This window comes from Dyadobacter beijingensis DSM 21582 (assembly GCF_000382205.1).
In the GTDB taxonomy this organism is placed as follows: domain Bacteria; phylum Bacteroidota; class Bacteroidia; order Cytophagales; family Spirosomataceae; genus Dyadobacter; species Dyadobacter beijingensis.
Genome location: NZ_KB907788.1, coordinates 173014 through 403699 on the forward strand (window position 1 = coordinate 173014; position 230686 = coordinate 403699).

Sequence of the window (230686 nt, forward strand, 5' to 3'; positions counted from 1 at the left end):
GCGTGCTGGTGAAGGGGACGCAATCAGGTACTGTAACAGATGTGGACGGAAACTACTCGATCGGCGTGCCTAACGAACAGGCAGTGCTGGTTGTTTCATTTATCGGTTACGGAACGCAGGAAATCGCAGTAGGCAACCGGACGCAGATCGATGTGACGCTCGGTGCGGATCAGAAAACGCTGAACGAGATCGTCGTTATCGGGTATGGTACCCAGAAGCGCGGGGACGTGACGACTTCCATCGCATCGGTGGATACGAAGGACATTGAGGAACGGCCGATTTTGCAGGCCGCGCAGGCTTTGCAGGGCAAGGCCGCCGGTGTGCAGGTGACGCAGCCGTCGGGTAAGCCGGGCAGCGCGTTGTCCATCCGCGTACGCGGGGCGACGTCGGTGCAGGCGGGTAACGAGCCGTTGTACGTCGTCGACGGCGTGCCTACGATGGACACCCGCGACCTGAACGTGAATGACATCGAGAGCATCCAGGTATTGAAAGATGCTTCGTCTGCCGCCATTTACGGGGCGAGGGCTTCGAACGGGGTGGTAATCGTGACTACCAAGAGAGGGAAGGCCAACCAGTCGCAGATCAACTTCGCGGCCTATTACGGGATTTCCAACATGGCGAAGAAGATCAACGTGCTGAACCCGCAGCAATATGCCGACCTGATGAATGAAATGGGGCATAATGTGACCGTGGGCAGCGAAACGACCGACTGGAACAAAGAAGTATTCACAACGGGCCACAACCAGAATTACCAGCTCAACTTCTCGGGCGGTACAGAAAAGAACCGCTATTTCGTATCGGGCGCCATTACGCAGGACAAAGGCATTATCCAGCCTGCCAGCTACCGCCGGTATTCGTTCCGTATGAACCTCGACAACCAGATCAAAAGCTGGATGAAGCTGACGACCAACCTGAGCTACGCCAATGCGAGGATACGCGACGTGAAGGACAACAACAATGCCGGCCGGAATGCGGTGGTACTGGGTGCTTTGGGCGCGCCGCCTACGATGGGCATTTACAGCCAGGACTCGATCCGGGGCACTATTTTCTCCACCAACCCGCTTAAAGCAGGCTGGGACAATCCGCTCGCGGCGATGTTCGGGCCAACGCAGGCGGCGAAAGACAACCGTATTTTCGGTAATGTGGCTGCGGATTTTACTTTGGCCAAAGGGCTCGTGTACCGTTCCAACTTCGGGATCGATTTCATGAACCATGCCAATGACTACTATCTCGACCCGTACCGGACGACCGAGGGTTGGGGCGCGAACGGCAGCACGCACGGGCTGGGCAACGCCACCCGCTCCAATTCATTTACCTACCTCTGGGAAAATACGGTGAACTACGAGAAAAAGTGGGGAAAGAACGAGTTCTCTGCAGTGGCGGGTACGACGGTCCAGAAAAATACCTGGAACAATTCCTACATGGCCGGCCGCGACTTCCCGGCCGACGGCGTCGTGAAAACCATGAATGCGGCCAACGAGATCACCGATGCCTACACGGAGCAATCGGAGTGGTTTTTGAACTCCTACCTCGGCCGGTTGATGTATAATTTTGACAGTAAATACCTGATCACGGCCAACTTCCGTGCCGATGGTTCCTCGAAACTCGCCAAAGGCAATCAATGGGGCTTCTTCCCGTCCGTATCGGCCGGGTGGCGCATCTCCGCGGAGCCGTTTATGCAGGATGTGAAGTTTATCAACGACCTGAAACTGCGTGGGGGCTGGGGACAGAACGGTAACCAGGAAGGGCTCGCGAATTACGCGTCCTACGGCTTGAATACCTACACGCGCCGCACGCCTACGACCCCGCCATCGGGCCCGGCCGTCACGCCGCCTACCTACGCGCCCAACCCGGACCTGCGCTGGGAAACGACCACGCAGACGAACATCGGTATCGACCTCAGCATGTTGCAGGGCCGCGTTACCTTCACGGCGGATGCTTACCTGAAAAAAACCAACGACCTGCTGCTCAATGTGCCGCTGCCGAACACGAGCGGGTACAGCTACATGCCGCGCAACTCCGGCAAGCTGGAAAACAAGGGGCTTGAATTCGTATTGTCGACAGTAAACTTCGATAAGTCGGATTTTCAATGGACGACCGATTTTAACATCGCATTTAACCGCAACAAAATCACCCAGTTGCAGCTCAGCAAAATCTATCGCTATGCCGATGTGGAAGGGCGCAGCGACCAGATCATCATCTTGCAGGAAGGTGTATCACTCGGTACTTTCTATGGCTACATTGCCGACGGCGTGAACCCGGAAACCGGCGATATGAGCTACCGCGATGTAAATGGCGACGGTTCTTTCTCGCCTTCCGACCGCACGATCCTCGGATCGGCCCAGCCCAAATTTACCTACGGGATGAACAACAACCTGACTTACAAGAATTTCAGTTTGTCGTTCCTGTTTCAGGGTTCGCAGGGTAACAAGGCATTCAATGCTTCCCGCCTGGAAACGGAGGGGATGTACGACAGCAAGAACCAGTCGACCGAGGTCCTGAGACGCTGGCAGAAGCCGGGGGACATTACCGACATTCCGCGGGCGACCGACGGCAATGTCAACAATTCCCTCATCTCGTCCCGCTTTGTCGAAAACGCGTCGTTCCTGCGGATGAAGAGCGCCACGATTTCCTACTCGCTCGGCAAGGAGCTGACCGACAAGATCAGGCTGGGCCGCGCGTCGATTTACCTTACTGCCCAAAACCTGTTTACCATTACCAAATACAAAGGATTTGATCCTGAGGTAAATGCATTTACATCGAGTGGCGCCACGCTGGGTATCGACTATGGTACTTACCCGGTTTCCCGCGCATTCATCGCAGGTCTCAATGTTACTTTCTAATTCAGGATTCTCATGAAAAATTTCAAATATATAGCGCTTGTACTGGGATCGTCGCTGCTGCTGCCGGCATGCCAGGACCAATTGGATTTACAACCTGTTTCCCAAACAGTGGTAGGCGAGAGCGGCACGGGTACTGCCGGATCGGCCATTAAGGACGCGGCAAGTGCCGAAGCTGCCCTGGCCGGCGCCTATGCGATCTTTAAAAACGGCTCTGCGGAATATTATTTGATGGATTACTTCATTCTGGCCGACGGGCAATCCGACAATTCCTACGCCGGTGCCGACAATGCGGCCTGGTTCGAGGTGGACGAGTTCCGCATACTCTCGACCAACGCCGTAGCGGCCAGGGACTGGCGGTATTTGTACAACCACGTGGCGAGCGCCAACTCCATCATTGCCAACGTGCCCAAAGTGACGGATGCGTCGCTTTCGGCCGCGCGGAAGGCGCAGATCGTCGCGGAAGCAAAATTCATCCGGGCACGTGCCTATTTCGACCTCGTGCGCATTTATGGCGACGTGCCGCTGGTGGTGGACGAACTGCCGACCATTACTTCGGAGAACGTGGAAGAGATTTACGGCCAGCTATACCCGGCCAGAAGTGCTGCGGAAGAGGTGTACGCGCAGATTATCAAGGACCTGGACGAGGCAGCCACCGCCGTACCGAAATCGGGTCCGAACAAAATGACGGTAACACCCGGCGCCGTGCATACCCTGCTGGCCAAAGTGTACGCCACACGGAAGGACTGGGCTAATGTGAAAACGAATGCCGACAAGGTGATCGCGTTGGGTTACACGCTCATGCCGAACTTCGAGGATTTGTGGGACGGCAAGCATGAAAACAGCGCCGAAGCTATTTTTGAACTGAATTTCGAAGACTGGTCCACAGGCGGAAACTGGGGCTCGTCTATGTTCTATGGCACCGACTGGAAGAAGTTCAACACGCCGTCCAACGACCTCGTGAAGGCATTTGACGATGAAAAGGACGCCGTACGGAAGGCATCGACGATTTTCACGGCCAATGTAACGGGGAAATGGTCGGACAAGTACTGGACGACGGCGAAGTTCCCTTTTGCCTATAAAATGCGCAACACCGATGCGTCGCAGAACATTATCATGTACCGCCTCGCCGATGTATTGCTGCTCAAAGCGGAGGCATTGAACGAAACGGGCGACCTCGCCGGTGCACGTACGCTCGTGAACCAGGTCAGGACACGCGCCAAGCTGGCGGCTACTCCGGCGACGGACCAGGCTGCCATGCGCCTGGCGATCGAGAAGGAACGCAGGCTGGAACTGGCCTTCGAAGGCCAGCGCTGGTACGACCTCGTGCGCACGGGCCGCGTGGTGCCCGTGATGGAGGCAGTCAAGGACGGAGCGGGTAACAGCCTGAACTACAAGCTGACCGATACCAGGCTCCTTTGGCCGGTACCGCAGGGAGAAATCGACAAGAACGCCAATCTGAACCAGAACAAAGGGTATTAAGCCATTCGACGAAGCCATGCCGCACGACGGGTGTTCACAACATCCGTCCGGCAGGGCTTCGTTTTTTTAATCCAGAATCATGAGAGAATTACTGATAACGACCGTCGCGGGCCTGGCTTTGGCTATGAGCAGCTGCTCGGCCGGAGAGCCCGCGAACGACGATCCCAAACCTACGGATACGACCACAGCGAACAAGGTGGCGGTGTGGGTCACAAATGGGCAGCGGAGCAAACTTTTGACCAGCGAAAACCCGCTCACGATCTCGAAAGCCGGGTCGGGGGGATCGCCCGGCAACGTGATCAACATCGATTTTTCGACCAGATTGCAGGAAATGGAAGGTTTCGGCGCGGCGCTCACAGGCTCGTCGGCGTATCTGATCCAGCAGAAAATGAATGCATCGCAGCGTGCGGCATTGCTCAAAGATTTGTTTGACCCACAGGCGGGGATCGGCATGAGCTACTTGCGGGTGACGATGGGCGCTTCGGATTTTTCGCTGGAAGATTTTACCTACAATGATCTCCCCGCCGGACAGACCGATCCCGATTTGAAGCAATTTTCGATCGCCAAAGACCAGGCCGAACTGCTGCCGGTCCTGAAATCGATCGTGGCATTGCAGCCGGCGATCCGGATCATGGCTACACCCTGGTCGGCGCCGGCTTGGATGAAAACGAGCGGTAAACTCGCGGGCGGTAGCCTCAAACCGGAGTGGTATGGCGCTTACGCGCAGTATTTTATCAAATATTTGAATGCCTATCAAAAGGAGGGCATTGCGATCGATGCGATCTCGGTGCAGAACGAACCTTTGCACGAGGCTGCCTACCCGTCGATGGGCATGGATTCGGCCGCGCAGGGTAATTTTATCAAAAACCACCTCGGACCGCTTTTTAAAACGAATGCGGTGAAAGCGAAAATCCTGCTGTACGACCACAATTGGGACCGGCCGGGCTACCCGATGTCCATCCTGAAAGACCCGCAGGCAAGCCAGTACGTGGCCGGGTCGGCCTTTCACGCGTATGGCGGGAGCGTGTCCGCGATGAGCACCGTTCACGACCAGTTCCCCGATAAGGGCTTGTATTTCACCGAAATATCCGGCGGGCGCTGGGTGACCAATTTTTCGGATAATCTGAAATGGAATATGTCGAACATCTTTATTGGCACGGCCAACAACTGGTCGAAGAATGCGCTGCTGTGGAATATTGCGCTCGACCCGTCCGACGGCCCGAAAAACAAGGGTTGCGACAACTGCCGCGGAGTGGTTACGATCGGTGCCGACGGCAGCGTTACCAAAAACGTGGAGTATTATACGATCGCCCATATGTCGAAATTCATTCGCCCCGGCGCATTCCGCGTACAATCCGACCGGCTGAATGCTTCGACCCAGCTGGAACACGCGGCATTTCTCAATGCGGACGGTTCCAGGGTGCTCGTGGTGCTGAACCAGGGGGCTGACAACAAGAAAATCACCGTTGCAACAGGGGAGGGGCAATTTACCTACACCCTCGACCCGAATGCCGTGGCGACGCTCGTCTGGAAGTGATTATTTTCCAAAACGGACCGAAAATTCGGCCCCGAAAATGGAAGCCGCGCGTATTTTCAATTGCAACAGCTCGGCAAGCTCCCTGACGATCACCAGGCCGATCCCTTTCAGCTCGCCGTCGGGCGATCCGAGGTAGGCGGTATTACCATCGTTGAACCAGGTCAGAATGGCGTCCGGCAGGCCCGGGCCGGTGTCGGACACGGTGAATGTGGTAATGCCGCCGTCTTCGTTGGCCGTTACGCGAATGTGTCCTTCCCAGGTGAATTTGTTCGCATTATCGATGAGGTTGTGGAGAATGATTTTGAGCAACTGCTGGTTCGAGCGGACGCTGAGCGATTCAGGGATTTCATTGGTAAATATATTCTGCCGCATCGCGAATGCCTCCTTGAAAATCACAGCCACGTCGTCGACCAGCTGCCGCGCCGCAATGTCGTGATAGCTGACGGACCCGCCCGACACCTGCGATTTGACATAAACAACCATGTTTTCCAACAGCCGCAAAATCTTCCCCGATGATTCGTTGACGCTGGTGCCGACGTTTTCGGCCAACAAGAACTCGCCTTTGCGGATCAGCGACGGCAGCCGGGAAGAAGCAAACTCGATGGACCGCAAAGGGCTGCGGATGTCGTGGCTGATAGACGCTATCAGGTGCATTTGAAGCCGCGTTTGCCGGGTGAGCTCCTGCTCCGACGTTCTCAGCGCGCTGAGCGTATCCTGCAAGTTCCGGGTCTTCTCCGACACGCGCGATTCGAGAATCCGGTTCAGCCGGTCCGCTTTCCTGAGGCGGTTTTTGAAATAGAAATAGACCGCCGCAATGGCTGCCATAACAACCAGCACTTTGAAGGGCCAGGTTTCGTACCATTGCTGCGGGATCACGATCCGCAGCGTCGTCAATCGCTCCGCGTGTGCGCCGAACCCCACATGCTTGCGGATTTTCAGCATATACGTGCCCGATGTGAGGTTACTTAGGTGTACTGACTGCGATTCGCTCTCGATCGGGTGCCACAGTTCTTTGTCGCTGTCGTCTGCATCGACGGTGTAATAGAGCTGCTGATTTTGCCGGTTTCCCAGATAAGGCGACGAAATGAATACTTTCAGGTCACTCACGCCGGGCAGACTGATGCTCGGGCCGGAAAGGGGGATAATCTTCGAATCCGCCTCGATGCGGTCGATAAATATTTTGGAAGAAGGCACGTCCAGCGGTATTTGTTCCGGCTTGAAAAATACGAGGCCGTCGATGGACGGCAGCGAGAAGTAGCCATTCCGCAGCCGTACCGCGCAGGGCTGGCAGCCGCCATTGAACTCGTTGGTACGGAAGCCGTCCTGCTTGCTGTAATGATAGTAAAACAGCCGGGTACTGTCGCGGTGGACGGGGAAATTCAGCAGATCGCTGCGCATCACGCGGAATAATCCCTGGTTGGTGGGAAGCCAGAAAAACCCTTTTTGGTCGCTCACGATGCAGTGTGCGTGCGCGAGGGAGAGGTTTTTGTCCAGCGGCATGCGCGTGAGTTTGTTTTTTTGCAGGAGAAAGAAACCATGTTCGTAGGTCGTAAACCAGAGTTCTCCGGCGCGCTGCACGAGCACGCTTCTGATGTAGTACTGGCTGGTATTGGGTATCAAAGCAATGGTTTCACGGGCGAGGTTCACCTTATACAGGCCTACGGCCGTGCCAACCCAGAGTATCGACCTCCCTTCGCTTTGCATAAACGAAATCCGTTCTATTTTGCGCGTGAAGGTGTGTAAGGGCATGCCGGGTTCGCGGGGATCGATGTAGCGGAGGCCGTCGAACCGGGTGCCGAGCCAGATACGGCCGGTAACGTCTTCGTATATATGGGAGATTTCACCGCAATCGGTCCATTTGGACTTGATAGTCCTGCCCGTTCTGTCGAAACGGTAGAGGATGCTGTCCTTCATGGCCCAAATGTCGCCTGTGCGGTCGCGTACGAGCCCGTACCGGTGCATGGCATTGCGCTCGGGCGGGCCGGGAAGGAGGTAGGACAGCGAACGCCCGTCGGGCCGCTTGCCGAGTACGTGAAATGAAGGGGTGAGGAGTGTGCTGTCGGAAAACGGTACCTGGGCGTAAAAAATATTGGCTTCGGCGGCATTGTCTACGAGTGCGACGGTTTCGAAAGCATGGATATCGCAAATGTACAGGCCGGAGGTGAGCGTTCCGAGGTAGATCCGGCGGTTCTGCCGGTCGAACCACACGGAGGTTACATTCTCCTTTTGAAAATCAAATCCTTCAATGAGAAAAGTACTCACCAGCTCACCCGGGCCGCGCTCGCTGAGCGTGTACAGTTTTTTGTCCTGGTAGATAAAGGCACTGCCGGAGAAGTCTTCCGCGTAAACGGTGTAGGGCTTTTGGAGGTCGGGCAGGTCGTGCCAGGTGCGGGCCGGGCTGAGCCGGACGGTTTGCGGGCTGCCAATATCCACGGATGCACTTTCCAGCAGGCGGATTTGACCGGCGTGGTCGTCGTGGTACAGGTTTCTTCCCATCCTGAACAGCCCCGAATGTGTGGCCAGCTGCGCATTACGCCGTTTTTTGAGCTTCCAGTTCAGGTAAAGGTCGATGCTCCCGCCGCGCTGCCACATGAAGAAATCGCCCTGGGAACCTGGCAGCTGGAATATGCAATGGGTCGGTATCCACCTTTGCTGCCAGCGGTCGGGGAGGCCCATCGAGTAGCTGGGATCGTAAACACCTTTCCAGGGCTTTAAAAGACCTTTAATGCGCCCTTTCAGCACGTTTTTGTCCAGTACCGCCCTGCCGTCGGCCAGCCGGACGTGCGCCTGCTCGTACGACAATGCATAGAGGCGGCCCTTGCGCCCTTCCAGGTCTTTTGCAAAGGACATGAATGCGCTGGCCGACAGCCCGAAATACCGTTTGTCGAGTGTTACGAAGGTATACCCGTCGAACCGGACGATGCCCTGGTCGGTGGCCAGCCAAAGGAACCCGTCGGCATCCTGGGTGATGGCCCTTACGGAGTTTTGGGGCAGACCGTTGTCGCTCGTATAATGCCGTACGGTGTATTTGGGATTTTCGGTATGGGCCGGCGCGCTTGTCGATAAGAGCACATGGCAAAAAACTATAAAGAGTAATCTCATGAACAGGTAAGGATCGGTCGCCGGGTGTCATCGGCAAGCCGTTTGAGCGTAGCATTCGTCCGATAAATAGGATATAGAAATGTTTCTATTTCGAACTTCTCCTACACGTAAGGTAATACGATTTATTTCTCACTAGTTTTGGCATGCCAGTCACGTCTCGATGTAAGACGACAAACCATTCGCCCTTTCACACTATACGCACGCTCCCCCATTAAGCCAAAGTACCTGTTAAGCAATGAAAGTACTCGTCATCGACGGTCACCCTCTGATGTTATCGGCCATCAAGCGGGAGGTAAAAGACCACAAGCCCCAGGCCCGGGTAACGCTCATAGGGCAAATAGACCAAGGCATAGAAGCCGCCCGAAATCAATCATTCGATCTGGTAATCATTGAAATAGGCATGGCTGGCGCAAGCATGCAGGCCGTACGGGAAATACGCGGCACCGGGCGGGGCTTCAAAATCCTCGTGTTTTCGTCGGTGAGCGAGACCATCTATGCGTTGCCGGCCATCTCGTCGGGTGCGAACGGTTTTTTGTCCAAGGAGCAATCCGGCGACGAGCTTCGGATCGCCATCGATACCGTGCTCGATTCTAAAACCTATTTCAGTAAAAACATCCAGGAAACGCTTCTTTCCCAAGTCATTGCGAATGTCGATTCCGCTGACCACAACCCCCTGCAGGCCCTTACGCCCCGCGAACGGCTGGTGATGCATTTGCTGTTGCAGGGTAACAAGGTACGGGAAATCGCCGGGATGCTCGATTTGAAAGAAAGTACCGTCAGTACCTTCAAGGCGAACATCTTTAAAAAGCTGCAAGTGAACAATATCGTGGCATTGTCCGGCAAAATGGAGATGCTGCGGTAGTTGGTTTGAAAATGTTTTCAATGGGCGTTCACGAGTAGGTGGGCTCGGCCACGTCGTCGATGATCCTGGAAAGTTCAATCACGCTGCTTACCCCACATTTACGGAAAATTTTCTTCTTAAAAGTACTCACGGTGCTCAGTTTCAGCTCCAAATGCGTCGCGATCTCTTTCGTCCACAACCCCTTGATCAACAGCCTGCTGATTTCCAGCTCGCGGTCCGTCAGCCCGATCCATCGCCGCCGGCGGATTTTGGCAAAGCTCTGCGGTAGCTCGGTCATCAGCTGCTCGCGGACGGTCTCGCTCAGGTACTTCTGATCGTTGAGCACGGCGGTTACCGCTTCGCCGTACATTTCCGGGTCAGAGCGTTTCGAAAGGAAGCCGTCCGCACCTGCCTGAATGTACTTCAATGCATACTTTTCTTCGGGCAGTCCGCTGAAAACGAGCACTTTTGTGGCATTGTTCGCGGATTTGATCATGTCGATCATTTTGACGTCCTGACCGCCCGGGACGTGGATGTCGAGGATGACAAGGTCGATCGGCCGCTCTTTCGCGATCCGCAGACCGTCGTTAAAATCTTCCGATTCAAAAATGGAAGCATTCGGTAGCACTTCCCGGATCACCAGGCCCATGCCCATTCTGACGACGGCATGGTCTTCGATAATTAATGCGTTGGTCATAATAGCGATTTGTGAAGGGAACTAGCAACGCCCAAAGCTAGTCAACACGGAGGAGCGCGGCAATACCAATCGTGCAGACAAGTTGTAAATATAGTACTACATCTTTCGATGCATTTTCATTGAGTTTTTAGTTAATTCGCGGTGCCACCAGGCTATGTCAGATAACCACCATCGCATATGAATAAAGTATTACTAGTTGAGGATCACGACATTGTCAGGATCGCCACGAATATCGTCGTGACGGAGGTAATGGGAAATGTGATCATCGAGGAGGCGTCGACGTTTGCGTCGGCCATGCAAATGGTTTCCTCAGCGTCTTATCAGTTGATCATCCTGGACCTGAGCATTCCGGGCACGGAGCACCTGGTGATGATCGAAAAGTTTCGGTCGTTGCAGCCGAAAGTGCCGGTATTGGTTTTTTCGGGGCAAAAGGAGGAGGTGTACGGCGTGCATTGCATCCGCTCGGGCGCCGCGGGGTTTGTATCAAAGGGCGCGCATTCGGACGAGCTGCGGCAGGCGATCCGCACGGTGCTGGGCGGGCAGCGCTACCTGAGCCAGGCCGTTCGTTCGCAGTTGCTGGGTACCATGCTGAAACAGGGTGCGACCGACCCGGGCGAACTGCTGTCGGCCAAGGAATTGGTCGTGATGGACATGCTGCTGGAAGGCAAATGGACGAAGGAGATCGCTGCAACGCTGGAACTGAAAAGTACGACCGTCAGCACTTTCAAGACCCGCATATTCAAGAAATTCGGCGTGACCAACCTGCTCGACCTCGCGAAGCATGTGGAAATGTACCAGGCGTTCAAGGGAAATGATTTGTGAACTAAAATTACCTCCATCCCGTCTACAAGTCGCTCGATTGTAAGGGATAGAAACTGTTCTACGCATTGCAAAAAATGTATTAGTTAACTGATTGAAATACAAATAATTGAATTTTTGAAAAGCAGGCAACGCTTCGCCTGTCCATCAAATCGGACGCGTTTTTGCCGGTATTTTGTAGATATAGTTTGCACCGCAAGCTATCACCCAATACCGCTCATTGACCCAGATCGCTGGTATCTCTGGCGCAGGCCCGGCACCCGACAATTCTGTATTTCTTTCAATCAATAGTTAACTAAAACAATTCAAGCAATGAAAGTAAAACAACTACTAACACGCACTACCGGTGCACTCGGAGTTACCGCCGGTTTGCTTTTTGCGGGGTCGCCATTGATGGCGCAGGTGAAGATCGGGGACAACCCGAACACAGTCAATTCAAGTTCCATTCTCGAACTGGAAAGCGCGACGAAGGGGCTCCGGCTTCCGCGAGTAGAGCTTCAATCGCTCTCCAATCCGGCTCCATTAGCGGCGCACGTGCTGGGAATGCATGTGTACAACACCACTGACAACGCGACGCTGCAGGCTGGCGAGTACTACAACGACGGGACTTCGTGGATCGCCCTGTCGTCCGATATCGCATTCACTTATATTGACGGTATTAACGCGCCAACTGGCTCCTGCGCCGCAAAAACGATTTACACCGATACGTTGGAAGCGAGCGGCACCTACGGGCAGCAATGGAGATGTATCAACGGCTCGTGGGTCGACTACGTTTCTCCAACGAAGACCCCATTTTATGCGGGCACTACTACAAGGGATGCGGGCGGCAACAGGTCAGGCTTGATTTCCCGGAGCGGCAATGTTTTGCTTAGACGCGCTGACAATCAGGGTTCTACAACGCTCGTACAAGGCGGGATGGTTAGGCTTTACCGAAATGCTTCGGTTGCACCTGCAGTGGGGGCATCTATTGATTTCGCACGTAACACGGCAAACCCGGCGCTGTTCCGTGTAGGACTACGTAACGATCTGAATGACAGCCAGGGAGCATTAGCCTTTCAAACGAATCTTGCGGGCACTACCAGCACACGCATGCTAATCGGTTTAAATGGTCAGGTAGGGATCAACACTACAAACCCTCTTCGCGTGTTCCACGTGAATGGAAAGGCTCTTTTTTCAAACAATAATAATGACGGCGCACTTTACTTTAATGGGACTGCAGATCAAGACGGGATTCTGCTCGACTGGGATGATAACGCGAAAGAGGCGCAAATAGCAGTTCAGACAGACGGCCCTAACCTTGCTTTGACCAAAAAGGCTGCACCCGCAGGCTCCGTTTTTGTAGTATTTCGTGCCAATGGAGATGACTTGGGTCAGATCAGGTATAATGGAACACAAACCGTTTACGCAGTTACTTCGGATAGTCGTCTGAAAGAAAACGTGAAGCAGACCCATTATTCGATCGAAGACTTAATGAAGATAGGGGTGGTTGACTATAACTACAAAAACAACGCTGCCAAAACCCGGACTACCGGTTTCATCGCACAAGATCTGTTTAAAATCTTCCCTGATGCCGTTTCGAAAGGTGGTGATGATGTGAAAACGAATCCCTGGATGGTTGATTATGGTAAACTAACCCCGCTTCTCGTAAAGGCAATCCAGGACCAGCAGAAAAAAATCGAATCACTGGAAGCACAGCTGAGTGAAATGAATGCGCTGAAAGCGGAGGTTGCCAGCATCAAGGCGATGTTGGGCAATGCCGAGCAGCAAAAATCCGGGGCTACTACTTCAAAATGAGTTGACTATGCACAAAACCATCCATAAAAGGCTCTTTGGCCTGAGCGCGGCTACGTGCCTCTCGCTCTCGCTGATGGTCGATCCGGTGGCTGCGCAGTCGGCCAGCCAGGGTAACACGACCATATTTGAAGGCACACAGCTGACGGTATTCGGAACGCACACCTTCCTCACAGGCGGGTCGGGCATTCAGCCGGGCATCGTAAGAACACTCCGTTCCGGTTCGCCGGGCGTGCTGGGCTTTGCGGCCGGTACTTCCTACACGGGAGCGGACGATGCCAACCACGTCGACGGTTACGTTTCCAAAAACGGGGCGGCGGCATTCGTCTTCCCGGTCGGTAATGGTAACAAACTCCGTCCGATCGCCATTTCGGCGCCTGCCAGTGTCGGTGTGTTCAAAGCCGCCTACTGGCTTGGCAGCCCCGACAATGCGGCGAACCCCGCCGGCGCGCCATTCCCGACGGCTAACCGCGGAACCGGCGTAACCGACGTGAGCACGAAGGAGTTCTGGGACCTGGACGGCGCTCAGCCCGTGAACATCACGCTTTCGTGGGACGCCGCCAGCGACCTGAATACGCTGGCGGACGGCAACATCGCCAACCTGCTCGTCGTGGGGTTCAATACCACCACGGACAAATGGGAGAACCTCGGCCGGGCCGGCGGTACCACCGGCTCGCTCAGCACGACCGGTACTATTACCGCCAATGGCGTTACGCCCGATAACTACGCGGCATTTACGTTGGGCTCGGATATCAACCTGCCGGTGACGCTCGTTGCATTCGACGCCCGCAAGGAAAGCACGACGGCTGTCCTGACCTGGGCCACTACCGCCGAAACAAACAGCGACCGCTTCGAAATCGAACGCAGCGCGAACGGCAAGGCATGGTCTAAAATCGGCAGCGTGGCTTCCAGGGGCGAAAGTGCCGTGAAAGTCGATTACGTATTCCAAGACGACAGCCCGCTGAACGGGGAAAACCTGTACCGCCTTCGGATGGTCGATAAAGACGAAACGTTTGCATACAGCAGTATCAAAAACCTGGAGTTCAACCTGGGAATCGCGCAGCTCGTATATCCCAATCCGGCACGGGACGTGGCCTACGTTCGGAATGCGGACCAGGTCAAAAGCATTTCGCTCATCGACCTGAATGGTAAGAGCGTTTCCCACGCGGGCCTCACTGCCGGCGGAACGTTGAAAGTAGACACACTAACACCGGGTATGTATGTGGTTAAAGTCGTGCGCCACGACGGCAGCGTGCAATCGCAGAAGATTGTCGTGGTGAAATAGCCGGCTTTCCTTTGAAGGAACCTAATGCTTTTAGCCTCCGGGAGAATATTCCCGGAGGCTAATTTTATGAACGGACAAACCATCGCGCCGCAGCTGCTTCCAGCGCAAGCAGATCCGGTTCATTTCCCGCGGCCCAGGCAACGGCCCCGTCGGGCCGGATCAGCAATGCGCTCAGGCCGAGCTGCTCTTTCGCGCTGCCTGAAATATATTTCACCTGATTACGATAGGCCTCTGCGGCAGTTTTGAGCAACGTATTACCGCAAAAATCCAGCAGGACGCCCTGGCCATCGTGCATAAGTTCGCCCATGTGCGTGCCGTCATCGAGCCCGAAGTTCGGGACGCTGTGGCCTGTCAGCGGATGGTCGCCGCCGAGGTCGTAATGCATATGTATGCCCCACACGCGCCCGGCTACGTACGTCGCGCCGTCGCGCGTGGCGAGGAGGTCGCGCAGAACGGCGTTCAATGCGCGTGCTTGCGGGCCGGGCTTCATCACGGCCACCTGCGCACGCGACCAGTCGAGCACGTCGGCACCGACAGGGTGACGTTCGGTGAAATAGCTGTCCAGCAGCCCTGCCGGGGCACGGTGGTGAATGGTGGCAGCCAGTTTCCAGCCCAGGTTCATGGCGTCGCCCAGGCCGAGGTTCAGCCCCTGGCCGCCCAGCGGCGCGTGAATGTGTGCGGCATCGCCGGCGAGCAGCACCCGGCCGTTGCGATAGGTGGTGGCCTGGCAGGCCCGGTCGGTCCAGGTAGCCACGTTGTGCAGGGCGGTAATGGTTACGTCCGTGCCGGAAAGGCGTCGCAATACGTCCTGGACGTGCTCGGCTGTTGCCCTACCCGCGCGATGCGCAGCACCGCCGTCGAACTCGTACATCACCAGGTAGCCTGGCTGGGATTGCAGGTACATGCCAAGCGCTCCCGTATGCCCGCCCGCGACGAGCTTTTCCGGGTCGGCAACATCGGCCTGGACGGAGTAGCCGGTAAATTCAGGTTCCGTGCCGGCGAATTCGAAGCCCGCCGCTTTACGTACCGCACTGCGGCTCCCGTCGCAGCCTACCAGCCATTTGCAATGAAATTCCTCGTCGCCTGCCATCACCGCTACGCCGTCGGTGGATTGTTGCAGGCCGGTCAATGCAGTTCCGCGCCTGATTTTCACGCCCAGCGTTTCTGCGCGGCGGCTCAACATCGTTTCCAGCTCTTCCATGCCGGACAGCAAAGCCGGCGCCGTGTCGCCAGGCAGGCGGTAGGGCCATTGGGAGGTATCGATATCGGCGTCGTAAAAAGGAATGCGGGCGAAATGGCCGACCTGCCGGCGACTTTCCGGTTCACCGGCACGCCGGGAATGCGGATTTTGAAGGCGCTTGTGCAGTTCCAGTTCTTGCAGCAGGTTACGGCGGTACAATGCCGCGACGGTCGGCGCCGATAGTCCGCGTATCCCGAAAGGCAGTTTTTTCAAGGGTGAATGGGGGCTTTCCGCTTTTTCAATTATCAATGCCGGGCACCCTGCCAATGCAAGTTCACAAGCCAGGAACAGCCCGACGGGCCCGGCGCCGGAAATAATGACATCGTACAGGGTAGGAGTGGTGTGAATCGGTTCGGATTCCATAGGTTTGCGTTTCAGTGAATTGATACGCAAAAATCCGGAATGCGGCTGCCTCAGGCTTGTACAAATGCGACAAAATCGTCGCTTGACTTATGCGGTCCCTGCCTGGCTTTACGGGCGAATGCGGCAGGCGTCGTGCCGGTGAAGCGCTTGAACTCCCGGCTCAGGTGCGATTGGTCGGTATACCCCAGATCGTGCGCCAGGCCGGCCAGGTTGGCATCGGGGTGGAGCCACAAATGGTTGCGCGCCTGCTCGAAGCGCATCAGGGCCGAAACATCCTTCACCGTATGCCCCGACGATTCTTTGAATTTCCGTTCCAATGTCCGCACCGTCGCATGGGCCGCAGCCGCCACCCGGTTTACGGGCAAGGTACCATTTGCCGCCTGCATCGCGTTACCCGCTTTGAACAACAGGCTGTCAATCGCCACCCGCGCCCTCGCATCCGTAAAGAAGCCGCTGACCTGCCCGATCGCCGCATCGACATGCCCTGCACGAATGCATTCGGCCAAAACAGGATGCAGCCCCGCGACCGGATGTTCGAAAACCCGTACGCGCTCCTGATCCGAAGGTAAGCCCAGCAGCTCAAAAACCGTCCAGGGGTAGCACCTTACCCCGATAATTTCCAGCCGGTTTTGCGTCGTGAAATGCACCGGCCTGTTGAGCAGCCCGATCATAAACGGCGAAGGCAGCGCCTGCAATCCGCCCTGGCGGGCAGCACCCCAGAGACTTCCGAAATGAAAGATGATTTCGGCGTACCCGTCCGGCACGACCTCGAAACCGGTCACGGCATCGCCATATTCCTTGCTATCATACCAAAAGCACTTCACGGCATCGCGCAATGCTTCGGGCGGTTCGAATTCCAGGTGCATGGCGAAAGGTAGGAAATTAGTAGGGATCGTTCACAACGCCGAGGAGGCGCACGAATTTTTCCCAGGCCGTTTTCGGCGAATTGATCAGCAGGATAATGGTGAAGAAAAGGAATGTGACAAGCACGAAAATGACGGCCAGCGCCAGCAATACAAATTTCGGCGCGGCGAAAATAATCGGCAGGACAATGGTTCGGCCGCTATCGAAAACCTGAATGGCATACAGCATGAGCAAATTTTCCAGCACATCCAGTATCCCGATCGCCGCCGCCCACCACAGAGCGATATCGACCTTTCTCCCGCTAAGCACCGACAGGTAGTTGTGCTCCCCATCGAAAAACACCCTAACGATCATTTTTAAATGCGCCAAACGCCAGAATCGGATCGCCTTATTGAGGAAAACGAAGACTGCAGCCGAGTAGAAAACAATGAAAAGAAAATCCCAGTAAATGTCGGTTTTGGCGATTTCGGATAGGTGGGTTTTGCGGGTAGCCTCCGGCTCCCCGCGGATTATCCTCAGAAAAAATGGTTGTAGCTCATTGGTCGTGCTGGTGCTCCATTTATCGAGAATCTTGAAAATGTCCTTGCTGGTGGCCAGTTCGAGGTCGCCGATACCGTTGGCGGTAATGTCGTCCTTTTTGAGGGCCTTGCCATGGTCCAGCAGCCAGGCGGCCTGTGCAAATGTCAGGAGAACGACGATCAGGGCACCTCTGCCAAACCATCGTAGAAAATCGGGTTCTGTCTTCATTGGGGTGCTTTGTTTTGGTTGGTTGAAGGTTTCGTGATTTGCAGAATATATTTCTGGCTGATGGTCGAAGTGCTTATCGCGCTTAAAACGGGCGACAGTTCCGGCTTTTTCAGCATTTCCCGGCACCGGCTTACGACCTGGTTGATCGCTCCCGTGGACAAGACCCAGTTCACAGGGACGGATTTCAGCGACCCGCCTACTTTCAGTGTGATGAAATGCGGCCGCCCGTACCGGTTGGTCACATAATTTTTCAAATGCTCTACGGCAAACTCGGTATGCCCGCTCCGGTCGGCAATGGCCGCATTCAGGATGTCCAGCGGTTCGTTCAGGAAGTTGATTCCCTTGTACTCGGCTTCCACGATGTCCTCGCCGCCATCCAGATGAATGACGAAGACATCGAAACGCGTCGAATCGAAACCCGGCGCCCGTTCCAGGCCTTGCAATGCCTCGTATAAAGTGAGTGTGCCCGACGATTCGAAGTATCCGCCATCGACATAATGCCGTTTCATGGCGTCGTTGATTTTGATGCTGGCAGAAGGCGACACCAGCGGGAACCGGGCGCTCAGCAGGATCGCCGAGCTGAATGGCAGATCGGTCCGCAGTTTATCGTTCAAGTCGCTGATGCCGCTGAAAATGGTGGTATCCAGCTTGACATTGCTGTAAATCGCCCGTCTTCCGGTTTCTACTTCATGGGAATTGATGAACATCACCGGTTTAAATGTCGTGTTTGCCAGGCTGATCCCCAGCATTTTGTTGGCCGACAGCGCCATTTTGTTATCGCTTTTATTATCCAGAAATGGCATAATATCTTTCCAGGCCGACTGCCATTCCTTTTCGAGGGCCAATCCGCGGTCGAATTTCGGTATGTACCAGGGCCAGAAGTAGCCCAGCGCGTCGCCGAACATATAGGTACCGATCACCGGGGCGAGGAAGTCCCTTTTGAAAAACCGGCGGGATTGTTCGGTGAAACAGGTATCGGAATTGACCCGTGTAGCAAAGCCGTCGCGGGACAATGCGTAGAAAACATTGGCCCCCAAGGTACCGCCTGAAATGTCGCTGTATGCGAAGATGTGGTTTTTGAAATCGGGAATGCTGTCTTGCAATACGGAAAGCATCATTGATCCGAAAAGCCCGGTCCGGCTGGCGCCGCCATCCACCGCGACAAACACGATGGGGATTTTCCTCCGTAATGTATCGAATCGCGCGTATTTGTAAAACCTGCTTTGGTACCGTTCCAGGTTGGAGGAGAGTGTAATGGTGGGTTTGAGAGGCGAATCTTTGGTAGTGTTGAGCGGATGGTCGCTGTTGATGTAGGAGCATAGCAGTACCCACACGATAATGATGTTCTTGGCAGACAGGTTGTAATCTTTTTCATTAATAGTAAACAGCCTGAATTTGTACAGTCGATCGACCAGCTCGACGGCGGTGTACAAATTTACCCAGGCCCCCAGCCCGAAAACGACCAGCGCTGCTGCACCGATGAAGTAGTAAAAATTGCTGGGCAATATTGCGAAAAGGATAAACAGGAGCACCGAGAACGTCAGCAGCACACATAGTACGATGATAAGCGGGCGGAAATCTTTGAGGCTGATGTTTTCCGAACCCCGGAATTTTTTCATGAGCTCACTGGCCCCGTCGGTGCCGTGTATGCGGGCCAGTCGCTCTCTGACGTAAGTCCATATCCCTTTTCTTGCCCGGAAAATCAGCCAGAAACCCATGCCCGTAAAAAGGAGCGTCAGGAATATGGCCGTGTAGCCAAAACCTTCCACGCCATTCTCTTTCTGAAAACCAATGGCTTTGTACAAACCCAGCAAGAAAGACAGATATGGGAAATACCAGAGAAATGTGACGACCCAGTTACGGGCTTTTCCGTAGTCGATCTTGTTTTGGATGGTACTATTTTCAGTAATGTACTGCCAACTGATTTTGCTCAGCGAAAGTATCACTTCCGCCCCCAGGCCTGACGAACAGCTCAGGAATACCAGCGAGACGAACAGGAGCAGGATCGGGATGCCATTGGTCCAGAAGCCTTCTTCGAGCAGGTACACGTACACGTCGTGGCCTTGCGGGATGAGCGCGAAGATGGAGAAGACGAGGATTTCGATGAGCAGCAGCCAGAACAGCGGCTTTAAAAGCGCAATGGCGTTGCCGATCCGGATGTCGACGTAAAGGTTTTTCATAGTCAGGCGGTTGGAGGAAGGATGCGCGGGCCGGCAATGGGCTGAATAAATCTCTACCTGCGCCCTCGAATTATTTGTAATAAGTTAAAGACAATCAACGGTTTGCCGGGCTGGGTAGGGCGTTTTCTTATTTAGCGGCTGGTTTTCCTGCGATAGCAAACCGGGTGGGGGATCAGCGTTGTTTTTCCATGCATTCGTGTATTTTTGAGCATACTGCCTTTTATTTCACTCAAAACTCCTGTTATGCATTTGAAATTTAATCCTAAACTGCTCTTAACCGCGTTTTCGCTCTTTGCCGTCCCGGCTATTTCCCAGCAGCTGCCGTCGCCGAAATCCCATTTCGGGTTCGAGATCGGCGACGATTACCAGCTGGCGAATTTCACCCAGACGGAAGCCTATTTCAAAAAACTCGCCGACGCTTCGGACCGTATCGAACTTACGTCCATCGGGCTGACCGAGGAAGGACGAAACCAATACATGATGATCGTCTCTTCGCCCGAAAACCTGAAAAATCTGGCAAAATACAAGGAAATATCACAGAAAATGGCCCGCGCGGAAGGCATTGGCCCCGAAGATGCCCGGAAGCTGGCCGGGGAAGGAAAGGCGGTGGTGTGGATCGACGGCGGCTTGCATGCGACCGAAACGGTAGGCATCCATCAGCTCATCGAAACGGCCTGGCAGCTTGCCGATCGGAACGACGCCGAAACGCACCGCATCCTGGATAAGACCATTATCCTGCTCACGCATGCCAACCCCGACGGCCAGGAGCTGGTGAGCAACTGGTATATGCGCAACAGCGATCCCAAAAAGCGGAGCCTGGAATTCCTGCCGAGGCTCTACCAGAAATACATCGGGCATGACAACAACCGAGATTTTTACATGATGCAAATGAAGGAATCGCGGAATATGGGGCGCCAGCTGTTCGTCGAATGGATGCCGCAGATCATGTACAACCACCATCAGCGCGGCCCGGCGGGCTCGGTGCTGGCCGGGCCGCCTTACCGCGATCCGTTCAATTACGTGTTCGATCCGCTGCTTATCACCGGTATCGACGCCCTCGGTGCGGCCATGTATAACCGCCTCAATGCTGAAAACAAGCCGGGTTTCACCCGCCTGACGGGCTCGACGTTTTCGACCTGGTACAATGGCGGGCTGCGGACTACCACGCAGTTTCACAATGTAATCGGCCTGTTAACCGAAATTATCGGCAACCCTACGCCCGAAGAAATCCCGCTCGTGCCTAACCGCCTCATTCCCAATGGTGCAACACCCAACCCGGTAACGCCCCAGAAATGGCATTTCCGGCAGTCGATCGACTATTCGATTTCACTCAACTGGTCGGTGCTCGATTACGCCGCCCGCCACAGCGACGAGCTGCTATACAACATTTACCATATGGGTAAAAACAGTATCGACCGCGGCAATTCCGATTACTGGACAGCCTATCCGAAGCGGATCGAGGCGATCAGCGAGCTGATGAAGAGCGCGCGGCCTACTGCCACGGCCAGCACCGAAAGCGGTCCCGCACCGAAGGTAAACTACTATGATATGGTATTCAAAGACTCGACGTTGCGCGACGCCCGGGGCTACATTATCCCGGCCGATCAGCCCGATTTCGCGACGGCGGTCACGTTTCTGAATGCTTTGATCCGCTCGGGCATCCAGGTCGAGAAAGCGACTGCGGCGTTCTCCGTGGCCGGAAAGCGCTATCCCAGAGGCTCGTACATCGTGAAAACAGCCCAGGCATTCCGCCCGCATATCCTCGATATGTTTGAACCGCAAGACCACCCGAACGACTTCCAGTACGCCGGCGGCCCGCCGATCCGGCCGTACGACGCGGCTGGCTGGACGCTGGCTTTTCAAATGGGCGTCCGCTTCGACCGCGTGCTGAACGGTTTTACAGGCCCGTTTGAGAAAATTCCCTACGGCGAATTGCAAAATTTGAAAACCGAAATACCGAAAGCAGCGAAAGGCTATCTCCTGAGTGCTTCCGAAAACAATGCATTCCTCGCTGTAAACAAGCTGCTCGCTGCGGGCGCGGACGTATACCGCGTGACGGCGGGTCCTGATCTGGGCAAATTTTATGTGCCCGCGTCGGCCAAAGCAAAGAGCGCGATTACCGCATTGGGCGATTCCACGCGCATTGCCGTAGCGGCTGCCGGGAAACGTCCGGCCGCAACAACCAGGCTGCGGGCGGCGAGGGTGGCGCTCTGGGATAATTTCGGCGGGTCGATGCCTTCCGGCTGGCTACGCTGGCTGACGGAGCAGTTCGGGTTCCCGGTCACACGCGTATTCGCCGCTGACATCGACGCCGGCGAGCTGCGCAAAAAGTATGACGTCGTCCTGTTCGTCAGCCGTGCTATTCCGGCGAAGGGCAACGAGCGCGGCCCCGGCAGGATCGGCCCTAAACCGGAAGATATTCCCGCCGAATACCACGGCCAGCTGGGCAGCCTCACGGCCGGGAAATCGGTACCCGCATTGAAGGCATTCCTGGAAGCCGGCGGCAAGGTGATCACCATCGGCAGCAGCACGGCCTTGGCTTACCATCTGAACCTGCCCGTCCGCAATGCATTGGTGGAAATGACGACGACCGGCGAGCGCCCGCTTCCCGGCGAGAAATATTACGTCCCCGGCAGCATCCTGCAAGTATCGGTGGACTCTACCTTGCAATCCGGCTGGGGTATGCCGGCAAAAGCCGACGTTTATTTCGACGACAGCCCGGTCTTCAACATCGCGCCGGAAGCGATCGCAAAGGGCGCCGTGAAGCCGTTACTGTGGTTTTCGGCCGACAAACCCTTGCGCAGCGGCTGGGCTTGGGGGCAATCCTACCTGCGCAACGGCGTGACGGCCTTCGAAGCCGCCGTCGGCAGTGGCAAGCTCCTGGCATTCGGCCCGGAGATTACCTTCCGCGCACAATCGTATGGCACGTTTAAGTTTTTGTTTAATGAAATGTATGTGTTTGAGCCTTAGCGGTCGGGCGTAAGCAGGCGATCGCACGGAAAAATGAATTTTAGATAAGTTATCGGTTACATGATGTTTTTTTGTTTCTTGGCTCCATAATAATCAAGTATGTCAACGAAGCCATGCCGATGAACCGACGAAATTTAAGAGTATTTGTATGCGCAATCGCCTGCGCACTGGCGGGCCGGGACGCCGAGGCCCAGATCAGCCTGGGGGTAAAAGGCGGCGTGAATTTCAGCGATCTCGCCATTAAGAATGACGAGCTGAGCCTGAATACGCGCATAGCGCCCAATCTCGGAGTGATTTTTAACTATCCCGTTACGCCTACGTTCAGCATTCAGGCTGAGCCGGGTTTTTCAAGCCGCGGCGGGAAAATAAAGGAAGAAACGGTGACCGACCTTGCGCCCGGTGTACCCGTGCAGGTAGTGACGCGTTCGGTGATGAAGCTGAGCTATTTCGAACTGCCCGTTATGGCCCAGTATCGCCCGTACCTGACCGAAAAGCTGCAAGCGATCATTTCGGTAGGGCCGGAAGTCCGCCTGCGGGTAGCGCCGCAAAAGCTGAAAGGAAAAAGTGAATTTTACCTTAATGGAGAGCTGGCCGAAAGCCACACACAGCATGAAAGCGCGAGCGACGATGAAGGCGTAGGTAAATTCGACGTCGGCCTGGCATTCGGTGCGGGCGCTGCGTACCCGGTCGGCCGTTTTACGGTTTTCGCGGAGGCGCGCTACCACCTGGGTTTATACAATGTAGTTTCGCACATTGACACCAACACCAAGGCCTTCAACCGCGGCGCTTCCGTGGCCCTGGGCGTAACCGTACCGATATTGAATAAATAGGGGAGGAGTTGCCTCCCCTCATTTGCGTAATTTAAACAGCCGGAAATACATCTCGGCCGGCCGCTTGTTGGGCAGCTCACCGAAACCGAACGTCAGGTCGGGCGTGATTTTGATTACTTCCCCACCATTCGAACCGATGTCGGATTTAAGATCGATGTATTCGACCTGCGCCCGGCTGAAAGCCGAATCGTTAACCCGCGCCGGCTCGGTCAGCCGATCGGTATTGGGCTTCTTTTCGGAATTGGCGTTGCTCGCGGCCGGTTTTGCCGGTTTGCTTTTGGAAGTGCTTTGCTGGTAGGCATTCGCCCCTTTCACAAATGAGGCGATCGTCGTTTTTAACGTGTCGGCGGGGTCGGGTTCGTCCACTACCGTTCGCGGGCGAAACAGGTCCACATAGAGGGATACACGGTCCTGCCGCTCTTTGAACCGGCCGCCTCCGAGAAGTTTTTTGCTTCTGACGGCGTTGTAAAGGTCGATTTTGACCTTCGTGGAATCATGCCTGTTCTGACTTTCAATCATCCGGTACCTGCCGAATTTGATTTTGTTTTTCTTGACATATTGTTGGGAAGTATGCAGAAAACCCGTGTCCAGGTCGTAGCTTTTGGCCCATTTTACTTTCCACGGTCGCCGCGTGCCCGGTTCGGGGTAAACTACGGTGCGAAAAATAGCCCGGCCGTCTGAAAACAGGTACAAGACGACATTCTGGATGAGCGAATCCTTGCTCAGGTTAGGGTCGCGGTCGTAGGTCGTAAACCATTTGTAGGTAAAATCCTCCGCTTTCGCATCGTCCGTGTCCGGCTTGCCGTCCTTTCTCGCCGGCGGCGTAATTTCGACGCGCCGCCAATAGATATTCATCCGGTAGAAATAGTCCTGCGTATCGAAAAAAGGAAGATTTCGTGGAACCGACGCCGCATTCGGAAGTTCCTTATTAAATGCATCCCAGTTCTCCCGCGTCTCCACCACCTTGCATCCCGTGATACTGCCCGCCAGCAACCCTGCCGCCATCAGCCCGTGTAGGTATTTCAATGCTTTCATCGGTTGTCAGGGCCTATTTTGCGTTGGAAATTGTAAAAAACATCGGCGCCGAACGACCATTTGTGTAAAGTCGTGTGCCAGGGGTAACCGGCCACGCTGTGGATGATGTTCTGGACGTCGAGGTGGTCGTTGTCGTTAATGGCGACCGACGCGGTGAGTCCATTGATGCCTGCGAACTCCACTCCGGCGAAAATGCGGCCCTTGTTGTAAAACGACTGCTGCTCGTCCTTGTACGGAATGCGTTTCAGGCCCAGCCGCTTCGCCGCTTCGTACGCGTGCGGGAAGAAGCCCGTGAAGCGGTCGAAGCCGAGGAATATTTTCCGGACGCCATTGCCGTTGAGCGGGTGGTCGTATTTGTTTTTCAAAAGGACGCTTGCAAAGCCGCCGCCCGTCCAGTAGCGATCTTTGCCGTCGCCCAGCGGGATCACATCGAAAGGCGGGCCGTCGTTGTAATAGTGCACATCCCAGTACCTTCCTCCCAGGGAAAAGCTGCCGACGGCCTGGCCGAAATTGCCCAGTTCGGCGCGATTAGGCCTGAAAATAAAGTTGGTAGCCACGCCGGCGTAAAAGTTGGTGTAGGGATTGCGCAGGGGCGTCGAGTTCATGAAACCCTGCGTGTACACCTGTTTGTAATAATGCGAAAGGTCGGTGCCACGGCCTTCCAGGTACTGCTCCGAGCGTTTGCCGCCCACGAGCACGCCCATCGCCACCCGCGATTCCAGGTTGACCCGCTTGCGCTCTTTCTTGCTGAAAGAACTGCCCAGTCCGCCCTGGAATGTAGCGAGCGAATATTGCAGGTAGGGCATCGAATGCTTCGTAACGGCACCCACACCGCCCGAAATGCCGAGCCGGAAATTGGACAAATATACATACTTGAACGCCAGCCCGACCCGCGCATCCACACTGACGCCGTATTGTACCTTAAACTGCGCCCGGGCGGCGGGCAACACCAGCATTATAAATGTCAGAAGTAAGTAAAGCACTTTTCTCATAGGCCGTTATCTTTAAATATAAATCTACACCCAATGCCGAAGTATGGCTTCACCAGTGAGTAATTGTCGTGGCAAGTAGCGATTTGCCCCGGAGCTGATCAGGGATTTTTTTCGGAGCATTGCCGACGCCGATCACGAGACGCACATGCGCGGCTGTATCATCGCGAATGCGGTCACGGAAATGACATTTCTCGACAGCGCATTGGAAGAAGAAGCTGCCGGTATCCTCAAAGAGGTGGAACAAATGTACACCGACGTCATCCGCCGCGAACAGCTCGCCGGGGCGCTTGTAAACAACACCGACCCGGTAATATTGGCCGAAGGCGCCAATGTGATCATCAATGGGAGGACGGAGGACAAAACCCTCCAGGCCGTGGAACGACTGCTGGTAACCACCGGTCGCGGGAGCTGGGCGGAAATTTTCTGGATACGGCGACCTGCTCAAAAACCTGACAGGCCAGAATACCCAGCAGCATATTCACCGCTTCGTGATCGACAAGGCGAAACAAATGCTCACTCAAACCAGCCTCACGGTAAGCGAGATCGCCTACCAGTTAATCACATTACCGCCGAATCGTTCCGCTCGCATGAATTAGTGCGTAAATTCAGGAAGACCTTTGGCTATGTAATTATGATACAGGAATTTAATACGAGATTGAAAGGCCCCAAAACGCATGTTTTGCTGATCGGCGTGGGCGGATACCCGTATTTGAAAGGCGGGACGGAGGCTAAGCAGCAATCGCCGGAACTGGCGGGGCTTGGCCAGCTTACTTCGCCCGTGGCTTCGGTGAAGGCCATGTACGAAAAGGTGATGGAATACAACGTTCAGGATGTGTGGAGCAAGCCGCTGGGAAGTATCGAAATGCTCCTGACTCCGCCGCCCGGTTTGCCGCCGGTATTTCCGGGAATGAATGTTGAAAATGCCAGCCTGGCGAACATCGAGGACGCTTATTTTTCCTGGAAAAAACGGTGCGATGCGCACGAGGAAAACGTCGCCCTGTTTTACTACTGCGGGCACGGGTTCCAGAAAAAGTACCATTTCCTGCTGGCCGACGATTTTGGGAAACAGCCTGCCAATCCCTGGCGCGGCGCATTCAACTTCGACGATACCCGCGACGCATTCTATTCCTGCAAGGCCGCAACACCTATTTTCCTTGTCGACGCATGCCGGCAGGTGACCATTGAAATGCTGGAAAAAGACCTCACCGTCGCGCCGATAGACCTGCCTTCATTGTCCAATCCCGAAGAAAGTAAAAATCACCTGACCCTGAAAGCGACCGCGTCGGGACAGGTTGCATACGGGAAAAAGAATATGCCTACCTATTTCACACAGGCCGTCATCAGCGGCCTCGACGGGCTGGTGGCGCGGCAGGACGAAAACGAGCACTGGCTGGTGGACACGAGTAGTTTGGGCTTAAACATTCACCGGCTGCTGGAACTGATCAACAGTAAGCAGTCCTTCAAACAGCGCTGCCAGATCAACAGCGGCATTCCGACCGATATTGTTAGAAGGAAAACTGCGCCGATCGCCTGGCTGGAAGTATCGTGCGACCCGGCTACCGCACTGCCGCTGGCCGGGCTTACCTGCACCGAAGACGACGAAGGCGCGTCGGCGCCACTGACACGTAAGCCAATGCCGGACGCGTGGAAACTGAACATCAAGGCGGCCACCTACAAGCTGGCTGCCACTTTCGAGGCCGGGGGTGACTTTACCGGCGGCTTCATTAAAACGTCGTTGATCCCGCCATTCAGAAAAATAAACGTCAAGTGCCAATGAACGCCTTCGCCGAACAATTAGCACCCATGGAGGAAACTGCACGTGTGCGTGTGGATGTGGTCACGTTCATGCCTGATTCCGCGCGCATTCCAAAGCTTGTCGAGGTTTTCGACGAATCGCTCAGAGCGGTACGAAGCGACTGGTATGAATCCAACCACATTGAAATCGGGGATTTGCCGGCAGGCATGTATACCCTCCGGCTCTCGACGAGCTCGGGGATACAGCAGGACGAGACATTTGAACTGGAAGGCGGGCAAAACAAGGATATCATGATCGATATTTCGAGCATTAGCCCGCACGAGTCCCACGAATGGGCCTATTTCAACAAAAGCTTTTCGATCAACCCCGTCCGCGGTACGGACATGAAGGCCATCGAGTATTACCGGCAGCCGGGCATCGAGGTGAAGGCAAAGGTATGGAGATACACCGGCGGAAGCTGGACTGAATATCCCCTGCACGAATTTAATAATCAATTGGTATTTGCGGACGGCAACGTATTCCATTATTCTACCGGCGATGTGCTGAGCCTGCTGGAAATCAGTGGAAAAGAAATGCAGAACCTGTATGTGAGCCTGCCGCCTGGTAACCATTTGAAATGCCTGGTCAAACCCGCGGAAGGAGCGGATGATCAGGTATATCCCATTGATGTAACGGTTGCTACCGAACATTACAAGGCGGAAACTTTGCTCACGCTGCTCACGAATGGTGCCGTCGCAAGGGCCAAGCGGCTGAGCAATGCGGAGGAGGCGGAGAGATTGTTATACGAAAAAATGGTAAACCCCGTAACGGCGGCCATCGGCGGGTATTTTTTGCTGAAAACAGACGAGCTGGAACGCCTGCACGACTGGGCGAATAACCTGGCCAACTGGTTTCCCTGGCTTCCCGACGGCGCCATTATCCACGCGACGCAGCTGTTGAGTAAAAAAGACAAAACCGAAGCCGACATTCAAATGATCCGCACGAGATTGCTGGGCGCGGCGTCCGAGGGCATTCCGGTGTATTCGGAAGGGCTGAGATTGCTCGAAAAGGGGCTTACACAGCTCTGGTACCATTCCGACAAGGGAGACGAGGAAGTGGGCAATGCGCGGAAACGCATTGGCAGCTACGCCGCAGTGGTGGATTGGAGCCAGGAAACGACGACATTCACCGGCATATCACCCACGGCACCCGGAATACCAATGCCATTGCCACTGAAATAATCGACGACCATCACAAACTCCCTATGAAATTCGACATTCACTTTCTCCCCGCCCGCTACGGCGATTCCATCTGGATCGAATACGGTACCGACCAAACGCACCGAATCCTGATCGACGGCGGTACGAAAGGCACCAAGGCCGACATGCTGAAATTCATCAAAGCATTACCCGAAGACCAGCGGCATTTCGAACTCATGGTGGTGACGCACATCGACCGCGACCATATCGAAGGCATACTGGCGCTGCTCGAACAGGAAACGCTGGGTTTCAAAGTGGACGATTTCTGGTTCAACGGCTGGGAACACTTGCCCGAAGACGAAGACGAGCAGCTGGGCCCGGTGCAGGGCGAGCGGCTTACGGCGGCCATTCTGCGGCACCAGCTGCCTTGGAATAAAGCATTTGCGAAAAAAGCCGTTGTAATACCCGCATCGGGGCCGCTGCCGGAGATCGTGCTGCCGGGTGGAATGCATCTTACGCTGCTGTCGCCCTTGATCAAAAACCTCGCCGAGCTGCGGCCGGTATGGGCGAAGGAAGTAAAAGACGCCGGGCTGGTACCGGGTTTCGGGGCGCGGCCGGTAGTGGTGGCGGAAGAAGATGAAGAACAGCTGGGCATTTTGCCGGATGTGAATGCGCTGAATGCCGAGGATTTCCATGAAGACGAAGCCGAAGCGAATGGCAGCAGCATCGCATTCCTGGGTAGTTTTGGCGGAAAAACGGTCTTTTTCGGCGGGGACGCATTTCCAGGCGTGGTACTGGGCTCGCTCAACAGGCTGTCCGGCGATAAGGCCAAAATCGATCTGGTGAAACTCTCGCACCACGCCAGCGCACACAACACGAGCCCGGAACTGATCGAAAAGTTCGACTGCAACCGGTATATGATCTCCACGAACGGCTCTAATTACCATCATCCCGCCGCGGTGACCGTGGCGCGGGTCATCAAGCGGGGCGGTCATGCGGTGCATTTGTATTTCAATTACAAATCTGCCGACAATAAGGTCTGGGATTCCCGGACATTAAAGCAAAAGCACGGCTACAAGGCTTTCTTCCCGGCCAGCGGGAAGTCGGGGATCAAGATCAGCCTTATTTAACAGCTTGCTGCCAACGGTTCGAAATGCAGTAACGCTTCTCCGCCCGACTTTGCTTTTTCAGTGATTTCGGAACCGATCGCATTGTACAGCCAGTAGGGTTCTGCCTGAAACCGCTGCCAATGGTCGAGCAAATCGGCCTGGAACTGGTGCCAGTGCGGGTCGTCCGACTGGAACCGGTACGCGAACCGCAGCAATGAGTAGCACATCGTAAACTGCCCGCAGGCGATCAGCGCGGCGCGTACGTCGCTTTTCACATGGTCGGAATCGAACCAGAGCGTAGTGCCCATTCCGGTGGCTTTGTCAGCCACGCAGATCATCTTTTTAACGGGTTGCAGAAAGTTATAAAGCAGGTCGGTACGGCCGTCGTGCGTGACTTTGACTTGCATTTTCTTCCATTTCTCCCCATTCAAAGCATTTTCCCGTGCTGTGCTGTTTTTGGTACTCAGTAAATAAGCCGTAGGTGCCACGCTGTTCACCACTCTCGATTTCTCGTTGTTGACAAACCTTGCAAACCCCTCCTTGTCAACGACCGAAAGCAATTCCTTCTCTTCGGCCCGCCGGGTGATATCGCGTATCCGCTCTTTCCCCATACTACCCGCCAGATAACCCTGGTAAGCATCCTGCCTGATTTTTTTCAAAAACAGCGTTACCGCCAGGTTCACCACCGAGGTAGCCCGTGATTCGGCGAGCTCCACGAGCCGGTACAGCGGCAGGCGCAGGAAATACCAGATGTGCCTGGTAAAGATTTTTTCCGGTTTATCCGCCTTTTCGACCCGTCTCCTCCGCCATTTTTTCACCATCGCCGACAGCGCATTGTAAGCCGCAATGGCAATAGGCAGGCCCGTCGCGCCTGCGAGCACGAGGCCGGCATGCGGGTAAATGCCCGCGCACGCGCCGTACACACCGAGCGCAAAAAGGCCGATGTCGAGCAGGGCGTATTGCAGCATGCTCGGTTTGAGGAACCAGCTCGATTTGTCGGGCCGTACGTATTGGTACTCGTCGGTATAGTTGCTGCTCACATCGCAAATGGCCAGTAAGTCGAATCCGTAAGCCTCGCCAGGCTGTCTGTTTTGAAGCCGCTCATCGGCTTTTTCGAATGCATCGATGGCCTGGTTGTCGACAATGCCGCCGTCCATAAAGCCGTACCGCTTGTGTTCCCCGGTAAAGCCGCGCTGCCTGCGTGGGTTGACAAACTGGTCTTTACCTTCCAAGGCATCCGAAAGCGCGTCGAGGGAAAGCGCCTCTTCCCCTTCTACCCAGGAAAAATCATCGGGATACACAATCGGCTCGAAACCCGCCGGAAAGCAACTCGATGCCGCGAGAATATCGCCCAGTTTAATTTTTTTGATCACTTCAAGGCGTTGTTCCCTGATCTGTGCCTGTTCCGCTTTGCTGCCCTCCGGTGCCCTTAATTTGAGAAAGAATCCGCCGAAAATACCGGAATAGTCGGCCTTGCCGCTGTGCTGGAACCGGAATTGCTGCCCGTGTGTGAAATCCGTCGCGCATACGCACATTTCGTCTACCGCGTCGGGCGCATGGTCGTTCCACAACATCCCGAACGTCTGGCCGTCGAACAGCATCTGGTCGTAAGCGATCGCGAATGCGTTGATGGGGTTTCGGTCTTTGTGCGGACGGTCGGTCTTCCAGATCTGGTCGTCTTTCAGGATCGCGAGCACGTTTTTCACGAGCGCGTCGCCGTCCATGCAGTTGAAAAGGCGGGCATAAGCTTCGTAGAACGACTTGTTTTGCCGCTGGCTGTGCACGATAGCCATATTGGCGAAGGAGCCGCCGGAGGCCGACGAGATGAATTTCACCGACCGGGACAGCGGTTTATTTTCTAAAATAATGGTGTCCAGGTAAGCGAAGCAGCCCAATGCAAAACCTGCGGCACGAAAGCCGCCTCCCGAAAAACAAAGTCCAATGTTACTCAGTCCGTTGGGCAGCATGGGCCTGGGATCGGCGGCCGCTGGGACCGGCTTGTCGGCAGCTGTGCTCATTGTCAGAAAAGGGATAAAGGAGATGACGGAAGAATGAATATAGCAGTAGAAAAACAGATTCCCTATTTTTGAACAAAAATGGAATTTACAATTTAAACAACTGATATGAACAAGACGCGTCGCAACTTTATTGCAAGCTCGGTGACATTGGCAGCTGGTACTGCCGCGGCTATGGCTACCCCGGCCGAACCTCAGAAAGGCAAGTATCCTTTGGTACACCATGTATTTTTCTGGCTTAAAAATCCCGGCTCCGTGGCCGACCGCGACCGGATCATCGAAGGCCTGAAAACGCTCAGAAAGATCGAGGCGATCAAGGAACTCCGCATCGGCGTAGTGGCCAGCACGGAGAAACGCGACGTGGTAGACAACAGCTGGGGCGTGTCCGAGCTGATGTTCTTCGAAGATCTGGCAGGGCAGGCGAGCTACCAAACGCACCCGATCCACCAGCAGTTTATCAAGGATTGCAGCCATTTGTGGGACAAGGTGATCGTTTACGACGCAATCGACGTGTAGGTATTTTTGACCCCGATCGCAGCGCATGAAATACCTTTTTTTAGCATTCAGTCTGATCAGTTTCTTTGCCGGGGCACAGCAAGCAGCCACGACCGACTGGCTCATCCGCCCGGAACAGTCCAGGGCGACGATTACGCGTTCCCAAGACGGCCGCGACCTGGTGCTGTCCAACGGGCTCGTCCGGCGGGTATTCCGCTTGCAACCCGACCTGGCATGTACCGAGTTCAAAAACCTCGTAACCGGGCAGCAGTTGCTGCGGGCCGTGAAGCCGGAGGCGCGCATTGTGCTCCATGGCGTCGCTTATCCCGTGGGCGGCTTGTACGGTCAGACCGAAAACGCCTATCTGCTCCCGCAATGGATCGACGGTTTCAAGGCATCGGACAGCGCTTTCCATTATGTGGACGCCCGGATAACCCCTTTGCAGCCTTATCTGAAATGGAAAACGGACATGTGGGCGGGCAGCAAGAAGAATGCGACGGGCAGCGAGGTGACTTTCCTCTTCCGCTCGTCGCTTCCTGCGCTGGCGGGTGTGGATGTACGCGTGCATTACGCAATATTTGACGGCATTCCATTGATTTCCAAATGGGTGACGATCGATAACACGGGCAAAACGGATTTTCTGGTGGACCAGATCGTGAACGAGATCCTCGCGGTAACCGAAGAGGAAAGCGCTGTGGTAGGCAAGCCCGAAGAAATGGCTAAACCCAACGGCCTGTACGTCGAGAACAATTTTGCATTCAACAATGCGATGCGCTACCAGCTGAGCGACCAGGCGACCCACTGGAAAGTCGATAAGCGGTATACGTCACAGGTGAATTACGATTACCAGACGCCATGCTTGCTGGAAGTGCATCCCAAAATCGACATGGGTGTGCGGCTGACAGCGGGGCGGCAGCTCGAATCGATCCGCACTTATGAACTGCTCATGGACAGCTACGACCGCGAGCGGAAAGGGCTGGCGGTCCGCAAAATGTACCGGACCATTGCTCCCTGGACGACCATTAACCCGATCTTCATGCATTTGGTGAGCAAAAACGACGAACAGGTGCGCACGGCCATCGACCAATGCGCGGCCACGGGTTACGAGGCATTGATCCTGAGCTTCGGAAGCCATTGCAACATGGAAGATACCACCGCTGCGAACCTGCGCAAGTGGAAAGAGCTTTCGGATTACGCCCATAGTAAAAAGGTGCTGATCGGCAGCTATTCGCTTTTCAGCTCGCGTAAAATCAGCGACGAGGACGACGTGATCAATCCCAAAACCGGCAAGCCGGGCGGGGCGTTCTTCGGCAATGCGCCATGCCTGGGCAGCAAATGGGGCCTCGCTTACCTGGCCAGATTGAAGAAATTCATGTCCTACACCGGCTTTGACATGTTCGAGAACGACGGGCCTTACCCGGGCGACGTATGCGCATCCACGAGCCATCCCGGCCACGAGGGCCTGGCAGATTCCCAATGGAAGCAAATGGCCCTGCAAAAGGAGCTGTACCAATGGTGTAATGCCAATGGCATCTACGTGAATGCGCCGGACTGGTATTTCCTGGACGGAACAAACAAAATCGGGCTGGGGTATCGTGAGGTGAACTTTTCGCTGCCGCGCGATCAGCAGAAGATCCTGAACCGCCAGAATATTTTCGACGCTACCTGGGCCGAAACGCCGTCGATGGTTTGGGGCTTCGTGCCGCTTACGAAATACCAGGGCGGCGGGCCCGAGGCCGTGCTGGAACCGCTCTCAGAGCATTTGGATGCCTACGAACAGCTCATGATGCAATACTACGGCGCGGGTGTGCAGGCATGCTACCGCGGCCCGCGGCTGTATGATACCGAGGAAACCAGGCGGACTGTGAGCAATGTGATCAGCTGGTACAAAAAATACCGCGACATCCTCAATGCGGACATCGTGCACCTGCGCCGTGCCGACGGGCGCGATTGGGACGGGATCATGCATGTAAGCCCCGATTTGCCGCAAAAGGGGTTGGTAATGCTGTATAACCCGACCAAAGAGCCGATTGTACGGAATATTAAACTGCCCGTTTACTACACCGGCAAACACGACTCCGTAAAGATCCGCGCGCGGGAGGGAGCACCGCAGAATTTCAAGGTTAGCCGTAATTACGAGGTTGACTATCAGGCCGAAATACCCGCCGAAGGCTATACCTGGCTGATTTTGGAATAGCAGCCTCCCGTGCCGGATAACGGTGCGGAAGATACCCTTGCCCACCGGCCGCGTCCAGGTTTGCCATATTATCTTTTGTTAATTTAAGTTAACATTGTGTAGTATATGTTAACATTTCGCCGGATATTTGCAGGGTAGGGCTGTATGGTGAGCGGAGCGCCGGACTTTAAAATTTTAGCGAAAGATGATCAGAATGGTAGTTTTCGACATGGCCGGGACCACTGTCGACGAAAATAATGTGGTGTACAAAACGCTGCGCGAGGCGATCAACCAGGCGGGCTTCGCTTTCACGCTCGACGAAGTACTGCTGGCCGGCGCGGGAAGGGAAAAGCTGGAAGCGATCCGTAATGTGCTCGCGATGAATGGTGTCGAAGACGAGACACTCGCGAAAGATATTTTTACGAAATTCCTGGCCCTGCTCGACGACGCTTACCGTACCCTGCCCGTTTTCGAGCAGCCGCATGCGACGGAAGTGTTCCACCGGCTGCGCGATAATGGCATACTCGTCGTGCTGAATACAGGCTATAACCGCCAGACCGCCGAAGCGCTCACGCAAAAAATAGGGTGGGCGCAAGGCATCGACTTCGATCTGCTCGTAACTGCTTCCGAAGTGAGCCGGAACCGCCCCGAGCCCGACATGATCCTGTTGGCGATGCGGCATTTCGGCATTACCGACCCGCTTGCGGTCGTGAAGGTAGGTGACTCCACGGTGGACGTCATGGAAGGGAGAAATGCCGGCTGCGGCATCAATATCGGCATTACCACCGGCGCGCACACGATCGACCAGCTGCGTACGGTATCCCCGGAATACATCATCCACAGCCTTACCGAACTCTGGCCGATCGTGGCGTCGCCGCTCGCGCCGGTGAACCAGCACATTTGAGGAGGGTTCACTTAATTAATCCACAGCGTGCCGTTTTTTGTGATCAGCCTGGAAAGGCTGCCCGATTCGACGAGTTTCTGCAAAAAGGCCTCGCTATCCTCGCGGGGCGTTTGCGACAGCTCGGCGAATTCGCGTGTCGTGAGTGTACGGTATCGGGTAAATAACTTTTGCCAACCAGTGTCGATCGGGCTCTTCACAGCCGAAGGCAGTTGCCTGCGCAATGCGGCTTCGTATACTTCGTAGGGTTTCGTGCCGTACACCTTTTCGAGCCCGCCGTTCCGATCCGCGAAAAAGAGGGTAGGAAAGCCCCGCACGCCCAGCTGCGCGCCCAGGTCGAGGTCTTCCTTGAAAAGGCTTTTGGCATGGCCATGATAATCCGCTTCGAACTGCTGCAAATCCAGTCCCACATTACCGGCAGCGGTGGCGAGGTGTTTCCACTGGGTAATGTTCTGTTTTCGCAGGAATACCATTTCGCGGATCTCGCGCAGGAACCGCACCGCTTTGGCCGCATCCTGCATTTGTGCCGCCTTGAATGCGATGGACGGCGGATAGGACGAATGTAGCGGGTCTTCGAGCCACACGTCGCCGTCGATGGGCATGTCGTAGTAGTGGCTCACCTCGTCCCAGTGATGGGCTACGTCGGAAGGCTTGCTGATGCCGCCGCTGTTGTAGCTCCAATCGGGCAGGAGGCCGCCCATGCGGTATTCGATGTCGAAGTAGCGGCCGTATTCCATTTTGAGTTTGCGCAATTGCGGCTCGATGCCCCAGCACGACGAGCAGATCGGATCGGTGAAATAAATGATTTTCAATACATTATGCGCGGTGGCGGCGGTGGTAGCGGCCGTATCGGCGTTGTTTCCGGGCATTTCGCAAATGCCGGACTCTATGTCGCATAAAAGCGGGTTGCTCTGTTCTGTATTCATGTCAAATCGTACGTTCTGCCCGCATTGGGCCGTTTCATACCGCAAATTTCCCCCGGTTTTCGACAGGAGTCAATTAGTCAGAAATTCTTGACTACCCGCTTCGGATCAATGGGTGCTCTCAATTCATTGATAATCAACTAAAAAGCGATTGAATAAATTTTAAGGTTGGATAACGGGACGAAACCGCCTAACTTTTGAGCGGATAGCGTCCATTCAATGGCTATCCGTTTGATATGGAAAACACGGAAGAAGGCCAGGGCCAATGCCCGGCGGAGACATTGCTGAAACAGCTCGCGGGCAAATGGAAACCGCAAATATTCAGGATCGCATTGGCAGGGCCGGTCCGGTTCAATGCGTTGCTGCGTCAGCTGGACGGGTCGAGCAAGCAGGCCATTGCCAGCGCATTGAAGGAGATGGAAGAACAGCAGCTGATTGAAAAACAGGTCATTAAACTGAAACCGCTGCATATCGAATACATTTTGTCGGAACGCGGCCGGTCGCTGATCCCGATTTTCAGGCAGCTGGAACACCTGGCGTGAAACGCCATTAACCTCTTTTCGGGCACGCTCGCTGCCCCTGATTTTTACGCCCGATCACCCCCTCATTTCCCGCGCCTCCCCAGGGGCGTGTAAACACCTGTTTTGCCTAAACGGGTGTTTACACGCATTCGTGAAGAACTATTTCGATCCACCTTTGTAGAGCAAAAGCTTTTGTACGGTGGAGCCCAGTCACCACCTCAAAAAACGGACTTGCCTGTAAGAGTATTGGTTACAGGGGCGGTTCCCGAACGTCATTTCGCGGGTTACTTACATTTTCAACGATGAGCGATTTCCTAGACTTACAAAATGGCTGGTACAATGGTCTGATCCAGGGATTGGGACAAAGCCAGGATTCTTTTCAGATCATTCAGCCTGCGCCGCCGATTGCCAGCGGTACCGCCGCTAACCCGACTTTCTGGGCTTACTACAACAACATCCCTCCCCAATCATTGACTGCCCAGTTCGTCGCCAGTGGTGGTAACCAGTTTTACAGCAATTACAGAGGCTTGCTTTCGGCACTGGAGCCGTCACGCAATATCAATGTGAAAGAAGACATCGGTGAGGCGAACTTCCTCGCATGGCAGGCCTACGTGCAAACGCAGCCTACGCCGAGCATGAACCAGATCCCGACGATGTTCAGAAACTGGGCGATGTTCAATGCCCCGGAGGTAGCGAACATCGGTTCATCCGACTACGCTGCCATCCTGCTCGACCCCATTGCTACCGCGCAGAACGAGCTGACATTAGTGTACACCACGCCTGCCGGTCTGCCGATCAATTTCGACTGGCAGCTGAACTACGCCGATATGGTGAACCAGCTGGCCAGCGCGCCTTCCCGTTCGTTCTCGTTCGATAGCAGCACGATGAACAAGAATGTAAGTGGCTCATGGGCAGGTAGTTCCAAATCGGGCTTCTTCGGCTTGTGGGGCGGCAGCAGCTCTACTTCTTCGCTGAGCGAGCAATTTGCTTCCAGCCGTATCCAGGTGAGCGCGAGCTTCGAGCACATTCTTGTATTGCCCAACACGCCGGGCGCGTGGTACTATTCTTCCGCCATGGGACTCGCATTTGCCAACAAGACAGGCAGCCCCTGGAGAGATAAGGCGGCCATTAACTGGAACAATACGTTCGGGCCGGATGGTAACATGCAGTATTTCTCCGCAAACGTCATCGTGGCGTCCGGTATGTCCATCACCGTTACGTCGGATGCGTCGTATTCGTCGCTGGATCAGCAGACGATCACTTCCAGCGGGTCGTCCGGCTTCTGGCCGTTCTATTCCGGTGACAGCGGCAGCTCGTCGACCAACCGTGTGACGTTCAACCAGGACGGCCACATGACCATCACTACCAGCAGCATTCCGGGCGTACCGGTGGTAGTGGGCGTGAACGTACTGTCGGCCGGCGAATTTGTGGGCCACTCTTCAAGCCTGGGCGTTTCGCTCTTCGAATCGGCCAAAGCTTTCGCGGCAGAAAGCCTCGCTACCGTTTAAGTTTTCGCAGGACAGGCCGGGATGCTCGAAAGAGCCCCGGCCTTCTTTTTTGATTTTAACCAGGAATTACTATGATGGCAACAGATACCTCCACCGACGCGGTCACCGCCCTGACGGACGCCTGGTACAATCAGCTGGCGGCCAGTCTCAGCCTGTCGGTCCGCAATTTCCAGCTGCTGCAACCGCCGGCCGTGCCGACGGGCGATCAGAGCCTTTGGGACAGTTTCAACGTGGTTCCGCCGGTGACGCTCAAATACAATCGCTGGGTGTACCAGCAGCCTGCATTTTTCAAACAGTATGCGGCATTGGTGAACAGCCTGTCGTTTCCTGAGAGCGCATTTGTGGAAGATATCGGGGCCGATACCTACGTGCAATGGACGGCCTATCTCAAAACCGTGAGCCCGCCGCCTGCGCCCAACGAGCTGCCTGGCGTGTGGTTCCAATGGGCGATGCTGCATGCGCCGTCGGTCGCGAATATCGGGCGCTCCGACCTGGCCACGCAGCTGCTCATCGGTGGTGCGCAGGCTGCATTGGAGCCCTATGAAGGCCCTGATGCCAAACAGGCCGATTACTCGCCTTCTTTCGGGGATCTAAAAAACATCCTGAAACTATCTTCCGGAGCGAGCTTCTCGTTCGATTCGTCCACGGCCGATCCCGACGTGTCCGGCTCATGGGTACCCGGCGACGACCCCAATTATTTCGGCGTGTGGACGGGCAGTTCGACCGCATTCCGCATCAGCCGGAAGTTCGCGCTGAGCAAGATCACCGTCACCGCCGCATTCGACCATTTCGGCGTCGTTCCCGTTACGCCCGGCCCCTGGTACAATTCCAGCATGCTGCACCTTGCCTGGGTGTCGGGGGCTAGTGTTCCTCCCTGGGTCAGCGAGTCCGACTGGGATAGGTATTTCGGCGCATCCGGCAAGCTTACCCACGCAATCGGCTCCGTACTGGCGGCCGACGGCATTACACTTACCCTCCACTCCGATGCCAATTTCAGTCCCGAAGAGCAGGCTGTCATCCGCGTGCTCGCGCTGATGGGCGACTGGCCTGTGTATTGCCCGGTCCAATTGTCGGCGATCACCAATACCGTCACCAGCGCGCCGGGCTCGCTCACGATCCGTTTCCATGCCGCGCCGGGCAATCCCGTGATACTGGGCTACAACGTGTTCGATATCCGAAGTTACACGGGCGCTTAGGAACGCTATGCCGCCGCCGCCGGCTGCATGGTGGTGCTGATGGCGATGCGGTTCCAGGTATTGATGGTCGCGATGGCCATGATCACCTGCGCCAGGTATTCCTCGTCAAGAAGTGCGGAGGCCTGTGCGTACAGCTCGTCGCTCACGCCGCCCCGGTGAATGAGCGTAACTGCCTCGGTGAGTGCGAGTATCACGCGCTCTTCCGGGGTGAACAGCGCCGTTTCCCGCCAGGCATTCAGCAGCACGATGCGCTGGATGCTTTCGCCGGCTTTCAGGGCGTCTTTGGTATGCATATCGATACAAAACGCGCATCCGTTGATTTGCGAAGCCCGGATTTTGATCAGCTCGCGGTGTGTTTTGCTGAGTTTCGAAGCGCTCAGATACTGTTCGAGACCGTACATGGCCTTGTATGCCTGCGGCTGCGTGGCCGCTACGTCTACCCTTGTTTTCATCTGTTTTTCAAATGGTTGATTGATGGGTCAAAGGTAGCGGGGCGTCAGCCGCATTTACTTAAACTGGTTTAAGATCGCTTTTTGCGGAGCTCGCTCAGGTATTCGGGCGTGATGTCGAGGTAGGAAGCGAGCAGATATTGCGGCACGCGCTGCACGAAGTCAGGGTAGAGGCCGGCAAACTGCCGGTACAGCGCTTCCCTGGACATATCCTGCTGGTACTTCATCCGCAGCATCGCCGCGCCGTAGCCATACTGGTAAAGAATGCGGAAATACCGCTCCATGCGCGGGAAGGCGTCGAGCATCGCATGATAAGACTGCCGGTCGATGGACAGCACTTCGGCCGGCTCCACCGCCTGAATGGCAAATCCGGTCTGCTGTTTCTTTTCAAATGCAAGAAAATCGGTGAGCCACCAGCTCTCAAGGGCAAACTGCGTGGTATGCTCCACGCCTTTACTATCTGCAAAATACATCCGCAGGCACCCGCGCACGACGAAATACAGCGTGGTGCATTCCCGGTCGGCCTGCTGGACGACCTCCTTTTTGGCGACCTGCCGGTACCGGAAAAAATCCAGTACACCGCCCGTTGTGTCGGTTGGTAATCCGGCAATGGCTTTGATGTGCTCGGTAAGTGCCCGGCCGGCGTTTTCGGGGAAATCCATATGCACGGTTGTTTGGTCAAATTTACTTTTTACATCGGCATCGGAGAATGTTTTTTATATTTTCCCTAAAATTCCGGTAAAAGTACTACGGCCATGCAGAAAAAATTTGATCTGAAATCCTTCAACCTGTATCAATTTCTCAAACATCAGAACGCGCACAACTTTCATACGCCTTTCTTCCTGGCCGATAAAGACACCTATCGCCATGCCCACGTCAATTTTCCGTTCAGGACATTTGCATACGGACTCGGTGTGACCTATTCGGGTGATGGCGACACGTTCAAAATAGGCAGTACGGATTATACGGTGGGGGCGCATTGCCTCACCACCATCGGGCCTGGGCTGGTGTGCCAATGGGCGGGTAACTACACGGCCGAGCACGACACGGTATATTTTACCGAAGAGCTGTTCAGGGATATTCGCACGAATGCTTTTTTGCAGTCGCTATCCTTCTTTTTTCACGGCGGCAACCACGTGATCCGGCTCACGGAGGCGCAGACAGCCAAAATGCGGTCGCTTTTCGAGGTATTGAAAGAATTGAAAAACGACAATGAGGCCGTTCCCGGCATCGTGTACTCCCTGCTGAAACTGGCCGATTCCTTTCACGGGGCTGCCCATGCTGCATCCGATGGTAACCGGGTTAACACAGGACTCGGCAATGGTACCGGCAGCATTGAATCCAATGCGGACCACGCTTCCGGCGATGCGCCTGCCCCGCCCGCAAACCGGGCTTCCAGCCGTATTTCCAGCAAGCAGAAAATCACCCGAGCGTTCCGCAAGCTGGTGGCGGAGCATTTTCCCGAGCATAAGGAAGTGGCACACTATGCCACCGAACTGAATATTACCCCCAAATACCTGAGCGAAATCTTGCAGGCCGAGCTCGGCAAGCCGGCCAAGACGTTCATCGATGAGCACGTGCTCATGGAGGCCAAAAGCCTGCTCAAACAGACCACCTTTTCCGTACAGGAAATCTGCTACTGGCTGGGCTTCGAGGACGCTTCCCACTTCACCAAATGGTTCCGGAAACAGGCCGGCGTCACGCCTACCGAGTACCGGAAGGAATAACCGACTTTTGTACCATTTCTCCCGAAATCCGGCCTAACACCAGGGCCCTGCACGGTGGTACCTTTGTTTCGAACCAATCAAAAACACAGACCATGAAGAACGCAGAAGCATTTGAAGTAGCCGTTTCCCAACAGGTATTGGACGATCTGAAAAACCGCCTGCAAAACACCCGCTGGCCGGGCGAGGCAGACGGCTCCGGCTGGGCATTCGGGACGAGTGAAGCGTATTTGAAAGAATTGACCCAATACTGGCTCCACACCTACGACTGGCGCAAGCAGGAGGAGGCCTTGAACCGGTACCCGCAATACATCGCCGATGTGAATGGCGTACAAGTGCATTTTCAGTATATTAAAGGCAATGGTGCGAATGCGAAGCCGCTCCTGCTCACGCACGGATGGCCCGATAGCTACTATCGTTTCCACAAGCTCATACCGCTGCTGACGGAAGGCGAACAGCCGTTCGACCTTGTGATCCCCTCCATTCCGGGTTTCGGGTTTTCTGAAAAAACGGCGCTGTCGAGCACGGCCGTCGCCGACCTTTGGAAAGACCTCATGACCCAAACGCTCGGTTACGAGCATTTCTACGCTGCCGGCGGGGATATCGGGATGAGTGTCACCAAAGCGCTGGCTTCCAAATACCCCGGCATCGTGGCAGGCGTGCATTTTACGGACATTGGTTACCCGATGGGCCAGGAAGACCCGGCTACCATGACCGAGGCCGAGCAGCAGTTCGCGCAGTTTGTGCAGCAATGGTGGTACAGCGAGGGCGCCTATGCGATGGTGCAGGCCACGAAGCCCCAGTCGCTCGCCTACGGGCTGAACGACTCACCCGTCGGGCTGGCGGCATGGATCGTCAGCTTCGGCAATGCGGGCGCCCATCCCGACATACTCGAAAAAGCATTCGGCGGCCGGGATGCGCTTTTGACCAACATCATGATTTATTGGGTCACGCAAACCATTGCCACCTCCGCGCGGATATACAAGGTGGACGCGATGGCGCAATGGAGCGGCGAAAAGCCTTTGGAGAAGAGCGATGTACCGGCCGGTATCGCGGTGTTTCCGAGGGAGGCACAGTTCCCGAAAGAATGGGCCGAGCGCTTCGTCCATGTCGTCAGCTTCCGTGCAATGGACGAGGGCGGGCATTTCGCGGCGCTGGAAGTGCCGGAGATTTTCGCGGCGGAACTGAAAAGGTTTTTCTCGGAACTTCATTAAATTGGAGATTTGATGACCTAAACAGCCGCCGATCCCGTTCCGATGCATTCCATCTTACCTTTTATGCTGGCCATGGTGGCCGCTATCGTATTGCTGAATATGTGGGCCACCAAACTGAAAGTGGCATACCCCATTCTGCTGGTGGTGGCCGGCCTGCTGGTGAGCTTCGTACCGGGATTGCCGGTGTTGAAAATCAATCCCGACCTGATTTTTCTCATTTTTCTCCCGCCGCTGCTGTTTGAGGCCGCCTGGTCGGTTTCGTTCAAGGAAATGCGGAAATGGTGGCGCATAATCGGCAGTTTCGCGTTCCTGGTGGTCTTTTTTACGGCATTTTCGGTGGCCATTACCACCACGTACCTGATCCCCGGCTTCACCATCGCCCTGGGCTTCCTGCTGGGCGGCATCGTTTCGCCACCCGACGCGGTCAGTACCGGGGCGATTATGAAGTTTGTGAAAATACCCAAGTCGACCGTCGCGATACTGGAAGGCGAGAGCCTGCTCAACGACGCTTCGTCGCTCATTATTTTCCGGTTCGCATTGGCGGCGGTGGCTACGGGGCACTTTGTATGGCAGCAGGCCGCAACCAGCTTTTTGTGGATGGTCGCCGGTGGCGCGGGCATCGGGCTGGCGCTCGCGTGGGCGTTCGTGCAGGCCCACAGGAGGCTTCCTACCGACGCACCGTCGGACATTGCGCTCACGCTTATTGAGCCTTATGTGATGTATTGGGTAGCCGAAGAGCTTCATAGCTCCGGCGTGCTCGCGGTGGTGGCCGGCGGGTTGTTCATGTCGGCCCGCCGGCTGTCGTTTTTGAGTAGTACCAGCCGCATTATGGGTTACAGTGTTTGGGAGAGCTTTGTATTTATATTAAACGGCGTCGTGTTCCTCATCATCGGGCTCGATCTGCCTGAAATCGTCGAAGGGCTGCGGCTGGAAGGCGTGCCGCTGCGTACCGCCATCGGCTACGGCGTGCTGGTCACGCTGGTGCTGATCCTGGCGCGGATGATCAGTTCCTATGCCGCGATGATCGCCACGCTCATCTTCCGGCCTTCTGTGGCACCCCGTGCCCGCTCCAACCGGGCGCGTTTCAAAATGCCGCTGCTGCTTGGCTGGACCGGCATGCGGGGCGTGGTATCGCTCGCTGCCGCATTGTCCATCCCCGTGGCGCTGGACAACGGAGCCGCATTCCCGCAGCGCAACCTGATCCTCTTCATTACTTTCGTCGCCATCCTGCTGACTTTGGTCGTCCAGGGGCTCACGCTGCCGGCTTTCATTAAGCGCGGGAAGCTGTTCGAGGCATTCACGGAAGATTCCGAGCAGGAAGCCATGCAGAAGATCAAGCGGGGGCTGCGGCAGCAGATCTACCATTTTTTGCAGCACCGGAAAAACGACGGGCTGCATGAAGAGATGGCTGTCCGCAAAATCCTGCAACATTGGGAAGAAAAGGCCAAATCATCCGACGACGAATGGATGAATGACCAAACCAAAGCTATTCTGCTGGAAATGCTGGAATGCCAGCGCACCTACCTCGCCGAACTCAATAAGGATATCTCTGTCAATGAAGACTACATTCGCCGGCAGCTCTACCAGATCGACCTGGAAGAAGAGCGCCTTCGTATGATTTGAAGCGACGGGGCGGTGGGAGTTTTGAATGGAAATTTATTGCATAAAAGAACTTTGTATTTCAAAGTTCTTTTATATTTTTGCGTAAACCTGTATGCCTGCTAAGGCCGGCAGGACAGCAGGTCCATTCTCAAACCATTTCAATCTATTCAAGCTATGAAGAACGATGTAAAAAAACTGCTGATCGCGGCCGCTGGCGCTGTGACTGTTCCGCTGTTGCTGACGGCGCTGGCGCTTTGGCAATGGAAACCCGGCGCGCCGATGCTGGCGGTCGTGCTGTTGCTGGGCGCCGTTGCGCTCGTATACGACCTGGTGGCCAAACGGAAACTGAACAGCCATGCCTACCGGTTTGCGTTGGGCATCGCGATCCTGACGGTACTCGCATTGCTCTGGATGAATGTGGCCGTGGGCGGCATTCTCGGCGATAATCCGGCGAATATGATGTATTTCGGCGTGCTGATCACGGGCCTGGCCGGTGCCGTCATAGCACGCCTCGAAGCCGTAGGAATGGCTTTCGCATTGTTTGCGATGGCATTTGCGATAGTTCTCATCCCCATCATAGCGTGGGCGATCGGTACGCCTGCTTTTGCCAATGGTTTCCCGGCGGTAATGGGCCTGCATGCCGGTTTTGCATTACTTTTTTGCGGATCGGGGACGTTTTTCCTGCGTGCGGCGCGGGGGCAGCGCACGAGGCACATGTCCACCGGCGCTTAGCGATCGTTCAGAGCAGCCAGATCAGATCATGAAAATCCACCTTCCCGGGGTTCAGCGATTTGATCAGCCCGCAGCCGATGCCGATAATCCCTTCGCTGAATGCGATATTGCTTTGCGGGCTCCACGGGTTTTCGAGGACCTTGTAGCCCGCATAGCCATCGGCATTGAGGTCGAAACGGAGGATTTGCGTATACCAGAAGTTGGCGGCATGCTCCATCGCGACGTCGTTCGTCAGGTGTGCGGCGCGGTCGAACAGCAGGGCGAGGCCTGTCGCACCCGACAATATCCCCGCATTTTGTACGCCTGTCGGGTCGATCAGGTGGCGGCTTGCGCAGTTTTTGAGAATAGCTCTTCCTTCTTTGGACCATTCGGCGTTTTTGAATGCCGTTCCGGTTCTTAACAGGGTGTATCCCAGGCTGATATCTTCATAGCGTGAAGCCTGCCGGTTCAGGTATACCCCATAATTCTTGTCCGTTTCAGAGAGCGCCTTTTGTTCCAGATGGCGGTTCTCGATGTAGGCAATCGCCTCCTGGGTAAGCGCTTCCAGGTGCGTGGCCGGGAACAGGCCCATTTCTACGACCCTGCTCAGAATCAGCAATATCGCCGCCTCCCCCTGCGGGAAAAATAGCCCGGAGCCGGCTTCGTCGTGGTCGAGGCCGGCATTCCAATGACAGGTGCCGTCGGTGCGGACCGCGCTCCGGATAATGCCCAGCACCAGTTCTTCCACCACCGGCTGGGCGCGCTCGCGGTTATAATAGCTGCGTTGTAAAAAGTACAGCCCGTAGCCCAGCGCGCCGCTGGTGAGGCTGCCTATATTCCCCGCGCTCAGTTCGGCGCGCATTTTACTTAATAATATGGAGTCCACATCGCTCAGGAACACGTTCGGATCGATGTCGAGTACCCCCGCCTGGCAGAGGTATTGCGCAACGGAGCCCAGATCGGTGAAGTCCTGCGGGTAGGCCTTCCGCGGGTCGCCGTCGATCATGTCGCAGGCGTGGTCGAATGCCTCCCGCGCCTCGTCGAGGTAGCGTTTGCGGCCTGTGTGTACGGCGTAGAGGTATTTGAAAACGGATACGCCCAGGTATCCTTCCGACAGGCTGAAACTGGTCAGCTGCCGGCGGTAAATGTTGATGACCTCGTGGATTTCGTCGATTTTGGCAGCGGCAATCATGGTCGACAGCCTCGATATTCCTGGTGATGTTGATATCATTATCGTGCACAAATTTGATCTGTACACAAATGTGGGCAAGCGCGGCAACTGGCGCACATTTTTTAGACCAATTCACGGGCTATTTCGACGAAATGATGCAACGGTGCGGCGCACGGGCATTCTGGCGGCGGGATCGGGCTTTTTTCGACGGCGGGGATTTTGTCCATGAAAGCAGATCATTGGTATAAACAATTTGGCGGCCGGCGAAGAGAATGAAAAGTTTGGACCACTTTGTTTATAATGATTAACCCGCCGGCTTATGTCTATTTTATCCCAAGGATTTTTCGTTTTGAGACGTCCCCGCCTGCCGCTGGATGTCCTGTATGAGTTTAATGCACGGGTCAACAACCGGGCCGAGCTTTTTGAAAAAGAGCTGATCCGTTTTTTTTCCCAGCCTGCCATGCTGGAAGCCATTTACCTGGCATCACCTGAGCTATACGATTCGTTTACCGGACTGGTGGAGGGCCGGGTGAAGACCGGTACCGAAAAACTCCTCAAAACTTTATACAAATACCTCGTGCGGATGACCTCCCGCAGTACCCCGTACGGGCTTTTTGCCGGCTGTGCGGTGGGTACGCCCGGCCCCGAAACCCGCATCGAATTCGACCCGACCGACCCCGAGTATACGCACGCACGCCTCGACATGAACTATGTGGCCGGCATGGCGGACGCCCTTTTGGAAAAACCCGGAATCCGCGCAGCATTGCAATTTTCCGTGAATACCAGCCTTTATCGTATCGGCGATACCTACCGCTACGTGGAGAGCACATGGCAGAACGAAAAACGGTCGTACGTGCTGGCATCGGTGGACAGCAACGAATACCTCGACGGTATCATTGCCCGCGCCCGCACGGGCGCGACGATCGGGGAGCTGGCCCGGCGTATCACCGGCCCGGAGATCAGCAGGGAAGAGGCATTGCAATATATCGACGCCCTGATCGATGCCCAGATACTGGTGTCGGAGCTGGCCGCTACGGTGACGGGCGACGAGTTTTTTCAGGTATTGAAGGCAAAATTGAGCGGTATGGACGCGGCGGCGGAAGAGGTGGCACAAATGGGGCAGGTGGCCGACTTGCTGGCGCCCGGCAACGGCGGCGTGGCGAAATACGGCGAGGTAGGGGAACTTGTGAACCGGCATTTCGTGACGACGGGCAGCAAGGACCTCATCCAGGCCGACCTTTTTTACAACACGCGCTCCTGCACGATCGGCGAACGGGCGATTGGGACGCTTTTGAAGGAATATGCCGATATTCAGTTGCTGGGCTACCAGAACCCGATGCGGGAAATGGACCAGTTTAAAAAGCGGTTCCTCGAACGTTACGAACAACGCGAAATGCCGCTGCTGGAAGTGCTGGACAGTGAATCGGGCATCGGGTATGGCGACGTGGCCGCCGGCCGGGCCGATAATCTGCCGCTCCTGGACGACCTGCATCTTCCTGACCACGGGCATACCCCGGCGCCGGGGCTTTCGCCGCTCGCCAGGTTCCGCGAGAAACTCTGCGGACAGGCCGCGCGCGACCATTCCACGGCCGTCCGGCTGACCGACGCCATGCTGCAAGAACTCCGCGAAACGGCGCAGCCCGCCCGGATACCCGACAGTTTTTACCTGTTCGGAAACCTGGTGGCCGGCTCGCAGCAAGCCGTCGACGAGGGCGATTTCAAATTCGTACTGAATGCCATGGGCGGACCATCGGGTTTAAAGCTGCTCGGGCGCTTTTGCCACGGCAACCCGCAGCTGGCCGGGCGCGTCAGGAAAGCCGTAGCGGAGGAAGAAAACTGCCGCGAGGACGGGATTTTCGCGGAAATCGCGCATTTGCCCGAAGCCCGCGTCGGCAATGTGCTGATGCGCCCGCATTTCCGGCAGTATGAAATCCCGTACCTTTCCGGCTCCTCGCTGCCGGAGGAGAACCGCATTATGCCGGACGATCTGATGGTGTCCGTATCGGCGGCGGGGGAGGTAATATTGCGGTCGAAGCGGCTGAACAAACGCATTTTCCCGCGATTGACCAATGCGCACAATTTCACGGGCGGCCTGCCGGTATACCGTTTCCTCTGCGAGCTGACCTACCAGGAAAACTACCGGTATGCGGGCTGGCATTGGGACCATCTGGCTGCGAACACATTCCTGCCGCGGGTCGAGTACAAGCATTGGATACTGAGCCGCGCAACCTGGAACCTTGATAAGGCGTTGTTTTCCAAACATTCATTGAAAGACATTTTTGCTGCCGACGAATGGCTGGCGATACGGAAAGCCTACCAAATTCCCCGTTTCGTGCAGCTGCGCCAGGGCGACAGCGAGCTGCTGATCGACGGCGATTCCGACTTTTCCGTGGGCATACTCTGCGAAACGCTCCGCAAATACGGCCAGATCACGCTCACGGAATTCCTCGAAAGCCGCGTCTTAGGCGAGCCCGGCCAGCATTACCTGAACGAAATCCTTATTCCTTTCCTGCATACGCAGGCTCCTGCGCCGGCGAAGCGGGACACGCCTGCGGCAAGTGTGCACGCAGGCAGCGCGAGGCGCAACTTCATTACCGGCAGCGAATGGCTGTATGTCAAGATTTACGCCGGTACCAAAACGGTGGACCGCCTCCTTACCACCGTCGTGAAGCCGCTTGCCGACCGGCTGGTAGCGGACGGGACGATCGAAAAGTGGTTTTTTGTCCGCTATGAAGACCCTGACTACCATATACGCCTGCGGTTTTACCACGGCAGCAACCCGTCGTTCTGGCACCGGGTGCTGGCCGAACTCAATGCGGTGATGGACCCGCTGATTACCGACGGGATCGTCCACAAAATACAGACCGATACCTACAAGCGCGAACTGGAACGTTACGCCTGCGGGAGCTACGAGGAAGTGGAATCCGTGTTTTTCGCCGACAGCGACGCCACGGCGGGGTTTCTGAGCCTGATTTCGGGCGACGAAGGCGAGCGGTACCGCTGGCAGATCGGGCTGCGGGCCGTGGACATGCTGCTGAACGACCTCGGTTTTACCCTCGAATCCAAAAAGGACCTGATGGACCGCCTGCAAGCCAACTTTTTCCAGGAGTTCGACGGTAACACGCAGCTAAACATTCAGTTGAACGATAAATACCGGGCGCAGACAGGCACGATCGAACGTTTTCTAGATCCGCGTTACGACGGGGTGAATGAAATTGAAGAGGCCATCGTGCTGTTCGGGATACGTTCGGAACGCATCCGGGAGTCGATGAAAATCATCGGGCCGACGATGGGTGTATCGTTCCTGAGCTTCGCGAGCAGCCTCGTCCACATGTTCCTGAACCGCCTGTTCGTATCACAGCAGCGGGAGCACGAACTGGTTATTTATCACTATCTCAAAAAATACTATGGCTCCCGCCTGGCGCGCAGGAAAAATGTTGCGAAGGATGTGATCCAGGAGGGGTTTTTAGTAATAAATTAAACGATAATGCGCATATTTGTTGCGAAAAGTGTAACCGCATTTGGTTTTTGTTGACGTTTTTACGGTTAGGTACCTTCCATAGACATTAACGATCATCAATCACAATTCGGACTCGGTGCAAATATGACAGGAAAAATCAGTTGTCTCATCGTGGACGATGAGGAGCCGGCTCATGAAGTCCTTAAATTTCTGATTGCAAAGCTTAGCTGGCTCGTCTATGCAGGCAGTTGTTACAATGTCGTGGAGGCATTGGAAATGATTCCCGAAGTAAAACCCGACATTATTTTTCTCGATGTAAATATGCCGGAACTTTCGGGGCTCGACCTGCTCAGCATCGTCGAAGCGCCGGATTCGCATGTGATCATGACCACCGCCCACGCACAGTACGCGGTGGACGGTTTTTCATTTGATGTCACGTCATTTCTCCTCAAACCCATCGGTTTCGACCGTTTCCTGAAAGCGGTGACGAAGGTGCGAAAGCTGATGGGCAACAGCCAGCCGGCCATCGACAAACCCCGGCACCTGGCGGAAGAGGTGCATGGCGGGGAGGCACCGCGCGGAAATGTCCCTGCATTCGCTTCCGAGCCACCCGCCGAGCAGCGTCCCGAGCCCGCGCACGAGGAGTATATGTGGATTCGTGCCGACCGGAAAATGTATTGTGTCTGGTTCAAGGACATCTATTTTATCGAAGGATTGAAAGACTACGTAAAAGTGTATTATTCCAACGGGGTGCTGGTGACGCTCGCCTCCATGGCCACGATGATGACGCGGCTGCCGGCCCCGCCTTTTGTGCGGACGCACCGTTCCTATATTGTCAACCGTAACATGATCAGAATGATCGAAGGAAACATGGTCACCATGCTGAACGGTATGAAAGTATCCATTGCCGTTTCGCCCACGCGCGACGAGGTTTTCAGGCAGTTGACAGAAAAATAGCATTCAGGCGTGGAGAATACTATCGTAAAAAAGCGGTCGCTGATCGAAAAGCTCCTCTTCCCGCGCACGCAGGGGCTGCGGGTGGCTTATCATATTCTGTTTTGGACCTGTTTTATATTATTGCATTACGCTTATGCGTTGCCGGTAATAGGACGAAAGAGCGCTGATGCTACCGTAACGCTCGCCAACTTTTCTTACTTTTTAAAAATAATACCCGAGTACTATATCTGCGTTGGTATTTACAATGTATTGGGAAAGTATGTTCGCGGAATATTGCTGGCGTTCATTGTCGTTATCGCAGCACTGATCACGAACCATGTCTTCTCCATATTTATGTTCATTGGGGTGGACAAATTAGCGGGCCTCGAAAATATGACCGAACGGTTCCAGATGTTTTCGAAAATGTATCTACAACCTTTTGATTTTCGGGACATTCGGTCGTGGCTTGTCTTTACCAACGACCTTTCCGAAATTCAGTTTTTTATGGTGCCTGCAACGCTGAAAATGGCAAAATATGCAGCGAACGAGACCATTGCCCGTCAAAAGCTGCAAAGTGACGCATTAGCTATGGAGCTGAAAGCGTTGAAATCGCAGATCAACCCGCATTTCGTATTTAACGTATTGAATGCGGCTTATGCTAAAATTTTACCAATTTCAGAGGACGCTGCCGAGCACCTTCAAAAAATCGCCGAGATTCTACGGTTTTCGCTTTATGAGATGGACGATGAATTTATCGGACTTGAAAAAGAGCTTTCGTACATGAATCTATACATCGAGTTGGAATCGATACGTAGCAACCGCCGCTGCAAGGTTAATGTAAGCAAGTACGGGCAGATCGCAGAAACGCATCGAATTCCAACATTATCGTTGATTACGCTGGTTGAAAATGCATTCAAACACGGCGTTCACGCAAGCCGCAAGGAATCCTATGTGAATATTCTGATCGACGTTTCGTCCGGCTCGCTGGAATTTACCATCGCCAACAGTAAGCCGGAAAATCCAGTCCTGCGTGCAAAGGAAGGCCGGAGTGGTGGAATTGGTCTGGTTAACCTGGAAAAACGATTGGAGATTTACTATCCTGGTCGCTATGAATTCGAGAAAACGGAAACTGCTGCCGAGTTCACAGTTTCGGTGACATTTCCCCTGGAATAGCAGTTTCGAAGCAATACTTCATTTGGTCGAGGAAGGGCCGAGCTTCGTATAAAAAGATTCTACAGCCGCTTTTTGAAGGATTAATTTGTGGTGTTAATCAACCCTAATTATACAATGAAAAAGCAAACAACCATCCCCGCTAAACTTCAACTCGTAAAATCAACTGTGGCACGCCTGAATGGATTTTCATCCATCCGCGGCAACAGAATTCACATTCAGGACGAGACGACCGCGAGCAGCATGCTATGTAGAACAGTACTGATCTGACATCGCGACCCGAAGCGGAAAAGTGCCCGCCCCACGCCACTACCGGCCATTCCCTGAACCGCCGGTAGTGGCGTTTACATTTATTACTGTCCTGGTGATCCCTTCTTCCGGGTTCTCGAACCGAACCGTCAGGCCGGATTTGGCCGAGAGCTCGTCCACGAGGCGCAAGCCTAGTCCCGAGAGGCCTTTTTGCAGGTCCGTTTGTGCGAGTACCCGCTCGTATTGCGCCTGACTGAATGCCGGGCCCGTGTTTTCGATCGTCAGGCGGCGGGCGGCTTCGTCCCAGGCCAGGGTGAGCGTACTTTGCTCTTCGGCGGCTTTGATGGCATTTTGCAGCAGGTTGCGCAGGATTGTCTGCAGGTAGTAGGGGTCCGTGTCGGCGGCGGCTTCCCCGGGAATGTCGTGGATTACCTGCAGCTGTTTGGCTTCGATATTCAGATGCAGCAGGCTCAGGCATTGGGCCGTCACCTCGGCGATCGCCACGTGTTCGATGCTGGGCTGGAACTGGTTCATCTGCGTTTTCGACCAGAGGAGCAGGTTCTCCATCGTTTCGAGCAACGAGCCGGTGGCCGTTTGGATTTTTTCGCTGAGCTGCTCTTTCTGGATGTGGTTCAACCGGTCGGGATTGAGCTGTTGCAGTTTCAGGAACTGGTACACCTGGCTGATAGGCGAGCGGAGGTCGTGGCTGATAATGCCGAAAAGCTTGGCCTTGGTGCGGTTGGCTTCTTCCAGATCCTCGATCAGCTTCCCGAGCTGGCGGTTTTTATCGTCGAGCAGGGTGGCCGTGCGGCGTTTGTTCCGGTAAATAACGCCCAGCAGCACGAGCGACAGCGTCACGAATGCCAGTCCGGAGATCAGCCAGAGGCGCTGTTTCTGCGCTTCATCGATTTGCAGGTTCTTGATCTGTATTTCAGCCTGCTTTTCCTTGTTCTGGTAGCGCGCCTCGGCGTCGGCAATGCTCTTTTTGGCCGATTCCCGGTAGAGCGAGTCGCGGAGCGGCGCATATTTGTCGTAATAGGCGTAAGCATTCTGCCACTGGCCTGCCGCCGCATAGCAGCGCGCGATCGATTGCAGCAGGGCCACGTACATTTGCGCGCCGAATTCCTCGATCAGCGGTTCCGAGGCGGTCAGCAGCGGCAGTGCCTTTTCGTATTTCTTTTGCGCATAATACACGCTGCCTTCCATGTACCGCACCTGTGACATCAGGAAATCCGGCGCCCATTGCGGGGCGAGTGCCACAGCGCGCTGAATGTAAATGGCCGCACTGTCGGGCTTGTTCCGGGTGAGGTAATAATCCGTAAAACCCAGGTCGGCGGCGATCTTGTTGTGCCGGCGCGTCGGCTGTATGTCGTCCGGCGTAAGCATGGCCGAGAGGCTGTCGTAGTAGGTGCGTGCCATAGCCGGCTGCCGGAGCAGCAGGTAAGCGTCCGTCATATCCTTGTAATAATGATGACGGTACACCGTATTGTTCACCATGTAGCTCCGGGCCTCTTTCGCGTACCGGAGGCCATTATCGGCCTGTTCCAGTTCAAAGTACATTTCGGCCAGGTTCATCAGGTCGGATACCACGTATTCGCGGTCTTTCACCTTTCCCTGCGCGATGAGCTTTTTCTTTAATTCGATGGATTCCAGCAGGTAGCGGACCTGCTTTTCATATTCACCGCGTATCGAATAGTAGTTCTGGATCGAAGAATACAGTTCGACTTTGTCCATCGGATCGCGCAGCGTGTCCACGATCGCCAGGGCCTCTTTCAGCGCAGCTTCGCTTTTAGCCTTGAAACCGGCCACATTGTTGTATAAAAAAAGCAGCCGGTCGAGCGACTGGACCGTTTGCCGCGTGTCGCGGGCCTTTTTGGCATAGTCCAGCGACTTTTCGTAAATGCGGAAACAGCTGTCTGATTTCGAAGTGGTTTCCAATGCGAATCCCAGCTGGTAATGAAACAATGCAAGCCGTTTCGCGTCGTTGGCCGGGGTCAGTTTAATGGCATAAAGCGCCACGTCATGCAGCGCGACATGCTTTTCGGCCAGTATAAGCGAGTCGCCGATTTTGGCGAGCCGTTCCAGTTTGGCCGTCGTCGTTTTGTATTTCGAAAGATCGGGCAGGGGCTGGGCAAATGCCTGCAACGCCGCAAAAAGCCCGAAAATAAAAGGTAGAGTTCTTTTCATCGGCTACAATTTCAGTTTGGAAAGCGCCGAACGATAGGTTTTGCCGATGGGGATAATGGCGCGGTCGCATACCAGTTCCGAATGCCTGAGCTCGCGGATCTGCCCGAGCGACACGGCGTAGCTCCGGTGTACCCGCAGGAAGCGGTCGGAGGGCAGCTGCTCCATGAAGCAGGATAGCGTCGAAAGCGTCATGTAATTCTTCCCAGGCGTCACGATTTTGGTGTAATCCTGCATCGCTTCCAGGTAGATGATGTCACGCTGGGCCAGTTTCACCTGGTTATGCCCTTCCTTGATCGTGAGCGTGTCCTGCTCGAAAAGCACCTCGTAAGCGTGCGATTTTTGCCGCATTTCCCAAAAATCCCTGATCCGCGCGACCGTAGCCGCAAACCGGTTTTCCATGATCGGTTTGAGCACATAATCAAGGGCTGAAAGTTCGAAACCTTCGAGGGCGAAATCGGGGTGGGAGGTAATGAAAACGGCCATCGGCACCTCTTCCCGGAACTTTCGGAGCAGTTCGATACCGGTAAATGCCGGCATTTCGATGTCGAGGAACACCAGGTCGGGCCTGATGTATTGCTGCGCTTCGTACCCTTCGAGCGGGTTCGTGAACGTGCCGCAATTTTCGAGAAAAGGGTAGGCGCTTACCATTTCTTCCAGAAACAGCAGATCGAGCGGGTTATCGTCGATCGCTATAAACCGGATACGTGAAGGAGGAGGAGTCATGAAAGGGTGCAGTCGGATTTTTGTACCCAATATATACAAAAAGCATTTGCAAAGTGCTGGTTCCGACTGACAAGCCTACATGATGATTGAGCGAAAGGTTTTGAGAAGTTAAATTGACGGTGTGGAAAGCGGCATCATTCCGGCACGAGCTCGTACTCGTTTACGGTATTGCCCGTTTTTTTGCTTTCGTTGGTGCGTTTCAGCAGGAGCCTGCCGGCGGCCGGTGGTTCGGTCAGGTAAAATTCGATGTTACCCGCCGATTCGCTGGGTGGTGGCGTGAGATTTTCGAGGATCAGACGGCCATTGTCCGGCGAGAGCGACCATTTTCCCGTCAGCTTTCGGCCGTCGATGTCCATAAATGTGACCTGTTCCTTGCTCGTCAGGTCGAGGCGCAGGCGGGCGTAGCCGGGGCGCGTGCTGGCGGGGTTGCCCGCGGTGTACACGAGCGTACCGTTTTCCTTCACGGATTGTGCCTTCCAGACGAGGCCGATATTGGCCGGTTCTACCTGTTTAGGCTGGCAGGCTGCGAGTAATGCAATGGAAATGAGGTATATAAGCTTTTTCATGTCAAAACAGTCTGAGGTGAATGCCGGCGGTTTACCGGATGAATACTTTTTGTTTAACCAGGATCTTTTCCCCATCCAGGACCGCCACGTAAATGCCCGGCAGCCAGGCATTCAGGTCGATCTGCATCTGTTGGGACAGCGGCCAGGAACGGACCAAAACCCCGCGTGCATCGTACAAATGCAGTTTTCCGGAAGCGGGACGGACCAGGGCAATATGCAGGCGGTTGTTATGGGTGTAAACCAAACCCTCCGGTGCCACAGGCTCGACGCCCGTGATAATGGCGCCGGCCGGTACCTTCGCCACGTCGCTGTAAGGAGATTCACCGTTGCTGTTGACGGCCTTGACCCGGTAGTAGTAATCGTGAATATCAAGGATTTCGCGGTCGGGAAACTGGATGTTGGCCGCCGCCTGGCTGCCGATTTTTGCAAATCCCGCATTCGGCTGCTGCGAACGTTCGATGACCACCGTCTCCGCATTGGCCGACAATGCATTCCATTTCAACTGAATCAGGTCGAAGCTCATCGGTGTCGCCGTCAGGCCGGTCGGTTTGTCCGGCACCGGCGCCCGTGGCGTAGTAGCGCTCATCGTTTCGGAGTAGCCCGACGGCCCGATCGCATTCACGGCGCGGACGCGGAAATAGTAGGTCGTGAGTTGTTTCAAATCCTTGATTTCCAGGTTTTGTATATTGCTCAAAGTCGATGCGATCTTGGAAAACTGCGTGCCGTTCGTGGAGCTTTCTATTTCAAAACCCGTCTCATTATCAGACACATCGCCCCAGCTAAGATTGATTTGCTGATAAGAAACCGCCACGGCTGAGCCCGCGCGCGGGGTATTAGGCGCGATATCGGGTGTAACGGCCTCCACGACATTGGAATAGTCCGAAAAACCGCCGCCGTTGCGGGCGACCACACGGTACCAGTATTTACGGTTCGGCTGCACACCGCTGTCGGTAAAATCGGCTGCATTCGCATTCGTTTCACCGATTTTGGAAAATTGGGTACCATTATCCGACCGCTCCACGTCGAAGCCGGCTTCGTTATCGGCATTGTCCTGCCATTTCAGGTCCACCTGGCCGCTGCTGATGACTTTCGCGGAAAGATTGGCAGGAGCACCGGGCCTGGGAATGGCCAGGTTAACGCAGCCTTCATTGGAATAGCCCGACTCCCCGCCCGCATTCACTGCCTTCACCCGATAGCAGTAGCGATTGCCGGGTGAAACATTGTTGTCGTTGTAGCTCAGCGACCGGGCGTAAGGCACCGTCGCGATCGTACCGAATCCGCCGCCATTATCCGAGCGTTCGAGGATGAAGCGCGCATTGTCGCTGTTGTTTCCCTGCCAGGTAATGGCCACGCCACGGCCCGAAATGTAGAATACTTCGAGGTTACCCGGCGTCGCTGCCGGGGCAAACGGCGTCGTTACCCGTGCTTCGTTGAACTCCCCGCCGCAGGATTTTTCGCAGTAGGCCTTCACACGGTAAATGTAGGTGCGGTTTTCCTGCACGGTTTTGTCCTGGTAGGCAAATGTGCCTCTCGGAACGTTGCGCGCGATGTTGGCGAAGTTCTGGCCCGGACCGTCTTCTTTTCGCTCAATCTCGTACAATTCGGCAGTTCCGGGCAGGCGGTCCCACGACAAATCGACTTGCTGGTACGACACCGCCGTGGCGCGCAGCATCGCGCGCTGGGCATGCCCCGTGGTTGAAAACGCCAGCATGGCCGTGAGGCAGAGCAAGGTGCTGGTAATGGGGGATAGTATGCGATTGTTCATTGGCTCGGTAACATGATTAAGAGATTCATTTCCAATCCACTTTCACGGGATCGGTAGGGGCGCTTTCGCGGTTGTCGGTACCGACGGCCACGACATGGTAATAGTACCCGACGCCCGCCACGGCATCGCGGTCGATGTAGCCCGTTTGCGTGCCCAGGGGCGCACTCACGAGGCGGGGCTTTTCGGTTTTTTCCGTGTAGCGGTACACGAGGTATTTGTCGGGTTTGGCTAATGGGGCGTCCCAGCTCACGAGCACGCCGCGGTTGGTGGTCGCGACATTCAGTCCATGCACGGGCAGCACGGCGTCGTGCGGCTGGTAGTAACCTATTTCCGTGCTGAATGCGCTCAGGCGGCCGCCCATGCCGTAGGCGCGGATGCGGTAGCTGTAATGCACGCCCTGTTTCACGGTGCTGTCGGCGTAGTGGTTGCGCGCCTGGTCTTCTGCATGCTGGCGGTATATTTCCTTGAATGCCTTTTCATTTTCCGCTTTTCTTTCGATGATGTAGCCCAGTGTGTAGGGATCGATGGCTTTCATGTTTTCCCAAACGAGCCAGGCATTACCCGGCTGGTCGATCAGTTCGGGATTGAGCGGCGTGGCGAGGCGGGTGGGGAAGCGGGGTTCGGAATAGAGCTCGTTGCTCATCGGGCCCTGGTTGTAGCTCGTGTTCACGGCCACGACGGCCCAGCGGTAGGCCACGCCGATGGCGAGTTTTTGCACGGGGATCTGGTATTTCAATGCGGCATGGGCCGGGATCATGTCCGAAAACTGCTGCAAGGTGTCCGTTTGCCCGGCGGCGAAGTAGATGTAATAGCCGTGCGTGTCGAAATCGGCTGCTTCCCAGCGGAAGGTGAGCGAATCTTGGGTTTCAGTCAGTTGAAAGTGCGCCGGCGCAAGCAGTGCCGGGCGGTTGGCTTTGAGCATTCCCGATACTTTCACGGACGCGGGCGAGGATTCGTAAGTGCCGTTCAGCCGCACCTGGTAGTAGTAACCCTGCACCGGTTCCACGGCGTGGTCGGTGTAAGCCGTATCTGTCGCCGCCGCCACGCCGACCCTTTTAAAACCCGTGTCGAAATCTTCGCTGCGCCATATTTCCACGGCCCGCAGGTCTTTCACCGACGACAGTTCCCAACTGACGGTGATCGCATTGTCGCTCTCCACGGAGCGCGTGCTGATGCGGTGTATGACGGGGATTTCGTCTTGTGCGCGCAGGTTCGCGAGGGTGAGTGTATCCGAAGCGGCGCTTTCGTTCCCGACGAAATCTTGGAGATACACCACATAGGAGTACAGCATTTTCCGGCGCACATTCGGGTCGGTCACGACGAGGAAGAGGGAGTCTCTTTCACCTTTGCGGAAGCCCCATTCGGCGCCGCATTCCTCGAATCCCGTTTGTCCGAAAGCGGCACGCAGCACCCGTGCGCCCGCAATGTAGGGGTTTGGTTTCTTGATTAAATACTGAATGCTGACGGTGCGGCCATCGGTATGGCGGCTCACGGACCGTGCCGTGGTGGCGAGTTTCGCGCCGGGAACGGATACCGTGCCGGGATTGTGGTAAACGCCCTCCCTCGCACCCAATGCCCGCAGTCGGTAGTCGTAGCGCAGGCCTTGCTGCACGCCGGTGTCGAGGAAGCCCAGCCCGAGCGCTTCCAGGTATTGCGGGTTGGACCCGTAGCCGCCCAGCGAATCGGCGTGGGCTACGTTCCGGTAACGATCGAACAGCAAGGTGGTCAGCGAGTCGTTCGGGAGCTGGTACAACGGGTTTTTGGCGGCGAGTACCGTGAGGCGCGCCGTAAGTTCGGCCGCATTGGCGGGGCCTTTGCCGGTCGTACATACGGGCTGCCATTCGGGCTTGTTTTTGCCGGTTTCCAGTCGCTCGATCACATATTGCGGGCCGTGAAGCAGTTTGTCTATTTGAATAAACACGCCATACGGGCCACCGATGGCTTGTGGCTTTTGTGCCTGCAATGCGGCTGTGCCAAGGCAGAAGAGCGTGAGGATGCGAATGATTGTTTTCATATCGATGGATCGTTATTCTTTCACCAGGCAGCCGGTGTCGCATTTGGTAAAGGTGCATTCGGGGCTGATCTGCAAGCCGGGGCTGCCGCCGATCGTGTAGTTGGCCGAGCCGTTGAGTTTGAGGCAGAAATCGGCGGAGGTGCCCGTCGAAAGCCCGCTGAGGTCTTCGGTAAGCGTCACCGAAAAGCCCGCGCTGAGGCGCGAATCCAGGGTTACCGACACATTTTTGGGACCGGTATCGACGGTCAGCTTCGTATCCACGCCGCCGTTCACATGCACCTCGCCGCCCGCGCTGACGGAGAGCACGCTCCCGTATGCATAGGCATGCGCGCCAATGCCCATGCCGCCGCCCACGGAGAATGCGCCATTGTCGTAATTGCCGTACACGTAGCCGTCCACATAGGCATCCATGCCCACCTTGTAGCCGCCCACGCCGGGCACCGACAGTTCATATTTATAGGTATCGATGAGCGGCACCGGTACTTCGCCGATCGCGTAAATGCCTTTGAAACCGCTGGTAAACGAGCAGGGCAGCGCTTTGCGGTGGCTGTTGGCGAACAGGATCTGCGTCGCCTCGCCGAGTTCGTTGCTGTTGTAAATGCCCAGCATCAGTCCCGAACGCATGGTGACCGGCACGATGAGCGGTACATTCCGCAGCTCGCCGGTGGCCGCAATGTAGAAGCCGCTGCCATCGAGCCGTACCTGCGCCATGCCGTTCATGAAGGTCATCGTAGGCGGTACCGGGAGGTTCGAAAGCTGCATGGAGCCTGTCAGGCGCTGCTGGCCATAGTCGTATACGAGGCTCAGGCCGCCCAGGCCGGTATCGATGCCGTCCAGCTTGATTTTTTGTCCTTCCGCTTTGATCTCGCCGTAGGCCGTGAACGACAGGCGGTTCTTTTCGTCCTCGTCCAGCATTTTGGTAAAGCCCTGCGGCAATCCCGAGAATCGGAGCAAATCCCATTGCTTGTTGGTTGCCGACTGGTGCACATACACCTTGCTCAGCGCCGACTTTCCGCCTAATGCAACGCGGAGCTGTTTGAAATTGCCGCTTTCGTTATAGTTCGAAGCGTCTTTGGCGGGATCGGTGAAGTCGGCGAGACTGGTTTTCCATTGCCCCAGCGTCGAAGCATTGGTCAGGTCGATATTGCGGCCGTGGGTAATGTGGGTTTCATTTTTATTGTGGACCAAAAGCACATTATCCAACAGTAGCCTACCGGGCTCTTCCACGCTGCCTTTGATAGCCATCACGCCGTCACCGAAGAAAATGGCGGTGGTCTGGCTCTGGTCCGCTGCTACATACTGCCCGGCTTCGAATGTCTGGTAACCCTTCGTCTGGACCTTGTAGCCGCCTGGTATTTTGGTCGTGAGCTTCACGCCGCTGCCCTGGGGTTTGGAGTAAATGAGGCGCATCGATACGTCCTGCGGCGCATTGGGGATGGCGCTCGACATGCCGGCATCGAAGGCAAAATAGTCGGCGCCGGTTTCGATGGTCGTCGGGCGTACGTCGATGATATTGAAATACTTAAATTTCTTGCTGCCCGAACCGAATGTGACCACGTCCTCGCCATTATCGAGCAATGACAAGGTGGCGAATTGCATGTCGGCGGTCAGGCCCGGGACGGAGTTGGCGGGTAATATCGCCGCGGGCGACTGGCCGTTGGGTACCACCACTACCGACCAATGTCCTTTCATATCCGAGCCCGTTTGTGCGTCGTAGCCGAAATGCGCCACCCCGCCGACTTTCAGTTTCGCGATCCCGGCCAGTTCGAAAGAAGTCGCCGGTGCGACTTCGAGGCGGTAGAAATCGCTGCGGAGGTTGAATTCCTTGATGGGCACATCCACCTTACCCGTTTTGATCACGCCCGAAGTCGCGTAGAAGCCGCCTTTTTTGTAATCGAGCTTCCAGTCGCGGATCTCCACGCTCCATTGCCCGGCGAGCGGGAAGGTGAGCGGCGTTTCGCCGGATTTGATGTCTACGGTATTGTTTTTCAAAACGAGGTCGCCGAGGGTCACGGTTAGCGTTTCCGGGTTGGCGTCCTTGATTTTACAGGTCATCACCGGGCTCAGGTGTATTTCGTCGCCGATCAGGCGCGAGCCTTCCAGCTTGCTTGTCGCATCGAATTGGAGCAGTTTCAGCTTCATCGGCTCGCCGTTTTCCTGGGCAATGCCGAAATGCGTCCACTTGATATTGGTTTTCGAAGCGTCGAATGCCGTTACCAGCGGCTTGTCGTCCGCCCGTCCGGTCGCGTCGGGATCGTAGAGGAAAAACTGGCCTTTTTCGTAAGACAGCAGGCTTGCTGAAAAGTTGAACGAGTTGTCGATCACCTGCGCTTTGGCCATGATCCGGCCGGTAGCGGTGCCCGGCGTCCGCACGATTTTGAATTTGCTGAAAAGACCGCCTGGCGACGTCAGTTTCACATTGTATTTCGCTTTGCCCAGGCTCACCTCGGCCGACGGGTGGTACACGAGGTTGTTGAGGATACCGGCGTCGAGCTCCACGGTTTCGTTCGCCGGAATGCCCAGCGCGGGGTTTTGCGGATCGGCTTTGAATACGACGTTTTTGAAACGCACCTTCACATTTTTGTCCAGGATCGCGAACGGGCCCAAACCGGTGTCGGTCAGGTCCACGTCGCCGCTCGCGGCCAGGGTTTTCGGATCTATTTTCTCGATCGTCACCGGGAAACCCCATATCGAGGCTATTTTGAATTTCTCGAACGTCGTCACCACGAGTTTGAGCGACTGGCCATTGGGCTGCGGCACCGCCTGGGTTACGCCTGCACCCACATACGTAGCGCCTGTGGACAGTGCGTTTTTGACCATAGCTTCGATTTTGATCTGCGAGCCGTCAAATTTGCGCGAAACATCCAGCGAGAAAGTGCCGTCCGGGGCCGATACCGTCGTGTATTTGACGGGGGCATTGCTTCCGGCCGCCACAAAAACCTCCGCACCTGCCAGCGGCGTTTCGGTACCGGAGCCGGTTTTCAGCACTACCATGCCTTTGATCGTCCGGGCCGGTTCGAGGCGCACGGTTTCGTTCGCCGCCTTTTTGCTTTCCTCGTTTTTGATGGACGCCGTGCGCGTCACATAACCCGGTGCCGCTACTTCCACATACAGGTTTTCAATGGACACATTCTTGAACCGCGCTTCCACCAGCCCTTCGGCATTGGCCGGCCCGAACTCGAAGCCGCTGCCTTTTTTACCAAACAACCGCACATAGCCGCCCGCAATGGCCTTACCCGAAATGTCGTCCACCATTTTGAATATGATGCGGTGGTCGCGGTCGTAAAGCCGGATGTCGCCGGCCTGAATATTGAACAGGTTTTTCGCGTCAACTACCGGTTTGGGCAGCTGCGTTTTGATGTTGCGCTCTTCTCCGAAATAGCTGATGTTGACCGGGAATATTTTAAGCTGGGAGGATGTCGATGGCGCTTTGAGGGCGAATTTCCACGTGCCGTCCTGGAACTGCGTCTTCACCATATTCCCGTCGTCGGCCTGGGCATAGGCTTCCAGCGAATAGTCGAAAATCGGTTTGACGGCCGGCGCGTCGGCGTCGATGGCCCGGCCGGTGATCAATGTATTCGGCTCCATCAGTACAGAAGGGTAGTAGCTGTTCTGGCCGAGCAGCACCTCGTCGATGTTGATCACCGACTCGGCGGAAGCCTTTTTGGTCATCGGGTTCACGTACACATAACCCTCGGCCTGCACACGCACCTTGGCGGCGGTCCCCGGCAAGAGCTGGAACGGTTTCAGCACCCAGCCGTCGTCGCCCGTGATCTGCGTGAGCGTTGTCGGGATGCCCATAAACGCGCCGTTTTTGGTATAAGTGAGGGTTACCGTCGCATTTTTGATACCCTGCGTCGGGTTGGCCTTGTCCACCACCCGCACATTCACGACCGGCTTGCCCGGTGCCAAATGGCGTTTTACGGTGTCGGATACGAAGGTTTTATACTGCTCCGCAAACACCGGCTCGTCGTCGAATGTCGGTTTGGGCAGGAGCACGACATCGTTCACTTTCGCGTCGTGCAGCTTGTCGCCCAGCCAGTAGTTGTTCACCGTCTGGCAGCCCGTCAGATGGCTCTTCCAGCTATATTCGGGCGAGGGGTGGCTGGCTTTCATGCTTTCATACTGGGCGTCGGTATACCAGCCCATGGAGGTGTAGGTAGTAGGAAAATTGGGGTTAGGGCGGTACCAGAGTTCCCATTTGGTCTGGCAATTGATCTGCGTGCCGTTCTTATCGGTCTTTTTGGCCTTGTCCGAACGGTCCTTTTCCTCCTGCGTTGCATATGGCGAGAATACGGATCCCCATTTTTCGCTTACGGTAATGCGTTTGAGCGATACCAGGTTATAGTTGTTTAGCCCGTCTACCGACGATTCCGTCGAAATAAAATAGGTATCCTGCTCCCCGTTGGCCATCACCATGCGCGGGAACCGGGCGATGCCGTTCGCATTGCTTTCCGCGGTGGCGATCACTTCGAAATCCTGGTTCTGCAATTTTACGTTGGATTTCACGCCCGAACCCTCGTCGGCAGGCGGTCTGCGGTTCGGCGAAGGAGGCGCAATTTTCCACCCCTTCGCCCGGAGTACCGATACCTTAATGCCGAACAAATCCGATTTGATATCGGCCTTCTGCTTGTTCACAAGCGAAATGCCCGTCGTATCCGATTTGATCTGCGTCACAAGGGTGTAGCTTTTCACCACCGCCGTCACCGGCCCGAAGTCGTACGAGCCCTGCGGGACCATTTGCTGGTCTTTCTGAATGCCGTACGTGTCCGACGGGCTGGCATAGTAGGGGTTGTCCACCACCACCCGGATGCCCCGGATGAACGTTGTTGGAGGGGTATAGAACTCGCCGTCGCCCGAAGCGGCCGTCGGAGGAAGCGTGCCCAGCGGCATGGCCTTCGTCATTTTCACCTTGAATGTAAATGAGCCATCGGCCGAGGTCACTTTTGTGTCGAGTATCTGGCTGAAATCCTGGTGGTACGTGTACAGCTCGGCATAATTGCCCAGTCTCGTACCAAAAGTGCTTTTTTCCGAGCCGGCATTGCGATATACCACTTCCAGATGCACCTGTGTGTTGCCCAGCGGCTTCACTTGCGCGCCATCCTTGCCGGCATCGGAAAATTTGTAGGCCAGCTTGCCCGTGAATGTCATGGTAGGCGCTTCCGTCGTCTGGATGTTATAGGTGAATTTTTCAACCCGCGCGGGGGTAGCGGGCAGTTTGTCGTTGGGCTTCATAAAAATCACCGGACTGGCGTCGTCGGGGGCGAGGCCGCAGTCGGGGCAATAGATACGGTAGGTATCGTACGACGTGCCCGCGTATACGAGGTTGGCAAAAATGGCCCCGAAACCGGCGTTTTTAGCCTGTAATGGCGCTATTCCGATCATTTGGTAACCTTTTGCTTCCAGCGCCAGGCGCACCTGCAAATGCAGCGGCTCTTCTTTGGCACTGCCCATTCCGGAACCCGAGAGCGGCTCGGTGGCGGCGTTGGGGGTTGCATTACCCGGCGAAAACGACTGTATGCCCTGCTTGTTGGCGGCCTGCATGGAGTAGGTTTTTCCCTCCGATGCTGCCGGTCCCGCACCTTCGAACGGCAGGCGGTATTTATCGTAATCCTTGGCAATGCCGGGTTTACGGTAGATCACCAGGTGCTTGCCTGCGAGGTCGATATCCGGGGTGCCTGGCCAGTTTTTGTAGGAAAGCTTGGCGGTAACGTCCAGGTTATAGCCCGCGGCAAGCCAGGTAATTCCCTGCACGTCGTACGTGCCCTGTTCGCTGCTTGCGATCTGGAACGTGTTTTCGGTATGGGTCTGGTAGTAGCCGGCTTCGGCAATGGGCTGAATGAACGGATGCACGGGGTCCACCAGGCAGCGGGTGAACACAGTGTTCGTATCCTGTCCGTGCAGCGCGGTTTTCAGCACTTTGATCGTATAGTTCCCGTTGGCGTCCGATTTGCCGTAAGCTACGGTAGCCCGATAGGTGTTCGGGAACACTTTCATCAGCATCACTTTGGTATTCGGCAGCGGGTGGGGTGCACCGCTTTCGCCGGGGAAGCGGTAGGCGAGCAGTCCGCGCACGGTCAGGCTGTCGGTCTCTTTGCCTTTGTTTTTTTCTACCAATAAAAATGAATGCGTTTTTGAAACGAGCGGCCCATTGCCCAGCTGTGCACGCTTTCTTCGCAGCTCGGACATTCCCTGCAACTCCACCTGTACCGCATAATTTTTCCCGGCGGGCATATTTGCTGGCAGTTCCGATTGGGGTAAAGACAGGCTTTCGCCGCGGACCATCCGGTCCATCACGAGCGTGCCCGCATTGCCGCGGTCGGCGGTTTTGATCTGCACCCGGTAGCTCAGCTCCCCGAATTGCTCCACGAGCGATTTCCTAGGCTGTGCCTCGAATGCCTTGCGCAGCAGTTTTTCAAATGCCTCATCCAGCTTCCACGAAACGGTGAAAGGGTTGTTGCTGCCTACCTCCACCGTCGCATTCCTTCGTGCCGCAGGGTTGGTGATGGTTATGTAATCCATATCGATGCCGACGGGCATTTGCTGGCCGTAGGTGAATGCCTGGACGGGACTTTTGCCTTCATTCAAAAAGCTCAGCTGCCTTCCGGCCGGTACCGCCTGCACGCGCCAGGCGTAGCGCCGGCCCTTCTGCAAGGGCGGATATTGCGGGCCGTATACGAATGTGGTCGTTTTCAATTGCTTCACCTCCACGCCCGAGCGCGGCAGCACCACTGCGTCGATGAATACGTTCGGATCGACATTCGTTTCAGGCAGCTCGATCACGCGGAAGCTGTATTCCACCTGACTAGGCAGCACGCCCACCGGTGCCGACCAGGTGAAAATCTGCGTTTGCGGTGTTTTGACGGCCACTTCCTCGTCGGCCTGGGGTGAAATGAGGATCGGCGGCTCGATGATCCTGACGGGGATAAGCCCACTGCAACCCATCGGAAATTCGGCCGACAGCGGGCGCGTGGTGGCATTGTCGAAAGCTTGCACGCACAGCTGGTAGTTGCCTTCTGGCAATGGCAGGCCGCGGTAGAGGAGGTCTTTGTTCATCCCTTCCACCTCGATCTGGCCGAGGTCGAACAGGTTTTCCAGTTCCGCGCGGGTGATGAGACGGTTCACGTCCGTGGGCCGCAGTTCGAGCGGGCGCAGCGGCCGGTAGTTCGGCGAGGTGCGGATGACGACGCCATTGTCCCCTTCCAGTTTACCCAGCAGCCGCACGGACAATGCCCGGCCCGACAGATTGGTGATAAACACCTGCACGCGGTTGCCCGTACCCGGATAATCCTGGATATACGGGCTGTACGGCGGCAGCACGTTGGTGGTGATACGAACCTGGTTTTGCGCCCTGGCCGCCTGGAATGCCAGGCAGAACCATAGCAGGAGCACGAATGCTTTAAAATGAGATGCCATAGCCGATGTTTCCTCTGAATTCATTGAATTTTTCCGCCTCCACGCCCGTGTCGGAGTTGAGGTAGTTCAGGTTAATGCTGATAGTCTGTTTTTTAGCGAGCTGGTAACCCGCTGTGGCCGTAGCCGTGAGCACCTTGCCGGTAATAGACGCCTGCCGGTTGACCAGGTAAGAGACGTTCGCGGAGGTAGTCATTTTCTTTTTGAAAAAAGCATAATTGCTCCCCAGCGTCGGGCCGTAGAACTTCAATTTACCAGGGTCGTCCGCCGGCGTGCCCGGAAGGCTCGTTTGGGTGTAAGAAATCAACAGGTTAGCACCGAAACCGCTCTGGTTGGCATTCAGGAAGTAGCCGAGGCTGGCATTCTGGCTGTTGTTTTCCGTTTGGGAGGCGGTGCTACGGTTCAGGTCGGAAAGCTGCTGGTGCGAGCCGCTGAATGTAAAAATGTGGGCGTAGTCCTTGTTCAATACCGAATACCGGAGGTTCGCGGAGGCCGAAAAATTGTTTTGGGCAATGCGGAGCGTATCGATGAGCGGGCGGAGGCCGGCGCGCTGGCTGAGGCCGTAGTTGGACAGCGAAATGTCCATGCCGAATGTCGGATCGGGGTTGAGCGATGCCATGAGCGAACCTACCGAACGGCCGGTGCGGGCATTCTTGTTAGCGGCCAGGTTATCGAACTGCCGGCCGTAGCTTCCGGCGAGGCGGGCTTTTCCTTTGAGCAGGTTCAATGTAACATTGCCCGTATAGCTCTGGATATCGCTCTGGAAATAGTAGGCGCCCATCGTCTGGAAATTAGGATCGATCCGTTTGTACTGCATTTTCACCGAGCCCCATTTGCTTTGGTAGCCCAATGCAGCCTGCGTGGCCTGGGTGAGCTGCGTCGAAAGACGGGGTGTGATGAGCTTGCCCGCAAGCCGGTATATTGCGCTTTTGCCTTCCGCCTGCACGGGAGCGGAGGTGATGTCGCGCGTGTAGGAACTCACGGCGGCATCCGCCTCCACGAGGATGTGTTTGATGATTAAAAGTCTGGATGTGAGGCCGATCACCATGTTCTCGGCCGGGGTGGTACTGCGCTCGGGCGACATTTGAAGGCGGTCGATAGAATTGGTGTCGTCGCGGGCCCGGAGCATGACCAGGTCTACGTAATTGCCCGGCTTACCGTAACCGACTTTGACTGCATAACCCGTCCGCCGGAAGGCCGGAATGGCATCCGGGTCGGAAAGGTTGGTGGAAATGGCCTTGTTGAACCGGCCGTACACGGCGCCGATGCGCAGCTTGCCGGGGTTCAGCTCCACGCCGCCGCCGAGGAATGTGTGCCCGGCCAGTGTGAACGGGGAGAAGGAGATATTGCGGTAACCGGCGTGCGCCGTGGCCCATTTGTACGTGGGACTCACGCCAAACTGGTTGAACGGCTGGCGGAAACTCGTGCCCTGGTTGCCCACCACGGCCGAAAACGGCAATGAAACCCCGCCCGGCAGCGATAGCGTCACCGCCCCGCTCAGTCCGAACGGATGCGGCTGGTTACGCCCGGCAATGCCGTTGGAGGTATAAATGCCCGCATAGGCATTGAGCCCGCCCGAAAGCCTGACCTGCCTGCCATTGTCCTGCGCATGCAGCACGCTGCCGCACAGCCAAAGTAGTATCCATATAAATGCAGGGCATCGCATGCGTAAGAGTGTTAGTAGAAGTGTGACCAATCAGACCAATCGATTTTTTCGAAAGGTATTTCGGCTGTTCTGCTTCCACTTTTGAGAATCGATGAACGACATTCAAAAATCGATAAAGGAAAAAGGGCTCTTTCCCCGTAACTTTCAGCTGAGGTTGAGCGGCAGGAGAAACCGCCGCGGCCGATCTTTAATGCGATAAAAACCAGCATGAAAAACGAAGAGGTTACCCGTTTTCTGGACGGGCTCGATCACCCGCTCCGGGAAGAAATTGAAATACTCCGGCAGATCATTCTCGACGCCGTACCGTCCCTTGCCGAAAACGTCAAATGGAACGGCCCCAACTACTCGGTAGGGGCGGAGGACCGGGTCACGATGAAGATCCAGCCGCCGAAACAAATCCAGCTCATCTTCCACCGCGGCGCCAAAGTGAAAGAGCAGCCCCAAGCCAAGCTGCTGCCCGAAGACGGCGGCCTGCTCGACTGGAAAGCCAACGACCGCGCCGTAGCGAGCTTCAAAAACCGGGCGGCCATCGACGCAAACCGGGAGAAACTGAGCGGGATTGTGCGGGAATGGATGGCATTGACTTTGGAAAACTAAGCGGCTTTAATAACAATCCATCAGCACCTGCCCGTGCGACTGATAGTAGCTGACGCTCTTGCCCAGCGCGTTGGTACAGATCGTTTCCAGCAATTCGACCACATTGTGCTGCATGGAAAGCGACCCGCAGAGCATGACCACACCGCCATTACCGAGTACTTCGGCGACGAGCTTTTCGTCCCGCTGTAACAAATCGCGCACGTATTGCTTTTCTCCCTCCCGCGAGCGCGCGAGGTGAAATGCAGCCAGTTTGCCTTCGGAAATGGATTTTTGAATGCCGTTTTCATACAGCGCAAACGACGCCTGGTCCCGGAAGCCGCAGTAAAGATGCGCTTGGGAACCGGGGTGTAATGCATCGATCATGCCCAGGAAGGGCGCAATGCCCGTTCCGTTAGAGATCATGAGCACGCCTGAGGCTTTTTCGGGGAAATGGAAATGTGCGTTGGAATCGATCCGTGCCTGGAATGCGTCGCCCGGTTGGAGTCCGTAGAGGTATTCGGAGCCGAGGCCGCCGGCGTGGAGTTTGACGCTCAGCTGCACGTCCGTACCGATCTTGCCGATCGAGTACTGGCGTTCGCGGTGGTCGTCGGCGGGATAAATGGTAAGCAGGTCGCCGGAGGTGAATGCGACGGCGCCGGCCGGTCGCAGGCGGAGCAGGAACGCTTCTCCCGGTGCCGCTACGGCCGTTTTTTCCAGGACTGTCAGTGCATGCGGCCGATCCTGCCGCGTCGCGATGAGGCTCGTCGGTATCGTGAGCGGTACGCCCGCATGCTGCGCCCAGGTGCCCGCCCAATGGCCAAATTCTTCGGGAGACTTGTCATTCACCGTGTGCACCTCAATCAATGGAACGGCCCATTCCTGCTTCGCCAGCAGGTTTTCGGCCTCGTAGGCGAATTTGCAGAAATCGGGGTAGCCGTGCGAGCCGAAACCTACCACCGAACAATGCACTTTGCGCCGTTGCGGGTATTTGGCCAGTCGGGCGGCAAACTGCGTGGAATTGGTAGGAGGGTTGCCCAGGCCGTACGTGGCCGTCATCACAAGAATATGTGCCGCTTTCGGAAATTCGCGGTAGTTATTCAGCTCGGTCACGTAGGCTGAGCGGCCACTTTCAACAAGCTGCCGGTGAATGGCGTTGGCAAAGCGGAAAGTACTGCCGTTTTCGGACCCTACCAGTATAATGAATTCGCTCTCCTCCGCCGAATGACTGTTTTTGACCCGCCCGCTGCGCCGCTTGATGGTAATAGCGAAGCCTGAATAGATGAAAAACAGGATATTGCCCGACGCGAATGCCAGCACGATGGCCCAGAGCATATTGGTGCGGCCGGTATGCAGGTCGAGGCTTAGCTCGGTGAAAATGGCGGCCGAGGGGTATTTCGCTTCCGAAAGGATCTCGCCCGTCACCTGGTTGACGTTCAGTTCGCGGTCTTTTAGTTTAAGTACAAAATAATCCTCCACATCTTCCGAGAACGGAAAATCGATGGAACGGACGTCAGACAGGCGTGTGTTTTTAAAAACGGCAAAATCGGCCGGCTGCTTCGCCGGTTCATCTTTGATTTTGTCGAAATCGACTTCCGGGCTGGCAAATGTCGTGTCGATCAGCTCGAAGCGGGCGAGCGAAAGGTAGGTGCCGGTGAGCGCGAGGAGGAAAATCGGGATCAGTGAAACCCTGCCGAGGGTAACGTGGTAATATTGCGCAAAGCCGTCACGGACAATGCGGGTAAAGAACCTTCTGACCCCGCGCTGCCGTTGGATAATCAGCATGGTGCCTGAAATCGTGATCAGTAAGAGCAGGAATGCCGTGACACCGATGAAAAAACGGCCCGTTTCATGCAAAAACAATGAACGGTGCAAGGCCGTTACCCATTCGAAAAACCGGGAGGGCTGTGCCGGCTGGCCGAGGAGTTTCCCCGTGCGCGCATCCACATACGCGAGCAGGTTTTTGCCGGCCGCGTCGGTGCCCTTGATGGTGACGAACTGGTTGGCGTCTACGGTAATGCTGGAAATGCCCGGGTACTGCTTCCGCAGCAGGGGCAGGGTTTGGGAAAGGGGTATTTCGGCCGCACGATCGGTGGCGTAAGGCTGTATTTTTTCAGTTACTGGCTTGAATGCCAGTATGATGCCCGTAACGGAGGCAAGGGTCAGTAAAATGAAAGAAGATACAGCCAATGCGAGGTGGCTGTATCTCCAGAGGGAAATCGTCATACCAATGGAAATGCGTTAGTTGGCGCTGAACCGGACGTACCGGATGTAGCCCGTGCCCTCGCTTTTGGCCGCCAGGCCTTCGGTCGTCAGCGGTACTTCCAGGTCTTTGGTATGGTAGGCCTTGTCTTCCACCGCGCTTTCGAACCGCAGCTTGTAGCCCGCATTGATCTTCGCCGTTTCGATTTCCAGGACATTCATCGCCCGGTCGCCGCCGGTAACCGAGGCCCCCGTGATGGCGCTGATGTTGGCCGGCTTTTTCGCATGGAACTTGTGCCATTCTTTCAGGCTGTTGTACCACTTTTTATCAGGCCCCAGCACGTACAGGGTCTTTTCGTAAGCGCCTTTCGGGTTGATCAGCGAGATGACCATGTACGCGCCTTCGCCCGTGTAGTTGGTCATCTGGATCATGCATTTGTATTTGCTGGTCTGTGCCGCGGCGGGCTTAGCCAGTAACAGGACGAGCAGCAGGAGTGCTGTTTTGTGAAAAATCGACATTATTTCAGGAAAGAGACGGTAACGTTGTTTTTGGAAAGGGATTCGTTTTCGGAAGCCAGGTCGAATGCGGTTTCCTGGAAATTGGTAGGAATATCCTTTTTTGCGCCGATCGACAGGAGGTATTTCATGATCGCATCGTCTTTGGACACCATCGCCGCCTTGTGCAATGCGGTAAGACCCTCCTTGTTTTTCGCATTCACGTCGATCTGGTAAGGTTCCAGGCGTTTCACGAGCGAAAGGTCGTTTTTGGCTACCGCCAGATGGTACAGCGTGCTGCCGTTCGCCTGCGGTTCGGCTACTTTGAAGCCTTTTTCCTGCAATACCTTCAACTTCGCGTCGAACTCCGCTGCCCTCGGCGGCGCGTACGACTGCACGAGGTAGTAAGCCACATTGTCGCCATTGCGGTCGGCGGTATTCAAAGCGGCGCCTTTGCCGATGAGGTAGGCCAGCATTTCGGGTGAATTACCGCGCGCGGCCAGCAGCAATGCCGTGGCGCCTTTTGCATTGGCCTGGTTCATGTTCTTCACCTTCGGCAGCAGCAGGCCCAGCGTCGCGGTGTCGCGGTTGGAGGCGGCCGCATTCATGAATACCGTGTTGCCGTCCTCGTCGGCCTGGTTCACGTCCACGCCTTTCGACAGGAAATACTGGATGATCGCCTCCTGTTTCGGCCGGCGTGCGATCGAATGCAGCGCATTCTCGCCGTTTTTCGCCGTAGCGGTCGGTTTCAGGCCGAGGCTTTCGAGATACTGGAACACCTCGATGCCATTCGGGCCACGGCGTGACCCCTGGGCTGCCATCAACATGGCGGTGCCGTTGGCATTTACGCCTTTCGCGAGCAATTTTTTGAGCAGTTCAATGTTGCCCGCGCGCGCCGCGTAGCTGAATGCATTCGCACCGCTGGCGTCGGTGCTTTTCAGGTCGAGACCTTTGGACACGAAGTAATTGGTGAGCGTCAGGTCGTTGTCGCTGGCTACGGCCAGGAGCAATGCATTGGCGCCGTCGTGGTTGAGGTCCTTTTTCAGGTTGGCGCCGTTGGCGATACAGAGGTCGTACACCTTGGTGTTCGTCTGGCCGCCGCCCGCCGCGAAATTCAGGGGCGTAGCGCCGTGGCTGTCGACCACGTCGGCTTTGGAGCCTTTGCCGATGAGGTATTCCATCACCTCGGTGTTGCCGCGCATAGCCGCCCAGTGCAGGTAAATGCGGCTGTCGTGGGTGACTTTATCGACGCCGTTGCCGGGTTGGGAAAGCAGGTATTTGATCGTTTCGTTGGGCGCGCCGGCATTGATGGCCAGTACCGTGGCGTCGAACATATTGCCGTTGAACTGCGCCGGATCGGCCCCTTTTTCAATGGCCGCCTTCACGGTGGCTACATCCGGGTTGTTTTTCCAGAACGATTGTTCCAAAAGCACATTCTGCTGCGCAAATGCCGACAAGGAAAGCGAAGTGCAGACGGCGACGAGGATTTGTTTCATATTGGGAATTGATTGGGATACGGGTTGTTTTTTCTTTTTTGGAATGAACGTTCTGTTATAATGCGGCCCTTAGCTTGGTGGGCAGCACACCGTGAAACTTCTTGAATGCCGCCGTAAAATGCGTGGCGTGTTTATAACCCACACGCTGGGCCACGTCGTTGATGGTCGAGCCTGGTTTGCAGAGCTCTTTCCGCGACGTTTCCATCCGTACCTCGTGCAGGTAGTTGAAAACCGTCGTACCGAACACCTCCTTGAAATACTTTTTCAGATTGAACTCGTTCGTGCCCACCACGTGCGCAAGGTCTTTCAGCGACCAGCTGCGGTCGAGGTGCTCGTCGAGCATCCTTTTTACCTGGTGCATCTGCTCGGCATGCTCGCTTTCTAGGCGCGACGAGAAGTCGGGCAGGGGAAGGTTTTCGTATTGGTCCAGTTGTAGCAGCAGCAGTTCCACCGTTTTGGCCCGCACGAACAGCTTTTTATAATGTCCTTCGTATTCGCAATGCAGTATTTCAAACAGGACCTGTGCCATCCGGGGCGTTACGGGGAGGTTGCGCAGGCTCATGAATGCGGGAAGCTGCAAGTCGACGCCTTTCTCGAAATGCCGGCCCAGCGGGTGCCCGTCGGGTAACGTATCAAAGAAAAAACCGGTCGAAAGGCTGAGGGAAAATATCTCGGTTCGCTCGCCGGCAGGCCATTGCAGCCGCATTTTGCCCTCAGGAATGAGCATGAGGTTATGCTGCCCGCCCTGGAACCGCACGAACACTTTACCCAGCTTGTCGGAGTAGAAGGAAGTTTTGCCTTGCAGGTTAAAATTCATCTGCACCCGCGCCGCATTGTTTTCGATGAGCCAGGTGCGTTTCTGGTGAAATTCGAGGGACTGGTACCATAAGTGAATGCCTTCCACACCTACTTCGCGCCCGTTGCCGGAGAAGCTCTTTTCTTCGGCAATGAACTCTTTTTCGTACACATCCTTCGCCAGGCCGCAAATGTCGGGGAACACGTAATGGTTTGTGCGGGCTTTCACTTCCCAATTCTCCGTTAAATCTGCCTGGGTCATCATCGACGCTCGCTTTGCTCCTGTTTCGGCGCAGGGTAGGGTCGGTACCTGGCCGGATGCTTACTATTTATACTAAATATAAACAAGTATACGGCAAAGCTTTGGTTTTACAAAGCCTTTCTTTCACTGGTCATGCTGCTGCAACACGGCAATGCGGTGAATGCGAGCTGGTTTTGGGAAATGCAAACAGCCGCCTGCGGGCAAGTATTTTACATTATTCCATTTGGCGTCATTCGTTCTCCCGCTGGCGTCATCCGGGTCTTTTCAGGGCCTCTATCTTTGTGATCTATATAATTAGTCTAAATAAGATGCTTGTCTACTATCTCCTCCGACAGGCCCCTTTATGGACCGTTTTCAAGTGTAAACCGATGTTTTTGAAACACCCTCTACGCAACATCCTGTTTTTTGTCCTGCTTCAAACCTTCGCATTTGCCCAGGCGCCCGCGCCGAGAACGGCGGTTGTGAAAGGGAGGGTAAAGGACGAGAAAGGCATGGCCGTGAGCTATGCCACTGTGCGCCTGAACAATACTAACCTCGCCACATTCACCGAAAGCGACGGTACTTACGAGCTGAAAAATATTCCCCACGGCCACCACGAAATCCAGGTTACCTCCGTCGAAATCAAGGCCCGGAGCCAGAAAATACACGTACACAAGCCGCACCACGACCTGCATTTTTCGGTGACCCGGGAAGTGCGCGACCTCAACGAGGTGCAAGTCGTTCAGAAGACGGAGAAAAAGGAGATCGAGACGCAGGGTTTCGCAGCCAATGTGATCGAAACGAAAGCCGTGGCCACCCGGAATGTGCAGACCAACGAGCTGCTCAACCGCACGGTGGGTATCCGCGTGCGGCAGAATGGCGGCCTCGGCTCGGCGGTGAACTATAACCTGAACGGTATGTCGGGCGGATCGGTACGGATATTCATCGAGGGTATCCCTATTTCCACCTATGGCGCGTCGTTCAGCCTGAACAGCATCCCGCCGGCCAATATCGAGCGCATCGAGGTGTACAAAGGCGTGATCCCCGCGCACCTGGCCGACGACGCATTGGGCGGCGCCATTAATGTGATTTTGAAGAAAGGCCTCAGCAACAACCTGAGCGCCTCCGTTTCCTATGGCTCGTTCAATACCCTGCAAGCCAGCGTGAGCGGCATGTACCGCAATGCCTCGAACGGTTTCACCGTGAAGGCATCCGGTTTTCACAATTACTCCGACAACGACTACGAGGTATGGGGCAAGTTTGTCCGCAATATTCTGCCCAACGGCCGCTACGATTACGTGCGCGCCCGGCGGTTCAACGACGCTTACCGCTCTACGGGCGGACAGCTCGAAGCAGGGTTCACCGACGTGAAATGGGCCGACCAGTTCCTGATCGGGTACAATGGGTCGGGCGACTACAATGAGATCCAGCATGGTACTTATATGTCCATTCCGTATATGGGCCGATTTTCGGAATCGGGCGCGCATGTGCTGAGTTTGAACTACAAAAAGAAGGACCTCCTGGTGAAAGGACTGGAATTGACGTTCTCGGGGATGTCGAGCCGGCGGAAGGAGGTGGTGACGGACACCGTGCGCTGGAATTACAACTGGTTTGGCGAGCAAAGCCTCGGGTTGAGCGGCTTGCCGATCCTGCGTCCGGCCGGCGCCCAGCAGGGAGCGCCGACGATCAACCATATCCGCCGGAACGTGTCCACGGCCCGTGCTGGCATCAACTACGATTTTCACCCGAACCACCGGCTGGTTTTGAACCACATCCTGTACCGTATCGACCGCGACGAGCAGGATTTCATGCGGTCGGCGACCGAGCGGGAATTCATCGGCACGCGTGACCTCACGAAGCACATTACGTCGGCCGCTTACGAGCTGAAAGCGTTCGAATCGAAGTTCAAAGGGAATGTTTTTGCTAAATACTACCAGCAAAAAATCGAGCGACTGGACCCGAAACTGGTGACGATCAACGGCGAGCAGACGCGGATCGAGGAACGGGCGAGCAGCAGCAAGAATACGCTCGGGCACGGGGCGGCATTGTCGTACGCCGTCATCCAAAATCTGTTTATCCTCGCTTCTGCGGAGAAAGCGGTTCGGCTGCCGTCGGAAGGGGAGGTGTTTGGCAGCCCGGGCGAAAATATTGTCGAGAATTTCGGTATCCGGCCGGAGGTGAGCAACAACCTGAACGTCGGCCTGCGCGGCGGGCCATTCACGGTGGGGCGGCATAAGTTTTCGTTCTCGGCGGCAGGGTTCATCCGCGACACGCGTGACAAGATCGTGCGGCGCGTGAACCCGAGGCTGAACGACGCCGTGCAGACCGACCCGTTTGAAAATCTCGGTAAAACGAAATCCATCGGATTCGAGGCGGAGGCCAATTACATTTTTGCCAATAACCTGAACCTCGGGCTCAATTTTTCAAAGTTCAATTCGGTGTTCAACATGCGGTACGACCCCAACGGCCGCGAATACGACTACTACAACAAGCAGCTGCCCAACGAGCCGTTTTTTACCATTAATGCCAATGCGCAGTACGGCGTGAAGAACCTTTTCGTGAAAGACGCGCTGCTGAATATCTATTATGGCTTCGGTTTCGTCGAGCGCTTCTATACCACCTGGCTGGATATCGAAGATTTCCGCACGCCGCGCCAGTACATCCAGGACATCGGCGTGAGCTATGTTTTGCCCAATAAAAAATGGGTGATCAGCGCCGACCTCAAAAATGCCTTCGACAAGCAGGCTTACGACAATTTCGCTGTCCAGAAACCGGGACGCGCATTTTACCTCAAATTGAATTACACGATTAATCATTACTAAATATTTGCAATACAATGAAAAGACAATTGCTGAAATTCCTGTTGTGCGGCGCATTTTTCGTGCCTTTGACCTTCATGGGCTGCTCGGACGACGATAACAAGGAAACGCCTGCGCCGGAACCTGCGGAAGAGCGGTGGATCACCGTGGCGGGCGCATTGATGGGCACGGAACCGGGCGACGGCAACGGCGGTACGGTGGTGTACTCGGTGAGCACGGCCGACGCGAAAAACCCGGACAAGTCGATCAGTGTATACGATGATGGCTTTGCCGTGAAATCCAACCGGACGGCCCGTTTGCAGTCGTCGGAGGACGGTAATACGCTGTTCAACATCGCCTACACGGGCGACAATGGCGGCGAGTTTTCGCGGTATAAGGTGAATGGCGGAGGAAGTTTCACGCAAGAGGACGTGACGGTGAACATTTCACAGTATGCGAGCACTTCGCCGCGCTGGGTCAAGCTGTTCGACGGCGATAAAACGGGCATTGCCGTGAATGTGGCCAATATCGCGGCCAACAATGCGTCTACCGGCACGACGCCTAATGACGCATTCAAATACTTCCGCGGCACGGCTACCGTGCTGGCGCTGAACTTGCAGGATGTACTCATTTCGGGCTACAAGCAATACCAGATCCCTTTGACGGCGGAAGAAGAATTGCTGGGGCACGCCATTTTCCGGCTGGACGCGCCGGTGCTGAACAAAGCGCAGAACAAACTCATCATCGGGACGTGGATGCAGAAACGTAACCCGGCTACCGGCTTGACGGAGAGCAGCTTCACCCGCCTCGGCTCGAAAGCGGTGATCGTGGATTACCCTTCACTGGAAAACCCGAAAGTGATCACGTCGACCGTCGGCTTCGGCGACAACAGCGGCTACCGCAGCTTCAACTCGTTCCTCGCGACGGACGGCAACATTTACCAGGCCACCCAGCGCGATTCGAAAGGCTCGCATATCCTCAAAATCAACCAGAGCAATGAGTATGACAACTCGTATGTTTTCAGCCTCGATGCGGCATTGGGCGTGAAGGACGTGTACGTGGATTGCTGGCGGTATGCCGGGGAAGGCATCGCGTACGCATTATACACGCACGACGGCACGAACCAGGGCTACGTAGCCCGCCTCGACCTGAATGCGAAAACGGCAACGAAAGTGGACCTTCCTTACGACGCCGACCTCGATTTCGGCCAGTACCAGGGCATCCTGGTAAGCGGCGACGAGGTGTTCATCGCCGTGACGCCCGTGGGCAAGGATGGTAACATTTATGTGATCAACCGTAAAACTGGCGCCGTTACCAAAGGTGCGAAGCTGGTGAATAAGGCCGGTAACCATTACATCGGGATCTTCTAACCGTTATTACATGGAGCAAAATCCGGAAGTGCGCAGGCTGTGGCTTGCGCACTTTTTTGTTTTTGGACCAAAACCTGCCGGGAAGGATGGCTGCGGATTTCGGCTCGCGGGAATGCGACAAATGTTGCATTGAATGATAAAAATGTTGTGTATCAATGCATTAACCGAGTATAAATCCCTATTTGCGGCACTTTAATGAGCGGGCTGCCTGCTTCCCTTGATTGCCTCTGTTTCAATACTACTTACACACGCCCATTTTTACTTATACTCAAAAACACCGCGATGCCCGCGAGGGCTGCAACGTGTCGTTCCGGCTATGAAATGAAGAATCGTTCCCCTCTCGTGCTGTTGGCCGTGTGGTCGCTGGGTTTTGCTACGTGTTTTGCCCAAAAACAAAGTCCGGACAGCCTGCTGCGTGTGCTGGCCCGGCACCGCGGCCAGGATACGGTGCGCGTGAACCTTTACCTGAAACTGAGCCATTACTATTTCGGTGTGGACCAGAAGGAATCTTCCGCCTATGCCCGCGACGCGATCATGCTCGCGGCCAAGCGGCAATACCGGTACGGCGAGGCGCGCGCCCACAACCAGTTGGCGCTCATCCACAGTCTTGCCAACGAAGCGGAACTGGCGATTGCCTGTGCATTGCGGGCCGAGTCCATTGCCGAGCGGAACGGCTTCCGCGGGCTGACGGGAGAAAGTTACCGGGTAATGGGCCTTACCTACCTCGACCAGGAGGATTTTACGAAAGCCGATACGTTCTACCGCAAAGCCGAAGCCCGCGCGCGGGAGACGGGCAACCAGGTGTTGCTCGCCAAGGTGCTGAATGGGGAAGGCGGGATGCACATCCGGCAGGACGACCGCGCGGGTGCATTGAAATACTACATTGAAAGTCTGAAAATAGCCCGGGAGGCGGGCATGACGTTCTACATGGCGCTGATCCTTTCCAATATCGGCGAAGTGTACGTGAGCGGCGACCCGCCCGATCTGCCGAATGCGAGCCGGTACTTCTCGGAAGCGCTGGCGAGTGCGCGGGCGAGTGGAAACAAAAACGGCGAGACGAACGCATTGGCCAATCTCGGAAAGGTATATATGTTGCAGGGAAAGCTCGGCGAAAGCGAAGCACTGCTGCTGGAATCGCTGAAAATGTCGGAGGCGATGGGTATCCGCACCACCACGCAGCGAACGTACCTGAAACTGGTAGACCTAAGCCTGCGCCAGCACGATTTTAACAAGGCCAGCGAATATATTCAGAAATATTACGCGCTCCGCAACTACCTCATGAACGAGGAACGCACGAAGGAAATGGCGCGGCTGGAAGAGAAGTATCAATCCGAGAAGCGGGAGCAGCAGATTAAGCTGCTGGAACAGGAAAAGCGTTTTGAAACGGCTTCGAAGAATTTCTGGATCATCGGGTCGGCATTGCTGCTGCTGGCAGCCATTATCATTTATTTACTGCAACAATCGCGGAACCGGAAGGCGCGCGAGCTGCTGGCGATCCAGAAAACGCTCATCGGCAAGCTGGAAGAGGCGGACCTGCTGAAATCACGTTTTTTTGCCAATATTTCCCATGAATTCCGCACGCCGCTGTCGCTCATATCCGCCCCGGTGGAGGAGCTGATGCGCGAGGCTACTGCCGCCGGGCAGGGCAACCTGAAACTGATTAAACGCAACGCGAACCGGCTGCTGGAACTCGTGAACCAGCTGCTGGACCTTTCCAAACTCGAAGCCGGCAAAATGGAAGTGGTGGTGGCGGAAGGCGAGCTGGCGCAATGGCTGCGGGTGTTCACGGCCTCATTCGATTCGCTGGCGGAAGCGCGTAAAATAGGCTTTACGACCCATATCGACGTGCCGTCCGGCAAATTCGCATTCGATCAGGATAAGCTGGAAAAAATATTGACCAACCTGCTCGGTAATGCATTCAAATTCACTCCGGCGGGGGAAATGGTGCGGCTGTCGGTCCAGATAGAGGAAGCAACGGGCGATCTCGAAGTGGTGGTGAGCGACACCGGCTCGGGCATTCCGGCGGAGGATTTGCCGCACATTTTCTCCCCGTTTTTTCAATCCCAACACATTACCAGCGACGGCCAGCCGGGCACGGGTCTTGGCCTGGCGCTCGTGCACGAGATGGTGAAACTCTACCGCGGCACGGTGGACGTGCAGAGCCGTGCGCAGGAGGGCACTACGCTCACGGTACGGTTGCCGCTAAACGTCGACAAGTTACAATTTGCCCGTTTCGCCGCCGAACAGCTGCCCGAAACTTTGCTATTAAATAATAAAGAGGCCGAGCCCGGCTTGGCGGCCGAAGACATTTTGCCTGTGCAGGCTGGCGAAACGATTCTGATCGTGGAGGACAACCGCGAACTCCGGCAGTTTATCGCCGGTGCATTCGGCAATGCATACCAGGTGTTGACGGCTGAAAATGGCGAATCCGGGCTGCAAATGGCCGTTGAGCAGGTGCCCGACGTGATTATTTCGGATGTGATGATGCCTGGTATAGACGGCATCGAACTGACGGAACGGATTCGCGAGAATGATGTAACGTCGCACATTCCTGTGCTGCTGCTCACGGCGCGCTCGGATGCGGAGTCGCGCATGGAGGGGCTGCGCACGGGCGCCGACGAGTATTTATCCAAACCGTTTTCGACGGAGGAATTGCGCATCCGGGTAGCCAACATCGTCAGCCAGCGCAAGCGGCTCGCAGCGAAATACCAACAGGAAATGCTGGGGACACACCCGGCTGGGCCGCAATCGGCCGGGCCGCACCCGGTGGTACCGTCGCCGGCGGAAAAAATCCTCTCGGTGGACGACAAGTTTCTGATCCGGCTGCGCGAAACGATCGGCGAACACCTGGGCGATCCCCTTTTTGGGGTCGAGCAGCTGGCGGGCGAAATGTGCCTGAGCCGTACGCAGCTGTTCCGCAAGGTGAAGGCGCTGCTGGATACCACGCCGGTCGACCTGATCAATGACATCCGGCTGCAGCGCGCTGCGGTACTGATCCGCTCCCGTGCCGATTCGCTTACACAGATCAGTTATTCGGTCGGGTTTAGTGAGCAATCGTACTTTGCCAAGAAATTCCGTCGAAAATACGGCGTCTCACCCCGCGAATACGCCAATTCGTAGCGTTTCGCAACCTATCTACCGCTCTTTGCAACATTCGTAATAGCCCGCCGGGCCTGATGGGAAATAGTTTTGTGCTCGAAAAATTCACACAAAACAATTGACCATGAAAATTTTTGACAAGCTGTTGCTTGGGCTGGCCGCACTGGCCCTTCCGCTCCAATCCTGTGAAGACCACGCGCCCTCTGGGGGTGACCCGGTAGAAGTACCGGGCCCTCCGGAAGGGATATTTTATGCCCTCGCCGAAAACCGGTTGCTCTACGAGCTTGATGCCAGCAATCCCTCGCAGCCCCGGCAGGTAATTAAGGTTGAAACCCAGTACCCGCAGGAAAAACTCATCGCGATCGACTTCCGGCCTGCTACCGGGCAGCTGATCGTCTTAAGTGACTACGGGACGCTCTACGCCGTGAACACGGACAACAATCGTATCAGCCGGCCGAACCCCATCAACCCGGCATCGGAGCCGGCCGAAGAACCGGTGGTGATTCCCTACCTGCCTTTTGATTTCGATCCGGTGACCGACCAGATTCGCCTCAATGCATTCGGCGCGACGATCCGGTACGAATCGGAGACTTTCAGGATCGTCGAAGGCAGCGGCGAGCCTATCAGCGACGATCTGGCTTATGTCGAGGAAATTGCTTTCGGTAATAATTATTCCGGTGCCCAAAGCGCCCCGCTATACGGGCTCGACGCCGCGCACGACAAGCTGGTCCGTTTTGACGGTAACGATTTCAAAAGCGCCAAAGCGTCGCTCGACCTCGGGAAAGACATCGAAGGGGTAGGCGGGTTCGATATTTCGCCGCGCACAAGCCAGTATAAAGAGTACGGCCTGGCCGCGGTGTATGTGAGCGGCCGGTGGGAGCTGGATATCCTTGACCTCGCCAATGGCCGGCTGCGCAAGCTGGGCAACCTGCCGGAAGGCGACAAGTTTATCGGCATTGCCGTTCCGACGCCCGTCGCCTATGCGGTCACTGCCGACAACCACCTGATTTCCTTCAATCCGATGGATGGGGCCGACAAAGCGCCGGGGCTCATTATCGACAAAACCATCACCGGTTTGCCGGCGGATACGAAGTTACTGGGCCTTGATTTCTCCGTGGAAGTAACGCCGAAACTGTACGCGCTGGGCAGCAACAGCAAAATCTACCGCATCGATCCGGTTACGGGTAAGGCGACGGAAAAGGTCACATTGTCGATGGCGCTCGATCACACCAATAACCCTGCATTTGCGATGGATTTTGATCCGGTAGACAACAAGCTAATGGTCGCCAACACGACGAAGCATGCATTTAAGGTGGATCTGAAAACAGGCCTGGTGTCGGAATTCGGGGCATTTACAGCGGGTGATCAGCCATTCGGGCCGAGCGGCATCGCGTATAGCAACAGCCAGGTAGGCGTTCCTCCCGGCAATGCGGATTTGTATGCGATCGACGGGGAAACGAAGAAATTGTATGTCAGGATCGGAACGAAAGAGTTCAAGGAAGTGGCACGTATGGAAACGGATTTCGATCAATACAATGGCTTTGATATCGGGGGTACACCGGATGAATTCGGGTTCGCATTGCTGACCGATCATGGAAAAACAGTCCTCTGGTGGCTGAGCCTCGAAACCGGGCTGGGGAACCCGGTTACCTCCATTCCTTACAAAGTCGTGGGCTTCACGATCGGAGCTTATGTCAACACGATTTATGACGTATAGTTTAACAGTAATCCATTAGCCATAAATATTTCTCAGATGATTTTCCTTCGCATTTCGCTCATAATCTTCATTGCGGGGCTATTGGCTTCCTGCCAGGACCACGAAAGCCCGACCGATCCGGTGCAATTCCCGGACGCGCTCGAAGAACGCATTTTTTACGCGCTCACCGACGACAACCTGCTTTACGAACTCGACGTGACGCGCCCGCTGGCATCGTCGCGGGTGCTGCGGCTGGTGGCCTGGAGTCCCGACGAAAAGATCATCGCGATCGATTTCCGGCCTGCTACCGGGCAACTGTATGCGCTCGGCCGTTCGGGGGCCTATTATTCGGTTAATCTGGACCTGAATACCAACGGCAAGCCGACGGTCGTGAACCTGAAAACGGAGGTAGAAGCCGATTTCTCTGCCAATGCGTACGGTTTCGATTTTAATCCGGTAACCGACAGGCCGCGGCTCGTGACGGACAAGGGCGAAAACCTGAGCCTCGATCCGTACAGCGGCGCGCTCGACAACCGGTCGAACGGCGTACGCGGGGTTGCGACGCCCAACGTACATGCCATTGCCTATTCCAACAATTATTCCGGTGCGATGGAAACGACGCTCTATGGCATCGACCCCATCGCAGACCAGCTCGTACGGTACAAGGGCGTCGATGCCCGCGAAGTGGAAACGATAGGAGGCCTGGGGGCCGATATTGCCGAAGTGGGGGGCTTCGACATATCGCCCAGGACGAGCCGGTCGCCGGAATACGGTATTGCATCGGTACGCCGCGGCGACCGTTGGGAGATCGACTACGTGCATCTGGGTTCGGGCAAGTTGCAACGGATTGGCGACGCGCCTCCCGGAAATATTATCGGCATTGCCGTGCCTACGCATGTGGCTTATGCGGTGAGTAAAAATGGCAAATTGCTTGCATTCAATCCGATAGATCGCCTTGAACGCGACCCGGAGAAGCTGATTTCCACCAAAATCATCACTGGTCTGGCGCCGGGCGACAGCATTCTCGGAATGGATTTTTCGGTCAACCATTCCTGTTTCTACGCCCTCGCGAGCGACAGCAAAATTTACCGGATCGACCCGGCAACTGGCCACGCCGTCTTTTCGAGGGAGTTACCTGTCAAGCTCAACCTGGAAGCGACCGGTACATTCGGTTTCGATATCGAGCCTTTCGGCGCCCGTGCACACGTAGTGACAGGCATTTACCAGCGGTTTTACGCAAGTCCGCAATACTCTGATTTCCAGTCGCTCAATGCATTTATCTACAATGGAAAAATGCAGGGGCTTGACGGCCTCGCATTTACCAACAACCAAACCAGCCTGCCGCGCCAGAACGCGACAACACTCTACGGCATCGACAGCCAGACGTGCAACTTGTTCAAACTGGATACGGTATACAACGAGCTGAACCTCGTCGCCCGGCTCGACCTGGCGTTCGACAAGTTCAACGGCTTCGATATCGGCGGCATGGCGGAGCTGGGGTATGGTGTTTTCAAGGTCGGCGGGAGAACGCGGATCTATGAAATCGAGCTGGAACAGGGGATCATCGCCCGGGAGCTTTCCACCTTGCCGTACGACATCCGGGCATTTGCATTGGGACGGTACATTTACAACAACGTTCCTTAAAACCTAACTAATTTGGATTGTTTACGAATGGCATTGGCGCGGGCATTGTCTGCGGTCAATGCCATTTTTCCTTTGATAATCTTGATTCTACGAGTAGTTGCCGGATAAGTCAGCGTTTTCACTCTCCCTGCAAACTGATAATCTGCTCCCGGGTGATCCCCAGCTTTTTGATCTTCGAATTTAGCGTGCCTACCTTGAGTTGCAGGATCTGCGCCGCACCGCCGGGGCCATAAACCTTGCCGTTGCATTTGTTGAGTATGGCAATAATGTGGTCGCGCTCGTTTTCTGCGTGGGTCTTGAAGTAAATCTCCGACGTGTGGCCCGGCTTGGCGACGGGCAGGGTAATGTGCCGGATCACGTTTTCGGTTGCCATGAGCACGCTGCGTTCGATGAGGTGTTCGAGCTCGCGCACATTCCCTGGCCACGGGTAGGCGAGCAGTTCCTTCATAGCGCTGCCTGAAATGCGGGTAATGTTACGCCCGTTTGCTTTGGCGTAGTGCGTGACGAAATGGCTGGCAAGGGCCGGAATGTCGTCGCGGCGGTCGCGCAGGGGCGGCAGGGTAATGGGAAACACGTTGAGGCGATAGTACAGGTCGCTGCGGAACCGGCCTTCGCGGACTTCCGTTTCGAGATCGCGGTTGGTGGCGGCGATAATGCGGACGTCCACTTTAATGCTCATGGTGCCGCCGATCCGCTCGATCTCGCGTTCCTGAATGGCCCTGAGCAGCTTCACTTGCAGGTCGGCGGGCATTTCGCCGATTTCGTCGAGAAAGAGCGTGCTGTTGTGCGCTAGCTCAAATTTTCCAATTCGCCTTTCCATCGCTCCCGTAAAGCTGCCCCGCTCGTGGCCAAACAGCTCGCTTTCGATGAGCGTCGCGGGCAATGCGGCGCAGTTGACGCGTACCATCGGCTTATTCCTGCGGCCCGATGCAAGGTGAATGGCCCTGGCTACCAGTTCTTTACCGGTACCTGTTTCGCCGAGTAGCAACACGGTGCTGTTCGTGAACGATACCTGCGACAGGGCGCGAAAGACTTTTTGCATCTCCCTGCCGTTGCCGATAATCTCCTTATATTGAGCTGCTTCCGGTGCCTCGTGCTGCGAATGCGGCCCTTCGGTCCGGCCTGACGACTCCTTGGGTAAACCTTCCTTGTCCATTGCTTGAAAATAACGGGAACAGGAAGTAAAATACGCAATTTCCCGCGCAAATGTAAAAGCCGCACCCAGGGATTTTGCGCCGCTTGATCAGTGCGCCATTGCCGGTTATTCGCTTTTCAACACCTTGGCGGGGTTACTGCGGGCGGCTTTGGCGGTTTGGGAACCGATCATGACGACGGCGAGCAGCATCACGAGCAAGGCACCGCCAAGCAGCTCGGGCAGGCCGATGGGCTGGTGGTAGACGAAACGCGTGAGCAGCAGTTTGTCGAAAAGGAAATAGGTAGCGGGCAATGCAATGAGCGCCGCAATGCCGAGCAGCGTCAGAAAGCCCCGGCAGAGGAGGTATACCAATCCGGGTTCACTGGCACCGAGCACCTTGCGGATGCTGATTTCCTTCAATTTCGTCTCCGTTGTAAACACTACCATCCCGAAAAGGCCCAGCGAGGCAATGCAAATGGCCAGGAATGCCAGGAGGCCTATCGCTTTCACCATCACCGAAAACTGGCTGTACGCCTCCTCGATCTGATCGTCGTAAAAAGTGGCCTTGAGCGGGTGTACCTTATCGAACCGTTTCCAGGCGTCCGCTATTTTCTCCATCGTGGCCGTGAGGTCATTGGAAGCGATCTGAAGGTTAAGATATCCCCAGGGTTCGCTGCCGGAATAGCGGAACATGACCGGCTCAATCTTGTTCTCCATCGTGCCATAATGAAAGTCTTTCAGCACGCCTACGATCGTCAGCTTCTGTTTGCCGACGGTCAGGATTTTGCCCAATGCTTTCCGCGGATCGCGGTCTGCGATATTGAATCGTTTCAGAAGCTGTTGGTTCACAATTACTTCTGTTTCCTTTCCTTTTTCGGGACGGGTGGTGAAGTTCGTGCCGGCGAGCAGCTGATGCTGGTGAATGGGCAGGTAATGCTCGTCCACGGCATTCATCCACACAAGCGCCGAATCGCCGGGCAGGTACTTGGTATGGTCGCCGAACATGCTGCCCACGCTCGTGACCATGCTCGATCGCGACAGCTGTTTCACCTCGGGTATTGCCGCGAGTTCGTCGCGCAGCACGGTGGCGTCGGCGCCGCGGAGTTTGATATTGAGAATGTTTTCGGTGTTAAAACCTAAATCGAAGTTCAGAAAACCTTTGTACTGGCTGTAACCGACGGCAGTCGTAGCGATGAATATCAATGAAAGCGTGTATTGTACGACGATGAGCGCTTTTCTCAGCCCGATGTGCCTGAAGATTTTCAGCCCGCCGGCATCCTTCATGACGGACATCGCATTGATTTTCGAGAAAAAAACGGCAGGCAGGAACCCGGCCAGCAACCCCGTGAACGCGGCGAGCGCGATGAAATACAGCACCGACCTGAACGATAATTCAAGGGTGAATATCTTTGCAATGTGCGGGTCCAGCGCGAAAAATTCTTTTCTCAACCAGAGATATAACCCGAACGAAAACAGCAATGCCAGGAATGCGATCATCACCGACTCGGCCATAAACTGCCCGAGTACGTGGCTCCTGTGCGCGCCGATAATCTTGCGTACGCCCACCTCCCGCGACCGCCTGAGCGAACGTGCGACCGACAGATTGGTGTAATTGAAACAAGCCGAAAGGATGATCACCAACGCCAGCCCGCCGAGAATCCAGAGCGTCACCGGTTCTGTTTCGGGTCCGATATTGTTGGAAAGGTCTTTCCCCAATGCGATTTCCTTCATCGGTTGAAGGGAAACGTTCACTTTCAAATGCTCCACGCCCTTGTTTTCCTCCGCATTGATCCGGTCCAGCGCACGTTGCACGTTTGCCGGACTGCCGCCCTTGGGAATGGTCAGGTATACATAGTTGGACCAGACGCTGTTCCAGGCGTAAAACCAGTTGTCCTTTTTGCCCATCGTCGCGTCGGCGCTTGCGAAGGAAATGAGTGCGTCGAAATGCAGGTGCGACAGGGCCGGTGCTTCTTTAGCGACGCCGGTAACCTGGTAATCGAGCGTGTCGAAACGCACAGTCTGCCCCAGCGGATTGGATTTGCCGAAAAGTCGCTCGGCCGTTTTTTCGGTTATCACGAGTGAAAACGGCTCTTTCAGCGCCGTACGGGGGTCGCCGGCAACGAGCGGGAATGTGAATACTTTAAAAAACGACCGGTCGGCCCAGACTGCTTCCAGCGGGAAGGTATTCTTGCCGATCTGGGCGTCACCGGAAAAGCCGGTACGGATCAGCGTGAAGTCTTCCACGCCCGGCACATTCTCTTTCAACCGCTGCCCGATCCGCACCGAGGTGGAAGCAAGGTTCATCGGGGATTGCCCGGCGCCCTCGTGCCGCGTGATGACCCGGTACATACGGTCCTTTTTTTCGTGAAAATCATCGTAGGAGCGCAGGTCGTTCACAATGGAGATCACCAGTAACCCTACCGACATGCTCACGGCCAGGCCGATGATGTTGATGAATGAAAAAAGTTTGTTGCGCACCAGGCTGCGGCGGGAGGTTTTGAGATAGCTGCCGATCATCATGAAATGGGTTAGGAAAGTGATGAACTCGATTTTGCGGAGGGTATACGGCCGGAGGAACTTGAAGACATCGATCATATATATGAACCTGGCGCGCCGGGCTCCCTTGTCGCGGACATTGCGGAGGAAATATTCGTAAAGGTCGCCTTCGAGGTCTTCGAGCAGGCGGGGCCGGCAGTACCATCGGAGGAATCGGGTGGCCCATTGCGGAGGTTGCGGGTTTTGCGAAGGCTTTTTCATAGGGAACCTTCGAGGTTAAAGCCGGGGATATTCCGCCAGATCGATTCGCGGAGCTCTTTCGCACGCGTGAGCGCTACCTTGCCCGCGTGGCTCACTTCATAATACCGTTTCCGCTTGCCGCCCCGTGTAGCGCTGGCATCGCCCAGCTGGCTCTTCGCAAGGCCTTTTTCTTCCAGCCGGTTCAGCACGGCATGTACCACGCCCAGCTTCGCCGAGCGGCCTGTGTATCTTTCCAGCTCATCGCAAATGGCCACGCTGTACGCCTCGCGGCCCAGCGCCGCGATCGTCAGCAGCACCAGCTCTTCAAATTCGCCCAGGTTGGTCCCTTTCATTTGGCAGCCAATCGTTTAATGTATTTATTCAGTAAATGTATGTATTATTAAAAACTAAATTCATGTTTTGTATGTAAAATATTTTCATTCTTTTTTTCTTTTTAGGTGGATCCTCGGTCTTGGGACCGGGGCAAGGGGATTGGCGATCGGGGGTAAAGCAGCGAGAGGTTGCCGTTGCCGACAACCTCTCTCATATTTTTTTACAAATCACAGCGAATGCTTACCATCCCGGATTCTGCCCCAGTGCCGGGTTTCTGATTCTGTCGGCTTCGGGGATCGGGTAGAGGTATTTCTTATCCGCCCATTCGCGCTGGCCGGGGTTCCACATTACTTCGCCCGATGTGCCTTTCGATAGCTGGATGCGTCCGACGGCCGTCGATGGCGATACGTCTACGAATGCGATGCCTGCCGTCGTGGAGGTCGGTTTGGTGCCCTGGTAGAAATACACATCTTTCTTTCCGTCGCCATTGAGGTCGTATTCGCCCAACGCTGGTACATACATTCCGTTCATCGGGGTGCTCTGGAAGAGGTTACCCAGCTTCCATCTTCTCAAGTCGTCGGGACGGAGGCCTTCGAATACCATTTCAACACCCCTGTCGCGCAGTACTTCCAGCAGCACCGGGTTGGTGAACTTGCCGCCGAAGAACGATACCATATAAGGATCTGCCGTGGCAGGCACGGTTGTGAGCGTTGCGCCCGTAATGCCCGCCCGCTTCCGCAATGCACCGATGGTGTTGGTCCATTCGGCAGCGGTCATTTTGTCGAGCTCGGCCAATGCTTCCGCTTTGTTCAAAAGCACTTCCGCCCAGCGCATCACGATGTGCGCATTGTCGTTGCGGCTCTCGTCGTCGAACGGGAAGCGCTCGTCGTAGCACCATTTGATAGGCTGGTAACCGGTGTAGGTCTGGCTGAAATTCGGCGGGGCTACTACGGGAAGGCCGTTTTCCGTACGGGTATAGTCCCCCGTGCGGATCGTTTGCTTCAAACGCAGGTCTCGGTTTTTCACTTCTTCTACAAACGGCGTCGTCTCGTAACCGGCCTTGCTGGTAAACGGCGTGCCGTCGAGGTTCAGGTAGGTATTGATAAAACGGCGTGTCAGGCTGGGGCGGTTACCGTAGGTCGGGCTGATAAAGCGGCGGTTGGCCGAGCTGTAAATCTGCAAGCTCGCACTCAATGCCACGGAAAGGATCGACTCGTCGGTGAAAGCGCTTTTTGCGAGGAACAATTCGCGGTAAGACTTGTCGGGCACGGTCGAATGCAGCGTGTAGCCGGTGATCGCATTGGCTTCTTTCACCACTTCTTCATACCAGGCATTGGCGGTAGACTGCTTGTTATCCTCGGTATGGTATTTCCGCCACGATGCTTCAAACAATGCAATGCGCGTTTTGTAGGCGCGGGCCACATTTTTGGTAATACGCGTCACGGAAGGATCGGACGCCAGCGTAATGTTCTCGATCGCGAAGTTCAGGTCGGCGAGTACCTTGTCCATCACTTCGTACCGGTTCATACGCGCTCCGTACAATGTCGCATCGTCTTTCACGTCGATCGTCTTCTCGATCCAGGGCACATCGCCGAATCTTTTTACCTTATCGAAATAAAACAATGCCCGGAAAAAGCGCGCCATACCGATGTAATGGTTTTTGGCAGGAACAGTGCTTTTCTCAGCATTTTCGATAAAGTAATTAATGTTACGCAATTGCGTCCAGCTCCATCCGCTGCTGGTGATCGGGCTCAATGCATTCACGGCCAGGTAATCGTCCACGCCGTTGCGGGCGACAAGGTCCGAGTTATCGTCGATCTGGAACACGCCCACGTCCGTGCCCGGAAGGAGGTCGTAGAATGAGTTGGCATACAGATCGAGACCGCTTTCCGAACCGAAAACGGCTTCGTTGGTGGCGGTATCCACCGGCACCTCGTTGAGGTCGCAGGAGCTTGCCGTAGCGAGCAGCGCCAGGGCAAGGGTATAGCTGAGTATTTTTTTAGTCTTCATAAATTCCATTAGAAATTGAGTGACAAACCGAGCGATACGGCTTTCAACATCGGGTAATTGTAACCGTCGCCGGCGCCGCCATTGCCCAGGTCACGGTCGGAGCCGAGAATGCTGGTTACGTCGGTGTCGCGGGTCCATTTGTACATCGGCGACCATGTCCAGAGGTTTTCGCCTGAAATGTACACCTGGAGAGAACGCGCGTGGATTTTCGAGGTAATGCGTTCCGGGATGGTGTAGCCTATCTGCAGGTTTCTCAAACGGATATAGCCCACATTCTGCAGGTAGCGGTCGTTGGCCACCTGCAATGCGCGGCCGGAGCCCTGCGCTACGTAACCCACCAGGCGCGGCAGGTAAGCATCGAAGTTGCCCAGCTCTTCGCGGTACATATTGTCCTGCTGCCAGCGCGGGTAAGCGTTGTATGGCCGGTTGTACTGTCCCCAGAAACGCGCTTCGGACGACGGGTACCAGTCCTGTTTGAGCACGCCCTGGAAGAATGCGCCCACGAAGAAGCCGTTCCAGTCGGTATTGAGGTTCACGCCATAGGTATAGCGCGGCTCGGAGTTACCGATGATCGTCTTGTCGCCCGAGTTGCCCACCCGGTTCAGGCCCTGGTAAATGACATTGTCGCCGTCCAGGTTCTGGAACTTGATGTCGCCGGGGTAGTTTTTCCGGGTGTTCGTATTCGGTACGTTGGCCTGCGAAGGAGATTCTGCGATCTCAGCCTCGGAACGGAACAACCCGGCCACTTTATAGCCCCAGATCTCACCCACGCGCTGGCCTTCGTAGTAGTCGGTCAGGTTTTTGTCGGGGTTGTTGTATTTGGTGATCGTGGCGCGCGAATCCGCCAGGGTGAAGCGCAGGTTATAATGGAACGGCTTCGATGCCATATTGAACTGGTCGTCCCAGTTGATCGAAAGCTCCCAGCCATTGGTTTTCAGATCGGCGTAGTTGCCGAATGGTACCGACGTTCCGTAAATGGCCGGAACGGTTGGCCCCACGGTGAACATGTCGGTCGTTTTACGCTGGTAAATATCGCCAGAGAATTGGAGGCGGCTGTTGAGCGCATAAAAGTCCAGACCCAGGTTGGCCGTCGTAGCCGTTTCCCAGGTCAGCCCGTTGGGCACTACGGCAGGCATGCTCGTCGCTTGCGGACGGATACCGTTGATCACGCGTCCCAGTTGCGAAATGCCGAACTTCTCGTTGAAGGTATAAGGAGGAATGTTACCATTACCCAAAGAGCCGTAAGAACCGCGGATTTTGACGTTGGAAAGGATTTTAGGGTCAACTTTCCAGAATGGCTCCTCGGAAACGCGCCATCCGGCCGATACCGATGGGAAGAATGCCCATTGCTGGTCGGTCGGGAATTTGGAAGAACCGTCGTAGCGACCATTCACTTCGAGCAGGTAGCGCTCGCGGAAGTTGTAGTTCAAACGGAAGAACCCGCCGGCGATCGCCCATTTCTGGTACCCGCCGCGTGTGGTCACGCTTTGCCCCAATGCGAGGTTAATGTCGTCGGCGTCGCTGTACACGATACCGTTACGGGAAGCGGCGAGGTTGGTAGTCAGCGATCTTTCGTAGTTGAAACCACCCAGCAATGTGAAGTTATGCACGTTGTTGAAGGACTTCACATAATCCGCATAAAAGTTGGTAGCCAGGTAGTTGATGGTATTCCGGCCTTCCGAAATGTCGTTGGTGTTGGTACCCGTGTAACCGATCACGCCTTTGGTACGGCTGTATGGCACCTGCACGCGGATCTGGCTCGTAGCGAGGTCGGTGCTCTGGAAGGTCATGTTCGCTTTGATGGTCAATGCCTTTTCGAAGAATTGTGCCTTCAATGCGGTCTGGTTTTTCAGGAACCGACGGGTCTGGTCCTGGGCATTGCGGCCGTAGTAGTAATCGCCCACGGTGTAAGCCGCCGAGAATGACAATGTGCCGTCCGGGTTGAGCAATGGCGCCAGCGGGTGGCCTTCATCGGCGATGTTACGGTAGATGCCGCTTCCTTCACCGACGTTCAGCGGCTGGTGGTATTTCATCGACGAGAACTCCGTGTTGTTGTCCACACGCAGCCACGGCGTCAGCTGGATACCGCCTTTCCCGCGGAAGTTGTACATGCTGTATTTGTCGGTATTGTAGCGGAACAGACCGTCCTGGTTGTTGAAACGGCCGCTCAGCAAATAGGTAGCCTTGTCGGTGCCGCCGGCGATAGACAGGGCGTGGTCCTGCGCGCTGAGGTTCTTTTTATAAAGCTCCTTATACCAGTCGGTGCTGTAATAGTACTGATATTCACCGGTAGTAGGGTTTACCTCTACTTTCGGCAAAGAAGGATCTTCATATCTGCGCTTGATCTCGGCCAGGTAAGCAGGAGAGAAGCTGATCGTCTTGTTGACGGCCGTAGGCGTGCTGCCGTTGTCGTTCCAGCGCGACCATGCGTCGCTGAAACCCTGCGCCCACGGGTAAGAATCCGTGATATTGTCGGGAATCTCCGTCGGCGCCTTGATCGAGTAGTTGGCTGAATATGAAATGCGCATTTTGCCTTCCGGCGCTGGCTTCGTCGTGATCAATACCACGCCGAAAACGGCTCGCGCACCGTAAATCGAAGCCGAAGCCGCGTCTTTCAATACTGAAATGCTTTCGATATCCTGCGGGTTGAGCATCCGCGGGTCGCCTTCCACACCGTCGATGAGGACAAGGGCGCTTCCCTGCTGCCCGATGGACGTAGTACCCCGTACGTTGAACGAGGGCGACTGCGTCGGCTTGCCGTCGAACATCCGGATGTTCAGGTTAGGCACCGTACCTACGAGCCCTTGTGCGAGGTTGGGAACGGGCCTGTTTTGCAGAACCTCTTGTCCTACCTGGTCCACCGCGCCGGTGAGGTTCACTTTTTTCTGCGTGCCGTACCCGACCACGACCACTTCGTTCAGCGACTTGCTGTCGGCTTTCAAGGCGATGTCGATAGCGCTGCGTGTCCCCGTTTCCACTTCCTGGCTCAGGTAGCCCACGTAAGAAAAGACAAGAATGGCGCCGCCTTCGGGGATGTCGAGGGAATAGTTACCGCTTGCGTCGGTAACGGTACCGGTCTGGCTGCCTTTAATAACGACGTTGACGCCCGGAATACCGTCGGGTGTATCGCCGTCGGTCACGCGGCCTTTGACCTGCCGGTCGGCGCGGGTTATTTCCCGCTGGGTATGCCGGGCCGCGTGGCGGGCCACTCTGGCCATTGGCTTCGCTTCGGCCCAGCCGGTACCACCGATCATTGCAACCAGTGCCAAGCCGGCGAACGACTTGCTCAGGACGCCCGCGCGCAGCGGCGACCTTTGTTTACATCGAGTCATAATGGGTGTAGATGTTTTGGAATGGAGAATAAATTAAAATGGGTTTTCCGTTTTGAGGCGACAAAAATGGACAATGGAACTTACTTACGCTGGCCGCGCAGCGCTATTTAACAATATCATAATCTGCCGGGCCGGCCAAAAAGAGAGGAGGAGAATGTGTACCCATAAGTCAAGAAAGGCTTTACAAATACTCATATATTTGATTATTTGTTGAATAAATATTAAAAAATGTGGTTTTCCGAAATGCGCGAGGGTATGGAGGCCCGGTGTAATGCATCTTCTTCATGAATCATCCCTATTTTTACATTTATTAATCTTAAACCTGTCATGCTGAAACCAACTTCGCTGATCGCGCTCCTCCTGTTATTTCTGGCGCTGGCTAACCCGGTCGCCGCGCAAACCAACCGCCCCGACGTAGAGAAAAAACTAACCGAGCTGGGCATCACGCTGCCAAAGCTCAATCCGTCAAAAGGCAACCTGCTCCGCGCCGTTCGCGTGGGCAACCTGATTTACCTTTCCGGCCACGGCCCCGACAAGCCGGGCGGCGGTCAGATCCTCGGAAAAGTAGGTGACGACCTCACGGTAGAGCAGGGCAAGGAAGCTGCCAAATTGTGCGGGATCGCTCTGCTGGCCTCGCTGAAATACGAGATCGGCGATCTGAACAAAGTCAAAAGGGTTGTGAAAGTGCTCGGCCTCGTGAACTCCACGCCTACATTGACACAGCAACCGCAGGTGATCAACGGCTTCACGGATTTCATGGTGGAAGTGTTCGGCGAGAGCGGCAAGCATGCCCGTTCGGCCATCGGAGTGGCTTCGCTGCCATCGGGTATCGCGGTGGAGATTGAAATGATCGTGGAGGTAGCGCCCTAATACCATGACGGCCAACGAAGTCCTCACCGAGCTGGAATCGCTTGGAAACGAGAAGGTTCGAGCGCTCAATATCCGCAATGGGGCTGGTGAAAACCAGTTCGGTGTGAAACTGGGCGACCTTCGCACGATTGCCAACCGCATCAAGCTCAACCACGAGCTGGCGCTGGCATTGTGGGACACCGGCAACCTCGACGCGCAGCTGTTGTCGCTATTGATTATCAAGCCGAAGCTGCTCAGCGCGGCAGAAGTGGATACCATGGTGCGGCAGATTGGCACGACGCAGGTTGCCGACTGGCTTTCTTCCTATGTTATCAAGGAGCATCCTGCCAAAGAGGCACTTCGCCAGGCCTGGATGCAAACCGACCATCCGTGGGCTGCGCGCGCCGGATGGAGCCTCACCGCCGGGCGCGTCACGCGCGAGCCGGAGGGTATCGATATTCCAGGCCTGCTCGACCGCATCGAGGCGGAAATGCCCGAAGCCGCGCCGGAAATACAATGGACGATGAACACGACCCTCGCGCAGATAGGTATACGCTTCCCCGCGTTCCGTGCCCGCGCGCTCGCGATCGGTGAAAGGCTGGGCATCTACCGCGATTATCCCGTATCCAAGGGCTGCACGTCACCCTTCGCGCCGATCTGGATCAATGAAATAGTCCGCAGGGAAAATCAGGGTTGACGTTTGATCAGGAAAAAGCCCTTGTCGTAACCCGCTTTCACGTGGTCGATCTCCATTTCCTGCTCGCCTTGTACGAACGACTCGAATTCCAGCTTGATGTCGTAGTCCTGAAAATGTTCGAGAAACCGCTTTTCGTTGAAAAACCAGGCGGGGTACCAGGCTTCGTAAATGTCGGGCGGCACCACCTGTAACGTAAGCCGGTCGGGGCGGTCGGCGGCGATGAAGGCCGTCCGGTCGATGAGAATATAGCTAAAATCCTGCCTGACGATTTCTTCCAGGAATTCATGGGGTTTTTCGAGGTACTGCACCACGCTCGACAGCAACAGAATATCCGCCTTTTTGGCCGCCAGGCTTTCCCCGATCGTAAAATGAAATTTCAGGACATCGTCTTCGAAATGTTCTTTTCCGCAGCGAACGAAATTATCCTGCTCCACCACGCTCCAATGCATTCGAACGGCCGGGGGGATCAGGTCGCGTACCTGGTAATAAGTGCTGCCGAGTGATCCGCCAAAATCAATCACATTCAGCTGGTTGCCACATTCTGCCGCCGTGTACAGCAATGCGGAAATAATAGAGTAGGGGTAAATCTTCTTGTCGAACAACACCGAATCGCGCTCGTACACCGCTTCGCCTTTCTTCACTTTCAGGAGCGCTTCCTTTGTTTTGTCCAAAATAGGCCCGGCTTCGTAGCCGCCTGAAATGGCCGTCAGTGAATCCCAGCTTTTGTAGTCGCCAAACCATCCGTAAGGGTTTTTTTTCTTCGGTTTAAAAAAGGCCATATGTCTCTTTTAGAATGCGCCGCAAGTTAGGGCTTAAAGTGGTAACTCCGTTATAATACGATTTTAGCATGCCAACTTCGTGATAATGAACGAGATCGTATTTTATATAACTGATAGTCAATTATTTCTAGTAAACATTTGCAACCAACGGTATCAAAAAATAGTCCGGAATATATTATTTTAACAAACCGTTTGAGCAACATTTTTGCCGATATTGACCGATATTTGCAGCAGAAGTGCCCTCTTCGCCCCTAACATACTTTAATGCAGAATTTTTGCACGCTTTTCAATTCATGCTACCTCTCGCGGGGATTAGCCATGTACCATTCGTTGCTCCGGCAGGGAACGGATTTTCATTTATACATTTTTGCCTTCGATCACGATTGCGACGCCCTGCTTCGCCGTATGGACCTGTCGAACGCGACGATCATTTCCCTGCATGAATTCGAAACACCCGAACTGCTGGCTGTAAAAGGCGGCCGCACACCGGGCGAATACTGCTGGACCTGTACTTCCTTCACGATCTGGCATTGCATCCGCCACTTTTCGCTCGACCACTGCACTTACCTCGATGCCGACCTGCTGTTTTACGCCGACCCGAAGGTGCTGACCGACGAAATGGGCGACAAATCCGTCCTTATTACGGCGCACCGGTACAGTAAAGACTACGACCAGACCGAAAATAGTGGCATTTATTGCGTGCAGTTTGTGACATTCAAAAATACGCCGGAAGGGCTGGCCGTATTGAAATGGTGGATGGACGCCTGCCTGGCCTGGTGCTACGCGCGTTTCGAAGACGGCAAATTTGGCGACCAGAAGTACCTCGACGACTGGACCGAGCGCTTCCCGGGCGTACACGTGCTGGAACATGCGGGAGGCGGCGTGGCACCGTGGAATGCGAAGGAATATGCCGTCGAGCAGATAAACGGGCAGGTAATGGTGCACCATGGCGACGGAGTGAAAGCGCCGCTGGTTTTCTACCATTTCCACGATTTCCGGTACTGCATTAACGGGAGTTTCCGCCTCACCGCCGAACAATATCGCCTCCCGAAGGATACGATCCGCTTCATTTACAGTACCTATATCAAAGCGCTGGCCGCCGCGGAGACGCATATCCTGCAAACCGATCCATTGGCGGTATTTCACGAGCCGCCGATGGTGATGAAATGGATCACGGTGAGCCTCTCGCGGCGTATCCAGTTCGGTTTGAAGGGCCATTACAAGAATTACACCAAAAAGAACGCATTAACCTAATCTAAATCATAATCCAATTCACCCCCCTTGGCGCAGTTAATAAACCTGAAAACGATCACAGATACCCGCGGAAGCCTGACGGTGATCGAGCGTGTGATCCCTTTCGAGATCAAGCGTATTTTTTATGTGAATGGCCCTGAGCATTTCAGGCAGAGCGGCATTTCGCGCAACGGCATGCGGCAGGCGGTAATATGCCTGAAAGGAAGCTGCCACATAACCAGCCATACCGGCATCGAAGAGCAGCATTTCGTACTCGACACGGCCGATCAATGCCTGTTGCTCGCACCGGAGGATAGTCACCGGATGCGCAGCTTTTCCGACGAATCCATTCTCATGGTGCTGGCTTCCGAACCTTTCGAGGCGGAGGAACTGGCGCGCGAGCCGATGCAATACAAAGTGTCCCTCGCTTCCTGAGTACGTATGCCCCTGCCCAAGATCACGATCGTGACGCCGTCGTTCAACCAGGGTAAATACCTGGAAGAGACTTTGCTATCGGTACTTCGGCAGGGGTACCCTCATTTGGAATACATCATCATCGACGGCGGCAGTACCGACGGTTCGGTGGACATTATCCGGAAGTACGAAAATAAGCTTGCTTATTGGGTGAGCGAGCCCGATGAAGGGCTGTACCATGCCCTGCAAAAGGGTTTTGCGCGTTCGAGCGGGGACATCATGGCCTGGCTCAATGCCGACGATATGTACCATCCGGGATCGCTTTTTACGGTGGCTGAAATTTTCACCCGTTTTCCGCAGGTAAAATGGCTGATGGGCACCAATACGTTTTTTGACGAAAAAGGCCGGGCTTTTCTCTACGACGATCTGCCGTACGGGCAGCGCTGGTCGCGCAAGCGGCTGCTGCTCGGCGACGGCGCGTTCGTCCAGCAGGAATCGGTGTTCTGGCGCCGCGAGCTCTGGCAACGGTCCGGCGCACGCATTGACGAAAGCCATTCGCTGGCCGCGGATTTCGAGTTATGGCTTCGTTTTTCCAGGTATGAGCAGCTTTACACAACTTCGTTCATGCTCGGAGGATTTCGTTTCAGGACTGAAAATCAGAAGAGTTACAGTCAGCGGGATGCCTATTTAAGTCAAATGCGGGCATTGCTGGCAAAGGAAGAGCGGAATGCATTTCAGCTGTCACTTTGCCGCTTTATAGTCGCATTTTCCAACCTGCTCCCCAAACAAAAATGGCGGCACCGGCTGGCTGCGAAGGCCTTGGGTTTACCGCCGAAAATTGTGTTCGACCGGGCCAATGAAATGCTGCTTCGGGACGACTATTGAGGTTTGGAAAACCTTTCCTTACATCTTTTGAACAAAAACCGCAGGTAAATGCCCGCCCCGAAATGCCGGAGGATCAATCCGGCCTTTTCTTTCTCAAAAACCGCATCTTTTTGCAGCGACGAAATACCCGTATCGTTGAAAACGGCAATGTCGAAATCCCGGAACTCGAAGTGGTAATGCCGGTCGCTGTGGCTTTGCATATTGAAGACATGGTCGGCTGAAATGCGGTAGCGTGTGTCATACCGCCGCTCAGCGAAAATTCCCGAAGGATAAATGATAGCCTGGTGGTTGATACCCGTTTTGGCCTGCTTGTAGGGCGACATTTTTCCCAAATATTTCACTCCCGCCTTCAACACGCTTCCGTAGTAGATGGCATGCGAATCTTTCAGTTCAGCCGCGAGTGCGGAAAATGCCGGCGTCAGGACGTCGTCGGCGCCGATGAAGTAGACCCATTGGCCCCGGGTGTGGTCCAGGGCCTTGTTCATAGCTTCGTAAATGCCGCCGTCCTTTTCGCTTTTCCAGAAAGCGAGCCGGGTATTGTTGTGTTGTAAGATGGCCGTGGTGCCGTCGGTGCTGCCGCCGTCCATGATGATCACCTCGATGTGCGGGTAATGCTGGTTAAAAATACTGTCGAGACACCTTTGCAAAAACTTTTCTGCATTGTAAGTCACCAGGATGACGGAAATCAGTGGGTTCATGCAATCAAAGCGCAAATTCCTTCTCTGCCAGCGGCGCCGGCTCGATGATGTCGAGGTATTGCCGGATGCCGAGGTGGCAGTATACCGTCTTGTGCAGCAGTGCGTCGGACAGGTACAGGTCGTTTTCACGGCACCCGCCGCGGTCTACCTCTCGATGGAAAATATGGAAAACTGCCCCTCCGAACTTGATCGCCCGTTTCCTGACGCCCGAGTTGAGTAATCGCACGGCGATCTCGTTGTCCTCGCGGCCCCAGGCATGAAATACCTCGTTATAGCCGTTCACGCGCACGAGGTCGTCGCGCCAGAAAGCCATGTTACAGCCGCGCAATGCATAAATGTCGTTCGGTTTGTAGCGGTCGGCCATGTACCGGCTAAGCCACGGGATGCTGAACCGGTTGCAGAAATTGCCCAGCCCGGATTGGAATGGGTTAATGCGCGATTTTTGCAGGTAGAGCAACTTGTCCGAAAGCTCCCGGTTCATCAACACCCTGCTCCCGGCCACGAATGTGCCTCTCCGGCGCATGGAGAGGTGGTCGCGTACGAAATGCCGGTGCAATACCAGGTCGCCGTCGATCTGGATAATGTAGTCGCCCGAGCTCGTGGCAATGGCTTTGTTGCGGATTTTCGAGAGTTGAAAGCCGTCGTCTTCCTGCCACACGTGGATGAGCCTGATGGGAAACAACGGCCGGAGGTCGTCGATCACGTCGGCCGTGTGGCGGGTGGAGCCATCATCGGCGATAATGATCTCGTCGGGCAGTACCGACTGCTGCCTGACACTGAGCAGGCAAAGCCGCAGTGCTTCCGGCCAATTGTAAGTGGAAATGATCAGCGAGCTTTTAGAGAAGGTTTTCATATCCATTAGAGCATCTTTTAACTTTTGTTAGCAGGGTATTGTCAATGATTTCGCGGTGGCGAGGTTCATTCGCCCGCGGTAATTCTTCATGATGCAGATGGTATTGCACCGCGCTCAGCTTCACGATTTTTTTGATGATGTTGTTATTGATAAACCGGGCGGCCAGTTCCTCGTCCTCATGGCCCCAGCCGCTGAGGTCGTTGTTATAGCCGTTTACCCGGAGGAAATCTTCTTTCCAATAGGCCAGGTTGCTGCCCCGCACACTGCGGCTTTTCATCTCCTTTCGCTGGCCCAGCGAGCGCAGTACCGGCAGGCGCAGCGCATTGAGGCGGTTGTAAACGCCCCGTGAATAAAAATGCACGTCGGTGCCGGCCTTTTGAAGTAAATCCGTCGTCTTGTCCGGCGTCAGCCGCGCACGCGTACCCCGCACGAAAGCCCCGCGTTCGGCCACGGCGATATGGTCTGCGATGAACGACTCGTGCAGCAGCACATCGCCGTCCACCTGAACTATATACGTTCCCTTGCTTTGGCCGATGGCCTTGTTCAGTATCTGGCTTTTGCGAAAGCCGATGTCTTCGTGCCACACGTGCACGATGGGCACGGGCAATTGCGCCCGCATACGGGTGATCACATCATGCGTGCGCTCGTCCGAGCCGTCGTCCGCGATGATCACTTCCACAGGTAAAGTTTTTTGCTTTATAACACTTAAAAGGCTGCAATGCAGCGCTTCCGCCCAGTTATAGGTAGCAATAATGAGAGATGTTGCCGAAGCGGAATCCATCAATAATCCGGGTTATTTTCCTGAAACACTTGGTGCCTGGTATTCAACATGCGCCTGAACCCGACTACCTGATTTCTGCTTCCAAAAGGAAATAGCAATGCATTGACACACCGAAGCTGCCTATGGTTGTAACCGGTTAGTATCCCGTTCGGTCACAACGCTAACTGCTAATCCCGCGGAAGGAAAAGGAATCGAAGCCAGGAAAGGAAGATTATTTCAGAAACCGCCAGTTACTTATAGTGCTATACGTTGGGGATTTTGGGGGCCGGAAAAGGGATAACCGGCTAAGTGGTAAATTGTTGAAAGAGGACATGTTTTACGTTCGTTAGGGATTGAGTCTATTATTAACTGTGACGATATAAAGATCGAAAAAGTATAAGAAATACGGTATAGCGGTTTCTTATTTTTTTCTAATTTATTTTTAATTTTTTGACAATCCCCGAATAGATGAAAATGGCGCTAGTTATTGCGGCCCGACGGGGCAGGCCGCAGAGGTCGGCGAGCGTGGGTGCCGGACCATGAGACGCTGTCCTGGTGCGAGGCCGGGTGGCTTGCCACGGTACTATTCCATGAGCAAGGCCACTTTTTCCTCTTCCAGGTCGCGGCTCGGTGCGGGGCGTTCGAGCCATTTGGTACGGATAATGAGGGCCAGTACGGCAACGACGAGCACCGCATAGCCAGCGCCCAGCCAGGCCTGGGTTTCGATATGGATCGTTTTCACGACCAGGTAGCTGAATGCCGAGGTTGAGAGGATATAGCCGCCGCCCGTGAGGCCGCTCGCCAGCCCGCCGAACTGGGTGAAGCGCGTGAGGCAATAGGCCAGCATTCCATTGAAAATAAAGCCCGAAGCCGCATGCAGCAGGACCACGTAAGCCATGAGCGTGTAGAGGTTATGTACCTGCAAAGTGAGCAGGATCAAAAGACCGGATACCACCAGCTGCGCGACGGCGGCGGTAAATATCTTCTTATAAAATGGCTTGGAAATCAACGATTTGGATAGTAAGCTCCCGCTCAGCATCGCCAGGCCGGAGACCATCGACGCATTGCCGGTAACCGTCGCCGGGTAATGCATTACCTTCTCGATCAGGAACGGGCTCGACATGTTGTAAATCATCAGGACCGCGTAAGAAAGACCCAGGATGAGCAGTCCCGAGGTAAAATCGCGCGTGCTGATCATCGACCGGTAAGCCTCGCTGATCGTGCGGAGCCGGAACGGGACTTTTTTGACGATCGTTTCGCCGCTGAAAACAAGTTCGAGGACGAGGAATGCGACGCCGAACCAGCCCAGGAAGTAAAAATTGGACTGCCAGCCGAAGTTCGTTTGCAGGTACCCGCCCAGGAACGGCGCGATAATCGGTGCCGCCGACCAGATGACCGAAAACAGGCTGGTATAATGTTTCAGCTTGTCACCTGCAAAAAGGTCGAAGAAATAAGCCCGTTTGCTGATCACGATAACGGCCGACATGATGCCCTGTACGGCCCGCATCACGTATATGAGCGAGAGATTGTCCGTGTTGGCGATCGCGAAACTGGCGAGGCTGAAACCCGCCAAAGCGGCGATGTTGGGCCAGAAGCGGCCATAACTGTCGAGCAGGCCGCCGACGAGCAGCTGGCTGATCCCGTACGTGGCGAGGAAAATCGAGATACACAGCTGTACCTGCGCGGGCGTTGCGTGCAGCTGCGCGCTCATGGCCGGGAGCGAGGGGATGAACACGTCGAGCGCGAAGCCCGTAATGGGGATCAGGCTCAGAGCCAGCACCGTGCTGACCGGTTTATTGGATTCTTTGATGGTTTTCATGTGCTTGCATTTTTGGTGCTGCAAATGTAGCCCGGCAAGCACGGCCAAGGGTAATATGAATCAAAGCAATGCTTATACAAATCAAATGGCCTGCCGGAGCTGCTCCCGGAACAGCAGGGGGGTGGTTTGGGTGTTTTGTTTGAAATACTTGTTGAAGTGCGAAGGGTATTCGAAGCCGAGGGTGTAGGCGATTTGCGCGGCGTCCCAGTCGGTGTTGAGCAGAAGTGTTTTCGCCTCTTCCACAATGCGTTCGTGGATGATCTCGCGGGTGGTTTTGCCGGTCGATCGTTTCAAAACATTGTTCAGGTGGTTGACATGGACATTCAACTGGCTGGCGTAAGCGGCAGGGGTGAAGAGCCTTAGCGGGTTCTCCGGCGAGTCGACGGGGAATTGCTGGTTGAGCAGTTCGAGGAAGCGGGAGATCAGCCGGTCGCCGGAATGTTCCTGGTTCACAGGCCCTTGTATGCGAATGCCTTCGAGGATGATCATTTGCAGCAGCGTGCGGATCATGTCGGATTTGTATGTATATGTACTTGATAATAAGCCTTCCATCTCTCCGAAAAGGTATTTGAAACGCTCAATATTCGCCGCGTCCAGGCTGATCACCGCCTGGATGGACGGGTTGAACAGCGCGCTCCGGTAGCGGATCTCCTGCCGGATGCTGTTTAGCAGAAACGTGTCGTTAAAAAGGCAGTAATAACCCGATTGCGACTCCGAAATGCCCCGGTAGGCCGATGGGACCCTGGGATTGGAGAAGATAATCGCCGCATTTTCAACCGGCGTTTCCTTGTCCTCCGCGATATGCATGCCGTTGCCGATGATCAGGCAGATTTTATAGTAGTCGCGGCGGTTATAAGGCGTCAGCCGGTTCAGGCACGTACGCTGTTTGACGTTGAAATGGCTCACGTTCGTTTGCGAAGCCAGTTCCGCGGGCATCGGCTGGCCGGTACGTACATAGAACTGTTGAAGCGTTTCAGTATGCATATCCTTTGAAGTATTATATAAATCAAAGGCAAAGGTAATGGGATTTGTTGCTATTTTCAAATGCAGCTACCGGGCCAACGAAGCCTCGGACCAATGCCGTCCCTGCCGGCGGGTAAGCGGGTATCATTGTCGGCAACAATGCCCGCAGTCGCAGACATCGGCTTCCAGGCATACGCACCGCCCTGCTCGACGCGGGCAAAAACCTGTGCGCGGACTAGCGAATGGTTAATTCCGGCTTTCACTCGTCTTATACAAAAGATTTGGGTTATTGAATTATCGGGATCGTCATGTTGCGTCGGGTTATTGAAGTATTGGTAAAAATAAATGCATGGCTTATCGTGGCCGTCACGGCCATTTCGTGCGGCGGCGGGCAGGAAGGTTCCGCTAAAAAGGAGGCGGCGCGCATGGAGACCATCGCCGACCTCGGTGCCTTGCCGGTCACGGTAGCGCATCCGGCGGATAATCCGTCTATCCCGCAGAAAGTGGAATTAGGCCGGTTGCTATTTTTCGACCCCGTGCTTTCGGGTAACAAGGATGTGGCGTGCGCCACCTGCCATCAGCCGGAATTCAATTATGCGGAGTTTCTCGAAACCTCTATCGGCGTGAACGGCATCGGGCGGGGCCAGGGGCGCCGGTTTACCGATCCAAACGATATGCCATTTGTCAAACGCAATTCCCAGAGCGTACTCAACACCGCTTTTAACGGCTTGCGGAACGACGAACCATACGACCCGACAGCGGCGCCGATGTTTTGGGATATGCGCGCCAAAGGCCTCGAACAGCAGGCATTGGAGCCGATCCGCACCCTGGAAGAAATGCGGGGCAATGGTTTCCACGAAAACAATATCCTCGGCGAGGTCGTCGACAGGCTGACAAAAATCCCGGCCTACCGCCAGCTGTTTTCCAAAGCATTCCCCGGCGACGCGTCGCCCGTCAGCCAGCGTAACCTCTCGTACGCGCTCGCCGCGTACGAGCGCACGCTCGTGGCTACCAACACCCGCTTCGACCAGTACATGCGCGGCGACAGCAATGCCCTTTCGACGGGCGAGAAGGAGGGTATGAATGCATTTCTCGTGACCGGCTGCGCCAAATGCCACTCCGGGCCCATGTTTTCGGATTTCAAACTGCATACCCTCGGCGTGCCCGACACGGAAAACCGGCGGGAAAGCGACACGGGCGCGGACCGGAACTATGCATTCAGGACGCCCTCGCTACGGAACCTTCGTTACACGGCCCCGTACATGCACAGCGGCAAATTCACGACGCTGGACCAGGTATTGATGTTTTATGAAGATATCGCCGGCGGCAAATTGCCCAATCCGCAGGTCCACGCCAGACAAATGGACCCGCTCGCGACACATATGGACGTGAATTTCAAAGACATTTCAAGAATCGTCGAGTTTCTGAACACGCTCAACGACGATTCTTTCGACAAAGCCATCCCGGAAAGCGTGCCCAGCGGATTGCCGGTAATGGGCCGTTAGCAGCCGGGCAACATGACTACGGCGGCTTGATTTAGAGTACACATTATTTTACCTTGGCGGCCCTGTACAATGCTTTCCGGTTTTAAACTGTAATATCCCGTAAATCGTCAAAATATGACCCAAACCATTCGAATTTCGCTCTTCCTGCTCGCTTTGCTGGCCTGTGCGCCCGCCTCGTACGCACAACGTCCGCCCCTGCGCGTGCTCATCGTCGACGGCCAGAACAACCACGAACAATGGCCCAAGATCACGGCCATGATGAAGTATTACCTGGAAGACACCAAAAAATTTACCGTCGACGTACAGCGGACGCGCTACACCTGGCAGGGCGACAAGCTCGTGCAGGCATACCCCGTTAAAGGCGGCGCGCCCACGGAAGCATTGCCGAAGCCGAGAATGGACTCGGCATTTCACCCCAAATTCGCCAATTATGATCTCGTGATCTGCAATTTCGGGTGGAATGCGGCGCCGTGGTCGGCGGCTGCGCAAAAAGATTTTGAGAAATTTATGAAAAACGGCGGCGGTCTGGTGGTCATTCACGCGGCGAACAACTCTTTCCCGGAATGGCCGGCGTATAACCAGATGATCGGCCTCGGCGGTTGGGGCGATCGTACGGAAAAAGACGGCCCGTACGTATATTATGACCAAAACGGCAAGGAAATCCGCGATACGCAGCCCGGTAAGGCCGGTTCACACGGTGCGCAAATGGAGTTCAAAATCACCATCCGCGAACCCAATCACCCGATCACCAGGGGCATGCCCGCTACCTGGCTCCACAGCCGCGACGAACTGTACGACCGCCTCCGCGGCCCGGCCGAAAACATGCAAATCCTCGCCACCGCATTCTCGCCCAAAAGCAACAACGGCACCGACCGCAACGAGCCAATGCTGATCGCCCTGCGCTACGGCAAAGGCCGCATTTTCCACATGGCATTAGGCCACGCCGATTATTCTGTTGAATGCGTCGGGTTCATTACGAGCCTGCAACGCGGAAGCCAATGGGTAGCCACCGGTAAAGTGGATATACCTATTCCTGCCGATTTTCCAACGGAGGATAAGGTGAGCCAGCGGAAATTCTCCGAATAATCTTTGAATTTGCCCGTCAGCCGTTTCGGCCGCTGACGGCATTTTTAATTACAATGAAAATCAACGATCCCGCCACGCTGTGCGATGCCGCCGCAGGTACAGGTGAAGTCCTTGGTCGGGCATTCCATGGTTTTGGTTTGATACTGGCTGGTAGGGCCGCTGTTGTCAATGATCTGGCAGGAACAAGTAACCGTGACGGTTGGCTGGACGTGGTCGACGCATGACCAGGGGAGGCCGGTCATCAAAAGAAGGCAAATCGCTACTCCTGCTCTGCGGGTAAAAAATGCTTTCATGAAAATATAGCTTAGGGTGATGGAAGGCTCGCCGACTCATTCATGCTCAATGAGATAGGCCGACTTAAATATACGAAACATTATCACCGTTTAATGCTACTTTTTATTCAAACAATCTGGCAAAGTGATTTTCCAGGTGATTGCGCATGCCGTTGCGGAGCTGTTCCGGCGTGCCGTGCTCGATGATCTCCACCAGTCCCTGATGCGAAACGAAGTCCTTGGTGGCCGTATGCTTGCGCAGGAGACCGCTTTTGTGCACGTAGTCGAAAACGGGTAACAACATACGCTGGAATTTTTTCATTGTTTCGTTGCGGGTAATCTCGTACAGCTTGCCGTGAAAAGCAATCTCGTGTTCGATCTGAAAAATGACCTGCCCCGACGCTCCCGGCTCGCTCGCGACGAGTTCTTTCAATGCCGCAATGTCCTCCGGCGTAACCCGCGCCATGATGAAATCCGCCATCCCGATTTCCAGTGAAAGCCGCATTTCAAAAATTTCTTTCAGCGTATTCTCGTCGAGTATCTTCGGGTTCATGCTTTTTTCGAGGATCGAAACGAGGTCAGGACTGGTAATGACCGCCCCGCGGTGTTTTTTCGACTCGATCAACCCCATCAGCCGCAGCCTGAGCATCGCCTCCCGCACGACGGTCCGGCTCACGCCCAGCATCTGCGCCAGTTCCAGCTCCTTCGGAATGGCATCGCCTACCTTGAAATTCTTCTCCACAAAGAGCTCTATCAGGTTGCTCTCCACCTTGTCGACCAGCGAGCTGGTATCTATTCTGATATTTTGAAAAATGTCCTCCATACAGCTTTAATGACGCATTATGTATGACAAAATTGGCTGTTTTCGGTCAAATCACAAGCCATTTGCAAATTAAGTAACCGTGATGTCCAAAAATTTTTTCTGCAAGATGCTTGGAATCAACTTTCTAAAACCTCTACCTTTATTATGTCATACATAATACAAATATCCCTAATCTTAACCTTTTCATGAAATTGACAACTACCCATTTGAAAGTGCTGCTGAGCATTGCCTGCCTCGTGCTGGCGACGCTCGTGCAGGCGCAAACGGTGCGCGTACTTACCGGGAGAGTGCTTTCCGACGACGACAAGCAGCCGCTCCCGAACGTGACCGTGTTGCTGAAAGGAAAAAATGTAGCGACTGAAACGGGCATCGACGGTACCTATTCGATCCAGGCCGGCGGGGGCGACGTGGTACAGTTCCGGATGGTGGGCTATGTGATGCAGGAAATTCCGGTGGGCGTGTCGCAAACGCTCGACATCTCCCTGAAACCCGACGTTTCCGCATTGAACGAGGTCGTGGTAACCGGCTATGGTTCAGCCAGCCGGACCAAAATTACTTCGTCCATTGCCAAACTCGACTCCAAAGTGCTCGAAACCGGTATGCGCGCCAACCCGGCACAGGCGCTGGCAGGGACGATCGCGGGTGTGCGGGTGACCACGGCCACGGGACGCCCCGGCTCGGTACCGGCGATTATCCTTCGCGGCGGTACCAATTTCGACGGCAGCGGCAGCCCGCTCATCGTCGTGGACGGCCAGGTGCGCGGATCCCTCAGCGACATTAACCCCGACGATATCGAAAGTATGGAAGTGCTGAAAGATGCTTCTGCCACAGCCATTTATGGTGCACGGGCGAGCAATGGCGTCGTGCTCATCACCTCCAAAAGAGGCAAGGACGGCACCTCGTCGATCACTTTCAAAGCGAAGACGGGTTTCAACTTCCTCAACATTCCCTACAATTACCTCCATGCAGAGGATTACATTAAATGGACGCGCCTGGGCGTAGTGGAGGCGATTAAAAACGGCACCGGCACCTCGGCCATGCTCTCGGGCGTGGGCCCGCGCGGGACGGGTAACCTCTATAAGGATGCCAACGGTGTGGTCCTCGACGGCAATTACGATTCCCGCGCCATTTGGAGCACCATGCGCCTCACCGACGCCAACCGCGAGCTGCTCAATGCGAACGACGGCTGGAAAACGATGAAAGATCCTGTCAAAACCAACGCGGCGGGCGGCTACGACCCCGTGAATGGGACCTATGCGGACCTGATTTACAAAGATTTCAACTATGGCGATTATGCATTCAAATCGCCCGCCGTCTCGCAGGAATACAACATCGGGATGAATGGCGGCAATGCAAAAGGAGGCTATTATGCCAATCTCGGGTACTATAATGAAGACGGCCTGTCGCTCGGGACGTTCTACCGCAGGCTTACATTCACGCTGAACGGGGATTACAAGATCAAAAGCTGGCTGAAATCCGAAAGCAGCCTGAATTTCGCCCGGGCCAACTGGCGCGACCAGTCGCTGCAGAACGGCGAGGCAAACTACTGGGGCCGGATGCTGTCCGCGCCGCCCACCATGCGCGGCACCGGTGCGAATGGCGAGCTGATCCTCGGCCGCGACGCCAGCGACGGTAACCCGATCCTCAATTTCGATAAATACCAAAGAAAGAATCAGTCCGACAAGTTTACGTTCGGGCAATCGTTCCGCGCGGACATTACCGACGACCTGTCGTTGAAAGTAGGCGGCATATTAATGTACGATGAGGCCGTGGCGGAATCGTTTAACCGCGATTTCCGCATCGGGATCATGAGTACCACCAACCCAAACACTGGATGGAACCGCGACCGCGCATCCTCGGCAGGTTTTGACCGTACGATTCGCCAGACCTATAATGCCGTATTGAACTACAAAAAAGCATTTCTCGGTAAAAGCTTCATCGACGCTATGGCCGGTTTTGAATATTACCAGGAAGCGGCCAACGGTTTCAGCGCAGCCGGCAAGCTGGCACCTACCGACGATTTCCAGGACCTGGGGCTCACCATCAATGATGCCAACACCCGCTCTATCGACTCCTATCACACCAAAGAGCGTATTATCTCCGCATTCGGCCGGGTGAATTACGATTACGACGGCAAATACCTCGCCTCGTTCACCGTACGCCGCGACGGCTACTCGCGCCTGATCGGCGACAACCAGTTTGGTACTTTTCCGGCATTTTCGGCGGGATGGCTCGTGCATAAGGAGGATTTTATGGCCGATACGCAGCATTGGCTGTCGTTCCTGAAAGTGCGGGCGAGCTATGGCAAAAACGGCAATATCGGCATCGGTACCAACAATGGCATCGGCATTTACGAATTGCAGGGCTCGTACAGCTCGCAAACGGCGTACAATGGCGCCATTGGCTTCCTCCAAACGGGCGTCGCCAATCCGAATTTGAAATGGGAGAAAAGCAATACCGTGGAAGGCGGCGTGGAAACGGGCTTTTTCAATAACCGCATTACCACCAATGTGGCCGTATACAACCGCGTTACCACCGATAAAATCGCCAGCGTGATCCTCCCAACATCCTCCGGCATTGCCAGCATCCGCACCAACAACGGCAGCATGCGTAACCGCGGCGTGGAGCTGGAAGGAGTTTTCAAACTGGTGCAAAAGAATGATTTCGCCGTGCAGATCGGCGCTAATGCGGCTTGGAACAAGAACCTCGTGCTCAAATTGCCCTACAACGGCAACGAAAACAACCGCCAGGGCGGCCAGCGCGTGTACGACCCGAAAACCGGCAAAGTAATCTGGGCGGGCGGCTTGCAGGAAGGGCAGGAGTACGGCGAGGTGTTCGGCTACGTGAGCGAGGGCATTATCCGCACGGGCGAAGACCTGGCGAAATACAATAAGGTCGACATTGCGGCCGGAGAAGTGCAATATGGCGCTTCGGCAGGCAAGCGGGTGGCCAGTGAGGCGCTGATTTCATCCAAAAATCTCAGCCGCACGACCTACATCGCCACCCAGCTGGGCGATATGATGTGGAAGGACCTCGATAACAACGATACCATCGACACCCGCGACATGGTTTCCCTCGGCCGCACGCTTCCACGCTGGACGGGCGGCGTGAATGCGACCATCCGCTGGAAAAACCTATCGCTCTTCGCACGGATGGATTTCGCGTTGGGACATAAGCAAATGGATTTTCAGCAAATGTGGTCGCTGGGCAGCTTCCAGGGCGAATTTAACGCAACCGACCTCGTGAAGGACACCTGGACACCCGATAACCCGAACGCCAAATACCCGCGCTACACCTGGGCCGACCAGCTCAATGCCAAAAACTACGACCGGCCGAGCAGTATGTTCTGGGTCAATTCGTCGTACCTCGCATTCCGCGAAGTGTCGCTAAGCTATTCGTTGCCATCCGCTCTCCTGCAAAAGGCGAAAATTGCCGGGCTGACGGTGACCGCTACGGGCCAGAACCTGGGCTACCTGACCAACAGAATGCTGAGCCTGCCCGAACGCACCGGCAGCCAGAACAGCGCCTACACGATTCCTACATCCTTAATCCTCGGTGTCAATGTTACTTTCTGAAATGATGAAAAAGATTCGTTTTTACCTCTGCTGGGCCGTTTTGCTCCTGCTCGTGCCTTCCTGCAAGGACACGCTCGACCTGGCCCCGGAAGACTATTTCGGCAACAACAACTACTGGCAGAACGAAGCCCAGGTGAGCAATTTCATGGTGGGCCTGCACAAGCAGTTCCGTGACAACCAGTTCCAGTTCCTGCGCCTGGGCGAAATGCGTGGCGGCATTTACAGCAATGTCGACCGCCAGGCGACGTCGCTGAACGAGCTGCCGCTGATCGAGCAGCGCTTGGAAGAAACCTCGTCCGGAGTAAGCAGTTGGGCCGGTTTTTACGGGCCCATTTTGCAGATCAATCTGTTTATCCAGAAGGTGGAAGCGATCGGTTTCCTCGCCGAAACGCGTAAAAATTATCTGCTCGGCCAGGCTTACGCGCTGCGGGCCTATTACTATTTTCACTTGCTGCGGACTTACGGCGGCGTGCCCCTCGTGCTGGAAGCCGATGTGCTGAATGGAACGACCGACGCTGTGCTGCTCCGAAAGGCCCGTTCGGGTGAGCAGGAGGTACTCGCGGCCGTTAAAGCGGATGTGAGCAGGTCGCTTTCGCTGTTCGGGGCGCAGGCGTCGGCGACGGACAAGAGCCTATGGTCGCCGAATGCTTCCAGGATGCTGAAAGGGGAGGTGTTCCTCTGGTCGGCGAAGGTATACGGCAATACAGCCGACCTCGCCGAGGCGAAAACGGCTTTGAATGCAGTAACAGGCACGAGCCTGCTGCCGGTATTCTCTACTGTTTTTGCTTACAATCAAAAGAACAACAACGAGGTGATTTTCGCGGTGCGCTACCGCGTGGGCGAGGCCGAGATGACGGGCGTGGCTGCCTACACCTATTCCACGTTCAATTTGAATGGCTTGCATTACAAGGACTCGACGGCAAGCGCGGGCATCGGCAATTTCCTCGTGGACCCGCTGCTGCTCGCCGCCACCAACTCGCAGCAGGTGATCCAGCGTTACGGATACACCTTTGAGTTATTCCAATCCTACGACCTTGCAGATACGCGCCGGAATGCCACTTTTTATGACTACTACAAAGTCAACACCGACGTGAAGCCCTACGTGGCCACCATTAAAAACACGGCTTTGGTCAAATTCCTCGGGACAATCGACGCGAACAAGCGCTATTTCTCCGACGACTGGCCCGTGTACCGCGAGGCCGACCGCCTGCTGATGCTAGCCGAAATCACCAATGCCGAAGGCGGTGATCCTGCCACCTACATCCAGGCCGTGCGCGACCGTGCATTTGCGGGCAAAGATCCGAAACCGTTCGTCAATAAGGGCAAGGACGCCAACGAACTGGCCATTTTCGAGGAGCGGACGAAAGAGTTTGTTCACGAAGGCCGCCGCTGGTACGATCTGCGCCGGATGAAGTATGGTACCGAACCGCTTGTCTTTAAGAGTGTAAACCATCCCTACGGCGTGCTCGACAAGACTACCCAGGGGTACCGCATCCTGTGGCCCATCGAAGCGGCCATCTGGACCAACGATCCGCTCGTGACGCAAACACCGGGTTACAGCACCGCAAGGCCTAACTAGCTATATCCATTTTTTTAAAAACAACACATTCATGAATTTACATTTGACAGGCCTCATTGCCGCTCCATTCACTCCCATGCACGCGGACGGCAGCCTGAATACCGACCAGATCCCTGGCTACTACGGCTTTCTGAAACAAAACGGCATCAACGGTGCATTCATTTGCGGCTCTACCGGCGAGGGCGTGTCGCTCACCTTGCAGGAAAAAAAGCAGGTAGCGCAGGCCTGGGCACAATGCGCCGGAGCGGATAACGATTTCACGATCATGCCATTGCTGGGCGGGACCTGCATCGCCGATTGCATCGACCTCGCCCAACATGCGCAGGCGATCGGCCTGGACGCCGTGTCGTTCACGAGCCCGTCATATTTCAAACCCGCGAATGTGGATATGCTGGCCGAATGCATCATCGCCATCGCGGCCAGCGTGCCCGACATGCCTTTTTACTATTACCATATTCCCGTCCTCACGGGCGTCGGCTTTGCCATGTACGATTTGCTCAAAGCGGTTCACGGAAGGGTGCCGAACTTCGCGGGGATCAAATACACCCACGAGGATTTCATGGATTTCCAATCCTGCCTCAATTTCGAGAATGGTCGATACGATATGCTCTGGGGGCGCGACGAGAATATGCTTTCCGCACTCGCGATCGGGGCGCAGGGCGCCGTGGGCAGCACTTTCAATTATGCAGCGCCGCTTTACCACCGGCTGATGGACGCATTTGCGGCCGGGGATATGGAAGGGGCCGCGGCATGGCAGCAAAAATCGATCGATATGATCCGGTTGCTGGGTAAATACGGCGGGATTTCGGTCGGTAAGGGATATATGAAGCTCGTTGGCGTGGATTGCGGCACGTTCCGGCTGCCCGTGCGGAATATGGAAGCGGCGCAGTTCGAGGCCTTCCGTGCAGATGTAGCGGCATTGGATTTCGAATCGTTCAAATCGTGCCTGGCGCCGGTAAAAATTACTGTTTGATGCATTGCAAAATCATTCTTTTCTGTTTCATTATCTGCTTGCATCATATGTGGCCTGGAACCGCTTTTGCCCGTGAAAACCGGGCCAACGATATCCGCTGGTCGGTCGCCGCGCAGCTGCCTCCGCCCGCGCCGGGGCAGGCGCATCCCGGCGTGGCCGGTGCATTTGCTGGCTGGCACAATGGCGTACTGCTCATCGCCGGCGGCGCCAATTTTCCCGGCGGTATGCCGTGGGAGGGAGGCAAAAAGGCGTATCACGATGAGGTATATGTCCTGCAAAAATCCGGCGGTTCGATCCAATGGGTAATACCCTCGGCCGGCCGTTTTCTGAACAAAATGGCGGCTTATGGCGCCAGCGTGTCGCTCCCGCAGGGCGTTGTGTGCGTGGGCGGCGAAAACGCATTCGGCGCTTCTAAAAATGTGTTTTTAATGCAATGGGACGAGGCTAAGCGGCAGGTGCGTTTCAAGCCGCTGCCCGAGCTGCCCGTACCGTTGGCCAATGCAGGCGCTGCTGCGATCGGCAACGTCGTATACGTGGCCGGCGGTGAGAGCGGCGGCAAGCCTTCGTCCGGCTTTTTTGCATTGGATTTATCCCGGAATCCCGCGCAATGGCAAACGCTGCCCGCATTACCCGAGGCGCTCTCGCACGCCGTGGTAGTGGCGCAAGGCAATGGTAAAAGTCCGCACGTGTACGTGATGGGCGGGCGCAGCGCACAGGCGACGGGCATCAGCAACCTCCACGGCAGCAACTACTGCTACGATCCCGCCGAACGCCAATGGAAAACCAAAGCCCCGATCGGCGACGGTACCCATACCACTGCGCTTTCGGCGGGTACGGGCGTCCCGAGCGGCGCCTCCTACATCCTGCTCATCGGCGGCGATAAAGGTCATGTTTTCCACCAGATCGAAACGCTGAATGCGCGCATCGCCGAGGAGGCCGATCCCGACGCGAAAGCCCGGTTGCAAGCAGAAAAAGTCGCATTGCTGACGGCCCACAAGGGTTTCAGCAAGGATGTGTATTTGTATAACACCATTACCGACGTATGGGCGCGCATAGGCGGGCTGCCGGGCGCCGGCCAGGTCACAACCACCGCCGTCAAAGCCGGCGAGGATATCTTCATCCCCAGCGGTGAAATCCGTCCGGGTGTGCGCACCCCCGCCGTTACCCGAGGCGTGGTCCGTAACCAGGCATCGTTTTCGTGGATCGATACCGCTGTATTGCTCATCTGTTTCCTGCTAATGACGGCCGGGCGGTTCTTTTTTACCGGGCATACCAGCAATACCAACGATTATTTCAAGGGCGGCGAGCGCATTCCGCAGTGGGCGGCGGGGATCAGCATTTTCGGGGCCAAACTGAGCGCGATCACCTTTATGGGCATTCCCGCGAAAACCTACGCCACCGATTGGACGTACTTTTTCCTCCTCATGACGATCATCATGGTGATGCCGCTGGTGGCGCGTTATTTCATTCCTTTTTACCGGAAACTGCATGTTACCTCAGCCTACGAATACCTCGGCAAGCGCTTCAACGACGCCTGCCGTATGATGGCCTCTGCGCTGTATGTGCTGCTGCAACTTGGCCGGATGAGCATCGTCGTACTGCTGCCGAGCATCGCATTGACGCTCGTGACGGGTATCGATGTGAGCCTTTGCATTATCATCATCGGCGCCATCAGCATTTTCTTTACGGTCAAAGGCGGTATCGAGGCGGTGATCTGGGTGGAAGTAGTGCAGGTGCTCATCCTGGCCGCCGGGGCGCTGTTCTGCCTTTTTTACCTGCCGTTTCAGATTAATGACTGGAAAGCAGGCATGCAAGCCGTCGAAAATGCCGAAAAGCTGAAAGTATTCGACTTCCGGTTCGATTTCACTGAACCGACGTTCTGGGTCGTGCTCATCGGCGGACTGGCGATCAGCCTGCTCACCTACGGCACCGACCAGACGACCGTGCAGCGCTACCTCACGACCAAAACCGAAGCCGAATCGGTGAAAAGTCTCAAACTGGGCGCATGGCTCACATTGCCGTCCACGCTGGTATTCTTCTCGATCGGTACGCTGCTGTTCCTCTTTTTCCGCGAACAGCCGGCGCAGGTGAACATGGCTTTGGACAATGTCGACAATACTTTTCCGTGGTACATTGTGAGTGAGCTGCCGGCGGGGTTGTCGGGCTTGCTCATTGCCGGCATTTTCGCCGCGGCTATGAGCAGCACGGAGGCGAGTATGAACTCCACGGCCACCCTGCTCACCACCGATTTTTACCAGAAATTCAAACCCGGGGTCACCCCTGCGCAAACACTGTTTTTCGCCCGTGCTACCACGTTGCTGCTAGGGGTATTCGTCACCTGCATTGCCTTGTACATGGCGCATAAGGGCGTATCATCGCTCTGGGACAAGTTCAATACCATTCTCGGGCTTTTCACAGGCTGCATTGGCGGGGCGTTCGTGCTGGGCATTTTCACGCGCAGGGCGAGTGGGAACGGCGTGGTGGCCGGTATGGCCATTAGCTGCGTCACGCAGGTGATGATCCAGCAGTATACCGGCATCCATTTGCTCATGTACGCCTTCACGGGGCTGGCGAGCTGTGTGTTTTTTGGCTATATCATGAGTTTGCTCATGCCCGCCCATCGCGATCTGACGGGCCTCACCATTTACGGACGATGAAAAAAGGGTTGCTATACTTGTTGGTGGTATGCCAAATGGCATTCGGGCATTCCGTTGAACTTCGTGCACAGGCTGCACTGAAACTCGCGCCCGCGTTTTCAGACCATATGGTTTTGCAGCGGGACCAGCCCATTGTCATTCACGGAACGGCGCCGGCGGGAGAAAAAGTTGCTGTTTCTTTTTCGGGCAAAACGCAGTCGGCCGCGGCCGATGACGGGGGAAAATGGAAAGTGGTTTTTTCCGCAAAAAGGTCGGGCGGGCCATTGCAGGTCCGTGTATCTTCCGGAGGCAATGAACTGCTCGTAAACGATGTGCTGATCGGCGACGTATGGCTCTGCTCCGGGCAGTCGAATATGGATTTTGCATTGAAAAACGCCGTGGGCGGTAAGGATGAAGTGGCGGCAGGGCATTTCAGTCCGAATATCCGCTTGCTGAAATACGCCAGCACCGCACCCGGCGGCAATGTGGCCTGGGACCCGGCGATGCTCGAAAAAGTGAACCGTTCGGAAGTTTATCGTGGCGAATGGAAAACGGCCGATGCGGCTTCGGTGGCGGCATTCTCGGCGGTAGGATATTATTTTGGTAAACAGATCGTCGCGGAAACCGGCGTTCCCATCGGGCTGATTCAGGTTGCGTTAGGCGGTTCGCCTACCGAATCGTGGATCGACAGCGCCACATTGGCGCAGGACGGCCGCTTTGCCGGTATGCTGCACGACTGGCGGCATTCGCCGCAGGTCATGGAATGGGTGAAACAGCGTGGAGGCGAAAATACCTTGCGTGCCACCTCGCCCACACAGCGCCATACCTTCATGCCCGGCTATAATTTCAAAGCGGGCATCGCGCCGTTCACCGCTTTCCCTGTCAAGGGGGTGATATGGTACCAGGGCGAAAGCAATGTGCACGACGTGGCCCTGCATGCCGCATTGTTTGAAAAACTCGTTACCAGCTGGCGCAAGCATTGGAATGCGGCATTGCCCTTCTATTTTGTACAACTATCCTCCATCGACCGTCCCCACTGGCCCGAATTCCGCGATTCGCAGCGGCAGCTCGCCCTGCGCATTGCCGGCACGGGCATGGCCGTGAGCCACGACCTCGGCGATTCACTGGATGTCCACCCGACCCGTAAAATGGAGATCGGCGTCAGGCTGGCAAAGCTCGCATTGCATGATGTTTACGGAAAAAAAATAACAGCCAGCGGGCCGGTGCTTCGAAAGGCGTACCGGGATGGACAATCGATCATGTTGCACTTCGGTTCAGCGAGGGCGCTTCGCACGCTGGACGACAAGCCATTGCAAGGCTTCGAACTCTTGACGACCGACGGCCGGCGCTTCGCCGCCGACGCCGCGATCCATCGGAAAACCATAAGCATTACGGTCCCGCCAAACCTGAAAGTGACGTCCGTTCTGTATGCTTACCAGCCTTTCAGCCGGGCCAATCTCTGCAATGAGGCGCGGTTGCCGGCATCGACGTTTTCAATTTCAATACCTAAAAGTGATTTATGATGAAAAAAATGAGATATCTGTTTAGGACCGCATTCTTACTGATCCTCGCGCACGTGACACAGGCGCAAACGCCCGTCTTCGTGTCGGGTACGGATGGCTACAAGTCGTTCCGTATTCCGGCCATTGTGGCTACGCCCGCGGGCGAGCTGCTGGCGTTTGCGGAAGGCAGGGTAGGCGGCAGCGGCGATTTCGGTGATATCGATATCGTGATGAAACGCAGTAAAGACCGGGGTAAAACGTGGTCGGCATTGCAGGTGGTGGCCACCTATGATGCCTTGCAGGCCGGTAACCCCGCGCCGGTAATGGACCTCACCGATCCGTCCTATACGAAGGGCAGGCTGTTCCTGTTTTACAATACCGGCAACAACCACGAAGGCGAAGTGCGGAAAGGTAAGGGCCTGCGGGAAGTGTGGTACAAAACGTCGGCGGACGGCGGCAAAACCTGGAACGAAGCGGTGAATATCACGACGCAGGTACACCGGCCAAAACAGCCGGAGGTCAATGCGGCGTATAATTTCCAGGAGGACTGGCGAAGTTATGCCAACAGTCCGGGTCATGCCATGCAGCTGGCCTCCGGGCCGCACAAAGGACGTATTTACATCCCCGCCAACCACAGCGAGGGCGATCCCAAACCGGCCTTTACCGACTACCGGGCGCACGGCTATTACAGCGACGACCACGGCAAGACATTCCAACTCGCCGAAACGATCCCCGTCGAGGGCGGTAACGAGTCCACCGCCGCGGAGATCTCGGGCGGCCGGCTGATGTTCAACGCGCGCAACCAGAAGGGCGACGTGCGGGTCCGCATTGTGGCAGTGAGCGCAAACGGCGGCGCGAGCTGGGATACCACCTATTTTGACCATAACCTGCCCGACCCCGTCTGCGAAGGCAGCATTCTTACCATCGGCAAAGACAAGGGCCATAACATCCTGGCATTTACCAACGCGGCCGACACTAAAAAGCGCGATAACCTCACCCTGCGGATCAGTTTCGATGACGGAAAAACCTGGGCGCGCGAAATCCCGGTAGACAAGAGTTCGGCGGGCGAGAAGGATTTTACGGCCTATTCCGATATCGTGAAAACCGGCGCGCAGACGATCGGCGTGCTGTACGAGCGCGACGGCTACAAGGCCATTGTGTTTAAGGAAATGAAATGGTCGCGGTAGTGCCGGGCTGAGGCGGTTCGCATCAGCGGATCGCCTGGCTGTTGAGGATCAGCGAGTCGCGGAGCGTGTCGATATCCTCTGCCAGCGAAACGAGGTGGGCATGTTTCAATCCTGCCTGAATGAGTATCTGAATGAAATCCGCCTGGGAACCAAGGTGTCCGGCTTTGCTGACAACGAGTATATCGCCGTCCCGCAACTCCGAAACGAGCGTTTCCAGGGCGGATTTTGCATTTATTTCAAGCTCTGCCACGATGCGCTGGCAGCCCGCCATTTCCAGTTGGTGTGCAAAAGTGTCATCAGCCCGGTAGGGCAAGTATCCTGTAATCATTCCCGCAATTTCATGATGAGAAGTTAAAAGTAGGTGACATTGGCGCGATGGACGGCAATTGAAGATTAGAAAAAAATTAGAACCTTGGAATCTATCGAAATATTGATAATCTTTCTGGGAACGTTCATGCGTTCTTACAACTCCTCTAACAGCCCCATTACAATGACTTTGAATGAAATCAGGACCGAACTGGTTACTAAAACCGAGCGTAAAATCCAGGAAATGAAATCCCGCAACATCATTCTCCCCGAGCGCCGGGCCGACTTGTGCGAGCTCTGCGACATGCTTTCGCAGGAGATTTATGATTTTGCCGTTAAAACCACCATCCAAATCGCCGATCGCAACCACCTGCGCAGGCCCGTACCATCCCTGCTTGCAGACCTGCAAGATGACATTCACGGCCTTACCAACGGTGCCGTCGAGATCATTCTCGCCGCTTCCAATACCCCGCGTCCCGATCAGGGGAGGACCATTGCTGCCAAAACCCAGCGGGCATTTACTTCGCGGCTAATGATCCGTAAGCCCAATTATTTCCAGCTGTTTTTCAGTCGCGTCAAAGCCTGGTGGGGCTTGCAGCCCGTCGCTTGCTGACAGACGGTCCTGCTGGATGGGTTTGGGAAGTTTCATTTTAGTACTGCTAATTCTATCGAATTACTATATTAGCGGCAACTGAAATGACGAAATGCTATGATGAAACTTACCGGAATAACCGGCATTTGCGGGCTTTTGATGGGTATCGGGTTGATGCTGAATGCATTGCCTGGCGACGCACAAAGGAAAAAAGCCTCGCAGCCGAACGTGATCGTGATCCTGACCGACGACATGGGGTATGGCGACATCGGTGCTTTCGGTGGCGATATCGTGCCCACACCGAACATCGACAAGCTCGCGGCGAGCGGTTTGAAACTCACCCAATATTACAGCGGCGCACCCATTTGTTCGCCTTCGCGGGCCAGCATCCTCACCGGCATGTACCCGGGCAAGTGGAATTTCACTACTTTCCTGGACACCCGAAAACATAACCGCGACGCGGAGCAAATCGACTACCTGACTACCCAGGCGCCGTCCATTGCCCGGTTTTTCAAAAATTCGGGGTATGCGACAGGGCATTTCGGGAAATGGCACATGGGCGGCGGCCGCGATGTGACCGATGCGCCCGGATTTGCCCAATATGGCTTCGACGAGCATGCCAGCACCTACGAAAGCCCCGAGCCCGACCCGGCCATCACGGCTACCAACTGGATATGGTCCGAGAAGGACAGCATCAAACGGTGGGACCGGAGCCAGTATTTCGTTGACAAAACGCTGGACTTCCTGCGCAGGCACGAAGGTCAGCCGTGCTTCATCAACCTCTGGCCCGACGACGTGCATACGCCCTGGGTACCGCGGGTAGAAACGGAATACACGGGTAAATTTCCCATGAACCCGCAGGAGGAAGCCGCTTTTAAGGGCGTTCTCAAAGAATATGACGTACAGGTCGGCCGGTTGGTGGAAGGGCTGAAAGCGCTGGGCATGGCAGACAATACCATCATCATTTTCACTTCCGATAATGGCGCGCTGCCTACGTTTGGCGGTCGGCGCAGCGGTGGGTTGCGGGGCTCCAAACTTTCTTTGTACGAAGGCGGCATCAATATGCCGTTCATCGTGAGCTGGCCCGGCCATATTCCCGCCAACCGCACCGACGAACGCTCCGAAGTACACGCCACCGACCTCCTGCCGACACTGGCGAAGCTTTCGGGTGTGAAAATTCCCAAAGACTACGCAGGCGACGGGCTCGACCGTTCGAATGTGTTTTTGGGTAAATCTTCCCTTAGGGGAAAGGAAATCTTCTGGGAATATGGCCGCAACGACATTGCCTATAACTATCCGAAAGGTACCGATCGAAGCCCGCGCCTGGCCGTCCGCTCGGGGGAATGGAAGCTGCTGATGAATGCCGACGGTAGTAATGCGGAGTTGTACAATATTGCGAAAGACCGTGCCGAAACGAATAACCTGCAAGCCGGCGAGCCGCAGGTAACGAAGGAGCTGAGCGGTAAGCTGTCGGCCTGGTGGCAGTCGCTTCCGAAACTGAATGTCCACTGATTCATCATGAAAAAAAACGTTGCATTGCTGTGCCTAATGGCATTTTCGGGCACACTGGTCGCCCAGCAGAAGCGCCCGAACATTGTCGTGATCTTCGCCGACGACCTGGGCTTTTCCGACATCGGCTGCTACGGCAGTGAAATCCCGACGCCCCACCTCGACGCGCTGGCGAAGGGTGGCTTGCGTTTCACCCGGTTTTATAACAACGCCCGGTGCTGCCCCTCCCGTGCGAGCCTGCTCACGGGCCTGTACCCGCACGACGCGGGTATTGGGCGCATGGCCGAAGACCCCGAGGACACGACGGTGAACAACGAGGGCGTGGACGGCTACCGCGGCTACCTGACCAAAAACTCGGTCACGATCGCCGAGGTGCTGAAAACGGCCGGCTACCATACTTACATGGCGGGAAAATGGCATGTAGGTATGCACGGAAAGGACAAATGGCCCCTCCAACGAGGGTTTGAGCGCTATTATGGCATTTTATCGGGCGGTTCGAGCTATCTGAAGCCATTCCCGCCGCGGGGCATCACGGTAGACAACGGCGAGCCGGGCTACGACGTGCCGGCCGATTACTATACCACCGACGCATTCGCCGACAATGCCGTGCGGTTTATCCGCGAGCAAAAGGATACGAAGCCGTTTTTCCTCTACCTGGCATTCAATGCGCCGCACTGGCCGCTGCATGCGAAGGAGGCCGATATTGAAAAGTTCAGGGACCGGTATGCCGTCGGATGGGATTCGATCCGGCACGAGCGGTGGCGGAAGCAGCTGCAAATGGGTTTGGTTAAAAAGGAATGGGGCATTTCCGACCGCGATATGCGCCCGTGGGCCGAGCTGACGCCCAAAGAGCAAAAGGATGTAGCCTACCGCATGAGCGTCTACGCGGCGCAGGTGTATGCATTGGATTATAACATTGGAAAAGTTATCGAATCCCTGAAAGAGCGGGGGCAGTTCGACAATACCCTGTTGCTGTTCCTGTCGGACAATGGCGCGGCGGCGGAGCCTTACCAGGAGCTGGGCGGAAAACCGCTGGCGGAGGTAAACGATCCGGGCAAATTTTGGGCGGTATCGTATGGGGCGGGCTGGGCCACGGTGTCCAATACGCCTTACAAAAAGTGGAAAAACACGACCTACGAAGGCGGAACAGCCACGCCGCTGATCGTAAGCTGGCCGGCGGGGATCAAATCCCGTGCAGGCGGGCTGGTGAAAACGCCCTACCACCTGATCGACCTCATGCCGACGGCCATTGAAGTGGCGAAGGCTTCCTATCCGGCCACATTTAATCAACACAGCATTATCAAGGCCCCCGGCATTTCCATGATTCCCGCGATCACGAAAGGCGCCGGAAAAACCCACGATTACTTTTATTGGGAGCACGAAGAAAACTGCGCGGTGGTCCACGGCGAATGGAAAGGCGTGAAAAAGCTGCCCGGCGATAGCTGGGAGCTCTATCACCTCGCTACCGACCGGACCGAGAAAACCAACGTCGCCGCCCTGCATCCCGATATCCTGAAAGACCTTGTAGCGCATTGGGACGAGTGGGCCGGCGCGCATAAGGTTTTTCCAAAGGGCAAGATTTATTTCAAACGGTATCCCGAAAAGTAACTGCACTTTCCCCAGCATTGTAGAACAAAAGCCACGGTCGGTTTCACTGCCGGGTTTTTTGTGTGTATTTCAATGCAAAAAAGGTGAAAGCCGGCAGTCGTCGCGGGTGGGACGGCGGGAGCGTCTCATGGCATGGAATTTACCTGTATATGCCAACGGAGCAGCCGTTTTACGGCACGATACCTTCCATGAACATAACCTAGAACCCGCAACAGCCGGCCGCACCCGGTGAACCGCAAATGGAACAATTGATTTTTTTGGCAGAGGATGACCAGGACGACATTTATTTGTTTGAGCGCGCATTGAATAGCATTACAGCTGCCTATGCGATCCAAGTATTCGGGAATGGTCGGGAAGTGCTGGACGCACTGAAAGCTACGGGCGCAGGGAAGCCCGATATTGTTTTCCTGGACATCAACATGCCTGTTCAGACGGGCCTTGAATGTCTTTTATACATTCGCGAACATTATTCCAAGGTGCTCCCGGTGTTCCTGTTCTCCACGGCGCAGGACCGCCTCACGGTAGAGCAGGCCCGCAAACTCGGCGCGACGGGATACCTTTCCAAACCCACTTCGATGGAGGATCTGAGCAGCCTCCTCGCGAATGTGCTCGCAATCGACTGGCGCGCACGTTCCGAAAACGACTTTTACGTGCATTTGCAGCTTGCCGGCACCTGACGACGGTTTCCTGGTGAGATAAAATGCGCTATCTTGGCATTTCCATCACTAAAATCCCTCATCGTTGGCAGATCGTTCGCCGAAAATCGCGGGTTGCGGTTTTTGCAGGTCTTTGTTACTGGTGCTCCTGCTTAATGCCCACGTGCTGTTCGGGCGGCAGGATTCTATCCGTACAAGCCTGGATTACACCATTACCAAACGGCTGTTGTCGGTCGAAAACGGTTTCGCTTCACACGAGGTGTTTTGCGGTGCGCAGGATTCGTCCGGCTTTCTCTGGTTTGGTACCCGTAACGGGCTGAACCGTTTCGACGGCAGCAAGACCCTGCTTTTCACCCGCCAGCGTAACCATTTGCAGGAGAACAAGGTAGTTCAGCTCGCCGTGGACGACGCCAACCGTATTTTTATACAATATGGCAGCGCCGGTTTCCAACTCACGACAATGGGGAAGGTGGATGTGATGGATGCCACCACCCACGAGGTAAATACGCTTGCGGCCGCATTTCCCAAACTGCCGTTCAAAGAGCGGGACGTGTACTGGATCGCTAATGACGGTACCGGTGAGATCAGTTTCCTTACGGCGTCGCCATTTCGGTACTGGAGGTATTCTGCCCGAAAAGGCTTTCGCCTGGTTTTCGAAATGAAGCAATGGATCAGGCAGGATTCGCTTTTTGACTATCGTACAACCGGGCCCGTTTGCACATTTATCCAGGGTAAGGCACATTTGAAGCTGGTCAACCGGCAGGTCCAATACATGGTGGACGGGAACGAGGTAACTACATTTCGGCAGCACAACGTGCTCCGTTCGCTGCCCATCGGCCTTACCGATCGCAAGGAACTGATGATCACCTATAACACCGCTGCCAATGTAGATGCATTTGTTGTGGAGAAGCTGAACGGGCACGGTAAGCTGCTGCCTGTGCCGGAGCTCGAAAAGTATCATCTCGACCAGGTAGAAGGCCGCTATTGGTTCCAGGTATGGCCGGCCACGGACGGGCAATCGGCGGCATTCTACATCGCTTCCGACGCGCTGTATATCTGGAACCGTCACGCATTCCTGCGGGTGATCGGTAAAAATGAATTAAAAGGATTCGAGAACCTGTTCATTTACAGGTTATTTCCGGATAAATTGGGTAACCTGTGGCTGTGTACATCTTCGGGTGTGATGCAGCTGACCGTCAAAAAGAACCGTTTCAGGCACTACTTTTCAACCACCCAGCAGTCCACGCAGGCGAACGGCCAGGCGAGGGGCATCTATGCGGACGCACGCGGGGATGTGGTTGCCAACATCTGGACGCACACGTTCAGCCGGCCGCGCGAGCGCATGCAGGCCATTAACAATCCGTATATCAACTACGGTTTGATCAGGCACAAAAACGACATTTATACAGGCGGAGTGGGCTTCTCGCGCTACGATATGGCGAAAAATACCATGACTGCGCTGCCGGCTCCGCCGTCTGAAATATGGTCGCTGTACCCGCTGGACGACAGCCTGTTACTGCTAGGACGGATCAATGGCTTTTCAGTCTACAACACGCTCACGAACCGGATCGATTCATTGCCGGTTTCGACAGCGATGCCGGAGGCGCGGTTTGTATACCGTTTTTTGAAGGGCAAGGCAGGGAAAGTATGGGCCGTGGCAGAAAATGGTCTTTACGAGTTCCGCAACACGGCAAACGGGCGTGTAATGACCCGGCTATCGTCGCCTTTACTTGATGCATTGAGCCTGTTCGACGCCTGGCGGGACGCCGACGGCAGCTGGTGGCTGGCCACCAACGGCGAAGGGCTTTATCATTGGAACCCGGAAACGAATGCTGCCCGGCAGTTCAACATTACGGCAGGATTTCCTTCCGACGTGCTCTACCGCATTGAGCCGGATGCGTTCGGGCACCTCTGGATCAGCTCCGACTACGGCCTGATCCGTTTTAACAGCAAAGATTTTTCGATTAAAACCTACACGACCACCGACGGCATTGCCCATAACGAGTTCAACCGGACGTCGTCCTTCCAAGCGGCTGACGGAAAGCTGTACTTCGGCGGATTAAACGGTGTAGCGGGTTTCGACCCGGCCGATTTCCGGGCTGATACTTCGCAGCTGAGTGTGCCGTTGCGGGTGATCTCATTCAATCAGTTTGTGGGCGGCGTGAACGAGCTCGTCAACAAAACCGCCGAGCTGCTTCGCAATCCGCGGATCGTGCTCGAACCGGACGACAAGTTTTTCACGCTGGATTTCCAACTGCTCGATTTTGCCGAAGAGGAAGGGGTGAGGTACGCATACCAGATCGCGGGTTTGGATAAAAACTGGGTTTTTATCCACGAAAATTCGGTCAGGATCAGTGGGTTGCCTTATGGAGATTATTTGCTGCGGATCAGGGCGCAGAACAGGGAAGGGGCCTGGAACAAGGAAGAGTTGAGCATTCCTCTGAAAGTGTTGAAGCCGGTTTACCTGCAATGGTACTTCCTCCTCGCGGTCGCGCTCATGATCGGATTGCTGGTTTATCTGTTTATTCAATTCAGGATCAGGCAGTTGGCGCGGGAAAAAAACAGGCTGGAAGAGACGGTGAACGAACGGACGATGCAGTTGAAGCAGTCGCTTTCGGAGCAGACCGCCCTGCTTTTGGAAAAAGATGTATTGGTGAAAGAGATCCATCACCGGGTGAAAAACAATTTGCAGGTGATTTCGGGACTGCTGGAATTGCAGGGCAAAAGCCTTACTGACGACGCGGCGCGCGAAGCATTGCAGGAAGGGCGTAACCGTGTGCGCAGTATCGCATTGATCCACCAGAATTTGTGCCAGTTCGAAAACCTGAGCGGCATTGACCTGAAACGGTTCGTGAACGACCTGGCAAGGCAGGTGCAGAGCGTTTTTCAGACAAATCAACCGGTTTCGCTGGCGATCGAAGCGCCGGAATCGTATCTCGATATCGATTCTGCGGTGCCGCTGGGCCTGATTTTGAACGAATTGTTGACAAATTCGTTTAAATATGCATTCACAAATGTGCCCGAAGGTGATATACGACTAACGATCCGGGCCGTTTCCGACGGCAGGTACCGGCTCATCTACGCCGACAACGGGCCGGGGTTACCGGCGTCGTTCGACCTGCATACCGCCAAAACCCTCGGATTGCAGCTGGTCAACGACCTGAGCCGGCAAATCGGCGGCCGGTTGCATTACGAAACGGCGGGTGGGGCAGTATTTACCATTGATTTCACCACTCGCGAAGTACGAAAAAACCAGGACTAACCCTTATGGCAGATTTGAAAATAGGTGTCGTCGAGGACGAGCTCGTGATAGCGCGGACGATCCTGAGCACCCTCGACGAGCTGGGCTACCAGCATTGCGGCCCGGCGATCAACTACACCGAGGCCATGCAAATGCTCGAAAAAGATAAACCCGACCTGCTGCTGCTGGATATTCAGCTGGCCGGCCGAAAAGACGGCTTCGACGTGGCCGAACAGCTGAACGAGACCAATAAACTGCCCTTCATCTTCCTGACGGCCAACAGCGATTTCGAAACCATTGACCGGGCCAAAAAGGTGAAACCGCATGCGTATATCGTCAAGCCGTTTACCAGAGAAGAGCTCTATGCCGCCATCGAAATCGCATTCCTTAATTTCACCGGCAAGCAAGCCATCGAAAAGCTCGAAAAGCCGGCCGCGTCAGCCACGCGGAATTACCTATTCGTCAAGGACGGCTACGTGTTCAGAAAGGTATTCTTCGACGAGCTGCTTTACCTGGAAAGCGAAGCGAACTATGTCCTGCTGCATTTGACTTCCCAGAAAAAGATTGTGGTCCGATCGACGATCAACGACTTCACCGAGCAGCTCGACCCCGGCCGTTTCCTGCGCATTCACCGGCGCTTTGCCGTAAACAGCCACTACATCGAAGATATATTCCCCAACGAAATCTCCCTCCGCAGCGAGAAGCTGCCGATCGGCAAGTCGTACAGGGAGGAGCTTTTGCGGGTGCTGGGGATAGCTGACCGCTGACGGCTGAGGGGTGACCGGTGACTGCCGACCACCGACCGCCGACCGCCGACTGTTCACCGCTGACCGCTGACTGCCGACCACCGACCGCTGACTGCCGACCGCTGACGGCCGACTGCCTTACGGCTGACCGGTGTTGCTGACTGCCGACGGCTGACCGTCGACTGCCGACCACCTACGGCTGACCGATGTTGCTGACGGCTGACAGGTGATGCTGACGGCTGAGCGCTGATGCTGCCCTTCTATGATCACATGTTCGGCTTTCCCAGGCTGCTGCGGAGTCTATTCATTTTTGCAAACAATTCTTCTGAGCGGCTATACAGCTGAGTAAAATCTTCTGGCGAGATGTAGTTCCTTCTTCGCGAAAGGTGTAGACAGGTAACACATTCAGCCAATGAGCGAATTGAATATCCCAGGAATTTCCTTTGCTCAGCGTTAGATTGTCCTATCGCGCCTTCTGCAATGTTAAGTGATATGGAGTCGGCAGCTCTTTTGAATTGCGAGGTCAATGAAAATTGCTCTTCTTTGGGAAAACTCCGAGTGAGTATATGTGTGTCGTCCGCAAATTCAATTGCCAGCCTCCAAATTTCCAGCTTTTCAAATTTGTATGACATAAACAACGTAGCGACAAACGACCACCGCCCGTCTTTTTTGTTCCAATAAAAACAGGCGGCATCCTTTATTCCAATCAGAATAATCCAAAGTTGAGGATCAATTATCCATCGATACAATAAGCCCATCGCTGCATACCAAAATGCGGTCAGCTATCGGCATTCACCGGTCAGCGGACCACTGTCGGCAATCACCGGCCAGCGATCGGCGGTCAGCGGTCGGCGGTCATCCATCGGCGGTCAGCGGTCAGCCATCAGCGGTCAGTCAGCCCCCCCAACCCAATCCGCTTAAACTCCCGTGTGAGCTCCGTCAGCGATTGCTCTACGCCCATGCGTTCCAGCGACGAGGCACCTACGAAGCCGTGGATGTCGCTTTTGGCAAGTACTTCGCGAACGTCGGCCGGGGTGTTGACGGGTCCGCCGTGGGCGAGGACGAATACGTTCGGATTCACTTCCCGCGCGGCGTCGCCGATGCGTTGGGTGCGTTCGATGGCTTCGTCCATGCTGCAAGTGGCGTCCACCACGCCGATAGAACCGCCTACTGTGGTACCTACGTGGGCGATGATGGCGTCGGCGCCTACCTCGGCCATTTGCCGCGCTTCTTCCGGCGTGGCTACATACACGATCGAGAAAAGGTCCATCATCGTAGCGAGGCGGATCATTTCCACTTCCTTCGCAAAGCCCATCCCCGTTTCTTCCAGCACCTGCCTGAAATGGCCGTCCACAATGCTGTGGGTAGGGAAGTTGTTGACGCCCGAAAAGCCCATTTCCTTCACTTTCAGCAAATGGTGCCACATTCTCCGGCGCGGGTCGGAGCCGTGGACGCCGCAGATGACGGGTATCTCCTCTACGACGGGCAGTACTTCAAATTCACCGATTTCCATCGCTACGGCATTGGCGTCGCCGTAGGCCATGAGCCCGGCCGTGGAGCCGTGCCCGGCCATTCTGAACCGGCCGGAATTATAGATGATAATGAGGTCGGCGCCCCCTTTTTCGATGAATTTGGCGCTGATGCCCGTGCCGGCGCCGGCGGCGATAATGGCTTTCCCCTGGTCGATCGTGGCTTGCAAGCGGTCCCTTACTTCCTGTTTCGTGTAGGGGTTTCCCTTTCCTGTCCATGGATTAGGCATAATATTTCGGTTGTGGTTATGAATGAATTAAGATTGATTGATCATTTACCGGTTCCGCATCAGCCCCAGCAAGGTATCTACCAATAGCTGGGCAAATGCCGGGTCGTTAATGTGCGTATCGGCTTCGGTGACAGTGACCTGACCGCTGATATGTTTTTTAATGGCCGTAAAAAGGGCATTGTCGGCAGCCGGATTGTGAAAAATACCCCCATCCGATGCGACCTGCGAAATGCCCCGCAGCGGGAGCACGACGGCGGCCGATACCGGCGAACGGCTCACTTTCCGCGCCAGGCGCTCGCCCAGGATCGCGTTCTCGCGCTCGTCCGTACGCATGAGCGTCACATCGGGTGCCCAGCTGTACAAATGCCGGTCTGCGAAAGCGCGCGGGACGGTGTCGAGGTGGGCGAAATTCACCATATCCATACAGCCCGGCACCACTACCTGCGGGATGCCCATATCGGCCGCTGCCGTGAGCCTTTCAGGCCCGGCGCTGCAAATGCCGCCGCAAAGGTCGTCGGCGAGCTCGGTGGTGGTAATATCCAGCACGGCGTCGAAGCAGCCCTCGCGGATGAGCGATTCCATCGTTTTGCCCCCCACGCCTGTGGCATGGAACGCGAGGACTTCAAAACCCGCATGGGTCAGGAGTTCGGTGCATTTGTCGACGCACGCCGTGGTATTGCCGAACATGCTGATGGCAATGCTGCGCGTGGGCATATCGGTGCCGGCCGTTTGCACATTGGCCATGGCGCACACGGCCGCGGCGGCCTGCGCCACCAGTTGCCGGAGAATGTGGTTCATCCCCGCCACGTCCACCACGGAAGGGATCAGCATAATATCCTTGTCGCCGATCTGGCGCGAAAGGTCTTTCGTTGCCAGTGTGGTGAGGCACACTTTGGGCGCACCGAACGGAATTCCCTGCATGGCCGACAATGCGATGTAGGTACCGCCGCCGCCGCCCATCCCTGCGACGGCTTTGATTTTCCCCTCCTGATAAAGCCGCGCGACGAGCTTCGCGGCGCCCCGGCCCATGATATCGATGGCCTTGCCCCGGTCGCGGTCGCGGCGAAGTGAACCTATGTCCTGGTCCGCGGCAGCCGCTACGGCTTCGGCTTCGAAATCGATGGGAAATGCGTCGGTCGTGCCGAAAACGCCCGTGTTCATCGTAACGACCGTTTCGCCCTGCGCCAGGATACAGTCCCGCAGGTAGGCGAAAACATCGCCCTTGGTGTCGAAACAGCCGAGTAGGAGAATGCTTTTATCTGAAATTGACATAATGCAAGTATAACCACATATCCGTATGCAATGCAACCCCGCGCCTCAAAGCGATTTCCGGCGCAAGGAGCTGCTCAATGGTGTGAATGTCATCACGGGCAAAACCGTGAATACCGGCGGGAAAGAAAGCACCTTTACCGCGGTACCCTACTACGCGATGGGCAACCGCAGCGGCAAGGGCAACAAAGTATGGCTGCCCGTGCGCTAATCCGCCTCAGGAGAACCGGTTGCGGGCATCATAGGCAAGCCCGAGCCCCACGCTCGACAGCTTGTTCTCCTCCGACCATTCGGCGGCGGGGAAAAGTGCGCGGAAACGTTCCTGAATGAGCGGGATCTCCGTGGAGCCGCCGGTCATGATCACCAGCCCGATAGCCTCCGGCGCGATGCCGGCGCTGTCGAGGCATTGGCGGGCGGCTTCGACAATGCGCTGCGTTTTCGTATTGATCGCCGCATTGAACACCTCCCGCTCGACATTGATCTGCAAATCCTCATCGATAAACGGAAGCGACGCTACATAGGCGTCGTTTTGCGTTAAGCCGATCTTGATATTTTCCGTTTCGGCGAGTACGGCATGGCCGCTTTCCTGCTCGAGGACGTTGATCAGCCGGCCGTATTTTTCCGGCGAATGCGTTTCGCGCAGCAGTTGTTTGGCCTGGAATATGGTCCTGTTGGTATATAAAAAATTGACCTTGCTCCATTCCGACAGGTCGAAATAGTGATAGGAGGGCACTTCGAGGTTTTTGACGCCGTACGTTGTCCGGAATCCCAGCTCGGGCATCATGCGCGCGAGGCTCAGGTCCTTGTCGAAATCGTTGCCGCCGAGGCGTACCCCCGTGTTGGCCAGAATGTCGCTCGTTCGGTCGTGCTTACCTGCATTTTCTTTCGAGAGGCGTATTACTGTAAAATCGGAGGTTCCTCCGCCGAGATCCACAACCATCGCCAGTTTCTCTCCCAATACCCGCGCCTCGTGTGCGAATGCGGCCGCGATCGGCTCGAACTGGAAGCCGATATGCTCGAAGCCGAGGCTTTGGGCAATGGCTTTGAGCTCCTCCTCGGCCCGCTGGTCGGCGGCGGGGTCGTTGTCGACAAAGTGTACAGGGCGGCCCATGACCACGTGTTTGAGCTCGGTGTTGCAGTCGGCTTCGGCCTTGCGTTTCATCTGGTCGAGAAACGCCGCCACGATCTGGTCGAACTTCATCAGTTCCCCATTCACCATCGTGCCCTGGCGCATGGCCGGCGTGCCGAGCACCCGTTTGAGGCTTCGCATCAGTCGGCCGGGGTTGCGGTTCAGGAAGCGTTCCATGGCGGCGCGGCCGAAGAATGCCTCATTGTCTTTCCGCGCGAAGAACATGGCGCTCGGGATGGTTTTGTGGTCGTTCTCGACGGGAATCAGGAAAACGTCGTCGGAACTGGCTATGGCGAGGCTGGAATTGGAGGTACCGAAGTCGATGCCGCAGAAAACAGGAGTAGTCATTTTTTTCAAAATTGGGGGCGCAAATGTCCTACTATTTGTCGGGTAATGCAAATGCTTTGCGAAACTAATGCAGAAAACGCAGGCTGCCCGGCGTGGAAGTTGTGATGTAGGTCACGTAATGGTCTGCGGCGGATCGGGTTACTTTGTAATGTCAAAACGGAATAAAGTATTGACAATTAAGGTATTGTTAACCCTTTAAATGAAACAGACATGCCATTCATACAAATTGACGTAACCCGCGAAGGCGTTACCCGCGCGCAGAAGCAAGCGCTCATTTCAGGCGTGACCGACCTCATTACGGAAGTACTCGACAAAGACCCGCACCTGACGCACGTCGTGATCCGCGAAGTGGAGCCCGACGACTGGGGATATGCCGGCGAGCAGGTATCCGTATTGCGTGAGAAAGGGATCACTGCACAAAGAAAATAGTCCATCCATTTTTTTGAAATAACCATTATGAAAACGCAGACAGTAATCGTTACCGGCGCATCGACCGGGATAGGCAGGGCCGTAGCCGCACTTTTTCTTCAACACGGGCACCGTGTGATCATCAACTCGGCCAATGCGGAAAACCTGGCCGCTACTTACGCCGAACTCGGCCACCACGATCGCCTGGTGCAGGTAGCGGGCGACATTAGTAACAAAGCGACAGGGAAATTGCTCGTAGATACCGCCGTGGCGCGGTTCGGCACAGTGGACGTGCTGATCAACAACGCGGGGGTATTCGAGCCTAAAAGCTTTCTGGACGTGGATGAGGAACACCTCGACCGCTTCCTGGACACTAACCTGAAAGGGACGTATTTCACGAGCCAGTCGGCGATCCGCCAGATGCTCCAACAGGGCGAAGGCGCCATTATCAACATCGGTACGGTGCTTGTGGACCACGCCATCGGCGGCTTTCCGGCCACGGCGCCCATTTCCAGCAAAGGCGCCATCCATGCATTGACGCGTCAATTGGCCGCGGAATTCGGGAAGAACAATATCCGCGTGAACTGTATCGCGCCCGGCATTATCCGCAGCCCGCTCCAAGCCAAAACCGGTGTGACAGACGCCGACAGCCTGGCCGGCCTGCATTTGGTGGACCGCATCGGCGAAACGGAAGACGTGGCGCAGCTGGCACTCTACCTGGCCGGCAGCAGCTTCATTACCGGTGAGGTGATCAACCTTGACGGCGGCCACGTGGCCGGCCACCATATTGGCTAAGTGAAGGGGCGCAAGCCGTCTCTATGTCACCCTAGATATCTAACACGCTCACTCAGAAAACATTACCGGTCACTAGCTATTCGGTGGCCTTTGTTTTCAGGTACAAAAAGTTAAAGTAAATTTCGGCTGTAATTACAATTTCCTGATTTACAACCGAAACCGCCGGACGCGCACCGGTGGGGCAGGGATGCTTTTACTTTAATTTTTTGAGCCATGAAAAAGACAAACTTTCAAGCAGCGTGCCTTGCCGGTACGCTCGTGATTCTCTTCCTGATCGGTTGGGAATCCTACCTGCGGAATCGCGGGTTCACGCTGTCGTACAACGACGACGAAAGCCTGTGGGCGCATACGCGTCAGCAAATTTACGACGCTACGCCTGCCGGGCCGGTGATCGTCGGTACCTCCCGTGCCAAATTCGATATCGACCTGCAAACCTGGGAAGGCATCACGGGCCAGTCGCCTGTGCAGCTGGGCATTGTGGGCACTACGCCGCGGCCTGTGCTGCAAGACCTTGCCGACGATCCCGCGTTCAAAGGCACGGTGATCGTGGATGTGATGGAGCCGCTCTTTTTTCAGCCGGACGGCTCATTTGCAGAGACTTCCGCGAAGAAGCGCCTGGACTATTACCCCAAATGGTCGCTATCGCAGCAGGCGGGTTTCTTCATTAACCAGCCGCTGGAAAACCACCTGATGTTTCTAGACGAAGAGCGTTATTCGGTGAATGCGCTTATCAAAAGGCTGCCGATCGCAAGTCGGCCGGGCGTGTTTGTGTTCCCCGTGTTCCCGATGGAATTCGAATATGTGCAGCCCAACCGGCAAACCTCTTTCACCGAGAACTTTTTGAAGGATACCACCGCCCAGCGTGAAGTAAGGGACGTGTGGACGCGAATGGGCCTCACAAGCGCGAAACGCGGCGTAAGCGGCGATACGCTCGCCCACATTATCCGCTCCGTTGCGCAAGCCGTGGGCAAGATCCGTGCGAGGGGCGGAGAGGTCTTATTGGTGCGGTTCCCTTCCAGCGACGCTGTCTGGAATGCCGAGCAGCAGGCCTATCCACGTGCATTGTACTGGGAAAGATTAGTGAAGGAAACAGGCGTGGCAGGCATCCATTTTGCCGATTACCCCGAGCTTTCTCGCTACAAATGCCCCGAATGGTCGCACCTCACGCCGGCCGATGCCCGGGCTTTCACCAAAGACCTGGCCCGGATCATCGAAACGAAAACGAAATGGTCTTTGCAAAATGCGGTATCTCATCATAATCCATAACATTCGATCTCATTAGCCATGGTATTCAATTCATACACCTTCGTCCTGTTTTTTGTGGTGCTGCTGGCACTGCACAACATGCCTTTTTCGTGGACTGCGAAAAAACGTAATTTGCTGGTAGCCAGCTATATTTTTTACGCGCTCTGGAACCCGCCGTTCATCCTGTTGCTCTGGCTTTCAACCGTCGTGGACTTTTATATGGCCAAACTGATTTCCGTCACGGAAGAAAAAAAACGGCGTCGTATGTGGCTCGCAGTGAGCCTGGTACTGAACCTGGGAATGCTGAGTTACTTCAAATACGGCGGCTTCCTGCTCGAAAACTTTACCATGCTCATGAACTCGATGGGCATTGCTTTCCAGGCGGCCAAACCGGACATTATCCTGCCGGTCGGGATCTCGTTTTACACTTTTGTCACCTTGTCTTACACGATCGACGTATATCAACGTAAGTTCAAGCCGGAGTCGTCGTTTCTCGATTTCGCATTGTTCGTGACGTACTTCCCGCACCTCGTCGCCGGGCCGATCGTCCGTCCCGAAGACCTGATTCCGCAGTTCAAAGAACCGAAAAAAGCGACGGGGCAGCAGTTTTCCTGGGGTGTGTTCCTGCTAACGCTCGGCTTGTTCCTCAAAGTAGTGATCGCCGACGGCTGGCTGGCCGATACTTCCGACCTTATTTTCGGGTTGCCATTCCCGGTGAACCCGCTTGACGCGTGGTCGGCTGTGCTGGCATTTTCCGGACAAATCTTCTGTGATTTCAGCGGCTATTCCACCTGTGCCATCGGCGTTTCGCTCTGCCTGGGTTTCAAATTGCCGGAAAATTTCCGCTATCCCTACGCCGCCGCCGGTTTCTCGGACTTCTGGCGCCGCTGGCACATCACGCTGTCGACCTGGCTGCGCGATTACCTGTACATTCCCCTGGGCGGCAACCGCTCGGGCCGGTTCCGTACCTATATGAACCTGATGATCACGATGCTGCTCGGTGGCTTATGGCATGGCGCTTCATGGAATTTTGTGATTTGGGGCGGTTTGCACGGACTTTTCCTCTGTGTCGAAAGGCTATTGCAGCGAAAATCCCGGAGCGTGCCGCAAGTTGTGAATGCGGGCGGCATTGTATTGCAGGCAACGGTGATCCCCGTACGGCCCGGTAAAATGGCGCTGCTGCTGCGCGTGCTGCTCACGTTTTTCCTCGTTAACGTGACGTGGGTGTTCTTCCGCTCACCCGATTTCGGCACGGCCATTAAAATGTTGCTTTGTATGTTCGGCGTGATTACGCAGGGCCCCAAAATGCTCACGACGCCCGATATGCTCAAAGTAGCGATCGTGACGGTGGGCCTGCTTGTTTGTCACTGGCAAATGCGCGAGCGCACGGTGCACGGTTTGTTTGAAAAAATGCCTTGGTGGCTGTTTGGGACGTTGTGGGGTATTATGCTGATCCTGCTTGCATTGACGCAAAAAAGCACGGGTTCATTCATTTATTTCCAGTTTTAACCGTATGTAAATGCACATGGTCCGGTGGGCGCTACGAGCTGCCTACCGGACCATTTTGTTATTGACCTTTACATTATTCAACGTAAAGTCCTGGACGACGGACTTGTCATAGGCGTCGTTTTTAGCCGTAATGTCGAGATTTTCAAAGCTAAATTTCGACAGCTTGTCCGAATCGCCCGGATTCACATCGAAAAACACCTCACATTTCAGCCGGATGTTTTTCAAACTAATGTGGTCAGAGTAGGAGAGCGGCACGTCTTTTCTGCCCTTCAAATCGAAAAATTGTTTCCAGGGCTTCACATAAATGAGGCTGTAAGCGTAGCCGTCCACATTTTCGACGCTGATAAACTCGTAACGCTGGGGCGTGTCGGGCCGCATTTTGAGCCATAGCACGCGCATGGCGTTCTCGATATGGCAGTTGCGCATCACTACGTTGCGGTTGTGAATGGCCTCGCTCCCGCACGTGAGCGCCGCGTGGCAGAAGCCGAAATTCGTATCCTCGATGATGATATTCGTGTTGCTTCCATTGCCCGCGTCCTTGTCGGCATATGGTCCTTTACCGCCTTTCAATGCGATGGCGTCGTCGTTCACGGCCAGGTAGCAGCCTTTGACGAGCACATTGTTGCACACGTCGAGGTCGATAGCGTCGGTACTGGGCGCCTTAACGGGCTCGTGCGGCGCGGTAATGCGGACGTTGAGGATCTTGACGTTGTTGCATTGGTAATAATGGCTCGTCCAGAACCCCGAATTTTGCAGCCGCACGTCTTGCACCTGCACGTCGTTGCTTTTCCAGATGAACACCAGCCGCGGCCGCGAGACTTCCAGGTTGGTACAGTTCGGATTTTCCTTCCGCCGCTGCCAGAATGCCTTCCAGTAGTTCAGTCCATTGCCGTCGATCGTCCCGTTTCCCGAAATCGTGAAGCCATTCACGCCGTACGCATTCACGAGCGCGGGAAAATAGTCCAGGTTTTGCCCTTCCATGCGCGAGGGCATCATCGGGTAATCGGCGATTTTGTCGGAGCCTTTCAGCACGGCGCCTTCGGCCAGGTACAGGTGTGTTTTGGGTTTAAAAAACAGCGCCCCGATCAAAAACGTGCCTTTCGGTACGACGACCACGCCGCCGCCCGTCGCATTCGCCTCGTCGATCACCCGCTGGATGGCGGCCGTTTGCACCACGTTGCTATCCGGTGAAACGCCATGCTTTGTGAGTACGAACTGCGTGCCGAGGCTGGCCAGGTCTATTTTGGAAGTGTCTGAAAACCATTGCGGTATGGCAGTCCCGTCGGGGAAGGTCCCGGGCCGGCCCGGTTGTGCCAATGCAGCCGCGGCGATGAGCTGGATGAGGAATATGCATAAGTTTTTCATAACCCCTTGAAGGCTGGGCACGGCGTGTTTTACTCAATCCAGGGAAGGTGAAAATGCGGTTTTACAAATGATTGAATGGTGACATGGCGTGCAGCGAGCGACCTTAGAACGATGTCCAGAAAGGTAACAGGCAACCTTTTTTTACGACAAGAATCGTGGAGACAAACATAACGCGGCGCGGATCTGATTTAATGACAATTTTTGGTTGGATTTTTACCATTTCGTTTATCGCGATGACCTTTATTCCGCGATCATTCGATCATGTCATGTTTGTTGACGGGCTGGCCTATGCGGCTATTTCACGCAATATGGCGCAAGGCTTCGGGACATTTTGGGCACCTTATTTCGCAGATTCGTTCTGGCTGAATTATAACAACCTCTGTGCATTTTTTTGCGAACATCCGCCGCTGATGTTTGGCATGCAATCCATGCTTTTCAAAATCATGGGCGATACGACGGCCGTCGAGAACTGCTATAATGCCCTTGTACTTGCAGCAACCATCGTGCTGATCACACTGATCTGGCGACAACTTTTTGCCCATAACCCGTCGCTGAAAGCCCAAGCCTGGCTGCCGGTACTGATGTGGTACAGCCTGCGCATTGTATGGTGGGCTGTACCGAACAATATGCTCGATACGACGATGGCGATGTTCTGCCTGGCTGCGTGTTATACGCAAACGCGCGCATTATCGTGCAAAGGCAATGCAATCGGGCATTGGATATTATCGAGCCTCTTCATATTTCTGGCTTGCCTGACGAAGGGCCCCGTTGGACTTTTCCCAGTGGCATTTCCGGTCCTGCATTACCTGGTTTATAAAGAAAAGCCAAAGCGGGTATTCGGCGGAACGGCAATTTTAACACTGACATTTGCATTGCTATTAATAATCACATTAGCATATCCGCCTGCCAATCTGCTGTTAACGAGTTATTTCGAAGGGCAGGTGATGATGGCTATTTTACAAAAAAGGGAGCACGCCGGGGAGCATTGGACCGCGCATTTTTATCTGTTGAAAATGCTGTTAGTCAATTGCATTCCGCATTTGATTCTGACCGGTGGAATCTGGCTGATCGCAAGGTTGCAAATTGTGAAAGCAGCATTATCGGATTCAACAAAGCGGACCGTGTTTTTGAACCTGCTTATTATAATGTCGATTATCGGCCCGATGTCTGTCAGCATTAAGCAAAGTGACCCGTATTTAATGCCGCTCACGCCGTTTGTCGCTATTTTATTTGCCGCAGTTAGTGTTGAACGAATCGTTTTGTGGTGCAGGCAATTCCGGTTTCAAAGCCGTTTTGTATTCATTACCGCTTCGGTTTGCTGTGTCATCATCATGGTCTATTCTTTATTTAACCCCGCCTGGGACCGGATGTACGAAGTGTCGACGGACCTGGCGCGGCACATCCCCGCCGGCCGCCACATTTACCTTGCCCCGGACATTTCCACCTCCTCCGAGCTCCAAACGCCGCTGCAACGCTACGCCCGCCTCTCCGTCGCATTCGATTCCACCGCCACACGCTATACCTATCTAGACGACCCGGCCACCGCTTCCGACTCCATCACCGCCTCGCCGCATTTCAGAGTAGTACCGCTTGCCGGCAGCGCCATGCTGGTGATAAGGCTGGATAATGGCAGCATTTCGGCGAAGTAGGCCGCCCCGGATGCAGGGGCAGCCTTTTCATGGCATAGATGCAAACGGCTGGTTTTTATTTAAACCCGAAAATAAAAGGAAATACGAAGGTCACTACTGCCGCCCAAATGCTGTAAATCGGCAGGAAAAGGGCCAGTGATGCGCCTACCGTAGTCAGATCCGACTTGCGGTTTAGCGCGCCGAAGAGTTTGAGCCCGATATAAAAAAGGTGTGCGAGCATGAGCACATTGGCACCGAGTATGGCCGCGCGGTTGGGTGTAATGCCCCATTCGGCAATGCGGAAGAGGACGGCCGATAGCGCGATGCTGTTCACGACCAGGGTTACCGCCGAAAGCAGGAACAGCAGGATCAACTGGAAGCGGTTGCTGCCCGATTGGTGCGTTTCTGCCACGGAGAAGAAGATCAGCGCCATCACGCCCACGAGCAAGCCATTGAAAAGGACAAGGAATTCACGGTCGTGGTAGGGATTTTTGCCTGCGAAAAGCGTTGCAGAAAGGTATACGACGAGCATAGCGAGCGCAATGGGACTGAAAATCCGGGCGATAACCGGCGGCACGCGGTTTACGAGCGTAGGCTGCACGCGGGTAATGAATGTGGCCACGACGGGTAGTGCCGCGAGTCCGCTGATGACGATATATTGGGAGTAAAAATGCTGAATATCCATGCCGATCAGGCCGAACAGATTGATGGTCAATGCGCTCGTGAGCCCGCCCGAGATCACGAGCAGGGCAGCCATAACCAGGAGTTCACCGTTGTAACGCACGAATGCCAGCCAGCTTTCGCCGTCGCGCCAGGTGCCGCCCCGGAAAATGTACCCTAGCACGGCCCAGAGTAGTAGTGGTAAATGAATGCACGAGAGAATGAGCGTGTCGCTGGAATTGTCCTTCGGAAGCATATTGATGAACACCGCCGACAATGCGGCGAAACCGAACGCAAGCATGCGCGTAGTGGCCGACGCGCCGTTTTTCCAGGCGAAATAGGCGATCAGCGCCGGGAAAACGATGAAGCCTACATTGCGGGAATAGAAAAATTCCTCGTCGATGGAAAGCAGCTGGGGCAGTTTCGCCACCAGTATCGCGAACAGCGAGGCCGCTACCACGAACGTCCGTTCGGCGGGCGTGCCCCAGGTGGATTCTTCGCGGGAGAAATTGAGGCGCTGGTACCAGCCATCGGCCAGCAGGTTGCCGGGGAGCTCGGGGTACAATGCATTGAATGCCGCCTTGAAGCCAGGCTTGTTGCCGCGGTACAACCGTTCCAGTTGCTGCGGGTTTTGTTGGTTTAACAGGATTTCTTCGCGCATAAAACAATGAAGGACAATGGTGATCTGCTCATTTAAGTGGTGAATAAGTGTATTGTTTTCTATACTTAAAAAGTACTTTGTAGTTCAAAGTTAAAAACGATTTACATTCCTGCAACAGGTTTTGGGTAAATTTTTTTGCGGGACTTTTCCGGAACCTGTTTTCCAATGCCCGGGGCATCTCCTTAGCCGCCAGCCGTTCAATAATTTCTGAAACCGCTAAATGGATAACGCTTTACCGATAGTTTGAACACGGTTTATTTTGTGCTGAAAATCAAACTGATACAACAATGGAATTATCAATTGGCATGTGGGCCGGGCTGGTCCAGATCGGGATCGCGGTAGCCATCGCCGCAATAGGCATCCGCATCGTTCTCGAACTCCGCAAAACAGAACTGAACGAACGCATTCACACGAAATAGGGCCGGTCGGTTCGGGTTCGTACAGGTCCCGCGCAAGTAAGGGCGTTAAATAATTGGCATTGCCCGCGTTTGCGAATATATTTCCGGACATTTTCCTGAATCCTATGAACCGATCATCTTCTTTTTCCCGCCGGGATTTCCTGGCAGCGGCTTCGGCAACCCTGGCGTTGCCGCTCATCCAGCCGCTCAGCGCATTGGCCAAGGCCCGGCCCCTCTTTTCCTATTCCACACTGGCCTGTCCGAAATGGGATTGGCCCACCATTGTCAAATACGCTTCCGAAAACGGGTACCACGGCATCGAAATCCGTGGTGTGCTCGATTGCATGGATTTGCCCAAATGCACCGAATTCAGCAGCCCGCAAAACATCGCACAGTCGCGTAAGCTGGCAGAAGATAAGGGTTTGCGCATTGTAGACCTCGGTTCGTCCGCGGCACTGCATATGGCCGACCCCGCCTTGCGCCAGAAAAACCTCGACGAAGCCAAGCGGTTTATCGACCTGGCCCGGCAGCTGAATTGTCCGTACGTGCGGGTATTCCCCAACGATTTGCCCAAGGACCAGGAGGTGGCTAAAACCATCGAACTCATCAGTACCGGCCTGCTCGAACTGGGCGATTATGCCAAAAACACCTCCGTCACCGTCCTGCTCGAATCGCATGGCGACGTGACGAAAAAGGACATTCTCGCCACCGTCATGGGCAAGGCCGAGCACAAGCACGTGGGGTTGATCTGGGATATTTTCAATATGTGGTCGGTCACGAAGGAGCCGCCGAAAGAGGTGTATGCTACATTGAAAAAATATATCCGCCACACGCACATCAAGGATGGCATCCTGAAAGACGGGAAGATCCAATACGTGCCTGTCGGCAAGGGAGAGGGGCCATTGCAGGAAGCGATTTCGGCATTGGTGAAAGACAACTACAAAGGCTATTACAGCTTCGAATGGGAGAAAAAATGGCACCCCGAGATCGAAGACCCGGAAATTGTCATTCCTGCCTATCCGAAGCTGATGCAGCGGTATTTTTAATCGTACTTCATTTCAACGGCCTTGATTTCGCTCTTTCGGGCGGCAGGGCCGGTGATGCTGATACCCACCCTTGGCGCCCGGTCCCAACGCGGCAGCCAGGGGGCTTCCATTTGCACCGACGACGTGAGCGAATCGATTTTCTGCCCTTTCACAGCCCAGCTGAACGTGTAGAAGCGCCCGTAGCGGCATTGCAGTTCGAGGCGGATGTTTTTGTATTTATCAGGGATTTCCTGTGTTTTGAGTGTTTCGTATTTGCCGTCTCTGATCTGCCAGAGCTCCACGCGGTTTTTGCCCGCACCATAGCCGATGGCATTCTGCGCGTCGCCGTAAATGACGATATTTTGCAGCGCATCTTCTTTCGTAACCACTTCCGCGGCAAATGTGTAATTGCCTTTCCGGACGGTATTGCCGAGGAAATTGCCCGTCATCGCCGGGTTTTCGCTCTCGATTTCCAGTGCATTGCGGCTTACGGCAAATTTCGGTTTCGGCTGGCCGGCGTCGAACACCCACGGAAGCCGGAGCGTGTCGCGGTCGTAGTTGACGGAAAAGTTATAAATATGCGGCAGCGCCGTGCCTGCACCGGTGGGTGCCTCTGCCTGTGCGGGAGGCGTTTTGCCATAACGGAATGCCGGCCATTTGGTCGTTTCGTCCCAAACGAGCTCGCTCAGCACACCCTGCCGCCCGCCGAATGTGAATTCTGAGCCGTTGTAGGCGTGGTGCAGGTAAAAATAGCGGCGGTCGGGCGTGAGCACCACCGTTCCGTGCCCCGGACATTTCCAGGTATCGTCCCCGAAGAGGACGGGATTGTTTTCGTACTTCACCCACGGGCCTTGCAGGCTGGTAGCCCGGGCCAGGCCCACCTGGTAATCGCAGCGGTCGCCGCAGCAGGCATTGCCGGAATACAGCATATACCAATAGCTGCCCCTCTTGAATATGGCCTGTCCCTCGGCGCCGCCCGCTTCCCAGCCGGCCGGATCTGCTTTGATCAGGCTGAATTCCTTGCCCGTTACTTTCAGGCCGTCGGGCGACAGCTCGGCGCCGAGCAGTTCGATGCCACGGTCTTTGTCGAGGCCGTAGGCTTTCCAGGTGATGAAAAGTTTGCCTTTGTCTTCCACCACATAGGCGTCAATCGCTTCTTTCGTCCATTCGATGATCACGCCGTGGTCTTTGAAGCCTTTGGTAATATCCTTCGTACTCGCCACGCCGATCACCGACTGCTTGTCGGCCTTCCGGCGGGCGGTATAGTACACATAAAATGTCCCGTTGCGGAAAAACAGCTCCGGCGCCCAGTAGCTGCCCATCGTCCATTTGGGCAGATCTGTGAATACCGGGCCTACATATTCCCAGTTGACGAGGTCTTTCGAGCTGTAAATAGGGTAGGCCGGCCCCCATTCCGACGACGTTCCTGCCGCATAGTAGGTATCGCCCACACGGATCACCGACGGGTCCGCGAAGTCGCCCGCGATCACGGGGTTGCGGTACGTGAGCACTCGTGCGGGCGCAGGCTTCTGCGCGAGTGCGCTCGTGGCGGAAAGGATGGTGAGCAGCAGTATTCGGGGCAGGAACTTCATTCGGATGCGGATTGATGGAATTGCGAATAAAGGGATTTATTCCCGAATAATAAACCGCATAATCCGCCGGAGAAGTGGTGACAGGGCCTGCGAGGGGTTGATATGATGCGGAATAATTAGAATATTGCGACATTACTCGCACCACCCCCATGGACTATTTGAAGCTATCCCTTGAAATTGCCGGCTCGCTGATTGTGCTGATGTCGCTGATCCCGCTCATCCGGAGTGATTACTGGACATTCAGGGTTTTTGAATACCCGCGATTGCAAAAACTGGTACTCAGCGTCGCCATTACCGGCATTTATCTCAGTCTGTTTTTTTCCAAAGAGAGCCGAACGCTGCTGTTTACCGGGGCATTTACCCTCAATAGCTTATACCTGTGCTATCTGATTTACCCGTTTACGCCACTGGCGCGCAAGGCGATATTGCCTGTGAAGAAGCATTTGCCGGATAACAGGGTTTCGATATTGTCCTCCAATGTGTTGCAGGATAATAAAAATGCCGCCGGTTGTCTCGGCATCATCCGCAAATACGATCCGGACATTGTGCTGCTACTGGAAACCGATCGTTTCTGGTTCGAAAATACGCTCGCATTGCGGGAAACGTATCCCTATGAAATGCCGGTGCCGCTGGAAAATACGTATGGAATGCTGCTTTATTCGCGGTTGGAGCTTTCCGAGACCGCCGTCCGGTATTTGGTGGATGAGGAAATTCCTTCCATTAAAACAATAGTAACCCTGCCTTCGGGTAAGAAGGTACAGCTTTTCTGTGTGCACCCCACGCCCCCGGTGCCAGGTGAGAATACCCATTCGACGGAGCGCGACAAGGAGCTGCTGCTCGTAGCCAAAGAGGTGAAAGCGAGTAATTTGCCATGTATAGTAGTAGGTGATTTGAACGACGTCGCGTGGTCCTACACGACGGATTTGTTTACCAAAATCAGCGGCCTGCTGGATCCGCGCCTGGGCAGAGGTTTTTACAACACTTTCCATGCCGGTATCCCGGTGCTGCGCTTCCCGCTCGATCACGTTTTTTGCTCCACCGACTTCAAACTTGTGGAGCTCGCCCGGCTGGAAAACTTCTCGTCCGACCATTTCCCGATCCTGCTCACATTACAATACGAGCCCGCCGCGAGCGCCGAGCAGGAAGAGCCGGAGGCCGAACCGGAAGATATTGAATTGGCCAATGAAAAAATCGCGAAAGAAACAGAATGACAAGTCTACGCTCGTGCCGATTCCTGGCAGCTCTTTGTATGCTGCTGTTCATGAGTTTGATACCGGCTGGGCGGCCGATTACCGTCTACCTCGTCGGCGACTCCACGATGTCTGTCAAGCAGACGCGCTACTATCCCGAAGCTGGCTGGGGAATGCCGTTCGTATACTTTTTTGATGAAGGCGTGAAAGTCGACAACCGCGCGATGAACGGGCGGAGCACCCGGACATTCATCGAGGAAGGCCGCTGGCAGCCCGTGGCGGATAGCCTGCGCGAGGGCGATTACGTACTGATCCAGTTCGGGCATAATGATGAGGTGAAAACCAAGAAAAGCTACGTCGACGAAGCAGGTTTTCAGCAAAACCTCGTCCGCTTTATTGAGGAAACACGGGCTAAAAAGGCTTATCCGGTACTGATCACCCCCGTGGCGAGGCGGAGCTTCGATGCCGATGGCAAAATCCAGGAAACGCATGCCGTGTATGCGCAGCTGGTGCGGGATGTGGCCGCCGCGCAGCAAGCACCGTTGATCGACCTCGACAAAACCAGCCAGGCATTGCTGCAAAAAATGGGGCCTGAGAACTCCAAAATGCTGTTTCTCCACATGGCGCCCGGGGAGCACCCCAACTATCCCGAAGGCAAGGAGGATAATACGCATTTCAATGAGCTGGGTGCCCGCAAAATGGCCGAACTTGTACTGGCCGACCTGAAAGCCCAGAAAATCGGATTGGCCGATCGCGTTGTAAAATACTGACCCCCCGGAAAACACCTGTTTTTACATTCACGTGTTTACACGCTTATTCGCCGCCCGGCGCTTGTGCAACTTTGTAATGTCAAAACGACAAACACTGGGTGCCGGGTCGGCGTGCCGGAAATTCCCCGGCCTTTTTTCGGCACGCTATCCGACTTTGTCACCAGACTAAAAACCAATTTTCAAACATCAACCTGACCGCTAAATCGAACTTTTTCTACTTTTTATGCAAATTAGTTACATTCCTACCCTTCGCTAGGTATATTGCTTTTCTGTCGCGCCAACGCTTTGCACGGTGGGACAGGAAAGCAATACCTTTTATCAACCTCTTAAATCTCAGCGAAACATGTCGAAATTTATCAGCGACGAGCTCTTTGCAAAATGGACAGCCCAGTGGCAGGCACTGGAACACAGCCGTGAACCTTTCGGCTTTTTCAAAACAGGGGAAAAGCTCCTTCTGGGCGATTATTTCGATAGCGGCGACCTCGAAACGCTGGTTTCTACGCCTGGCATCGCCGTGGTGAAGGTCCGTTTCGGGTTTGAGACGGATAAAAGGGAATTTAAACTGGTGCTTTTCGGTGTGGACAGCGCGGGGCAGATCATTACGCCGTACTATGCGCATACCCCCGGCGATTTCCGTCCGTCGGGCGATGGCCCCGGCGGCAATGTGCCCGATGTACTGGCAAAACGATGGATACGGTACTGGGAGCAAAAAGGCTATGCGGACGACGTTACCAGTACGTTTTTCCGCAGCCAGTATGGCTTCCTGAATGGCTATAACTACCCGGTAAAAGAGCTGATCGCGGCACTCTTCAAATTCACGGAAATGCCGCGGTTCTACATTCGTTTTGTGCTGCACAAATATTTCCCCTTCGCAGAAGATCCCGCGATTGCCGATCTGGAAGCTTCCTATACATTCGGATTGCTCTTCCAGGCCATTCCTGACAAGGCTGAAACCGGCGCACTCGGCATCGACGCCGACAGCGGCTACTACGACCTGAGCGCACCTTGCCCGCGGACTTGCTGACGCGGGTGGGGCAGGTGTGGTCAAGTGGAGTCAGGTTTTGTCAGATGTAGTCAGGTGTGGTCAAGGATAGTCAGATGTAGTCAGGTATGGTCAGAAATAGTCAGGAATAGTCAGAAATAGTCAGGTATGGTCACGTATGGTCATGATTTTTTTTAACCATAACCAACCTGACCATCCCTGACTATCCTTGACCAACCTGACCATCCCTGACCATCCCTGACTATCCTTGACCAACCTGACCATCCCTGACTATCCTTGACCAACCTGACCATCCCTGACTATCCTTGACCACACCTGACCACACCTGACCATCCCTGACCATCCCTGACTATTATCCTTTATCTGGCAGGCGTTGCCGCCACTATTTTTACCGGTCCGAGCAAGCCGCTGGGCTGCAAGGGCGAATCGGCTTTGTAGAACGGCATGGTGGTGTAGGTAATTTTGGTTGTAACACCCGGCTGGGCGTCGCCGATGAGGCGGTTTACCCAGGTGTTGGTGACTTTGATCTGCACATTGTTCGCGCCTTGTTTGAGGGCTTCCGTGACGTCGATGCGGAACGGCTTTTTCCAGGTAATACCTACGTTTTTACCATTTACAATCACTTCCGCGAGGTTTTTTACATCACCCAGGTCGAGCCAGTAGCGTGCATTTTTGGCAAGGGTGGGGACATTCAGCGTATTTTCATAGGTGGCGGTGCCAGAAAAGTATTTAATGCCGGGATCTGCATGCTCCGTAAGCGAAACCAATGCGTTGAGCTGAGTCTGCGCAGGTGCGCCCAGGCCCGGCTGGAAGCGCACGCTCCACGCGCCCGTCACACCCGCGACGTCCGATTCGGTTACCGCCGGGGCGGTGTAGGCATTAGCAGCTGCATTGCCGCTGAAAACAATAAAGTAGGCCTGCCATGAATCGAATTTCAACGGAATGGTCGTCTTGCCGTCCGCAATGCGGTAGGACACCCGGCTGGTTTTGCCCGTTTCGGGGTTCCAGAGCACGGGCACTTTGCCGCTTACCCGGAAGCTGATTTCGGCCTGGTTCGGGTCGGGACTGCGGCTGTCGAGCCAGTAAATGTCGCTGTCGGCGGTTTGGCGATGCACATACATGATGCGCGCTTTTTCGCCGGTAATGGTTACGTCTCGCGGGGCAATGGTGCTTAGTACCGTTTCGAGCGGCTGGGTGGAGACGTTCGCATTGCCCCATATTTTGTTGACCAATGCGGCAAATGCCGTGGCATCATCGCTCAGGCTGGGAGAGCGTTCGGGTTTCACACCGGCTACTTTCATGCCTGCTGACACCAGTTCGTCGATCTTTTGCAGCACGGGTAAAGTCATGTTACGGGCTGTGGAGTCGAGCACGAGGAGGCGGTATTGCTGCCCGCTGGTGGTGACGATCGTTCCTTTCTCTATTTTCAACTGGCTTCTAATCACATTTGCATTGGCGAAATCGAACGCGTAACCGGCTGGGATAGCAGGCAGCTTTTGGGTGGAAATCTGCGTGATGTTGGAATTTTCACCATAATAATACAGCACATCCACCACCGGTTTACCCTGTTGGAGCATAAAGCAGCTTCTGCCCAGGTAATCCATCCACGCCCGTGCTTGTTCGGCCCACGTTTCCTGCCTTGTGAAATACTGCCCGAAAGGCCCGAGCGAAAAGCCCGGCTTCTTGTCGTCCAGCGGTTGGTGCACCGAGGTATGTACGACGAAGCGGTTCAACCCCGACGCCATTTCGAGGTCGGCCGTGCGTTTGAGCTTTTCGGGGTACCAGGTGAATGCATTGCCCACCGAAGTCATCGACTCCGCCGCGACGATATTCTGACCATAAATATGTGCCACCGAGGCCGATTCGCGGATATCGGCCTCGCTGCGAACCTCCTCGTCGGCGCCGCCGGCCAGGCTGCCGGGCGTCCACATGGCGGCCATGGGCACGTCGGCTTTGCGTTTCACATCCATGCCGTCGGCCAGGTAAATGCGTCCGCCTTCGTGCGACTCGGTGTAGCGTTTCATGCCGCGCGCCTTCAACGCCTCGCCGATCGTTTCATAATGGTTCTCGACGATCAGCTCGCCGATTGTTTTGCGGAAATCCCACAAAAACCGGTCGCTTTCCGCGGCACTTTTCACCACCACGCCCGTCAGCACGGGCAGCCAGGGCGTAATGTCGTACCCCCGCCGCTTTTTAAATTCTTCGGGCATGGCTTTCGTCCATGTCATGTGGCCGGCCTCGTAACTGTCCAACACCATGTATTGCAACCCCTTGGCGCCCATCTGGCCGCCGGTAGCGTCCTTATACATGTCGAGGTAGGTGTTAATGTATTTGGTTACGGCTGTTTTGTCGAGCTTGTCCACTTCGAGGCCAGTCGCTTCTGGCGATGCGGGGTGGTTTTTGCGCCCCGTGAGCGAGTAGCCGAGGCGTACAACGACCCAGTTTCCGGCGGGTGGGGTCCAGTTCAGGCTACCGTCTGCGGTCATTTTGGACGTGAGCTCCACGACGTCGGTCATTGGTATGGCGTCGGCATTGGGTTGGATAAACGATCCGGTATTCTCCTTCCAGGGGCTGAAACCGGCTTTTTCCTCGAATTGATCCATCCGGTCCGTCGTGTGAAGCACGATCTCGGCCACCTGTACGCCTTCCGGTTTGCCCGGCTCGGCACTGCCGCCAAACATCGCCGCAAACGGATTGGACGGGGCCGGCAGCGTTTTAAATGCAATGCGGAAGAATTTCGCCGTAACCGGTGCGAAACCGATCGTGTTTTGCGGTACGGTACTGCCTTTGATCGGCGCCACGTCGCGGAAAGTCACGCCGTCGTCGCTTACGCGCAGGGTGCGGTTGTCGGGCGCGCCGTTGAATTCGGCCAGCGCTCCCCCGGAGCTCGCACCGACGATCGTTAATGCCTTGAATGTCTGCGGCGTATCGAATTCGTATTGAATCCACATATCCTGTCCCACTTCCACGGGCGGAAGCAATGTCGTTTTGGCAAGGTCACCGTCGGTGAGTCCGGTCACAGTGAATGTACCGCCGCTCGATGTTATTTTGGGGTTCAATGCGGTCATAAGCTTGTCGGCACCGGGCAGCTTGTAGGCGATCACCGCTGCGTCGGCATAGTAATCGGGAACCTCGCCCGCGGGGCCGGTAATACCTCCTTCGGCGGGCAGCGGCACATCCTGGAACTTGCCGGCGACGGGTTTGGGCTGCGGCAGCTTGCCGGTGAAAGCTTGTCCGCCCGGGAGGCGCGTTTCGGTCCAGACGTATTTCTTCATCGCATCGGATGCGGGTACCCACGGCCCGCCGGTCACGCTCCATCCGGGCGAGCCGGCGATCGCCATTTCCAGTCCGAGTTTTTCGGCGAGGTCGGTGGTGTGTTTGAATGCGTCCTTCCATTCGGGCGTCATGAATACCAGCTTTTTGGGCGTCACATTGGGTGTGAAAAGGCTGGCGTCGAAATTCTGGAAGCCGCCTATGCCTACACGTTTCATCCACTCCAGGTCTTTGGTAATGCCTTCTTTGGTGATATTGCCGTTCATCCAGTGCCACCACACGCGGGGTTTGGCGGCGTCGGGCGGGGTCTGGAAACCTTGTTGCAGGGCAGGGGATTGCCCCCATGCGAGCGCGGGCAGCGCCCAGGCAAGAAGCGCGATTTTTTTCATAGTAACATGCTGATTGACCGCCGGAAAACTGATCCGTACCGTTGGTGAAGCGACGCCGCGACGCTTTCTACTCATATGGTTTAAACGGGAAATTTTTAGATATTGGCGACAGAAACGATCTCACTCAACATTCCTTTTTGTCAGGAAATGTCTTATTTTTGAACTTAACTTATAAGTGAATCGTATCTATTTTGAACTGTATTCGCGGTCGAAGAAGGTAACTATTTATTCGATCAGATTTGAAGGTAGTCCTAGGTGCGAGACGGACGTCTTCATCAAAGAGTTTACAAGAATTGGCTTTGCCGTAGATGTAGAAATGATCAGAAGCTGGTTGTGGTACATAAAAGAGCGGGGAGCTCAAATGCGTTATTTCCGACCGGAAAACAATGTAAGCGCCGGACCGATCACATTTTCCAAGCTAAGAATTTACTGTATAAGATGTAGTGAGAATATCGTCATCCTTGATGGCGGAGGAGAGAAAAAAGGGCAGAAAACGCAGGACGGTGCCGAAACGTGGAGAGCCATGAGACTTATGATGGATATAGATAGGAAACTCATTGAAAAGATCCGAGCGGGGGACATTCATTATTCTTCCGACCTGATGCAATTGGAAGGTGAACTTTTTATAGATATATAGTTATGAACGAACTGGAAAAAGTAGCTCCGGACCCAACCATTCACAAATTCATTGGCACAAGCTTCGATATTTCCGATCGGATTCATGAGGTACTGGAAGCGAAGGGAATATCCCAAAAAGACCTGGCGGAAATGCTGGGCAAAAAGGAATCGCAGGTGAGCAAATGGCTGTCCGGGACGCACAACTTTACCATCAAGACGCTGGCTTTGCTCGAAGTGAAATTGGGCGTGCCGATTTTCAGTGTGGCGAATGGAGAAATTGGGGCGGGCAAAATATCGGAAGTCGGGGCCGAAGCGGTCGTATAATGCCTGGCGATTTTTAAAATTGGTATACCAAAAAAATCAGGACGCCCCAATGGAGCGCCCTGATCGGCAGTGTTATAATTTTCGTATTTCTTTCGATTCCTTAGAACGAGTAACGCAGTGTTACTCCGTATGTTCGCTGGTCGCCGACGATACCGGCATATTGGCCGTAGCTGCCTGGCGCTGCGAGGAGCAATTCGTAGTAGTCTTTGTTGAACACGTTTCTCGCCCATACGAAGAATGAAATACCGTTCGAAGCGCGGAAACCCAGACGACCATTCGTCAGCGAGTAGCCGGAGATGTTCAGGTATTTCGAAGGCGACGGGTTCGAAGAGAATTCCGACCTTGCGAACACGTCTACGCCGAGGAAGTAATTGCCTTTCAGACCGAGGAAAGTACCTTTCACCGTTCCTTCACCGCCCGCAGAGCCCGACCATTTCGAGATACCCGGCAAACGGCCGCCAGAAATGTCTTTGAATGCCTGCTCGCCGCCCACTTCTTCCAATGGTACCGGTGCGTTCTTGAACGACACATATTTACCATCGGTATAGGTCACTGCCGCATTGAACGACAAGTGGCTGAAACGGATATTTCCATCCAATTCCACACCTTGCACCCGCACTTTTTCCGCATTGGCCAGGTAACCGCGGTTTACGCCGGGTTCAGGTGTTTGCACCTGCGTCTGGAAATCCTTGATGTCGGACCGGAATACGGTGAAGTTCAATACCGAGTTTGCTGTTGGTTTGGTCTTGATACCCAGTTCTTTGTGTTCTACGTGCTCTGGTTTTACATTGGCCAGGTCGAGGAGTACCGCGCCGTTGGCAGTCGGCAAACCACCTACGTTCACCCCGATTGGCTTGTAACCGATCGAATAAGTTGCGAAGGCGTTCAAACGGCTGCTTGGTTTGTATTGGAGCGACAATTGTCCTGATAAATTGCCCTGATCGTAATCTGTATCGAATGCCTGGTCCGTGTATACGAGGCGTTTCAGCGCGAGCAATGCAGGGTCGGTCGTTTGCAGGCCGCCGTAAGTTTCTCTCTTATAGTTTACTACCTTCTTGTCGTAATTGTAACGAACGCCCGGCAAAACGTGGAACTTGTCGGTGATCGCCCAGTCGACGTTGGCAAAAACAGCCAGACTGGTGCTTTTAATGCGGTTGGTAGTGCGGATACCGAAGTTATCGAACAAGCCCGGTGTTTTCCAGAGTGCGCTGGTCGTGCTTTGGGCGAAGCGCCATTGTGCCGAACCTGCTTCTTCCGTTTGTACCGGATCTGATTTCAGGTCTTGCCAAAGGCCGAACAAGCCCACTACACCGCTGATTTTCTCGGATACTTTTCCTGAATAGCGAAGCTCCTGCGACCATTGGTCATGCACCGAGTTTCCGGAAGAGATCGTAAATACCGGGATTCCCAGGTAATCGCGGTCGTTGAGCGGTACCCATTTCCAAAAGCGCCATGCCGAAGTGGAAGTAAGCGTTCCGTTGCCGATTTTGATGTCTGCATTGGCCGAAACACCGCCGAGTCTATTGTCAGCTTTCGAAGGCGTGTCCAGGTCGAGTTTACGCTCGAATGCGCTGGAATAAGGGATTTTGTAGCCCAGATCGGCGATAATGGCGTCGAACTGCCGGTATGCGGCACGTTTGGTAGGCACTACACCGGCCACCGGCCAGCCGTATCCGTTCGGTTTCTGGTCGGAAACGTCGCCGATCACGGTAATGTTGACTTTGCTGCTCGGTTGGTACAAGATCTGCCCGCGTACCCCGATGTTGTTGATATCGTTGATGCGCTGTTGGGTATATTCGTTGTAAAACAGGCCGTTACGCTGCGTTCCTGTGAAAGAAACGCGTGCCGCCAGTTTCTTGTTGATCGGGCCGGTGAAAGAACCTTTGGCCTGGATATAACCGAAATTTCCGTAGCTCAATTCGAAGCTGCCGCCCGGATCGAAGCTCGCGCCGCGGGTGGTAATGTTGAATGCACCGGCTGTCGTGTTCTTGCCGAAAAGCGTTCCCTGTGGCCCGCGCAACACTTCAATGCGCTCGATGTCAATGAAATCCAGGGCAGTGGCGGCCGGACGGGCATAATACACACCGTCCACATAGAAGCCCACACCAGGGTCGATACCGTCGTTGGTCAGACCGTACGTAGAACCCAGTCCGCGGATGTTCAATGTCGTGTTACGCGCATTGGATACGTACAGCTGCACGGTCGGGACGAGTTCTTTCAAACGGTTCACGTTGAACGCACCCGCATCTTCGGCCGCTGATCCGCGGATTACCGAGATGGGGATCGGCACCTCCTGAACGTTTTCCTGGCGGCGGCGCGAAGAAATGATCACATCTTCGAGATTGCCGGCAGAAGCATCGAGCTTGATGGTGACGCCGCTTTCTTCAATCACGACCTCTTTTTTGATATAGCCTAAAAAGGAAACAATGAGTGTAAATGGGAGTTTCTGGCCTGTTACCAGCTGGAATTGACCGTTAGCATCAGTTGCCGCGCCATTGGTTGTGCCTTTGATCGCAACCGTTGCGCCGATGAGGGGAGTATCGTTCGCGGCGTCCAGAACGGTTCCTGAAACGGTTGCATTGACGATCGGCGGGTTTTGCGCCTGGGCAACGAGGGAAATGAGCAAAAGGGCTGAGCTGAATAACGCCTTTAAAAATGTCTTCATAAATGAGGATTTGCTTTACTGTTTTTGATGGTGTTCATGAGTGGTGGTTACTGCAAAACAGCCTGTTATCGCTGTTCGGGGGATTGCGGACAACAACAGTAAGGTATAATCGGTGGCTTCATATGTAGGGATTGTAAGTTTCTCCGGCAAAGCTATGGATATTATTTAGTATATAGAAATAGTAGAGTAATATTTTTTGAAATAAAACACGAAACGGCCCGGGAGTATGTCCGCGGGCCGCTTTTAATTTACTGTAAATCATTATTTAAGGTCTTCGATCGAAGCGCCGAAATTAATGTGGAGCACATGGCCGTTAGGCGTAAGCAATGCAGGTACCGACTTAACCCCAGCCTTCTCGGCATCGGCGACTTTCCCTTTTTCTTCGCCGAGATGTACTACTTCTATTTGGTCGCCCGGGATAAGGGTGAGTATTTCCTGTTCTGCGCTCAGACAAACGGGGCAGCCCGCGTGAAAGAAAATGGCCTTTTTCATTGTTTTCGATTTAAAATGGTTCAGTGCGAAATCGCAATACGAAGGTAGGTCGCTGCTGGACTGTTGGTCTGGTGCAGTTTTGACAAAAGCTGCTAGGCCAGATGGGGTCGAAAGGAAATCCATTTTGCTCAGTGGGTCAAAGCCGGACGGGCATTTTCAACGGGTTGGCCGAACGTTTCCAGCTTGCGGAATGCGGCATAGGTGACCGATACCATGATGAATGCGACGATGGCGTCAATAGTGGCGGCAAAGCCGAGCACGGCCAGTTTGGACACGAATGCGAAAATGATGTCGAAGAAGATCCCTGCGAAGACCCATTCTTTCAGCCGGTGCAACTTGTTGGGCGTGAGCAGCACGGCGACGCCGGAAAGTTTGAAAACGCCGAGCAGGTAAATGAAATGCGCCGGGTAGCCCAGCTGTACGGTGATGTCCCACACGACGGGGTTGGTTGTAAGTTCGAAAAAGCCGCTTGCGCCGAACCAGAGGGATGTTAATGCTGCGCCTGTCCAGTAGATTTTGTTGGTGGTGTTCTGTGTCATGACCTTTTTTGTTTAAGTGATTTGATGACACAAAACTGCCTCAAACTGCCTCGCCGCGCATTCGCTAACATGCCCAAATGGACACATCCGTGGCCGGAATGGGCATCGCGGCATTCGAGCACGGCGCCGGGTCGGAGCACACATCCGGAATAGTTTCGATTAATAGCATACTAATTATATAGAATAAATATATTTTTGCGGCGAATCTCTTTTTTTACTTTTTCCAAAATCATGAAGACCTCTGCACTCCTTGCCCTGGGCCTGATGGCTTTTACGGGCGTTATGGCGCAAAAAAAAGCGGCCAAAAGCGGTCCCGACCAGCGCCCGAACATTATCCTCATCATGGTCGACGACCTGGGCTATTCCGACATCGGTTCCTACGGTTCGGAAATCAAAACCCCGAACCTCGACCAGCTGGCGGCCGAGGGCATCCGTTTCCGCGAATTTTATAACAATTCCATCTGTGCGCCTACGCGGGCGTCGCTCATCACGGGCCAGTACCCGCACAAGGCCGGAGTGGGGTATTTCAATGTAAATCTCGGCCTCCCGGCTTACCAGGGTTATCTGAACAAGGAGTCGCTGACGTTCGGCGAGGTGCTGCGCAATGCCGGTTACAGCACATTGCTTAGCGGCAAATGGCACGTCGGTAACGATAGCGTGGCCTGGCCGAACCAACGTGGCTTCGACCGGTTCTATGGGTTTATCAATGGTGCCAGCAATTATTTTGATTTGGGTAAATACGGCAAAGGCCCGGCCGTGGAGCTCGTGGAAAACAATAAGCGCATTAACCTGCCGCCCGACAAATACCTCACCGACGAAATCACGGACCACGCGCTGACCTACCTCGACGAGCAGAGCAAAACCGCGAAGCCATTCTTCCTCTACCTGGCTTTCAATGCGCCGCACTGGCCGCTGCAAGCACATGAGGCGGATATTGCCAAATACAAAGGCCGTTACAGCATCGGCTGGGATTCACTTCGTGCCGAACGCCTGCAACGCCAGAAAGCGCTCGGCATTGCGGACCCAAAACAGGCCGTTGCAGCGCGGGATAAGGACGTGACGCCTTGGGACAATGTGCCTTACGATGAAAAATTGCTATGGGAGCGGAAAATGGAAATTTATGCCGCTATGGTAGACCGCGTCGATCAGAATATCGGCAAGCTGCGCGAAAAGCTGAAAGCATTGGGCAAGGACGAAAATACCCTTATCGTGTTCATCTCAGATAATGGCGCTCAGGGCGGGTATGCAGGCTCGTCGCCGCGCCGGCCGCAGCGTAATACGGGCCCGGCCGGGACAGCGGGCTCCTATGTGTACCAGGACCAGCCCTGGGCATACGTGTCGAACACCCCGCATTCGGCCTATAAAAACAATATGCACGAGGGTGGGATCAGCGCGCCGTTCATCGCGTGGTTCCCGAAACAGATCAAAGGCGGTCAGATCGTGAAAGGTACCGGTCACCTCATCGACCTCGCCCCGACATTCTACGATATAGCCAAGGCGACCTATCCCGCAAGCGTTAAGGGGATTGCCATAAACCCGCTGCCGGGCAAAAGCCTCGTTCCGGTGCTGACCGGCAAATCGACCGAGGTAGACCGCGGCGGTGAGCCGATTTTCTGGGAGCGGGCCGGCAACCGGGCCGTCAGAAAGGGTAAATGGAAGATCGTATCCACCTATCCTGCTTACAAATGGGAGCTCTACGACCTCGAAACCGACCGCGGCGAGACGACGGATGTGGCGGCCGCCAATCCGAACATTGTCGACCAGCTGTCGGGAGACTACTTCCGCTGGGCGGAGCGTACCGGCGTAGTGGAATATGATAAAATCAAACCTGCCAACCCGATCGGCGCGCCTGCCGAACGCCCCAAGCGCACACCGCCCACTTTTTAGTGTAATGCTGGTGCGAAGCGTGAGCTTCGCACCAGCATCATTTCGCACCAGCGTTCGGCGGGTAGCCGAATTGCTTCTTGAATGCATACCCGAAATGCGAGAGGTTTTCAAAACCTACTTCGAGATATACTTCCGACGGCCGCCGTTTCTTTTCGCGGATGAGGTAGTGGGCGAGGTCGAGGCGCTTTTCGGTGAGCCACCGCTGCGGGGTGGTCTGGAATGTCCGCTTGAAATCCCGCTTGAATGTCGTGAGGCTGCGGCCGGTAAGGTAGCCGAATTTGGTCATGGGCAGGTTGTACATATAATGCTGCTCCATAAAATCGGCCAGGTTGATTTTGCCCGGCTGCCCGAAGTCGGCCAGGATATGGTCGATTTCAGGTGTGATTGTCCGCAGAATAGTCATGGCCTCTTCGATTTTAATGGCGGCTAATGCCTCGGGCAATGGTTCGTGCAGGTCGAAATATGGTACCAGCGAGGCCAGACAGCTTTGCAGCAACGGGTGTTTGTCGAATGTCCGGAAAGATGGGCGGGCAACGCGCTGCACGTCCACCCTATGTTTGGCATAGTACTCGCCGAGCCGCTTGTCCGATAAATGCATGACCACCGATTGATGGCGCAGGCCGTCCTTTGGATAATTGATCACTGTCACCAGCTCATGCCGTGGGAAAAACAGGGTGTCGCCTGCGCCGAACCGATGCGTTTGCCCGCCCTGTACGATCTTCGTTTCACCCGAAATAATCCATACGAGCAAATGCGTTTCGAACAGCACGTCGCTTTTGTGAAAATGCTCCGTGAAAGCGGAAATTTTCAGTTCAGGATGGATGTAATTCGCTTCGTAGCCCACGGTTTGTCAGTTAAGGTCGAAAAGTTATGCCGGTCATTTCTTCGCTTAATGCCCAGAGGCGCCGCGCGTTGCCTGGGTCGATGGAGTAGGGCTGTACGCCGCGCAGTGTAAGCGGTTCGTCGTAACGGTGTTCGATGTCGCCGTGATCTATTTCGGCCACTTCCGCATTTTCGCAATATAATCCGCCCATTTCTTCCAGTTGCGGGGTGGTAGCGCACCAAACGGTGGTAGCCGCGCCCTGCGGGACCGTTTTCAGCTTCCGCGCTACTTCGGGGTAAATGTTACCATCTGCGTCGTGTGTGCCCATTTGCTGAAAAAGCGCCATTGGCGCCACCCGGCCGAGGTCGGTGCCGTTCACAGAGCCGGGATGCAGCGAGAATGCCCGCACGCCGAATGCCTTTCCGAGGCGGTCCAGCTCGACGGCAAACAGGTTGTTCGCGGTTTTCGACTGTCCGTAACCCGCCAGCGTTTCATAATCGCGGTGTTCGAAATTCGGATCTTCGAAATCGAACGGCGCGATGTGGTGACCGAACGAGGATACGCTGATCACCCTTGCCCTGCCTGCCTGCTCCAATGCCGGCCAAAGCCTGGCCGTCAGCTGGAAATGCCCCAGGTGATTCGTCGAAAGCTGCGATTCGTAGCCGCGTGCATCCCGCTGCAAAGGTACCCACATAATGCCCGCATTGTTGACCAATATATCCAGTGGACGGCCGCTTTGCAAGAATTTCTCCGCAAACCGGTCGATCGAAACCGGGTCCATCAGGTCGAGGGCTTCCACGTTGATGCTCGGAATACCGGCCAGGTTTTGCGAAGCCTTGGCGATGTCGCGGGCGGGGACGATCACTTGTGCGCCTGCCCGGACGAGGGTTTTCACCGTTTCGAGGCCGATACCGGCGTAGCCGCCTGTTACGATAATCGTTTTTCCTGAAAGATCGATGCCCCGGATCACGTCCTGAGCGGTAGAAAATGCATCGAAGCCGGAGCCGATCGGTTGTTGGGCACTGGTCCCAGGCTGGTTGGTTGTTGCTGATTGTTCCATCACATTGTTTTGTTTTGTCAGGACAAAATTAGCGGTACCCTAGCCGGGCGGTTTTGTTTTACAGGCCTCATTTATTTGTTTTAAAGACCACTAGCCGCTTTCACGATTCTTTTGCAGTGTGCGTCGCATGCCCGCAAAGCGGCAGGCCCGACGGGTGGTTAGGGTGGTAAGCCGGTGGCATACAGGTGGATTTTGAACGGAAGATAATCGCCGCTTAGCCGTCAGGTAATCGGATTCTTTCGACAGCGGCGAGACGAATAGATTGGGATTTTCACCCAAATTTATCGCATATGCTCGAAACGCTTGTTCTACTGGTGATTATCGCATCAGTGGTGCTCTTCTTCCGGGCAGGAAGACGCAACACGATCGCATACAGAAGAAAAGTCGACCACTCCGACCGGGGTTACTCGATACGGGACCATCCGTGCGCCTTCGATAGCTCCCATGACACTTCATCCAGAAGCGCTTTTTGCGACACAACCGATCGCGATACATCGGTTTATGAAAGAGACACATCTGTTCATGAAAGAAACGATCACGCAAGCAACGATTTTGAAGGTTTTCAGTTCGGCGGCGGCGACTTCGGGGGCGGTGGCGCGGGCGAATCCTACGGGTCTGACGTTTCTGATAATTCTTTCGAAACGACCGGAAGCGAATCTTCATCGACCGATTGTTCATCCGAAAGTTCTTCCTCCGATGATTCCCCGACGGGTGATTCTTCGACCGTCTCATGTGATTGATGCGGCTGTTTCGTCCCGGCACGGATGTTGATATAACTGCCTGAAAATTATAAGAAGATGGCAGCAACGAAAAAGAAAGGGACGAAAAAACGGAACAAACTGGGCGTGAAAAACTCGCTGGTCAACAATATCAACGCGCGGAAAAAGAAGGGTACGGCGCGGCCGAAGCGTAAAAAGACGGTCAGCAGGAAGTCGTATTCGGCAATGCAGAAGAATTGGGGCAAAAAGAAAAAGTGAGTCGAAAAGGGGCAGTTGCACTATCCGGATAATGAATAGGAAAATATTATTGTCTTAAATATAGACAATAAATCAGGATCTTATTTACATTTGTGACAAGCAGATCCGCACGGGTCGACACTTGCGGGTCGGGATCGCATTTAGTTTATCAAAAACCATTCGATTTATGAAAAGGACAAGCTCTATTTTTATGCTCTTCTTATTGCTGGGCATTGTGTGCACCAGCATTGCCCAAACCGCCGCACCGGCCGATTATTTTGCCGGCAAATGGGAAATTACCATTTTCGGAACGCCCAACGGCGACTCAAAAATGATCGCCGACCTGGCCAGGACCGACGGCAAGCTCACCGGCCACCTCAAAAATGCCGCCGACCCCGAAGCGGAGAAAATCGTGATCACGAGCGTGGACGAAGCCGCCGACAAGATCACATTAGGCTTTTCGGCACAGGGCTACGACGTAACGCTCGACCTGTCGAAAGTGGATGAAGATAATCTCAAAGGCAACCTGCTGAATATGTTCGACGCTACCGCCAAACGGGTTAAATAGCCCAAAGCCCGCCGATCTTCACCGGCGGGCTTTTTCTTTCCTATCGTATAGTGCCATTCGGCACGCCCCCAGCCTATACAAATGCCGGCTGGAATTGCATCATCGCCCGGAAAACGGGCTGGCCGCTGTCACTTTGAAAACCGTCTCCATTGAATTTGTATATTTGGTAGTGGTCGGCGAAAATGCCGTCTCCTTTGTAGTCGAATGTATCGATGTCGGCCACGCGAAAGCTTTTACCATTAACGAAAACCTTGCTTTGATCTTTATAAAAGCAGGTTTTCTGCCATTTGCATATGAACCGGAACGCTCCGGCGTCTTCTGAAATCACCTGGTCTTTATAGTATACCCTCTGGCTGTCCTTACTCAGGTGCAGGTCGAGGCATTTAAAATTCCTGGCATCGGTCGAAATCAGGCGATTGGCTTTGAATACATTATGGTCATCGCGGGCCAGGTCGGGGCCGAGGATACGGAAGTAGACGGGGTTGGCGCCGGGAATGACCGTGCCGCGGAAGTAGACATTCTCAAAATCGCGGGCGTACTGTGAGGGTGCCGCCTCGCCCACGGTTCCTGCCGTAAGCACCTGGAATGTACGGGCGTGGGCGTCAATCACGGCGGTCCTGCTCTCCGGCTTGTGGAGGTAGTAAACCACCTTGTTTTCGATCTGGTACACGTCGTACACGGGTGACGGCGCGACCGATCCGGTAGCGGGGCGGAGCAGGAAGAGGCTGGCAACGACCAGGGTCAGGGATACACTTGTAATCAATAGTAGGATCAGCATAGCGAAACAGGATGATGTTGAGTGTGATGGGGTTTATTTTTCATGGCGTTGGGAATCGTGGCGCAAAAGTGATGATCGGCGAAAGTATCGGCCACTTTTAATGATGTAACGGTAGCTTTCGACTATTTACCGGTTAAAAGAAGTTGTCTGCGCTAGCGGAAAAATGCCCTCAGGGGCGTGTAAAGGCCATTACGGGTTTTTACCGATAAATAAGTGAGGTGGTACAGTTGTGCAGAATTGGCGTATTTGGTGTTCAGATCGCCCATATTAGATGCGAATCATCCAAGAAATCCCGCAACTCGTGATCCTAACTTTCAAAAAGCTGGTCTGGGCTGTTCCCCTGGTTTGCATTTGCCTCACAGGCGGGCAGCTGCGGGCGCAGACGTTGTTTCAGAATATCGGGTGGCGGGACGGACTGAGTGCCAAGCAGATCCGTTGTTTGCACAAAGATTCCTCAGGGTTTTTATGGATAGGGACCGCGGCCGGTCTCGACCGGTACGACGGCGCAGTGGTGAAGCGTTTTCCCGATGTGAGCGGCGGCGCCAAGCATTTCGTGAACGCGATTTCACCATTCAACGGGGAAGACACACTGATAATAGGATTACGGCGCGGGATTTTGCTTTTCGACAAAAGATCGGCCCGCTACATCAACGACCCCCGCTTTGAGCCGATAGCCTACAAAAATATCGTGAGCATTCGTGCCGATCGCTTCAAGCGTACCTGGATCGGTACTTCCGGCGGCTTGTATGTGTATCAAAATGGAAAAGTAACCCATGTCACCCAGGCCTTTCCCGAAGCCCTGAAATTTGATTTTACATTGTTCCAGCTCACCGTCATGGTGTACGACACACTGCGGGATGGGTTGTGGGTGGGAGGCAACCGGCCGTTTTTTGTCGACTGTAAGACAAAACAGGTCTATTTCAAAGGCCACAATCCGTTACGGAGCCCGTTACTGGAATCCCAAAATGTGAATGCGATTGCCACGGACAGGAATGGGAACCTCTGGTATGGCAGCGACACGGAGCCGACGCTCAACTTTTGGGATTTCCGCACCGGGAAGCATGAGATTTACTACGAGCTCGACGGGAAGCAGATCGGCGAGGGGTGTAACTTCATTTTTGTAGACCGGCAGCAGCGCATTTGGGTGTCGACCTGGCTCTTTGCCGCCTTTATGAAAGAGCCCGGCCAGCCGTTCCGGAAGCTGGTCTACAACCAGGACCAGGCGTACACGATCGCCTATGGCAATTTCAGGGATGCCATTTCGGACGCGCAGGGCAATGTGTGGCTCGGCACGATCAACGGCGTGAGCAAAACGCTGCCCCAAAATCCCGTTGAGGCCATTTACAAGCTTCCCAGCTTTCCTTTTTTTCTCGAAACTAATTTTGCCCATGCAAATGCCATCCATGTCCAGGGCAAAATGATCATCGCCTCGAAGGAGGACGGCGTCGTGTTTTATAATACCGAGGACCGCACTTACAAGAAATACCTGACGCCCAGTAAACGCTTGCGCGACAATCGCTTTGTCATGGCCGTGAAGGTCGGCGAAACCTGGTGGTTTGCCGGTTTCGACGGCGTGTATTCCCTCGCGCCGGGAGAAACGGTGCTGCGGCGGTTCGGGCTGATCAAAAAAGGCCTGAGCTCCTACGAAGCGCCGTTCATTTTCCCCGACCTGCAGGGTAACCTGTGGTTTTACATTGAAGGCGATGCCCTCTACCGGTATAATCCGGCGAAAAAGGTGTGTACCCGGTTTGATGGAAAAGACCCCGGATACGGCCTCTTCGACTCGGCGGATATGCAGGCTTTCGTGCGCCTGGCGAATGGCAATCTCCTGTTTGCAGTCCACGGGAAAGGGCTCCTGCGGTTCGAGCCCTCGCGGGAACGTTTTACCATGCTGCCCGCTCCCGACATCGAGGACGAGTTTGTGTATGAAATGCGCGAGAGCAAAGCCGGCGAAATATGGGTGGCCGGCAGCGCCCGCGGCTTGCTGAAAATCGACGCGAACGGAAAGGTACTCCGGAATATCAGTACAAAGGACGGCCTGCCTTACGACCAGGTATCGTCCGTGGATATCGACGACAACGGCCTCGTGTGGGCCGCCACGCGCGAGGGCCTGGCGACGTACGATCCGGTGAGCAACAGTGTGAGCAAGGTCGAAATGGACCTGGGCAAGACACTGCAGGATTACTGGAACTACGTCACCGTGGCCGGCGGTAAAATTTACGCCGTGATGCTCGACCACGTCGTCGTGATCAATCCGCGGCATTTCGCATCCATTCCCGTGCTGAGGCCGCCGGCGATAACTTCCGTGAAGATATTCGGGCAGGAGAAGATCGGTGAGCTCAATGGACATTTGCTGGAACTAAAACCCGACGAATCGTTCGTGGCTTTCCAATATGCGTCGCTCAGCCACCGGGATATCCCTTCGCTCCAATACAGCTACCAGCTCGTCGGCCTCGACAATGACTGGGTACCGGCCGGGCGTAATATCACCGCTTCGTACACCAACCTCCCTCCCGGCGACTATGTTTTTAAAGTAAGAAGTACCGATGAAAACGGCCGCTGGATGAAGGCCGCAGAAACGCTGCGGGTGCGGGTGCTGCCGCATTGGTGGCAAAGCTGGTGGTTTTTCATGGCCTGCGCGCTGGCTTCGCTGGGCGTGTTGTACTGGATTTATAATGTGTATACCAAAAGGCTGCGCAAAAAGGACCTGGACGATACGATCGAGTATTTCGCTAACAGCGTGTACGGCGATAACTCGGTGAATGAAATATGCTGGGACATTGCGCGGAACTGTATTTCCAAACTGCATTTTGAAGATTGCGTCGTATACCTGCTCGACAAGGAGAGCAATATGCTGATCCAGAAAGCGGCCTACGGGCCCAAGAGCCCGAAAGAATACGAGATACTGAATCCGATCGAAATACCGGTGGGAGAGGGGATTGTGGGCACTGCCGCGTCGACGGGCTTGCCGCAGATCATTTCGGATACTTCCAAAGATACCCGCTACATCGTCGACGACCAGGCGCGCCTTTCGGAGCTGGCCGTACCGATCCTGCACGAGGGACAGGTAATCGGCGTAATCGATTCGGAACATCCGCGCCGGAATTTTTACAACACCGACCACGTACGCGCCATTTCTACGATCGCCGCCATCAGCGCCAATAAAATCACCGAAGCAATGGCCCGGGCGCAGGCCGAACGGCAGGAGATCATGTTGCTCAGGATCAATAAAATGCTGGCCGAAAGTCAGCTGATGGCCCTGCGTGCGCAGATGAACCCACATTTTATTTTCAATTGTCTCAACAGCATTCAGGAATGCATTGTCATGCAGCGATATGCGGAGGCAAGCAAATACCTGAATAAGTTCGCCAAGCTGTTCAGACTGGTACTCAATAATTCAGGAAGAAACCTCGTAACCATTGCCGAAGAGCGGGATGTTTTGGAACTTTACCTGGAACTCGAATTGATGCGCTTCGGACAGGGTTTCACGTATTCCATTGATATTGACCCCGAATTGGAGGACGATTACATCAGGCTGCCGTCCATGCTCCTGCAACCGTTCGTGGAGAATGGCCTGTGGCACGGGCTCATGCACAAGGAAGGCGAGCGACATATGCGGATCAGCTTTTTCCTCATCGGCCCTGAGCAGTTCGCGTGTGAGATCGAGGACAATGGGATCGGCCGTGAACGGTCCGCCGAAATGAAACGGAATTCCTCGCGTACACGGGAGCACGAGTCGCGCGGGATACGCATATGCGAAGACCGGATCGACGTGCTGGCCCGACAGGGTAACCACGCGAGCCTCCAGGTGATCGACCGGCACGACGCTGCCGGCAACCCGGCGGGAACGCTGGTCAGAATAGAACTATCCACCTATTTATATCAAACCTAGACGATGATCAAAGCACTTATTGTCGACGACGAGCCCAAATCACGAAATGTGCTGGCGTATTACATTAATGCCCATGTAGAGGAAATCAAGGAAATCAAGCAGGCCGATTCGGTGGACAAAGCCCTCGAAACGCTGAAAACTTTCCAGCCGGACATTGTTTTCCTGGACGTGGAAATGCCGGGCCGGAATGGTTTCGATTTTTTGCGGGCATTGAAGGAGCCCAATTTTGAAGTGATATTTACGACGGCCTATAACCAGTATGCCGTACAGGCGATCCGGTTCAGCGCGCTGGATTATCTGCTCAAACCCGTGGACCCGGACGAGCTGCGCGCGTCGGTCGACCGTTTCATGAAAAAGCAGAACCTGCACCAGAACCCCGTGCTGTTCGACAACCTCGTGCGCAATATCGCGTTCAAGCGTGCGAGCGAGTTCCGGCTGGCGGTGCCTTACCAGGACGGCGTTTCGTTTTTCACCCTCGATCAGATTATACGCCTGCAAGGAGAGGGAAATTATACCAATATCTTTATCAAAAACAGGAAACCTGTCCTGGCAAGCAAAACGCTCAAATACTACGAAGAAATGCTCACCGAGTTCGGCTTCATCCGCACCCACAAATCGCATTTGGTGAACCCGAAATTTATTGCAAAACTCATGGCTGACCACGATCTGGTGGAGTTGCTGGATGGGAGCCGGGTAGAAATTTCTAGAAGGAAAAAGGAAGAAGTCCTCCTGCAACTGCCGCTTGGAAACCCACCACTTGATAAGTAATAGTGCCCGTTAAATCACTATTATGGGCACTTGATACATTGCTGAGTTTCTTTGAAGCTATCGACTTCTGTTAGCTATGGAGATTTTGGCACTGCATTCAAAGCAAATATTGCTCATTTTATCACTGGTACTTCTGATCGCCGGCGGGCTCTGGATCGCATTCCGGATGCGCCGAACATTGCTGCTCCTCGGTGGCGGCAATGTGCCCGACGGGCAGACCGCCGAGGCGGTGGTGCTGCTTTCGGAAGAACACCCCGCATCATATTTGCAGGGCGATGCCTATTACACATTTCAGGTTCACGTGAAGCCGGTCCGGGGGCGCAATTTCGTCACGGAAGTGCACGTGCTGCGCGAACAGCTCAAACGCATTCCCCAGGCCGGCGACCGTGTTTCGGTGAAGTACAATTACTCCGGCCGCCGGCGTAACGTGGTACTGAACCTCGACAGCCTCCCATCCGTCTGACGGATCTCGTCATTGCTATTCGTGTCCCTGTCAGCCACTCAGTTTGTGACCCTGAACCAATCGTAATCCGCGTAACCCGAATCGTTCGTTTGCGTTTCGCGGGTGGCAAACAGCCCCACTTTTGCCCCGATCCATCTTCCTACCTCCGCCCGGAACGTTTCCCCTGTCATTTTAAAGTTAGCGCCATCTTCGCTGAACCCGAATTCGCATTGGCCGCCGTTGCTGACCCGCACGCGGAAATACAGCTCCGTTTCGGGTTTAAATTCCGCTAGCACACGTTCCGTTTCCGGCTTGCCGTCCGAAGCCTTCTGACAAACGGCGTAAACCAGTTCCGTTTTATTCTTGCCGCTTTTCAGGTAAATGGCCGCGTAGCTTTGCCCCATGACCACCAATCCCGTCCGTTCGTTCGTCAGGTTGGTATTCGGGGTAAATTTGAGTTTGGTTGTAACCGTAAATGTCTCCGCCGGGAATTTCTGCAAGAGCAGGTTCGGTACATCCCAGAGGTTTTTCGCTTGGTCGGGCGTTTTGTAAGAATATAACCTCAAAAAGCCGGCTGCCGGCATCGCCCAGGTGCCTTTCGGGTTAGCCTGCCATTGCCATTGCCTGCCTGGCGCAGCGCCATCGAATTCGTCCGATTCGGGCGGCGTGGCGGGAGGATATTTTCGGGCAGTTAGTGGTTTGGTATACGTCAAAACAGGTTCGCCGATGCCGTCGCCATCCGGGTCGGTGCCGATGACCGGCCAGTTGTCGACCCATTTCATCGGCTGCAAATGCACGACTCGGCCATACTCGTTTTTGTCCTGAAAATGCAGGAACCAGTCTTCCGAATGGCCATTCACGGGGCTCGTCGTCACCCAGGCGCCCTGGTGCGGGCCGTTAATGCCGGATTTTCCTTCGGCCATGACCACTTTTCTTTCGTAAGGACCATATACGTTTTTTGATCGCAGCACGATCTGCCAGCCCGTAGCCACGCCGCCCGCCGGGGCGAAAATGTAGTAATAGCCGTTGCGTTTGTAAAACTTCGGCCCTTCCACCGTCGGGTCGATCTTGTGGCCGTCGTACACGAGCGCGCCCGCGTCCGTTACCCGCGTACCTTCCGCGTTCATTTTCTTGACCGTAATCACGCTTTTAATACCCGCACGGCTGCCGGCCCAGCCATGCACGAGGTATACCTGCCCGTCGTCATCCCAAAGCGGGCATGGGTCGATGAGTCCTTTGCCGCCTTCCACGAGCACCGGTTCCGTCCACGGGCCAGCGGCGTTTTTGGCCTTGATCACATAAATACCGAAGTCGGGATCGGGATAATAAATGTAGAATTCTCCCTGGTGAAAGCGGATCGCGGGCGCCCATACGCCATTGCCGTGCTGCGTCTTCTCGAAATGTTCGATGGGCACCTGCCGGGGCAATGCGTGGCCGATGAGCGTCCAGTTCACCAGGTCCTTCGAATGCAGGACCGGCAGGCCGGGAACGGCATCGAAGCTGGACGCCGTCATGTAGTAATCCTCGCCCACGCGGCAGGCGTCCGGGTCGGAGTAGTCGGCGTGGAGGACGGGGTTTTTGTAACGGCCGTCCTGCAAATCGGCCACCCGGGTTTGTGACAGGGGCGTTTTTGGGGTGATTGTCTCCGCCACCGGCGACCTGGAAACGTTTGCCTTCGAAACCGGTGCTTTTGCGTTGGCAGCGGGCTTGTTTTGTGCAAAAGCGGTGGTCGCCAGCAATGCACCGGCGACCCAGAAATAATTATTTACCTTCATGAATGACCAGGCTTTTCTCCTGCGCTCCTTTTGAAAACTCCTTTACTTTTTGCGCTTTCGAAGCGTCGGTATGGGCAAAACTGATGTTTTGGCTCCGCTCGCCCTGCACCGAAATGAGCGTTTCGGTGCGGTCGTTGAATTGTAGTTTGTCAAACGTAATGTTCGTCGCATTGTCGGCGAGGATCACCGGTTTGGAATGCTTTGTGATCAGCTTTACATTCTTGAAGGCGATCTGGTCGGCGTCGGTCAGCTCCACGCCGGTTTCGGCGGAAAGTACCATATTTTCCATCACGATATTCCGCACCGGCATCTCGGGTAACCCGCGCACGAAAACGCCCTTGGTGGCGCCGCTGCACACGATATTTTCAAAATACATGTCTTTAAACACCGGCGTGCCCTCGTTCACGACCGGCCGCATATCGCGCTCGCCGTCCGTCGCGAATTTGACGAAATAATACAGATCGAAGAAAATCGCTTCCTGTTTGATATCCTTCATATTGATATTCCGCGCATAAATCTTCTCCACTACGCCGCCGCGCCCGCGCACCGATTTGAACCGCAGTCCCTTGTCCGTACCCATGAACGTGCATTGCTCCACGAAAATATTCCGTGCGCCGCCGCTCATTTCGCTACCTACTACAAACCCGCCGTGGCCCTGGTACACGATATTGTTGCGGATAATGCCGTTTTCAGTCGGGATGCCGCGTTTGCGGCCTTCTTCGTCCTTGCCCGACTTAATGCAGATCGCGTCGTCTCCTACATCCAGCACGCAGCCTTCGATGAGGAAGTTTTTGCAGGATTCGATGTCCATTCCGTCGCCGTTATGGGCATATTCCGGGTTTTTAACCCGCACATTGCGAATCGTCAGGTCCTGTACCATGAGTGGGTGAAGGCACCACGCTGCCGAGTTCTGGAAGGTGACGCCTTCCAGCAATACTTTTTTGCAATTATTGAAAACCACGAGGTTAGGTCGCAGGAAATCCTTGATATCGGCAAAATCTGCTGGTTTTTTGCCACCCGTCAGCAGCATGCTCTTGTTCTCGACGCTCGCTTTTTTAAACTGCTCGCTCGGGTACCACACTTTACCGTCGTCTTTCAGCACCCCGCCCGACCCGATCTTCTCCTTCCATTGGGGCTCCGTGAGCTGGTTTTTGTTCACGGCCCGCCACACATCGCCATTGCCGTCGACAATACCCTTTCCGGTAATAGCCACATTTTCAAGGTCTTTTCCTGAAATGGGCGATTCGTTGCGCGCGGCGGCTTTCCCTTCGTAAAAACCTTCCGTGATGGCATACTGGCTCTTATCTGTCGTGAAAAGCAGCAGAGCGCCTTCCTGCAAATGCAGGTTTACATGGCTTTTCATCACCACCGGCCCCGTGATCCACAGTCCGGCCGGTACCAGCACCACGCCGCCGCCCTTTTTGCTGCACGCGTCGATAGCCTGGTTGATGGCCTTGGTATTGAGGGCATGGCCGTCCGGCACGGCGCCGAATGCGGTAATGCGCAGCGTGTCCTTTTTAAATACGGGCTGTTGGATTTTCGGGAGGTTGGTCCAGCTGTAAGAAGCCGTGTTTTGCGCGGATGCATTGCACCAGGCCAGTGCGGAGAGGGCCAGTGCGGCCAATCGTGTCTTGTAAGTCATAGGCAAATGTGTCATCCTGCTTTCGGGGCAGGATGACATTTAAAATGGATTATTGATAACCGGCATTCTGTTTGAACTCGCTTTTGTTCACGACCGCGTCGAGCTGCGTTTGCGGGATCGGGCGCACGGTATGGTGCTCCTGGATATTCACCGCATTGTCGGGCGCGTACTTTTTAATGCGCTCGATCAGTTTGCCGGTCCGTTTCAGGTCAAACCAGCGGAGTTGCTCGCCGGCCAGCTCGCGCGCGCGTTCGTCCAGGATGAAATCGAGGGTGATATCGGCTGGTTTCACCTGCATGGCGGCGGCTTTACCGGCTTTGGCGGCGCGGGTGCGTACCACATTCACATATTGCGCGGCAGCGGCGAGGTCACCCGTTTGCATGGCCGCTTCCGCCGCGATCAGGTATACTTCCGCGAGACGTATCACGAACACGTCACGCGCGCTCTGCGCCTCGTTCAGGCTCGCGCGGGTGGCGTCCATGAACTTGGAAAGGGTAGGGTAGCGCAGGTTGTCCTTCACGGTACCGTCGGCGAGGTAAATGTCTGCGCGGTCGTAGGTCTGGTACTTTTTGGCTGCTTCGATGGCGTCGGGGATGTCTTTTTTAGTACAATAAACAGCCGTATCCCCTTTGGCAATGCCCGCCGGAAGCGTAGCCGAATTGGCATACCACGATTCCATGAAACTGCCTTCATACCGCGCGTCATCAGCCGAGTACAGGTCCAGCAGGAAGCGCGTAGGCATGTAGCGGTTGAATGGGCGCCCGTTGGTAATGTCACGGGTCATGCCGGGGCGATCGTCGTATTTCATCAAAAAAAGCAAATGCGCGTTGTTACTGCCGCGTCCGTGGCCGTACGGATTGAAAGTCGAGTTGGCGAGGTCGTTCAATGCGAGGTTGGCCGAGTAATCCACGGCATAGATTACCTCCTTCGATTTGAGATTACTCATTTTCCACAAATCTGCGAAGCTGGCTTCGAGTTTATAACCATAGTTGCCGTCGATCACCGATTTTGCCATGTCCAGTGCCTCCTTGTTCATCCCGCGGGTGAGGTACATCCGCGCCAGAAATGCCTGCGCAGCGCCTTTGGTCACCCGGCCATATTGCGGCTGTGTGGCGGGGAGGTTGTTGACGGCGATTTTCAGGTCTTCAAAAATCTGGTTGTAGAATGTTTCCACCGGCGTTTTGTTGGCCGTCGTCACGATACCGTTCGTTTCGGTGGTCGTGAAATGCACGCCGCCCCACGTTTCGACGATATGCCAGTAGTAGAATGCCCGCAGAAAGCGCAGCTCCCCCTCGCGCACCGGGCGCAAAGTGGCCGACAGCCCCGCCTGCTCGATGCGGTTGATGCCGCCGTTGCAGAGGTTAATGGCCGCGTAAAATTCCCGCCACTCATTGGTAAGGGCCGTATTGCTGCCCTGGAGGTTGAGGTATTGGGTCAGGTCACGGTATACCTCGCCGGCGCCGCTCGTCCAGATGTCCGTGCCCGTCTCGGCGATATTGTAGCCTTCCTCCTTGCCGTACCACCACCGCTGGTAGGAATAGGCGGCATTGACAAGCGTTTCAAAGCCTTCGGGTGTCGTAAAGACCGTTTCGGCCGTGAGTCCCGAGGGGTTATATTCTTCCAAAGTTTTTTCACAGGAAAACAGCCCCAGGAGGGAAACCGCTATCAACCCTGTTTTCAATAGTTGTGATCTCATTGTGCTGACTGGTTAAAAGGGTTACAGGTTCACATTCAGGCCGAATACGTACAGTTTTGTCATCGGGAAATTCTCCGATCCGCCGCGTTCCGGGTCATAATCGAGCTTCGTGAATGTGGCGAGGTTCTTGGCCGTGGCGTAAATGCGCAGGCCGCGGATCACCTTCCAGTTGAACTTGCTCACGGGCAGGTTGTAGGCGAGCGTGATGTTGCGTATGCGTGCGTAGGAAGCATCGCGGTAACCGAGCGTCGAGAGGTATTTGAGGCCCGCATTCTTGTTCGGGCGCGGGTAGTCGTTGGTCGGGTTTTCGGGTGTCCAGTAATCGAGTCCGGCGGTGCTGTTGCCTACGCCTTGCTGGTCGAAACGGGCATAGCGGTCGGAGTTGATCATCGCACCAATGCGGGCGTAAATCATCACATTCAGGTCAAATCCCTTGTATTTGATCGTGTTATCCAGGCCTCCGCTCCATTTCGGGCGTGGTGTGCCGAGGATCACGCGGTCGTTCACAGCGTCGATCTTGCCGTCGCCGTTCTGGTCTTTCACCCTGATTTCGCCCGGCAGCTGCGTGGGCGAAACGGCCTTGGCCTGTTCCGCTTCGGAAGTTTGCCAGATGCCCAGCTTTTCATAGTCGTAGAACACGCTGATCGGGCTGCCGATGAACCAGCCGTTACCGATATCATTGCCCTCCGTCACGAGTTCGGTGATCTCTTCCTTGTTTTTGGTAAATGTGAGGTTGGTATTCCAGGTAAAATCGTTGGTTCGCACGTTGGTGCTTCCCAGTACGACTTCGATACCCCGGTTGCGGGTCTTGCCGATGTTCTGTTTCACGGTCGTTACGCCGGTGGTAGGTGGCAGGCCGCGGTCGAGGAGCAGGTCGGAGGTACGGGTGTCGTAATAATCGATCGAACCGTTAATGCGGCCGTCGAACAGCCCGAAGTCCAGGCCCAGGTTCTGCGTTCCCGACAGTTCCCAGCCTAACGCGGCATTGCCGACGTTGCGGGAGAACGTGTAGGCAGGATAGGCCACCTCGTCAAATCCGAATGCAATGCGGGTCAATGTCGTCTGGGTTGCATAGGGCCCCGAAGGGTCGTTTCCTGCGATACCGTAGCTCACGCGCAGTTTCAGGTCGCTGAGTTTAGGCACATTTTTCATGAAACCCTCGTCGATAATGCGCCAGGCGAATGCAGCCGACGGGAAAAACGTCCATTTGTTGCCGGGTGCGAGTTTGGAAGAACCATCCTTCCGCGCCGTGAGCGTGAGTAAATAGCGCTCTTTGAAACCATAGTTCACCCGCGCCGCAAACGACACGAGGTTGTTTTTGGAATAGGCCGAATTGATCTTGATCTCTTCCGTAGCGCTGCCGAGCGAGTAAAAAAGCTGCGCCGGAATGAGCTGGTTCACGCCCGAGGCCGATGCGTTGTCCGAAACAGTCGCCAGCGAACTGCCGATACCCGTGAACGTAAAGCTATGCTGCGCAAATGCCTTTTGATAGGTCACCACGTTCTCCCAGTTGATCGTGCGGCCATTGGAAACATTATAGGTGGCGAGCGATTTACCGGTCAACGAGCGGTCGATGGATTTCGGCGAAGAATAAGCCCCGTTGCGCGAATTGGAAAGGTTCGCGCCGAGCGTGCTGCGGAAGGTAAGGCCTTTTAGCGGCGTGATTTCGACGTAACCGTTCGTAAGCGTGCGCGTGGTGAGAATATTGTTGTTAAAAACGCCGGGCTGCTCGTCCGAGAGCGGGTTGGCCGTCTGCCCGTCAAGCATAATGAAGTTGAAATTGCCGTTCTCGTCGTACAATGAACCCAGCGGGCTGATTTTGTTAGCCTGGTTGAGCGGGTCGCGGCGGACGCTCTGGTTGTAATAAGTCAGCTGGCTTTGCAGGCCGATCTTCATCCAGTCGGTGAGTGTATAATCCACATTCAGGCGGGCAGTGTAGCGCTTCATTTCGTCCAGTTTCAAAATCCCTTTTTCATTGAAATAATCTACTGAGACGTAGGATTTGAGCTTTTCGGAGCCGCCGCGGAAACCCAGCTGATAGTTTTGCTGAAACCCGGGATGGATCAGTTCCTTCTGGTAATCGGTCCAGATCCCTTTCTGCAATGCATCGTATTCCGCCACATTGGTAAAAATGGCCGGGTCGTCGGCCGGACTGTTCCAAACGCCGGCGGCGCGCCATGCTTCCCGCTTGAAGTCGCGGAACTCGTTGATATCCATCGCACGCGGGTACATCGTCACCTGCGAAACGCCCGCGTAGGAGTTGAATGAAATGTCCGGGCGGCCCGTTTTTCCTTTTTTGGTGGTAATCAAAATTACCCCGTTGGCACCGCGCGAGCCGTAAATGGCAATGGAAGACGCATCTTTCAATACTTCCATCGACTCGATGTCGTTCGAATTGATATCCGCCAGGTCGCCATACTGCACGCCGTCTACAATAATGAGCGGGGAGTTGTTTCCGCCTATCGAACGGTTGCCCCGGATGGTAATGTTCACGCCCGCGCCAGCCTGTCCGCTGCTGCGCGTTATGTCCGCACCGGCGATCTTGCCCTGCACGGCATCGAGGACGTTGTTGGACGGCACTTCTTTCAGCTGCTCGCTTTTGAGCTGCACCACAGAGCCCGTCAGGTCGCGCTTGCGCACGGCGCCGTAACCGATCACGACCACTTCATCCAACGCACCCACGTCGGGTTTAAGGGAAATGGTAAATGCGGTTTGTGCTCCTAAAACAACGTCCTGGCTTTGGTAGCCCACAAATGAGAAGGTCAGGATGGCCGTGGGGTCCTCGGGCACGAGCAGGCTGAACTTACCCTGACCGTCGGTGCTCGTGCCGCGGTTGGTGCCTTTCAGGATCACGCTTACGCCGGGTAACACGGCATTCTTTTCATCGGTGAGCACGCCGGTAACCGTGCGGTCGGCGGTGGTCTGCGGCTTCACGGGTGCCGCGGATTCCTCGCGGACGGCATTTTCAAGGACGATTTGACCGCCTACCATACGGTAAGTCAGGTTCAAGGGCGCCAGTATTTCGTCCAGCACGGCGTCCAGCCGCTTTTTATTGACTTCCACACTCACATTCCGGGCCACATTCACGCGCTCGGAGCTGTACACAATGCGGGCTTTCGTTTGTTTTTCGATGCTGCTGATCACCTTCTCGAAGCGCTGGTTCTGGAATTTCAGCGTGACGAGCCTGGACATGACTTCCTGCATATCGGCAGCGAGCGCCGCCTGGCAAACGAGCAGGGCTGCCAGGCATATGAGCAGCAATCGTTTACCCGTTGAATGTGCGGCGAGGAGCCTGAAAAGTAAAGGTTCTGTTTTTTTCATACCTTTAAATGTTTTATTGAATGGACATTTGATAAAATGAAGCGTCCCGAGACGGCCCGATTCGCTGTCGGTCCGGGGATGTTTGCTGACGCTGGCCCATGTTCGCTGCATGGCCAGCGTTTTGGTTTGCGGCTATGTCTGCATGGCGGAATGGATGGGTTTACGGGTTTTGAAAGCTTGTGGCGTGCGGACCGTGCAACCCGGCCCGGAAATGCGGATGGCTGGGCCGAGGACCTTGTACCTGGCGCCCAATGCGGCGCAGATAATGTCGAGCTGCACGAAAAGCGGTTGCCCGCTGAGGTCGGCCGTGAGGGGGCAGTTCAGGATCTGGCTGTTTTCGGCACCCAGCTCCACACCCCAGGCTTCCCGCATGCGCTCGGCCACTTCGGAAAGCGGGGTATTTTGGAAGCGGAACGAGACATCGGCGTTCAGCAATCTCGGTTTGCCGGCCAGTCCGGGCGACAGTTTGCCCGAAGCCCGGTCGAAAGTAGCGGTATGGTTGGGGCTAACGAGCATGTCGGGCCCGCTATCACCTTTGCGTTCGGCATATACGGATACGAGGCCGGTGACTACTTCTACCTTGGTTTGCTTACCGTCCGGGGCCGTGCCTACATGGAAAGAGGTACCGAGTACTTTGGTCGTAACCTCGCCGGAATGCACATAGAATGGCTTTTCCGGATTTTTGCGAATGCTGAAAAACGCATTGCCTTTCAGTATGACGGTCCTTTTTTTATGTTCAAAATGAGTGGGATAGCGCAATGAGCTGCCGGGAGCCAGTTCTACGGTGCTACTGTCTTCGAGAAGCACCGGCAAGACGGTAGTACCATCATTCCGCTGCTCTTCCCAGGCGTAGGCGGCCAACGGAATGCTCCGATCCGGCATTTTTTCCATGAAAAACCACCCGGCAAGCAGCAGCGACGCCGCTATGGCGGTCCACCGAACGTAAATGGACCGAAAAGGATTGTTATTTCGCGCCTCGCTGAGATCGGGCAGATACGATTTTTCTTGCATCCCCGACCAGATACGGGCTCCGGCATCCTGCAAGTCACGATCCGAAACTTCCGCGGTATGGTCGTTTTCGAGAAGCGCAAACCAGTGTTCCACCAGCCGTTTTTCCTCATCGGTACACCGGCCTTCCTGATATTTCTCCAATAATGCTGCGAATTGTTCCCGGTTCATGGGCTGCGACGGCTGTTCTGCTTTTTAAAGTGAGTCAACGAGCGACGCCGAGATCCGCAAAAGATTTTAAATCATGTGGGAATTGTTATAAGAAGAGTGGCTTTTATTTAAAATAATCTTTCTTTTGTGCAACAGCCTAATAGCGCGAAGGCAACCCTCGCGCCAGCCTCTCCGGCGGCATTATAGATAGTCTTTTAAATACGAGCGGAGGGCCTTCACGACGAGGCTCAAATGATGTTCTACCGTCCTTTGCGGCATTTGGATTTCGGTGGCGATTTCTTTGGTGGAACGGTTTTCTAGGCGGTGGAGGCGGAAAATGGTCTGCGATTTTTCGGGGAAATGGCTGAGCCGGGCCTCGATGTTGCTCATCAGTTCGCTGGCATTGAGCTGCTCTTCGGTGTTGTAAATGGCGTCGGAGTAGCCGGTGAAGGCGTGTGCCAGGTATTTTTCATGCACCATCGCCGATTTGAAATGGTTAATGCAGCTGTACTTGACGGAAGTGACCAGGTAAGCTTCCAGGTTTTCGATCTGCAACAGGCTCCGGCGTTCCCACAGGCGCAGGAATACGTCCTGCACAATGCCCTCCACGGCCTCGCGGTCGTCGATCCTGCGGAGCGCGAGCAGGTACATTTTTTTCCAGTAACGCTGGTAAATCTCCCGGAATACCATTCCATCGTCGTCGTGCAGGGCGTCGACGAGCTGTGGGTCCGATAGAGATCTGAGATTCATGAATGCCTGGTTAATGCGGTTGCGGGACTGCCGTTTCAAGGGATACTGCGAATTGTATTTTTCCGCGATCCGGCAAATGGCCTGATAACTGCCCGGACTTAATTTGAATCCATTTTTGGTCGTGACCAATGTAAATGCCCGATTTTTTTACGCAGACGTTGCCGGGAACGTTGTCATCGGGAAATTTTAACGGGAAAAGCATACTTTTTCCCGACATTATAAAATTATAGGACTAGATTTGTCAAACTGACATTTGAAATATTGCAAGAATACTTTGTGTAAAATCTGCGGTAAAAACGCAGGTGCCGAGGCTTTTATCTCACCTGTTCCATACCTTGAATTGTCATGACTATTTCGAGAAGAAAATTCATCCGGAATGCCGCAGCGACGGGAGTCGGCGCTGCTTTTTCCCCGGTAATGGTGCCGTTCGCGCACGCTCGCCCGATCCATTCTGCGGCCGATAAAATCCGTGTCGCGGCCATCGGGATCAACAGCATGGGCTGGGCGGATGTCAACGCGGTGATGAAAAATCCCGGCGTGGAATGCGTGGCATTATGCGACGTGGACCGCAACGTGCTCGACAAGCGGGCCGCCGAGCTGGCCGGGAAAGGCGTTCAGGTGAAAACCTATGGCGATTACCGCCGCGTGCTGGATAATAAGGACATCGATGCCGTGGTAATCGGTACGCCCGACCATTGGCATTGCCTGATGATGGCCGAGGCATGCGCGGCGGGTAAGGATGTTTACGTGGAAAAGCCGATCGGGAATTCCATCGCCGAATGCCGCGCGATGGTGGCCGCGCAGGAGCGGTACAAGCGCGTGGTGCAGGTAGGGCAGTGGCAGCGGAGCCAGAAACATTTCCGCGATGCCGTCGATTTCGTGCATGCCGGCAAGCTCGGTAAGGTCGGACTGGTAAAAGTTTGGGGCTATTTCAATTATGGAAGCCCCGTCGCGCAGCAGCCCGACGGCATACCGCCCGCCGGGGTCGACTACGGCATGTGGCTAGGCCCGGCTACGAAAAGGCCATTCAACAGCAACCGGTTTCATGGCAGTTTCCGGTGGTTTTGGGATTACGCCGGCGGCATTCTGACAGACTGGGGCGTGCATTTGCTCGATTATGCAATGCTCGGCATGAAAGCGGCAAATACCCCGAAAAGGATCAGCTCCAGCGGCTCGATGCTGCGTAACCCCGGCGCCGAAACACCCGATACGATGACCGCCCTGTTCGAATACGAGGGTTTTAATATCCAATGGGAGCATGTAATCGGCTATGGAGCAGGTATTTATAACCGCCAGCACGGCATCGCTTTTCTCGGAGAAAACGGTACGCTCATTCTCGACCGGCGAGGCTGGGAAGTGGTTCCCTATGAGAACAGAATGGAAGCCGTACCGTTTCAGAATTCTTCGGATAATGGCCTCGATGAGCATGCCCGCAATTTCGTGGAGGTGATCCGCTCGCGCAGCATGGGCGACCTGCATGCGCCCATACGTGCGGGCGCAGACGTGGCTATCCTTGCGCAAATGGGCAATATCGCTTACCGAACGGGCAGTACTTTGCATTGGAATGCGCCAAAAGGGGAGTTCGATGTGGCAGCCGCCAACAAATTCATTACCCACGAATACCACAATGGCTACAAAATGCCCCGCGTGTAGTTTCGCGGGAGCTACCCAGGTCCGCATAAATGCTTGCGGAACATGATAGATTACCAATACATATTTGAATGGTTATAGAGATCGGTACGATTGTAACCGATCTCGCTTTTTTTTGACCGTTAAATAAGATTAACGGAGAGGATAGCCTGAATCGATTTTAAGTAACCTAAGTTTGAGTAAATTGTAAAACTAGTTCTATAAACACGTGGAATGGTGCAATCCGGTGAAGGAGGATTGAGATAGTGGCGAAGCGGGCACAGCCATGATTCTAGTCCGAATTCATTTTCAATTTAACCATTCATACACCATGTTAAAAGTTGCTAGTAATGTCCCCCAAACGACCCGTTTGGGCGGCGCTCCACAAGAAACCACCTCGATGTTCGGTCCGCTTACCGACCTGATCGGCACCTGGGTGGGGAACAAGGGATGGAACCTCGTAGCGGTGCCCAACCAGAAAGGCGGCTTCCTGCTGCTCGTTCAGCCTTACACGGAAACATTGACCATTACGCCCCTGAGCACGCCGACGCCCAACCGCGGCACACACATCGTGCAGCAGGTACCGACGTTGTTGTACCATCTCAGCATTCACAGCAACGTGGACGGCAGCTTGCTCCACGCCGAAAACGGCACCTGGCTGCTGCTGAACGACTGCCCCGACGAATTCAGCATTGCCCGGCAAGCCTCGGTACCGCACGGCGATTCGCTGCTTGCATTGGGCGGCTCGTCGGTCACCGGCGGTGCGCCAACGATCCCGGCGATCAGCACATTACCCATTACCGGCCCCGGCTCGAAGCCACTGGGTTACACCGATCCTTACCTCACGCCGCAGCCCGGTTTCAACAAGGTAAATCCGAATGCCACCTTGCAGGACGCCATTGCCGGCCAGACGATCACTTCCACGACGACGATTTCGGTCAATACCGCCAACAAGGGAGGTATTACGAACATCCCGTTCATCGTGCAGAATGCGAACACCACCAGTTTCGAAGCCACTTACTGGATTGAAACGGTGCAGAACCAGACGACGGGTGGTTCATTCCTGCAATTGCAATACTCCCAGAATTCGATCATCGAGTTTATCCCGCAGTTCCACGATCCATCCAAGCTGATCCAATGGCCGCATGTGAACATCAATACTTTGGTAAAACAATAAGCTGAACATTCTATCCTTCACAAAAAACATCCATTACTATGGCAATACCGGCAGAAAATCACTTTGATGTGATCGTGATCGGGGGCGGGGCCATGGGGCTTTCCACGGGTTACCATCTCGGAAAAAGGAACGCCAGAACGCTGGTCCTGGAACAATTCAGTTTCAAAAACCAGCTGGGCAGTTCCGCAGGCGTTTCGAGGCAGTACCGCATTCCTTATCCGGAGGAATATATGGTGCAAATGGCGCTCGACGCGCAACCTTACTGGGATGAGCTCCAAAGCCTTACCCCGAAAACGCTGCTCGATAAGGTTGGTACGCTATGGTTCGGTGATCCTTCGGTGCATTCCACCGAAGGAAACATTGCCGAGGCCGAGCAGGCGCTCAAAGCGCTGAATGTGCCCTACACCAGCCTCACCGCTAAGGAAATCGAAACGCAGTACCATTTCAGGAATTTGCCCGAAACCTACACCGGCCTCTTCCAGGCCGACGGCGCGAGCATCGATTTCCGGGCGACGATCGAAACGCTGTATCAGGCCTGCGAACGAAGCCCTTACACGACCCTGCGCGACGAATCGCCCGTGACGGGCATTGAGCAGAACGGCGGAATCTTTACCGTGATTACGCCGAAGGGGACATTTACAAGTGAAAAGCTGGTGCTGGTGCCCGGCCCGTATGTCGATAGCGTCATTAACCTGCTCGGGTTCACGATCGAGGCTACCTATTGGAATATGTCTTCCTGCTATTTCAAAAAGACCGATCCGGCGATCCGGTATCCGACCTGGTTTGTGTTCCAGAATGCGATCGGGTCCAACGGGAACCAGTTTTACGGCTTTCCGGGTGCGGTGTGGGACCATCCCGAATACATCCGCGTCGCGCCCGACTTTGTGATCGACCCGCTCACGAGCCCCGAGCAGCGTACGCTCGTGCCTAACCCGAAGGAGCTCGCGTACACGGCGCAATGGGTGCGCGACCACATGACCGGCCTCGACCCCACACCGCATTACACCTCCACGTGCCTGATCGCCCTCAGCAAGATCGAGAACAAAGAGCTGCTAATCGATTTCGCGCCGCCTTATGTGCCCAATCACGAGAATATCGTCGTGTATGCCACCGGCTGGGCGGCCAAATTCACGCCGTTTCTAGGCAAAATACTTACGGAAATGGCACTCGATGGCCACTCGACCTTCGATATCACGCCGTTTAAACTAGGTTACAATTATTTCAAAGCGCTTTAAACCTGAACCATCAACATGAACAAAAACACGCCACTCAATAATGGCATGCAGCCCGGCCTGAAAACGGAGGTCGCAATCATCGGCGCGGGCACGTCGGGTCTGTACAGCGCCTTTCGCCTGACCAGCACGGGTAAATACACGCCGGAACAGGTGCAGATCTTTGATTTGAGCGATCGCCTCGGCGGCCGGCTCGAATCCGTGATTTTGCCCGGCATGAACTTCTGGGGCGAACTCGGCGGTATGCGTTACCTTACCTCGCAGGAAATCGTGACGACGCTCATCGAGGGCTATCCGCTCACGGAAAAGGACCCGGCCAAGCGCCAGTTTGTCCTCACCGACCGGATGACGCCCGTGCCGTTCCCGATGGGTAACCCGGCCGATCTGCTGTTTTATTTGCGCAAAGAGCATTTCAAACAGGACGCCTGGAATGTGGCGCAGCAGCAGGGCCAAAAGCTGGTGACCCGCTATTACCTCAACGACGACGACATTGGTTTCAGCTCCGACCAGCTGTTCAACAAGATTATTTACGACGTACTCATGGCCGACCCGTGGTTTGTGGCCAACTATTCCGATAAAGTATCGAAAGGCCCGAGCCAGTACGACTATGCCTTCATGCTCACGAGCGTGGACTGGGACCAGGTGAAGCCGGTACTTACGTATAATTTTCCCGGCTCACCCTATCATGGCCGCAAAGTCAATGATTTGGGTTTCTGGAACCTCATCAAAGACCAGGTTTCGGAGGAAGGTTACCAGTTTGTAGCGAATGCGGGCGGCTATTATTCCAACACGATCAACTGGAATGCGGCCGAAGCATTTCCCTACATGGTGGGCGATTTCTCGGCCGATGTTACGTACAAGACGATCGAGGAAGGTTACGACAGCATCGCCTATGCGCTCGCGAACCAGTATACCAGTCAGCCCGGCGCCACGATCTGGTCGGAAAACAAGCTGCTGACCTTCTCCAAAGGCCACGAGCTCCGCGACGAATACCGTTACGAACTCACCTTCCTGAACATTCCCGGCAACATCATCTGGCACGCCTACGCGAATGCGATCATCCTCGGAATGCCGCGCAAATCGCTCGAACTGCTCGATCAGCAGAATTTCTTTTTCAACGCGAACGAGAATACCGTGCTCGACCGCAACATCCGTTCGGTCATCATGGAACCCGCATTCAAAATTCTGATGGGCTTCCCCGAACCGTGGTGGAAACAGCTTGGCATCGACTCGGGGCATTCGATCACCGACCTGCCGATGCGCCAATGCTATTATTTCGGTACCGATCCGCAAAACAATAACTCGATGCTGCTCGGCAGCTACGGCGATATGGAAACCGAAACATTCTGGAAAGCGCTTTCGGACGATACGGTGCTATTCAAAGTCCGCGCGACGCAATCCGCTTCGCTCAACGAACTGAAAGCACTTGAACATGAGCAAGCTACGGAGCTGATGGTGAACGAGGTGATGTCGCAGCTCCGGGAAGTCCACGGCGCGCAGGTAACCATTCCCGAACCGTACGTCACGTATTTCCGCGACTGGTCCGACGACCCGTTCGGAGCAGGCTACCACGCATGGAAAGCCGGCGTATCCGTCAAGGACGTGATGCCCTACATGCGCAAACCCGACGCGGACGAGGACATCCACATTGTAGGAGAAGCCTATTCGGACCAGCAGGGCTGGGTAGAAGGCGCATTCTGCGAAGCGGAAAAAATGCTGGAAGAGCATTTCGGCCTGACGCGGCCGGTTTGGATTAGCGATGACTACTATATGGGCTGGTAAAAACGAAGGACCGCCATTAACAAAACAGGCAGCTCTAGGGCTGCCTGTTTTGTTGGGATTATATGACGATAATATCCAGTTTTATAGCCCATAATGCATAATCAGATTTCTCGCTAAATCTGTTGGATGATCTCCACCCACAGGTCAATTGCCCTGAATAGCAATTTGTTGATGATTTTGAAGCAATACCACCTGTTCGCGCAGCCGCCGTATGATTTCAGGTGCGTCGCGATCTGGCCGCTCAGCTGGATAAAAGATTTTTACTGATTGATTTTTACGTACAAGAGCACTAAGTCTATAAGCAGTACAGCGGAATGTTTTATCCAGACGATTATCAAATGGCTGGTGTGAATTACTCTTCGATCAAGGTATCAGTAAAAGCAAACACAGCCTTTCCTTTTTGTACTGATAGCCGCCAAATCTCCTCTTATGAAACCGCTCAAAAACATCCTTCTACCCCTCACATTCGCCGCCGCCGTTAGCACCGCCCCCGCATTCGCTCAGGACAGAACGCATTCGGTCAGGAAGGTGGCGAATACGCCGGAGCAGGAACTGGCCGGGTTTCGGGTGCCGGAGGGGTTTGTCGTGGAGCTGGTGGCGAGCGAGCGGGATAGCGTTATCAACCCGATCGACCTGACGTTCGATGATGCCGGCAGGTTGTGGACGCAGACGGCGCGGATGTACCCCCTCGACCCGATTTCGGACATTCAATGGGATGATCTGCTCAAACTCATGGACGACGAGCGGGCGCAGCGCAACCACCCGAATTTCAAGCGCGTTCTTCAATTATACAGGGGTGAAACGAAGGGTACCGATAAGGTGATCATTCTTTCGGGGCTGTATGGCAAAGGCCCCGTGAAGCCGCATATCTGGGCCGACGGCCTCACCATTCCGATGAGTATATTGCCGTATGGCACCGGCGCGTACGTCGCGCAAGGATCGGAGCTGTTTTTCATGGACGATACCGACCACGACGGCAAGGCCGACAAACGCATACCGCTTTTCACGGGTTTCGGGTTCACCGACTCGCACACGATGGCGCATGTGCTCACACGGGCGCCCGGTAACTGGATTCATTTCAGTCATGGTGCGCTGAACCGCGGGCGCGTGCGATCGCTCGTGAGCGGCGATAGTTTGAAAATGGATTTCAGTAAAATCGCCCGTTTCTCAGCGGACGGGCGAAAAATGGAGCTGGTGAGCGCAGGTTTGAACAACATCTGGGGCTTTCAGCTGCGGGGCAGCGGACAATGGTACGGTTCGGAGGCGAACGACCTGGGCTACTCCGTGGTGCCGATGGAACCCGGTACGGCATTTCCGGGTATTGGAAATGAGCGGCTGAGGCCCTACCAGCCGTTTATGCCGGCGCTGCACCCATTCAGGGTGGGCGGTACGGGTATTTCCGGGACGGCATTTGCCGACGACGCCTCCGGTTCTTTCCCCGAAGCATACCGCGATGTGGCATTTCTCGCCAACCCGATCACAAGCTCCATTAATGCCGTCAGAATAGTCCGAAATGCGGATGGTACCGTCACGGCGGCGCATTTGCCTGACTTGCTCACATCGGCTGACGACTGGTTCCGCCCCGTGAATATGGAGTTCGGGCCAGATGGTTGCCTGTATATTGCCGATTGGTACAACAAAATCATTTCCCACAACGAACTGCCCACCACGCACCCCGACCGCAATAAAACGCGTGGCCGGATCTGGCGCATACGCCACATGAGCCAGCAGCCAGGAGAAATTCCCGATTTTTACCAAATGCCCGCTGCCGCCTTGTCGGCGCATTTGCGCTCGCCCTCCTTGTGGGCGAAACGGGCCGCCTGGCACCAGATCGCCGACCGGCCACGCGAAGAAACCGGCGGACTGGTTCAGGCGATCGTCGCCATTGCCGGGGATCGCGATGCGGATGCGGTCACGCGCATTCATGCGCTCTGGTGCCTCGAAAGTTTGCAGCGTTTCGACGACACGCTGATGGGCAGGCTGCTGGCCGAATCCTCGGACGATATTCGCCGGGAGGCGGTGCGTTCTTTGGGTAGTTTCGGATTAAATGGGGCTGAAATTGCCGCGCGGGTGAAGCAGCCGGCCGACGACCCGAACCCGATGGTACGGGCGCAGGTGCTTCGCACGCTGGGTGAAACGAAGGAGCTGGATGCCGCCGGGGTAAGTATTTTGGTGGCGGCGTGCAAGCCGGAGTTGCCCGGCGAGTCCTTGGGCGGGCCTTATGAGCGGCGTTTTGAGCGGTTTCTCGCGCGGATGTCACTGGAAAAAAACGCGGAGGCATTGAACCGCTTCATTGCAGGCACGGATGTGGCGAAGGTACCGGTGGAAAACTTGCTATGGGCCATACAGGCATTGCCCCGCCAGCAGCGCGACGATGCTTTCCTGCGTTTCTGGCCGGGGGCGAACAGGTCGGAAATCGACGAACCGACATTCGTCAGCATCGCCGGAATGGTCGCTAACCCGCGCATCGCCGCGATGGTGAAACCCGCTTTCGAACAGCCGCAGGCGACTGAGCTAGTCCGTTACGCGATCCGCAACCAGGCACAGGTGCAGTCCGCAGAATTGACCTCACTGCTCGAAGCACCGGTCGCGCGGCTTTTGAAAAGTAATGCTCAGGACGACCTGGACCTGGGACTCGACGCCGTCGGCCGGTTTGGAATGGGGCAATCTGTGGCATTGGTGATTGGGGCACTGGACAGAAATATGCCTGCCGCTTCCGTAAAACTGGCACTGAAAGCGTTGGAAGCAAATCCATCCGCGGGCAAAAGTGCTGCGAACAAACTGGCTGACGATGCGCAGCATGCATTTGAAGTACGCGCTTCGGCGCTGCTCTTGCTCGCAAAAGCCGATCCGGCAGCGGCACGGCTTACAGCGCAAAAGTTTGTCCCGTCTCTGGACGATGCCGAAAAGATCGGGTTGACGAGCATGCTCCCGTCGTCGCGGGCAGGGGCGGATTTATTGATTCATTTAATTGAAAACAAACAACTGAATACCGCGCTCGTGGATGTGCCTGCGGCCGAGCGGGTGGCAGCCCTTCGTAAAAACGACCCCGAATCAACCAAACTGCTAACCAACGCCAAAGCGCTCGAAACGGCCCGGAAAAAGGCATTTAAAACCCGGTTGAACAAATACATGACCGCAGCGGAAAAGCATAAGGGCAATGCCGAAGCCGGTAATGTGCTGTTTCAAACCTGCCTGAATTGCCACCAGGTAGCTGGTAAGGGCCAGCAGATTGCCCCTTCGCTCGACGGTTCGGCCAACCGGGAGAATGAGGCGATCCTGACGGCACTGCTCGACCCCGATGCTGCCGTGGAAAGCGGTTACGCCGTATACCGCGTGAGCAAAACCGACGGTACCACGCTGGAAGGCTACCTTGTGAGCCAGGATAAACGCGGAACGACGCTCGCATTCATGGGGGGCGCGCAAACTTTCGTTCCCGCCGGACAAATCAAAAGCCAGGGCATGCTCGGCGGCCGTTCGTTTATGGTGAAAGGCCTGATAGACACTTATTCCGACCAGCAGGTAGCCGATTTGCTCGCTTATATTCGTACTTTGAAATAACCTTTGACTAACATATAAACAGGTACGTCGCCCATTGGGCCGCACCATTGTGTACTTAATTATGCTTAAAACTCTTGCTAAACGGATCAGCCCGCTTGCTGCGCTCATCGTCCTGTGCATTCAAACTGCCTGGGCGGCCGATTTGTATGTGGCCCGCAACGGCAGCGACCGGAATCCCGGTTCGAAGGAGAAGCCGCTGGCGACGATCGACGCGGCGCGCAGCAAGGTGCGCGGAATGCGGGGGAAAGTAACGGTTTGGGTGCGGAGCGGCACGTATTACCTCACCCAACCCGTGGTTTTCGGGCCGGAGGATTCGCGTGCGGAGGGGCAGGAGGTGATCTACAAAGCATTTCCCGGGGAGAAGGTGACGATCAGCGGTGCGGCGGCGGTGCCCGTGAAATGGCAGCCTCATAAAGGCCAGGTCCAAAAGGCGGTAATAGCCGGGCCCGCCGTTTTTGACCAGCTTTTTATCGGCGACAGGAAGCTGCATATGGCCCGGTACCCGAACTTTGATCCCCAAGCGAGCCATTTCGGCGGTTACTCGGCGGATGTGCTTTCGCCTGCCAGAATCAGGTCGTGGAAGCATCCCGAAGGCGCCTTCATCCACGCTATGCATAAGCACGAGTGGGGCGACTACCATTACCGCGTCACCGGCAAACCCAACGATAGTACACTCGTGTGGGAGGGCGGTTACCAGAACAACCGTCAGATGGGCATGCACGACAAATACCGGTTTATAGAAAACCTGCCCGAAGAGCTCGACGCGCCGGATGAATGGTTTTTTGATACAAAAACCAAAACGCTTTACGTGTACGCGCCGGGCGATGCGCGCGAGGTGCTCTCCCCGCAGATCCGGCATTTGTTCGAGTTCCGTGGATCGGCGGAAAAGCCTGTCAGAAATATTGCGATTGAAGGTTTCGAACTGGCGCATACCCTGCGCACTTTTATGGAAACAAGGGAGCCGCTGCTCCGCAGCGACTGGGCCATTTACCGCGGTGGCGCGGTCCTGCTGGAAGGTACCGAGCATTGCGCCGTGCGGCAATGCCATTTCAATGCGATCGGTGGCAACGGGGTGTTTTTCAGTAATTACAATCGCGATGGCGAGGTGTCGGGGTGCCATTTCGATCAGACGGGGGCCAGCGGTGTATGCTTCGCAGGCGATCCTGCGGCCGTGCGCTCGCCCGCTTTTGAATACCACGAGTCGGTGCCTTACGCGCGGATGGACCTGATACCGGGACCGAAAACGAACAATTATCCGGCCGGATGCAGAGTATCCGACAATCTGATGAACGGCCTGGGAAGAGTGGAAAAGCAGGTGGCCGGCGTGGAGATTTCGATGAGCATGGACATTACCGTGAGCCATAATACCATTTCAAACGTGCCCCGCGCGGGCATTAACGTAAGCGAAGGCACCTGGGGCGGCCACGTCATCGAGTACAATGACGTGTTCAATACCGTGCTCGAAACGGGCGACCACGGGTCGTTCAACTCCTGGGGCCGCGACCGCTTCTGGCACCCCGTACGCGAAACGATGGACAGCCTCGCCGCAGCCCATCCGGCAATGTTCCTGCTGGATGCGGGAAAAACCATCACCATACGCAACAACCGCTTCCGCTGCGATCACGGCTGGGACATCGACCTCGACGACGGCAGTTCCAACTATCATATCTATAATAATGTATGCCTGAATGGGGGACTTAAACTTCGGGAAGGCTTTTACCGGGTCGTCGAGAACAATATCATGATCAACAATTCCTTCCATCCGCACGTGTGGTTTGCCCAAAGCGGGGATGTGTTCCGGAGAAACATCGTCACGAAGCCCTATGCGCCGATCCGCGTAGAAGAATGGGGGAAAGAGGTGGACCACAATCTGTTCCCCGATCAGCAGGCGCTCGAAAAAGCACGCCGGAACGGTACCGACGGCCATAGCCTCGCCGGCGACCCGATGTTTGTCGATGCAGCCAATGGCGATTACCGCGTCAAACCGGGCAGTCCGGCATTGCGGCTGGGTTTTGTGAATTTTGATATGCATGCATTCGGCGTGGTGTCGCCGGCGCTGAGAAGTAAGGCGGACAAAGTGCCGTTGCCCGTAGCCGATCCGGTGACGGCGGCCGGAAACCGGAGTGAAGCGGCCTGGCTGGGCGGCAAGCTGCGGAATGTGAATGGCCTGGGCGACCGCTCGGCTTTCGGGCTGCCCGACGAAAAGGGCGTCGTGGTGGAAGCAGTGCCCGAAAACAGCATTCTCGCGAAGGCGGGGATGAAGCAGGGTGACGTGATCCGCGTGCTAAACCACCGTGAAATCGGCAACGTCAGCGAACTGATGGACGTATATCAGGAAGTGAACTGGATGGGGGAAGGGGAAGTGGCTGTTTTCAGGAACCAGGCCTTGCAGAAGTTGACGGTTTCTTTCAAATAGTCGTCGCCGATTCCCGTATATTTGAAGTTCCGCTTTGAAAAAATGCGGGTGGATATTGATTATCTGTTTCGGGAAATATGTCAGAAATGCGGGTTATGCGGGGAAAGCGACGCATGTTTTCAACTGTAATGCTTCTTGCATTTTGCTGCGTTGCGTTACTGGCGCGCGCGGCCGACCATGCGTCGGGGCGCGTGCTGCGGTATTCGATCCGCGAAGGGTTGTCGTTCGGCGTCGTAAACGGCATTGTGCAGGACAACGACGGCCTCATGTGGTTCGCGACGGGCGACGGTGTGAGCCGGTTCGACGGCACGGCATTCAAAAACTTCCAGTTTGATCGCAATGACCCGCGCAGTTTGCCGGGTAATTATGTCAAATCGATTCTCCGCGATAAAAACGGCACAATTTGGGTCTCCTCGCGGGACGGGATCGGGGAATTTGTGCCGGCTACGCAGAATTTCAACCGGTACAAGCCTTTCCGAAACACCAGCGGCGTCGGGAACGACGTGAGCGACATCAGCCAGGGTGCGGGCGACCGGCTCTGGCTGGCGCTGAATGGCTCGGGGATCGCTGCATTTAATACGCAAAATCACCAATTTACCTTTTATAACCAGCAAACGCTGCCGGGGCTTTTCACCAATTCCGTGCTCATTGTTTTCGAGGATTCGCAGGGAATGCTCTGGCTCGGCTCGCGCGACAGCGGCATCGAAGTCTGGAAACCCGATGCTGCCGGTAAACTCGTGAAAGCGAAACTGGATTACGCGAATGTGCCTTCGACACGGATCAATGCCATTTACGAAGATCATTTACGCAATGTCTGGATCGCGTCGTCACGCGGTTTGGTGCTTTTCAAACGGTCGGAGGGCAGGTTTTACGACATCCATGTCAACACTTTCCATCAAAGCGACATTTACCTTTCGCTCATCGAAGACCGGCAGCAGAACCTCCTCGTGGGCGTGCAGGACGGCGGGCTATACCGGCTGCCATTGTCGCAGATCGCCGCCCGCAAGCCGGAATCGTTTGTTTTTGAGCAGGTTAAGGACAAAGACGGCAAGGGCATTACCCAGCGGTCGGTGCAATCGCTGTTTATCGATAAAGACCGGAACGTATGGCTCGGTACGTACGGCGAAGGTACTTACCTGATCAGCGCCATCCCGGAGAAATTCCGGAAGTTCGAGCAAAAAACCATCGACTCGCGGGCCGAGAGTTACCTCCGCTACTATGGCATGTGCGCGGACAAGGACGGCTTTCTGTGGATCGGCACCGATGGCGACGGCATTTATAAAACCACTGCCACGGGCGAGACATTGAAGCACTATGCCGCCTCCTCCGCGCCCGGTGCATTACCGGACGGCGCCGTCATCGCCGCCCATCGCGACAGACAGGACCGCCTCTGGTTCGGGACTTATTCCAAAGGCCTCGTTCGCTATGATCCCGCCTCGGATAGTTTCAAACGGTACGCGCACGATCCGAACGACCCGCACTCGCTTGGCAAAAACGATGTCCGCGTCGTGTACCAGGATTCGCGGCGGCGTGTGTGGGTCGGGACGAATGGCGGCGGGCTGGGGTTGCTGGACGAGCGCACGGGCCGCTTCCGTAATTTTGTGCCTTCCAACAGTTCCATTAATGCCAACGACGTCCGCGCCATTACCGAGGACAAATATGGAAATCTCTGGATCGGGACGTACGGCGGTGGGCTCAACTACCTGAATACCCGCACGATGCAATTCGTGTCGTGGTTCAATGCGCCAGGTAAGGAGCCGTATTTATCCAACCGCATCATTTTTTCGCTGTATATGGATGACGGCGACCGTCTCTGGGTAGGGTCGGAGGGCAACGGGCTGCTGCTGTTCGATACGCGGGAGAAATCGGTGCGCTTTTTTGACGAAAAACGTGGATTAGCCAGCAATGTAGTGAATGCGATCCAGCCGGAAAGCAGGGAAAAAGTTTGGATCAGTACCAACAAAGGCCTGTCGCGCATCGACGCGGCGACGGGCACGATCGAGAATTTCGATACCAGCCACGGCTTGCAGGGGGGGCAGTTCAATCCCGGCTCCGCCTTGTATAATGCCAAAACCGGCATGCTGTCCTTTGGCGGTACCGAGGGCTGGAACCTGTTCGACCCCGCACAGGTGAGCGCGTCGCGCTACAAGCCGAAAGTAATGATCAGCGGCATCCGGATTTTCGGCGAGGACCGCGTAGGCAATGAGGCCGTTTCGCTTTTCGAATATCTCGAAAAGGCCCGGCGGTTTACCATCAAACCCGACCAGCCCGTGTTTTCGATCGACTACACGGCGTTGAACTACGCCTATCCCGAGCTTACGCGATATGCGTACATGCTCGAAGGCCTGGACAAGGATTGGAACTATGTGCAGAATGAGCGTTCGGCAACTTATCGTTATTTGCCGTCGGGGAATTATGAGTTTAAAGTAAAAGTTGCCAACCAGGACGGGGTTTGGTTCGAGGATTATGCCTCCCTGCCGATCCGCGTCATGCCGCCCTGGTACCGGAGCTGGTGGGCTTATTTGCTGTACATCCTGGCGGTCGGGCTGGTGCTGTATTACTACCAGCAGTACAAGCTCGGGCAGGAGAAAATGAAGTACGAGGTGCAGCTCGCGCATTTGGAAACGCAGCAGCAGATGGAGCTGAACGAGAAGAAATTATCGTTTTTTACCAATGTCTCGCACGAATTCCGGACGCCCTTGACACTCATTATCAATCCCATCCGTGAAATGATGCAGGCGGCCAATGCCGATACCGGCACCCACATCATTTACCGGAATGCGAAGCGGTTACTCAGCCTGGTAGACCAGCTGCTCCTTTTCCGAAAAGCCGATCAGCAGACCGACCAGCTCAAACCCGCCGCGCATAACCTGCCGCAGCTTGTTACCGAGGCATTTCAATGCTTCCTGCACCAGGCCGAGCAAAAGCATATTCAATACGAGCTGACACTCCCGGAGACGGAAATCGAAATCGTTTGCGATTGGGAAAAGATCGAAATCGCCGTGTTTAACCTCATTTCCAATGCATTGAAATTTACGCCGGAACATGGCCGTGTATCGGTAACGGTGGCCGACCGGGGTGAAAAGGTCGAAATCCTCGTGAGTGATACCGGCCCGGGCATTCCTGCCGATGCGGGCGCGGATATTTTCAAGGTTTTTCATCAATATGCCGACCGCCGTTTTGCAGCCAAAGGAGGCTTCGGGATCGGGTTATATCTTTCCAAAACATTTGTCGAAAGCCATTTCGGCGAGTTATGGTATGAATCGGAGCTCGACCAGGGCACCGCATTTCATGTGTTGCTATGGAAAAGCCATCCCGACCTGGTCACACGCGCCGGGACACTGGCCGATGCGTCGATGGGTACGGGCGTACGGGCGGAAATGCGCACACCTGTGCTGCTGGAAGAAATTGCGGAAGGCACCCTGCCTGCGAAGGTCCCTGCATTGGCCAACTGGCAAAGCGAGCTGCTGGATATGAAGGAAGCGTCGGCCGAAAGCCATACGATGCTCGTGATCGACGACGACGCGGAAATCAGGCAGTACCTCGCAACCGTTTTCGCGGGAAAATACAAAATGTTCGAGGCCGGGAGCGGAGAGGAGGGGCTGGAACTCGTACGCCGGCACCTGCCCGATATCGTCATCAGCGATGTGATGATGGGCGGCACATCAGGCATCGATCTGTGCCGGCAAATGAAGCTCGATATGGCCCTCAGCCACATTCCGGTAATATTGCTCACGGCCAGTACCTCGCAGGACGTGCGCCTGAAAGGCATCGAGGGCGGCGCCGACGACTACATTTCCAAGCCGTTCGACAAAGACATTCTTGTAGCGCGCGTGGCATCCATCCTGCGCAACCGCAACGATTTGCAGCGCTATTTTTACAACGAAATAACCCTGCAAACGAGCGATTTCAAGATTTCGGCCGAATACAGGGAGTTCCTCACCGAGTGTATCCGCATTGTCGAAAACCACATAACCGACCCCCATTTCAATGTAAAACTGCTCGCCTCGGAGATCGGCATGAGCCATTCCACGCTGTATAACCGCATTAAATCCATTTCCGGACAATCGGCGACGAGCTTTGTACGCTTCATACGCCTGCGCAAGGCGGCCCAGCTGCTCATCACGACCGACATCACGATCAGCGAGACGGCATTCAGCGTCGGCATTAACGACATCCGCTACTTCCGCGAGCATTTCCAGAAACTGTTCGGGATGAAGCCGTCGGATTACGTGAAGAAATTCAGAAAGCCCTTCCACGAGCAGACGACGATCGACAAGGACATTTTCCGCAAAAAGTCGGTGTAGCGGGCCCGTTTTTTGGAGTATCCCCGGTTTTTCATGCCTGATTCTAACAGAATCGGGCATTTTTTGTGAATTCACCCCCTCTTTAATGCGAAAATGTCCCCCTATGGCCGGGTTGAAATAGTCCTACTTTTGATTGATCAATTTATAAAAATATGAGAAAAACTATTTACCATGTTCCGGGGCAGAATAGGCCGGCTCACGGTCCCACCCTCCGGTCGACATGCGCGATGCTCCTGCTCGCGCTCATGTCCCTCTCCGCATTTGCGCAAAACACATTCACCGTAAAAGGCACGGTGACGGCCGAAAACGGCGAAGGCCTCCCGGGCGCGAGCGTGATCCTGAAAGGCACTTCCACCGGTACCACTACCGACGTCGACGGCAAGTATGCATTGAACCTGCCCGACGGGAACGGCACGCTTGTGTTCACTTATATTGGTTATATCAACCAGGAAATCGCGGTCGGTAACCGCTCACAGCTCGATGTAAAACTGGCGCCGAACGACAAAACGCTCGACGAGATTGTAGTAGTGGGGTACGGAACGCAGAAAAAAGCTACTCTGACGGGTTCTGTTTCCGAAGTGAAGGGAGCGGACATCGTGAAGAGCCCGCAGCCGAACCTTTCCAACTCGCTGGCAGGCCGTTTCTCGGGTTTTGTAGCCAACAACCGCGGCGGCGAGCCGGGTTACGACGGGTCGAGCTACACCGTGCGCGGGTTTGCGACGACGGGAAATAACGACGTGCTGATCGTCGTGGACGGTATTCCCGGCCAGGTAGGCGGCCTCGATCGCCTCGATCCGAATGATATCGAGAGCATTTCCATCCTGAAAGACGCTTCGGCGGCCGTATACGGAAGCCGCGCGGCGAACGGGGTTATCCTCGTAACCACCAAGCGCGGTACCACGGGCAAACCGGTCATTTCGTACAGCTTCAACCAGGGCTTTTCGTCGCCAACACGCCTGCCGAAACTGGCGGACGCATCTACCTACGCGACGATCATGAACGAGATCGACTATTACAACAACCCGACCGGCGGGATGAACCAGCATTATTCGGCCGATGAAATCGAGAAGTTCCGTAATGGCTCCGATCCTTTGAATTATCCAAATACCGACTGGCAAAAGGAGACGCTGAAAAACTTCGCCTTGCAGAACCAGCACAGCCTGGCCATCAATGGCGGTACCGATAATGTGAAGTATTACGTGTCGCTGGGGACGATTTACCAGGATGGTTTGTACAAAAACGGCGCTACGAAATACAAGCAGTACAATTTCCGCTCGAATATCGATGCGAATGTGACGAAAGACTTCAAGGTTAGCCTGGGCCTGTCGGGCCGTCAGGAGAACCGGGCATTCCCGATTTCTTCGGCAGGCAATACTTTCCGTTCGATCTACCGGGCATATCCGACGGTGATCGCGCAATACCCGAACGGCTATTACTCGACGGGCGTGGAAAACCAGAACCCGGTGGTGCTGGGCACCGATATGGGCGGTACCGTCAGCAACCCGACGTCTGTGTTCAACGGAATCCTGCGCGCGAGCTACAACCTGCCATTTGTGGACGGGCTTTCCGTGGACGGGTTTTATTCCGTGGATAAATCGTTCAACTTCTCGAAGTCGTTCAGCACGCCTTACACGCTTTATAATTACAACAAAAGCACCGGCGCTTATACGGGCGTCGTGACGGGTGGATCGGCCGGTGCGGCTTCGATCGACCAGTCGCAGCTCAACATCACCAACATTACGCAGAACCTGCGTTTGAACTACCTGAAAACAATCGGCAAGCACAACATCAACGCGTTTGTGGCTTACGAACAGAACAAGCGCAACGAGGCCAAATTCGGTGCAACGCGGATCAATTTTCCTACCACGTCTACCCCGGAGCTTTCGCAGGGCGGTGCCGCGGCGACCGACAAGAACAACTCGGGCAGCAGCTTCAATTTCACCCGTCGCAGCTACATCGGGCGTTTGGCATACAATTACAATGAGAAATACCTCGCCGAGGTGCAGGCGCGCGTCGACGGATCGTCGGTATTCCCGAAGGGCAAGCAGTACGGCTTTTTTCCGTCGGTTTCGGCAGGTTACCGTATTTCGGAAGAGGATTGGTTTAAAAACAGCGTCAATTTTATCGACGATTTGAAATTCCGGGCTTCCTATGGTACGCTGGGTAACGACAATGTGGGTCAATTCCAATTCTATAATAACTACTCGTTCGTGAACCAGTACGTGCTGGGCAACAGCGTGATTTCACCGGGGATCGACCTTACCAAGCTTGCAAACCCGAATATTACCTGGGAAACGTCCAAGAAACTGGATATTGGTCTGAATGCGGTGTTCCTGAAAAACTTCAATCTCGAAGTGATCTATTTCAAACAGCAGCGTTCGGACATTCTGGCGGCGAGAAATGCGTCTATTCCAAATACTTCCGGGATTGTGAATCCGTACAAAACCAACGACAACACGCCGTTGGTGCCAGACGAAAACCTTGGAAAAGTGAACAATACCGGGGTGGAAGCGACGGTAGGCTATAACCATAACGGCAAGTTCCGGTACAACATTTCCGGTAACGTCACTTATGCGAAAAGCAAGGTGATTTTTATCGACGAAGCACCGGGAGCCCTTGACTACCAGCGCCAGACAGGCGGGCCATTGTATACCAATTTGCTTTACAATACCCTCGGTATCTTCCGCACCCAGGCCGACCTCGACGCTTACCCGCACGTACAAGGCGCACAGCCGGGCGACCTGATCCTCGAAGATTACAACAAGGACGGCAAAATCACCGCCGACGACCAGGTACGGAGCAAATACGGCAATGTGCCGTTGCTCACTTATGGCCTCACATTCAACGCAGGTTATGATGCATTCGACCTGGCCGTCGTGTTCTCGGGACAGGGCATGGTGAGCCAGTATGTGCTGCCGGAGTCGGGGCAGGTGGGTAACTTTTACAGCAGCTGGGCAGATAACCGTTGGAGCCCTTCCAACCCGGACGGCAGTTTCCCGCGCGTCGATACCCGTGCTTCTTCGTCGATCAACGGCGGATTGTATGCCAATAATTTCTGGCTCAACAATTCTTCGTTCGTCCGCCTGAAAAACGTGGAACTGGGCTATACGCTGCCGAAAGAGGCATTATCGAGGCTGAAAATCTCGTCCCTGCGCATCTACGCCAGCGCATTCAACCTGTTCACCATCACGGGCGTGAAAGATTACGATCCCGAAGGTAACAGCACCAGCGGCCAGTTCTACCCGCAGCAGCGCATCCTGAACCTGGGCCTCAACCTTAAATTCTAATGAAAACCATGATTAGCATAAAAAGACTTTCATTACCTGCACTGGCCGGAGCGATGCTGTTTTCGCTGTCTGCCTGCGACCAGAACTTCCTCGACGTCGTACCTACCGACCGCGTGTCCGACGCCTCCATTCTGTCCGATTCGGTCCTGTTCGAAGCCTACGTAACCAACCGCTACATGGGCACCCGCCTCACCGACAAGGAAGCGGAAGGGACGCTGCCGGGTTTCGGCCGCGGATTCGAATATGCGATGTGGTCGTCGGTGACCGACGAGTCGATTTACAATAACGATGACAATACCTGGCTGATCCAGCGGGGGCAGATCGCGCCGGAGAACACCGGTATCGCTGGTACCTTCTGGGGCCGCAGCTACCGGAGCATTCGCGAGATCAACTACGCATTGGCGAACATTGCCAAGGTGCCGATGAGCGAAGGCCGCCGCAACCGCCTGAAAGGCGAGCTGCAATTTATCCGCGCATTCCGCTATCATGACCTGATCCGTAACTATGGAAAAGTGGTGCTCCTGGGCGATAAAGTATATGAAGTAAGCGACGATCTGACGAGCCCGGAACTCTTCCAGCGCTCTGAAATCAAGGCCGGCCTCGACTACGCCATCGCACAGCTGGATGAGGCGGCTGCATTGCTGCCTGCCGCGAACGACAATACGACCTGGAAACTGGGTCGTGCCACGAAAGGCGCGGCACTGGCACTGAAATCGCGCCTCGCGCTTTATTCGGCCAGCCCGCTTTATAATGCCGGAACCTGGCAGCAGGCCGCGGCGGCAGCGAAAGCGGTGATGGACCTGAACAAATACACCCTCTATACCGGCGGCTACGGGAACCTGTTCACCACAACGGACAACTCCGAGATCATCTTCGGCCGTCTGTACGCGGTGGGCGCGCGCCACGTGTGCCTCGAAATAGCCAACGGGCCGAACGGCTACAATGCGTGGGGTGGTAACGTGCCGGTGCAAAACCTGGTGGACGACTACGAAATGATGGACGGAACCCGCATTACCGACGCGAACACGAGCTATGACCCGAAAAATCCTTACAAAAACCGCGATCCGCGCTTCTATGCGACGATTTTGTACAATGGTGCCTCGTACCGCACGAGTACCGTGGAGACATTTACGCCTGGTGGAAAGGATAGCAAAGACGGTCCGTCTAACTGGAATACTTCGAAGACGGGCTATTATATGAAAAAATTCATGAACGATAACCTGCCGATCGATAACCCCTGGGACGTGGCTGGTACGCAGACGTGGATTTATTTCCGCTATGCCGAGATCCTGCTGAACTATGCCGAGGCGCAAAACGAAGCGTCGGGCCCGGACGCGAGCGTGTATGCGGCCGTGAATGCGATCCGCCAGCGCACGGGTGTAGGCATGCCCGCACTGCCCGCGGGCCTTACGCAGGCACAGATGCGCGAGCGCATCCGCAACGAGCGCCGCATCGAGCTGGCGTTTGAAGAGCACCGTTTCTATGATGTACGCCGCTGGAAAGTCGCGAACGTGACCGAGAATGTGCCCGCCTACGGCATTGAAATCGGAAAGAGCGGCAGCGCATTTACCTACACGAGAAAAGAAGCGCTTACCGGCCGCAGCTTTGCCGATAAGCAGTACTGGCTGCCGATCCCGCGCACCGAAATTCAGGCTTCGAACAACCAGCTCGAACAAAACCCGGGCTATTGATCAGAACAGTTTCGCTCCCGGCGCCTCCACCGCCGGGAGTTGTTTTTTATATCCATTCCCTGACATACCATGTATTTCACGCAACACCTCGGAACATTGTTCCTCGGGCTTCTCATGGCCGGCTCCACGGGCTGCCAAGGCGCGGAACCGGCCGCTGGTACCGAAAATCCCGCCGAAAAAATCACGATCCGCATCGATCCTTCGAAAACCTACCAGACCATCCGCCACTTCGGCGGCTCCGATGCCTGGGCCTGCCAGTTTGTGGGCAATTGGCCGCTGGCGAAGAAGAACGCCATCGCCGACCTGCTGTTCAGTCGCGATACGCTGGCCGACGGGCGTGTGAAAGGCATTGGCCTGTCGCTGTGGCGCTTTAATGCAGGAGGCGGCACGGCCGAGCAGGGCGATGCGAGCGGTATCCGCGACGAATGGCGCCGCGCCGAGTCGTTCTTCGCGAACGACGGCGGGTATGACTGGAACAAGCAGGCTGGGCAAATGTGGTTTCTCCATGCGGCCAAAGAGCGCGGCGTGGGGGAGTTTTTAGTGTTTCCTAATACTCCGCCGGTTCAGTTTACAACCAACGGGAAGGGCTACGCCACGAACGGCCAGCCGAACCTGCCTGCTCAGCAAATCGACAAATTCACCGGCTACCTGGCCGACGTGATCGACGGGGTGCGCAAGAAAACCGGCGTTACCTTTCAATATGTGAGCCCGGTGAACGAGCCGCAATGGGATTGGAGCGACGGCGGGCAGGAGGGGACGCCTTATTTCAACAACCAGATCGCCGCCATCACACGGTCGCTCAGCGCCGCGCTTTTGAAAAAGAATTTAAGTACCCAAATCAATATTGCCGAGGCGGGACAGATCGAATACCTGTATTCGGAGCACAACCGGCCTGGCCGCGCGAGCCAGATTTCCACTTTTTTTGACAAAAACAGCGCGGACTACGTCGGTAGCCTGCCTAATGTGCTCCCGGCGATTTCGGGGCACAGCTATTTCACCACTTCGCCCTACAAAGATGCGGTGGCTAAAAGAAAGCAGCTTGCCGGCGGATTGGCGACGGTGCCGGGGCTGGAATACTGGATGTCGGAATACTGCATTCTGGGAGACAACGAAGGCGAGATCAGGGGCGAAGGCCGCGACCTGGGTATTGATGCGGGACTTTACATTGCCAGGGTGATCCACAACGACCTCGTCAACGCGAACGCTTCGGCTTGGCATTGGTGGATTTCCGTTTCGCCGTACGACTACAAGGACGGGCTGGTTTACATTGATCAGAACAAAACCGACGGGAATTTTCAGTCTTCCAAAATGCTTTGGGCGCTGGGCAATTTCAGCCGTTTCGTGCGTCCGGGCGCCGTGCGGGTGGAAGCGTCGAGCAGCCTGGGCACGGATGGTCTGCTGGTTTCTTCGTATGTGAATGCCGGCAGGGAGCTGGTGATGGTGATTATCAACAACGACAACCAGGACCGGGAGGTAAACGTCGTGCTCGCGTCGGGTAAAACTATTTCTGCCGGGAAAGCTTTCGAAACGTCCGCAAAGGGCGACCTGATGCCAGTTAATGTGCCCGATTTTGGCAAAATGTTGATTAAGGCGCGTAGTATTATGACGGTTAATAATAAAATGTAACCGAATGATGGCCTGATCGGGGATTGGATGAGTAGAAAGAGGATTGCTAGTATACTTTTGGTTAATTATTGACTACCAGACAAGCTACTTGCGGTCACTTTCTATCCATCTATCCCTATTTATGAAGAAAACCTCTATTTACAGCCTCGCCGCGCTCAGTTTCCTAGCCCTCAGCTCCACGGTTTTCGTAGACATTGTGCCCAAATTTCAGGAAGTCTCCGGCCGGTTTCCCGGGCTGTCTATCTCCGGGGAATCCGAATTTATTTACGGTGATTTCGACAATGACGGCGATGTCGACATTCATTCCTACAAAAAGGACGCGCCGGAAAACGACTTTTTCAGAAACGACGGCGCTGGTAATTTTTCCAAGGTAACCGGCACGGCCAACCCTTTCAACAACCTGCCGGCCAAAGCGGCATTCGATAATGCCCAGTATGCACACGTGGCCGACTGGGACAACGACGGCGACGACGATATCCTGGTTACCGGACGGGGTGAGGGAAATCCCCGGAAGAATATTTTTTACAAAAACAACAACGGGGTTTTCCAGGAAATTGAAGGGGCGGCAAGTCCTTTTAATGCCATTACGATCGCCAATGAAACGCAGCTGATTTACGGCGACTTCGATAACGATGGCGACATTGATCTGCACACCTACGCGAACGGTGCAGCCGTAAACGATTTTTGGAGCAACAATGGAAACGGCACATTCACGAAAGTGACCGGCACGGCCAATCCCTTCGACAACCTCCCGGACAAAGCAGCGTTCTATCTGAAAGCCCAGGATGCCTACGTGGCCGACTGGGACAATGATGGCGACGACGATGTGTTCGTAGTGCGGCGAATGGCTGACGGCGATAAGGTTTTTTGCCGTAACGACAATGGCAAATACGTGCTCGTCACCGGTGCTGCAAGCCCTTTCTCGGCGATGACTATCGCGCAGCAGACGCAGTTTATTTACGGCGATTTCGATTCCGACGGGGATATTGACCTGCAAACGTGGGATATGAGCAACCCTATCCAGACCTGGCTCAACAATGGCAGCGGCGCGTTTGCGAATGTTACCAACCTGAACACGAACCCGTTTGAAAATCTGGCCGGTAAAGCTACATTTTTCAATAGCGCCACTTATGCCCACGTGGCGGACTGGGACCACGACGGCGACGACGACGTTTTCACAAGCAATCGCACGGCCGCAGGCCAAAACCTCCTGTACATCCAGGCCGGCTCGCGCCCGACGCTGCAAAGTTCCAACCCGGCCAACGGCGCTACGGGCGTAGCGGTGAGCAGCGACATTGTCCTCAACTTCAGTGCCGCGGTAACGCCTGTGGCAGGAAAGAATATCCTGATCAAACGCACAAGCAACAATAGCACGATCGCTACCATTGCCGCCAGCGGCCCGCAGGTATCGGGCAGCAACAGCACCCAGATCACGATTAACCCGCCATCGGACCTGAATGCTTCCACCGGCTATTACCTGCTGATCGACGAAGGTGCTTTCAAGGATGGACAGGGACGGATTTTCGGCGGTGTAAGTGCCAGTAACCAGGTCGCATTTACGACGGGCGTGATCGTGGTACCGGTGAGCGTCAACACCAATTCTCCCGACAACATCGGCACTACCACCGCCACCATGGGCGGCCAGGTGGTCGACGACGGCGGATCGCCCGTTACAGAACGCGGCGTGGTTTGGGCTACGTCGTCGGGCCCCACGATCTTTGACAACCGGGTGTCGATGGGCTCAGGCGTCGGTTCTTATAGCCAGACTGTGGCCGGCATTCCCGCGGGAACGCGCATTTACGTACGCGCCTATGCGTACAATTCGCTTGGCGTGGTGTACGGCAACCCGCTGAGCTTTTATACCAAAACCACCGTCTCGTCTATTACCCCGCTCGCGTCTACCCCAACCAATGCGGCATCTGTGAGTTACCAGGTGGTATTCGCGCAATCGGTGTCGGGGCTTGCGGCAGAGGATTTTTCGGTGACAAGTTCCGGGGTGACCGGGGCGTCGGTAGGCACGGTCACCGGTTCGGGCACGACTTACACGGTGACTGTCAATACCGGTTCAGGCAATGGTATGGTCCGTCTCAATTTCACGGGGATTGCCGGTGTGACGCCCGGCGTGGAATCCGCATTCACTTCCGCAGCCGCCTACACCGTTTACAAAGTAAGCCAGCCAACGGATTACTACCGCACGAAAGGTGCCACGACCGCCTGGCTGTCCGCGTCGGGATGGCAGTCTTCACAGGATAATACCTTCTGGATCGACGCAACGACCGTCCCGGGGCCTAACGCCAGCGCTACCAACATCGCCGAGGGCGCTACCGTGACGCTGACGACGGGCATATATGACGTGAAGAATGTTAACAATCAAGGCACATTGAAAACGGGCACGGCCATTTTTGTAGTGAATGGCGCGTTTACCAGTGCGGGTGTGCTGGATGGAGTTGGTAATGTCGTGTATGAAAATTTCACCAACGCGGGAACCGTATCGCCGGGGAATTCTCCGGGTATATTTACATTCTCAGGCAATTATACCAATTCGGGTAACCTCGACATCGAGATCGGCGGTACTACGCAGGGAACAGGCCATGATTTGCTCTCCGTGTCGGGCGTTTTCACGGCAGGCGGTACGCTCAACGTATCGTTCATCAACGGATTTACTCCGCAATTGAACGATGAATTCATCATCGTAGACGGCCTGTCGCTCACCGGCACCTTTGCTACGTTGAACCTTCCATCCGTTGCGCCTAGAATATGGGAAACTACCTACGACGCCGATCTGGGCCAGGTAAGACTGAAAGTGATCAACGACCCGATGCCGGTAACCCTCGTGAATTTCGAAGCTTTGAAAGAAAGGAATGCTGTAAAGCTCGTTTGGAGCACGTCCGAAGAAAGCAACAGCAGCCATTTTGAGATCAACCGCAGCACCGATGGCAAGACCTGGGCTACCATTGGAAATGTGAATGCAAGCGGTGAAAGCAAGCAGGTAATCGGCTACGACTTTACGGACGCGGCGCCTAAGGCGGGTATAAACTACTATCGTCTCAGAATGGTCGATGCCGACGGTACATTTACATTCAGCCGCATCCGTGAAGCGTCAATGGGCCGCGGCGGGGAGCTGGTTTTGTATCCGAACCCGGTTCAGGACGAATTGCATATCCAAGGCGAAACCAATTCCCAGGCGGAAATTTGGGACGCTACGGGCACATTGCGCCTGCGCGCGAACCTCCAACAAGGCCGCTTGAACGTGCAAAAATTGCCTGCCGGCGCCTATCAGCTGCGCTTGGGCGGCACGGGCGAGGTAAGGAGGTTTGTCATTGTCAGGTAGTAACGGGAAACCGTCCATGATGGTGGTTTGCCTGATACGGGCCGGTTCTTGTGGACCGGCCCGTTTTCGTGTCGTGCAGGTTTTGTAATGTTACAGTTACAAGTTACTTTTGGGTTTATTACTCACCCAACTCTTCCGTTTTCACTGCTTCATGAATCTTTCTCTACGCTCACTACGCTCAGGTTTCATGGCCTGCGCGATTTTTTTTGCCATTCCTAATGCATCCAACGGCCAGGACTGGGGCCAGGTCCAGAAACTGCTTGCGCAATATCCGAACGGAAATTCTGCCGTTTCTGCAAATAGTTATTACGGGCAGAGCATGAGCGTTTCCGGTAACTACGCGGTGTTAGGTGCCACCGACGACGGTTACGACGCTTCCGGCGGCAACTACCAACAGATGGCGGGAAGTGTTTACGTGCTCTTCAACGATGCAGGTGTATGGAAGACTGTCGCGAAACTGACGTCGCCGGTGCGGAGCAGCTATGCAAGGTTCGGTGCCTCGGTCGCCATTGACGGCGATTACCTTGTGGTGGGCGAAACCGGTGCCATGATTAACGGCCAGTCACAGGGCGTAGCGCACATTTACAAACGCGACGCGGGTGGTACCTGGACGTTCACGAAACGCATTCAGGCACGCACCGTCAATCCCGGCGATAGCTTCGCCGAGGTGGTGGATATCAGCGGCGACTACATCGTGGTAGGAGCGCGTAACGACGATTTCGATACGAACGATGCAAATTTCGTCGATAATGCGGGTGCAGTTTATGTGTATGAAAAAAATGCCGGTGGCAGCGAAAACTGGGGACTCGTGAAGAAAATCGCGCCCGGTATCAGGGCATTGGGCGATGTCTTCGGCGGTGCGGTCGCGATCGACGGCGACGTGCTGGTGGTAGGTGCTACCGGTGAAAAAGAGGACGCCTCGGAACTGGTTCCGTTGGCCTATACCGGGGCTGCATACATCTACCGCAAAGACCAGGGCGGCGCCAATAACTGGGGCCAGGTAAAGAAGATCGCCCCCATATTCCGGGCCGAAGGCGACCAATTCGGTACTTCCGTGGATGTTTCAGGCAACTACGTGATGGTCGGCGCGCCGTTAGAGGATGAGAACGAGAATGACCAAAACTACCTGGGCAATGCCGGTGCAGCCTATATTTTTGCCAAAGATGAAGGCGGGGCGGACAATTGGGGTCAAGCCCGTAAGATTACTCCCCCGACGAGAATGAGCGAGGCGTGGTTTGGAAGCGTGGTGAAGATTAGCGGTGACTTCGCTGCGGCTGGCAGTGTATACGAGCCTTTCGATAATCAGGGTCAAAACTACGCCTACGGGGCCGGGAGTGCATACCTGTTCAAACGGGACCTGGTCAATGGCGGCCAGTGGGTACAGGGAGGAAGACTGTTGCCGTCGTCGCGCGCTACCAACGACAACTTCGGACGCGCTATGGCATTGAGCGGAACGACGCTTTTCGTCGGCGCTTTGGGTAATGCCGGTGAATCCGCCATAGCCAATTCCGGTGCCGTTTACGTTTTCAGACAGGATGGTGCGATGCCCGTAAACCTCGCCGCATTCAAAGCCGCCAAAATAGAAAACCAGGCATTCCTGCAATGGACCACGTCGGCGGAGGCGAATACTTCGCATTTTGATATACAAAAAAGCGCGAACGCCAAAGACTGGACGACGATCGGTACCCGTGAAGCGGCGAAGGAGAGCTCTGCATTAGTGCATTACAATTTTTGGGATACAAAATTGAATGCGGGTGCCAACTATTACCGGCTCAAAATGGTCGATCAGGATGGGACTTTTGCGTACAGCAGCATCCGTAACCTGTCTTCGGAGGGTGGGGAAGAACTCGTCGCTTTTCCGAATCCCGTGGTGGACAGAATCTATATCAAGGCAGGTGATTTCAACCGGATTACATCCGTACAAATCCGCAACGCCGCCGGCCAGCTGGTTTTCGAAACGGCCAAAGTGGACGGCGAAGGCATCCCTGCCGGCGATCTTATCGCGGGAATTTACAATATCCATATCCGGCACACCGACGGCTCGGCCGTTACCCGGAAAATAACCATTATCAGATAGTGGGACCGCTGGCACGGATTTTCCGTGATGGCAATCAGTCCCCTGAACTCGTATGCCGTTAAGAAATACCCTTGCCCTGCTCGCGACACTGCTCGTCGTTATTGCAGCCCGCTTTTACTACGTCGAAACCTACGCCATCCCGCTGCCCTTCTGGGACCAGTGGGATGCCGAGGGCGACTACCTGCTCCGGCCCTGGATCGAAGGCCGCCTCGAATGGCATAACCTCTGGCAGAACCACAACGAGCACCGCATCTTCCCGACGCGCCTGCTGTCGCTGCTGATTTTCAGTATCACCGGTGTTTGGGATAACCTGGTCGAAGCGCGGGTCAATATTTTTATCGCGGCCTGTATTCCGTTGATTATCCTTGTATTTCTTTCAAAACAAAAGGCGCTGTTCGGCTTTCGCTGGCTGATACTGGTGGTGATCGTCGCGCAGTTTTCGCTCCTTTTCGCATTCGAAAACCTGTTCGTCGGGTTTCAAAGCCAGTTTTACTTTCTCATTATTTTCACCCTGCTGGCATTGATCCTCTCGGCATTGTATCCCGACAACTGGCTGGCGATGTGCGGCGTGCTGGCATGCTCATGGTTGTGCGTGTTTACAATGGCTTCGGGCATCCTTACACCGCTGGCAGCCCTGGGAGTATTTGTATTGCAGGCGATCAGGCGCGGGAAGATCGGCTGGCAACACGGCGTTGTCGCGGTCCTGCTCCTTGCGACGGCATGGGAGGGCTATGAGATTATGCCGAAGATCGAGGCCAACCATGTTTTCAGGGCGCGTAACCTGGGCGAGATATTCACGGCATTGCGCTACTTCCTGGCATGGCCCGTTTCGAAAAGCTGGCCGGCGGCCACAGCGCTCTGGATACCGGCTATCGCAATGGTACCCTGGCTGCTGCGCAAAAAACAGCTTTCCAGGGCCGATCTCGTGATGGCCGGGTGCGTGATGTGGTCGCTCGCGCAGGCGTTCGCGCTCTCGTACGGGAGAGGGCAGGAAATCGGCAGTGTCTCGTCACGCTATTCCGAGCTCTTTACGCTCGGACTGGTCGGCAACGCGTGGTTTGCGGCGCGGTTTATGGAAATTTCCGGGAAATGGCAGTTCGCCTGGCTGGGAGCCGTGTTTTTCGTCGTATTCGTCATGGGGCACATTACCCGCCGGAATAGCGACCTGCGGGCCGTCGAACAGGTGTACGGCCAGTCGCTGAAACAGGAACGCAATGTGAAGCGTTACCTGCAAACCAATGACCCGTCGGCGCTCGTGCAGCCTCAATTTGAAATCCCGTATCCCGATTCCGTCCGTCTCCGCACGCTGCTCGACGACCCGACGATCCGCAGCATCCTGCCGGGGTATTTGACCGGTAAATAACCGAAATGGAGCCATTACCTCAATATTTCCCCCACTAAATAATCATAATTGCTGAACAGGCTGGAAAGCGATAGCATTGCGCCCGCATTCCGGACAATGCCCGTCCTTGAAGCCGACGCCTTTTGTTTCGGAATGATCATTCACAAAACAAAAGCTATGAAAATCAGCACATTTTTAACAGTAATCGGGCTCTGCGCAGCCCTGCAATGCTTCGGGCAGGAAAAATTCTGGACCGCGGCCGACAAGCAATCCACGATCGACCAGCTCGTGCGCACACGCGACGCGGTGGTGAAGGAAACCGAAAACCTCACGCCCGGACAATGGGCATTCCGAGAGTCACCCGACCGCTGGTCGATCGGGCAGATCGTGGAGCACCTCGCGCTCTGGGAAATTGTCTGGTTCCGCGAGCTCAGTATCGGCACCAGGAACAAGCCGCAGCCCGAGCTCCTCAAAACCAGCCGGCCCGACAGCTATTACCAGGAGTTCATCAATGAACCAAACCCCCACAAGGCCGCAGAAATAGCCGCGCCGACGGGGTTCATCCAAGGCAGGGACAACCTTACATTCTTCCTCCGAGGCCGGGAGCAAACGCTCACATTCCTCCGCAGCAGCGAAGCCGATATGCGTGCCATCTTCGAACTCACCGGCACCCCCGAACCACGCAACATGCACCAGGTGCTCATCTACCAATGGGGCCACACCGACCGTCACCTGCGACAGATCATGAAGGTGAAAGGGCATGTTTCGTATCCGAAGTGACGGCTGACGGTTGACCGCCGCCAGCCGTCGGCGGTCAATTCTTCCCTCTTTCACCCAAAATAAAAATTGTATAATTATATAAAAACCCGTAGGATTGCACTCCTGATGTGAACGAACCTAGCTCTCCCGATTTCCCTGAATGCAGTCCCGCCCCGAAAACAATGCTGATGACGCCGATTTGTGGAAGTCGTTCCGGGCGGGGGATGACGAAGCTTTCGGCCAGATCGCCCGGCATTATTACAAAAGCCTTTTCAGCTACGGTGCAAAATTTTCGCGTGACAGGGAGTTTGTCAAAGATTGTATCCAGGACCTGTTCATGGAGCTCTGGGCCAAGCGCGAGACGATCGGCGATACGGAGTTTGTGAAGTTTTATCTGCTTAAATCCCTCCGCCGGAAAATTTACCGGGAAAGCCAGCGCCAGCAATGGATCAACGAAGGCGAAGAACTCGATTTCTCAGCCGAAACCAACGGGGATGCGTCCATCGAAGAGCATATCATTGAAATAGAAACCAATGAAGCCATGCTCAAAACCCTCAATCAGCAGATTAACCTGCTCACCCGCCGCCAGCAGGAAATCATCTACCTGCGCTTCTTCGAAAACCTCGACAACGAATCCATCGCCCAGGTAATGGGTATCTCCCGGCCTGCCGTGGCCAATTTGCTTTACCGCACCATCCAGGAGCTCAAAGACCGGTTGTAGCGTTCGTGCGCTCGTACGAAGCTCCTGCTTCGCACAAACGATTGGAAGGCTTCCGGCTGGTTTTTCCCGTTTCTCATCCTTCCTTCCCGACTTGCTCCCTTTTTTCCTTCATTCTCCCTTTCGGCAAAAAATTTTGAAATATTTTGATTATTCCAACACAGCCCCTGCCTATGTATAGTTAGAAAACAATTATAACATGGATCAGTACCAGGAATACAGTCTCGAAGATTTCGTGCTCGATGCCCGTTTTCAGGGTTGGGTGCGGCATCAACACGCACAGGATGAGCTGTTCTGGCAACAATATATTGGTCGCAACCCCGCACAGGCGGACGACATTCACAGCGCACACAAGCTGCTCGCCGGCGTGTACCGGCATTACCGAACCGAAATAGACGAAGCGGAAATTGACCTCGAAATACAGGGGCTTTTGGAACGCGTCAGAGCGGAGAAGCAGCGGGTGGTGTGGAGAAAGGAGGAAGGGAAGGAACGGGACGGAAGGGAGGTTGCGCTGGTGGCGGAGCTGGCTCGTAGGGAGCCGGTTGATGCTAGTGGGGCAGGTGTTGTCGGCGAGTCAGGTGTTGTCAAGGGGGCAGGTGTCGTCGGCGAGTCAGGTGTTGTCAAGGGGGCAGGTGTTGTCGGCGAGTCAGGTGTGGTCAAGGGGGCAGGTGTTGTCGGTGGGGCAGGTGTTGGAAAGGGGCGGTTGGGGCGGCCTTGGTATGCGGGTGTTTGGGTACGTTTGGCGGCCATGGCAGTAATTGCTGTCGGGCTGGGATGGCTTGGATGGCAGTATTATTGTGTCAATTGCGGCTATAATGGCCTCATTTCGGGCAAGACGCTCGTGGAGCGGGTAAATACTTCCGGGAAGCAGCAGGTTATCAAACTGGCCGACGGCTCGCAGGTGGTACTGTATCCGCAGTCGCGGCTGAGCTTTGCTGAAACATTTCCGGCCGATCAGCGTACCGTGTATTTGTCGGGCGATGCGTATTTCCAGGTGGCCAAAGATCCGAAGCGTCCGTTTCTCGTCCATACCACCGATCTGGTAACGAAAGTGCTGGGTACCAGCTTTTTCGTGCGGGCGCAGGATGCTTCCGACAAGACATTGGTAGAGGTGCGCGAGGGCAGGGTTTCTGTTTTTAAACAAAAAGAATTCGCCGCCCGGAAGAATGCACAGGCCAAAACGCCGAACGGAATGGTGCTGACGCCGAACCAGAAACTCATTTTCGAACACGCGAGCAGCGAAATGCGCCGCACGCTGAGCGATAACCCCGAAATCGTGCCGTCGGATAACCCCAAATCATTTGAATTTGTGAATGCACCCGCTTCCACCGTGCTGACCGACATCGAGGAGGCCTACCAGATCGACATCATTTTCGACCGTGATGTCATGAAGGGCTGCCCCGTGACGGCGTCGCTCGCGGGCCAGCCGATGTTCAGCAAACTGAGCATTCTCTGCGAGGTGATCGAAGCGCGGTATGAAGTGCTCGATGGCAAGATTGTCATTTATAGTAAAGGCTGTAAAAGCTAGAAAATCCTTTTCAACCCATTCAAACCCCGGATGCCGATGCGTATATAGAAGAAAGTTTACCATAAAAAAAGAGTCGGACAATGCTACCAACATGCCCGACCCTCATGAATCCCCATATTTGTTTTCGACCGCAAATACTATCCGTACTAAGAAGGATAACGGGGATTGTTTTATCAAAATCTAACCTCAATAAAACAGTCAAATGTATGAAAGAAGCTTTTAAGTTTCAATTTATTTTCAGAGTCATGCGGATATCGCTGTGCCAGTTTTTACTTGTTGGGTTGTGGGCGCTCGGTACGGCCAGGGCGACGGACGGCAATGCGCAGGCACTTTTGTCTAAAAAAGTGAATGTCGATATCCATGAGCAGGACATCGAAAATGTGCTGGGAAATCTGGAAAAGCAGGTGAACGGCAAGTTTGTATACAGCGCTAAAATGATCGGCAGCGAACGGAAAGTGACGATCAAGGCGAGCCAGAAGCCCTTATATAAAGTATTGGACGAAACGTTGAAACCACTCGGTTTGCATTACCGGGTGACGGATAACCTGATCATCATCAGTCGCTCCGATAAATCGGTCGGTGCGCCCGCGACGGGTATCCGCAGCCGGGAAGCAGGATATACCGTGGCGGGGAAGATCACCGACGTAGCGGGCGAAACCCTCAGCGGCGTGACCGTTATCCTCAGCCACAACAACCTCGGCGTCGTGACCGATATTAACGGGACGTACAGCTTTTCCGACATTCCTGATGGTGCCTATACGTTGACTGTGACCAGCATTGGTTTCACTGCCATCAAAAAGGAAATACAGGTAGCCGGTGCCGATGTGCAGCTGAATATCGAAATGAAGGACGACATTCTGCAATTGCAGGAGATCGTCGTAACGGGCGGTAACCCGAAGAAGAAGATCGAAAGCAGCGTCGCTATCACGACCATTAACAACAAAGACATTCAAACCCGCGCGCCATTGAACAGTACCGACCTCCTGAAAGCTATCCCAGGCCTGACAGTGGAAAGTACTGGCGGCGACGGGCCCGGCAACGTGTGGGTACGGGGCTTTCCGCAGCAAGGCGGCTATATTTTCCTGGGCATTATGGAAGATGGTTTACCAGTATTGCCCACAGGCTTCAACTCCATTCCTTCCGTGGACCAGTATTATAAAACCGATTTGACAATCAAGAACATAGAGGCCGTGCGTGGCGGTAATGCGTCGATCGTGATGGCTAATACGCCCGGCGCGGTGATCAACAACCTGAGCTATACTGGCGCGGAGAAAACATATGGTAAATTCAAGGCGACGACCGGTCTTTCGCAAGGACTTTATCGCGTGGACGGTAATGTGGGCGGCAAGGTAAGCGACCAGGTCCGGTACAATATCGGCGGGTTCTTCCGCACCGATAAAGGCATTGTGCCTCCCGGCTATACCGCCAACCAGGGCGGCCAGCTGAAAGGCAATATGACTTTCAATTTCAAAAACCAGAAAGGCTTCGTGCGCGTGTACGGGAAGTATCTCAATGACAAAGTGCAATGGATGCTCACCAGCTTTTATCCTTACGACGGAACGGGCAAACCGACGAAAACAGACAATTTCGACATGGTAACCCAGTCGCTGGCGACCATTGATACGAAATTCAGCTATACCGATGCGAACGGCGTAATGCGCAACTACAACTTCGCCGACGGCATTCATACCAAACTGGCTTCCGGCGGGTTCCAGTTCAACTACCTGCTCAACAACGGCTGGGAACTGAACAACAACTTCCGCTACCAGCACACCAACCGCACCGTGACCGCCGGCATTCCGGCCAGCATCGGCACCTACACCGGCGCCACGCCTTACTATTACCTCGACGGCTCGGCGGCCGATCTGAAAGCGGGCGACAAGATCGTGAATGTGACCGGCATCGGCCAGGAGGGCAAGGATGTGCAGATCGTGGATTACCTGGACCTGAAAAAGACAGTCGGCAAGCACAATGTGGGCTTCGGGCTGGGCATTCACCAGTACAACCGGAACGACGGGCCTAACTACAATTTCTCTTACCAGCAGGAGTTTAAGGAGAACCCAAAAAGATTGCTGAACTCTCCGACAGCCGCCAAAATGACGGCCACCAACCTGGCTACCGTAATCGGCGACACGCGCACATTGTCGGCCTACGCATCCGATGAGATCACATTGAGCCCGAAATGGCGCCTCGACCTCGGCGTGCGCATCGATAATCAGAATGTGGACGGCAAGAGGCCATTCTACGCATTCAAAGCCGACGGCACGCCGGATTACACGAAAGGCGCCGGCCTGACGATCGCCGGTTATACGGATTACTCCGAAACGATCACCAACTGGGCGGGCACAGCCGGTTTGAACTACAAAATCAATAATGAAGCGGCGCTTTTCGCACGCGCTACACGTGCCTATAATGCGCCTACCATCGCGGATTACAACGCTACTGCATACGATCCCGCGAAGATCAAGAAACGTCCTGTGTACCTGGGTGAAGTGGGGGTGAAGTATGCGAAAAACGACTTTTCGCTGTTTGCTTCTGCCAGCTATTCCGCGATCAAAAATGTGTCGTTGTCCATTACCGTACCGACCATTTCCTCGGGTAACCAGGTACTCGTCGCATTCGGTTCGACGCGTACTTACAGCGCCGAGTTCGAGGCTTCGTACAAGCTCACGAAGGCCATCAGCCTGCGCTGGACGGGTACTTTGCAGGATTCGAAATACACCGATTACACGGCGAACACCAATACCAACTCGGCCATCGTGGCTATCCTGGGAGATACTACTTACAGTTTTACGGGAAAAAGAACGGAGCGCGTGCCCGTTTTCAATACCGAACTGTCGGCCAACTACGATTACAAGAAATTCAACCTGTACCTGGCCGGGAACTACATCGGCGCCCGCTTTACCGCGCCGAGCGACAGCTACAAACTGCCTGCCTATGTGCTCATGAAAGGCGGTGCGGGTTACAATTTTACCAAGGCGGTCAACGCGCGGTTCTGGGTGGATAACCTGCTGAATGCACGGGTGCTGACGGAAGGCGACGTGCGCGGCGACCAGTTCCGCAACTTCGCCGCCGTGGAAAAAGGAACAATGATGCCGGGACGGACGATTCTTCCGAGGAGTTTTTGGCTCTCGGTGTCTTACGAGTTTTAATACTGATGGATGAAAAGGAAGGTGGGGGCTCCGGCTCCTGCTTTCCGGATTTTGATGCGCATTCACTGAAAGTCATATATAAATGGTTCACTTTGATGTACATATCTATGCTTAAACCTTTTCCGATCCCGCGCAAAAATTTCCTGTCTTCCGTCCGTTGGTCCGCCAAACTCGTCACGGTAGCCGCGCTCGCCGCATTTACCATGCAGGACACCGTCACCAAACCTGATGAAAGCCGTTTCACGCCGGTCGTGCTCGCCGACAACCTCGATGAACCGATGGCGTTCGAAGTGCTGCCCGACGGCTCTTCCTACATTATCGAGCGGAAGGGAGCATTGAAGAAATACAATCCTTCGACGAAAGCGACGGACCTGATCACGAACATTCCGGTTAATACCAAATATGTGAGTAAGGAAGGCGTCTCACGCGAAGCGGAGGAAGGGCTCATGGGCATTACGCTCGACCCCAATTTTGCCAAAAATCACTGGATTTACCTGTATTACGCCCATCCCACGGAGAAAAAGCACATTCTCGCGCGCTGGGACATGGTGGACGACCAGCTGGTGGAAAGCTCGAAAAAAGTAGTGCTCGAAGTGACGACCCAGCGGGAAGTGTGCTGCCACACCGGCGGCGGAATGACCTGGGACAAGGCGGGCAATCTCTATCTCACCGTCGGTAACAACACCGGGAACGACAAAGCCGCGCAAACCGACGAGCGCCCCGGCCGCGAAAGCTGGGACGACCAGGGCCACGCGGGCAATACCAATGATTTGAGGGGGAAAATCCTGCGCATTCACCCGGAGCCGGACGGTACCTATACAATTCCGGAGGGTAATTTGTATCCCAAAGGAACAGCCAAAACACGTCCTGAAATCTACTCGATGGGCCACCGCAACCCGTGGCGTATTTCGGTGGACAGCAAAACGGGCTTCTTGTACTGGGGCGAGGTAGGGCCGGATGCGAACGAGGATTCGGAGATAGGGCCGCGCGGGTACGACGAGCTGAACCAGGCGCGCAAGCCGGGCAATTTCGGATGGCCATGGTTTGTCGGCAATGATCAGGCATTCCCGGTTTTTGACTATGCCAATAATAAACCGGGCGAGAAGAAAGACCCGAAAAACCTGGTCAACACCTCGCCGAACAACACCGGCTTGAAAGAGCTGTTCCCGACAGCGCCGAGCTTCATTTATTATCCGTACGGGGTTTCTGAAAAATTTCCAGCCGTAGGCTCCGGCTCGCGCAGCGCGACGGGCGGTCCCGTGTACCACCGTACCGATTTCAAGGCACCCAAAAGACCGTGGCCGGCCTATTACGAAAACAAATGGATCGCCGCCGACTTTTCGAGGGGCTGGATCATGGCCATTACAATGCAGGCGAATGGCGATTATGAGTCGATGGAGCGGGTTTTGCCAAGCTACCACCCCGTGCAGCCGATCGATATCAAGTTCGGGCCGGATGGCGATCTGTATATCCTCGAATACGGCAGCAACTGGTTCCGCAAGAGCGACAACTCGCGGCTGGTGCGCATCGAGTACAATGGCGGCAACCGTAAACCGGTGGTAGCAGCCGCAGCGGAGAAAAAAGGTGGTACCGTGCCGTTTGAAACCGTTCTTTCTTCGAAAGGCACGAAGGATTTCGATGGCGACGCACTGAAATACAGCTGGAAAGTAACCAGCCCCGGTACGGCACCGAAGGCGTTCACCACCGCCAACCCGACCGTGAAATTCGACAAACCCGGCGTATACACGGCCACACTCACGGTAACGGACACCAAGGGAGCCAGTAACAGCCAGTCCGTACGCATTATTGCCGGCAACGAGCCGCCGAAAGTCAACATTGCCCTCGATGGCAACAGCACATTCTTTTTTCCGAAAAAACCGATCGGCTATACCGTCAATATTTCGGATAAGGAAGACGGCAGTACGGCCGACGGCAAGGTAAAAGCCGACCAGGTGGCGGTGAGTATCGATTATACTTCCGAAGGGTTCGATTATGCGGAAGTGGCTCAGAGCCAGCGCAGTGTGGATGCGACTACGCAGTTTGCCGTGGCGCAGACATTGATGGGCAAAAGCGATTGTAAAGTATGCCATCAGCCGAACACCAAGTCGGTAGGTCCCTCATTTGCAGATATTTCCAATAAATACAGGGGTGATGCGGGCGCGTTGGACAGGCTCGTGAAAAAGGTGCTGGAAGGCGGCTCTGGCGTGTGGGGCGAGGTGGCGATGGCGGCACACCCGGCGCTTCCCGTGGCCGATGCGGAGGTGATCGTGAAGTACATTCTTAACAGCACCGAAAAAACGCTGTCGACATTGCCGTTGCAGGGCCGGTACACTCCGCAAATCCCGAAATCGGACAATGGAAAAGGCTCGGTGATCATCCGCGCAGCTTATACCGACCGGCCCGTGGGCTCTTCGAAATCCGTTCCGGCGCAGACGACCGAAGAAATGATCGTGCTCCGCAGCCCTGAAATGAATGCGGCGGAGGCGCCGGTCACAAAAGGCGTCGAAACGAAGGCATTGGGTGTGGCAGGACAGGGCTTTGCCGTGGTAGCGTTCGAGAACAGCTACATCGCATTCCCGTCCATCGACCTCACCGGCATCGATTCCCTCGAACTGAATGCCGCCGCCCAGCAGCGCGAAGGCAGCGTAGGCGGGACCATCGAAGTGCGCCTCGGCTCGCCGACCGGCACATTGGTAGGGCAGCAAAAAGTAAACGTCGCCAAACCCGTGGATGTGGCCAAAATGATGGCGGAGTTGGAGAATGGGGCGAAGAAAGAGGGTGGCACGAACGGGGCGACGGGATCGGCAGGGACGGCGGCAGCTCCGAAGGCTCCCCCAGCACCACCACGCCGTGCGCCGAACCCGCCCGTCAGGATTGCCATCCAGCCTACCACCGGCAAGCAGGACATCTATTTAGTTTTCCGAAACACGGAGGCGAAGCCGATCGAGCCGCTGATGTCGTTTTCAAGAATCAAATTCAAAAACAAACCGTAAAAAATTGATTTCATGGACATTAATATCAATAGAAGAGACTTTTTGACCCGCGCGGGCGCAATGGCGGCCGGTACGCTTATGGTACCGTCACTCGTGAAAGCGGCGCAGGAGGCGGGGATGATCGTAGCTGCGAAACCCGCTGGTATCCAGCTTTTTACCGTATTTGAAAAAATGAATACCGATCCGAAAGGGACGTTGGAGCAGATTGCGAAGATCGGTTATAAGGAAATCGAATCGGCATTCAGCACGCGGGGCAAGTACTACGGCTACGAGCCGAAGGAGTTCAAGGCGCTCGTGGAAAGCCTGGGTATGACCTGGCGGGCGCATCACGCATTAGGCGCGCCGTTCAAAATGCCGCCGGGACGTAAGCTGCCGACCGGTTCGGACGGCAAGCCTATCACCATCCCCCCGATGAAAAACCTCCGTGACAATTACCAGGAGCTCGTGGACGACGCGGCGTCGGCCGGGCTAAGCTACCTCGTATGTGCGAGTACGCCCGTGGGCACGCTCGACGAGATCAAAAGCTCCGTGGAAGTGTTCCAGAAAACAGGGGAAGCTGCAAAAAAGGCCGGACTGCAATTTGCCTACCATAACCACGCCACGGAATTCGACCCGGTCCAAGGCGGCAAAACGCCGTATGAACTGGTGCTGTCGCAAACGGATAAGGACCTCGTAAAAATGGAACTCGACCTCGCCTGGGCGACCAAAGCGAAAAAGGACCCGGTCGCATTGTTCAAGGGGCACCCCGGCCGTTTCCCGCTCTGGCACGTGAAGGATATTAAGGCCGATCTGACTACTATCACCGCCGTAGGGACCGGCGTGGTGGAGTTCAAACGCATCTTCGAGGCTGCGCAAATCGCCGGTTTGAAATACTTCTTCGTCGAGTACGACCTCGCGCCGGGTATGGACACCGTCGGGACGTGCTACACGAACCTGCAAAAAATCCTGGCCTGACGTCCGCCAAACCGGGATTAGCATCGAAACCAGCTGTTTCTGCCTGCCTTATGGCGCGGGCGGGAACAGCTGGAATTCGTTTACACCGAAATAACCGTGGTATTCGCGGATCGCCAGCCTGAAATGCTGTGCTTTTACCGGGGTAATGCTTTTCTCCCAATTGCCCATTTGCGTGCCGCCGGCCACAGGTAGCCATTCCGTTCCTTTCAAATACAGCACCTCAAACTTCCGGATCTCCGACCCGCCGTATTTCGACTCGCCCAGCTTAATGCGTCCGACCAGCTCCGGCTTGCCCAAATCCACTTCCAGCCAGCCCGAGGGCTCGTACAAAGCCATGATCTCAGGCGACTGGTAATGCAGGTTTTTACCATAATAGGAAGGAAAATCAACGTCCTTCCGGCGCCCGATCTTCCAGGCGGTGCGCGGATTGTCGTCGAACGCGGCGGAAGCATCGTGGTAAAACTGGCCTACCGCGCTGGAAGCAGAGGCCTTGTGCGCATATGCGAGTGACCCGCTCACGGGCAGCGGAACGGTTGGCGGAATGGCGGCGGCCGGCTTATCGAGCGTGAGCACGGCAATAGTCGCTACCGGGTCGATTTGGCCGGCGGGGTAGGTAAGCGTGATGTTTTTGCTGTTTTGGGTAAACCGAACGGGCGTGCCGTTCAGCAACTTCGCGCCCGTGATTTTCGCTGGAACGGCGGGTAATGTCAGCGTCGTTTTGTCCGCATCCAGCAAATGCACGAACACCTCTTTGCCGCGATAGGAACTTACATAATCGGTCGCCGGGGTGAAAACGCCGCCTTTTGTATTGTAAATGGCCTTCTCGTTGTGCACGGTCCAGTCGCCCATTTCGCGGGCCCTGGCGGCGAAATCGGCCGGGAACGCGCCGGTGCTGTCAGGCCCGATGTTGAACAGCAGGTTGCCGTTTCCGCCGACGCACCGCAGCAGCGTATGCACCGATTCTTTCAGGCTCCGCGGCTTGTCGCCGAACTTCCAGGCCCATTGATGGCCCATATTGGTGCAGGTTTCCCATGGCACCTTGCCGTAGCCCGCCACGAAGCCTTCGGGCGTCGCATAGTCGGCGTATTGGCCGATGTAGGCGTGCGATTCGTCGGGCGTGAACGGTTCGAGGCGGTTGTTAATAATGATTTCGGGTTGAAGTTTCCTGGCCAGGTCGTACACTTTTTTCGGTTCCACCGGCGTGGGCCAGCCTTCGTAATCGATCCACAGCACGCTGATTTTGCCATAATTGCTCAGCAGCTCGCGCACCTGTTCGAGCACGCGCCCCGCAAAAATGCCGTTGCGCTGCGGGTCGCGGCAGTCGGGGTCTTTCCAGTCGGCCACCGAAAAATACCAGCCGATGGGCATACCGGCCTCGTGCGCGGCCTGCGCGAGCTCTTTGCACACATCCCGGCCAAACGGGGTGTGCATGATGTTGTAAGTATTGGTTTTAGTGTCGAAAAGCGAGAAGCCGTCGTGGTGCTTGGCCGTAAGCACCATGTACTTCATGCCCGAAGCCTTCGCCAGCGCCACCCATTCCCTGGCATTGAAACGGGTGGGGTTGAAGCCGAGGTACAGGGAGTCATATCTGGCTTTGCCGTACCCCTCCCGCGACCAGCTGATTTCCTTCCCGATGCGCGATACCGGTCCCCAGTGAATGAACAGCCCCATTTTGGCGTCCTGCCACCATTGCAGGCGTTGCGTCCGGGGAATCTGGGTTTGGGAAAAAGCGCTGACGCCGGCGAGCGCCAGACACATTAGCAGTACTATTCTTTTCACAATGCCGAGCTAACGAGGCTGACGATACCGCCCAGCTGCTTCGAAGATGCCGCTGCCGCCAGTTTAGCCGCAGGGCCTTTCTTGTCGAGCCCGGCGACGGATTTCGCCGCTTCGCCCACGAGCCCGTTCAGTTTCGACTCATTGGAGCCGCCGAGGATCGACGAGCCGGCCTTGATCAGCCCGAGGCTGCTCGTGAGGCTGGACGCGTTGCCCAGCAGGCCCGATTCACCTTTTCCGAGCAGGCCGCTGATACGGTTGGCGCCGATCAGCATTTTCACCGCACTTACGACTTTGCCCAGCGTGCCGCCCGACAGTTTGCCGGCAGATGCCAGCGGGATCATTGCTTTGAGGTCGCCCGCTTTGCCGAGGAGCTTGTCTTTCAGGCTGCCGTCGGAGCTTTTCGCTTCTTTTTCCAATGCCGAAACACTCTCGGTCAACGCGTCGGCAGAACCGGGTTTATCGCCTTTTTCTGTCAATGATACTGCCTTGTCGAGCAGGCCTTCGAGCGAAAGGCCCTGTGCGAAGGCGTTGGATGTTCCTGCGAAGAGGAGCATGATGGCTGCGAGCGAAAAGAGGAAACGTTTCATAGTGGTTTTAATATGGGTATGTGTTTAAACGGGCGGCAAAATAGCATTTATCCAGCTGATATTTTACCGAATAGTAATTCAAAACTTCCGCTTGGTAAGCAATGAGTATCTTTAATAGAACCGGGAACCTCCCGGTGGTACTCACACTCAGCTCAAACCAATATGAAAGCACCCCATTATCTTTCAGCAGGTTTAAAAATGCTCATTGCGGCACTGTTCACGCTGGCACTTTCCTGTACCGATCACGACGTTCCCGCAAACCTGCCCGAATCGGCCTGCACGGCCATTGATGGCTCGCCGAGGCTGTATCCCTGCGAATTTTTAATCGAAAGCATCACCTTCCTCGCCAAAGACGGTACCGACCTGGCAACGGTGACCGGCTCGATGCAAATGGCCAGCTTGTCGCGTTTTCAGGCGAAGGTGAATACCAACACGGGTAATGTCGTGGGTAGTATGGGCGCGGCGACCTACGATGTGCGCATCAGGGTGAAACGCATCGCCAGCCCTTCGTTTCCCGTCAATGTGGGTTACCTGGTCGGGTACACGCACAACGGCGCGGGCAAAGCCATCCTGCATACCCCTAGCTTTCCCGGCGACACCTATGGAGAAAGGACAAAATTCGGCCCGCCCGTGACGCTCGACATGGCCATCGGCGAGACCCGCGACATTTTTGTAGAAAAAGTGTTTCCCTATTCCATTGCCGATTTCGGATCCGGCATCATCAAGCCGTCGGCGCTGTTTGCCGTGCTCAGCATTTTCATCGACAACGACGTAACGACGCTGAACTTTAACCGCACCATACCGCCTTACAGTTACGTCGGCAGCGTGGTGGAAGCCTATTACGAGAAGCTGAACGTGCAGATTTCCAATTGATCTAATCGCAAATAACCGGTAGCGAAACATTCTCCGCAAACGGCAGCAGCTGGCTGATCTGTGAATAGGTCACCCGGTTCGCGGACAGGTCCAGGCCTTCCAGCCGATCGAACTTCACCCAGGCCACACCCGAGGTTTCATTCGTTTGTTCAAGGATTTCGCCGCCGGTTATCTTGCATAAAATGAAGAACTTATAAACATACCAGGGTTCTTCCGGGTGATCGTGCTTGCGCTTGTCGAACACGGCCAGCAGCCGCACAGCTTCCGTGTGAAGGCCGGTTTCCTCCAAAGTTTCCTTCACCGCCACCTCGAACGGCGTGTAACCCACGTCCGCCCAGCCGCCGGGCAATGTCCAGCGGTCATTGTCTATTTTTTCCTGCACCATTAATATTTCGTCGGTACCCCGGAAAATGACGGCGCGGATATCCACTTTGGGTGTCACATAGCCGATTTCGTGCGGGAACAGGCTGATAATCTGTTCCGCAGGCGCGTTGCTCATGTGGGCCATCAGTTCGAGGCTGATCTGACGGATTTCTTCGTAACGTTCGCGGTCGTACTCGCCGGGTTGGAATGCGAGGCCGGTTTGGGACAGGGCCAGGACGCGCTTGACGGCAGCCAGCCAGGGATTTGAGGACATGCGGGTAACAGGATATATAGTAAGCGGGAGCCGCGAAATGGTTGCCATTTCACCGGTCTCCCGCTGTAAGATAGCTGTCAGCCTTTAAACATCCGCCAGGACGGCCGACTTTTTCAATGCCCGCTATTTGGCAACGGCGAGCCTGAAAAGCACCTTCTCACCATTGGTGCGCACTATCTCTACTGTGTACGACCCGGGTTTGAGCCCGGAGACTTCCATAGCGCCGTTCCGAACGGGCTGCGTGCCGAGGTTCGTGCCCCACAGATCGAGGATGCTGGCCGTGCGCACGTCGCCAGCCGGAATGCCTTTCAAATGCACGGTGGAAACGGCCGGGTTCGGATACAATGTAGGCGCTTCCGCACCGAAATCGAGGGTGACGATGCGGCTGTAAGCGAAGCTGCCTTCTTCACCATTTTCGGCGCGGTCGATCATTTTGAGGCGGTACATGTTCGTGCCGGCCATCGGGAGGGCGTCGGTGTAGGAATAGTCGGTTTTGACGGATTGCCCGCCCTGCGCCTGCACATAGCCCAACTGCTCCCATAGCCGGCCGTCGCGGCTCCGTTCTACATTGAAATGCGAGCTGTTGAATTCCGAGCTGGTTTGCCATTGCAGGTAGGCCTGGTTTTCGCGTTTTCTGGCCTGAAAGGACACGAGCGTAACGGGTAGCGCCGATTCGGGCTGGCCGGTGACGAAGAAGCCGCTGAAACCTGTCACCGGAAAGGTTACAAGGTACATCGTCTGGTCTTCGCTTGGGGTCACCGTTACGTTCGTGATCAGTTGCGTAGGCCCCGAGTAAGTGCCTGGGAAGCCGTACGGGCTGGTACCGTGGTATTGTACCACTTTCAGGTTGGCGGGTAAGGTGGCATTGTTGGCGTTGCCGTATGCCTGGTTGTAAGTGTCGAAGTCCTGTTTGGAGAAATATAATGTCACTTTCGCCGGGCCGTCGGTGCCGGACGGAGAGATGTCGTAATGCCGTTTGACGAACACCTTGGTACCTTCCGATACCGTGTTGCCGGTAGCGAGGAACGTTTTTACCGTCACATTGCCCAGCGCGCCCGGCGTACCCGTAGGCTCGATGAGCCCGAAGGTTTTGCAATTGCTGGTAATGGCTGTCGCGCCTGCGTACACGGGTAGTGTTGCCTGCTCGCCGCTGGCGGGTAATGTGCCTGCGCCGGGAACGGATTGCATTTCATAAGCCCCCATATCGGTCTGGACATTGTAAATGCGGGCCTGGCTGGCCAGGTCGGTGGTGAGCACCGGCACGTCGGGCAGGGCATCGTTGCTGCCGCGGTTAATGGCCGGAGAGCATGGCAGGAGCGTCCAGTTGTCTGTGCCGGCGAACTGCGGGTTGGTGGTGCCGTCGAGGTTATGGTCGGCGTCGCTGGCATTCATGCCTTCCACCAGGCTGTATGTGATCGAATTGGCGTTTTCCTGGCTATTGATGCCGCTGCCGTTCCCGTAAACAATGGTGTTACGGAGGATTAATGTGCCATACGTGCTGACGATCGCCCCCTGGAAAGCCTGGGAATTGCCTGTCACGGTACAGTTGAGCAGTGTCAGCGTCGAGCCGTCATTGTAAATAGCCCCGCCAAACTGGCCTGCCGAGTTACCGGCAAGCAGGCAGTTGATCAGCACGACGTTGGAGCCGTCCCTGTTCGCGATGGCGCCGCCGCTTCCGCCGCCGAAACTTGCGCTATTGCTCCGGAATAGTGTATTCACGATCATTGGTGAAGCACTTTCATTATAAATAGCGGCCCCATTTTCCCCATAATTATTCAAAAAGGCACAGTTGGCGATGGTAGGCGATGCGCTGACGTTCCGGATGGCCCCGCCATTGATCCCGAAGACGCCCGTAATGGTAAATCCGTCGAATACGTCGTCGCGCGTCAGGTCATTGTAAGAGTTGTCGATAAATGGTCCCACGTTGGACATCAGCACGGTTGCCGTTGCCGGGTCTCCGTGTGCGATGGGCAACGGGCGCTGGTCGAGCGCCGTTTCCGTTCCCAGGAAGCTGCCGTAGATTTTCACGCCGTGGATGAAGCTCAGCTGATTGCTGTTTTCGTATTCCCCGCGGGCTACCCATATCTGATCCCCTTCGGACGCGAGATTGAGCGCGGCGCCGAGGCTGCCCAATGCATTCGCCCAGGTATCGCCGGAAGGGTCGGGCAGGGTGCTCGCTGCATTCACGTACCAGATCACGCTCGGTGTCACTTCATACGGCCCGAGGTCGATGGCCTGGCTGGTGAGGCGCCGGTTACCATCTAGTCCGATGGGCGTGTCGTCCGGGTTTTTGGGAAAAACCGAGATGTCCGTAGCGGGATTGCCCGCATTCGTGGCCGGGCTGCCTTTGCGTTGTACGAAATTGGACTCCGCCGGGTTTGTGAATTGCGGATCGCTGTCCAGGATGCTGGTGCCGGTGAAGCCACCCTGGATGATCGAATAGGAGGCTGCCGGTGTGCCCGCGCCGCCCACGCTGCTGACACCGCCCGGAGAGGCTGCGTCGGCATTGTTCCAGATAATGGTGTTTTCGATCACCGGCGACGAGCCTGCGAGGGCATAGATGGCGCCACCATTGCCTGCCGCAGCATTACCCCCCACTTCATTGGCAGAAAAAGTACAATTGCGGATGACGGGCGACGAGTTGTCGAGAAAAATCGCGCCGCCACGTCCAGAACCGGTGCCCTTTGCCGAATTTCCGGCGAAAAGGCATTGGACGATCAGCGGGCTGGAATTGAGGAGGTAAATCGCGCCGCCCTTGCCTGCGCTGGCCGAAGGGTCGGTCGCATTCTCGCCGAATGTGCAGTTGGCGATCACGAGCGAAGAGCTGGTCGCATGCAAAGCCCCGCCCCGCCGTTCACCGCTGACGGACTGGCCTGTGCCGCCCGTCACGAGGAAGCCATCCAGCCGGGTAGTAGGCCCCGCGCCGGAGACGGTGATCACGGCACCTCCCAGACCGGCCAGCACCGACGGGTTGGTGATCGACCTTTCGCGCAGCTCTTCTTCATAGCCTTCAAATCCGCCGTAATAGGCAACGCCGTCGGTGAGTGTAAAAGGCGTATTGGCAGCTTCGGGCTTGTACTCGCCGTTCACGACCCATACTTGCTTGATGTTAGGGTTCAATGCTGCGGCCCGGGTGGCGAAGTACATGCGTTTGAGCGGACTGTTCCAGCTGCTGCCGTCACCTGCGATGTTCACGCCGCCATCTACATACAAAATGCCGTTACCGTCGGGCTTCGCTTCGGCCGCCGGATCGTAGCTCGTGACCGACCCGTTGAGGGTGAAGTTATCGATCGCCGAATAGTTGTTGTTGGGCGTCGTGCTATTGGTCACCGCAATCCTGATCTGCATGGTATTCCGCAGTTTGGAAACGGTTTTGGTGCGGGTGATGGGTGTCATGCTCGTATTGGACGAGAATGACGCCCCGTAATTGACGCCGTCGACAAGGACCTGGAACGTTGCATTGTCAGACGAGAACCGGGAGAAAACGATGCTGGTCAGTTCCACCTGGTAGCCTTCCTTGATCGTGATCGTGAGCACATACACGTGGTTATGCGCCAGAAGTGCCATCGCATTGTTGCCGTCGTAGCTGAAAGAATAGGGCTGGTCGCCGATGCCCGTCCATGCACTGGTCAGGTTGGCATTGATGGACGTCGGGTTATTGAAGTTGCTGTTAGGGAAAGTGTGGTTGTAAATCACCGCCGAACGGGCGATTGTAGCCAACAGCAGTGCGCAACACAGTGTGAAACAGGGTAGTAGTAGTTTTGTCTTCATAGCTTTGGCCGGAATGGTGAGAATTCGGTTAAGGCCTGCAATATGAGCGGTACGGGGCGGGGAGGATTGTCAATTTTTAAGCAGAAACTATTCAAATTTCGTCACCGAAGACCGTTTTATCGTAAATTAGGCTTGAAACGTGCCCATTTGAAGAAATTCTACATGATCCGCCCGGTAACCCTGTATCTGCTGCATTGGATGGCAGCCTGGTTGTGCGTGTTATCACCCGTCTTTGCGCAGGTGCCCGGCGAGCCGGTACCCGAAACGATCGCCGCCAAACAGGGATTACCGCAGGGCTTTGTACCGGCCATTTTGCAGGACAGGGAGGGGTTTATCTGGCTCGCCACCCGCGACGGCCTGTGCCGGTTCGACGGCCGCCATTTCAGGGTATTCCAACCGTCGGATTCGCAGGAAGTATCGTTGTCGTCGCTGGGCCTTGACAACCTGATGCCTGCGGAAAACGGGCAAATCTGGATCACGACCGACCAGGGACAGATCGACCTTTTCGATCCGCAGAAAGAGACGTTCTTCAACTTTTCAAAGCAGGCATTCTATCAGCAGCATTTCGGCCAACGCTTCCTCCGCAATATGCTGCCCGACCGCCGGAACAGGCTCTGGCTGATGTCGGACGGCAGCGGCCTCGCTTCCATTGATTTGAAAACCCAGAAAATAACGCAGTACGATGCCGCCGCGGAAGATTCGGCCGGCATCGGGCATGCGCATGTGCGGTTTGTGAGCGAAGACAGGGCAGGGAACATCTGGGCCGGTACCAACCGCGGGCTATTTGTGCTAAAAAATGGCGGCCGCCATTTTCTGAAATACCACTCGAATGCACCCGCGTTCGCGTCCGTCGCGCCGCAGGTAAGGGCGCTGCACGAGCTGAAAGACGGCCGCCTGCTGCTGCTCTCCGACAACGCAATGGCATTGCTGGAACCCGCCTCCGGGCAGTGCCGCAATTTCCCGCTGCCATTCGACACGAAGGCGCAGTACCGCCACCCGATCGTGACCGACAGCAAGGGAAATGTCTATTTTTTCAGGATGAACACGCTCTACCGGTTCGGGGCCAACGACAGCCTCGCCCTGTTTTCGACCCAGGAGAATGTCGAATTCAAAAGCTTGCTGATCGACCGTTCCGACGTCCTTTGGGCAGGTACCAACGGCCAGGGCATCCGCAAATACAACCTCCGGGCAGGCTATTTTCAAACATTTGCCTATGCCAAAGGCTTCATTCCCGACCTGTTGCGGCATTTCCTGGACGTGCCGCAGGCGGCCATAGACCGGTTACCTGCCGACCTGTTTTCCTACAACTTCCGCTATGCCTTCGAAAGTCCGCGGAAAATTTGGTTCAGCGCGGGCAGGACGCCCCTGTATGAGCTCGATCTCGTTACCCGGAGCATTACACCGCTGCCGTTTCCGGTGGAGATCGAGGATATCAAACGCTCGGAGCTGGCTGTTAACCTCGCCAAAGACCCCGACGGCCGCATGTGGGCGATGTATGATAGTCTGCTGTTTTCCTACCGAAATGGCACGTGGACGCGCTTTCCGCACCCGGTGCGGCCGACGATCGAGTCGGGCATTCACCAGATCGTCGTGGATCGGCAGTTCGTATGGGTGGCGACGACATTACGAGGGCTTTACCGCATGGATAAGGTTTCCGGAAAAATCACGCGGTTCGGTGCAGATGGGCGTCCGGGCGCACTGGCGGGCGATAAACTCTACTGCCTTTTCGCCGATCCGATGGACGATAACCTGCTCTGGGTAGGGACTTTCGGCAGCGGCCTCTGCCGGTTCGACAGGCGAACGGGGCTGAGCAAGCAGCTTTCGAAACAAAACGGCCTGCCCAACAATGTGATCTACGCCGCCATTCCCGACCGCGTGGGAAATGTGTGGGTGGCCACCAACCAGGGGCTGTCGCAGGTAAACCGCCAGACCCTTCGCACGCGTACCTACACCCGCGAGGACGGCCTGATGGCCGACGAGTTCAACCGGTTTCATGTGCTCGCGCTGCCCGATGGACGGATGTTCCTGGGTGGAATGGAGGGCATTACCGCTTTCGATTCGCGGCAGTCGAACGCGGACACCTACCGGCCGCCGGTGCATATTACCGGCATTGCGATCAACAACGAGCCGCTGACACCCCGGACGGCGGCAGGCGAAGCACCGATTGCCGCCATTCAAAACCTCGATCTGGCATATTGGCAAAACTTCCTGACGATCGATTTCGCGGCGATGCAATACAACCGCAGCGACCAGATCCTGTACCGATACCAGCTCGAAGGGGTGGATGCGCAATGGATCGAAACGGAAACGCCGGCGACGAAATACACCGACCTGCGGCCGGGAAGCTATATTTTACGGCTCAATGCGTCCAATACGATGGGGGTATGGAGCCCGGACGTGCGGACGCTGCATATCCGCATCCACCCGCCCTGGTGGCGAACCTGGTGGGCGTGCACCCTCTACGCACTGGCCTTTGCGGGAGGGGTTTTCGGGCTGGTGAATGTGTATGTCAGAACGCGGGAGGCGCGGCAGCTGCGGGAGCTGGACCGGATGAAAACACAGTTTTTTTCCAACATTACCCACGAATTCAGGACACCGCTGACGCTGATCCTCGGCCCCGCCGGGCAAATGCTGGAAGAACCCCGGCCCGAAAAGGACGATAGGCGGCTGTCGCTCATCCAGCGCAATGCGCGCCAGCTGCTGGGACTGATCAACCAGCTGCTCGACCTTTCGAAGCTCGAAGCCGGGACGGCCCGCGTGGATGCCGCCTGGGGTGATACGGGCGGTTTTGTGTTCGACCTGGTCCAGCCTTTCCAGCTGGCGGCGGAGGCACGGAATATCCGGCTGGTTTTTGATAATAATTTGAAAAACAATTACTTCTGGTTTGATCACGAGAAGCTGGAAAGGATCTTGAACAACCTGCTGTCGAATGCGGTCAAGTTTGCTAACGAGGGTGGGAGAATAGCCGTGCAGCTGAACGCGAATGAGCCGGGCGGCATCGAAATCGTCGTGGCGAACACCGGTACCCGCATTCCCGCTGCACAGCTGCCGCATATTTTCGACCGCTTTTACCAGGCGGGGCAATCGACCGGTTACCAGGAAGGAACGGGTATCGGGCTGGCGATTGTGAAAGAGCTGGTGGCATTGCAGGATGGAAAGGTTTCTGTTCAAACCGATGTGAATGAGTTTGATACGGTATTTACCGTGGTGCTACCTTACCGCGAAGGCGAGCCGGCTGCGGCGCAGGAGCCGGATGTTTCGTTATTGAACGGCCATCAAAACGGGCATATTCCCGACGGGAATAGCCATGTTTTACCAAAAATATTATTGGTGGAGGACAATGCGGGCCTTTCCGGGTTCATTGCCGAGAGCCTTGCAGCAAATTACCGGTTTTACACGGCGCAAAACGGCCGGGAGGGCATTGAAATGGCCTCCGATACCATGCCCGACCTCATCATCAGCGATGTGATGATGCCGGTCATGGATGGTTATGCCTTTTGTCGATACATTAAATCCAGCCTCGAAACGAGCCACATTCCCGTGGTGCTGCTCACGGCCAAATCGGCGCTGGAAAGCCGGGTGGAAGGCCTCGAACTGGGGGCTGACGACTACATTACCAAGCCGTTTCACCTGCCCGAGTTGCGCCTGCGCATCCGTAACCTGCTCGACAGGCAGGCGCGCACGTACGAGCGGCTCCGTGCGCAGTTCACGACGCCCGGGGCACTATCCTCCGACGTTGCCGACGCCACTGATCCTTTTTTGATTAAACTCTACCATATCCTCGATACCCGACTCGAAAACCCGGAATTCGGTGTGACGGAGCTGATCCGGGAGATCGGAATGAGCAACAGCAGCCTGAACCGGAAGCTGAAAGCGATCACGGACCTGTCGGCTGTGGAGCTGATCCGCAACTACCGGCTGAAAAAAGCAGCCGCGTTGCTCTCCAAGGGAATGGCTGTCTCGGAAGCGGCCTATGCCGTGGGGTTCGATAACCTGTCCTATTTCGCAAAATGCTTTCGCGACCTGTACCGCATGACGCCCCGCGAGTTTGCGGCGAGCGGTATTTCCTGATCACGATGCCGATTATCCTCCGGCCGGCGCGGGTTGCCCGGCAGCATTTGGCGCAAATGCCACCGCTGATTGTCACTAAACCCCTCGCATTTTCACCGGGATTCATTTTAGGTTTGTATATCCAATTAAGCACTTCAATGAATACGCGGGTTAAAGATTATCACAATACGATCGACAACTGGCTGCTGGCGCTGGAACCGTACGACATCGCGCGGCTGCTGGCCCAGCCGGGGCCTGGCGCATGGTCGCTCGGGCAGGTGTACATGCATATGCTCGACGAGGCGGATTTCCATTTCAACCAGATCAAAATCTGCCTCGCGTCGAACGACTATGCGATGGAAGATGCTACTTCGGCAGCGAAAACCATGCTGCGTAATAACGCTTTTCCGGACGAGATCATCGAAGGTCCCGCGACGAATGCGTACGTTCGCCAGCCCGATTGCAAGCAGTTTTTGATAGACCGTCTCTGCCGCTTGAAAACGCTTGTGATCGAAACGGACCGGCTGATCGCCACGAGCCTGTTTCACGGAAAAGCAAAGCATCCGGGCCTGCATTACCTGGGTGCGGAAGAATGGTTTCAATTTTCCGAAATGCATTTCAGGCATCATTTGCGGCAAAAAGCTAGGATCGAGGCGTTTCTGGAACGTACATTTGGCCGGTACGAGCCTCAAACCTGATGGGAAACAAACTGAAACTACTGGTGCTGCTGGCCTGGCTGGCCTGCGGAACGGCTTCCGCGCAGATCAGGCCGGATACCGCATTACTCGGCCGCAACCCGAAAGCGGGCCGTTTTGCCGCGTTGAGGGGTGTGAAATTGTATTACGAGGTGTATGGGGCCGGAGAGCCTGTGCTGTTTATCCACGGCAACGGCGGCTCCATGCGCGATTTCAAACACCAGCTCCGGGCATTTGCACAATCATATAAGGTGATCCTGCTCGACAGCCGGGCACAGGGCCGTTCGGCGGACGCCGGCGATTCGCTTTCCTACGAAATGATGGCCGACGACACCCACGCATTGCTCGAACACCTGAAAATAGACTCGTGCAACGTAGTGGGATGGAGCGACGGGGGCATTAATGCATTGCTGCTTGCCTTGCGCCACCCGGAAAAGGTCCGCAAGCTGGCCGCTACCGGTGCCAACCTCTGGCCGGATTCCACGGCGCTCGACCCGTGGATGTACAAAGCGATCCTCGGGTGGGATGCCGACCTCGCCACGAAAGCCAGCGACCCGGCCCGGCGCAACGAGAAGAAACTTGTGCACCTGATGGCCGTCCAGCCGCACATTACGCTGGAACAGCTCCGCGGCGTGCAATGCCCGTCCCTCATCATCGGCGGCGACCACGACGTAATCCTTCCCGAACACACCGTCCTGATCGCCCGCGCCATTCCAAAATCCTACCTCTGGATTCTGCCCAACTCAGGTCATTCCACACTGGTACATTACAGCATGGATTTCAACAGGGTTACCATGGAATTTTTCAAAAGGCCGTTCCGGGCTTTCAGCGGGGCCGGAAAGTTGGAGTAAGGTCACAACCCCGAAATCGTGTAAGTCACCGTAGTCGTGTACGTCTTGACGGGCAATGTCACGGACAATCCTTCGATTTTGTATTGAATGGGGATGTTGTCGCGGTGGGCGGTGAGGTTGAGCAGGCCGGTGAAGAATGTCTGGGGCGTGCTTGTGAGCTGGATGTAGGTCGTGCCGCCGGAGAGGATGGCGATGCCCGTGCCGTTGCCGGTGCGCTGGACGGATAGTTTCAGCGCCGAATCCCAGTTGGAAGTACTGCTCAAATGTGCCGTTACGGTCCAGCCGAGGAGGGCGTTTACTTTCACCAGGGTTTGCGACGCGCTGCTGGTTTCGATGTGCTCGTAGTTTTTGCCGGCCTTGGTAATGGTTGAAGCCAATGACGGGATCGACCACGACGTGCCGCTGTTGATCACGAACGTTTGTGCGGATGCGGTGAATGCGGCCAGGCATGCCAGGCAGGAAATGATCCAGTGCTTCATCAGTTGTCGACCATAGTGTAGCGGACCGTCACATTCGAGGTGCCGCTGCGAATGTTGGCATAATTCTGTATTTCAAGGGAATAGGTGAGTTTGAACCCGCTGCTCCCGTAGGTAATGCCGGTGTAGGCACCTTTGATATTGTCGATAAAACTCACCGGCACATTGGTGAGGTATTTGTTGGCCGTCACGTAGCTGTTGCCGCCGGTAAACCCCTGTCCCGTACCCACATAAGCGGCTACATCGAGCCGCAGCCGGATGCCGGCAGGTAGTGTGCCCACGATATCGCCCTTGATGCTCCGCGACGCGCCCGTGGCGACGGCGGAGGTGAATATCAGCCAGTTGCTCTGGTTGGAAGTGCCCGTACCCACGGTATTGCCTGCTTCGGTAGGCGCGGTCATTTGCAGGGTCACGCCGTTGGCGGCCGACGGCAGGATGTCCACCAGCGCTACCGACGGCATCGTGAGGCTCACGTCCACGTTCCCGACCGTCTGCGCTTGCGAAGCCAGCCCCAGTAACATCCCGCATATGAATACCAAACCCCTCATTTTTTTACAGATACTTCAAAACTTCTTTCCGAAAAATGAATACGCTTCTCATTTGGCCTGACTTTAAAGGTGAGATCGAGCGTTTTATCGGTTTCCAGGGTAAGCTGGCGGCTCGCATCTTCTACTACAAACCGGTCCTGGCTGCCGGGGATGAATACTGAAATTTCCCAGTT

Annotated in this window: 158 protein-coding genes and 1 pseudogene (2 of these 159 running past the window's edge); 95 read left to right on the forward strand and 64 right to left on the reverse strand. The window is 55.2% G+C overall.

The genetic code is table 11. From position 1 onward, the window contains the following. From H144_RS0114455 to H144_RS0114465, 3 genes are all read left to right on the forward strand, one after another. A protein-coding gene (locus H144_RS0114455; RefSeq protein WP_229207907.1) for a SusC/RagA family TonB-linked outer membrane protein crosses the window boundary here: on the forward strand, positions 1–2843 show its 3' portion. Its footprint begins 124 nt before the window's first position; the window shows 2843 of its 2967 coding nt (coding positions 125–2967); the start codon falls outside the window, past its left edge; the stop codon is at positions 2841–2843. A gap of 12 nt (positions 2844–2855) precedes the next feature. Then, positions 2856–4322, forward strand: coding sequence for a RagB/SusD family nutrient uptake outer membrane protein (locus H144_RS0114460; RefSeq protein WP_019942792.1), 1467 nt, complete (start codon positions 2856–2858; stop codon positions 4320–4322). Between the two features lie 79 nt (positions 4323–4401). After that, positions 4402–5859, forward strand: coding sequence for a glycoside hydrolase family 30 protein (locus tag H144_RS0114465; protein WP_019942793.1), 1458 nt, complete (start codon positions 4402–4404; stop codon positions 5857–5859). Here H144_RS0114465 and H144_RS0114470 read toward each other — a convergent pair whose 3' ends face one another. After that, a complete protein-coding gene (locus H144_RS0114470; protein ID WP_084599958.1) occupies positions 5860–8961 on the reverse strand; it encodes a ligand-binding sensor domain-containing protein in 3102 nt (1033 codons plus the stop codon). A 235-nt stretch (positions 8962–9196) separates the two neighbouring features. On the opposite strand from H144_RS0114470, the gene H144_RS31870 reads away from it, so the two are divergent. Beyond that, positions 9197–9823 carry a LuxR C-terminal-related transcriptional regulator gene (locus H144_RS31870; protein ID WP_019942795.1) on the forward strand — a complete coding sequence of 209 codons (627 nt, stop codon included), beginning with the start codon at positions 9197–9199 and terminating at the stop codon, positions 9821–9823. A gap of 28 nt (positions 9824–9851) precedes the next feature. Here the strand turns inward: H144_RS31870 and H144_RS0114480 are convergent, their stop codons facing one another. Further along, on the reverse strand, positions 9852–10499 hold the full coding sequence (locus H144_RS0114480) for a response regulator transcription factor (protein ID WP_019942796.1): 648 nt from the start codon (positions 10497–10499) through the stop codon (positions 9852–9854). 177 nt (positions 10500–10676) lie between these two features. Here H144_RS0114480 and H144_RS0114485 point away from each other — a divergent pair, with 177 nt between their 5' ends. From H144_RS0114485 to H144_RS33300, 3 genes are all read left to right on the forward strand, one after another. Next, a complete protein-coding gene (locus H144_RS0114485) occupies positions 10677–11321 on the forward strand; it encodes a response regulator (RefSeq protein WP_026350696.1) in 645 nt (214 codons plus the stop codon). 309 nt (positions 11322–11630) lie between these two features. After that, the gene (locus H144_RS33295) at positions 11631–13112 is read left to right on the forward strand and encodes a tail fiber domain-containing protein (protein ID WP_019942798.1); all 1482 of its coding nucleotides are present in this window, start codon (positions 11631–11633) and stop codon (positions 13110–13112) included. A 7-nt stretch (positions 13113–13119) separates the two neighbouring features. Further along, the gene (locus H144_RS33300; protein WP_019942799.1) at positions 13120–14394 is read left to right on the forward strand and encodes a T9SS type A sorting domain-containing protein; all 1275 of its coding nucleotides are present in this window, start codon (positions 13120–13122) and stop codon (positions 14392–14394) included. Positions 14395–14458: 64 nt separating this feature from the next. Here H144_RS33300 and H144_RS0114500 read toward each other — a convergent pair whose 3' ends face one another. From H144_RS0114500 to H144_RS0114515, 4 genes are read right to left on the reverse strand one after another with little or no spacing between them, the layout of a single operon-like run. Beyond that, complete coding sequence (locus H144_RS0114500) at positions 14459–15997, reverse strand: FAD-dependent monooxygenase (RefSeq protein WP_019942800.1); 1539 nt, start codon at positions 15995–15997, stop codon at positions 14459–14461. 50 nt (positions 15998–16047) lie between these two features. Continuing rightward, complete coding sequence (locus tag H144_RS0114505; protein ID WP_019942801.1) at positions 16048–16863, reverse strand: helix-turn-helix domain-containing protein; 816 nt, start codon at positions 16861–16863, stop codon at positions 16048–16050. Between the two features lie 16 nt (positions 16864–16879). Further along, on the reverse strand, positions 16880–17608 hold the full coding sequence (locus H144_RS0114510) for a hypothetical protein (RefSeq protein ID WP_019942802.1): 729 nt from the start codon (positions 17606–17608) through the stop codon (positions 16880–16882). Further along, entirely contained in the window at positions 17605–19788 is a 2184-nt protein-coding gene (locus tag H144_RS0114515) for a hypothetical protein (RefSeq protein ID WP_019942803.1), read from the reverse strand. The genes H144_RS0114510 and H144_RS0114515 overlap by 4 nt, the downstream gene beginning before the upstream one ends. A 243-nt stretch (positions 19789–20031) precedes the next feature. Between H144_RS0114515 and H144_RS0114520 the strand changes: the two genes are divergently transcribed. Together H144_RS0114520 and H144_RS0114525 are read left to right on the forward strand one after the other, a co-directional pair. Then, the gene (locus tag H144_RS0114520) at positions 20032–22758 is read left to right on the forward strand and encodes a M14 family metallopeptidase (RefSeq protein WP_019942804.1); all 2727 of its coding nucleotides are present in this window, start codon (positions 20032–20034) and stop codon (positions 22756–22758) included. 119 nt (positions 22759–22877) lie between these two features. Next, positions 22878–23588, forward strand: coding sequence for a porin family protein (locus H144_RS0114525; RefSeq protein WP_169409395.1), 711 nt, complete (start codon positions 22878–22880; stop codon positions 23586–23588). A gap of 18 nt (positions 23589–23606) precedes the next feature. Here H144_RS0114525 and H144_RS0114530 read toward each other — a convergent pair whose 3' ends face one another. Continuing rightward, positions 23607–24623 (reverse strand): hypothetical protein, encoded by a 1017-nt coding sequence (locus H144_RS0114530; RefSeq protein WP_019942806.1) that lies wholly within the window; start codon positions 24621–24623, stop codon positions 23607–23609. Further along, on the reverse strand, positions 24620–25615 hold the full coding sequence (locus H144_RS0114535; protein WP_157504726.1) for a polymorphic toxin type 23 domain-containing protein: 996 nt from the start codon (positions 25613–25615) through the stop codon (positions 24620–24622). Before H144_RS0114535 ends, H144_RS0114530 begins: the two co-directional genes overlap by 4 nt. 434 nt (positions 25616–26049) lie before the next feature. Between H144_RS0114535 and H144_RS34860 the strand changes: the two are divergent. The 4 genes and pseudogenes from H144_RS34860 to H144_RS31895 form a co-directional block, all read left to right on the forward strand. Then, positions 26050–26172: pseudogene (locus H144_RS34860) on the forward strand (AraC family transcriptional regulator); the annotation flags it as partial. 350 nt (positions 26173–26522) lie between these two features. Then, entirely contained in the window at positions 26523–27392 is an 870-nt protein-coding gene (locus H144_RS34865; protein ID WP_374754591.1) for a caspase family protein, read from the forward strand. 26 nt (positions 27393–27418) lie between these two features. Further along, a complete protein-coding gene (locus tag H144_RS31890; RefSeq protein WP_169409396.1) occupies positions 27419–28591 on the forward strand; it encodes a hypothetical protein in 1173 nt (390 codons plus the stop codon). Between the two features lie 23 nt (positions 28592–28614). Continuing rightward, entirely contained in the window at positions 28615–29679 is a 1065-nt protein-coding gene (locus H144_RS31895; protein ID WP_019942810.1) for a ComEC/Rec2 family competence protein, read from the forward strand. Here H144_RS31895 and H144_RS0114560 read toward each other — a convergent pair. Beyond that, entirely contained in the window at positions 29676–31676 is a 2001-nt protein-coding gene (locus H144_RS0114560; protein ID WP_019942811.1) for a patatin-like phospholipase family protein, read from the reverse strand. The genes H144_RS31895 and H144_RS0114560 overlap by 4 nt on opposite strands. A gap of 105 nt (positions 31677–31781) precedes the next feature. Between H144_RS0114560 and H144_RS0114565 the strand changes: the two genes are divergently transcribed. From H144_RS0114565 to H144_RS31900, 3 genes are all read left to right on the forward strand, one after another. Further along, positions 31782–32189 (forward strand): Dabb family protein, encoded by a 408-nt coding sequence (locus H144_RS0114565; protein ID WP_019942812.1) that lies wholly within the window; start codon positions 31782–31784, stop codon positions 32187–32189. A 25-nt stretch (positions 32190–32214) separates the two neighbouring features. Then, positions 32215–34365, forward strand: coding sequence for a hypothetical protein (locus H144_RS0114570; RefSeq protein ID WP_019942813.1), 2151 nt, complete (start codon positions 32215–32217; stop codon positions 34363–34365). A gap of 184 nt (positions 34366–34549) precedes the next feature. Next, positions 34550–35248, forward strand: coding sequence for a phosphonatase-like hydrolase (locus H144_RS31900; protein WP_033402696.1), 699 nt, complete (start codon positions 34550–34552; stop codon positions 35246–35248). Between the two features lie 11 nt (positions 35249–35259). Here the strand turns inward: H144_RS31900 and H144_RS0114580 are convergent, their stop codons facing one another. After that, positions 35260–36171 (reverse strand): ClpXP adapter SpxH family protein, encoded by a 912-nt coding sequence (locus H144_RS0114580; protein WP_026350700.1) that lies wholly within the window; start codon positions 36169–36171, stop codon positions 35260–35262. Between the two features lie 233 nt (positions 36172–36404). Between H144_RS0114580 and H144_RS0114585 the strand changes: the two genes are divergently transcribed. From H144_RS0114585 to H144_RS0114595, 3 genes are all read left to right on the forward strand, one after another. Then, positions 36405–36710: a winged helix-turn-helix transcriptional regulator gene (locus H144_RS0114585; protein WP_019942816.1), complete on the forward strand. Its 306-nt coding sequence runs from the start codon at positions 36405–36407 to the stop codon at positions 36708–36710. 281 nt (positions 36711–36991) lie between these two features. Next, the gene (locus H144_RS0114590) at positions 36992–38197 is read left to right on the forward strand and encodes a hypothetical protein (RefSeq protein ID WP_019942817.1); all 1206 of its coding nucleotides are present in this window, start codon (positions 36992–36994) and stop codon (positions 38195–38197) included. Positions 38198–38268: 71 nt separating this feature from the next. Continuing rightward, the gene (locus H144_RS0114595; protein WP_019942818.1) at positions 38269–39393 is read left to right on the forward strand and encodes a hypothetical protein; all 1125 of its coding nucleotides are present in this window, start codon (positions 38269–38271) and stop codon (positions 39391–39393) included. Between the two features lie 5 nt (positions 39394–39398). Here the strand turns inward: H144_RS0114595 and H144_RS0114600 are convergent, their stop codons facing one another. Both H144_RS0114600 and H144_RS0114605 read right to left on the reverse strand, forming a co-directional pair. Then, on the reverse strand, positions 39399–39845 hold the full coding sequence (locus tag H144_RS0114600; RefSeq protein ID WP_019942819.1) for a carboxymuconolactone decarboxylase family protein: 447 nt from the start codon (positions 39843–39845) through the stop codon (positions 39399–39401). 68 nt (positions 39846–39913) lie between these two features. Next, complete coding sequence (locus tag H144_RS0114605; RefSeq protein ID WP_019942820.1) at positions 39914–40504, reverse strand: Crp/Fnr family transcriptional regulator; 591 nt, start codon at positions 40502–40504, stop codon at positions 39914–39916. Between the two features lie 93 nt (positions 40505–40597). Here H144_RS0114605 and H144_RS33310 point away from each other — a divergent pair, with 93 nt between their 5' ends. The 4 genes from H144_RS33310 to H144_RS31910 all read left to right on the forward strand — a co-directional run bounded on the left by H144_RS33310 (position 40598) and on the right by H144_RS31910 (position 45114). Continuing rightward, complete coding sequence (locus H144_RS33310; protein ID WP_019942821.1) at positions 40598–41569, forward strand: helix-turn-helix domain-containing protein; 972 nt, start codon at positions 40598–40600, stop codon at positions 41567–41569. Between the two features lie 92 nt (positions 41570–41661). Then, positions 41662–42780, forward strand: a complete 1119-nt coding sequence (locus H144_RS0114615) for an epoxide hydrolase family protein (RefSeq protein ID WP_019942822.1) — start codon at positions 41662–41664, stop codon at positions 42778–42780. 42 nt (positions 42781–42822) lie between these two features. Next, complete coding sequence (locus tag H144_RS0114620) at positions 42823–44403, forward strand: Na+/H+ antiporter (RefSeq protein WP_019942823.1); 1581 nt, start codon at positions 42823–42825, stop codon at positions 44401–44403. Between the two features lie 153 nt (positions 44404–44556). Continuing rightward, a complete protein-coding gene (locus H144_RS31910) occupies positions 44557–45114 on the forward strand; it encodes a hypothetical protein (protein WP_019942824.1) in 558 nt (185 codons plus the stop codon). 7 nt (positions 45115–45121) lie between these two features. On the opposite strand, the gene H144_RS0114630 is transcribed toward H144_RS31910, so the two are convergent. Continuing rightward, on the reverse strand, positions 45122–46324 hold the full coding sequence (locus H144_RS0114630) for a lanthionine synthetase LanC family protein (protein WP_084599962.1): 1203 nt from the start codon (positions 46322–46324) through the stop codon (positions 45122–45124). A gap of 259 nt (positions 46325–46583) precedes the next feature. Here H144_RS0114630 and H144_RS0114640 point away from each other — a divergent pair, with 259 nt between their 5' ends. The 3 genes from H144_RS0114640 to H144_RS33315 all read left to right on the forward strand — a co-directional run bounded on the left by H144_RS0114640 (position 46584) and on the right by H144_RS33315 (position 51833). After that, positions 46584–49745: a lantibiotic dehydratase gene (locus H144_RS0114640; RefSeq protein ID WP_019942827.1), complete on the forward strand. Its 3162-nt coding sequence runs from the start codon at positions 46584–46586 to the stop codon at positions 49743–49745. 123 nt (positions 49746–49868) lie between these two features. Continuing rightward, positions 49869–50681 carry a LytR/AlgR family response regulator transcription factor gene (locus H144_RS0114645; RefSeq protein WP_019942828.1) on the forward strand — a complete coding sequence of 271 codons (813 nt, stop codon included), beginning with the start codon at positions 49869–49871 and terminating at the stop codon, positions 50679–50681. A gap of 9 nt (positions 50682–50690) precedes the next feature. Continuing rightward, a complete protein-coding gene (locus tag H144_RS33315) occupies positions 50691–51833 on the forward strand; it encodes a sensor histidine kinase (RefSeq protein ID WP_019942829.1) in 1143 nt (380 codons plus the stop codon). Positions 51834–52139: 306 nt separating this feature from the next. Here H144_RS33315 and H144_RS0114655 read toward each other — a convergent pair whose 3' ends face one another. The 7 genes from H144_RS0114655 to H144_RS0114685 all read right to left on the reverse strand — a co-directional run bounded on the left by H144_RS0114655 (position 52140) and on the right by H144_RS0114685 (position 68413). Beyond that, positions 52140–54266: a tetratricopeptide repeat-containing sensor histidine kinase gene (locus H144_RS0114655; protein ID WP_019942830.1), complete on the reverse strand. Its 2127-nt coding sequence runs from the start codon at positions 54264–54266 to the stop codon at positions 52140–52142. Between the two features lie 3 nt (positions 54267–54269). Then, entirely contained in the window at positions 54270–54989 is a 720-nt protein-coding gene (locus H144_RS0114660) for a LytR/AlgR family response regulator transcription factor (protein WP_157504728.1), read from the reverse strand. A 134-nt stretch (positions 54990–55123) separates the two neighbouring features. Then, on the reverse strand, positions 55124–55555 hold the full coding sequence (locus H144_RS0114665; RefSeq protein ID WP_019942832.1) for a hypothetical protein: 432 nt from the start codon (positions 55553–55555) through the stop codon (positions 55124–55126). 31 nt (positions 55556–55586) lie between these two features. Then, complete coding sequence (locus H144_RS33320) at positions 55587–57320, reverse strand: fibronectin type III domain-containing protein (protein WP_157504730.1); 1734 nt, start codon at positions 57318–57320, stop codon at positions 55587–55589. Between the two features lie 25 nt (positions 57321–57345). Continuing rightward, a complete protein-coding gene (locus H144_RS0114675; RefSeq protein WP_019942834.1) occupies positions 57346–59334 on the reverse strand; it encodes a fibronectin type III domain-containing protein in 1989 nt (662 codons plus the stop codon). Positions 59335–59346: 12 nt separating this feature from the next. After that, positions 59347–66750: a hypothetical protein gene (locus H144_RS0114680; RefSeq protein WP_019942835.1), complete on the reverse strand. Its 7404-nt coding sequence runs from the start codon at positions 66748–66750 to the stop codon at positions 59347–59349. Beyond that, complete coding sequence (locus H144_RS0114685) at positions 66734–68413, reverse strand: hypothetical protein (protein WP_051100115.1); 1680 nt, start codon at positions 68411–68413, stop codon at positions 66734–66736. The genes H144_RS0114680 and H144_RS0114685 overlap by 17 nt, the downstream gene beginning before the upstream one ends. 207 nt (positions 68414–68620) lie before the next feature. On the opposite strand from H144_RS0114685, the gene H144_RS0114690 reads away from it, so the two are divergent. Further along, complete coding sequence (locus H144_RS0114690) at positions 68621–69010, forward strand: DUF1801 domain-containing protein (RefSeq protein WP_019942837.1); 390 nt, start codon at positions 68621–68623, stop codon at positions 69008–69010. Between the two features lie 6 nt (positions 69011–69016). On the opposite strand, the gene H144_RS0114695 is transcribed toward H144_RS0114690, so the two are convergent. Genes H144_RS0114695 through H144_RS0114710 form a run of 4 tightly spaced genes read right to left on the reverse strand, consistent with a single transcriptional unit; the run spans position 69017 to position 74203 of the window. Next, the gene (locus tag H144_RS0114695; protein WP_019942838.1) at positions 69017–71212 is read right to left on the reverse strand and encodes a PepSY domain-containing protein; all 2196 of its coding nucleotides are present in this window, start codon (positions 71210–71212) and stop codon (positions 69017–69019) included. 15 nt (positions 71213–71227) lie between these two features. Next, entirely contained in the window at positions 71228–71707 is a 480-nt protein-coding gene (locus tag H144_RS0114700; RefSeq protein ID WP_019942839.1) for a DUF2271 domain-containing protein, read from the reverse strand. Beyond that, positions 71707–73179 (reverse strand): ankyrin repeat domain-containing protein, encoded by a 1473-nt coding sequence (locus H144_RS0114705; RefSeq protein ID WP_019942840.1) that lies wholly within the window; start codon positions 73177–73179, stop codon positions 71707–71709. The genes H144_RS0114700 and H144_RS0114705 overlap by 1 nt, the downstream gene beginning before the upstream one ends. 55 nt (positions 73180–73234) lie before the next feature. Continuing rightward, positions 73235–74203 (reverse strand): helix-turn-helix transcriptional regulator, encoded by a 969-nt coding sequence (locus H144_RS0114710; RefSeq protein ID WP_229207908.1) that lies wholly within the window; start codon positions 74201–74203, stop codon positions 73235–73237. Between the two features lie 401 nt (positions 74204–74604). Between H144_RS0114710 and H144_RS0114715 the strand changes: the two genes are divergently transcribed. The 5 genes from H144_RS0114715 (at position 74605) to H144_RS0114735 (ending at position 84822) form a co-directional block, all read left to right on the forward strand. Next, on the forward strand, positions 74605–77037 hold the full coding sequence (locus H144_RS0114715; RefSeq protein WP_019942842.1) for a TonB-dependent receptor: 2433 nt from the start codon (positions 74605–74607) through the stop codon (positions 77035–77037). Positions 77038–77051: 14 nt separating this feature from the next. Beyond that, positions 77052–78383 carry a DUF4374 domain-containing protein gene (locus H144_RS0114720; protein WP_019942843.1) on the forward strand — a complete coding sequence of 444 codons (1332 nt, stop codon included), beginning with the start codon at positions 77052–77054 and terminating at the stop codon, positions 78381–78383. A gap of 321 nt (positions 78384–78704) precedes the next feature. Continuing rightward, positions 78705–81503, forward strand: coding sequence for a hybrid sensor histidine kinase/response regulator transcription factor (locus H144_RS33325; RefSeq protein ID WP_169409397.1), 2799 nt, complete (start codon positions 78705–78707; stop codon positions 81501–81503). A gap of 103 nt (positions 81504–81606) precedes the next feature. Continuing rightward, entirely contained in the window at positions 81607–83199 is a 1593-nt protein-coding gene (locus tag H144_RS0114730; RefSeq protein WP_019942845.1) for a DUF4394 domain-containing protein, read from the forward strand. 36 nt (positions 83200–83235) lie between these two features. Further along, complete coding sequence (locus H144_RS0114735; RefSeq protein WP_019942846.1) at positions 83236–84822, forward strand: DUF4394 domain-containing protein; 1587 nt, start codon at positions 83236–83238, stop codon at positions 84820–84822. Between the two features lie 118 nt (positions 84823–84940). On the opposite strand, the gene H144_RS31930 is transcribed toward H144_RS0114735, so the two are convergent. The 5 genes from H144_RS31930 to H144_RS0114760 form a co-directional block, all read right to left on the reverse strand. Beyond that, the gene (locus H144_RS31930) at positions 84941–85978 is read right to left on the reverse strand and encodes a sigma-54 interaction domain-containing protein (RefSeq protein WP_019942847.1); all 1038 of its coding nucleotides are present in this window, start codon (positions 85976–85978) and stop codon (positions 84941–84943) included. Between the two features lie 105 nt (positions 85979–86083). Then, positions 86084–88714, reverse strand: a complete 2631-nt coding sequence (locus H144_RS0114745) for an ABC transporter permease (protein WP_019942848.1) — start codon at positions 88712–88714, stop codon at positions 86084–86086. After that, complete coding sequence (locus H144_RS0114750; protein WP_019942849.1) at positions 88711–89046, reverse strand: PadR family transcriptional regulator; 336 nt, start codon at positions 89044–89046, stop codon at positions 88711–88713. The genes H144_RS0114745 and H144_RS0114750 overlap by 4 nt, the downstream gene beginning before the upstream one ends. A 220-nt stretch (positions 89047–89266) precedes the next feature. Beyond that, positions 89267–91036, reverse strand: a complete 1770-nt coding sequence (locus H144_RS0114755) for a RagB/SusD family nutrient uptake outer membrane protein (protein WP_026350704.1) — start codon at positions 91034–91036, stop codon at positions 89267–89269. 8 nt (positions 91037–91044) lie between these two features. Further along, positions 91045–94368, reverse strand: a complete 3324-nt coding sequence (locus H144_RS0114760; protein ID WP_019942851.1) for a SusC/RagA family TonB-linked outer membrane protein — start codon at positions 94366–94368, stop codon at positions 91045–91047. A gap of 327 nt (positions 94369–94695) precedes the next feature. Here H144_RS0114760 and H144_RS0114765 point away from each other — a divergent pair, with 327 nt between their 5' ends. Together H144_RS0114765 and H144_RS0114770 are read left to right on the forward strand one after the other, a co-directional pair. Beyond that, complete coding sequence (locus H144_RS0114765; protein ID WP_019942852.1) at positions 94696–95238, forward strand: RidA family protein; 543 nt, start codon at positions 94696–94698, stop codon at positions 95236–95238. A gap of 4 nt (positions 95239–95242) precedes the next feature. Further along, positions 95243–95914 (forward strand): DNA alkylation repair protein, encoded by a 672-nt coding sequence (locus tag H144_RS0114770; RefSeq protein WP_019942853.1) that lies wholly within the window; start codon positions 95243–95245, stop codon positions 95912–95914. Here H144_RS0114770 and H144_RS0114775 read toward each other — a convergent pair. Then, complete coding sequence (locus tag H144_RS0114775) at positions 95905–96693, reverse strand: methyltransferase, TIGR04325 family (RefSeq protein WP_019942854.1); 789 nt, start codon at positions 96691–96693, stop codon at positions 95905–95907. The two genes, H144_RS0114770 and H144_RS0114775, sit on opposite strands and share 10 nt — an antisense overlap. A 264-nt stretch (positions 96694–96957) precedes the next feature. On the opposite strand from H144_RS0114775, the gene H144_RS31935 reads away from it, so the two are divergent. From H144_RS31935 to H144_RS0114790, 3 genes are read left to right on the forward strand one after another with little or no spacing between them, the layout of a single operon-like run. Further along, a complete protein-coding gene (locus H144_RS31935) occupies positions 96958–97947 on the forward strand; it encodes a hypothetical protein (RefSeq protein WP_033402701.1) in 990 nt (329 codons plus the stop codon). 27 nt (positions 97948–97974) lie between these two features. Then, on the forward strand, positions 97975–98361 hold the full coding sequence (locus H144_RS0114785; protein ID WP_019942856.1) for a sugar 3,4-ketoisomerase: 387 nt from the start codon (positions 97975–97977) through the stop codon (positions 98359–98361). Between the two features lie 6 nt (positions 98362–98367). Continuing rightward, positions 98368–99225 carry a glycosyltransferase family 2 protein gene (locus H144_RS0114790; RefSeq protein ID WP_019942857.1) on the forward strand — a complete coding sequence of 286 codons (858 nt, stop codon included), beginning with the start codon at positions 98368–98370 and terminating at the stop codon, positions 99223–99225. Here the strand turns inward: H144_RS0114790 and H144_RS0114795 are convergent. From H144_RS0114795 to H144_RS0114815, 5 genes are all read right to left on the reverse strand, one after another. Continuing rightward, complete coding sequence (locus H144_RS0114795; RefSeq protein ID WP_019942858.1) at positions 99219–99923, reverse strand: glycosyltransferase; 705 nt, start codon at positions 99921–99923, stop codon at positions 99219–99221. The genes H144_RS0114790 and H144_RS0114795 overlap by 7 nt on opposite strands. A 4-nt stretch (positions 99924–99927) precedes the next feature. Continuing rightward, positions 99928–100776 carry a glycosyltransferase family 2 protein gene (locus H144_RS0114800; RefSeq protein ID WP_019942859.1) on the reverse strand — a complete coding sequence of 283 codons (849 nt, stop codon included), beginning with the start codon at positions 100774–100776 and terminating at the stop codon, positions 99928–99930. Continuing rightward, the gene (locus H144_RS0114805) at positions 100760–101557 is read right to left on the reverse strand and encodes a glycosyltransferase family 2 protein (protein WP_026350705.1); all 798 of its coding nucleotides are present in this window, start codon (positions 101555–101557) and stop codon (positions 100760–100762) included. The genes H144_RS0114800 and H144_RS0114805 overlap by 17 nt, the downstream gene beginning before the upstream one ends. Positions 101558–102119: 562 nt before the next feature. Next, a complete protein-coding gene (locus tag H144_RS0114810) occupies positions 102120–103355 on the reverse strand; it encodes an MFS transporter (protein ID WP_033402839.1) in 1236 nt (411 codons plus the stop codon). A gap of 81 nt (positions 103356–103436) precedes the next feature. Then, positions 103437–104339 (reverse strand): helix-turn-helix domain-containing protein, encoded by a 903-nt coding sequence (locus tag H144_RS0114815; protein ID WP_019942862.1) that lies wholly within the window; start codon positions 104337–104339, stop codon positions 103437–103439. 287 nt (positions 104340–104626) lie between these two features. On the opposite strand from H144_RS0114815, the gene H144_RS0114820 reads away from it, so the two are divergent. The 3 genes from H144_RS0114820 (at position 104627) to H144_RS34305 (ending at position 107133) form a co-directional block, all read left to right on the forward strand. Then, positions 104627–105823: a cytochrome-c peroxidase gene (locus H144_RS0114820; RefSeq protein WP_019942863.1), complete on the forward strand. Its 1197-nt coding sequence runs from the start codon at positions 104627–104629 to the stop codon at positions 105821–105823. Between the two features lie 114 nt (positions 105824–105937). Next, positions 105938–106909 carry a ThuA domain-containing protein gene (locus H144_RS0114825; protein WP_019942864.1) on the forward strand — a complete coding sequence of 324 codons (972 nt, stop codon included), beginning with the start codon at positions 105938–105940 and terminating at the stop codon, positions 106907–106909. Between the two features lie 53 nt (positions 106910–106962). Beyond that, positions 106963–107133, forward strand: a complete 171-nt coding sequence (locus H144_RS34305; RefSeq protein ID WP_019942865.1) for a hypothetical protein — start codon at positions 106963–106965, stop codon at positions 107131–107133. A 172-nt stretch (positions 107134–107305) separates the two neighbouring features. Here the strand turns inward: H144_RS34305 and H144_RS0114835 are convergent, their stop codons facing one another. Further along, a complete protein-coding gene (locus H144_RS0114835; RefSeq protein ID WP_019942866.1) occupies positions 107306–108004 on the reverse strand; it encodes a FadR/GntR family transcriptional regulator in 699 nt (232 codons plus the stop codon). A gap of 185 nt (positions 108005–108189) precedes the next feature. Here H144_RS0114835 and H144_RS0114840 point away from each other — a divergent pair, with 185 nt between their 5' ends. The 6 genes from H144_RS0114840 to H144_RS0114865 are packed head-to-tail and all read left to right on the forward strand — an operon-like array spanning position 108190 to position 119456. After that, positions 108190–111579, forward strand: coding sequence for a SusC/RagA family TonB-linked outer membrane protein (locus tag H144_RS0114840; protein ID WP_019942867.1), 3390 nt, complete (start codon positions 108190–108192; stop codon positions 111577–111579). Further along, positions 111566–113158 (forward strand): RagB/SusD family nutrient uptake outer membrane protein, encoded by a 1593-nt coding sequence (locus H144_RS0114845; RefSeq protein WP_229207910.1) that lies wholly within the window; start codon positions 111566–111568, stop codon positions 113156–113158. The genes H144_RS0114840 and H144_RS0114845 overlap by 14 nt, the downstream gene beginning before the upstream one ends. 31 nt (positions 113159–113189) lie before the next feature. Then, entirely contained in the window at positions 113190–114131 is a 942-nt protein-coding gene (locus H144_RS0114850) for a dihydrodipicolinate synthase family protein (protein ID WP_026350707.1), read from the forward strand. A 47-nt stretch (positions 114132–114178) separates the two neighbouring features. Next, positions 114179–116788 carry a sodium:solute symporter family protein gene (locus H144_RS0114855; protein WP_019942870.1) on the forward strand — a complete coding sequence of 870 codons (2610 nt, stop codon included), beginning with the start codon at positions 114179–114181 and terminating at the stop codon, positions 116786–116788. Beyond that, positions 116785–118290: a sialate O-acetylesterase gene (locus H144_RS0114860; RefSeq protein ID WP_019942871.1), complete on the forward strand. Its 1506-nt coding sequence runs from the start codon at positions 116785–116787 to the stop codon at positions 118288–118290. Before H144_RS0114855 ends, H144_RS0114860 begins: the two co-directional genes overlap by 4 nt. 8 nt (positions 118291–118298) lie before the next feature. After that, the gene (locus tag H144_RS0114865; protein ID WP_051100129.1) at positions 118299–119456 is read left to right on the forward strand and encodes a sialidase family protein; all 1158 of its coding nucleotides are present in this window, start codon (positions 118299–118301) and stop codon (positions 119454–119456) included. Positions 119457–119478: 22 nt separating this feature from the next. On the opposite strand, the gene H144_RS0114870 is transcribed toward H144_RS0114865, so the two are convergent. Beyond that, a complete protein-coding gene (locus H144_RS0114870) occupies positions 119479–119784 on the reverse strand; it encodes a recombinase family protein (protein ID WP_019942873.1) in 306 nt (101 codons plus the stop codon). A 162-nt stretch (positions 119785–119946) separates the two neighbouring features. On the opposite strand from H144_RS0114870, the gene H144_RS0114875 reads away from it, so the two are divergent. The 6 genes from H144_RS0114875 (at position 119947) to H144_RS0114900 (ending at position 128135) form a co-directional block, all read left to right on the forward strand. Continuing rightward, positions 119947–120375: a hypothetical protein gene (locus H144_RS0114875; RefSeq protein WP_019942874.1), complete on the forward strand. Its 429-nt coding sequence runs from the start codon at positions 119947–119949 to the stop codon at positions 120373–120375. Positions 120376–120471: 96 nt separating this feature from the next. Continuing rightward, complete coding sequence (locus tag H144_RS0114880) at positions 120472–121866, forward strand: sulfatase-like hydrolase/transferase (protein WP_019942875.1); 1395 nt, start codon at positions 120472–120474, stop codon at positions 121864–121866. A gap of 6 nt (positions 121867–121872) precedes the next feature. Then, complete coding sequence (locus H144_RS31940; RefSeq protein WP_169409398.1) at positions 121873–123471, forward strand: arylsulfatase; 1599 nt, start codon at positions 121873–121875, stop codon at positions 123469–123471. A 239-nt stretch (positions 123472–123710) separates the two neighbouring features. Continuing rightward, positions 123711–124148 (forward strand): response regulator, encoded by a 438-nt coding sequence (locus tag H144_RS0114890; protein WP_084599964.1) that lies wholly within the window; start codon positions 123711–123713, stop codon positions 124146–124148. A 64-nt stretch (positions 124149–124212) separates the two neighbouring features. After that, positions 124213–127389, forward strand: a complete 3177-nt coding sequence (locus tag H144_RS0114895) for a histidine kinase dimerization/phosphoacceptor domain -containing protein (RefSeq protein WP_157504734.1) — start codon at positions 124213–124215, stop codon at positions 127387–127389. Positions 127390–127394: 5 nt separating this feature from the next. Beyond that, positions 127395–128135, forward strand: a complete 741-nt coding sequence (locus H144_RS0114900; RefSeq protein ID WP_019942879.1) for a LytR/AlgR family response regulator transcription factor — start codon at positions 127395–127397, stop codon at positions 128133–128135. A 245-nt stretch (positions 128136–128380) separates the two neighbouring features. Here H144_RS0114900 and H144_RS0114905 read toward each other — a convergent pair whose 3' ends face one another. The 3 genes from H144_RS0114905 to H144_RS0114915 all read right to left on the reverse strand — a co-directional run bounded on the left by H144_RS0114905 (position 128381) and on the right by H144_RS0114915 (position 131145). Beyond that, entirely contained in the window at positions 128381–128872 is a 492-nt protein-coding gene (locus tag H144_RS0114905; RefSeq protein WP_019942880.1) for a four helix bundle protein, read from the reverse strand. A 125-nt stretch (positions 128873–128997) separates the two neighbouring features. Further along, positions 128998–129873 carry a phosphoenolpyruvate hydrolase family protein gene (locus H144_RS0114910; protein WP_019942881.1) on the reverse strand — a complete coding sequence of 292 codons (876 nt, stop codon included), beginning with the start codon at positions 129871–129873 and terminating at the stop codon, positions 128998–129000. A gap of 45 nt (positions 129874–129918) precedes the next feature. Continuing rightward, positions 129919–131145, reverse strand: coding sequence for a Tm-1-like ATP-binding domain-containing protein (locus H144_RS0114915; protein WP_019942882.1), 1227 nt, complete (start codon positions 131143–131145; stop codon positions 129919–129921). A gap of 25 nt (positions 131146–131170) precedes the next feature. Here H144_RS0114915 and H144_RS0114920 point away from each other — a divergent pair, with 25 nt between their 5' ends. Further along, positions 131171–131353, forward strand: coding sequence for a hypothetical protein (locus tag H144_RS0114920; RefSeq protein WP_019942883.1), 183 nt, complete (start codon positions 131171–131173; stop codon positions 131351–131353). Positions 131354–131359: 6 nt separating this feature from the next. On the opposite strand, the gene H144_RS0114925 is transcribed toward H144_RS0114920, so the two are convergent. After that, complete coding sequence (locus H144_RS0114925) at positions 131360–132619, reverse strand: Hsp70 family protein (RefSeq protein ID WP_019942884.1); 1260 nt, start codon at positions 132617–132619, stop codon at positions 131360–131362. 210 nt (positions 132620–132829) lie between these two features. Here H144_RS0114925 and H144_RS0114930 point away from each other — a divergent pair, with 210 nt between their 5' ends. From H144_RS0114930 to H144_RS0114945, 4 genes are all read left to right on the forward strand, one after another. Next, the gene (locus tag H144_RS0114930; protein WP_019942885.1) at positions 132830–133048 is read left to right on the forward strand and encodes a tautomerase family protein; all 219 of its coding nucleotides are present in this window, start codon (positions 132830–132832) and stop codon (positions 133046–133048) included. Between the two features lie 27 nt (positions 133049–133075). Continuing rightward, positions 133076–133822, forward strand: a complete 747-nt coding sequence (locus H144_RS0114935) for an SDR family NAD(P)-dependent oxidoreductase (RefSeq protein ID WP_019942886.1) — start codon at positions 133076–133078, stop codon at positions 133820–133822. Positions 133823–134035: 213 nt separating this feature from the next. Continuing rightward, positions 134036–135088 (forward strand): hypothetical protein, encoded by a 1053-nt coding sequence (locus H144_RS0114940; RefSeq protein WP_019942887.1) that lies wholly within the window; start codon positions 134036–134038, stop codon positions 135086–135088. A gap of 18 nt (positions 135089–135106) precedes the next feature. Continuing rightward, complete coding sequence (locus H144_RS0114945) at positions 135107–136576, forward strand: MBOAT family O-acyltransferase (RefSeq protein WP_019942888.1); 1470 nt, start codon at positions 135107–135109, stop codon at positions 136574–136576. A 42-nt stretch (positions 136577–136618) separates the two neighbouring features. Here H144_RS0114945 and H144_RS0114950 read toward each other — a convergent pair whose 3' ends face one another. Beyond that, the gene (locus tag H144_RS0114950; protein WP_019942889.1) at positions 136619–137941 is read right to left on the reverse strand and encodes a rhamnogalacturonidase; all 1323 of its coding nucleotides are present in this window, start codon (positions 137939–137941) and stop codon (positions 136619–136621) included. Between the two features lie 266 nt (positions 137942–138207). On the opposite strand from H144_RS0114950, the gene H144_RS31945 reads away from it, so the two are divergent. Then, complete coding sequence (locus H144_RS31945; protein ID WP_169409399.1) at positions 138208–139590, forward strand: ArnT family glycosyltransferase; 1383 nt, start codon at positions 138208–138210, stop codon at positions 139588–139590. A 55-nt stretch (positions 139591–139645) separates the two neighbouring features. On the opposite strand, the gene H144_RS0114960 is transcribed toward H144_RS31945, so the two are convergent. Beyond that, on the reverse strand, positions 139646–140890 hold the full coding sequence (locus H144_RS0114960; protein ID WP_019942891.1) for a hypothetical protein: 1245 nt from the start codon (positions 140888–140890) through the stop codon (positions 139646–139648). A gap of 287 nt (positions 140891–141177) precedes the next feature. On the opposite strand from H144_RS0114960, the gene H144_RS34960 reads away from it, so the two are divergent. After that, positions 141178–141309 carry a hypothetical protein gene (locus H144_RS34960; RefSeq protein ID WP_019942892.1) on the forward strand — a complete coding sequence of 44 codons (132 nt, stop codon included), beginning with the start codon at positions 141178–141180 and terminating at the stop codon, positions 141307–141309. A gap of 104 nt (positions 141310–141413) precedes the next feature. Next, positions 141414–142334 carry a sugar phosphate isomerase/epimerase family protein gene (locus H144_RS0114970; RefSeq protein WP_026350710.1) on the forward strand — a complete coding sequence of 307 codons (921 nt, stop codon included), beginning with the start codon at positions 141414–141416 and terminating at the stop codon, positions 142332–142334. Here the strand turns inward: H144_RS0114970 and H144_RS0114975 are convergent. After that, positions 142331–143905 (reverse strand): glycoside hydrolase family 43 protein, encoded by a 1575-nt coding sequence (locus H144_RS0114975; protein ID WP_019942894.1) that lies wholly within the window; start codon positions 143903–143905, stop codon positions 142331–142333. The genes H144_RS0114970 and H144_RS0114975 overlap by 4 nt on opposite strands. 149 nt (positions 143906–144054) lie before the next feature. Here H144_RS0114975 and H144_RS0114980 point away from each other — a divergent pair, with 149 nt between their 5' ends. From H144_RS0114980 to H144_RS0114990, 3 genes are all read left to right on the forward strand, one after another. Next, a complete protein-coding gene (locus H144_RS0114980) occupies positions 144055–145116 on the forward strand; it encodes an endonuclease/exonuclease/phosphatase family protein (protein WP_019942895.1) in 1062 nt (353 codons plus the stop codon). A 50-nt stretch (positions 145117–145166) separates the two neighbouring features. Then, a complete protein-coding gene (locus tag H144_RS0114985; RefSeq protein ID WP_229207911.1) occupies positions 145167–145865 on the forward strand; it encodes a rhamnogalacturonan acetylesterase in 699 nt (232 codons plus the stop codon). A gap of 343 nt (positions 145866–146208) precedes the next feature. Then, complete coding sequence (locus H144_RS0114990; RefSeq protein ID WP_019942897.1) at positions 146209–146889, forward strand: hypothetical protein; 681 nt, start codon at positions 146209–146211, stop codon at positions 146887–146889. A 338-nt stretch (positions 146890–147227) separates the two neighbouring features. On the opposite strand, the gene H144_RS0114995 is transcribed toward H144_RS0114990, so the two are convergent. Further along, positions 147228–150530: a glycosyl hydrolase gene (locus H144_RS0114995; protein WP_019942898.1), complete on the reverse strand. Its 3303-nt coding sequence runs from the start codon at positions 150528–150530 to the stop codon at positions 147228–147230. A gap of 175 nt (positions 150531–150705) precedes the next feature. Here H144_RS0114995 and H144_RS0115000 point away from each other — a divergent pair, with 175 nt between their 5' ends. Both H144_RS0115000 and H144_RS31950 read left to right on the forward strand, forming a co-directional pair. Beyond that, on the forward strand, positions 150706–151167 hold the full coding sequence (locus H144_RS0115000) for a hypothetical protein (protein ID WP_019942899.1): 462 nt from the start codon (positions 150706–150708) through the stop codon (positions 151165–151167). Between the two features lie 2 nt (positions 151168–151169). Then, positions 151170–151472 (forward strand): helix-turn-helix domain-containing protein, encoded by a 303-nt coding sequence (locus H144_RS31950; protein ID WP_019942900.1) that lies wholly within the window; start codon positions 151170–151172, stop codon positions 151470–151472. Between the two features lie 100 nt (positions 151473–151572). On the opposite strand, the gene H144_RS0115010 is transcribed toward H144_RS31950, so the two are convergent. The 3 genes from H144_RS0115010 to H144_RS0115020 all read right to left on the reverse strand — a co-directional run bounded on the left by H144_RS0115010 (position 151573) and on the right by H144_RS0115020 (position 155168). Further along, positions 151573–154137, reverse strand: coding sequence for a TonB-dependent receptor (locus H144_RS0115010; protein WP_026350712.1), 2565 nt, complete (start codon positions 154135–154137; stop codon positions 151573–151575). A gap of 261 nt (positions 154138–154398) precedes the next feature. Further along, on the reverse strand, positions 154399–154629 hold the full coding sequence (locus H144_RS0115015) for a hypothetical protein (RefSeq protein WP_019942902.1): 231 nt from the start codon (positions 154627–154629) through the stop codon (positions 154399–154401). 128 nt (positions 154630–154757) lie between these two features. Further along, positions 154758–155168 carry a DoxX family protein gene (locus H144_RS0115020; RefSeq protein ID WP_019942903.1) on the reverse strand — a complete coding sequence of 137 codons (411 nt, stop codon included), beginning with the start codon at positions 155166–155168 and terminating at the stop codon, positions 154758–154760. A 231-nt stretch (positions 155169–155399) separates the two neighbouring features. Here H144_RS0115020 and H144_RS0115025 point away from each other — a divergent pair, with 231 nt between their 5' ends. After that, entirely contained in the window at positions 155400–157055 is a 1656-nt protein-coding gene (locus H144_RS0115025) for an arylsulfatase (protein WP_019942904.1), read from the forward strand. A gap of 37 nt (positions 157056–157092) precedes the next feature. Here the strand turns inward: H144_RS0115025 and H144_RS0115030 are convergent, their stop codons facing one another. Together H144_RS0115030 and H144_RS0115035 are read right to left on the reverse strand one after the other, a co-directional pair. Beyond that, positions 157093–157899: a helix-turn-helix domain-containing protein gene (locus tag H144_RS0115030; RefSeq protein WP_019942905.1), complete on the reverse strand. Its 807-nt coding sequence runs from the start codon at positions 157897–157899 to the stop codon at positions 157093–157095. Positions 157900–157909: 10 nt separating this feature from the next. Beyond that, complete coding sequence (locus H144_RS0115035; RefSeq protein WP_019942906.1) at positions 157910–158938, reverse strand: SDR family NAD(P)-dependent oxidoreductase; 1029 nt, start codon at positions 158936–158938, stop codon at positions 157910–157912. A 290-nt stretch (positions 158939–159228) separates the two neighbouring features. Here H144_RS0115035 and H144_RS0115040 point away from each other — a divergent pair, with 290 nt between their 5' ends. The 3 genes from H144_RS0115040 to H144_RS0115050 all read left to right on the forward strand — a co-directional run bounded on the left by H144_RS0115040 (position 159229) and on the right by H144_RS0115050 (position 160462). After that, the gene (locus tag H144_RS0115040; protein ID WP_019942907.1) at positions 159229–159678 is read left to right on the forward strand and encodes a hypothetical protein; all 450 of its coding nucleotides are present in this window, start codon (positions 159229–159231) and stop codon (positions 159676–159678) included. 57 nt (positions 159679–159735) lie between these two features. Beyond that, positions 159736–159915, forward strand: coding sequence for a hypothetical protein (locus H144_RS0115045; RefSeq protein WP_019942908.1), 180 nt, complete (start codon positions 159736–159738; stop codon positions 159913–159915). A gap of 166 nt (positions 159916–160081) precedes the next feature. Further along, positions 160082–160462: a hypothetical protein gene (locus H144_RS0115050; RefSeq protein ID WP_019942909.1), complete on the forward strand. Its 381-nt coding sequence runs from the start codon at positions 160082–160084 to the stop codon at positions 160460–160462. 73 nt (positions 160463–160535) lie between these two features. On the opposite strand, the gene H144_RS0115055 is transcribed toward H144_RS0115050, so the two are convergent. Beyond that, complete coding sequence (locus tag H144_RS0115055; protein WP_019942910.1) at positions 160536–161240, reverse strand: DKNYY domain-containing protein; 705 nt, start codon at positions 161238–161240, stop codon at positions 160536–160538. Between the two features lie 271 nt (positions 161241–161511). Between H144_RS0115055 and H144_RS0115065 the strand changes: the two genes are divergently transcribed. From H144_RS0115065 to H144_RS0115075, 3 genes are all read left to right on the forward strand, one after another. Continuing rightward, positions 161512–165132 (forward strand): histidine kinase, encoded by a 3621-nt coding sequence (locus H144_RS0115065; RefSeq protein WP_019942912.1) that lies wholly within the window; start codon positions 161512–161514, stop codon positions 165130–165132. Between the two features lie 3 nt (positions 165133–165135). After that, positions 165136–165900: a LytR/AlgR family response regulator transcription factor gene (locus H144_RS0115070; protein ID WP_019942913.1), complete on the forward strand. Its 765-nt coding sequence runs from the start codon at positions 165136–165138 to the stop codon at positions 165898–165900. Positions 165901–165976: 76 nt separating this feature from the next. Next, entirely contained in the window at positions 165977–166363 is a 387-nt protein-coding gene (locus H144_RS0115075) for a hypothetical protein (protein WP_019942914.1), read from the forward strand. A 38-nt stretch (positions 166364–166401) separates the two neighbouring features. Here H144_RS0115075 and H144_RS0115080 read toward each other — a convergent pair whose 3' ends face one another. The 6 genes from H144_RS0115080 to H144_RS0115105 form a co-directional block, all read right to left on the reverse strand. After that, positions 166402–168117, reverse strand: a complete 1716-nt coding sequence (locus H144_RS0115080) for a glycoside hydrolase family 43 protein (RefSeq protein WP_019942915.1) — start codon at positions 168115–168117, stop codon at positions 166402–166404. Beyond that, entirely contained in the window at positions 168104–169759 is a 1656-nt protein-coding gene (locus H144_RS0115085) for a glycoside hydrolase family 28 protein (protein WP_019942916.1), read from the reverse strand. The genes H144_RS0115080 and H144_RS0115085 overlap by 14 nt, the downstream gene beginning before the upstream one ends. A 49-nt stretch (positions 169760–169808) precedes the next feature. After that, complete coding sequence (locus H144_RS0115090) at positions 169809–171455, reverse strand: RagB/SusD family nutrient uptake outer membrane protein (protein WP_026350713.1); 1647 nt, start codon at positions 171453–171455, stop codon at positions 169809–169811. Between the two features lie 21 nt (positions 171456–171476). After that, entirely contained in the window at positions 171477–174776 is a 3300-nt protein-coding gene (locus tag H144_RS0115095; RefSeq protein ID WP_019942918.1) for a TonB-dependent receptor, read from the reverse strand. Positions 174777–174908: 132 nt separating this feature from the next. After that, positions 174909–175955: a FecR family protein gene (locus H144_RS0115100; protein ID WP_019942919.1), complete on the reverse strand. Its 1047-nt coding sequence runs from the start codon at positions 175953–175955 to the stop codon at positions 174909–174911. Between the two features lie 180 nt (positions 175956–176135). After that, complete coding sequence (locus tag H144_RS0115105) at positions 176136–176684, reverse strand: RNA polymerase sigma-70 factor (RefSeq protein ID WP_026350714.1); 549 nt, start codon at positions 176682–176684, stop codon at positions 176136–176138. Between the two features lie 345 nt (positions 176685–177029). On the opposite strand from H144_RS0115105, the gene H144_RS0115115 reads away from it, so the two are divergent. From H144_RS0115115 to H144_RS0115210, 19 genes are all read left to right on the forward strand, one after another. Beyond that, the gene (locus tag H144_RS0115115) at positions 177030–178337 is read left to right on the forward strand and encodes a Gfo/Idh/MocA family oxidoreductase (protein ID WP_019942922.1); all 1308 of its coding nucleotides are present in this window, start codon (positions 177030–177032) and stop codon (positions 178335–178337) included. Positions 178338–178644: 307 nt separating this feature from the next. Beyond that, a complete protein-coding gene (locus H144_RS34870) occupies positions 178645–179490 on the forward strand; it encodes a heme-binding protein (protein WP_033402718.1) in 846 nt (281 codons plus the stop codon). A 38-nt stretch (positions 179491–179528) separates the two neighbouring features. Further along, complete coding sequence (locus H144_RS0115125; RefSeq protein ID WP_019942924.1) at positions 179529–180725, forward strand: FAD-dependent oxidoreductase; 1197 nt, start codon at positions 179529–179531, stop codon at positions 180723–180725. Positions 180726–180740: 15 nt separating this feature from the next. Further along, the gene (locus H144_RS0115130; RefSeq protein ID WP_019942925.1) at positions 180741–182504 is read left to right on the forward strand and encodes a flavin monoamine oxidase family protein; all 1764 of its coding nucleotides are present in this window, start codon (positions 180741–180743) and stop codon (positions 182502–182504) included. A 429-nt stretch (positions 182505–182933) separates the two neighbouring features. Continuing rightward, positions 182934–186065 (forward strand): PVC-type heme-binding CxxCH protein, encoded by a 3132-nt coding sequence (locus H144_RS0115140; protein WP_019942927.1) that lies wholly within the window; start codon positions 182934–182936, stop codon positions 186063–186065. 61 nt (positions 186066–186126) lie between these two features. After that, positions 186127–188481, forward strand: a complete 2355-nt coding sequence (locus tag H144_RS0115145; protein ID WP_019942928.1) for a PDZ domain-containing protein — start codon at positions 186127–186129, stop codon at positions 188479–188481. A 128-nt stretch (positions 188482–188609) separates the two neighbouring features. Further along, positions 188610–192788, forward strand: coding sequence for a two-component regulator propeller domain-containing protein (locus tag H144_RS0115150; protein WP_019942929.1), 4179 nt, complete (start codon positions 188610–188612; stop codon positions 192786–192788). Positions 192789–192940: 152 nt separating this feature from the next. Continuing rightward, complete coding sequence (locus H144_RS0115155) at positions 192941–196075, forward strand: SusC/RagA family TonB-linked outer membrane protein (protein WP_019942930.1); 3135 nt, start codon at positions 192941–192943, stop codon at positions 196073–196075. Next, positions 196075–197766 carry a RagB/SusD family nutrient uptake outer membrane protein gene (locus H144_RS0115160; RefSeq protein ID WP_019942931.1) on the forward strand — a complete coding sequence of 564 codons (1692 nt, stop codon included), beginning with the start codon at positions 196075–196077 and terminating at the stop codon, positions 197764–197766. Before H144_RS0115155 ends, H144_RS0115160 begins: the two co-directional genes overlap by 1 nt. 69 nt (positions 197767–197835) lie before the next feature. Next, entirely contained in the window at positions 197836–199392 is a 1557-nt protein-coding gene (locus H144_RS0115165) for a glycoside hydrolase family 30 protein (RefSeq protein ID WP_019942932.1), read from the forward strand. Between the two features lie 121 nt (positions 199393–199513). Next, the gene (locus H144_RS33330) at positions 199514–202723 is read left to right on the forward strand and encodes an FG-GAP-like repeat-containing protein (RefSeq protein ID WP_019942933.1); all 3210 of its coding nucleotides are present in this window, start codon (positions 199514–199516) and stop codon (positions 202721–202723) included. 151 nt (positions 202724–202874) lie between these two features. Beyond that, positions 202875–204800 carry a T9SS type A sorting domain-containing protein gene (locus tag H144_RS0115175; RefSeq protein ID WP_084599965.1) on the forward strand — a complete coding sequence of 642 codons (1926 nt, stop codon included), beginning with the start codon at positions 202875–202877 and terminating at the stop codon, positions 204798–204800. A gap of 52 nt (positions 204801–204852) precedes the next feature. After that, complete coding sequence (locus H144_RS0115180) at positions 204853–206163, forward strand: hypothetical protein (RefSeq protein WP_019942935.1); 1311 nt, start codon at positions 204853–204855, stop codon at positions 206161–206163. 156 nt (positions 206164–206319) lie between these two features. Beyond that, positions 206320–206922, forward strand: a complete 603-nt coding sequence (locus H144_RS0115185; protein WP_157504736.1) for a DinB family protein — start codon at positions 206320–206322, stop codon at positions 206920–206922. Positions 206923–207061: 139 nt separating this feature from the next. Beyond that, positions 207062–207622, forward strand: coding sequence for an RNA polymerase sigma factor (locus H144_RS0115190; protein ID WP_019942937.1), 561 nt, complete (start codon positions 207062–207064; stop codon positions 207620–207622). A 196-nt stretch (positions 207623–207818) separates the two neighbouring features. Then, positions 207819–209147 (forward strand): FecR family protein, encoded by a 1329-nt coding sequence (locus tag H144_RS34315; protein WP_019942938.1) that lies wholly within the window; start codon positions 207819–207821, stop codon positions 209145–209147. Positions 209148–209353: 206 nt separating this feature from the next. Then, positions 209354–212299 carry a TonB-dependent receptor domain-containing protein gene (locus tag H144_RS0115200; RefSeq protein ID WP_019942939.1) on the forward strand — a complete coding sequence of 982 codons (2946 nt, stop codon included), beginning with the start codon at positions 209354–209356 and terminating at the stop codon, positions 212297–212299. A gap of 107 nt (positions 212300–212406) precedes the next feature. After that, positions 212407–215292: a PQQ-dependent sugar dehydrogenase gene (locus H144_RS0115205; protein ID WP_229207912.1), complete on the forward strand. Its 2886-nt coding sequence runs from the start codon at positions 212407–212409 to the stop codon at positions 215290–215292. 12 nt (positions 215293–215304) lie between these two features. Further along, positions 215305–216246, forward strand: a complete 942-nt coding sequence (locus H144_RS0115210; RefSeq protein ID WP_026350716.1) for a sugar phosphate isomerase/epimerase family protein — start codon at positions 215305–215307, stop codon at positions 216244–216246. 48 nt (positions 216247–216294) lie between these two features. Here H144_RS0115210 and H144_RS0115215 read toward each other — a convergent pair whose 3' ends face one another. After that, a complete protein-coding gene (locus tag H144_RS0115215) occupies positions 216295–218025 on the reverse strand; it encodes an alpha-L-fucosidase (RefSeq protein ID WP_229207913.1) in 1731 nt (576 codons plus the stop codon). Then, a complete protein-coding gene (locus tag H144_RS31965) occupies positions 218022–218612 on the reverse strand; it encodes a hypothetical protein (RefSeq protein WP_019942943.1) in 591 nt (196 codons plus the stop codon). Before H144_RS31965 ends, H144_RS0115215 begins: the two co-directional genes overlap by 4 nt. Positions 218613–218774: 162 nt before the next feature. Between H144_RS31965 and H144_RS0115225 the strand changes: the two genes are divergently transcribed. After that, complete coding sequence (locus H144_RS0115225; protein ID WP_157504738.1) at positions 218775–219485, forward strand: hypothetical protein; 711 nt, start codon at positions 218775–218777, stop codon at positions 219483–219485. 1 nt (position 219486) lies between these two features. On the opposite strand, the gene H144_RS0115230 is transcribed toward H144_RS0115225, so the two are convergent. Further along, positions 219487–220122, reverse strand: coding sequence for an NUDIX hydrolase (locus tag H144_RS0115230; RefSeq protein ID WP_019942945.1), 636 nt, complete (start codon positions 220120–220122; stop codon positions 219487–219489). Positions 220123–220245: 123 nt separating this feature from the next. Continuing rightward, positions 220246–223893: a right-handed parallel beta-helix repeat-containing protein gene (locus H144_RS0115235; RefSeq protein ID WP_157504740.1), complete on the reverse strand. Its 3648-nt coding sequence runs from the start codon at positions 223891–223893 to the stop codon at positions 220246–220248. A 147-nt stretch (positions 223894–224040) separates the two neighbouring features. Between H144_RS0115235 and H144_RS0115240 the strand changes: the two genes are divergently transcribed. From H144_RS0115240 to H144_RS0115250, 3 genes are all read left to right on the forward strand, one after another. Continuing rightward, positions 224041–227964, forward strand: coding sequence for a hybrid sensor histidine kinase/response regulator transcription factor (locus tag H144_RS0115240; RefSeq protein ID WP_169409400.1), 3924 nt, complete (start codon positions 224041–224043; stop codon positions 227962–227964). A 137-nt stretch (positions 227965–228101) separates the two neighbouring features. After that, complete coding sequence (locus H144_RS31970) at positions 228102–228641, forward strand: DinB family protein (RefSeq protein ID WP_033402864.1); 540 nt, start codon at positions 228102–228104, stop codon at positions 228639–228641. Further along, positions 228641–229489: an alpha/beta fold hydrolase gene (locus H144_RS0115250; RefSeq protein WP_019942949.1), complete on the forward strand. Its 849-nt coding sequence runs from the start codon at positions 228641–228643 to the stop codon at positions 229487–229489. The genes H144_RS31970 and H144_RS0115250 overlap by 1 nt, the downstream gene beginning before the upstream one ends. Before the next feature lie 2 nt (positions 229490–229491). Here H144_RS0115250 and H144_RS0115255 read toward each other — a convergent pair whose 3' ends face one another. The 3 genes in view from H144_RS0115255 to H144_RS0115265 are tightly spaced (each overlapping or abutting the next) and all read right to left on the reverse strand, a layout consistent with a single transcriptional unit that may run on beyond the window. Continuing rightward, complete coding sequence (locus H144_RS0115255) at positions 229492–229968, reverse strand: hypothetical protein (RefSeq protein ID WP_019942950.1); 477 nt, start codon at positions 229966–229968, stop codon at positions 229492–229494. Continuing rightward, the gene (locus H144_RS0115260) at positions 229968–230513 is read right to left on the reverse strand and encodes a hypothetical protein (protein ID WP_019942951.1); all 546 of its coding nucleotides are present in this window, start codon (positions 230511–230513) and stop codon (positions 229968–229970) included. Before H144_RS0115260 ends, H144_RS0115255 begins: the two co-directional genes overlap by 1 nt. Then, on the reverse strand, positions 230510–230686 hold the 3' portion of the coding sequence (locus H144_RS0115265) for a hypothetical protein (RefSeq protein ID WP_229207914.1). It continues 2613 nt past the right edge of the window; 177 of the gene's 2790 nt are visible here — the last part of the coding sequence; its start codon lies beyond the right edge, outside the window; it ends in the stop codon at positions 230510–230512. Before H144_RS0115265 ends, H144_RS0115260 begins: the two co-directional genes overlap by 4 nt.

Bases quoted from the DNA above. Each gene is read 5' to 3' on its own strand.
- H144_RS0114790 (WP_019942857.1), top strand. From the start codon at position 98,368: ATGCCCCTGCCCAAGATCACGATCGTGACGCCGTCGTTCAACCAGGGT.
- H144_RS0114865 (WP_051100129.1), top strand. From the start codon at position 118,299: ATGAGATATCTGTTTAGGACCGCATTCTTACTGATCCTCGCGCACGTG.
- H144_RS31950 (WP_019942900.1), top strand. From the start codon at position 151,170: ATGAACGAACTGGAAAAAGTAGCTCCGGACCCAACCATTCACAAATTC.
- H144_RS34865 (WP_374754591.1), top strand. From the start codon at position 26,523: ATGAATGTTGAAAATGCCAGCCTGGCGAACATCGAGGACGCTTATTTT.
- H144_RS0114525 (WP_169409395.1), top strand. From the start codon at position 22,878: ATGAACCGACGAAATTTAAGAGTATTTGTATGCGCAATCGCCTGCGCA.
- H144_RS0114685 (WP_051100115.1), bottom strand. From the start codon at position 68,413: ATGCGATGCCCTGCATTTATATGGATACTACTTTGGCTGTGCGGCAGC.
- H144_RS0115015 (WP_019942902.1), bottom strand. From the start codon at position 154,629: ATGAAAAAGGCCATTTTCTTTCACGCGGGCTGCCCCGTTTGTCTGAGC.
- H144_RS0114665 (WP_019942832.1), bottom strand. From the start codon at position 55,555: ATGAAAAAGCTTATATACCTCATTTCCATTGCATTACTCGCAGCCTGC.
- H144_RS0114910 (WP_019942881.1), bottom strand. From the start codon at position 129,873: ATGCCTAATCCATGGACAGGAAAGGGAAACCCCTACACGAAACAGGAA.
- H144_RS0115185 (WP_157504736.1), top strand. From the start codon at position 206,320: ATGAAAATCAGCACATTTTTAACAGTAATCGGGCTCTGCGCAGCCCTG.
- H144_RS0115115 (WP_019942922.1), top strand. From the start codon at position 177,030: ATGACTATTTCGAGAAGAAAATTCATCCGGAATGCCGCAGCGACGGGA.
- H144_RS0114960 (WP_019942891.1), bottom strand. From the start codon at position 140,890: ATGCGCGAAGAAATCCTGTTAAACCAACAAAACCCGCAGCAACTGGAA.
- H144_RS0115035 (WP_019942906.1), bottom strand. From the start codon at position 158,938: ATGGAACAATCAGCAACAACCAACCAGCCTGGGACCAGTGCCCAACAA.
- H144_RS0114500 (WP_019942800.1), bottom strand. From the start codon at position 15,997: ATGGAATCCGAACCGATTCACACCACTCCTACCCTGTACGATGTCATT.
- H144_RS0114805 (WP_026350705.1), bottom strand. From the start codon at position 101,557: ATGGATTCCGCTTCGGCAACATCTCTCATTATTGCTACCTATAACTGG.
- H144_RS0114765 (WP_019942852.1), top strand. From the start codon at position 94,696: ATGCTGAAACCAACTTCGCTGATCGCGCTCCTCCTGTTATTTCTGGCG.
- H144_RS34870 (WP_033402718.1), top strand. From the start codon at position 178,645: ATGTTAAAAGTTGCTAGTAATGTCCCCCAAACGACCCGTTTGGGCGGC.
- H144_RS0114800 (WP_019942859.1), bottom strand. From the start codon at position 100,776: ATGAAAACCTTCTCTAAAAGCTCGCTGATCATTTCCACTTACAATTGG.
- H144_RS0115130 (WP_019942925.1), top strand. From the start codon at position 180,741: ATGAACAAAAACACGCCACTCAATAATGGCATGCAGCCCGGCCTGAAA.
- H144_RS0115075 (WP_019942914.1), top strand. From the start codon at position 165,977: ATGGAGATTTTGGCACTGCATTCAAAGCAAATATTGCTCATTTTATCA.
- H144_RS34315 (WP_019942938.1), top strand. From the start codon at position 207,819: ATGGATCAGTACCAGGAATACAGTCTCGAAGATTTCGTGCTCGATGCC.
- H144_RS0114945 (WP_019942888.1), top strand. From the start codon at position 135,107: ATGGTATTCAATTCATACACCTTCGTCCTGTTTTTTGTGGTGCTGCTG.
- H144_RS0115050 (WP_019942909.1), top strand. From the start codon at position 160,082: ATGAAAAGGACAAGCTCTATTTTTATGCTCTTCTTATTGCTGGGCATT.
- H144_RS0114600 (WP_019942819.1), bottom strand. From the start codon at position 39,845: ATGAAAACAAGGGTAGACGTAGCGGCCACGCAGCCGCAGGCATACAAG.
- H144_RS0115210 (WP_026350716.1), top strand. From the start codon at position 215,305: ATGGACATTAATATCAATAGAAGAGACTTTTTGACCCGCGCGGGCGCA.
- H144_RS0115025 (WP_019942904.1), top strand. From the start codon at position 155,400: ATGAAGACCTCTGCACTCCTTGCCCTGGGCCTGATGGCTTTTACGGGC.
- H144_RS0114735 (WP_019942846.1), top strand. From the start codon at position 83,236: ATGATTTTCCTTCGCATTTCGCTCATAATCTTCATTGCGGGGCTATTG.
- H144_RS0114985 (WP_229207911.1), top strand. From the start codon at position 145,167: ATGAGTTTGATACCGGCTGGGCGGCCGATTACCGTCTACCTCGTCGGC.
- H144_RS0114620 (WP_019942823.1), top strand. From the start codon at position 42,823: ATGCATTCCATCTTACCTTTTATGCTGGCCATGGTGGCCGCTATCGTA.
- H144_RS0115010 (WP_026350712.1), bottom strand. From the start codon at position 154,137: ATGAAGACATTTTTAAAGGCGTTATTCAGCTCAGCCCTTTTGCTCATT.
- H144_RS0114815 (WP_019942862.1), bottom strand. From the start codon at position 104,339: ATGCATACTGAAACGCTTCAACAGTTCTATGTACGTACCGGCCAGCCG.
- H144_RS33330 (WP_019942933.1), top strand. From the start codon at position 199,514: ATGAAGAAAACCTCTATTTACAGCCTCGCCGCGCTCAGTTTCCTAGCC.
- H144_RS33320 (WP_157504730.1), bottom strand. From the start codon at position 57,320: ATGAACAATCGCATACTATCCCCCATTACCAGCACCTTGCTCTGCCTC.
- H144_RS0114705 (WP_019942840.1), bottom strand. From the start codon at position 73,179: ATGAAACAAATCCTCGTCGCCGTCTGCACTTCGCTTTCCTTGTCGGCA.
- H144_RS0115175 (WP_084599965.1), top strand. From the start codon at position 202,875: ATGAATCTTTCTCTACGCTCACTACGCTCAGGTTTCATGGCCTGCGCG.
- H144_RS31895 (WP_019942810.1), top strand. From the start codon at position 28,615: ATGAAATTCGACATTCACTTTCTCCCCGCCCGCTACGGCGATTCCATC.
- H144_RS0115255 (WP_019942950.1), bottom strand. From the start codon at position 229,968: ATGAAGCACTGGATCATTTCCTGCCTGGCATGCCTGGCCGCATTCACC.
- H144_RS0114715 (WP_019942842.1), top strand. From the start codon at position 74,605: ATGTTTTTGAAACACCCTCTACGCAACATCCTGTTTTTTGTCCTGCTT.
- H144_RS0115230 (WP_019942945.1), bottom strand. From the start codon at position 220,122: ATGTCCTCAAATCCCTGGCTGGCTGCCGTCAAGCGCGTCCTGGCCCTG.
- H144_RS0115145 (WP_019942928.1), top strand. From the start codon at position 186,127: ATGCTTAAAACTCTTGCTAAACGGATCAGCCCGCTTGCTGCGCTCATC.
- H144_RS0114850 (WP_026350707.1), top strand. From the start codon at position 113,190: ATGAATTTACATTTGACAGGCCTCATTGCCGCTCCATTCACTCCCATG.
- H144_RS0114970 (WP_026350710.1), top strand. From the start codon at position 141,414: ATGAACCGATCATCTTCTTTTTCCCGCCGGGATTTCCTGGCAGCGGCT.
- H144_RS0114645 (WP_019942828.1), top strand. From the start codon at position 49,869: ATGACAGGAAAAATCAGTTGTCTCATCGTGGACGATGAGGAGCCGGCT.
- H144_RS0114485 (WP_026350696.1), top strand. From the start codon at position 10,677: ATGAATAAAGTATTACTAGTTGAGGATCACGACATTGTCAGGATCGCC.
- H144_RS0114675 (WP_019942834.1), bottom strand. From the start codon at position 59,334: ATGAAAACAATCATTCGCATCCTCACGCTCTTCTGCCTTGGCACAGCC.
- H144_RS0115065 (WP_019942912.1), top strand. From the start codon at position 161,512: ATGCGAATCATCCAAGAAATCCCGCAACTCGTGATCCTAACTTTCAAA.
- H144_RS0114585 (WP_019942816.1), top strand. From the start codon at position 36,405: ATGGAAAACACGGAAGAAGGCCAGGGCCAATGCCCGGCGGAGACATTG.
- H144_RS0114900 (WP_019942879.1), top strand. From the start codon at position 127,395: ATGGCAGATTTGAAAATAGGTGTCGTCGAGGACGAGCTCGTGATAGCG.
- H144_RS0114745 (WP_019942848.1), bottom strand. From the start codon at position 88,714: ATGAAAAAGCCTTCGCAAAACCCGCAACCTCCGCAATGGGCCACCCGA.
- H144_RS31890 (WP_169409396.1), top strand. From the start codon at position 27,419: ATGGAGGAAACTGCACGTGTGCGTGTGGATGTGGTCACGTTCATGCCT.
- H144_RS0114810 (WP_033402839.1), bottom strand. From the start codon at position 103,355: ATGAAAACCATCAAAGAATCCAATAAACCGGTCAGCACGGTGCTGGCT.
- H144_RS0114690 (WP_019942837.1), top strand. From the start codon at position 68,621: ATGAAAAACGAAGAGGTTACCCGTTTTCTGGACGGGCTCGATCACCCG.
- H144_RS0115225 (WP_157504738.1), top strand. From the start codon at position 218,775: ATGAAAGCACCCCATTATCTTTCAGCAGGTTTAAAAATGCTCATTGCG.
- H144_RS0114890 (WP_084599964.1), top strand. From the start codon at position 123,711: ATGGAACAATTGATTTTTTTGGCAGAGGATGACCAGGACGACATTTAT.
- H144_RS0115085 (WP_019942916.1), bottom strand. From the start codon at position 169,759: ATGACTTACAAGACACGATTGGCCGCACTGGCCCTCTCCGCACTGGCC.
- H144_RS31945 (WP_169409399.1), top strand. From the start codon at position 138,208: ATGTTTGTTGACGGGCTGGCCTATGCGGCTATTTCACGCAATATGGCG.
- H144_RS0114470 (WP_084599958.1), bottom strand. From the start codon at position 8,961: ATGAGATTACTCTTTATAGTTTTTTGCCATGTGCTCTTATCGACAAGC.
- H144_RS0114995 (WP_019942898.1), bottom strand. From the start codon at position 150,530: ATGAAAAAAATCGCGCTTCTTGCCTGGGCGCTGCCCGCGCTCGCATGG.
- H144_RS0115160 (WP_019942931.1), top strand. From the start codon at position 196,075: ATGAAAACCATGATTAGCATAAAAAGACTTTCATTACCTGCACTGGCC.
- H144_RS0114855 (WP_019942870.1), top strand. From the start codon at position 114,179: ATGTGGCCTGGAACCGCTTTTGCCCGTGAAAACCGGGCCAACGATATC.
- H144_RS0115155 (WP_019942930.1), top strand. From the start codon at position 192,941: ATGAGAAAAACTATTTACCATGTTCCGGGGCAGAATAGGCCGGCTCAC.
- H144_RS0114530 (WP_019942806.1), bottom strand. From the start codon at position 24,623: ATGAAAGCATTGAAATACCTACACGGGCTGATGGCGGCAGGGTTGCTG.
- H144_RS0114860 (WP_019942871.1), top strand. From the start codon at position 116,785: ATGAAAAAAGGGTTGCTATACTTGTTGGTGGTATGCCAAATGGCATTC.
- H144_RS0115020 (WP_019942903.1), bottom strand. From the start codon at position 155,168: ATGACACAGAACACCACCAACAAAATCTACTGGACAGGCGCAGCATTA.
- H144_RS0114640 (WP_019942827.1), top strand. From the start codon at position 46,584: ATGTCTATTTTATCCCAAGGATTTTTCGTTTTGAGACGTCCCCGCCTG.
- H144_RS0115080 (WP_019942915.1), bottom strand. From the start codon at position 168,117: ATGAAGGTAAATAATTATTTCTGGGTCGCCGGTGCATTGCTGGCGACC.
- H144_RS33295 (WP_019942798.1), top strand. From the start codon at position 11,631: ATGAAAGTAAAACAACTACTAACACGCACTACCGGTGCACTCGGAGTT.
- H144_RS0114975 (WP_019942894.1), bottom strand. From the start codon at position 143,905: ATGAAGTTCCTGCCCCGAATACTGCTGCTCACCATCCTTTCCGCCACG.
- H144_RS0114480 (WP_019942796.1), bottom strand. From the start codon at position 10,499: ATGACCAACGCATTAATTATCGAAGACCATGCCGTCGTCAGAATGGGC.
- H144_RS0114505 (WP_019942801.1), bottom strand. From the start codon at position 16,863: ATGCACCTGGAATTCGAACCGCCCGAAGCATTGCGCGATGCCGTGAAG.
- H144_RS0114770 (WP_019942853.1), top strand. From the start codon at position 95,243: ATGACGGCCAACGAAGTCCTCACCGAGCTGGAATCGCTTGGAAACGAG.
- H144_RS0115205 (WP_229207912.1), top strand. From the start codon at position 212,407: ATGCTTAAACCTTTTCCGATCCCGCGCAAAAATTTCCTGTCTTCCGTC.
- H144_RS0114935 (WP_019942886.1), top strand. From the start codon at position 133,076: ATGAAAACGCAGACAGTAATCGTTACCGGCGCATCGACCGGGATAGGC.
- H144_RS0114700 (WP_019942839.1), bottom strand. From the start codon at position 71,707: ATGTCGATTTTTCACAAAACAGCACTCCTGCTGCTCGTCCTGTTACTG.
- H144_RS0114880 (WP_019942875.1), top strand. From the start codon at position 120,472: ATGATGAAACTTACCGGAATAACCGGCATTTGCGGGCTTTTGATGGGT.
- H144_RS33310 (WP_019942821.1), top strand. From the start codon at position 40,598: ATGCAGAAAAAATTTGATCTGAAATCCTTCAACCTGTATCAATTTCTC.
- H144_RS0114720 (WP_019942843.1), top strand. From the start codon at position 77,052: ATGAAAAGACAATTGCTGAAATTCCTGTTGTGCGGCGCATTTTTCGTG.
- H144_RS0114595 (WP_019942818.1), top strand. From the start codon at position 38,269: ATGATGGCAACAGATACCTCCACCGACGCGGTCACCGCCCTGACGGAC.
- H144_RS0114590 (WP_019942817.1), top strand. From the start codon at position 36,992: ATGAGCGATTTCCTAGACTTACAAAATGGCTGGTACAATGGTCTGATC.
- H144_RS0114950 (WP_019942889.1), bottom strand. From the start codon at position 137,941: ATGAAAAACTTATGCATATTCCTCATCCAGCTCATCGCCGCGGCTGCA.
- H144_RS0114825 (WP_019942864.1), top strand. From the start codon at position 105,938: ATGACCCAAACCATTCGAATTTCGCTCTTCCTGCTCGCTTTGCTGGCC.
- H144_RS31935 (WP_033402701.1), top strand. From the start codon at position 96,958: ATGCAGAATTTTTGCACGCTTTTCAATTCATGCTACCTCTCGCGGGGA.
- H144_RS0114630 (WP_084599962.1), bottom strand. From the start codon at position 46,324: ATGATATCAACATCACCAGGAATATCGAGGCTGTCGACCATGATTGCC.
- H144_RS0114845 (WP_229207910.1), top strand. From the start codon at position 111,566: ATGTTACTTTCTGAAATGATGAAAAAGATTCGTTTTTACCTCTGCTGG.
- H144_RS0114775 (WP_019942854.1), bottom strand. From the start codon at position 96,693: ATGGCCTTTTTTAAACCGAAGAAAAAAAACCCTTACGGATGGTTTGGC.
- H144_RS0115140 (WP_019942927.1), top strand. From the start codon at position 182,934: ATGAAACCGCTCAAAAACATCCTTCTACCCCTCACATTCGCCGCCGCC.
- H144_RS0115105 (WP_026350714.1), bottom strand. From the start codon at position 176,684: ATGAATCTCAGATCTCTATCGGACCCACAGCTCGTCGACGCCCTGCAC.
- H144_RS34305 (WP_019942865.1), top strand. From the start codon at position 106,963: ATGAAAATCAACGATCCCGCCACGCTGTGCGATGCCGCCGCAGGTACA.
- H144_RS0114840 (WP_019942867.1), top strand. From the start codon at position 108,190: ATGAAATTGACAACTACCCATTTGAAAGTGCTGCTGAGCATTGCCTGC.
- H144_RS0115200 (WP_019942939.1), top strand. From the start codon at position 209,354: ATGAAAGAAGCTTTTAAGTTTCAATTTATTTTCAGAGTCATGCGGATA.
- H144_RS0114930 (WP_019942885.1), top strand. From the start codon at position 132,830: ATGCCATTCATACAAATTGACGTAACCCGCGAAGGCGTTACCCGCGCG.
- H144_RS0114990 (WP_019942897.1), top strand. From the start codon at position 146,209: ATGTCGAAATTTATCAGCGACGAGCTCTTTGCAAAATGGACAGCCCAG.
- H144_RS0114580 (WP_026350700.1), bottom strand. From the start codon at position 36,171: ATGAATACAGAACAGAGCAACCCGCTTTTATGCGACATAGAGTCCGGC.
- H144_RS0115070 (WP_019942913.1), top strand. From the start codon at position 165,136: ATGATCAAAGCACTTATTGTCGACGACGAGCCCAAATCACGAAATGTG.
- H144_RS0114905 (WP_019942880.1), bottom strand. From the start codon at position 128,872: ATGGGCTTATTGTATCGATGGATAATTGATCCTCAACTTTGGATTATT.
- H144_RS0114795 (WP_019942858.1), bottom strand. From the start codon at position 99,923: ATGAACCCACTGATTTCCGTCATCCTGGTGACTTACAATGCAGAAAAG.
- H144_RS0114560 (WP_019942811.1), bottom strand. From the start codon at position 31,676: ATGAGCACAGCTGCCGACAAGCCGGTCCCAGCGGCCGCCGATCCCAGG.
- H144_RS0114875 (WP_019942874.1), top strand. From the start codon at position 119,947: ATGACTTTGAATGAAATCAGGACCGAACTGGTTACTAAAACCGAGCGT.
- H144_RS0114920 (WP_019942883.1), top strand. From the start codon at position 131,171: ATGCAATGCAACCCCGCGCCTCAAAGCGATTTCCGGCGCAAGGAGCTG.
- H144_RS0114870 (WP_019942873.1), bottom strand. From the start codon at position 119,784: ATGATTACAGGATACTTGCCCTACCGGGCTGATGACACTTTTGCACAC.
- H144_RS31965 (WP_019942943.1), bottom strand. From the start codon at position 218,612: ATGAAACGTTTCCTCTTTTCGCTCGCAGCCATCATGCTCCTCTTCGCA.
- H144_RS0114660 (WP_157504728.1), bottom strand. From the start codon at position 54,989: ATGACTCCTCCTCCTTCACGTATCCGGTTTATAGCGATCGACGATAAC.
- H144_RS31900 (WP_033402696.1), top strand. From the start codon at position 34,550: ATGATCAGAATGGTAGTTTTCGACATGGCCGGGACCACTGTCGACGAA.
- H144_RS31930 (WP_019942847.1), bottom strand. From the start codon at position 85,978: ATGGACAAGGAAGGTTTACCCAAGGAGTCGTCAGGCCGGACCGAAGGG.
- H144_RS0114510 (WP_019942802.1), bottom strand. From the start codon at position 17,608: ATGAAGACAGAACCCGATTTTCTACGATGGTTTGGCAGAGGTGCCCTG.
- H144_RS0114535 (WP_157504726.1), bottom strand. From the start codon at position 25,615: ATGAGAAAAGTGCTTTACTTACTTCTGACATTTATAATGCTGGTGTTG.
- H144_RS0115040 (WP_019942907.1), top strand. From the start codon at position 159,229: ATGCTCGAAACGCTTGTTCTACTGGTGATTATCGCATCAGTGGTGCTC.
- H144_RS0115260 (WP_019942951.1), bottom strand. From the start codon at position 230,513: ATGAGGGGTTTGGTATTCATATGCGGGATGTTACTGGGGCTGGCTTCG.
- H144_RS0114680 (WP_019942835.1), bottom strand. From the start codon at position 66,750: ATGGCATCTCATTTTAAAGCATTCGTGCTCCTGCTATGGTTCTGCCTG.
- H144_RS0114820 (WP_019942863.1), top strand. From the start codon at position 104,627: ATGTTGCGTCGGGTTATTGAAGTATTGGTAAAAATAAATGCATGGCTT.
- H144_RS0114915 (WP_019942882.1), bottom strand. From the start codon at position 131,145: ATGTCAATTTCAGATAAAAGCATTCTCCTACTCGGCTGTTTCGACACC.
- H144_RS0115045 (WP_019942908.1), top strand. From the start codon at position 159,736: ATGGCAGCAACGAAAAAGAAAGGGACGAAAAAACGGAACAAACTGGGC.
- H144_RS0115180 (WP_019942935.1), top strand. From the start codon at position 204,853: ATGCCGTTAAGAAATACCCTTGCCCTGCTCGCGACACTGCTCGTCGTT.
- H144_RS0114570 (WP_019942813.1), top strand. From the start codon at position 32,215: ATGAAATACCTTTTTTTAGCATTCAGTCTGATCAGTTTCTTTGCCGGG.
- H144_RS0115190 (WP_019942937.1), top strand. From the start codon at position 207,062: ATGCAGTCCCGCCCCGAAAACAATGCTGATGACGCCGATTTGTGGAAG.
- H144_RS0114925 (WP_019942884.1), bottom strand. From the start codon at position 132,619: ATGACTACTCCTGTTTTCTGCGGCATCGACTTCGGTACCTCCAATTCC.
- H144_RS33325 (WP_169409397.1), top strand. From the start codon at position 78,705: ATGAAGAATCGTTCCCCTCTCGTGCTGTTGGCCGTGTGGTCGCTGGGT.
- H144_RS0114755 (WP_026350704.1), bottom strand. From the start codon at position 91,036: ATGAAGACTAAAAAAATACTCAGCTATACCCTTGCCCTGGCGCTGCTC.
- H144_RS0114940 (WP_019942887.1), top strand. From the start codon at position 134,036: ATGAAAAAGACAAACTTTCAAGCAGCGTGCCTTGCCGGTACGCTCGTG.
- H144_RS0115150 (WP_019942929.1), top strand. From the start codon at position 188,610: ATGCTTCTTGCATTTTGCTGCGTTGCGTTACTGGCGCGCGCGGCCGAC.
- H144_RS0114750 (WP_019942849.1), bottom strand. From the start codon at position 89,046: ATGAAAGGGACCAACCTGGGCGAATTTGAAGAGCTGGTGCTGCTGACG.
- H144_RS0114460 (WP_019942792.1), top strand. From the start codon at position 2,856: ATGAAAAATTTCAAATATATAGCGCTTGTACTGGGATCGTCGCTGCTG.
- H144_RS33300 (WP_019942799.1), top strand. From the start codon at position 13,120: ATGCACAAAACCATCCATAAAAGGCTCTTTGGCCTGAGCGCGGCTACG.
- H144_RS0114835 (WP_019942866.1), bottom strand. From the start codon at position 108,004: ATGGAGGACATTTTTCAAAATATCAGAATAGATACCAGCTCGCTGGTC.
- H144_RS0114760 (WP_019942851.1), bottom strand. From the start codon at position 94,368: ATGACTCGATGTAAACAAAGGTCGCCGCTGCGCGCGGGCGTCCTGAGC.
- H144_RS0115100 (WP_019942919.1), bottom strand. From the start codon at position 175,955: ATGAACCGGGAACAATTCGCAGCATTATTGGAGAAATATCAGGAAGGC.
- H144_RS31970 (WP_033402864.1), top strand. From the start codon at position 228,102: ATGAATACGCGGGTTAAAGATTATCACAATACGATCGACAACTGGCTG.
- H144_RS31940 (WP_169409398.1), top strand. From the start codon at position 121,873: ATGAAAAAAAACGTTGCATTGCTGTGCCTAATGGCATTTTCGGGCACA.
- H144_RS0114615 (WP_019942822.1), top strand. From the start codon at position 41,662: ATGAAGAACGCAGAAGCATTTGAAGTAGCCGTTTCCCAACAGGTATTG.
- H144_RS31910 (WP_019942824.1), top strand. From the start codon at position 44,557: ATGAAGAACGATGTAAAAAAACTGCTGATCGCGGCCGCTGGCGCTGTG.
- H144_RS0115095 (WP_019942918.1), bottom strand. From the start codon at position 174,776: ATGAAAAAAACAGAACCTTTACTTTTCAGGCTCCTCGCCGCACATTCA.
- H144_RS0115250 (WP_019942949.1), top strand. From the start codon at position 228,641: ATGGGAAACAAACTGAAACTACTGGTGCTGCTGGCCTGGCTGGCCTGC.
- H144_RS0114695 (WP_019942838.1), bottom strand. From the start codon at position 71,212: ATGACGATTTCCCTCTGGAGATACAGCCACCTCGCATTGGCTGTATCT.
- H144_RS0115235 (WP_157504740.1), bottom strand. From the start codon at position 223,893: ATGAAGACAAAACTACTACTACCCTGTTTCACACTGTGTTGCGCACTG.
- H144_RS34960 (WP_019942892.1), top strand. From the start codon at position 141,178: ATGGAATTATCAATTGGCATGTGGGCCGGGCTGGTCCAGATCGGGATC.
- H144_RS0115165 (WP_019942932.1), top strand. From the start codon at position 197,836: ATGTATTTCACGCAACACCTCGGAACATTGTTCCTCGGGCTTCTCATG.
- H144_RS0114465 (WP_019942793.1), top strand. From the start codon at position 4,402: ATGAGAGAATTACTGATAACGACCGTCGCGGGCCTGGCTTTGGCTATG.
- H144_RS31870 (WP_019942795.1), top strand. From the start codon at position 9,197: ATGAAAGTACTCGTCATCGACGGTCACCCTCTGATGTTATCGGCCATC.
- H144_RS0114515 (WP_019942803.1), bottom strand. From the start codon at position 19,788: ATGAAAAACCTTTACGTCGACATCCGGATCGGCAACGCCATTGCGCTT.
- H144_RS0114980 (WP_019942895.1), top strand. From the start codon at position 144,055: ATGGACTATTTGAAGCTATCCCTTGAAATTGCCGGCTCGCTGATTGTG.
- H144_RS0115125 (WP_019942924.1), top strand. From the start codon at position 179,529: ATGGCAATACCGGCAGAAAATCACTTTGATGTGATCGTGATCGGGGGC.
- H144_RS0114605 (WP_019942820.1), bottom strand. From the start codon at position 40,504: ATGGATTTCCCCGAAAACGCCGGCCGGGCACTTACCGAGCACATCAAA.
- H144_RS0115055 (WP_019942910.1), bottom strand. From the start codon at position 161,240: ATGCTGATCCTACTATTGATTACAAGTGTATCCCTGACCCTGGTCGTT.
- H144_RS0115090 (WP_026350713.1), bottom strand. From the start codon at position 171,455: ATGAGATCACAACTATTGAAAACAGGGTTGATAGCGGTTTCCCTCCTG.
- H144_RS0114655 (WP_019942830.1), bottom strand. From the start codon at position 54,266: ATGAAAAGAACTCTACCTTTTATTTTCGGGCTTTTTGCGGCGTTGCAG.
- H144_RS0114730 (WP_019942845.1), top strand. From the start codon at position 81,607: ATGAAAATTTTTGACAAGCTGTTGCTTGGGCTGGCCGCACTGGCCCTT.
- H144_RS0114565 (WP_019942812.1), top strand. From the start codon at position 31,782: ATGAACAAGACGCGTCGCAACTTTATTGCAAGCTCGGTGACATTGGCA.
- H144_RS0114520 (WP_019942804.1), top strand. From the start codon at position 20,032: ATGCATTTGAAATTTAATCCTAAACTGCTCTTAACCGCGTTTTCGCTC.